General features: G+C 70.9%; 202 protein-coding genes and 9 pseudogenes (1 of these 211 only partly in view). 93 read left to right on the plus strand and 118 right to left on the minus strand.

The window, feature by feature from the left end; genetic code table 11:
- Nucleotides 1-130 precede the first annotated feature (130 nt).
- A complete protein-coding gene (locus Pflav_RS14460) occupies nt 131-2,623 on the plus strand; it encodes an AfsR/SARP family transcriptional regulator (RefSeq protein ID WP_173036637.1) in 2,493 nt (830 codons plus the stop codon).
- A 9-nt stretch (nt 2,624-2,632) separates the two neighbouring features.
- Here Pflav_RS14460 and Pflav_RS14465 read toward each other — a convergent pair whose 3' ends face one another.
- Both Pflav_RS14465 and Pflav_RS14470 read right to left on the minus strand, forming a co-directional pair.
- Nucleotides 2,633-3,631, minus strand: a complete 999-nt coding sequence (locus Pflav_RS14465) for an ROK family protein (RefSeq protein WP_173036638.1) — start codon at nt 3,629-3,631, stop codon at nt 2,633-2,635.
- Nucleotides 3,628-4,239 (minus strand): SIS domain-containing protein, encoded by a 612-nt coding sequence (locus tag Pflav_RS14470; RefSeq protein WP_173036639.1) that lies wholly within the window; start codon nt 4,237-4,239, stop codon nt 3,628-3,630. The genes Pflav_RS14465 and Pflav_RS14470 overlap by 4 nt, the downstream gene beginning before the upstream one ends.
- Nucleotides 4,240-4,383: 144 nt before the next feature.
- Between Pflav_RS14470 and Pflav_RS14475 the strand changes: the two genes are divergently transcribed.
- Nucleotides 4,384-6,072 carry an alpha-amylase family glycosyl hydrolase gene (locus tag Pflav_RS14475; protein ID WP_173036640.1) on the plus strand — a complete coding sequence of 563 codons (1,689 nt, stop codon included), beginning with the start codon at nt 4,384-4,386 and terminating at the stop codon, nt 6,070-6,072.
- Here Pflav_RS14475 and Pflav_RS14480 read toward each other — a convergent pair.
- Entirely contained in the window at nt 6,038-7,294 is a 1,257-nt protein-coding gene (locus Pflav_RS14480) for an ROK family transcriptional regulator (protein ID WP_173036641.1), read from the minus strand. The two genes, Pflav_RS14475 and Pflav_RS14480, sit on opposite strands and share 35 nt — an antisense overlap.
- Nucleotides 7,295-7,405: 111 nt before the next feature.
- Between Pflav_RS14480 and Pflav_RS14485 the strand changes: the two genes are divergently transcribed.
- The 3 genes from Pflav_RS14485 to Pflav_RS14495 are packed head-to-tail and all read left to right on the plus strand — an operon-like array spanning nt 7,406 to nt 10,912.
- Nucleotides 7,406-8,719: an ABC transporter substrate-binding protein gene (locus tag Pflav_RS14485; protein ID WP_173036642.1), complete on the plus strand. Its 1,314-nt coding sequence runs from the start codon at nt 7,406-7,408 to the stop codon at nt 8,717-8,719.
- 4 nt (nt 8,720-8,723) lie between these two features.
- Nucleotides 8,724-10,088 carry an ABC transporter permease gene (locus Pflav_RS14490; RefSeq protein WP_232071402.1) on the plus strand — a complete coding sequence of 455 codons (1,365 nt, stop codon included), beginning with the start codon at nt 8,724-8,726 and terminating at the stop codon, nt 10,086-10,088.
- Nucleotides 10,085-10,912 carry a carbohydrate ABC transporter permease gene (locus tag Pflav_RS14495; protein WP_173036644.1) on the plus strand — a complete coding sequence of 276 codons (828 nt, stop codon included), beginning with the start codon at nt 10,085-10,087 and terminating at the stop codon, nt 10,910-10,912. The genes Pflav_RS14490 and Pflav_RS14495 overlap by 4 nt, the downstream gene beginning before the upstream one ends.
- 847 nt (nt 10,913-11,759) lie before the next feature.
- Here Pflav_RS14495 and Pflav_RS14505 read toward each other — a convergent pair.
- Nucleotides 11,760-12,578 (minus strand): metallophosphoesterase, encoded by an 819-nt coding sequence (locus Pflav_RS14505; protein WP_173036645.1) that lies wholly within the window; start codon nt 12,576-12,578, stop codon nt 11,760-11,762.
- 171 nt (nt 12,579-12,749) lie between these two features.
- Here Pflav_RS14505 and Pflav_RS14510 point away from each other — a divergent pair, with 171 nt between their 5' ends.
- Genes Pflav_RS14510 through Pflav_RS14540 form a run of 7 tightly spaced genes read left to right on the plus strand, consistent with a single transcriptional unit; the run spans nt 12,750 to nt 19,753 of the window.
- The gene (locus tag Pflav_RS14510) at nt 12,750-13,262 is read left to right on the plus strand and encodes a methylenetetrahydrofolate reductase C-terminal domain-containing protein (RefSeq protein ID WP_173036646.1); all 513 of its coding nucleotides are present in this window, start codon (nt 12,750-12,752) and stop codon (nt 13,260-13,262) included.
- On the plus strand, nt 13,259-14,221 hold the full coding sequence (locus Pflav_RS14515) for a methylenetetrahydrofolate reductase (protein ID WP_173036647.1): 963 nt from the start codon (nt 13,259-13,261) through the stop codon (nt 14,219-14,221). Before Pflav_RS14510 ends, Pflav_RS14515 begins: the two co-directional genes overlap by 4 nt.
- Nucleotides 14,211-15,590 carry a hypothetical protein gene (locus Pflav_RS14520; protein WP_173036648.1) on the plus strand — a complete coding sequence of 460 codons (1,380 nt, stop codon included), beginning with the start codon at nt 14,211-14,213 and terminating at the stop codon, nt 15,588-15,590. The genes Pflav_RS14515 and Pflav_RS14520 overlap by 11 nt, the downstream gene beginning before the upstream one ends.
- A 2-nt stretch (nt 15,591-15,592) precedes the next feature.
- Nucleotides 15,593-16,630, plus strand: a complete 1,038-nt coding sequence (locus Pflav_RS14525; RefSeq protein WP_173036649.1) for a uroporphyrinogen decarboxylase/cobalamine-independent methonine synthase family protein — start codon at nt 15,593-15,595, stop codon at nt 16,628-16,630.
- Nucleotides 16,631-16,635: 5 nt separating this feature from the next.
- Nucleotides 16,636-17,856 (plus strand): methionine adenosyltransferase, encoded by a 1,221-nt coding sequence (metK, locus tag Pflav_RS14530; RefSeq protein ID WP_232072676.1) that lies wholly within the window; start codon nt 16,636-16,638, stop codon nt 17,854-17,856.
- The gene (gene purU / locus Pflav_RS14535) at nt 17,853-18,764 is read left to right on the plus strand and encodes a formyltetrahydrofolate deformylase (protein WP_173036651.1); all 912 of its coding nucleotides are present in this window, start codon (nt 17,853-17,855) and stop codon (nt 18,762-18,764) included. Before metK ends, purU begins: the two co-directional genes overlap by 4 nt.
- Nucleotides 18,764-19,753 (plus strand): carbohydrate kinase family protein, encoded by a 990-nt coding sequence (locus Pflav_RS14540; RefSeq protein ID WP_173036652.1) that lies wholly within the window; start codon nt 18,764-18,766, stop codon nt 19,751-19,753. Before purU ends, Pflav_RS14540 begins: the two co-directional genes overlap by 1 nt.
- Before the next feature lie 1,194 nt (nt 19,754-20,947).
- Here the strand turns inward: Pflav_RS14540 and Pflav_RS14545 are convergent.
- From Pflav_RS14545 to Pflav_RS14620, 17 genes are all read right to left on the minus strand, one after another.
- Nucleotides 20,948-21,799, minus strand: coding sequence for an amidohydrolase family protein (locus Pflav_RS14545; protein ID WP_173036653.1), 852 nt, complete (start codon nt 21,797-21,799; stop codon nt 20,948-20,950).
- Nucleotides 21,708-22,550, minus strand: a complete 843-nt coding sequence (locus tag Pflav_RS14550; RefSeq protein ID WP_232071404.1) for an acyl-CoA dehydrogenase family protein — start codon at nt 22,548-22,550, stop codon at nt 21,708-21,710. The genes Pflav_RS14545 and Pflav_RS14550 overlap by 92 nt, the downstream gene beginning before the upstream one ends.
- 23 nt (nt 22,551-22,573) lie before the next feature.
- Entirely contained in the window at nt 22,574-22,957 is a 384-nt protein-coding gene (locus Pflav_RS45495; RefSeq protein WP_232071406.1) for an acyl-CoA dehydrogenase family protein, read from the minus strand.
- Complete coding sequence (locus Pflav_RS42905; RefSeq protein WP_197938487.1) at nt 22,957-24,990, minus strand: AMP-binding protein; 2,034 nt, start codon at nt 24,988-24,990, stop codon at nt 22,957-22,959. Before Pflav_RS42905 ends, Pflav_RS45495 begins: the two co-directional genes overlap by 1 nt.
- Nucleotides 24,987-25,856, minus strand: coding sequence for an amidohydrolase family protein (locus tag Pflav_RS14560; RefSeq protein WP_173036654.1), 870 nt, complete (start codon nt 25,854-25,856; stop codon nt 24,987-24,989). Before Pflav_RS14560 ends, Pflav_RS42905 begins: the two co-directional genes overlap by 4 nt.
- Nucleotides 25,853-26,752, minus strand: coding sequence for an SDR family NAD(P)-dependent oxidoreductase (locus tag Pflav_RS14565; RefSeq protein WP_232071408.1), 900 nt, complete (start codon nt 26,750-26,752; stop codon nt 25,853-25,855). The genes Pflav_RS14560 and Pflav_RS14565 overlap by 4 nt, the downstream gene beginning before the upstream one ends.
- Nucleotides 26,749-28,278 carry an ABC transporter substrate-binding protein gene (locus tag Pflav_RS14570; RefSeq protein WP_173036655.1) on the minus strand — a complete coding sequence of 510 codons (1,530 nt, stop codon included), beginning with the start codon at nt 28,276-28,278 and terminating at the stop codon, nt 26,749-26,751. Before Pflav_RS14570 ends, Pflav_RS14565 begins: the two co-directional genes overlap by 4 nt.
- Nucleotides 28,278-29,480 carry a cobalamin-independent methionine synthase II family protein gene (locus Pflav_RS14575; RefSeq protein ID WP_173036656.1) on the minus strand — a complete coding sequence of 401 codons (1,203 nt, stop codon included), beginning with the start codon at nt 29,478-29,480 and terminating at the stop codon, nt 28,278-28,280. Before Pflav_RS14575 ends, Pflav_RS14570 begins: the two co-directional genes overlap by 1 nt.
- A 37-nt stretch (nt 29,481-29,517) precedes the next feature.
- The gene (locus tag Pflav_RS14580) at nt 29,518-30,744 is read right to left on the minus strand and encodes an amidohydrolase family protein (RefSeq protein WP_173036657.1); all 1,227 of its coding nucleotides are present in this window, start codon (nt 30,742-30,744) and stop codon (nt 29,518-29,520) included.
- 8 nt (nt 30,745-30,752) lie between these two features.
- Nucleotides 30,753-31,613, minus strand: coding sequence for a CoA transferase (locus Pflav_RS14585; protein WP_173036658.1), 861 nt, complete (start codon nt 31,611-31,613; stop codon nt 30,753-30,755).
- The gene (locus Pflav_RS14590; protein WP_173036659.1) at nt 31,541-32,977 is read right to left on the minus strand and encodes a CoA transferase; all 1,437 of its coding nucleotides are present in this window, start codon (nt 32,975-32,977) and stop codon (nt 31,541-31,543) included. The genes Pflav_RS14585 and Pflav_RS14590 overlap by 73 nt, the downstream gene beginning before the upstream one ends.
- A complete protein-coding gene (locus Pflav_RS14595) occupies nt 32,974-34,008 on the minus strand; it encodes an ABC transporter ATP-binding protein (protein ID WP_173036660.1) in 1,035 nt (344 codons plus the stop codon). Before Pflav_RS14595 ends, Pflav_RS14590 begins: the two co-directional genes overlap by 4 nt.
- A complete protein-coding gene (locus Pflav_RS14600; protein ID WP_173036661.1) occupies nt 34,005-35,036 on the minus strand; it encodes an ABC transporter ATP-binding protein in 1,032 nt (343 codons plus the stop codon). The genes Pflav_RS14595 and Pflav_RS14600 overlap by 4 nt, the downstream gene beginning before the upstream one ends.
- Nucleotides 35,033-35,668: an ABC transporter permease gene (locus Pflav_RS14605; protein ID WP_173036662.1), complete on the minus strand. Its 636-nt coding sequence runs from the start codon at nt 35,666-35,668 to the stop codon at nt 35,033-35,035. Before Pflav_RS14605 ends, Pflav_RS14600 begins: the two co-directional genes overlap by 4 nt.
- A 35-nt stretch (nt 35,669-35,703) precedes the next feature.
- Nucleotides 35,704-35,895, minus strand: coding sequence for a hypothetical protein (locus Pflav_RS14610; protein ID WP_173036663.1), 192 nt, complete (start codon nt 35,893-35,895; stop codon nt 35,704-35,706).
- Entirely contained in the window at nt 35,892-36,839 is a 948-nt protein-coding gene (locus Pflav_RS14615; protein WP_173036664.1) for an ABC transporter permease, read from the minus strand. Before Pflav_RS14615 ends, Pflav_RS14610 begins: the two co-directional genes overlap by 4 nt.
- Nucleotides 36,840-36,977: 138 nt before the next feature.
- On the minus strand, nt 36,978-37,778 hold the full coding sequence (locus Pflav_RS14620; protein ID WP_197938488.1) for an IclR family transcriptional regulator: 801 nt from the start codon (nt 37,776-37,778) through the stop codon (nt 36,978-36,980).
- A gap of 207 nt (nt 37,779-37,985) precedes the next feature.
- On the opposite strand from Pflav_RS14620, the gene Pflav_RS14625 reads away from it, so the two are divergent.
- The 18 genes and pseudogenes from Pflav_RS14625 to Pflav_RS45525 all read left to right on the plus strand — a co-directional run bounded on the left by Pflav_RS14625 (nt 37,986) and on the right by Pflav_RS45525 (nt 54,178).
- Nucleotides 37,986-38,882 (plus strand): DUF6282 family protein, encoded by an 897-nt coding sequence (locus Pflav_RS14625; RefSeq protein WP_173036666.1) that lies wholly within the window; start codon nt 37,986-37,988, stop codon nt 38,880-38,882.
- A gap of 13 nt (nt 38,883-38,895) precedes the next feature.
- A complete protein-coding gene (locus Pflav_RS14630) occupies nt 38,896-39,795 on the plus strand; it encodes a cupin domain-containing protein (RefSeq protein ID WP_173036667.1) in 900 nt (299 codons plus the stop codon).
- A pseudogene (locus Pflav_RS48700) lies at nt 39,792-40,106 on the plus strand (aldolase/citrate lyase family protein); the annotation flags it as partial. The gene Pflav_RS14630 and the pseudogene Pflav_RS48700, both read left to right, overlap by 4 nt.
- A 74-nt stretch (nt 40,107-40,180) precedes the next feature.
- Nucleotides 40,181-40,540 (plus strand): aldolase/citrate lyase family protein, encoded by a 360-nt coding sequence (locus Pflav_RS48705; RefSeq protein ID WP_415624383.1) that lies wholly within the window; start codon nt 40,181-40,183, stop codon nt 40,538-40,540.
- Between the two features lie 18 nt (nt 40,541-40,558).
- Nucleotides 40,559-40,993, plus strand: coding sequence for a lipocalin-like domain-containing protein (locus Pflav_RS14640; protein WP_332107871.1), 435 nt, complete (start codon nt 40,559-40,561; stop codon nt 40,991-40,993).
- Between the two features lie 83 nt (nt 40,994-41,076).
- The gene (locus tag Pflav_RS47410; RefSeq protein ID WP_269474503.1) at nt 41,077-41,727 is read left to right on the plus strand and encodes an IclR family transcriptional regulator; all 651 of its coding nucleotides are present in this window, start codon (nt 41,077-41,079) and stop codon (nt 41,725-41,727) included.
- Nucleotides 41,728-41,925: 198 nt separating this feature from the next.
- Nucleotides 41,926-42,435, plus strand: a complete 510-nt coding sequence (locus Pflav_RS14650) for a VOC family protein (RefSeq protein WP_173036669.1) — start codon at nt 41,926-41,928, stop codon at nt 42,433-42,435.
- A 130-nt stretch (nt 42,436-42,565) separates the two neighbouring features.
- Complete coding sequence (locus Pflav_RS14655) at nt 42,566-43,582, plus strand: alpha/beta hydrolase (RefSeq protein WP_197938495.1); 1,017 nt, start codon at nt 42,566-42,568, stop codon at nt 43,580-43,582.
- Complete coding sequence (locus Pflav_RS14660) at nt 43,579-44,823, plus strand: FAD-dependent oxidoreductase (RefSeq protein ID WP_173036670.1); 1,245 nt, start codon at nt 43,579-43,581, stop codon at nt 44,821-44,823. Before Pflav_RS14655 ends, Pflav_RS14660 begins: the two co-directional genes overlap by 4 nt.
- 8 nt (nt 44,824-44,831) lie before the next feature.
- Nucleotides 44,832-45,626, plus strand: a complete 795-nt coding sequence (locus Pflav_RS14665) for a CoA-transferase subunit beta (RefSeq protein ID WP_173036671.1) — start codon at nt 44,832-44,834, stop codon at nt 45,624-45,626.
- Nucleotides 45,623-46,438: an alpha/beta fold hydrolase gene (locus Pflav_RS14670; protein WP_173036672.1), complete on the plus strand. Its 816-nt coding sequence runs from the start codon at nt 45,623-45,625 to the stop codon at nt 46,436-46,438. Before Pflav_RS14665 ends, Pflav_RS14670 begins: the two co-directional genes overlap by 4 nt.
- Complete coding sequence (locus Pflav_RS14675) at nt 46,435-47,193, plus strand: alpha/beta fold hydrolase (RefSeq protein ID WP_173036673.1); 759 nt, start codon at nt 46,435-46,437, stop codon at nt 47,191-47,193. Before Pflav_RS14670 ends, Pflav_RS14675 begins: the two co-directional genes overlap by 4 nt.
- Before the next feature lie 15 nt (nt 47,194-47,208).
- Nucleotides 47,209-47,622, plus strand: coding sequence for an AMP-binding protein (locus Pflav_RS47415; RefSeq protein WP_173036674.1), 414 nt, complete (start codon nt 47,209-47,211; stop codon nt 47,620-47,622).
- Between the two features lie 8 nt (nt 47,623-47,630).
- Complete coding sequence (locus Pflav_RS47420) at nt 47,631-48,743, plus strand: class I adenylate-forming enzyme family protein (protein WP_173036675.1); 1,113 nt, start codon at nt 47,631-47,633, stop codon at nt 48,741-48,743.
- Nucleotides 48,744-49,619: a CoA transferase subunit A gene (locus Pflav_RS14690; protein WP_173036676.1), complete on the plus strand. Its 876-nt coding sequence runs from the start codon at nt 48,744-48,746 to the stop codon at nt 49,617-49,619. It begins immediately after the preceding gene.
- Between the two features lie 12 nt (nt 49,620-49,631).
- Nucleotides 49,632-51,134 carry an FAD-dependent oxidoreductase gene (locus Pflav_RS14695; protein WP_173036677.1) on the plus strand — a complete coding sequence of 501 codons (1,503 nt, stop codon included), beginning with the start codon at nt 49,632-49,634 and terminating at the stop codon, nt 51,132-51,134.
- 699 nt (nt 51,135-51,833) lie between these two features.
- On the plus strand, nt 51,834-53,021 hold the full coding sequence (locus tag Pflav_RS14700; RefSeq protein ID WP_232071410.1) for an HNH endonuclease signature motif containing protein: 1,188 nt from the start codon (nt 51,834-51,836) through the stop codon (nt 53,019-53,021).
- Nucleotides 53,022-53,812: 791 nt separating this feature from the next.
- The gene (locus tag Pflav_RS45525) at nt 53,813-54,178 is read left to right on the plus strand and encodes a WapI family immunity protein (RefSeq protein WP_232071412.1); all 366 of its coding nucleotides are present in this window, start codon (nt 53,813-53,815) and stop codon (nt 54,176-54,178) included.
- Between the two features lie 173 nt (nt 54,179-54,351).
- Here the strand turns inward: Pflav_RS45525 and Pflav_RS14710 are convergent, their stop codons facing one another.
- Nucleotides 54,352-55,353, minus strand: coding sequence for an aldo/keto reductase (locus tag Pflav_RS14710; RefSeq protein ID WP_173036680.1), 1,002 nt, complete (start codon nt 55,351-55,353; stop codon nt 54,352-54,354).
- 71 nt (nt 55,354-55,424) lie between these two features.
- On the opposite strand from Pflav_RS14710, the gene Pflav_RS14715 reads away from it, so the two are divergent.
- Entirely contained in the window at nt 55,425-58,019 is a 2,595-nt protein-coding gene (locus Pflav_RS14715) for an aldehyde dehydrogenase family protein (RefSeq protein WP_173036681.1), read from the plus strand.
- The gene (locus tag Pflav_RS14720) at nt 58,019-58,846 is read left to right on the plus strand and encodes a VOC family protein (RefSeq protein ID WP_173036682.1); all 828 of its coding nucleotides are present in this window, start codon (nt 58,019-58,021) and stop codon (nt 58,844-58,846) included. The genes Pflav_RS14715 and Pflav_RS14720 overlap by 1 nt, the downstream gene beginning before the upstream one ends.
- A 2-nt stretch (nt 58,847-58,848) precedes the next feature.
- Here the strand turns inward: Pflav_RS14720 and Pflav_RS14725 are convergent, their stop codons facing one another.
- The gene (locus tag Pflav_RS14725; RefSeq protein WP_173036683.1) at nt 58,849-60,087 is read right to left on the minus strand and encodes a PucR family transcriptional regulator; all 1,239 of its coding nucleotides are present in this window, start codon (nt 60,085-60,087) and stop codon (nt 58,849-58,851) included.
- Nucleotides 60,088-60,284: 197 nt separating this feature from the next.
- Here Pflav_RS14725 and Pflav_RS14730 point away from each other — a divergent pair, with 197 nt between their 5' ends.
- Nucleotides 60,285-60,782 carry a hypothetical protein gene (locus Pflav_RS14730; protein WP_173036684.1) on the plus strand — a complete coding sequence of 166 codons (498 nt, stop codon included), beginning with the start codon at nt 60,285-60,287 and terminating at the stop codon, nt 60,780-60,782.
- A 331-nt stretch (nt 60,783-61,113) separates the two neighbouring features.
- Here the strand turns inward: Pflav_RS14730 and Pflav_RS14735 are convergent, their stop codons facing one another.
- From Pflav_RS14735 to Pflav_RS14745, 3 genes are all read right to left on the minus strand, one after another.
- Nucleotides 61,114-63,549 (minus strand): ATP-binding protein, encoded by a 2,436-nt coding sequence (locus tag Pflav_RS14735; RefSeq protein WP_173036685.1) that lies wholly within the window; start codon nt 63,547-63,549, stop codon nt 61,114-61,116.
- A 337-nt stretch (nt 63,550-63,886) separates the two neighbouring features.
- Complete coding sequence (locus tag Pflav_RS14740; protein WP_173036686.1) at nt 63,887-64,783, minus strand: class I SAM-dependent methyltransferase; 897 nt, start codon at nt 64,781-64,783, stop codon at nt 63,887-63,889.
- Between the two features lie 530 nt (nt 64,784-65,313).
- Nucleotides 65,314-66,483, minus strand: coding sequence for a vanadium-dependent haloperoxidase (locus Pflav_RS14745; RefSeq protein WP_197938497.1), 1,170 nt, complete (start codon nt 66,481-66,483; stop codon nt 65,314-65,316).
- A 305-nt stretch (nt 66,484-66,788) separates the two neighbouring features.
- On the opposite strand from Pflav_RS14745, the gene Pflav_RS14750 reads away from it, so the two are divergent.
- Both Pflav_RS14750 and Pflav_RS43585 read left to right on the plus strand, forming a co-directional pair.
- A complete protein-coding gene (locus tag Pflav_RS14750; protein ID WP_173036687.1) occupies nt 66,789-67,379 on the plus strand; it encodes an RNA polymerase sigma factor in 591 nt (196 codons plus the stop codon).
- A gap of 259 nt (nt 67,380-67,638) precedes the next feature.
- Nucleotides 67,639-68,076, plus strand: a complete 438-nt coding sequence (locus Pflav_RS43585; RefSeq protein ID WP_197938507.1) for a Rieske (2Fe-2S) protein — start codon at nt 67,639-67,641, stop codon at nt 68,074-68,076.
- 36 nt (nt 68,077-68,112) lie between these two features.
- Here the strand turns inward: Pflav_RS43585 and Pflav_RS14760 are convergent, their stop codons facing one another.
- Both Pflav_RS14760 and Pflav_RS14765 read right to left on the minus strand, forming a co-directional pair.
- Nucleotides 68,113-68,565: a hypothetical protein gene (locus Pflav_RS14760; RefSeq protein WP_173036688.1), complete on the minus strand. Its 453-nt coding sequence runs from the start codon at nt 68,563-68,565 to the stop codon at nt 68,113-68,115.
- Nucleotides 68,566-68,596: 31 nt separating this feature from the next.
- On the minus strand, nt 68,597-68,743 hold the full coding sequence (locus Pflav_RS14765; protein WP_173036689.1) for a hypothetical protein: 147 nt from the start codon (nt 68,741-68,743) through the stop codon (nt 68,597-68,599).
- 269 nt (nt 68,744-69,012) lie between these two features.
- On the opposite strand from Pflav_RS14765, the gene Pflav_RS14770 reads away from it, so the two are divergent.
- Entirely contained in the window at nt 69,013-69,468 is a 456-nt protein-coding gene (locus tag Pflav_RS14770; protein ID WP_197938510.1) for a GNAT family N-acetyltransferase, read from the plus strand.
- On the opposite strand, the gene Pflav_RS14775 is transcribed toward Pflav_RS14770, so the two are convergent.
- The 3 genes from Pflav_RS14775 to Pflav_RS14785 are packed head-to-tail and all read right to left on the minus strand — an operon-like array spanning nt 69,443 to nt 71,331.
- A complete protein-coding gene (locus tag Pflav_RS14775) occupies nt 69,443-70,153 on the minus strand; it encodes a hypothetical protein (protein ID WP_232071414.1) in 711 nt (236 codons plus the stop codon). The genes Pflav_RS14770 and Pflav_RS14775 overlap by 26 nt on opposite strands.
- Nucleotides 70,150-70,695 (minus strand): RNA polymerase sigma factor, encoded by a 546-nt coding sequence (locus Pflav_RS14780; protein ID WP_173036690.1) that lies wholly within the window; start codon nt 70,693-70,695, stop codon nt 70,150-70,152. Before Pflav_RS14780 ends, Pflav_RS14775 begins: the two co-directional genes overlap by 4 nt.
- Nucleotides 70,696-70,725: 30 nt before the next feature.
- Complete coding sequence (locus Pflav_RS14785) at nt 70,726-71,331, minus strand: TetR/AcrR family transcriptional regulator (protein ID WP_173036691.1); 606 nt, start codon at nt 71,329-71,331, stop codon at nt 70,726-70,728.
- 31 nt (nt 71,332-71,362) lie between these two features.
- Here Pflav_RS14785 and Pflav_RS47425 point away from each other — a divergent pair, with 31 nt between their 5' ends.
- Nucleotides 71,363-71,488 carry a hypothetical protein gene (locus Pflav_RS47425; RefSeq protein WP_269474504.1) on the plus strand — a complete coding sequence of 42 codons (126 nt, stop codon included), beginning with the start codon at nt 71,363-71,365 and terminating at the stop codon, nt 71,486-71,488.
- 40 nt (nt 71,489-71,528) lie between these two features.
- The gene (locus Pflav_RS14790) at nt 71,529-72,143 is read left to right on the plus strand and encodes a TetR/AcrR family transcriptional regulator (protein ID WP_173036692.1); all 615 of its coding nucleotides are present in this window, start codon (nt 71,529-71,531) and stop codon (nt 72,141-72,143) included.
- Here the strand turns inward: Pflav_RS14790 and paaI are convergent.
- The 8 genes from paaI to paaA are packed head-to-tail and all read right to left on the minus strand — an operon-like array spanning nt 72,140 to nt 77,911.
- Nucleotides 72,140-72,517 (minus strand): hydroxyphenylacetyl-CoA thioesterase PaaI, encoded by a 378-nt coding sequence (paaI, locus tag Pflav_RS14795; RefSeq protein ID WP_173042432.1) that lies wholly within the window; start codon nt 72,515-72,517, stop codon nt 72,140-72,142. The genes Pflav_RS14790 and paaI overlap by 4 nt on opposite strands.
- 35 nt (nt 72,518-72,552) lie before the next feature.
- The gene (locus Pflav_RS14800) at nt 72,553-73,374 is read right to left on the minus strand and encodes a 3-hydroxyacyl-CoA dehydrogenase family protein (protein WP_377310674.1); all 822 of its coding nucleotides are present in this window, start codon (nt 73,372-73,374) and stop codon (nt 72,553-72,555) included.
- 5 nt (nt 73,375-73,379) lie between these two features.
- Nucleotides 73,380-74,129 (minus strand): enoyl-CoA hydratase/isomerase family protein, encoded by a 750-nt coding sequence (locus tag Pflav_RS14805; protein WP_173036694.1) that lies wholly within the window; start codon nt 74,127-74,129, stop codon nt 73,380-73,382.
- A gap of 21 nt (nt 74,130-74,150) precedes the next feature.
- On the minus strand, nt 74,151-75,227 hold the full coding sequence (gene paaE, locus Pflav_RS14810; RefSeq protein WP_173036695.1) for a 1,2-phenylacetyl-CoA epoxidase subunit PaaE: 1,077 nt from the start codon (nt 75,225-75,227) through the stop codon (nt 74,151-74,153).
- On the minus strand, nt 75,227-75,718 hold the full coding sequence (gene paaD / locus Pflav_RS14815; protein ID WP_377310672.1) for a 1,2-phenylacetyl-CoA epoxidase subunit PaaD: 492 nt from the start codon (nt 75,716-75,718) through the stop codon (nt 75,227-75,229). Before paaD ends, paaE begins: the two co-directional genes overlap by 1 nt.
- Before the next feature lie 2 nt (nt 75,719-75,720).
- A complete protein-coding gene (paaC, locus tag Pflav_RS14820) occupies nt 75,721-76,656 on the minus strand; it encodes a 1,2-phenylacetyl-CoA epoxidase subunit PaaC (protein WP_173036697.1) in 936 nt (311 codons plus the stop codon).
- Nucleotides 76,657-76,664: 8 nt separating this feature from the next.
- Entirely contained in the window at nt 76,665-76,961 is a 297-nt protein-coding gene (gene paaB, locus Pflav_RS14825; RefSeq protein ID WP_173036698.1) for a 1,2-phenylacetyl-CoA epoxidase subunit PaaB, read from the minus strand.
- Nucleotides 76,961-77,911 carry a 1,2-phenylacetyl-CoA epoxidase subunit PaaA gene (paaA, locus tag Pflav_RS14830; protein WP_173036699.1) on the minus strand — a complete coding sequence of 317 codons (951 nt, stop codon included), beginning with the start codon at nt 77,909-77,911 and terminating at the stop codon, nt 76,961-76,963. The genes paaB and paaA overlap by 1 nt, the downstream gene beginning before the upstream one ends.
- A gap of 100 nt (nt 77,912-78,011) precedes the next feature.
- On the opposite strand from paaA, the gene paaZ reads away from it, so the two are divergent.
- A complete protein-coding gene (gene paaZ, locus Pflav_RS14835; RefSeq protein ID WP_173036700.1) occupies nt 78,012-80,045 on the plus strand; it encodes a phenylacetic acid degradation bifunctional protein PaaZ in 2,034 nt (677 codons plus the stop codon).
- A gap of 185 nt (nt 80,046-80,230) precedes the next feature.
- The gene (locus Pflav_RS14840; protein WP_173036701.1) at nt 80,231-80,842 is read left to right on the plus strand and encodes a YciI family protein; all 612 of its coding nucleotides are present in this window, start codon (nt 80,231-80,233) and stop codon (nt 80,840-80,842) included.
- A gap of 55 nt (nt 80,843-80,897) precedes the next feature.
- On the opposite strand, the gene Pflav_RS14845 is transcribed toward Pflav_RS14840, so the two are convergent.
- Both Pflav_RS14845 and Pflav_RS47430 read right to left on the minus strand, forming a co-directional pair.
- Entirely contained in the window at nt 80,898-81,560 is a 663-nt protein-coding gene (locus tag Pflav_RS14845; protein ID WP_269474505.1) for an SDR family oxidoreductase, read from the minus strand.
- 17 nt (nt 81,561-81,577) lie between these two features.
- A complete protein-coding gene (locus Pflav_RS47430; protein WP_269474506.1) occupies nt 81,578-81,871 on the minus strand; it encodes an SDR family NAD(P)-dependent oxidoreductase in 294 nt (97 codons plus the stop codon).
- Between the two features lie 241 nt (nt 81,872-82,112).
- Here Pflav_RS47430 and Pflav_RS14850 point away from each other — a divergent pair, with 241 nt between their 5' ends.
- The 3 genes from Pflav_RS14850 (at nt 82,113) to Pflav_RS14860 (ending at nt 84,989) form a co-directional block, all read left to right on the plus strand.
- Nucleotides 82,113-82,973 (plus strand): helix-turn-helix transcriptional regulator, encoded by an 861-nt coding sequence (locus Pflav_RS14850; RefSeq protein ID WP_173036702.1) that lies wholly within the window; start codon nt 82,113-82,115, stop codon nt 82,971-82,973.
- Between the two features lie 94 nt (nt 82,974-83,067).
- Nucleotides 83,068-83,469: a hypothetical protein gene (locus tag Pflav_RS14855; protein ID WP_173036703.1), complete on the plus strand. Its 402-nt coding sequence runs from the start codon at nt 83,068-83,070 to the stop codon at nt 83,467-83,469.
- A gap of 482 nt (nt 83,470-83,951) precedes the next feature.
- Complete coding sequence (locus Pflav_RS14860) at nt 83,952-84,989, plus strand: metal-dependent hydrolase family protein (protein ID WP_197938512.1); 1,038 nt, start codon at nt 83,952-83,954, stop codon at nt 84,987-84,989.
- Between the two features lie 626 nt (nt 84,990-85,615).
- On the opposite strand, the gene Pflav_RS14865 is transcribed toward Pflav_RS14860, so the two are convergent.
- From Pflav_RS14865 to Pflav_RS14885, 6 genes and pseudogenes are all read right to left on the minus strand, one after another.
- On the minus strand, nt 85,616-85,933 hold the full coding sequence (locus Pflav_RS14865; RefSeq protein ID WP_197938514.1) for a hypothetical protein: 318 nt from the start codon (nt 85,931-85,933) through the stop codon (nt 85,616-85,618).
- Between the two features lie 124 nt (nt 85,934-86,057).
- Complete coding sequence (locus Pflav_RS14870) at nt 86,058-86,642, minus strand: GntR family transcriptional regulator (RefSeq protein ID WP_232071416.1); 585 nt, start codon at nt 86,640-86,642, stop codon at nt 86,058-86,060.
- A 162-nt stretch (nt 86,643-86,804) separates the two neighbouring features.
- A pseudogene (locus tag Pflav_RS14875) lies at nt 86,805-88,189 on the minus strand (aldehyde dehydrogenase family protein).
- 17 nt (nt 88,190-88,206) lie between these two features.
- A complete protein-coding gene (locus tag Pflav_RS45535) occupies nt 88,207-88,626 on the minus strand; it encodes a proline racemase family protein (protein ID WP_232071422.1) in 420 nt (139 codons plus the stop codon).
- Between the two features lie 77 nt (nt 88,627-88,703).
- Nucleotides 88,704-89,225, minus strand: a pseudogene (locus Pflav_RS45540) (proline racemase family protein); the annotation flags it as partial.
- Nucleotides 89,216-89,944: a dihydrodipicolinate synthase family protein gene (locus tag Pflav_RS14885; RefSeq protein ID WP_232071424.1), complete on the minus strand. Its 729-nt coding sequence runs from the start codon at nt 89,942-89,944 to the stop codon at nt 89,216-89,218. The gene Pflav_RS14885 and the pseudogene Pflav_RS45540, both read right to left, overlap by 10 nt.
- A gap of 261 nt (nt 89,945-90,205) precedes the next feature.
- Here Pflav_RS14885 and Pflav_RS47955 point away from each other — a divergent pair.
- The 5 genes and pseudogenes from Pflav_RS47955 to Pflav_RS43600 all read left to right on the plus strand — a co-directional run.
- A pseudogene (locus Pflav_RS47955) lies at nt 90,206-90,505 on the plus strand (FAD-dependent oxidoreductase); the annotation flags it as partial.
- Complete coding sequence (locus Pflav_RS14890) at nt 90,427-91,407, plus strand: NAD(P)/FAD-dependent oxidoreductase (RefSeq protein ID WP_332107759.1); 981 nt, start codon at nt 90,427-90,429, stop codon at nt 91,405-91,407. The pseudogene Pflav_RS47955 and the gene Pflav_RS14890, both read left to right, overlap by 79 nt.
- Complete coding sequence (locus Pflav_RS14895; RefSeq protein ID WP_173036704.1) at nt 91,385-91,654, plus strand: (2Fe-2S)-binding protein; 270 nt, start codon at nt 91,385-91,387, stop codon at nt 91,652-91,654. Before Pflav_RS14890 ends, Pflav_RS14895 begins: the two co-directional genes overlap by 23 nt.
- A pseudogene (locus Pflav_RS45545) lies at nt 91,651-92,457 on the plus strand (FAD-dependent oxidoreductase); the annotation flags it as partial. The gene Pflav_RS14895 and the pseudogene Pflav_RS45545, both read left to right, overlap by 4 nt.
- Before the next feature lie 110 nt (nt 92,458-92,567).
- Nucleotides 92,568-93,092 (plus strand): (2Fe-2S)-binding protein, encoded by a 525-nt coding sequence (locus tag Pflav_RS43600; protein ID WP_197938525.1) that lies wholly within the window; start codon nt 92,568-92,570, stop codon nt 93,090-93,092.
- 164 nt (nt 93,093-93,256) lie between these two features.
- Here the strand turns inward: Pflav_RS43600 and Pflav_RS14905 are convergent, their stop codons facing one another.
- Nucleotides 93,257-93,877 (minus strand): TetR/AcrR family transcriptional regulator, encoded by a 621-nt coding sequence (locus Pflav_RS14905; RefSeq protein ID WP_173036705.1) that lies wholly within the window; start codon nt 93,875-93,877, stop codon nt 93,257-93,259.
- Nucleotides 93,878-93,954: 77 nt separating this feature from the next.
- On the opposite strand from Pflav_RS14905, the gene Pflav_RS14910 reads away from it, so the two are divergent.
- Nucleotides 93,955-94,839: an alpha/beta fold hydrolase gene (locus tag Pflav_RS14910; RefSeq protein ID WP_173036706.1), complete on the plus strand. Its 885-nt coding sequence runs from the start codon at nt 93,955-93,957 to the stop codon at nt 94,837-94,839.
- 84 nt (nt 94,840-94,923) lie between these two features.
- Complete coding sequence (locus tag Pflav_RS14915) at nt 94,924-95,187, plus strand: hypothetical protein (RefSeq protein WP_173036707.1); 264 nt, start codon at nt 94,924-94,926, stop codon at nt 95,185-95,187.
- Between the two features lie 8 nt (nt 95,188-95,195).
- On the opposite strand, the gene Pflav_RS14920 is transcribed toward Pflav_RS14915, so the two are convergent.
- The 4 genes from Pflav_RS14920 to Pflav_RS14935 all read right to left on the minus strand — a co-directional run bounded on the left by Pflav_RS14920 (nt 95,196) and on the right by Pflav_RS14935 (nt 97,787).
- The gene (locus tag Pflav_RS14920) at nt 95,196-95,699 is read right to left on the minus strand and encodes a hypothetical protein (RefSeq protein ID WP_173036708.1); all 504 of its coding nucleotides are present in this window, start codon (nt 95,697-95,699) and stop codon (nt 95,196-95,198) included.
- Between the two features lie 81 nt (nt 95,700-95,780).
- On the minus strand, nt 95,781-96,473 hold the full coding sequence (locus Pflav_RS14925; RefSeq protein WP_173036709.1) for a fibronectin type III domain-containing protein: 693 nt from the start codon (nt 96,471-96,473) through the stop codon (nt 95,781-95,783).
- A 240-nt stretch (nt 96,474-96,713) separates the two neighbouring features.
- Nucleotides 96,714-96,896: a hypothetical protein gene (locus Pflav_RS14930; RefSeq protein ID WP_173036710.1), complete on the minus strand. Its 183-nt coding sequence runs from the start codon at nt 96,894-96,896 to the stop codon at nt 96,714-96,716.
- Between the two features lie 198 nt (nt 96,897-97,094).
- Nucleotides 97,095-97,787 (minus strand): DUF899 family protein, encoded by a 693-nt coding sequence (locus Pflav_RS14935; RefSeq protein ID WP_173036711.1) that lies wholly within the window; start codon nt 97,785-97,787, stop codon nt 97,095-97,097.
- Nucleotides 97,788-97,903: 116 nt separating this feature from the next.
- Between Pflav_RS14935 and Pflav_RS14940 the strand changes: the two genes are divergently transcribed.
- From Pflav_RS14940 to Pflav_RS14955, 4 genes are all read left to right on the plus strand, one after another.
- Nucleotides 97,904-98,779 carry an RNA polymerase subunit sigma-70 gene (locus Pflav_RS14940; RefSeq protein ID WP_232071426.1) on the plus strand — a complete coding sequence of 292 codons (876 nt, stop codon included), beginning with the start codon at nt 97,904-97,906 and terminating at the stop codon, nt 98,777-98,779.
- Between the two features lie 123 nt (nt 98,780-98,902).
- Nucleotides 98,903-99,274 (plus strand): hypothetical protein, encoded by a 372-nt coding sequence (locus Pflav_RS14945; RefSeq protein WP_173036712.1) that lies wholly within the window; start codon nt 98,903-98,905, stop codon nt 99,272-99,274.
- Between the two features lie 67 nt (nt 99,275-99,341).
- A complete protein-coding gene (locus Pflav_RS14950) occupies nt 99,342-100,499 on the plus strand; it encodes a GAF domain-containing sensor histidine kinase (protein ID WP_173036713.1) in 1,158 nt (385 codons plus the stop codon).
- On the plus strand, nt 100,492-101,127 hold the full coding sequence (locus tag Pflav_RS14955; protein WP_173036714.1) for a response regulator: 636 nt from the start codon (nt 100,492-100,494) through the stop codon (nt 101,125-101,127). The genes Pflav_RS14950 and Pflav_RS14955 overlap by 8 nt, the downstream gene beginning before the upstream one ends.
- A 314-nt stretch (nt 101,128-101,441) precedes the next feature.
- Here the strand turns inward: Pflav_RS14955 and Pflav_RS14960 are convergent, their stop codons facing one another.
- Both Pflav_RS14960 and Pflav_RS14965 read right to left on the minus strand, forming a co-directional pair.
- Nucleotides 101,442-101,948: a monooxygenase family protein gene (locus Pflav_RS14960; protein WP_173036715.1), complete on the minus strand. Its 507-nt coding sequence runs from the start codon at nt 101,946-101,948 to the stop codon at nt 101,442-101,444.
- Nucleotides 101,949-102,059: 111 nt separating this feature from the next.
- Entirely contained in the window at nt 102,060-103,697 is a 1,638-nt protein-coding gene (locus Pflav_RS14965) for an ABC-F family ATP-binding cassette domain-containing protein (protein ID WP_173036716.1), read from the minus strand.
- Between the two features lie 85 nt (nt 103,698-103,782).
- Between Pflav_RS14965 and Pflav_RS14970 the strand changes: the two genes are divergently transcribed.
- Together Pflav_RS14970 and Pflav_RS14975 are read left to right on the plus strand one after the other, a co-directional pair.
- Entirely contained in the window at nt 103,783-104,385 is a 603-nt protein-coding gene (locus tag Pflav_RS14970; RefSeq protein ID WP_173036717.1) for a class I SAM-dependent DNA methyltransferase, read from the plus strand.
- 61 nt (nt 104,386-104,446) lie between these two features.
- Complete coding sequence (locus Pflav_RS14975; RefSeq protein ID WP_173036718.1) at nt 104,447-105,151, plus strand: ALF repeat-containing protein; 705 nt, start codon at nt 104,447-104,449, stop codon at nt 105,149-105,151.
- Nucleotides 105,152-105,357: 206 nt separating this feature from the next.
- On the opposite strand, the gene Pflav_RS14980 is transcribed toward Pflav_RS14975, so the two are convergent.
- Complete coding sequence (locus Pflav_RS14980) at nt 105,358-106,851, minus strand: MFS transporter (protein ID WP_173036719.1); 1,494 nt, start codon at nt 106,849-106,851, stop codon at nt 105,358-105,360.
- A gap of 320 nt (nt 106,852-107,171) precedes the next feature.
- On the opposite strand from Pflav_RS14980, the gene Pflav_RS14985 reads away from it, so the two are divergent.
- Complete coding sequence (locus Pflav_RS14985; protein WP_197938527.1) at nt 107,172-107,573, plus strand: effector-associated constant component EACC1; 402 nt, start codon at nt 107,172-107,174, stop codon at nt 107,571-107,573.
- Nucleotides 107,574-107,577: 4 nt separating this feature from the next.
- The gene (locus tag Pflav_RS14990) at nt 107,578-113,481 is read left to right on the plus strand and encodes a caspase, EACC1-associated type (RefSeq protein WP_173036720.1); all 5,904 of its coding nucleotides are present in this window, start codon (nt 107,578-107,580) and stop codon (nt 113,479-113,481) included.
- Nucleotides 113,482-113,485: 4 nt separating this feature from the next.
- On the opposite strand, the gene Pflav_RS14995 is transcribed toward Pflav_RS14990, so the two are convergent.
- On the minus strand, nt 113,486-113,767 hold the full coding sequence (locus tag Pflav_RS14995; RefSeq protein ID WP_173036721.1) for a hypothetical protein: 282 nt from the start codon (nt 113,765-113,767) through the stop codon (nt 113,486-113,488).
- Between the two features lie 54 nt (nt 113,768-113,821).
- On the minus strand, nt 113,822-116,233 hold the full coding sequence (locus tag Pflav_RS15000) for a tetratricopeptide repeat protein (protein ID WP_173036722.1): 2,412 nt from the start codon (nt 116,231-116,233) through the stop codon (nt 113,822-113,824).
- 128 nt (nt 116,234-116,361) lie between these two features.
- On the opposite strand from Pflav_RS15000, the gene Pflav_RS15005 reads away from it, so the two are divergent.
- Nucleotides 116,362-116,886, plus strand: a complete 525-nt coding sequence (locus Pflav_RS15005; RefSeq protein WP_173036723.1) for an RICIN domain-containing protein — start codon at nt 116,362-116,364, stop codon at nt 116,884-116,886.
- 46 nt (nt 116,887-116,932) lie between these two features.
- On the opposite strand, the gene Pflav_RS15010 is transcribed toward Pflav_RS15005, so the two are convergent.
- Nucleotides 116,933-119,728, minus strand: a complete 2,796-nt coding sequence (locus Pflav_RS15010) for an ATP-binding protein (protein ID WP_173036724.1) — start codon at nt 119,726-119,728, stop codon at nt 116,933-116,935.
- A 597-nt stretch (nt 119,729-120,325) separates the two neighbouring features.
- On the opposite strand from Pflav_RS15010, the gene Pflav_RS15015 reads away from it, so the two are divergent.
- From Pflav_RS15015 to Pflav_RS15030, 4 genes and pseudogenes are all read left to right on the plus strand, one after another.
- Nucleotides 120,326-121,108, plus strand: coding sequence for a helix-turn-helix transcriptional regulator (locus Pflav_RS15015; RefSeq protein WP_232071428.1), 783 nt, complete (start codon nt 120,326-120,328; stop codon nt 121,106-121,108).
- A gap of 968 nt (nt 121,109-122,076) precedes the next feature.
- Nucleotides 122,077-122,607 (plus strand): annotated as a pseudogene (locus Pflav_RS45550) (tetratricopeptide repeat protein); the annotation flags it as partial.
- Between the two features lie 146 nt (nt 122,608-122,753).
- Nucleotides 122,754-123,626 carry a tetratricopeptide repeat protein gene (locus Pflav_RS15025; protein WP_173036726.1) on the plus strand — a complete coding sequence of 291 codons (873 nt, stop codon included), beginning with the start codon at nt 122,754-122,756 and terminating at the stop codon, nt 123,624-123,626.
- A 251-nt stretch (nt 123,627-123,877) separates the two neighbouring features.
- A complete protein-coding gene (locus tag Pflav_RS15030) occupies nt 123,878-124,501 on the plus strand; it encodes an RICIN domain-containing protein (RefSeq protein ID WP_173036727.1) in 624 nt (207 codons plus the stop codon).
- 31 nt (nt 124,502-124,532) lie between these two features.
- Here Pflav_RS15030 and Pflav_RS15035 read toward each other — a convergent pair whose 3' ends face one another.
- The 5 genes from Pflav_RS15035 to Pflav_RS15045 are packed head-to-tail and all read right to left on the minus strand — an operon-like array spanning nt 124,533 to nt 136,828.
- On the minus strand, nt 124,533-125,483 hold the full coding sequence (locus Pflav_RS15035) for a hypothetical protein (protein ID WP_173036728.1): 951 nt from the start codon (nt 125,481-125,483) through the stop codon (nt 124,533-124,535).
- A complete protein-coding gene (locus Pflav_RS45555) occupies nt 125,480-126,214 on the minus strand; it encodes a polymorphic toxin-type HINT domain-containing protein (protein ID WP_415624384.1) in 735 nt (244 codons plus the stop codon). The genes Pflav_RS15035 and Pflav_RS45555 overlap by 4 nt, the downstream gene beginning before the upstream one ends.
- Nucleotides 126,214-131,025 carry an RHS repeat-associated core domain-containing protein gene (locus Pflav_RS15040; RefSeq protein ID WP_415624319.1) on the minus strand — a complete coding sequence of 1,604 codons (4,812 nt, stop codon included), beginning with the start codon at nt 131,023-131,025 and terminating at the stop codon, nt 126,214-126,216. Before Pflav_RS15040 ends, Pflav_RS45555 begins: the two co-directional genes overlap by 1 nt.
- Nucleotides 130,965-132,104 carry a hypothetical protein gene (locus Pflav_RS48710; protein WP_415624320.1) on the minus strand — a complete coding sequence of 380 codons (1,140 nt, stop codon included), beginning with the start codon at nt 132,102-132,104 and terminating at the stop codon, nt 130,965-130,967. Before Pflav_RS48710 ends, Pflav_RS15040 begins: the two co-directional genes overlap by 61 nt.
- A 56-nt stretch (nt 132,105-132,160) precedes the next feature.
- The gene (locus Pflav_RS15045; RefSeq protein WP_173036730.1) at nt 132,161-136,828 is read right to left on the minus strand and encodes a LamG-like jellyroll fold domain-containing protein; all 4,668 of its coding nucleotides are present in this window, start codon (nt 136,826-136,828) and stop codon (nt 132,161-132,163) included.
- 293 nt (nt 136,829-137,121) lie between these two features.
- Here Pflav_RS15045 and Pflav_RS45560 point away from each other — a divergent pair.
- Nucleotides 137,122-137,841 (plus strand): annotated as a pseudogene (locus tag Pflav_RS45560) (TIGR04222 domain-containing membrane protein); the annotation flags it as partial.
- 237 nt (nt 137,842-138,078) lie between these two features.
- Here Pflav_RS45560 and Pflav_RS15050 read toward each other — a convergent pair.
- The 9 genes from Pflav_RS15050 to Pflav_RS15090 all read right to left on the minus strand — a co-directional run bounded on the left by Pflav_RS15050 (nt 138,079) and on the right by Pflav_RS15090 (nt 149,270).
- Nucleotides 138,079-138,399, minus strand: coding sequence for an L-rhamnose mutarotase (locus tag Pflav_RS15050; RefSeq protein WP_173042435.1), 321 nt, complete (start codon nt 138,397-138,399; stop codon nt 138,079-138,081).
- Between the two features lie 250 nt (nt 138,400-138,649).
- Nucleotides 138,650-141,208 (minus strand): hypothetical protein, encoded by a 2,559-nt coding sequence (locus tag Pflav_RS15055; protein ID WP_173036731.1) that lies wholly within the window; start codon nt 141,206-141,208, stop codon nt 138,650-138,652.
- Between the two features lie 25 nt (nt 141,209-141,233).
- On the minus strand, nt 141,234-142,694 hold the full coding sequence (locus Pflav_RS15060; RefSeq protein ID WP_173036732.1) for an apiosidase-like domain-containing protein: 1,461 nt from the start codon (nt 142,692-142,694) through the stop codon (nt 141,234-141,236).
- Between the two features lie 124 nt (nt 142,695-142,818).
- A complete protein-coding gene (locus tag Pflav_RS15065; RefSeq protein WP_173036733.1) occupies nt 142,819-143,652 on the minus strand; it encodes a carbohydrate ABC transporter permease in 834 nt (277 codons plus the stop codon).
- Nucleotides 143,649-144,617 carry a carbohydrate ABC transporter permease gene (locus Pflav_RS15070; RefSeq protein WP_173036734.1) on the minus strand — a complete coding sequence of 323 codons (969 nt, stop codon included), beginning with the start codon at nt 144,615-144,617 and terminating at the stop codon, nt 143,649-143,651. The genes Pflav_RS15065 and Pflav_RS15070 overlap by 4 nt, the downstream gene beginning before the upstream one ends.
- Nucleotides 144,614-145,924: an ABC transporter substrate-binding protein gene (locus Pflav_RS15075; protein ID WP_173036735.1), complete on the minus strand. Its 1,311-nt coding sequence runs from the start codon at nt 145,922-145,924 to the stop codon at nt 144,614-144,616. Before Pflav_RS15075 ends, Pflav_RS15070 begins: the two co-directional genes overlap by 4 nt.
- A 315-nt stretch (nt 145,925-146,239) precedes the next feature.
- The gene (locus Pflav_RS15080; protein WP_173036736.1) at nt 146,240-146,995 is read right to left on the minus strand and encodes an SDR family NAD(P)-dependent oxidoreductase; all 756 of its coding nucleotides are present in this window, start codon (nt 146,993-146,995) and stop codon (nt 146,240-146,242) included.
- Between the two features lie 34 nt (nt 146,996-147,029).
- Nucleotides 147,030-148,103 carry a LacI family DNA-binding transcriptional regulator gene (locus Pflav_RS15085; protein WP_173036737.1) on the minus strand — a complete coding sequence of 358 codons (1,074 nt, stop codon included), beginning with the start codon at nt 148,101-148,103 and terminating at the stop codon, nt 147,030-147,032.
- 51 nt (nt 148,104-148,154) lie between these two features.
- Nucleotides 148,155-149,270, minus strand: a complete 1,116-nt coding sequence (locus Pflav_RS15090; RefSeq protein ID WP_173036738.1) for a mandelate racemase/muconate lactonizing enzyme family protein — start codon at nt 149,268-149,270, stop codon at nt 148,155-148,157.
- Nucleotides 149,271-149,358: 88 nt separating this feature from the next.
- On the opposite strand from Pflav_RS15090, the gene Pflav_RS15095 reads away from it, so the two are divergent.
- Together Pflav_RS15095 and Pflav_RS15100 are read left to right on the plus strand one after the other, a co-directional pair.
- Nucleotides 149,359-150,567 carry a CaiB/BaiF CoA transferase family protein gene (locus Pflav_RS15095; protein ID WP_173036739.1) on the plus strand — a complete coding sequence of 403 codons (1,209 nt, stop codon included), beginning with the start codon at nt 149,359-149,361 and terminating at the stop codon, nt 150,565-150,567.
- On the plus strand, nt 150,564-151,634 hold the full coding sequence (locus Pflav_RS15100) for a Gfo/Idh/MocA family protein (protein ID WP_173036740.1): 1,071 nt from the start codon (nt 150,564-150,566) through the stop codon (nt 151,632-151,634). The genes Pflav_RS15095 and Pflav_RS15100 overlap by 4 nt, the downstream gene beginning before the upstream one ends.
- Before the next feature lie 115 nt (nt 151,635-151,749).
- On the opposite strand, the gene Pflav_RS15105 is transcribed toward Pflav_RS15100, so the two are convergent.
- The 4 genes from Pflav_RS15105 to Pflav_RS45565 are packed head-to-tail and all read right to left on the minus strand — an operon-like array spanning nt 151,750 to nt 155,816.
- Nucleotides 151,750-153,003: an HNH endonuclease signature motif containing protein gene (locus tag Pflav_RS15105; RefSeq protein ID WP_173036741.1), complete on the minus strand. Its 1,254-nt coding sequence runs from the start codon at nt 153,001-153,003 to the stop codon at nt 151,750-151,752.
- A gap of 58 nt (nt 153,004-153,061) precedes the next feature.
- Nucleotides 153,062-154,216 (minus strand): MmgE/PrpD family protein, encoded by a 1,155-nt coding sequence (locus Pflav_RS15110; RefSeq protein WP_173036742.1) that lies wholly within the window; start codon nt 154,214-154,216, stop codon nt 153,062-153,064.
- On the minus strand, nt 154,213-155,337 hold the full coding sequence (locus Pflav_RS15115) for a mandelate racemase/muconate lactonizing enzyme family protein (protein ID WP_173036743.1): 1,125 nt from the start codon (nt 155,335-155,337) through the stop codon (nt 154,213-154,215). Before Pflav_RS15115 ends, Pflav_RS15110 begins: the two co-directional genes overlap by 4 nt.
- Nucleotides 155,334-155,816, minus strand: a complete 483-nt coding sequence (locus Pflav_RS45565) for an amidohydrolase family protein (protein WP_269474621.1) — start codon at nt 155,814-155,816, stop codon at nt 155,334-155,336. The genes Pflav_RS15115 and Pflav_RS45565 overlap by 4 nt, the downstream gene beginning before the upstream one ends.
- Nucleotides 155,817-155,881: 65 nt before the next feature.
- Here Pflav_RS45565 and Pflav_RS47435 point away from each other — a divergent pair, with 65 nt between their 5' ends.
- A complete protein-coding gene (locus Pflav_RS47435; RefSeq protein WP_269474655.1) occupies nt 155,882-156,010 on the plus strand; it encodes a hypothetical protein in 129 nt (42 codons plus the stop codon).
- A 221-nt stretch (nt 156,011-156,231) separates the two neighbouring features.
- Here Pflav_RS47435 and Pflav_RS15125 read toward each other — a convergent pair whose 3' ends face one another.
- The 4 genes from Pflav_RS15125 to Pflav_RS15140 form a co-directional block, all read right to left on the minus strand.
- Nucleotides 156,232-156,471, minus strand: coding sequence for a biotin/lipoyl-containing protein (locus Pflav_RS15125; RefSeq protein WP_173036745.1), 240 nt, complete (start codon nt 156,469-156,471; stop codon nt 156,232-156,234).
- 163 nt (nt 156,472-156,634) lie between these two features.
- On the minus strand, nt 156,635-157,465 hold the full coding sequence (locus Pflav_RS15130) for a thiamine pyrophosphate-dependent dehydrogenase E1 component subunit alpha (RefSeq protein ID WP_173036746.1): 831 nt from the start codon (nt 157,463-157,465) through the stop codon (nt 156,635-156,637).
- Complete coding sequence (locus tag Pflav_RS15135) at nt 157,462-158,469, minus strand: alpha-ketoacid dehydrogenase subunit beta (protein ID WP_197938529.1); 1,008 nt, start codon at nt 158,467-158,469, stop codon at nt 157,462-157,464. The genes Pflav_RS15130 and Pflav_RS15135 overlap by 4 nt, the downstream gene beginning before the upstream one ends.
- Nucleotides 158,470-158,595: 126 nt before the next feature.
- Entirely contained in the window at nt 158,596-159,438 is an 843-nt protein-coding gene (locus Pflav_RS15140; protein WP_173036748.1) for an HTD2 family dehydratase, read from the minus strand.
- Between the two features lie 86 nt (nt 159,439-159,524).
- Here Pflav_RS15140 and Pflav_RS15145 point away from each other — a divergent pair, with 86 nt between their 5' ends.
- The gene (locus Pflav_RS15145; RefSeq protein WP_173036749.1) at nt 159,525-160,319 is read left to right on the plus strand and encodes an MBL fold metallo-hydrolase; all 795 of its coding nucleotides are present in this window, start codon (nt 159,525-159,527) and stop codon (nt 160,317-160,319) included.
- A 184-nt stretch (nt 160,320-160,503) separates the two neighbouring features.
- A complete protein-coding gene (locus Pflav_RS15150; protein ID WP_232071434.1) occupies nt 160,504-162,270 on the plus strand; it encodes an ABC transporter ATP-binding protein in 1,767 nt (588 codons plus the stop codon).
- Between the two features lie 5 nt (nt 162,271-162,275).
- Here Pflav_RS15150 and Pflav_RS15155 read toward each other — a convergent pair whose 3' ends face one another.
- Entirely contained in the window at nt 162,276-162,662 is a 387-nt protein-coding gene (locus tag Pflav_RS15155) for a nuclear transport factor 2 family protein (RefSeq protein ID WP_173036750.1), read from the minus strand.
- A gap of 92 nt (nt 162,663-162,754) precedes the next feature.
- Between Pflav_RS15155 and Pflav_RS15160 the strand changes: the two genes are divergently transcribed.
- Entirely contained in the window at nt 162,755-163,315 is a 561-nt protein-coding gene (locus Pflav_RS15160) for a TetR/AcrR family transcriptional regulator (RefSeq protein WP_173036751.1), read from the plus strand.
- A gap of 5 nt (nt 163,316-163,320) precedes the next feature.
- Here the strand turns inward: Pflav_RS15160 and Pflav_RS15165 are convergent, their stop codons facing one another.
- From Pflav_RS15165 to Pflav_RS15175, 3 genes are all read right to left on the minus strand, one after another.
- Entirely contained in the window at nt 163,321-164,469 is a 1,149-nt protein-coding gene (locus tag Pflav_RS15165; protein ID WP_173036752.1) for a hypothetical protein, read from the minus strand.
- Nucleotides 164,470-164,551: 82 nt separating this feature from the next.
- Nucleotides 164,552-165,073 carry a SigE family RNA polymerase sigma factor gene (locus tag Pflav_RS15170; protein WP_173036753.1) on the minus strand — a complete coding sequence of 174 codons (522 nt, stop codon included), beginning with the start codon at nt 165,071-165,073 and terminating at the stop codon, nt 164,552-164,554.
- 172 nt (nt 165,074-165,245) lie between these two features.
- A complete protein-coding gene (locus tag Pflav_RS15175) occupies nt 165,246-165,905 on the minus strand; it encodes an MOSC domain-containing protein (RefSeq protein ID WP_173036754.1) in 660 nt (219 codons plus the stop codon).
- A 143-nt stretch (nt 165,906-166,048) separates the two neighbouring features.
- On the opposite strand from Pflav_RS15175, the gene Pflav_RS15180 reads away from it, so the two are divergent.
- The 3 genes from Pflav_RS15180 to Pflav_RS15190 all read left to right on the plus strand — a co-directional run bounded on the left by Pflav_RS15180 (nt 166,049) and on the right by Pflav_RS15190 (nt 168,282).
- Nucleotides 166,049-166,405 carry a VOC family protein gene (locus Pflav_RS15180; protein WP_173036755.1) on the plus strand — a complete coding sequence of 119 codons (357 nt, stop codon included), beginning with the start codon at nt 166,049-166,051 and terminating at the stop codon, nt 166,403-166,405.
- A gap of 314 nt (nt 166,406-166,719) precedes the next feature.
- Nucleotides 166,720-167,301 carry a hypothetical protein gene (locus Pflav_RS15185; protein WP_173036756.1) on the plus strand — a complete coding sequence of 194 codons (582 nt, stop codon included), beginning with the start codon at nt 166,720-166,722 and terminating at the stop codon, nt 167,299-167,301.
- Between the two features lie 300 nt (nt 167,302-167,601).
- The gene (locus Pflav_RS15190) at nt 167,602-168,282 is read left to right on the plus strand and encodes a lytic polysaccharide monooxygenase auxiliary activity family 9 protein (protein ID WP_197938531.1); all 681 of its coding nucleotides are present in this window, start codon (nt 167,602-167,604) and stop codon (nt 168,280-168,282) included.
- A gap of 68 nt (nt 168,283-168,350) precedes the next feature.
- On the opposite strand, the gene Pflav_RS15195 is transcribed toward Pflav_RS15190, so the two are convergent.
- From Pflav_RS15195 to Pflav_RS15210, 5 genes are all read right to left on the minus strand, one after another.
- Entirely contained in the window at nt 168,351-169,520 is a 1,170-nt protein-coding gene (locus tag Pflav_RS15195) for a helix-turn-helix transcriptional regulator (protein ID WP_173036757.1), read from the minus strand.
- Nucleotides 169,406-169,723, minus strand: a complete 318-nt coding sequence (locus Pflav_RS15200) for a hypothetical protein (protein WP_173036758.1) — start codon at nt 169,721-169,723, stop codon at nt 169,406-169,408. The genes Pflav_RS15195 and Pflav_RS15200 overlap by 115 nt, the downstream gene beginning before the upstream one ends.
- 25 nt (nt 169,724-169,748) lie before the next feature.
- Entirely contained in the window at nt 169,749-169,880 is a 132-nt protein-coding gene (locus Pflav_RS47440) for a hypothetical protein (RefSeq protein WP_269474508.1), read from the minus strand.
- 20 nt (nt 169,881-169,900) lie between these two features.
- Entirely contained in the window at nt 169,901-172,534 is a 2,634-nt protein-coding gene (locus Pflav_RS15205) for a right-handed parallel beta-helix repeat-containing protein (protein ID WP_173036759.1), read from the minus strand.
- Between the two features lie 356 nt (nt 172,535-172,890).
- Nucleotides 172,891-173,655 (minus strand): hypothetical protein, encoded by a 765-nt coding sequence (locus Pflav_RS15210; protein WP_173036760.1) that lies wholly within the window; start codon nt 173,653-173,655, stop codon nt 172,891-172,893.
- Nucleotides 173,656-173,729: 74 nt separating this feature from the next.
- Here Pflav_RS15210 and Pflav_RS15215 point away from each other — a divergent pair, with 74 nt between their 5' ends.
- From Pflav_RS15215 to Pflav_RS15225, 3 genes are read left to right on the plus strand one after another with little or no spacing between them, the layout of a single operon-like run.
- On the plus strand, nt 173,730-174,785 hold the full coding sequence (locus Pflav_RS15215) for a hybrid sensor histidine kinase/response regulator (protein WP_173036761.1): 1,056 nt from the start codon (nt 173,730-173,732) through the stop codon (nt 174,783-174,785).
- A gap of 44 nt (nt 174,786-174,829) precedes the next feature.
- Nucleotides 174,830-176,047, plus strand: coding sequence for an ATP-binding response regulator (locus Pflav_RS15220; RefSeq protein WP_173036762.1), 1,218 nt, complete (start codon nt 174,830-174,832; stop codon nt 176,045-176,047).
- Nucleotides 176,037-176,447, plus strand: coding sequence for a response regulator transcription factor (locus tag Pflav_RS15225; protein WP_173036763.1), 411 nt, complete (start codon nt 176,037-176,039; stop codon nt 176,445-176,447). The genes Pflav_RS15220 and Pflav_RS15225 overlap by 11 nt, the downstream gene beginning before the upstream one ends.
- Nucleotides 176,448-176,507: 60 nt before the next feature.
- Here the strand turns inward: Pflav_RS15225 and Pflav_RS15230 are convergent, their stop codons facing one another.
- From Pflav_RS15230 to Pflav_RS45570, 3 genes are all read right to left on the minus strand, one after another.
- Nucleotides 176,508-177,233, minus strand: coding sequence for a winged helix-turn-helix transcriptional regulator (locus Pflav_RS15230; RefSeq protein WP_269474509.1), 726 nt, complete (start codon nt 177,231-177,233; stop codon nt 176,508-176,510).
- A gap of 110 nt (nt 177,234-177,343) precedes the next feature.
- On the minus strand, nt 177,344-177,946 hold the full coding sequence (locus Pflav_RS43605; protein WP_269474622.1) for an MFS transporter: 603 nt from the start codon (nt 177,944-177,946) through the stop codon (nt 177,344-177,346).
- Nucleotides 177,943-178,581, minus strand: coding sequence for an MFS transporter (locus tag Pflav_RS45570; RefSeq protein WP_232071436.1), 639 nt, complete (start codon nt 178,579-178,581; stop codon nt 177,943-177,945). Before Pflav_RS45570 ends, Pflav_RS43605 begins: the two co-directional genes overlap by 4 nt.
- Before the next feature lie 72 nt (nt 178,582-178,653).
- Between Pflav_RS45570 and Pflav_RS15240 the strand changes: the two genes are divergently transcribed.
- Nucleotides 178,654-179,496 carry a LysR family transcriptional regulator gene (locus Pflav_RS15240; RefSeq protein WP_173036764.1) on the plus strand — a complete coding sequence of 281 codons (843 nt, stop codon included), beginning with the start codon at nt 178,654-178,656 and terminating at the stop codon, nt 179,494-179,496.
- 98 nt (nt 179,497-179,594) lie between these two features.
- The gene (locus Pflav_RS15245; protein WP_173036765.1) at nt 179,595-180,752 is read left to right on the plus strand and encodes an epoxide hydrolase family protein; all 1,158 of its coding nucleotides are present in this window, start codon (nt 179,595-179,597) and stop codon (nt 180,750-180,752) included.
- 47 nt (nt 180,753-180,799) lie between these two features.
- On the opposite strand, the gene Pflav_RS15250 is transcribed toward Pflav_RS15245, so the two are convergent.
- Nucleotides 180,800-181,048, minus strand: coding sequence for a RidA family protein (locus tag Pflav_RS15250; protein ID WP_197938542.1), 249 nt, complete (start codon nt 181,046-181,048; stop codon nt 180,800-180,802).
- Between the two features lie 152 nt (nt 181,049-181,200).
- On the opposite strand from Pflav_RS15250, the gene Pflav_RS15255 reads away from it, so the two are divergent.
- The 6 genes from Pflav_RS15255 to Pflav_RS15280 all read left to right on the plus strand — a co-directional run bounded on the left by Pflav_RS15255 (nt 181,201) and on the right by Pflav_RS15280 (nt 189,355).
- On the plus strand, nt 181,201-182,118 hold the full coding sequence (locus tag Pflav_RS15255; protein ID WP_173036766.1) for a LysR family transcriptional regulator: 918 nt from the start codon (nt 181,201-181,203) through the stop codon (nt 182,116-182,118).
- 635 nt (nt 182,119-182,753) lie between these two features.
- Nucleotides 182,754-183,911: an NAD-dependent formate dehydrogenase gene (locus Pflav_RS15260; protein WP_173036767.1), complete on the plus strand. Its 1,158-nt coding sequence runs from the start codon at nt 182,754-182,756 to the stop codon at nt 183,909-183,911.
- Nucleotides 183,912-184,099: 188 nt separating this feature from the next.
- Entirely contained in the window at nt 184,100-185,101 is a 1,002-nt protein-coding gene (locus tag Pflav_RS15265) for a 2-dehydropantoate 2-reductase (RefSeq protein WP_173036768.1), read from the plus strand.
- A 128-nt stretch (nt 185,102-185,229) separates the two neighbouring features.
- On the plus strand, nt 185,230-186,771 hold the full coding sequence (locus tag Pflav_RS15270; protein WP_173036769.1) for an aldehyde dehydrogenase family protein: 1,542 nt from the start codon (nt 185,230-185,232) through the stop codon (nt 186,769-186,771).
- 4 nt (nt 186,772-186,775) lie between these two features.
- Nucleotides 186,776-188,500 (plus strand): glyoxylate carboligase, encoded by a 1,725-nt coding sequence (gcl, locus tag Pflav_RS15275; protein WP_173036770.1) that lies wholly within the window; start codon nt 186,776-186,778, stop codon nt 188,498-188,500.
- A gap of 111 nt (nt 188,501-188,611) precedes the next feature.
- Nucleotides 188,612-189,355: a GntR family transcriptional regulator gene (locus tag Pflav_RS15280; RefSeq protein ID WP_173036771.1), complete on the plus strand. Its 744-nt coding sequence runs from the start codon at nt 188,612-188,614 to the stop codon at nt 189,353-189,355.
- Nucleotides 189,356-190,754: 1,399 nt separating this feature from the next.
- On the opposite strand, the gene Pflav_RS43610 is transcribed toward Pflav_RS15280, so the two are convergent.
- Both Pflav_RS43610 and Pflav_RS45575 read right to left on the minus strand, forming a co-directional pair.
- The gene (locus tag Pflav_RS43610) at nt 190,755-191,657 is read right to left on the minus strand and encodes a thiamine pyrophosphate-binding protein (RefSeq protein ID WP_232072681.1); all 903 of its coding nucleotides are present in this window, start codon (nt 191,655-191,657) and stop codon (nt 190,755-190,757) included.
- Complete coding sequence (locus Pflav_RS45575; RefSeq protein ID WP_232071438.1) at nt 191,621-192,481, minus strand: thiamine pyrophosphate-binding protein; 861 nt, start codon at nt 192,479-192,481, stop codon at nt 191,621-191,623. Before Pflav_RS45575 ends, Pflav_RS43610 begins: the two co-directional genes overlap by 37 nt.
- Before the next feature lie 563 nt (nt 192,482-193,044).
- On the opposite strand from Pflav_RS45575, the gene Pflav_RS15290 reads away from it, so the two are divergent.
- Nucleotides 193,045-193,257 carry a hypothetical protein gene (locus Pflav_RS15290; RefSeq protein ID WP_173036772.1) on the plus strand — a complete coding sequence of 71 codons (213 nt, stop codon included), beginning with the start codon at nt 193,045-193,047 and terminating at the stop codon, nt 193,255-193,257.
- 80 nt (nt 193,258-193,337) lie between these two features.
- Here the strand turns inward: Pflav_RS15290 and Pflav_RS15295 are convergent, their stop codons facing one another.
- The 5 genes from Pflav_RS15295 to frc all read right to left on the minus strand — a co-directional run bounded on the left by Pflav_RS15295 (nt 193,338) and on the right by frc (nt 199,986).
- Complete coding sequence (locus Pflav_RS15295) at nt 193,338-194,348, minus strand: TerC family protein (protein WP_173036773.1); 1,011 nt, start codon at nt 194,346-194,348, stop codon at nt 193,338-193,340.
- On the minus strand, nt 194,254-194,913 hold the full coding sequence (locus Pflav_RS15300; protein WP_197938552.1) for a hypothetical protein: 660 nt from the start codon (nt 194,911-194,913) through the stop codon (nt 194,254-194,256). Before Pflav_RS15300 ends, Pflav_RS15295 begins: the two co-directional genes overlap by 95 nt.
- Nucleotides 194,910-196,427, minus strand: a complete 1,518-nt coding sequence (locus Pflav_RS15305; RefSeq protein WP_232071440.1) for an Nramp family divalent metal transporter — start codon at nt 196,425-196,427, stop codon at nt 194,910-194,912. Before Pflav_RS15305 ends, Pflav_RS15300 begins: the two co-directional genes overlap by 4 nt.
- 140 nt (nt 196,428-196,567) lie before the next feature.
- A complete protein-coding gene (locus tag Pflav_RS15310) occupies nt 196,568-198,736 on the minus strand; it encodes an acetate--CoA ligase family protein (RefSeq protein ID WP_173036775.1) in 2,169 nt (722 codons plus the stop codon).
- On the minus strand, nt 198,727-199,986 hold the full coding sequence (gene frc, locus Pflav_RS15315) for a formyl-CoA transferase (RefSeq protein WP_197938567.1): 1,260 nt from the start codon (nt 199,984-199,986) through the stop codon (nt 198,727-198,729). The genes Pflav_RS15310 and frc overlap by 10 nt, the downstream gene beginning before the upstream one ends.
- A 239-nt stretch (nt 199,987-200,225) precedes the next feature.
- On the opposite strand from frc, the pseudogene sucC reads away from it, so the two are divergent.
- Nucleotides 200,226-201,398: pseudogene (gene sucC / locus Pflav_RS15320) on the plus strand (ADP-forming succinate--CoA ligase subunit beta); the annotation flags it as partial.
- A gap of 10 nt (nt 201,399-201,408) precedes the next feature.
- The gene (gene sucD, locus Pflav_RS15325; protein ID WP_173036776.1) at nt 201,409-202,284 is read left to right on the plus strand and encodes a succinate--CoA ligase subunit alpha; all 876 of its coding nucleotides are present in this window, start codon (nt 201,409-201,411) and stop codon (nt 202,282-202,284) included.
- A 61-nt stretch (nt 202,285-202,345) separates the two neighbouring features.
- On the opposite strand, the gene Pflav_RS15330 is transcribed toward sucD, so the two are convergent.
- The 3 genes from Pflav_RS15330 to Pflav_RS15340 form a co-directional block, all read right to left on the minus strand.
- Nucleotides 202,346-203,521 (minus strand): low temperature requirement protein A, encoded by a 1,176-nt coding sequence (locus Pflav_RS15330; RefSeq protein ID WP_232071442.1) that lies wholly within the window; start codon nt 203,519-203,521, stop codon nt 202,346-202,348.
- Nucleotides 203,522-203,623: 102 nt separating this feature from the next.
- On the minus strand, nt 203,624-204,484 hold the full coding sequence (gene fdhD, locus Pflav_RS15335; protein WP_173036778.1) for a formate dehydrogenase accessory sulfurtransferase FdhD: 861 nt from the start codon (nt 204,482-204,484) through the stop codon (nt 203,624-203,626).
- 20 nt (nt 204,485-204,504) lie between these two features.
- On the minus strand, nt 204,505-205,896 hold the full coding sequence (locus tag Pflav_RS15340) for an MFS transporter (RefSeq protein ID WP_197938568.1): 1,392 nt from the start codon (nt 205,894-205,896) through the stop codon (nt 204,505-204,507).
- An 82-nt stretch (nt 205,897-205,978) separates the two neighbouring features.
- Between Pflav_RS15340 and Pflav_RS15345 the strand changes: the two genes are divergently transcribed.
- Complete coding sequence (locus tag Pflav_RS15345; RefSeq protein ID WP_173036779.1) at nt 205,979-207,166, plus strand: molybdopterin molybdotransferase MoeA; 1,188 nt, start codon at nt 205,979-205,981, stop codon at nt 207,164-207,166.
- Nucleotides 207,167-208,691: 1,525 nt separating this feature from the next.
- On the opposite strand, the gene Pflav_RS15350 is transcribed toward Pflav_RS15345, so the two are convergent.
- The 8 genes from Pflav_RS15350 to Pflav_RS15385 all read right to left on the minus strand — a co-directional run bounded on the left by Pflav_RS15350 (nt 208,692) and on the right by Pflav_RS15385 (nt 217,224).
- Nucleotides 208,692-209,576 (minus strand): 2-hydroxy-3-oxopropionate reductase, encoded by an 885-nt coding sequence (locus Pflav_RS15350; RefSeq protein WP_173036780.1) that lies wholly within the window; start codon nt 209,574-209,576, stop codon nt 208,692-208,694.
- Nucleotide 209,577: 1 nt separating this feature from the next.
- The gene (locus Pflav_RS15355; RefSeq protein WP_173036781.1) at nt 209,578-210,426 is read right to left on the minus strand and encodes a hydroxypyruvate isomerase family protein; all 849 of its coding nucleotides are present in this window, start codon (nt 210,424-210,426) and stop codon (nt 209,578-209,580) included.
- Between the two features lie 20 nt (nt 210,427-210,446).
- The gene (locus Pflav_RS15360) at nt 210,447-210,653 is read right to left on the minus strand and encodes a formate dehydrogenase subunit delta (RefSeq protein WP_173036782.1); all 207 of its coding nucleotides are present in this window, start codon (nt 210,651-210,653) and stop codon (nt 210,447-210,449) included.
- Between the two features lie 2 nt (nt 210,654-210,655).
- Entirely contained in the window at nt 210,656-213,469 is a 2,814-nt protein-coding gene (gene fdhF / locus Pflav_RS15365) for a formate dehydrogenase subunit alpha (RefSeq protein ID WP_173036783.1), read from the minus strand.
- A gap of 11 nt (nt 213,470-213,480) precedes the next feature.
- Nucleotides 213,481-215,013 carry a formate dehydrogenase beta subunit gene (locus Pflav_RS15370; protein ID WP_173036784.1) on the minus strand — a complete coding sequence of 511 codons (1,533 nt, stop codon included), beginning with the start codon at nt 215,011-215,013 and terminating at the stop codon, nt 213,481-213,483.
- Nucleotides 215,010-215,468: a formate dehydrogenase subunit gamma gene (locus tag Pflav_RS15375; RefSeq protein ID WP_197938569.1), complete on the minus strand. Its 459-nt coding sequence runs from the start codon at nt 215,466-215,468 to the stop codon at nt 215,010-215,012. The genes Pflav_RS15370 and Pflav_RS15375 overlap by 4 nt, the downstream gene beginning before the upstream one ends.
- A 155-nt stretch (nt 215,469-215,623) precedes the next feature.
- Nucleotides 215,624-216,448 (minus strand): hypothetical protein, encoded by an 825-nt coding sequence (locus Pflav_RS15380; RefSeq protein ID WP_173036786.1) that lies wholly within the window; start codon nt 216,446-216,448, stop codon nt 215,624-215,626.
- Between the two features lie 11 nt (nt 216,449-216,459).
- Entirely contained in the window at nt 216,460-217,224 is a 765-nt protein-coding gene (locus tag Pflav_RS15385; RefSeq protein ID WP_173036787.1) for a hypothetical protein, read from the minus strand.
- A gap of 199 nt (nt 217,225-217,423) precedes the next feature.
- Here Pflav_RS15385 and Pflav_RS15390 point away from each other — a divergent pair, with 199 nt between their 5' ends.
- On the plus strand, nt 217,424-219,019 hold the full coding sequence (locus Pflav_RS15390; RefSeq protein ID WP_173036788.1) for a PucR family transcriptional regulator: 1,596 nt from the start codon (nt 217,424-217,426) through the stop codon (nt 219,017-219,019).
- A gap of 183 nt (nt 219,020-219,202) precedes the next feature.
- On the opposite strand, the gene Pflav_RS15395 is transcribed toward Pflav_RS15390, so the two are convergent.
- Nucleotides 219,203-220,174, minus strand: coding sequence for a helix-turn-helix transcriptional regulator (locus Pflav_RS15395; protein ID WP_173036789.1), 972 nt, complete (start codon nt 220,172-220,174; stop codon nt 219,203-219,205).
- Nucleotides 220,175-220,269: 95 nt separating this feature from the next.
- Here Pflav_RS15395 and Pflav_RS15400 point away from each other — a divergent pair, with 95 nt between their 5' ends.
- The 4 genes and pseudogenes from Pflav_RS15400 (at nt 220,270) to Pflav_RS15410 (ending at nt 222,712) form a co-directional block, all read left to right on the plus strand.
- Complete coding sequence (locus Pflav_RS15400) at nt 220,270-220,665, plus strand: RidA family protein (RefSeq protein WP_173036790.1); 396 nt, start codon at nt 220,270-220,272, stop codon at nt 220,663-220,665.
- A 415-nt stretch (nt 220,666-221,080) separates the two neighbouring features.
- Nucleotides 221,081-221,200, plus strand: a pseudogene (locus Pflav_RS45580) (acyltransferase domain-containing protein); the annotation flags it as partial.
- 27 nt (nt 221,201-221,227) lie between these two features.
- On the plus strand, nt 221,228-221,695 hold the full coding sequence (locus Pflav_RS45585; protein WP_232072682.1) for a hypothetical protein: 468 nt from the start codon (nt 221,228-221,230) through the stop codon (nt 221,693-221,695).
- A 12-nt stretch (nt 221,696-221,707) separates the two neighbouring features.
- Entirely contained in the window at nt 221,708-222,712 is a 1,005-nt protein-coding gene (locus Pflav_RS15410; protein ID WP_173036791.1) for an NAD(P)/FAD-dependent oxidoreductase, read from the plus strand.
- Nucleotides 222,713-222,796: 84 nt separating this feature from the next.
- Here Pflav_RS15410 and Pflav_RS15415 read toward each other — a convergent pair whose 3' ends face one another.
- The 6 genes from Pflav_RS15415 to Pflav_RS15440 form a co-directional block, all read right to left on the minus strand.
- Entirely contained in the window at nt 222,797-223,576 is a 780-nt protein-coding gene (locus Pflav_RS15415; RefSeq protein WP_232071444.1) for a formylglycine-generating enzyme family protein, read from the minus strand.
- An 82-nt stretch (nt 223,577-223,658) separates the two neighbouring features.
- Complete coding sequence (locus tag Pflav_RS15420; RefSeq protein ID WP_173036792.1) at nt 223,659-224,828, minus strand: UDP-N-acetylglucosamine--N-acetylmuramyl-(pentapeptide) pyrophosphoryl-undecaprenol N-acetylglucosamine transferase; 1,170 nt, start codon at nt 224,826-224,828, stop codon at nt 223,659-223,661.
- Between the two features lie 95 nt (nt 224,829-224,923).
- On the minus strand, nt 224,924-225,427 hold the full coding sequence (locus tag Pflav_RS15425; RefSeq protein ID WP_173036793.1) for a flavin reductase family protein: 504 nt from the start codon (nt 225,425-225,427) through the stop codon (nt 224,924-224,926).
- Nucleotides 225,424-225,939, minus strand: coding sequence for an NADPH-dependent FMN reductase (locus tag Pflav_RS15430; RefSeq protein WP_197938570.1), 516 nt, complete (start codon nt 225,937-225,939; stop codon nt 225,424-225,426). Before Pflav_RS15430 ends, Pflav_RS15425 begins: the two co-directional genes overlap by 4 nt.
- On the minus strand, nt 225,936-227,087 hold the full coding sequence (locus tag Pflav_RS15435; RefSeq protein WP_173036794.1) for an LLM class flavin-dependent oxidoreductase: 1,152 nt from the start codon (nt 227,085-227,087) through the stop codon (nt 225,936-225,938). Before Pflav_RS15435 ends, Pflav_RS15430 begins: the two co-directional genes overlap by 4 nt.
- A 181-nt stretch (nt 227,088-227,268) precedes the next feature.
- A protein-coding gene (locus tag Pflav_RS15440) for an SfnB family sulfur acquisition oxidoreductase (protein WP_173036795.1) crosses the window boundary here: on the minus strand, nt 227,269-227,959 show its 3' portion. The gene runs 497 nt beyond the window's last position; 691 of the gene's 1,188 nt are visible here — the last part of the coding sequence; the start codon falls outside the window, past its right edge; it ends in the stop codon at nt 227,269-227,271.

Here is a 227,959-nt window from a genome sequence, read left to right on the forward strand (position 1 = left end):
CAGATTCCGTCCAGATAGCGCACACAACCGGTACACGTAACGGATCCGCAAACATTTGAGGAGTACCGTTCCGCACGGGATTGATTGACGACGGCAACTACGTTCGGGCGGCTCCGGGTGGAGGTACACAATGGAGTTTCGTCTGCTGGGACCGGTGGAGGTGCGGCTTGACGGGCAGCCCCTCGCGCTCGGCGGTCCCCGGCAACGCACCGTCCTCGCCGCGCTGGCGCTGCGGGCCAACGAGGTGGTCAGCGTGGACCAGCTCACCGCGGCGGTCTGGGACCGGCTCCCGGCGTCGCCGTCGTCGAACATCCGCACGTACGTGCGCCAGCTCCGGCAGCTGCTCGACGGTCCCGGCAGCCGCGCGCCCCGCCTGCTCACCCGGGCGCCCGGCTACCAGCTGATCGTCCATCCGGGCGAGCTCGACGTCGAGGTCTTCGAGGAGCTGACCGAGCGCGGCGTGACGGCGCTGGCCCGGCACGACCTGACGGCGGGCGTGGCGTACCTGGACCGCGCGCTTCGCCTGTGGCGGGGTGACCCGCTCGCCGGGCTCCAGCCGGGCCCCGCATTGGCCGCCGAGGCCGTCCGCCTGGGCGAGCGGCGGCTCAGCGCGGCCGAGCACCTCGCCCAGATGCGCATCCGTCTCGGGCAGTACGCGGAGGCGGTGGGCGAGCTGCGCCGGCTCGTCGTCAGCCACCCGCTGCGCGAAGGGCTCTGGGCGCAGCTGCTGCTCGCGCTGTACCGGGGTGGTCGCCAGGCCGAGGCGCTGGACGCGTACCAGCAGGTGCGCCGGCTGCTCGTGGCCGAGCTTGGTGTGGAGCCCGGGCAGGAGCTGCGCCGCCTGCACCGGGCCATCGTCAGCGACGAGCTGGAGGACGTGTTCCAGCCGGCGAGCGACGAGCCGGCCGCCGCTCCCGACCCGCCCGAGCCGGCGCTGTCCCCACACCGGCAGCTGCCCATGGACATCGCCGAGTTCACCGGTCGCGAGGCGGAGCTGCGGCGGCTGCGCGCACTGGCCTCGGCCACGCTGGACGCTCCGGCAGGCGTCGACGGCGGTACGGGCACGGTGTGCGCGATCGTCGGTGCCGCGGGCATCGGCAAGACGCGGCTCGCGGTACACGTGGCGCATCTGCTCCACGCGGACGTCGTCCTCTACGCCGACCTGGCCGGCTTCACCGCCGGACGGGCGCCGGTGCCGCCGGACGCCGTACTGGAGCGGATGCTGCGCGCGCTCGGCGTGCCGGCCGAGCGGATCCCGGGTGACCTGGACGGCCGCGTGACGGTCTACCGGGACCGGCTGCGCGACCAGCGGGTCGTGCTGCTGCTGGACAACGCCGCGGACACCAACCAGGTACGCCCGCTGCTGCCCGGCAGCCCGGGGGCGTTCGTCCTGGTCACCAGCAGGCGCAGCCTGGCGTGGCTGGACGGGGTGCACATGGTGCGGCTGGACATGTTCACCACGGACGAGGCGACGGCACTGCTGGCACGCATCGCCGGCCGGGAGCGGATCGCCGCCGACCCGGCCGCCGCCCGGCGGGTGGTGGAGCTTTGCGGGCACCTCCCCGCGGCGGTGGCTGTGGCCGGGCGCCGGCTGGAGACCCGTACCGCCTGGACACCGGCCGACCTCGCGGCCCGGCTGGCGCCGGCCGACCAGCGGCTGACCGAGCTGACCGCCGGGCCCTTGGACATCCGGGCCATGTTCCACCTGTCGTACCAGGGGTTGCCGGCGGACCAGCGACGGATGTTCCGGCTGCTGGCCCTGCACCCCGGCCCGGACGCGACCGCGTCGTCCGCCGCCGCGCTGGCCGGCAGAGGCCCGGACTACGCCGACCTGCTGCTGGAGTCGCTGCTGGACGAGCACCTGATCCAGCAGACCCGGCAGGGCCGGTACCGGCTGCACGACCTGCTCCGCGGCTACGCCGGTGAGCAGGCCCGGGCGGACGAGTCCGGGGCCGAGCGGGAGGCGGGCACGAGGCGGGCGCTGGCCTGGTACCTGCACACGGCCGGACGGGCTGGCCGGCTACTCGACCCGGACCGCAAGCACCCGGAGCTGGACCCGTCCACGGCACCGCGACACGGCCTGGTGCTGGACAGCTACGAGGCGGCGCTGGGCTGGTTCGAGGACGAGTACCCGAATCTCGTCGCGGCCGTCCACCTCGCCGCGGAGCACGGCTTGTACGACATCGCCTGCCAGCTGCCCGGCGTGATGCTCCCCTACTTCGACCTCGCCGGGGTCTGGGACGACTGGATCACGGCCAACCTGATCGCGCTCGACGCGGCCGAGCGGATCGGCGACCAGATCTCGCTGGCGGACGCGGTGGACCGGCTGGGCGTGGCGTACACGCGGGCCGGCCGGCACGCGGAGGCGGTGGCCCACCACCGGCGGGCGCTGTCGGTGCGGCGCGCGGCGGGCGACCCGGCCGGGCAGGCCCGCACGCTGCACTGGCTCGGCGCGGCCTACCAGGGGCTGGGCCGGCGGACGGAAGCGGTGGAGAGCCTGCGGCTGGCGCTGCTGCTGTTTCGGATCAACGTGGACCGGCGCGGAGAGCACCTGACGCTGGTCCGGCTCGACGACGTCCAGCGGGCGCCGCGGGGCCGGCCGGTACGGGCCGCGCGCCGCTGAGGCCCAGTCTCAGGGCGCGACCGCGGCCGGCTGCCGCAGCTCGCCGGCACCGCGCGCGGCATCGGCGGCCAGCTCCAGCGCCCCGCGCAGTGCGCTGTCCGGGCCGAGCAGCGCCGGACGCACCAGCACGTGCCGGAGCACGTCGGCGCGGACCGCCGCGCGCAGCGGCTCCCAAAAGGCGTCGCCGGACTGGGAGACGCCGCCGCCGACGAGGATCACGTCGGGGTCGAGCAACAGGCCGATCATCGCGGAGGCCTGCCCGACCAGCTCGCCCGCCTCGGCGAGCACAGCGGCGGCGAGGGGGTCGCCACCCCGGGCGGCCGCGTCGACGTCCCGCGCGGTGAGCGCGCCGTCCCGGTCGAGCCGGGCCCGCAGGGCCGTGGGGTCGGTGGGGTCGCGCCGGACCGCCTCGGCGGCCGCGCGGGCGATCGCGGGACCGGACGCGAACGCCTCCAGGTGCCCCTGCCCGCCGCACGAGCAGGCGCCGGTGTCCCGCAGGCGGATGTGCCCGACCTCGCCGGCGAGCCCGTTGCGCCCGCGGTGTGGCCGGCCGCGCAGCAGCAGCGCGCCGCCGACGCCGGTGCTGATGGTCAGGTAGGCGAGGTCGATCTCGCGCTGGCCCGGCGGGATGCAGGCGTGCTCGCCGCGCGCGGCCGCCTCCGCGTCGTTGGCCACCAGCACCGGCGCGCCCAGGGCGCGCTCCATCTCGGTGGCCAGCGGCACCTGCTCCCAGCCCGGCACGTGCAACGACCGCAGTGCCGGCGGAGTGTCGAGCGAGACGTGGCCGCCGAAGCTCACGCCGATGCCCGACACCGGCCGGCCGGCGACGAGCCGGTGCGCGGCCGGCAGCAGCGCGTCCAGCACCCCGCCGGCGGTGGGTGGGGTCGGGAAGCGGTGCCGGGCCAGGTAGGGCTCGGGGCCGCCGGGATCGGGGGCGGCCACCGCGAGCGCGGTCTTGGTACCGCCGATGTCGACCGCCACCAGCAGCCCCGGCCCGGACGCGCTCACCGGGTGGCGTCCTGCCGCGCGATCCGGTCGCGCAGCACCACCGCCAACACGTGGTTGAAGATCACGTGCAGGTCTTCGATCTGCTCCATGATCTCCACCGGGGCGCGGACGGCGTGATCGGCGAGCGCGAGCATCCCGGCGGCGCTGTCGCGGGCGCCGGTGAACACGATCGTGCCCGCACCCACCAGCCGCGCGTAGCGCAGCGCGCCCAGCACGTTGCCGCTGCTCCCCGAGCCGCTGATGGCCAGCACCAGGTCGTCGGCGGTCAGCATGAGCTTGAGCTGCTCGACGTACACATCCTCGAAGCCGACGTCGTTGCCCAGCGCGGTCAGCAGCGCGGCGTTGTCGGCCAGCCCTATCACGCGCAGCCGCCGCGCGGCCGGGACGGCGAACCCCGCGCCCAGATCGGGCGACGTGTTCTTGCCCAGGTCGCAGGCGAGGTGCGAGGCGAGCGACGCACTGCCGCCGTTGCCGAGCGTGTAGACCGTGCCACCCCGGCGCCAGACGTCCATCAGGGCGTCCGACACCGCCACCAGCTGCCCGGCGTCGACGGCCGCGGTGGCGGCGCGCACCTCGTCGAGGTACCGATCGATGATCTCCTTCGGCACGCCCTTGCCCTCCGTCTCGTCGCCCGCGAACCCTTGCGCCGCGGCCCTTGAACAAATTATGTTTTCGACTCAAACATAAAGCACGCTAAGGGCTCACCCATAACCACGTCAAGGCTCACGGACCGTAGTCTGAACGGAACTGAGATGACCCCACAGACCGAGCACCGCACCCTCACCCGCGCCGCCCGCGCCGGCACCGCGCCGTGGTGGGAGGGCGCCGTCATCTACCACATCTACCCGCGCAGCTTCCGCGACTCCGACGGCGACGGCGTGGGCGACCTCGCCGGGCTCCGGGCCGAGCTGCCCTACCTGCGCTGGCTCGGCATCGACGCCATCTGGCTGTCGCCGTTCTACGCCTCACCCGCCGTCGACTTCGGGTACGACGTCGCGGACCACAGCGCGGTCGACCCGGCGATGGGCAGCCTCGCCGACTTCGACGCGATCGTCGCCGAGGCCCACCGGGCCGGCATCCGGGTGCTTGTCGACTTCGTCGGCAGCAACACCTCGGTGCGGCACCCGTGGTTCGTGGAGTCGCGCTCGTCGCGCGAGTCGCCGCGCCGCGACTGGTACATCTGGGCCGACCCCGGCCCCGGCGGCGGCCCGCCCAACAACTGGATCAGCGTCTTCGGCGGCCCGGCGTGGACCTGGGACCCGCAGACCGCGCAGTACTACCTGCACTCGTTCCTGCCCGAGATCCCGGACCTCAACTGGCGCAACCCCGCGGTCGAGACGGCGATGCTCGACGTGCTGCGGTTCTGGATGGACCGAGGGGTCGACGGGTTCCGCATCGACGCCGCCGAGCACCTGCTCAAAGACCCGCTGCTGCGGGACAACCCGCCGGCCGCGCCGGTCAACGACGGCCATCCGAAGAACCTTGGCGAGTACGACCGGCTTCGCCACCTCTACGACCGAGGGCACGCCGACATCCACCCGCTGTACCAGCGCATCCGCCGCCTGCTGGACGAGCACCGGCCGGGCGCACCGCACCTCGCGATCGCCGAGATCGTGCCCGAGCCGGGCGTCGGGCTCGACCACTGGGCCAGCTTCTACGGCGCCGCGCTGGACGAGATCCACATGCCGATGAACCTGACGCTGCCCGCCCTGCCGTGGGACGCGGCGAGCTTCGGCCAGGCGCTCGCGCAGGTCGAGGCGGCGATCCCGCCCGGCGGCGGCCCGACGGTCGCGCTGGGCAGCCACGACGAGCCCCGGGTCGCGTCCCGGTACGGCTCGGCCCAGGCCCGCTGCCTGCTCGCCGTGCTGCTCACCCTGCGCGGTACCGCGGTGCTCTACTACGGCGACGAGCTCGGCCTGCCCGACAGCCCGGTGCGCCCCGGCGAGGAGCGCGACCCGTGGGGGCGGCGCAATCCGGCGTTCAACCGCGACCTCGGCCGCACGCCGATGCCGTGGTCCGCCGCCGGCCAAGCGGCCGGGTTCACCACGGCCGCCGAGCCGTGGCTGCCGCTGCCGGAGGGCGCACACCGGCTCAGCGTGGCCGCCCAGCGCGCCGACCCGGGCAGCACGCTGCTGCTCACGCGGGCGCTACTGGCGCTGCGGCGCCGCTCCCCCGCGCTGCGGCAGGGCACGTACCGGCCGCTGGAGCTCGGTGCCGACCTGCTCTGCTACGAGCGGCGGTGGGGGTCGGACACGGTCGTCGTGGTCGCCAACTTCGCCGCCGGTCCACGGGAGATCCGCGCTCCCGGGCGCGGACCCTGGACACTCGCCGCGCGCACCGGCGCCGCCACCCAACTGCGTGGCGACGCGCTGTCCCTGGGCGGCTACGAGGCGGCGGTGCTGCGGCTCAGCGCGGGCGAAGCACCGCGGCCGGATCGCTGAGCAGCGGTTCGAGGGCGTACTCGGCGGCACCGAGGAAGGAGGCGTCGGCGCGGCGGGAGGCGGGCAGGATCGGCACGTCGCGCGCTTCGGCGGAGAAGCCGCGCTCCTGGAGCACCCGCCGGGTCGGCACCGGGCTGAGCGCGTACAGGTCGGCGAGGTAGCCGCCCAGCACGATCCGGTCCGGCCCGAGGATGTGTACCAGGCTGGCCAGGCCGGTGCCGAGCGCGGTGGACACGATCCGCACCGCCTCGACCGCCGCCGGCCGCCCAGCCCGGGCGTCCTCGAGCACCCCCGCGACCGCCCCGGCCAGCGAAGCCGGCTCCGGCGGGTCGGGGACGCCCGCGGCGCGCAGCAGCGCCCGCTCGTCCACCTCGGTCTCCCAGCAGCCCACCGCCCCGCACCGGCAGCGGACGCCACGCGGGTCGACCGTCATGTGTCCGATCTCCCCGGCGTAACCGCCGCTCGCCCCCAGGACGGTGCCCTCGTGCACGATGCCGCCACCGACGCCGACGTCGCTGTGCACGTACAGCAGGCGCCGGGCGCCGGCCCCGGCACCCCGCCGGTACTCGGCGACCGCGCCCAGGTCGGCGTCGTTGGCCACCACCACGTGCTGGACGAGCCCGCCCGCGCCGGCCCGCCCGGCGCCGAGCCCGTCGCTGAGCAGCGCGCCGAGCGCCACGTCCCGCCAGCCCAGGTTGGGCGCGAGGTGCACGAAGCCGTCCCGGCCGCGCACGATCCCCCAGCAGGCAACACCCACCGCCTGGTACGGCGCGGCGGTGCGCCGGCGGGCCGCGCCGCGCAGCCGCTCGACGAGGGTGGCGACGCTCTGCTCGGTGGACGCGGCCGGATCCCAGGGCCACTCGTGCCGGCTCAGCACCCGGCCGCCCAGCCCCACGACCGCCAGCCGGAAGCCCTCCACGGCCAGGTCGACGGCGAGCACGGTGGCACCGGTCGGCACGGTGTCGAAGACCGGCGACGGGCGGCCCCGCGTGCCCGGCAGCTCCGGCGAGCGCTCCACCAGCAGGCCGCCCCGGACCAGCATGTCCAGCAGGACGCCGACCGTGCCCCGGGCCAGCCCGAGCCGCTCGGTGATCGCGGCGCGGGTCATCGCCCCGTCCTCGTGCACCAGCCGCAGCACCCGCCCGAGGTTGTCCCGCCGCAGGTCGGCGGTGGTGGGGGCGGGCGACGACTTTAGTGCCGGTCGCGAACTTTGGCTGGCCACGCCAAAGAGAGTAGCCCGGCCGATTTTTTGTTAACCCTTGACTACCGCCACGTTAATTAATTACTGTCGCGAACAAATCTTGCAGCTCGGCCCTCCAGAAGGGGTATGGCCATGAGCAACAGACGACTGCTTCGGCTCACCGCCGGTTTCTCCCTTGCCGTCACCGCCCTCGCCGCCTGTAGCGAGAGCACCGCACCCGACAGCGCCGCGCCGGGAGGTGCGGTCAGCGGCGACGTGTCGGTCATGGCGGTGTGGACCGGCGAGGAGCGCGCCGCGTTCCAGGCCGTGCTCGACGGCTTCACCCGCGACCATCCGGGTGTACGGGTCACCTACACCTCGGCCGGCAACAACCTGCCCACCGTCCTCGGCACCGCCGTGGAAGGCGGCGACCCGCCCGACCTCGCCGTCGTGCCGCAGCCCGCGCTGGTCACGCAGTTTCGTGAGCGGGGCGCGCTGAAACCGCTCGACTTCCTGCGCGCCGGGGTAGAGGCCGACTTCCCGCCCGACATCGCCCGGATCGGCGTCGCCGACGGTCACATGTACTCGTTCGTCTTCAAGGCGGCCAACAAGTCCACCCTCTGGTACAACGTGGCGGCCTTCGAGGACGCGGGCGTCAAGCCGCCCGGCACCTGGGACGAGCTGATCGCGGCGGCGGGCACGCTCAAGGCGGCCGGCACCCCGGCGTACGCGATCGCCGGCGCCGACGGATGGACCCTCACCGACCTCTTCGAGAACATCTACCTGCGCCAAGCCGGTCCGGAGAAGTACGACCAGCTCGCCGCCCACGAGATCCCGTGGACCGACCCATCCGTCGTCGCGGCGCTGCGCACCATGACCCAGGTGCTCGGCGACAGCGCCAACATCGCCGGGGGCACGACCGGCGCGCTCCAGACCGACCTGCCCACCGCCTCCGCCAAGGTGCTCAGCGACAAGCCCAGCGCGGCGGTCGTGATCGAAGGCGATTTCGTGCCGACCGCGATCGCCGACAACCCAGCCGTGAAGGGCGGCGAGCACTACGCCGTCGTACCCTTCCCGTCCATCGGCGGCAGCGACCCGGCCACCGTGGTCGGCGGCGGCGACTCCGTGGTGATGTTCGCCGACTCGCCGGCGAGCCGGGCACTGGCCACCTACCTGACGACGCCCGCCGCGGCGCGGATCTGGGCCGAGCGGGGCGGCTTCTCCTCACCCAACCGGCAGCTTCCCGGCGACGCGTACCCCGACGAGCTCGCCCGCACCACCGCCAACGCGGTCGCCAACGCCAAGACGTTCCGCTTCGACATGTCCGACCTCGCGCCGGTCGCCTTCGGCGGCACGGCCGGGCAGGGCGAGTTCAAGCTCCTCCAGGATCTGCTGGCCAATCCGTCCGATGTGGACGGTACGGCGAAGCGGCTGGAGGCGGCGGCCGCCGCGGCGTACGGCGGTTAGACCGGTGGTCGCGACCCAGCCCAAGCCCACGCGGACGGTGTCCCGGCCGTCCCCCGCCCCGGCACGCCCGCACCACCGGCCGCCGGGGCGGTGGCGGCAGCCGCTCCTCGCCGCCGCCTTCCTCGCCCCGGCACTGTCCATCCTCGCCGTCTGGATCGTCTACCCGACCGTGCGTACCGTGCTGCGCAGCCTCTTCGGCCGCGACCCGCAGGACTTCGTCGGGCTGGACAACTACCACACGCTCTTCACCACCGACACGCTGACGATGGCGATCCGCAACAACGCGCTGTGGGTCGCCGTCGTCCCGCTCACCGTCACCGCGATCGGCACCGTGCTCGCGGTCCTCACCGAGCGGATCCGCTGGGCCGCGGCGTTCCGCACGGCCGTCTTCATGCCGATGGCGGTCTCGATGTTCGCCGCCGGCGTGATCTGGCACGTGATGGCGGAAAAGGACCCGCAGCGCGGCACGCTCAACGCGGTCGTGGGCGTCGTCCACGACGCGGTCAACCCCACCGGTGTACTCGCCACCGGTCGCCCGTCCACCCCCGCGCTCACCGGCGACCCGGGCAGCGGCATCGCGCTGCGCGACCCGGTGCGCCCCGGGCAGAGCGCGCCGCTCGGGCTCACCGGGATACCCACGCGCGAGGTGCCACCGGGCTCGGTGCCCGCGGCGATACCGGCCGCCGGCCCTGACCAGATCACCGGTACGGTCTTCCGCGACTTCTCCCCCGGCGGCGGGCAGCCCGGTGTCGTGGAGCCGGGCGAGGCGGGCATCCCCGGCGCGACCGTCGAGCTTCGGGACACCGGCGGGCGGGTGCTCGCCACCACGCACACCTCGGCCGACGGCGGCTTCCGGTTCAGCGGCCTGGACCCCGGCGACTACCGCGTGGCGATCGGGCGGGACACGTTCGCCGCGCCGTTCGAGGGCGTCGACTGGCTCGGCCCCAAGCTCATCACCCCGACCATCATGATCGCGTACACCTGGATGTGGGCCGGCTTCGCCATGGTGCTGATCGCCGCCGGGCTGGCCGCCATCCCCCGCGACGTACTGGATGCGGCCCGGATCGATGGCGCCTCCGAGTGGCAGGTCTTCCGCCGCGTCACCGTGCCGCTCCTCGCCCCGGTTCTGACCGTCGTACTCGTCACCATGGTCGTCAACGTCCTGAAGGTCTTCGACATCGTGATGGCGGTCGCCGGTGAGTCCACACAGGACGATGCCAACGTCATCGCGCTGGCGATGTGGCGCACGTCGTTCACCGGCGCCAACAACTACGGGCTCGGTTCCGCCATCTCGGTCGTGCTCTTTCTGCTCGTACTCCCCGCGCTCGCCCTCAACATCCGCCGCTTCCGCCGGGAGGGACGCAGATGACCGCGCTCCGCAGGCTCCCCGTCCAGCTGCTGCTCGGCGGGATCGCCCTGCTGTGGCTCGTGCCCACCTTCGGGCTGCTGCTGACCTCGCTGCTGCCACCGTCCGTCATCGAGAGCGGCGGCTGGTGGACGGTGCTCGCCAAGCCACGGCTCATGACGCTCGACAACTACCGCGCCATGTTCGCCGACCGCCAGCTCGTCGACGCGCTCGTCACCACCTGCGTCGTCGCGGTCGGCAATACGGCGCTGCTGGTGCTGATCTCCGCACTGGCCGGCTACGCGTTCGCCTGGCTACCGTTCCGCGGCCGGGACGGGCTCTTCCTGGTCGTGGTCGGGCTGCTCGTCGTACCCCTCCAGATCGCGCTGATCCCCATCTTCTCGCTCTACAACGCGACCGGCCTCTTCGACACCGCGGCCGGCCTGATCCTCTTCCACGTCGCGTTCGGCCTGCCGTTCGGCATCTTCCTGCTACGCAACGCCCTGCTGGAGATCCCCGTCGAGATCATCGAATCGGCACGCCTGGACGGCGCGTCCGAGGCACGCGTCTTCACCCAGCTCATCCTGCCGCTCAGCCGCCCGGCGATCGCCGCGCTGGCCATCTTCCAGTTCCTCTTCACCTGGAACGACCTGATCGTGGCCCTGACCCTCGGCCGCGCCACCCAGCCCTTGACCGTCGCCATCTTCGCCCAACTCCGGCAGTACGGCGCGAACATCGACATCATCGCCCCCGCGGCGTTCATCTCGCTGGCCATCCCGCTCGCGGTGTTCCTCGCACTCCAGGGCGCCTTCACCCGCGGCCTACTAGCCGGCTCCACCAAGGGCTGACCGCCCGCTTGCTCGTGGGCCTTACGGTTGATCAGGGACTTTATGGACTGACACGCCGGCCGACACGCCCACCAAGTCCCTGATCAACCGGGCTAGCGGCCGGGTCGTGGGCGGACGGGGTGGTCGCGTGGAGAATCTTCTGTTCGTTGGGTTGATTGGGGGCGTCGTTGCTGTTGCGGTCGTGCTTGCGCGGCGGCCGGGGCGGCCCGCGGTTCGCCGGCGGTACGGCCATGACGTTGGCCCGGAGACCGAACTCCACGGTGACGGCGGTCCGACGGCCGGTTCTGGCGGCGGCTGGGGCGGCGACAGCGGCAGCTGGGGCGGCGGAGGCGGGGGCGGTGATGGCGGCGGAGGAGGCGGAGGCGGGAGCTGAAGCGCCGGGCGTGATCGGCGAGCGCCTGCGGAAGGCCACTGTGGACAGCAACTGGCCCGGAGGCCGAACGGCCGGATCCGCGGGGCGAGCGCCAGATTTCGGTGGTGGGCGCGACGCCTTGCGGGAGCGGCATCGTCAGTGGCTGTCCGCGCACCCGCTTCCTTGATCGGCACGGTCGGGTTGGCGTACGCGAGAGATCGTGGTATCCAACTGCCCCTCCAGGGGCAAGTAGGTACCACGATCTGCCAGACGGCGGCCCGTCGTAGCGTCGAGCAAGCTTGGCGCGCGGACCGGCAGCGAAGGTCGCCGTCGGCCGACCGCGACCCGGGGTGAGCTCGCCCAGCCGCGATGGGTGAGGCCGCGGGAGCGACGGTCTGGACCACTGCGGACGTCGCGGTAGCCCAATCTCCTTGATTTTGGACCTTTATCCGCGACAAGACGCCGAGGCTACCCAAACTCCAAAGGCTCTCTAGTCTAGGCGCGCGAGGTGGTCAGGAGCGTCGCGCCGGAAAGCGTTAGTGGCGACCAGGCTGGTGCGCCGGACGTGCCGTGCTTGGGGTCGATGCCTGTGAAGACTCGGCCGCCGATCCGCACGCGCACGTGGCGGGCGTCCCAGTCCACTGTGGCCCGTTGCCGTACGCGGCCGGGGCAGCGCCAGGCGCGGTCGGCGTACCGCACGATGCTTGAGTGGCCGTGCACCTGTCCAAAGGGGACGAAGCCGCCCTGGGCGTAGTGGTGCAGCCAGGGCTCGTACAGCTCCCAGCCCGCCTCCGCCCAGAACGGCCCGGCGCCCTCGTCGCGTGCCACTACCCCGCCCTGCCAGATCAGCGCCGGCCGTTCGTTGAGCAGGCGCGCGGCCGCCGCGGCCGTGGCCGGCTCGCCCAGCTCCCGCCACGCCCGCGCGGTCAGACCGGCGTGCGTGGCGAGCAGGTCGTCGCCCTCGGCGGTGCGCACCGCGGCCGCGACGCCGAGCGAGCCGCGCTCCCACCACTCCCGCAGCAGGGCGGCGTCGCCGTCGCCGATCGGCTCGGGCCAGAAGCGGCTGGCGCCGGGAAGGTGCTGCGCCTCGTGGTTACCGGCGAGCTGCACCCACTGGTCCGGCTGGCGCTCGAGGAAGCTGGCGACGAGGGCGAGCACTCCGGCGCTGTCCGGTCCGCGGTCGACGAGGTCACCGACCTGGACGACGACGAGATCGTCGGGCAGGCGGTCGTCGTGTGCGCCGGCTTCGGTGAGGGCGGCCCGCAGTTGGTCGGGATGCCCACCCACGTCACCGATGAGGACCACACGCGTCACGGCCGCCTCCTGATCACCCGCTCACGGTGCGCAAGGGTACCCGCGGGCGCTGGCCGCTTGTGTTCGGACACAAGTGGGGCGGGTGGAAGCTTGCGGCACCGCCCGAAGACACTCCCACCGCTTCCTTGCGACCTTGTTACGACCAGGCACACGGCGGGCGAGGAGGGGTCGATGGGCGTCGAGCGGATACGGCCGTTCCGGCCGCGGATACCGGCGTTCCTCGCGTACGCGCTGCACGCGCTCCTCGCGGAGAACGCCTTCTACCGGCGGCTGGCCGCGTACGTCGAGCGGCGTCCGGTGCTGTACCGGTGGTTCACGGCGGGCGAGCGGGTCACCAAGGAGCGGCTCTTCGGCTGCCGGATGTGTGGCCAGTGCGCGCTGCCCACCACCGGGTACGCGTGCCCGATGACCTGCCCCAAGCAGCTGCGCAACGGGCCCTGCGGCGGGGTGTCGCCGGACGGCTCGTGCGAGGTGGACCGTACCCAGCAGTGCGTCTGGGTCACGGCCTGGACCCGCGCGAAGGATGCGGGCCGGGACGCGGACCTCGACCTGCTCCAGCGTCCGGTGGACAACCGGCAGTGGACGCGCAGCTCGTGGATCAACTACTGGCAGGGGCGGGACGAGGGGCTGGCCGTCGCCTACGACGATGACGACCCGCACCCGGCGCTGGCGGGCCGGCGATGAGCGAGTCTGGCCTGAAAGCGCGGACGGCGGCCAGCGGGCTGCGCGGTGCGCTGGCCGACGGACGGTTCGTGGTGACGGCCGAGGTGGCGCCGCCGCGGGACGCGGACACCGAGGCGATCGCGCGCAAGGTCGGCGCGCTGCGCGGGTGGGTGGACGCCGCGAACGTGACCGACAACCAGGGCGGCAACGTCCGGATGTCCAGCCTCGCCGGCAGCATCCTGGTGCAGCGTGCCGGGCTCGACCCGGTGATGCAGCTGACCTGCCGCGACCGCAACCGGCTCGCCTTGCAGTCCGACCTCATCGGCGCGGCGGCGCTCGGCATTCGCAACGTGCTGCTGCTCACCGGGGACCATCCGACGCTCGGTGACCACCCGGACGCCAAGCCGGTCTTCGACCTCGACGGGGTGCAGCTGGTCTGGACCGCGCGGACGCTCCGCGACGAGGGGACGCTGCTGTCCGGCAAGCGGCTCGGGGTACGGCCGTCGTGGCTGATCGGCACGGTGGAGAACCCATTCGCCCCGCCGGCCGAGCTGCGGGCCCGGCGCCTGGCGAAGAAGGTGGCCGCGGGCGCGGAGTTCGTGCAGACGCAGTACGTCTTCGACGTCGACGCCTTCGCCCGCTGGCTGCGCCCACTGCGCGACGAGGGCGTGACCGAGCGGTGCGCGGTGATCGCCGGGGTGGGGCCGATCCGGTCGCGGCGGATGCTGTCGTTCCTGACCGGCACCGTGCCCGGCATCCACGTGCCGGAGTCGGTGCGCAGGAGGCTGGCCGGTGTGCCGGAGCAGCGGGTCGAGGAGGAAGGGCGGCGCGTCTGCGTGGAGACGATCGAGGCCCTGGCCGCGCTCGACGGCGTGCGCGGCGTGCACCTGATGGTCTTCGGCCATGAGGACGAGGTACCCGACATCGTGCGGCAGGCCGGGATCCGGCAGGCCACGAAGGGTGGCGACGATGCTGATTGACTTCCGGCCGCACGCGCGGCTCCGCTCCGGCAAGCCGGTCGACCTCACGGCCTCGGTCGGCCCGGTCGTCTCCGCGCTCGCGGACTCCGAATGGGACCTCGGCCGGGTGCGCGTGGTCTGCGACTGGGTGCAGTACAAGGAAAACTTCCGCGACGCCGTGGACCTTCGGCCGATACTGTCCACTCCGGAGGGTCTGGAGGTCGCCGTCGACGTCCGGCGCGGCCCCGGCGTCCCGAGCCTGAGCGGCGACTCAGGCGACCGGGCCTACCTCGAAGACTGGGTGCCCGGCTCGGCGAGCTGCGTCTGGGACTTCAACGCCCTCTACTGGAGAGCGTTGGAGCTGTGGGAGAAGTCGTCCGGCCGGGGCTACGAGCAGGCGCTGCCGGGCGGCGAGAGCGACGCCCGCAACCGCGACGCCGCCCACGAGGTGATCGAAGGGCTCTTCGACGTCTGGGAGACGCTGGAGCTCAAGGCGGCCCTCCCCGAGGAGTTGGTCGTCGTCGAGCTCGGCGTCGGCAACGGCAACCAGGCCAAGGTATTCCTCGACGAGTTCCGCCGCCTGGACCGCGCTCGGGGCACCGACTACTACCGTCGGCTGCACTACCTCATGTGCGACTACTCCCAGCACGTCCTCGACCTCGCCGGTGAGACCGTCGCCGACCACGCCGGCCGGGTCAGCTCGGTCGCCCTCGACGCTACGCGGCCGCTGACCTCGCTGGGGTTCCTGAAGTACAAGGTGTTCCTCGTCTACGTGTCCAATGTGTACGACAACCTGCCGACCGACGAGGTGGCCCAGATCGGCGGTCGCACGTATGCGGTGCAGACCCGCGCCTACCTGCCCGCACAGGGCGCGAAGACGGATCTGGTGCACAAGCTGCTCCGCCTCGGCCCGCTGCTGCTGACCGAGGTGGCACCCGAGGAGTTCCCCGACCTCGACACGGCCGTGGCGTTCTGGCGGCAGGCGTGGTCGACGGTGCGCCTGGAGGAGCGGTACGTGCCGCTGCCCGGGCTCGACGAGTACGCGGTCACGCCGAAGTTCAGCGGCGAGGCGCTTCGCCCGCTGCTGGAGTCGGGAGCCGACGTGCGCATGCACGTGAGCAACGGCGCGGTGGCCAGCTTCACCGACAGCCTCCAGCTCCTGCACCCGTACGGCCGGCTGATCTGCCACGACATCTTCGTCACCGGCGTGGAGGGGTATCGCAGCCAGTTCCGCGGCCCGGGCAAGTACGACGGCTCGGTCGTCAACTGGGTCAACGGCCCGCTGATCGCCCACATCGGACGGCGGTGTGGCTTCGACGTCCACTTCGAACAGTTCCGGCACCGTACCGCCGGCAACATCGTGACGATGACCGCCCAGGTGAGGGAGTGACCATGGCGCTACCGCTGCTGCCCACGACGGTCGTCGGCTCGTACCCCGTGCCGGAGTGGATGGAACGACTCAAGACCGAGTACTTCCGCGGCAAGATGAGCTACGGCCAGCTCCAGGAAGTGCACGACATGGCGGTCAAGGCGGCCCTGCGTGACCAGGAGCTGGCCGGGATCGACATCGTCTCCGACGGCGAGCTGCGCCGGGACAACGACATCGACTACACGCTCGCCCGGATGCCCGGCATCGAGATCCCCGAGCCGGTCAAGGATTTCTACTTCGACTACTACGAGGCGCGGGCGGCCGCGCTCCCCGAGGTGACCGGGCCGTCGCCGCTGGGGCTGGCCGCCGACTACGCGTTCACCTCGGCCCAGACGAAGGCGCCCGTCAAGTTTTCGTTCACCGGCCCGTTCTCGCTGTCCTGCCGGGTCCACGACCGCGGCCGGTTCAGCCAACGCGACCTGGTGATGGCGATGGCGCGGGTGCTCAACGCCGAGGCCCGTGCCCTGGCGGAGCTGGGCGCGACGCTGCTCCAGATCGACGAGCCGTTCCTGGCCGGGCACACCGACCAGGTCGCGCTCGCGGTCGACGCGATCAACGCGGTAACCGACGGCGTCGACGTCACCTGGGCGCTGCACGTCTGCTACGGCAACCGGTACGCCCGCCCCTCCTGGGAAGGGCACTACGACTTCCTCTTCCCCGACGTCCTTCAGGCCGACGTCGACCAGCTCGTGCTGGAGTTCGCCCGCAAGGGCGACGGCGACCTGACGATCATCGACAAGTTCGGCTGGCCCGGCGCTGTCGGGCTCGGCGTCGTCGACGTGAAAAGCGACGAGGTCGAGACCCCCGAGCTCGTCGCCAACCGCATTCGCCGGGCTCTGCGGCACATCGGGGCCGACCGGCTCCTCGTCAACCCGGACTGCGGGCTGCGCAACCTGAGCGCCGTGACCGCGCGGGCGAAGCTGGCCGCGATGGCCCGCGGCGCCCGGATGGTCCGGGACGAGCTACCTTCCCTCTCCGTCTCGCAAGGAGCGACACCGTGAGCAAAGTGGACTTTCTCTTCACGTCCGAGTCGGTCACCGAAGGGCACCCGGACAAGGTCGCGGACGCGATCTCCGACGCGGTGCTCGACGCCGCGCTGACCGCCGACCCACAGTCGCGGGTCGCCTGCGAGACCCTCGTCACCACCGGCATGGCCGTGCTCGCCGGCGAGATCACCACGCCGGTGCAGCTCGACTACACGCGCATCGTCCGCGACACGATAACGCGCATCGGGTACGACGACGGCGCGTACGGCTTCGACGGCGAACACTGCGCCGTGCTCGTCGCGCTGGACCGGCAGTCGCCGGACATCGCGCAGGGTGTCGACCAGGCGCAAGAGCACCGCGAAGGGCTCTCGGACGACGCGTTCGACCGGGTGGGTGCCGGCGACCAGGGCATGATGTTCGGCTACGCCTGCGACGAGACGCCCGAGCTGATGCCCATGCCGATCACGCTCGCCCACCGCCTGGCCCGAAGGCTGGCCGAGGTGCGCCGCACCGGCGTCGTCGACTACCTGCGGCCGGACGGCAAGACGCAGGTGACGATCCGGTACCGCGGCGGGGTACCGGTCGGGATCGAGCGGGTGCTCGTCTCCACCCAGCACGCCGAGGAGGCGACGGCCGACCGCATCCGCGCGGACATGTGGCAGCACGTGGTGGCCCCGGTCCTCCCTCCTGAGCTGTACGACGCCGCCGAGTTGCGCGCGGGGCTGCTGGTCAACCCCACCGGGCGGTTCGTCATCGGCGGGCCGGTCGGCGACGCCGGGCTCACCGGCCGCAAGATCATCATCGACACGTACGGGGGTTTCGCCCGCCACGGCGGCGGCGCGTTCTCCGGCAAGGATCCGTCCAAGGTGGACCGCTCGGCGGCGTACGCGGCCCGTTACGTGGCGAAGAACGTGGTGGCCGCCGGGCTGGCGAGCCGGGCCGAGGTGCAGGTGGCGTACGCGATCGGCGTGGCCCGGCCGGTCTCGCTGCTGGTCGACACGTTCGGCACCGAGCGCGTCGACCCCGCCCTGATCGACCGGCTCGTCGAGGACTGCTTCGACCTGCGCCCGGCGGCGTTCCGCGGCTACCTCGGCCTGCACAGCCCCATCTACGCGGCCACCGCCTCGTACGGCCACTTCGGACGCTCCGATGTGGACCTGCCGTGGGAGCGCACCGACCGGGCGGAGGAGCTGCGGAAGGCCGCCGGCCTCGCCGAGCCCGCGGTGGTGCGGGCGGCATGACCACGACCGTCTCCGAGCGGCCCGCCACGCGTGCGCCGATCGAGCCCGCCGAGGCCGGCGACATCGCCCGCCTCGTCGTGTCCTGCTCGGACGGACCGGGCATCGTCGCGCTGATCACCTCGTTCCTGCACCGGCACGGGGCGAACATCCTCCAGTCCGACCAGTTCTCCACCGGTGCCACGGGCGGCCGGTTCATGCTCCGCACCGAGTTCCACCTCGCGCGGCTGCGGGAGCGGATGCACCTGCTGGAGCGGCAGTTCGACGTCGAGGTGGCGCGGCGGTTGGGCGCGGAGTTCCGGCTGCGGGCCGCGGCTACGCCCACCCGCGTGGCGATCTTCGTGTCCCGGTACGACCACTGCCTGCTCGACCTGCTGTGGCGGGCCCGGCGTGGTGAGCTGCCGATCCAGGTGGCCGCTGTGGTGTCCAACCACCCCGACCTGGAGCCCGACGTGGCCGCGTTCGGCACTCCGTACGTGCATGTGCCAGTCACCCGGGCCACCAAGCCGGCCGCCGAGCGGGTCCAGCTCGACCTGCTCCGCGGCGAGGTGGACCTCGTGGTGCTGGCCCGGTACATGCAGATCCTCTCCGGCGACTTCCTCGACCAGGTCGGTGTACCCGTGATCAACATCCACCACTCCTTCCTGCCCGCGTTCGCCGGCGCCAGCCCGTACGAGCAGGCCAGGCAGCGCGGGGTCAAGCTCATCGGCGCCACCGCCCACTACGCCACCGAGGACCTTGACGAGGGGCCGATCATCGAGCAGGACGTGGTGCGCGTCTCGCACCGGGCCGGCGTCGCCGACCTGAGCCGCAGCGGCGCCGACATCGAGCGCACCGTGCTCGCCCGCGCGGTCGGCTGGCACTGCGCCGACCGCGTCTTCGTCCACGGCACCACGACGGTGGTGTTCTGATGGCGGCCGGCCCGATCGCGGTCACCGGCTCGATCGCGACCGACCACCTCATGCACTTCCCCGGCCGGTTCCGCGAACAGTTCATCGCCGAACGCCTCGACCGGATCTCGCTGAGCTTCCTCGTCGACGACCTGGAGATCCGGCGCGGCGGGATCGCCGCGAACATCGCCTTCTCCCTCGGCGTCCTCGGCCGGCGCCCGGTCCTCGTCGGTGCCGTCGGTGCCGACTTCGCCGACTACCGCTCGTGGTTGGAACGGCACGGCGTCGACTGCGGCGGCGTGCTGACCGTCGAGGGCGCGCACACGCCGCGGTTCACCTGCACCACCGACGAGGACCAGTGCCAGATCGCCTCGTTCTACCCGGGCGCCATGGCCGCCTCGGCGAGCATCGACCTCGCGCCGATCATCGCCTCCCGAGGGGTGTCGCTCGTGCTCGTCGGGGCGAGCGCCCCGGAGGCGATGCTCGCCCACACCGCCCAGGCACACCAGCTCGGCGTGCCGGTCGCCGCCGACCCGTCGCAGCAGCTGCCGCGCCTGGACCGGGACGAGTGCCGGGCGCTTGTCGACGGCGCCGCGTACCTGTTCACCAACGAGTACGAGTGGGAGCTGCTGGTACGCCGCACCGGCTGGTCCGAACGCCAGATCACCGACCGCGTGGGCATGCGGATCACCACGCTGGGCGGCAAGGGAGCGCGCATCGCCACCCGCGGGGAGGCCGAGATCCAGGTGAACGCGGTCCCAGCCCGCCAGATCCTAGACCCGACCGGCGTAGGCGACGCGTTCCGCGCCGGCTTCCTAGCCGGACTCGACAGCGGCCTGCCGGTCACCCACGCGGCGCAGCTAGCCTCGCTGGTGGCCACCGCGGTGCTGGAGAGCGTCGGCAGCCAGGAGTGGACACTGACACCCGCCGACGGCACCGCCCGCCTCACCGACGCCTACGGCCCCGAAGCCGCCGCCGCGATCACCCCCTACCTGCCAACATCCACCTGAGAAACGGCCGCCGCCCGCCTCCAACACAGCCCGGAGGCGGGCACGCACCGGTGGTGACCTCTTCAGGCAATTTGCCCCCGTCCGCGCCAGCGGCGGACCGTATGCTCCCGCGGGCACCGCTCCGGCCGGCGGCTCGCTAGCGCTCCCCGAACCCCCGACCTCCACTGCCAGCCCCGCGGGTCAAGCCCACCCCACACCACCCACGCCGCCAGCCCGCCGCCGCGAACCCAAGGCCGCCAACCCGGCCCCGCCAGCGCGGGGCCGCCAGTCCGGCACCGCGCCGCGCAACGGTCGGTGGTGCTGTCGCGGACGCACTTGCTCTGCTTCCCTATGGTCGCCCCGACTTCCGCTGCCAGGCTCGCCGGTCAAGCCCATCCCGTCGCTGCGGGGCGTAGAGAACTGGTCGGAACTGCCCGCTGGTCCCCCGCCCGCCGCGTCCGTCACGGGACCAATCAAGATCTCGACAAAATCCCTGATTTTGTTGCCTCAACCCTCGCGGGAAGCACCAAAATCAGGGATTTTGTCTGGATCATGACCGGCATCGTGGTGGTGCGTCGCTGGGGTGGCTACCTCTATGCCAACGGCGGGAGATCTCCGCCTGGCTCGTCGGGGCGTGGCCTTGATCGGTGGGTGCTCTGCTTGTCCGTGGCGCGAAATTGCCCCTCCAGGGGAAATTTCTCGACACAATCGCAGTGCGACACCGTGCTGCTCACGTCGATCAAGGAAATCTACGGCCGCCGGCCTTGAGCGGCGTCTTCGCGTGAAGGTTTGACCCCGTCAACGCGAATCTGCGGCCGCCGGCCCTCGATCGACCCCCGACCCCGAAAGCTCCATATAGCGAGCAAAGCAAGACATCTTGCCCACAACACCCGGCCGACCGGCGCGAGGTGAGATCGCCAGCCTAACGGCGGCGCTCTCCCGAGGCCCTTTCGGGGCGCGTTTGGGTGTCCGTCCACAATGGTCCGGTCCGCGATCCACAGCCCGTCCCGGTCGGCGCGTCCAGGCGCGGTGGCACGAGCACCTGCGGGGCTTGGCCCGCGGAGCTGGCAGCGGAGGCCGGGGATTTCGGCGAGCCCTGGCGAGCCGCCGGCCGGAGCGGTGCCCGCGGGAGCATACGGTCCGCAGCTGGCGCGGACGGGGGCAAATCTGGCTGAAGGAACACGCGGCGAGCGCGAACCGGCCCTGAAAGGTCGCTTAGAAGTAGAGGGACAGGGCGGTTTCGCGGAGGACGGCGTCGGCTTCGTGGGGTGGGAGGGTGCGGACCGAGGCGCGGGCGGTCTCGACCATGTCCGGGTACGGCAGGCGGGTCTGGGTGATGTCGGAGCCCCACAGCACGCGGCCGGCGCCGAAGCGGGCGACCAGCCACTCGACCAGGGCCGCCGGGTCGCCGCCCCAGCGGCGCACCTGCATCGCGTTGAGCGTTGTCACCTTGACGTGCAGCCGGGAGAGGTCGGCTAGGCGCAGCAGGTCTTCGGTGCCGGCGAATGCCGGTGGGCGGTCGACGCCGATGCTGCCCACGTGGTCGACCACCACGTCGACGTCGGGGAAGCGGCGCATCATGTCGCCGAGCGTGGCCAGGCTCTCGGCCCGGTTCCAGCGGTACATGTGCAGGCACAGTGACACGCCCAGCTCGGCCGCGCGTGCCCAGACGCGCGCGGCGTGTTCGCCGGCGAACCAGGCGGTGCCGGGCGGGCCGCCGGTCGGGGTGCCGGCGCCGGCGGTGAAGCGCATCGCGACGGCGCCCGCGTCGGCGAGCTTGGCCGCCACCTCGGCCGCGTCCGGGCGGTCGGCGTCGAGCATGCAGACCGGGGCGAGGCGAGGGCGCAGGCGGCGGGCCGAGTCTAGGACATAGCTGTTGTCGTACCCGAAGATGTGCGCCCGCTGCACCGCGACTGCGTGGCTCACGCCCAGGTCGTCCATCATGGACAGCAGGCGTTCGGCGGTCATGGGGTCGTCAAGCACGTCCGGGTCGAGGGTGCCGCGGAGCGGGGCGACCGGATAGCGCGGGTCGTCGACGGTGAGGTGCGCGTGCGCGTCCACGATCATGCGAGGTGTCCCCGATCTTCTCGTACCCGCGCAGCAGATCGCGGGAAATGATCATCCGCTGCATCTCGTCGGTGCCCTCCAGCACGCGCAGGACACGGACGGCGCGGTACCAGCCCTCGATGGGCAGGTCCCGGGTGTAGCCCATGCCGCCGAAGATCTGGAGGGTGCGGTCGACGACCCGGTTGACCATGCCGGCGCCGTAGAGCTTGGCCACGGCGGCCGGGTGCCGGGCGGGCTGGCCCTGGTCGACCGTCCAGGCGCAGCGCAGCGCCAGCCACCGCGCCGCCTCAAGCTCGACCTCTGAATCGGCGATCATCCACTGGATCGCCTGCCGTTCGCCGATCGGCCGGCCGAACGTGACGCGGGTGTTGGCGTGCGCGATCGCCATGTGCAGGCACCGCTCGGCCGTGCCGACCGCCTGCGACGGGATCACGTACCGCCCGCGCACGATCCAGCGCATCGCCAGCTCCCACCCGCCGCCCACCTCGCCGAGCACATTGGACGCCGGCACCCGTACGTCGTCGAAGGTGAGCGCGGCCGGCGTGTGCCAGCTGCCCATGGTCTCGATGGGGCGGGAGGTCCACCCCATCTTCCGGTCGACGAGGAAGGCGGTCGCCTCCCGGGCGGCGGAGCCGCTCACCGCGATGACGATCGCGTAGTCGGCCTCGTCGCCGAACGTGATGAACGTCTTCTCCCCGCGCAGCACCCAGTCGCCGCCGTCGCGCCAGGCCCGCAGCCGGATGCCGGCCACGTCCGACCCGGCGTCCGGCTCGGTCAGCGCGAAGCAGCCGAGCCGCTCCCCTCGATGGTGGGCAGCAGGTACTCGGCCCGCTGCGCGTCGCTGGCCTCGTACAGGATGTTGTCGGCCTCGCCGCCGAAGCGGAACGGGACCGGCGTGCGCCCCAGCTCCGTCCAGAGTAGAGACTGGGTGACCGCGGGCAGCGCCATCCCGCCGTACGCCTCGGGCGTGCTCATCCCCCAGAAGCCGAAGCGCCGCGCCCGCGACTGGAGCTCGCGCAGCTCGTCGCGGCGCAGTGCGGGCTCGCCGGTCCGCTCGCGGCGCAGCATCTCCTCCTCGAGCGGCACGACCTCGCGGGTGACGAAGGCGCGGGCGGTATCCCGGATGTCCCGCTGCTCGTCGGTCAGGCCGAAGTCCACTAAGGACCGACCTTCTCGTACTGCCGGACCACGATGGTGGCGACGCAGCTCGGCTTGGCCTGGCCCTGCACCTCGAACGTCAGCGTCATCGTGGTCTGTACGCCGCCCGGCACGTCGGTGACCGCGTCGACCGCGGCACCGCAGCGCAGCTGGCCGCCGACCGGCACCGGCGCGGGGAAGCGCACCTTCTCGCAGCCGTAGTTGACGCCCATGCCGAAGCCTTGGAAGCGGATCAGCTGCGGCAGGAAGAACGTGGTGAGCGAGAGCGTGAGGAAGCCGTGCGCGATCGTCCCGCCGTACGGCCCGGCCGCCGCCCGCGCCGGGTCGACGTGGATCCACTGGTGGTCACCGGTGGCATCGGCGAAGAGGTTGACCCGATCCTGGGTGACCTCGTGGTACGGCGTGTAGCCGAGGTGTTTGCCGGCCAGCGCGCGCACCCCGTCCGGCCCGACCGCGACGACCGGGACAGAGGTGGCCACCTCGCGGACCCACCGCAGGTCGGCCTTGCCGGCAGGGCTGCGCCGGATCGACGGTACGAACACGACCTCGCGCGGGCGCTTGTAGCCGGCCAGCCGCTCACCCACGAACTCGCGCACCTCGTCGGCGGTCACCGCGGCGGTGGTGGAGACGACCGCGACGACCTGGCTGCCCCACCGCTCGTGCGGCACGCCGACCACGACCGCGTCGCCGATCGCCGGGTGGCGCAGCAGGACCTGCTCGACCTCCTCGGCGAAGACCTTCTCGCCGCCGGTGTTGATGACCCCGCTGCCCCGGCCGCGCAGCACGAGAGTGCCGTCCTCCTCGAGGGTGGCCAGGTCGCCGGGCATGCAGTACCGCGTGCCGTCGACGTACCGGAACGTGCGGGCGGTGGCCTCCTCGTCGCCGTGGTAGTGGATGAACTCGTCGGTGGGCGCGGCGAGCATGCCGACGCTGCCGGAGCCGGGCGGCACGTCCTCGCCGTCCTCGCCGATCAGCCGGGCGCCCGGGGCGAGCACGAAGCGGGCGGTGGTGACCGGGTCGCCGCGCCGGGTGACCCGCATGGCGAACGGGCCACCCTCGGACGCCGCGATGGTGTCGTAGCAGGCGAACTCGCCGTGCTCCAGCAGCCGCCGCTTCACGTCGGCGCTCCACATCACCCCGACGCTGCGCAGGCGCCGCAGGTGGGACAGGTCGTACGGGGTACCGGCGGCCGCCGCGCGGTCGAGCTCGTCGGCGAGCGGGCGGGCGAAGACGTCGCCGACCATGCCCATGTCGGTGACCTTGTGCTCGGCGAGCAGCCGGGCGGTCTCCGCGGGGTCGTACGAGCGGGCGGTCAGGAAGACCACGGTGCCGCCGCCGAGCAGCGTGGCGAGCGTGTTGTAGATGCCGGCGCCGTGCATGAGCGGCGCGACCGCGAGGCAGACCTGTCCCGGGCCCTCGTCACGGATCCGCCGGGTGACCTCGGCCAGCTCTTCGAGGGTGTGCGGCACCGGCCGGTCGAGCACGGCGTAGCTGCTCTGTACGCACACCGCGAAGAGCCACGAGTGCCGGGAGACGACGCCGCGCGGGAGTCCGGTGGTGCCGCCGGTGTAGAGCTGCCACTCGTCGTCGCCGCGCTCCTGCCGGGGCAGGCGCGGGTGCGCCATGGCCTCCTCGTAGGCGGACAGCGGCAGGAGCGTGTGCAGGCCGGGGTACTGCTGGCGGACCGCGTCGACCCGCTCGGCCAGCGACGGGTCGAAGATGATCGCGCGGGCCTGCGCGTTCTCCAGCAGGTACCGCAGCTCGGCCTCGCGGTAGCGGTAGTTGACGTTGACCGGGACGGCCCGCAGCTTGAGCACGGCGAGCAGGCTCTCCACGTACTCGAAGCCGTTGTAGAGCGCGATCGCGACGCGGTCGCCGGTGCCGATCCCCCGCTCGGCGAGGTGTCCGGCGAGGCGGGCGGCGCGTTCGTCCAGGTCGGCCCAGGTCCGCCGCTGGTCGCCGTGGATGACGGCCGGCCGCTGCCCCACCTGGTCGGCCACGGTTTCGAGTACGGTGGCGAAGTTCTCGTTCATGGCAGGCCCAACAAGCGGGCGGCGTTCTCCTTGAGCAGCAACGGCTTGACCTCCTCGCGGATGCCGATCTTGTCGAGATCGGACAGCCAGCGCTCGGGCGTGATCATCGGGAAGTCGGTGCCGAAGAGCACCTTGTGCTTGAGCAGCGTGTTGGCGTACTGGACGAGCTGCGGCGGGAAGTACTTCGGCGACCAGCCGGACAGGTCGATGTAGACGTCCGGCTTGTGCAGGGCGACCGAGAGCGCCTCGTCCTGCCACGGAAACGACGGGTGCGCCAGGATTATCTTCATGCCGGGGAAGTCGACGGCCACGTCGTCCACGTACATCGGGTTGCCGTACTTGAGCCGGATGCCGCCGCCGCCCGGCGTGCCTGCCCCGACACCGGTGTGTCCAGTGTGGAAGAGCGCGATCAGGCCGTGCTCGGCGATCACCTCGTACAGCGGGTACGCGATCGGGTCGTTGGGGTAGAACGCCTGGCTGCCGGGGTGAAACTTGACCCCGCGCACGGGGTGCTCGGCGACCAGGCGGCGCAGGGTCTTGACGCCGTCCGGCCCGCGCGCCGGGTCGACGCTGACGAACGGCACAAGTACGTCCGCGTGCTCGGCGGCGAGCCGGGCGACCTCCTCGTTGGAGGGCACCGGATCCTTGCCACCGCTGTCCACTGTAAACACGACAGCGGCCATGTTCCGCTCGCGGTAGTAGGCGGCGATCTCCGGCACCGTGTACCCGTCGGTGTGCTCGGTGCGGAAGTACTCCGCCATCCCCTTGAGCACCGCCTCGTCGCCGGCGGGGTGGTCGTCGACCGGGCGGTGCGCGTGGACGTGTACGTCGATCGCGACGAGCCGGTCGAGGTCGAGCCCGCTCATCGGGCCACCTTGTGCCGCTGGAGGTGCGGGGTGAAGACCTGTGGGAAGGCGTCGGCGATCGACTCGGCGGTCCAGCCGCCCTCCCGGTTGGCGGAGAACACCTCGCGCGGGTGTCCCCAGATGCTCAGCCGGTCGCCGCCCGCGCCGAGGTACTGGCCGGTGACCTCGGCCGCCGCGTCGGAGGCGAGGAAGACCACGAGCGGCGCGACATCGTCTACTGTGCCCAGTCCGGAGCGGCGCATCGCGGCCGGCACGGGCTCGCCCGCCTCGACCGCGGCGACCGTCTCGGCGAGGCTGGGGATCGTCGCCGCCATCCGGGTCAGCGCCATCGGCACGACCGCGTTGACCGTGACGCCGACCTTGGCGCACTCCACGGACCAGACCCGGACCAGGCCGATGATGGCGGCCTTCGCGGCGGCGTACGCGGTCTGCCCGAAGTCGCCGAGCTGGCCGGCGGGCGAGCCCACGAGGATGAGCCGCCCGCCGGTGCCCTGCTCCCGGAAGCGGAGCAGGGCCGACCGTCCACAGGTGAACGTGCCGCGCAGGTGGCTGCCGACCACGAGGTCGAACTCGTCGTCGGTGACCTTCGCCAGCGTGCGGTCGCGCAGCGCCCCGGCGTTGGTGCACATGACGTCGAGCCGGCCGAACTCGCGTACGGCGGTCTCCACCAGCGCGTCCGCCACGTCGGCCGTACCGACCGCGCCGACCAGCACGGCCGCCCGGCCACCGGCGTCGAGGATCTCCTTCTGCACCACCTCGGCCGCGGCCGCGTCGATGTCGTTGACCACTACCGCGGCGCCCGCCGCGGCCAGGGCGTGCGCATAGGCCCGCCCGAGGCCGCGGCCGGAGCCGGTGACCACCGCCACCTTCGCGTCGAGTCGCATGTCTTCCCTCACTTGGTGATGGTCAGGCTGCCGAAGTCGTAGTCGCCCACGACCGGGACCTGGAAGCCGTCGATGCCGGACCGGAACGCGGCCACGTACTGCACGCCGCAGACCGGGATCACCGGCGGACCGGCGTCGAACACCGTCTTGATGATCTGCCGCATCGGGCCCTGCCGGGTGGCCAGGTCGTCGGTCTGCCGCGACTGGGCGAGCAGGTCCGCGACACCGTCGGCGGTGAACTTCCCGGGGTTGTAGATGCCGCCGGGCATGTAGTAGTCGGCGACGAACTGGCTCGGGTCCGGGCGGCCGGCCTGCACGAGCGACACCGTGGCGTTGAACTTGCCGGTGCGCCGGGCGTTGATGAGCTGGCTCGCCTCCAGCACCGTGATGCTCATCGTGATGCCGATCTGCGCGAGCTGGGCCTGGAGCGCCTGGGCGAGCTGCTGGTACGAGGTGTTCGGGCCGACGTTCATCTCGAACTTGAAGCCGTTCGGCAGTCCCGCCTCGGCCAGCAGCGCCTTGGCCTTGTCCACGTCGTGGTAGGCGTCGGTGCCGGCCAGTTCCGCGTCGTACGCCCAGAAGCCGTCCTGGAACGGTTGGACGCTGGGCTTGCACGCGCCGGCGTACAGGCTGTCGCTGATCGCCTTGCGGTCCACCGCGTACGACATCGCCTGGCGGACCTTCGGGTTGCCGAACTCGGATGCGCCGGTGTTGAGCAGGATGCCGTTGAACGTGGTGTTGGCGCCCTGTACGACCGTGAGCCCGGCGCTCTTCGCCTCGGCCACCTGGGCCGGGGTGATCGAGGAGCCGTCGGACTGGCCGGAGCGGACCGCGCGCAGCCGGGTGGCCTCGTCGGCGTAGACGGTCATCTCGATGCCGCCGATCTTGACGGCGCTCCGGTTCCAGTAGCCGTCCCAGGCCCGCATGCTGAGCCGGCCGTCGGCGATGTCGGTCAGCTTGAACGGGCCCGTGCCGACCGGCTTTGTCTTGAGGTCGGCGTTGCCGAGGGCCTTCGGGCTGATCATCATGCCGGCCTCGCCGGCGAGCACGTTGACGAGATGGCCGCCGGGGGCGGACAGGACCAGCCGGACCTGGGTCGGGCTGCTCACCTCGACCGCTTCGATCGACTTGAGTGCGCCGACCAGCAGGCTCGGCGGCTTCTTGGCCGCCTCGACGTTGGCCTTGACCGCCTCGGCGTCGAAGGGCGTGTCGTCCTGGAACTTAACGCCGGCGCGCAGGGTGAGGTCGATCGCCTTGCCGTCCGGGGCGAACTTCCACTCGGTCGCCAGTCCGGGCTTCAGCTCGCCGTTGGGCTTCCGGTCGATCAGCGTCTCGTAGAAGTTGTCGAGGAAGACCGGGTCGAGCGGGCCGGCCAGGCGGGGGTCGAGGGAGGTCGGGTTGCCGGGGATGCCCCACCGCAGGATCGCCGCCCCGCCCGAGTCTTCGCCGCTGCCGCCGCCACCGCCGCAGGCGGCCGTGCCCAGCCCGACCGCCAGCAGCATCGCCGTCACGCGCACGCCCATCACACGCCCGCCCATCACCGGCTCCACAGCCGGTCGCTGGCGATCCGCGCGCCGTCGCCCATCGCACGCAGCTTGGCCCAGACGATCTCCTGGTGCCCGACCCGCGAGCCGATGCCGCAGTCGGTACCGGCCTGGATGTTCTCCCGGCCGACGACGCCGGCGAAGTTGACCAGGCGCTCGGCCACGAGCTCCGGATGCTCGACAAGGTCGGTGGCATGGCTGACGACGCCTGGCACGAGGATCTTCCCGTCGGGTAGCTTGACGTCCTCCCACACCCGCCATTCGTGGGCGTGCCGCACGTTGCCGGACTCGATCGCGTACGCCTTGGCGTTCACCTTGACGAGCAGGTCGGCGATGTACTTCAGCTCGATGTCGTTGGTGTGCGGGCGGTGGCCGCTGCCCCAGCACATGTGGAGCCGGATCTGCTCCTCGGGCAGGCCGGCGATCGCGTGGTTGATGATCTCGACGGCCCGCTCCAGGTACCGCCGGTAGTCGTCGACCGTCCACTCCGGATAGAAGGTCCAGGTGGTGGCGAACTCCGGCTCGTCGATCTGGAGCACCAGCCCGGCGTCGGTGACCGCCTTGTACTCCTCGCGCAGCGCCTCGGCGACGGCCGTCATGTAGGCGTCCTCGTCCGGGTAGTGCGCGTTGCGGGCGGCGGCGCCGAGGCTCAGCGGGCCGAGCGCGGCGATGAAGCCGTCGACGTCCTTGCCCGCGACGCCTTCGCGCAGCGCGGCCACGTCGGCGGCGATCGCCTCCTGCCCGGTGTACCGGATCGGCCCGGTGCACACCCGCTCGGTGGTGGGCAGCCGCGGCGGCCCGGCCTTGGCGAACCCTGGCCGCACTGGGCCACCGGAGCCGGAGAGCCACAGCCCGGACTCGTAGAAGCCGGGGAAGTCGGCCTTGTCGCGCTCCGCCACGTAGGCGCGCTTGGGCGGCACGGACGGGTCGATCGGCAGCACCTCCCAGCCGGTGACCCGGTCGTGGATGTACCCGCGGTAGCCGGTCGCGTGGGCCGCCTTGACGTACTCGCCGTCGTTGACGATGTCGAGGCCGCAGTCGATCTGCCGCTCGACGACCTCGGCGACCGCGCCGGGCAGCCGGCGTCCGATCTCGTCGCGGGTCTGTGGTGCGTTGGCGATCAGGTCGTCCAAATCGTCAGGCCGCGGCAGGTTGCCGCCGTGAGTGCTCAGAATCCGTTCCGTGCTGGTTCTCATGTCCGAATCCCTTTCACCAGTGATTCAGTACTGAAGCTCAATTCCGCCCGGTCGCCGGCAGCCAACCCCATGGGTGCGGGCCCCAGTGCGGGGCGAACAGCTCGCCGGCCCGAAGCGTGTGTACCGGTGCGATGCCCCAGCCGCCGCTGAACTCCACGCCGTCCGTGTCCTCGAACCGGAAGTCGCCTTCGACGACGTCGAGAATCGTGACGTCCGCCTCGCGGTCGAGCGCTATCGCTCCGATGTGGTCGGACCTGCCGATCGCCGCGGCCGCCCCGCTTGTCGTCATGCGGACCACCTCGGGCAGCGTGTACCCCACCGCCATGAACTTGGCCATGCACTCGACCAGGCTTTGGAAGTCGCGGCCGTGCGAGGTCAGGTCGGTGCTGATCGTGTCCGGTGCCAGGCCGGCCTCCCGCTGCCGGCAAGCCACCTCGAAGCCGAAGTTGCCGCGGCCGAGCGCGGCGTCGAGCACCACGCCCCGGGACCGCGCCTGCCGCAGCAGGTCCTCGCCGCCGGACAGCGCGGCGACGCCGCCCACGTTCGGCGTGCAGAGGTGGGTGAGGATGTCGCCGGCGTCCAGATTGGACAGCAGGAACGCGGTGACCTCCGCGAGGCGACCCGGGTCGCCGTCGCCGCGCCGGGTGGCGCCCCGGTCTCCGATGTGGACCATCAGCGGTACGCCGTGCTGCCGGGCGACCTTCTTGGCGCTGGTGACCAGGTCTTCACCGTGGCTGTACACGACCGGCCCGACCAGCCGCAGCTTGATGCCCTCGACCACGCCGGGGTTGGCCGCCACGCACTTCGCGATCGCTCCCGCGTCCACTTCGGACAGGCTGTGCACGTCGACGAGGCTTGGCATCGTGTGCGCGAAGCTGCCGATGTTGAGGTAGCAGACCACGCGGGTGCGCGCGTTCGGCTGAATGTACGCCGGGAAGACGCCGACGTTGGCGACACCGACCGAGCCGGCGTCGACGACGGTGGTGACGCCGGAGCGGACCCCGATCTCGTCCGGGTCGCAGCCCTCCATCCCGACGCCGGGGGTGATCGCGCCGTGAGCGACGTGGGCGTGCACGTCGATCAGACCGGGCACCACGATCCGGCCCGGCGCTCCGGCGTCGATCACCCGGCTCGCCCCCGCGTTTCCCAGGTCTTCGCCCAGGGCGGCGATCCGCCCCGCCCGGATCCCGATGTCGAGTCGGGAGTCGAGGCCCTGGCCGGGGTCGAGCACCCGGCCCCCTTGGATCAGTACGTCGAACGTCACGCCAGCTCCTAGAAGTGGTCCCAGCCGCTGGGCAGGGCGGCGGTCTGCAGCACCCACCCTCGGGCGAGTTCCTCGATGTCGTTGTCGCCGTAGCCGTGGGCGGCCAGCACCGCCGGGCCGTCCGCGCCGGGCCGCCGGACCGCGGCGCCGAGGCGGGCCGGGGTACGGGTGAGCCCGATCGCGATGCCCGGCATCACCACCTCGCCGGCCTCCTCGGAGAGCTGGCTCACGGCCAGCCCGCGGGCCCGTACGGCCGGGTCGGTCATCAGCTCGGCCAGCCCCACGACCTCGTGCGCGGCGATGCCCGCCGAGCGCAGCTTGGTCACCCACTCGGCCGAGGTCGCGGAGGCGAAGTCCTCGTCGCCAGCGCCACCGGCCACGAAGAGCCATCCGTCGCTGGCCCGGTGGAAGCGGTGCAGCGGGCCGGTGCCGAGCGCGTACGGCCCGCTCGGCTCGGCCGTCACACGCTGGTCCGCGCCGACCAGGTGTACCCCTTGGTGGTGGGTGGCGGCCTGGGTCAGCGAGGTGTGTGCGTGCACGCCCGCGCCGGTGGTGGCCCGGTGGTAGAGGCCGAGCGCGGCGGCGAACGCGGCCAGCACGCCGGTGCCGTAGTCGAGCAGGTTGTACGGGCCGAGCACCCGGGGCCGCTCCGCGTCGCCGGCCCGGCACATGATGCCGCTGGCCGCCTGCGCCTGGGTCTCGTAGCCGCGCCGCGACTCCCACGGCCCGCCGTACCCGTAGCAGCTGACCGAGACGTAGACCAGGTCCGGCCGGCGGGCCCGGACGTGTGCCCAGCTCAGCCCGTACCGCTCGGCGGTGCTGCGGGGAAGTTCTGCACCAGCACGTCGGCGCCGTCGAGCAGGCGCCACAGCACCTGCTGGCCGCGCGGCGACTCCACGTCGAGCAACATTGTGTGCTTGCCGCGGTTGACGAAGCCGTGCGCCCCGATCTTCCGCTGCGGCGAGTTGATCTTCGTGACGTCGGCGCCCAGCTCGCCGAGCAGCCGCCCGGCGGTCGGTCCGGCGAGGATCTGGGTCAGGTCCACGACCCGCAGCCCCGCGAACGGCAACTCGGCCTCGCCGCTGCCCTCGTGCTCGGACGCGGGACCGTCGAGACCACGCAGCACCGCCGCGCGATCGGCGTCCGGGAGGTGGCGCGGGGACAGGGCCGGTGTCACGCCCTCCACGCCCACCGCCGCGCCCGGCATCCACAGTGGACCGAACACCGGGTCGTCGAGGCAGACCACCTGGCCGGATTCGCGGGCGTGCGGGGTGGCCAGCCACTCGGCGGTGGTACGCGTGCGGGCCAGCGGTACGCCGGCCGCCGCGGCCAGGTCCTCCCACGCCTGCGCCGGGCGGGTCAGGAAGAGCGCGGCGAGCCGGTCCCGCAGCAGCTGCGCCAGGTGCGGCTCACGGTCCATCCGGGCCCGGTCGGTGAGCCCTTCGGCGGCCCAGTCGCCGGCGCCGGCCGCGTCCAGAAACCAGCGCAGGAAGCGGGTGCTGGCGCCGATCGGGTTGAACTGCACGTACCGCCCGTCGGCGCAGCGATAGCCGCCGCTGCCGTTGCCCGCGATGGGCCGCTCGGTCGCGAGGCCGCGCGCGACCGGGTACGCCCCGGCGCCGCCGATCGCCTCGAACATCGCGCTGTAGAGCGGCACCTCGATCCGGTCACCGAGCCCGGTGCGGTGCCGGCCGACGATCGCGCCGACGATCGCGTACGCGGCGGCGAACGCGGCGAAGTTGGAGGCCATCGGGATCGCCGAGTACACCGGCCGGTCGGCGTCCCACCCGGGCGGTGCCTGGCCGGGCCGGACCCGGCAGTTGCCGGTGGCCGCCGCGACGATGCCCTCCCAACCGGGCAGGTCGGCGCGCGGGTCGCCGGCGGGGAAGCCGGGCAGCGAGCAGTACACCAGGGACGGCCGGTCGAGGTCGGCCCAGCCCAGCCCGTACCGGTCGAGCACGCCGGGCCGGAAGTTTTCGATCACCACGTCGGCCCGCGTGGCGAGCCGGCGGGCCACGTCCCGGTCGGCCGCGTCGCGCAGGTCGAGCGTGATGCGCCGCTTGCCCCGGTTGAGGTACGCGTCCTGCCACTGGTCGCCGCCGGTCGCGCCGGGCCGGTCGACGTGTACGACGTCGGCGCCGTTGTCGGCGAGCAGCAGCGCGGCGAGCGGACCCGCCACGTGGTGACCGAAGTCGACCACCCGGATCCCCGAAAGCACACCCCGCTCGCTCATTGGGCCACCGCGATCGGGGTAGCGGCGGCCGAGGCGGACGCGCCGGAGCCGAGGCCGGGGTGGCGCAGGCAGGCCACCGAGCGTTCGGCGCTGACCGGCACCAGCGGCGGGTCGATCCGCGCGCACTCGTCCATCGCGACCGGGCAGCGGGTGCGGAAGCGGCAGCCGTTCGGCGGGCGGGCCGGGTCGGGCAGGTCACCGTGGAGCACGATGCGCTTGCGGCCGCGCTGCTGGTCCGGGTCGGCCACGGGCACGGCGGACAGCAGCGCCTCCGTGTACGGGTGCAGCGGCTCGCCGGCGACCAGCGTGGCCGGGCCTTCCTCGACCACCCGGCCCAGGTACATCACCACGATCCGGTGGGACAGGTGGCGGACCGTGGCGAAGTCGTGCGACACCAGCACGATCGCCTGGCCGTTCTCCTTCTGTAGCCGCAGCAGCAGGTTGAGGATCTCGGAGCGGGTGGAGAGGTCGAGCGCGGACGTGGGCTCGTCGGCGACCAGGATCCGGGGTTCGAGCGCGAGCGCGCGGGCGATGCAGACCCGCTGCCGCTGGCCGCCGGAGAGCTCTTCCGGGTACCGGTGCACGAGCCCCGGGTCGAGCGTCACCCGGCCCAGCAGCTCGGCCGCCCGGTCGGTGAGCTCGCGCCGCCCGATCCGGCCGTGCACGAGCAGCGGCTCGGCGACGGCGTGCCCGACGGTCTTGGTCGGGTCGAGCGCGCCGTACGGGTCCTGGAAGATCATCTGGAGGCTGGCCCGCAGCGACTTGAGCGCCCGGCCCCGCGCGGCGGTGACGTCGACGCCGTCCACCTCGACCCGCCCGGTGTCCACAGTGAGCAGTCGGGACACGAGCCGGCTCACTGTCGTCTTGCCGGAACCGGACTCGCCGACGATGCCGAGCGTGCGTCCCGCCGCGACGCTCAGGTCGACACCGTCCACGGCACGCACCCGGTCGACCACCCGCCCGAGGGCGGAGCGCCGCAGCGGAAAGGACTTCGTCAGCCCGGTCGCGCGCAGCACAGGAGTGTCCGTCACAGCTGCCTCCCGGGCGTCAGGTCACCGGCCGCGACGCGGCCGCAGCGGGTGTGGTGGCCGGCGGCGAGGACCGTGTCCGCCTGCGGCTCGGCGCAGGCGGCGGCCGCGTGCCGGCAGCGCGGCTGGAAGCGGCAGCCGGCCGGGAACGCGCCCGCCGGCGGCACCCGCCCGCCGATCACCTTGAGCGGTGTACGGGCGTGGTCGGACTGTGGCACCGAGCCGAGCAGCGCGCTCGTGTACGGGTGGGCCGGCGTCCGAAACGCCTCGCGCACCGGGGCCTTCTCCACGACGTGACCGGCGTACATGACGACGACCTCGTCGCAGAAGTCGGCGACCACGCCCAGGTCGTGGGTGACCAGCAGTACGGCCAGCCCGAGGTCGCGCTGGAGGTCGCGGAGCAGCTCGAGGATCTCGGCCTGGATCGTCACGTCGAGCGCGGTGGTGGGCTCGTCGGCCACCACCAGGCGAGGCTCGCCGGCGATCGCCGCGGCGATCATGACGCGCTGCTGCATACCGCCGCTCATCTCGTGCGGGTACGAGTCGAGCCGCCGCTTCGCGTCCGGGATGCCGACCCGGTCGAGCAGCGCGCGGGCGTGCTCCCGGGCGGTCCGGCGCCCTTCCTTGAAGTGGATGCGCCGCGCCTCGGCGATCTGGTCGCCGACCGTCATCGTCGGGTTGAGGCTGCTCATCGGCTCCTGGAACACCGCGCCGACCGGGCCGCCGCGGATCCGCCGCAGCTCGCGCGGGCTACAGGTGAGCAGGTCGGTACCGGCGAAGACGATCTCCCCGGCGACCACCCGCACGGCGCGCGGCAGCAGCCCGAGGATCGCCATCGCGGTCAGCGTCTTGCCGCACCCTGACTCGCCGATCAGCGCGACCGAGCGCCCCTTCGGCACGGTGAACTCGACGTCCTTCACCAGGCCGGGCTGGGCGGTGCCGCCGACCAGGTCGAGGGTGAGCCCGCGGACGGACAGCAGCGCCTCGGCGGTGGTGGGCGCGGGGCCGGTCTCCCGGAGCGCGGCGGTCACGACGACCTCCGTCCGGCCAGTACGTCGCGCAGCGCGTCGCCCAGCGTGTTGAAGGTGAGAACGGTCAGCACCAGCGCGATGCCCGGCGGCACCACCGCGTACGGCGCGTCGTACTGGCTCCGGTACGCGGCGCCGAGCATCGACCCCCAGCTGGCGTCGGGCGGCTGCACGCCGAGCCCGATGAAGCTGAGGCTCGCCTCGGCGAGGAGCGCGACACCCATCAGGATCGTCACCTGTACCAGCAGCGGCGCCGCGATGTTGGGCAGGATGTGCACCCACAGCGTGCGCCGCGTGGAGCAGCCGATCGCGGTGGCCGACTCGATGAACGTCTCCTCCGCGACCGACATCGTCGCGCCGCGGACCACCCGGAAGACGGTCGGCGAGAAGATGATGCCGACCGCGACCATCGCGTTGGTCAGGCCCGGGCCGAGCACGGCGACGATCGCGAGGGCGCTGGCCAGGGCCGGCAGGCTGAGCAGCGTGTCGGCGAGCCGTCCGGTGACCGCGTCGACGATGCCCCGGCGGCGGCCCGCCCACAGGCCGGCCGGCAGTCCGATGAGTACGGCGATGCCGACCGAGATGAGCGGTGCGGTCACCGCGATCCGGGCCGCGTAGAGCAGGCGGCTCAGCACGTCCCGGCCGAACTCGTCGGTACCGGCGAGGTGGGTCAGGCTGACCCGGCGAACCGGTTGCCGAGCTCCTGCGCGTCCGGGTCGTGCGGCGCGATGACCGGGGCGGCGATGGCGCAGCCGACGAGGAGTACAAGGAAGGCGAAGGCGACCGCGCTCGACGGGCGCCGCAGTGCCGCGCGGAGTGGGCGGCGCCGTGCCGCGGGCAAAGTGGTGGCGACGGCGGTCATGCGACACGCACCTTGGGGTTGATCCAGCCGTAGGTGAGGTCGACGGCGAGGTTGACCACCACCACGATCACCGCGCTGAAGAGCACGTAGCCCTGGATCATCGGGTAGTCGCGCTGGAGTACCGCGTTGATCGCGGTTGTGCCGAGACCGGTGATGCCGGCGACGACCTCGACCACGATGGAGCCGCCGAGCAGCCGGCCGGCCTGGAGGCCGAGCACGGTGACGACCGGGATCGCCGCGTTGCGCAGCAGGTGCCGCCGTATCAGCCAGAAGCCGGAGGCGCCGCGGGCGCGGGCGGTCCGGATGTACGGCCGGACCAGCACGTCGGCCACGCAGCCCCGGGTGTGCCGGGCGAGCTCGGCCGCGGTGGCCAGGCCGAGCGCGGTGGCCGGCAGGATCAGGTGGGACAGCCACGGCCAGAAGCCCTCGGCGAGCGGCGTGTACCCGGTGGCGGGCAGCCACGGGTTGGAGAGCGCGAAGGCCGAGATAAGCAGCATCGCCACCCAGAAGCTGGGCATCGCGATGCCCAGCGTGGCGGCGGTGGAGACCGCGCGGTCCACCCAGGTGCCCTGGCGCAGCCCGGCGAGCAGGCCGGCGCTCACGCCCACGACCACCGCGATCACGATGGCGAGGCCGGTGATGGAGAGGGTGGCCGGTGCGGCCTGTGCGATGGTCTCGGTGACCGAGCGACCGGTGAAGAGCGAGTCTCCGAGGTCGCCGCGGAGCAGGTCAGCGCACCAGCGCAGGTACTGCTCGACGACCGGGGCGTTCAGCCCGAGCTGCTCGCGGATGCGGGCGACGTCCTCGACGGTCGCGTTCTCACCGGCGATCAGCTCGGCCGGGTCCCCGGGGGTGAGCTGTACCAGCAGGAACGTCAGGACGGATACGAGCCACAGTACGAGGAACCCGGCGCCGAGCCGGCGCAGCACCATTCCAGCGGTCATGATCACCTCCAACTCGTGTGGGGAGCCGAGCGGATGGATAGGGGGTAGACGTCAAACGCGACGCGAAGGGGGAGCGCGTCGTGTGACGAAGGAGAACCGAAGCGATGTCCGATAATTAAAACGTGCTTTTCATTATTGTTACAAGCGATGGTGCACTGACGGCGGTCCCGCGTCAAGAGGCGAGCCGATGCCGCCCAACTCGGCCGTCAGCGCGTTCGCCGCACCCTGGAGGGCGACGACCTGAGGTGACTCCGCCTCCCCCGACATCAGGTTGCTGATGCCCAGGAGCGCGAGCGTGGCGCAGATGCCGTACTCGTTGAAGACCGGCACCGCCATCGCGGTGATGCCCCGCGACGCGGAGCGCAGCACGGCGACGCCGGACTCGCGGATCGCCTTGATCTGGCCGCGGATCCGGGTCTGGTCCACGAGGCCGAGGTTGCCCAGCAGCCGGTCGACCTGGAGCTGGTCCTGGCGGTACGCGAGGAACACCTGGGCCTGCGCGGTCTCCAGCGTGAGCTGGGTGCCGACCCGGACGGTGAGCAGCACGTCGCCGGAGGTGTCCTCTTCGACATGGGACACGATGGGCCCGGAGCTGCCCCAGAGACTGAGCACCGCGGTCAGGTGGGTGCGCGCCGCGAGCCGCTGCATGTGCGGCGGTGCCAGCCGCATCACCTCCTGCCGGCGCAGCGCGAACGCGCCGAGCTGGAACAGCAGCGCCCCCGGCGCGAACGTGCCGGCCTGCGGCCCGCGGTCGAGCAGCCCCGCGGTGACAAGCGAAACGCAGTAGCGGTGGGCGGTCGTGCGGTTGAGACCGATGCGGTCGGCCACCTCGGCCGCGGTGAGCGCGCCGGTGTCCGGGCCGAAGAGCCGCAGCACCTGCCCGACGCGGCGGACCGCCTGGATGTCGGCCTGGGCCGGCGACTCGTCGCCGTTGGTCACTCGGCTCTCGTTCACATGCGTACCAACCATTTCACATCTTGAACTCGGCTGGACCGGACGCTAGCCTCTCGATCACCTAGCCACAACCCTCCGCCAGGGGCTATCTGGGCCGGTTGACGTGCGGGAGCCACCACGCTCGCACGCTGGCATCCCACTTTGCGCACTCACTGTTCACATGGCGAACATCCTTCGATCGAGGGAGTCTTTGTGACCATCCCCTCCGCGCTCCACAAAGTGCTCCACGGTCTGGTGGACCTGCACTGCCACTCGGGCCCCAACCCGTTCCCTCGGCGGTTCGACCACGCCGAGGCCGCCCGCGACGGCGAGCGGCTGGAGATGCGGGCGCTGCTGGTCAAGTCGCACCACCACAACACCGTGATGGACCTGCTCGCGATGGGCGACCGGCTGCGCGCCACGCGTACCGAGGTGTTCGGCGGCATCGCGCTCAACAACCAGGTCGGCGGCATCAACCCGTTCGCGGTGGAGCTGTCGCTGCGGATGGGCGGGAAGGCGGTGTGGTTTCCGACCGTCTCGTCGGCGCAGCACATCGCGTACCACCACGGCGGCGGCGGCTTTCCGAAGTCCACTGTGGAGCTGAGTACCGAGCTGGTGGAGATTCGCGGCCCGGACGGCGACCTGGTCCCGGCCGCGCGCCGGGTGCTCGACCTGGTGCGGGAGAGCGGCGCGCTGGTCACCGGCGGGCACATGGACGCGGGCCGCATCCTCCAGCTCTTCACCGAGGCGCGGGAGCGGGGCGTGGAGCGGATGCTGGTCAGCCACCCCAACTTCGTGGTCGGCGCCGACTACGAGCAGTGCCTGGAGCTGGTCCGGCTCGGCGCGTACGTCGAGCACGAGACGAGCATGTACGACCCCGAGGTGCGCAACGTGCGCTGGGGGCCCGAGGTGCTGCTGGAGTGGATCGAGCGGATCGGGCCGGAGCGCACGGTGCTCGCCTCCGACCTCGGCCAGGACGGGCGCCCGCTGCCGGCCGACTCGTTCGCCCGGGTCGGCGCCGCGCTGCTCGACCTCGGCCTGCCCGAGAAGGACCTGCGGCGGATGGTCCGCACCAACCCGGCGTACCTACTGGGCCTGGACGACGACTGACCAAGGAGGTCACATGCACACCGACCTGCGCACGACGCTCGCCTCGGCCGGCGCTCCCCCGAACGGCGACGAGGGGATCGCCGCGCCCGAGTACTTCGAGTTCGACACCATGGCGCCCACCGAGATCTCGCCAGCCGGCAGCCGTACCTGGCTGGTCCGCGGGCAGAACCTGGTGGTCGCGTTCAGCCGGCTGCGCGCCGGTGACACGCTCGCCCGCACCGGGCAGCCGCACGAGTACCTGCTGCTGCTCGCCGACCCCGCCACCGACGTGTGGATCCAGGCCGGCGGCGAGGAGGCGGCGGTGGCCGGCGCCGCGATCGTGGTAGTGCCACCCGGCGACAGCGTGCTGGCCGCCCGGGCCGACACCACCGTGGTTCGGGCGTTCGACGCGCGCACCACCGACCTGGCCGACCGCTGCCACAACGCCGCGTCGTACGCCGAGCCGCACCCCCGGGTGGCCCCGCTGGAGCCGTGGCCGGACCCGGTCGACGGGCACCGCCTGCGGGTGTACCCGGTCGCCGACCACCCGCGCCGCGAAGGCTCGTTCGGCCGGCTCTTCCGGACCAGCACGCTGATGGTCAACTTCGGCGACCCGGTACAGGGCCCGCGCGACACGAACCGGATGTCCCCGCACCACCACGACGACTTCGAGCAGATCTCGCTGACGCTGAGCGGCGAGTACGTGCACCACATCCGCACACCCTGGACGCCTCGGCTGGCGCGGTGGCGCGAGGACGAGCACCGCGCGGTCGGCAGCCCGTCGGTGACCGTCATCCCGCCGCCGACCGTGCACACCTCGCAGGCCACCGGCAGCGGCGCCAACCACCTGATCGACCTGTTCAGCCCGCCGCGCGCGGACTTCTCCGCCAAGCCCGGCTGGGTCCGCAACGCCGAGGAGTACCCGGCACCATGAGCCTGCTCCAGAACGCACACACACCCATCGGGGCGTGGATCAAGCTGCCGGTCGTGGAGAGCGTCGAAATCATGGCCCTGGCCGGCTTCGACTTCGTGGTCGTCGACCTGGAGCACGGCGCGCTCGACCTCACCGACGTGTCCCGCCTCGTCGCGGTGGCCGCCGCGCACGGCCTCACCCCGCTGGTCCGGGTACCCGACCACAGCACCACCACGATCCAGCGGGTCCTGGACGCCGGCGCCCAGGGCGTGCTCGTGCCCCATGTGGACACTCCCGCGCAGGCCGAGGCGGTCGTGCGGGCGATGCGGTTTCCGCCGCGCGGGCACCGGGGGCGGGCGGCACCGGGCGGGCCGGTCAGTGGGGGCTGCTCCCCCGCGACGAGTACATCCGGCACGGCGACACCGCCGTGCTCTGCGTACCGCAGCTGGAGAGCGCCGAGGCGATCGCCGCCGCTCCCGCGATCCTCGCGGTCGACGGGGTGGACGCCGTCTTCGTCGGCTCCGCCGACCTCGCGCTCTCGCTCGGCGACCCGGGACGGGTGCCGGCGCTCGTCGACGAGGCCCTGGCCGCCGGCGCGGCGGCCGGCAAGCCATGTGGGCTGGCCACGATCACCCCGGAACAGGCCGCAGGCGCGGTCCGCCGGGGCGCGCGGTTCCTGCTGGTCGGCAACGACGCCGGGATGCTCGCCCGCACGGCCAGCGGTGTGGCCGGGGCGGTACGGAAGGAGGTCGCCTCCGATGGCTGACAACCCGCTGCCCGGCCGCTGGGAGCTGGTCTCGTACGCGCTGGAGGACGGGAGCCGGCCGCTCGGGACGTGCCGAGCGGCACGCTCCTCTATACCGCTGACGGGTACATGTCGGTGCACATGGCCGGCGAGGATCGCCCGCGCTTCGGCACGCGTACCGCGGCCGAGGGCGACCCGCCGCACAAGGTCGCCGCGGCGTCGACGTACGTCGGCTACTGCGGGGAGTACGAGTGGCTCGGCGACCGGGTGGTGCACCGGGTCACGGTGAGCTTCTTCCCCGACTACGTGGGGACGGAGCTGGTGCGGGAGGCCGAGCTGGACGGCGACCGGCTGACGCTGCGCGCCTACCCGCCCTCGGTCCGCGCCACCCGGCCCACGCCGGTACTCGTGTGGCGACGCGTCCCCACTACCCGCCCGGGGAGGGCACCGGATGACACCGGGCACTCGGTATAGTTCGGGCCCTTGGAATGCGAGGCGGTTAGGCGGACATGGTCACGGACGACGTAGGGACGGAATCGAGCTCCCGCCACGGCGCCATGACCCTCGACCGTGGCCTCCAGGTGTTGGAGCTGCTGGCCGCCGAGGATCGCGACTTCACGGTCGCGGAGATCGCCAGCACGCTGGGCATGCACCGCCAAGCTGTGTACCGGCTGCTCGCCACCCTGACCGCGCACCACCTGGCGGCCCCGGCCGGCTCCGGGCGGTACAGCTTGGGCCTGGGCATTTTGCGCCTCTCCCGGCTGGCCCATCCGCAGCTGCGCCGCGCGGTGCTGCCCCAGCTGCGCCAGCTCGCCGAGGCGCTCGGCGCGACCGCGCAGTGTGTGGTGGCCGAGGGGTCCGAGGCGGTCACGCTGACCGTGGTCGAGCCGTCCGACGAGATCTTCCACCTCTCCCAGCGCCCGGGGGCACGCCACCCGCTCGACCAGGGTGCGAGCGGCCTGGCCATCCTGGCCGGCCGTGCCTCGGCGGCGGGCGAGCCGGCGGCGGTGGCCGAGGCCCGGAGCCGCGGCTACGTGGTCACCCACGGCCAGCTGACGCCAGGCGCGATCGGCATCGCCGCGCCACTGCGCGACCGCGCCGGCCGTTCCCTGGACGCCAGCATCAGCGTGATCGCGCTGCGGGAGCTGGACATCGAGCGCGCCGGCGAGCTTGTCGTCCAGGCCGCCGCCGCGGCCACCGCTGCCTGAGTCCCGCGCCCTCCCCTGGCCCCGGCCGAGGCTGATCCCCGGCTACGGCTGATCCCCCGCCTAAGGCTTGCCTTCGGCTGAGGCCGACCCCACATCACGTCCGCCCATGGTTGACAAGCCGCGCCCTCGCGGGCCATGGTTGTTTCAAATTACGGACTCAGTATCCGATATTTGTAAATCAGCAGCCGGGAGGGGACCATGAGTGAACCTTTGGCACCGCCTCAGTCCTTGAACCACGTCGCATACCCCACCTGGAGCTCCCAGGCGACGTACGACTTCTACACCGGCGTGCTCAACTGCCAGTTCCTGGCGGCCATCCAGCTCGACCAGGTGCCGTCGACCGGTTCGCCCACCCCGTTCCTGCACACGTTCTACGGGTTCGAGTCCGGTGAGGCGATCGCCTTCTTCGAGGTCGAGGGGATGGAGCGGCCGGAGTCCGACCCGATCCCCTCGTGGGTGCGGCACCTCGCGCTCAACGTGGCGTCCACTGAGGACCTGCACCGGTGGATCGACCGGCTCAAGGCCGCGGGCGTCGAGACGCTCGGCGTCGTCGACCACGACGGCACCTGGGAGTCCTTGTACTTCTTCGATCCCAACGGCGTGCGCATCGAGCTCACCGTGCAGCACCGGCCACTGAACGACCTCGATCGGGCGGAAGGACTCGAGACGCTGCGCCGGTGGAACGAGCGCCAGTCCGTCCGCGCATGATCACGCGGGAGCTGCTCGCCATCCCGATGGCCGGCGGGGGCGTATCGACATCAACTCCGGCGTCGCCCGCCTGAGCGGCACGATCTGGGCCACGCTGTGGCGCGACGACGCGGCACCCTCGCGGACCGCGGTGCTCATCACCCACCCGGCGTCCAACTTCCTCGGCCACTACGCGCTGCGTGACCTCGCCGCGCTCGGCGTCGCCTCGGTCGGGCTGGCCACGCGGTACGTCGGCAACGACACCACGCTCATCATGGAGAACTGCGTCCTGGACATCGCGGCGGCGATCGGTCACCTGCGCGGGCTCGGGTACGAGCGGGTGGTGCTGGTCGGTAACTCGGGCGGCGGCGGCCTCGCGGCGCTGTACCAGAGCCAGGCCGAGCGCCCCGACCTCACCTCGACGCCCGCCGGCGACCCGCCCGACCTGACCGCCGCCGACCTGCCACCCGCCGACGCCCTGGTGCTCGCGATGGCCCACCCGGGCCGGGCGCAGGTCTACACCGAGGCGCTGGACGCGGCGATCGTCGACGAGACCACGCCGTTCACCCGCGACGCCGAGCTGGACATGTTCGCCGAGAAGAACGGGCCACCGTACACAGCGGACTTCCTGGCCCGGTACCGGCAGGCGCAGATCGAGCGAAACCGCCGGATCACCCGGTGGGTGCTGAGACAGCTCGCCGCGCTCGCCGACCGCAGCCACCCGGCGTCCTCTCCGGACGGACCGACGCCGGACGACCTCCCGTTCGTGGTACACGGCACGGCCGCCGACCCGCGCTTCCTCGACCCGGCCGTCGACCCCTCGCGGCGGAAGCTGACCACGCTGTGGGGGCCGGCCTGGGCGGCGAACTTCCAGCCCGCCACGCTCGGCCACGTCACCAGCCTGCGGTCCTGGCTGAGCCAGTGGAGCTACGACCACAGCCGGGCCAACGCGCCGCGCTGCTTGCCGAAGGTCTCCGTGCCGGTGCAGGTCATCTACGGCGACGCCGACTGCGCCGCCTTCCCGAGCCACGCGCGGCAGATGTACGACGCGATCCGGCACGGCGACAAGGAGTTGGTCGAGATCAAGGGCGCGGACCACTACTTCCAGGGCCGCCCGGACCTCGCCCAGGAGATGTGCCGCCGCATCGTGGATTGGGCACGCCAATGAGTGGGAGTCGCGAGGAGCGGGACGTCATCGTTGTCGGCGCCGGGCCGGTCGGTCTCACCGCCGCGCTCGCGCTGTCCCAGGAAGGGCTGCGGGTCGCGGTCCTGGAGAAGCTGCCTGAGCCGAGCACCGAGTGGCGCGCGTCCACGTTCCACCCGCCGACGCTGGAGATCGGGCTCGACCTCGGGGTGGCCGGCGAGATGCTGCGGCAGGGGCTGATCGCGCCGAGGTACCAGATCCGGGACCGCAGGACTGGCATCGTGGCCGAGTTCGACTTCAGCGCGCTCTCCGACGAGACGCCGTACCCGTTCCGGCTCCAGCTCGAGCAGTACAAGTACGTGCAGATCCTCGAGCGGCGGCTGCGCGACCTGTACCCGGACTGCCCGGTGCGGTACGGCCAGGAGGTCACCGCCGTGTCCAACCGCGACGGTGGGGCCGAGGTCACGGTCCACGATGGATCAAGGTGGTGGGCGCCCTGGGTGGTGGCCGCCGACGGGGCGCGCAGCGTGATCCGGCGGGAGCTGGGCATCTCGTTCGAGGGGCTCACGTACGAGCACCGGTACCTCGTGCTCAGCATCGACTACCCGATGGACCAGCTGGTGCCCGGCATCTGCGAGGTCAACTACGTCGCCGACCCGGACGAGCACCTGCTCCTGCTCCGCATCCCGGACCTGTGGCGGGTGGTGCTCTCCGTGCCGCCCGAGATCGGCTCCGACGAGGCGACCTCACCGGCGTACGTGCGCAAGCGGCTCGCCCTGCTGATCGGCGACGGCATCGACCTGCCGGTCCGGGAGAGCACCGTCTACGCCGTGCACCAGCGGGTCGCCGGGCAGTTCCGGGACGGGCGGGTGCTGCTCGTCGGCGACGCCGCGCACATCAACAGCCCGATGGGCGGGATGGGCCTCAACAGCGGCATCCACGACGCGTACGACCTGGCCACCCACCTCACCGCGACGGTGCGGGGCGAGGAGCCGGAGTCCACGGTGGACGACTGGGCGGCCCGGCGCCGGCAGGTCGCGACCGAGGAGATCTACCGGCTGACCCATCAGACGACGACCGCGATGGCGGAGTCGGACGAGAACGAGCGGCTGGCGTTCCAGCGCCGGATGGCGGGCATCGCCGCCGACCGGGCGCTGGCCAAGGAATGGATGCTGGAGGCTTCGATGATCTCCAACGTGAGGCGGCACGGCCTGCCGGAGCGGGCGGCCGCCCGCACGGTGCTGGGTCGCGTGGGCGAGAGGTGAGGGTAGGCGTGAAGCCTGATACCTACAGCTGGGCCGAGATGATGGCGGTGGCCATCTCGCGGGAGATGCGCGACGGCTACTTCGGTGCGGTCGGCGCGGCGGCGCACATCCCGATGGCCGCACTGCGCCTCGCACAGCTCACGCACGCACCGAACCTCTCCTTCATGTGCGGCGGCAGCGGCGGGCTCAACCCGCACTTCGAGCGGCTGGCCGAGTCGTCCAGCGACTACCGCAACCTCGTCAACAGCGAGTTCCGGTACAGCCTGGAGGACGTGGTCGACCTGGAGACCGCGATGCGGCTGGACTTCGCGTTCGTCGGCGGCATGCAGATCGACCGGTACGGCAACGTGAACATGACCGTCATCGGCGACTGGGCCAAGCCGAAGGTACGCGGGCCGGGCACGGTAGGCCTCATCTTCCTCGGCGGGTTCCGCCGCACCTACCTGTACACCGAGCACCACTCCCCCAAGGTGCTCGTGGAAAAGGTGGACTTCGTGAGCGGCGCCGGCTGGCTGGGCGGTGGCGACGAGCGGTCGAAGGTCTTCCGCGAGGGATCGGACGGCCCGCAGCGGGTTTTCACCCCGCTGGGCGTGTTCGACTTCGATCCGGTGAGCCGGCACATGCGGCTGCTGAGCGTCCACCCTGGACGGACGGTCGAGGAGGTGCGGGCGGCGACCGGTTTCGAGCTGCCGGTGCCCGAGGGTGTCGGGGACACGCCCGAGCCGACGGCCGAGGAGCTCGACATCCTCCGCCGGCACGTGGACCGTGACGGCGTGCTGCGCGCGCTCGGAGCCGCCCGATGAAGAGCCGGCGTATCCGGATCGACGGCGCGGTGACCCACTACCTGGAGGCCGGTGACGGGCCGCCGTTGGTGCTTTTGCACGGCGGGGAGTTCGGTGCCGCCGCCGAGATCACCTGGGAACGCTGCATCCCCGCGCTCGCCGCCCACCACCGGGTGATCGCGCCGGACTTCCTCGGCTACGGGTACAGCGACAAGCTCCGCGACATGCGGGGGCAGCGGCGGCGGTTCGTCGCGCAGGTGGCCGGACTGCTGGAGACGCTCTGCCTGGGGCCGGCCCGCTTCGTCGGCACCTCGCTCAGCGCGCGCCTCCTGCTCGACCAAGCGGCGGCTGAGAGTCCACAGTGGCCCGTCGAGGCGATGGTCGTGGTCGGCATCGGGCTGCACCCGCCGGACGGGGCGGCAACCCGGGCGCTCGCCGAGTACGACGGCACGCTCGACGGCCTGCGCCCGCTGATGAAGGTGCTCTTCGCCGACCCTGCCTTCGCCGACGACGAGGACTACCTGCGCCGCCGGTACACCTTCTGCGAGATCCCCGGCGCCTGGGAGTTCGGCGCGGCCAGCCGCCTGCGCCGCCCCGGAGCCGGCAAGGTCCGTCCGCCGGTGCCGTCCGCGCGGCCTTCGTACGGCGCGATCTCAGTGCCCACGATGCTCGTCGTGGGCGAGCACGACGCGCTGGTGCCGGCCGAGAGCGCGGCCGCGCTCGCGGACGCCATTCCGGGGGTACGGTCGGCGACGATCGCCGGTGCCGGACACTACCCGCAGATCGAGCGGGCCGACGACTTCCTGGAAGCCACATTGGACTTCCTCCGATGACCGGCGGCGTATTCGTCGAGGAAAGCGGCGGCGGGTCACCGACCGTGGTGTTCCTGCACGGGCAGGGCGCCTCAGGTGTGGTGTGGGACGGGGTGGTGGCCGGACTGCCCGGGTACCGGTGCGTGGCGGTCGACCTGCCCGGCCACGGCCGCTCGGGCCGGCTCCCCGCGTACTCGGCCGAGGCGTACGCGAGCGCGGTCGCCCCGGCCCTGCCCGCCGGGCCGCTCACGCTCGTCGGGCACTCGCTCGGCGGCATGGTCGCGCTGGCGCTCGCCGACCCGGCGCTCGGCCTCGACGTCGACGCGGTGCTCGTCCTCGCCATGAAGGTGACCTGGACCGAGGAGGAGGCACGCCGCCGAGCCGAACGGGCCAGCCGGCCGCCGGACCACTTCCCCGACCGAGGGCTGGCGCTGCGCCGCTTCGCGAAGCTCGCCGGCCTCAGCGCCCACTCGGAGGGACTCGCGAGCGGCGTCGAGCCCGACGGGGACGGCTGGCGGCTCTCGCACGACCCGGCCACGGCGGCCGGTCCGCCGGTGCCGCCCGAAGAGCTGCGGGCGCTCGCCGGGCGGGTCGCGGCACCGCTCCACCTGGCCTGCGGCGACCGGGACGCGATGGTCAGCCCGGACGACCTGGCGCTGCTCGGCCGTCCGGTGACCACGCTGCGAGGCGCCGGCCACAACGTCCACATCGAACACCCGTCGGTCGTGGCGCAACTGGTACGGGCCGCCGTACCGGCGCCTCGGCCGGCGAGCTGACCGGCGGGAGCCCAGATGCGCATCGAGGACCTGTTGCGCCGCAACGCGATCGGCCGTCCGGACGAGACCGCCCTCATCTGCGAAGAGCGGACGATGACCTGGCGGGAGCTGGACGAGGCGGCCAACCGGCTCGGCAACGCGCTGCGGCAGCTCGGATACCGGCCGCAGGAGCGGGTCGCGGTGGTGCTCTCCAACTGCCACCACATCCCCGTGGCGTACTTCGGGCTGTGGAAGTGCAACCTCGTCAACGTGGCGATCAGCACGAAGCTCACCGGGCCGGAGATCCGTCGCATCCTCGTCCACAGTGGTGCGAGCGCGGTCATCTGCGAGGACCCGGTAGCCGCCGAGGCCGCCGCCGGGGTGGAGACGGTGCGGCACGTGTTCAGTGTGGACGGTGGAGTGCCCGGGCCACACCGCTGTCCGAGCTGACCGCCGGCATGTCCGCCGACGACCTGCCGGTACTGGGCAACGGCGACGACCTGCGCTCGCTCCGGTACACCAGCGGGACGACCGGCCGGCCCAAGGGCTGCATGGCCACCCACGCACAGCAGCTCGCGAGCGTCAGCAACTTCCTCATCGAGGTGCCGCCGCCGCGCGAGGGACCCACGTTCCTGTCGGTGCCGATGACGCTCGGCGTCGGCGCGTTCTACCTGACCGCGACGAGCTACCTCGGCGTGCCGCTGCTGATCCGTCAGCGGTTCCGGCCGGCGGCCTTCCTCGAAGACGTCGAGCGGTACGGCGTCGCGCACGCGTTCCTCGTACCAACAATGCTTGTGGACCTCGCCGCACATCTCGCCGACAGCGGCGGGCGACCACCGCGGACGCTGCGATTGGTAGGTTACGGCGGCGCGCCGGTGTCGTGGGCCACCGTGCGCGCCGTCTCCGGCGGCCTGGGATGCGAGCTGTACCAAGGGCTCGGCGCCACCGAGGCGGGCGGGTACGCGACGCTGCTCACGCCGGAAGACCACCGCTGGCTGCTGGACCGGGAGAGCCCATCGCCGGTCGTGCCGGTCGGGCGGGCGGCCGCGTACGCGCGGGCCCGGATCGACGGGGAGGACGGGCGCGAGCTGCCGCCCGGCGAGACCGGCGAGCTGCGGCTCCGCTCGGCGAGCACCTTTTCCGGGTACTGGTGCCAGCCCGAGGAGACCCGGGAGACGCTGCGCGACGGCTGGCTCTCCCTCGGCGACCTGGCCTGGCGCGACGAGCGGGGCTACATCTACCTGGTCGACCGGAAGCAGGGCGTGATCCGGTCGGGCTCGCAGAACGTGTACGCCGCCGAGGTCGAGGCCGTGCTCCTCTCCTGCCCGGGCGTACGGCGGGCGGCCGCCGTCGGTGTGGCGGACGAGCGGTTCGGCGAGTCGGTCAAGGCGCTCGTGGTCGCCGATCCGGAGAGCGGCCCGAGCGAGGAGGAGCTGCTCGCGTACTGCGCCGAGCGGCTGGCGAAATACAAGCGCCCCCGGTCGGTGGAGTTCGTCGCCGACCTCCCGGTCGACGAGGGCGGCAAGGTGCGGCGGGCCATGCTGGCCGAGCTTTTGAAGGGCGGACTCTGAATGACCAAGGTAACCACCCCCGACGAGGCGGTCGCGGACATCCCGGACGGCGCGACGATCGCGCTCGGCGGTGTGCACTCGCACAACGGGCCGCTCGCGCTGGTGCACGCGCTCATCCGTAAGGGAGTCCGCGGCCTCACGCTGATTCCCACGCCGAGTGCTGGCCTGCCGGTAGACCTGCTCATCGCGGCCGGTTGTGTGGCGAAGCTGCACGTGTCCTATGTGGGCCTGGAGTTCCTCGGCCTCGCGCCCAACTTCCGCCGCGCGGCCGAGGCCGGCACCATCGAAATCGTCGAGGGCGACGAGGCGTGGATCGTCTTCGGCATGCGGGCCGGCGCCGCGCGGCTGCCGTTCATGGCGCTGCCCCCGCTCTACGAGGGCACCGACCTGCCCAAGGTAAACCCGCTGATCCGCACCACCACCGACCCGTACACCGGGGCGACCGTCACCACGATCCCGCCGCTGCGCGCCGACGTGTGCCTGCTGCACGCGCAGGTCGCGGACGAGAAGGGCAACGCGCAGATCCTCGGCCAGCGGCGCTTCGAGGACGTGATGGCCAAGGCTTCCGACCGTGTGGTCGTCAGCGCCGAGGAGATCCTCGACCCCGCCGCGCCGCGACCCGACCCGCGCCACGTCACCGTCCCCGCACCGCTGGTGGACGCGGTGGCGCACGCACCGTACGGCGCGCATCCGACGTCGTCGCCGGGCCACCATCGCTACGACCGCGAGCAACTTGTCGAGTACCGGGACCTCGCCGTGGCCGGGCGCACCGGCGACTACATCGACCGTTACATCACAGGCGTGAAGGACCACACCGGCTACCTGGAGAGGGTCGGCCTGGGACGGTTGCTCGCGCTCCGCCAGACGATGCGCTGACAGGGGGCCCGCGTGTACTTCTCCAGCCAGTTCGACCGCTCGTACGACGTGGTCGTGATCGGTGCCGGCGACGCCGGTGCCAGCGCGGCGATCAGCGCGCACGAGGCGGGCGCCGAGGTGCTCGTCGTGGACAAGCAGCAGGAGCGGGACCGCCGCCCGAACAGCCGGTACGCCGCCGGCTACTTCGTGGTCCCGAGGGACGTGGACGGCGCGGTGGCCTACCTGTCGGCCATGTACGCGGTCAACGGCGAGCTATCCGAAGTGGACCCCGCCCTGACTCGCACGTGGGCCGAGGAGACCGCGCTCAATCCACAGTGGTTGGCTGAGCAGGGCGGTGCGTCGAGCAAGCTGTTCGAGGGTGGCGAGCACACCACATTGGACGGCTACGAGTCGATTGACATCCATCGTGGAGAGTGGCCGCGTGGCGTACCGGTCACGGGTTGTCCGGTTTTCGCGGCGCTCGACCGGCGGTTGACCACGCTGGGCATCGAGGTGGCGTACGGCGCGACAGCCCAGTGGCTCCTCACCGACGCCGACGGCGCGGTGGTCGGCGTGCAGATCTGCGTCGAGGGCCGGACCGTGGCGGTGCGCGCCGGCCGGGGCGTGGTGCTGGCGATGGGCGGGTACGAGTTCAACTCGCGGCTCAAGCGCCAGTTTCTGCCGATGAACCCGGTCCACTACTACGGCAGCACCGCGAACACCGGCGACGGCATCACCCTGGCCAGCGAGGTCGGCGCCGAGCTGTGGCACATGAACGCCTGGCCCGGCTACCTGGTGGCCCACCAGCCCGCCACCGGGTACCCCGGTGGCCTGCCCATCGACCTGTGGGCGGCCGGCGGTTTCAACGCCCCGCCCGGTGCCGACCTGCCAGGGGGCTTCTTCGCCGACGGCAGCGGCCGCCGCTTCACCCGCGAGCCCGGCCGCCAGCACAGCCTGCACCTGGAGGTCGCCGGCTTGGACGCCGAGCGCCTGGTCCACCCGCGCATCCCGGCCTGGTGGGTCTTCGACGAACGCCGCCGCGTCAAGGGCTCGCTCGTCAACACCCGCATGGGCCCGGCCGGCCCGGTCCGCGAGATCGAGTGGAGTGCCGACAACCTCACCGAGATCGACCGCCAGTGGGTACGGCGCGCGCCCACGGTGCGCGCGCTGGCCGCCATCTGCGGCATGGACCCGGACGCGCTGGAACGCACGGTCGCCACCTACAACGCCGCGTGTGCGTCCGGTGTGGACGACGAGTTCGGCAGGCCCGCCCACACACTAACCCCGCTGGGCGACCCGCCGTACTACGCGCTAGCCCTCTGGCCCGGCGGCTCCAACACCAGCGGCGGCCCAAGGCGCGACGCCGACGCCCGCGTCTGGTCCGTCCGCGGCGCCCCGATCCCCGGCCTGTACTCCGCCGGCGAACTAGGCTCCATGTACGGCCTGCTCTACCCATCGGGCGGCGGCAGCGTGGCCGAGTGCATGGCATTCGGCCGCATAGCCGGCCGCAACGCCGCCACCCGCAAACCCGCCTAGGTCTTCCGGGTTGGTACTGCTGGCTGTCGCGTCAATGTGCGACAAGAATGACGAGCGTGATCAGCGATCTCCTTGCTGTAGTGGCCGGGACCTTGGACCGCACGACTCGGGTCCGCGTCTTCGACTCGGCCGGACCGGGTGAACCAACTCGCAAAACGGCGCGACCGCCGCCCGGTCCTAGCTGACCAGCATGACCCAGAGGCGCTGATACAACTGCGAGCAGCGCTGGCGATCCGGCCGGAGACCAAGGTCATGGACTGGATGCAGTGGCCCGATCTATGGCTCGAACTGTTAGGACGTGATGATTCGCGGTTGGTCACGACCGGTCTCCTTCGCCCTGGCTGGCTCAGATGGGAATCCGACGGTGACCTGGAACTGCAGAACCCGACGGCCATCCCGCATTGGTTGACCCGCTGGGCCCCCGAAGCAGCCGCGACCATCGCAGAATGACCCTGCCTCTCCGCGGTGTTGTCGAGCAGGTCCATTCCCCTGTCGCCGTCAGGGTGGCCACCGGCACCCATTTCGCACCAACTCTTCGGCATCCGAGACCCGGGCAAGATTGCAATTCGAATATCCCTAGATCGACGAATATAACTGGTGGTCTTGGAGTTAGTGCGAGACAATTAACGCGTGTCCAGCGATGCGTTAGACCAGCTCAGCGAGGTAGCCAGCAAATGCGCTACCGCATCGGTCTGGACGTTGAGCGACGACGAACTCGTCGATTCCCTGGACACCATCCACCAGGCCCTGCAAACACTCACCGCAGCCCAACTACATGTAATCCGGGAAATCGACGGACGCGGGCTACCGATCGCGCAGCACGCCTCAAGCACCGCGGTGTGGTTGCGGGAGCGTCACCGCATCAGCATTCACGCCGCGAAACGGCTGGCCGACCTCGCGAAGGCGGTCGACGAGCGGCCCGCCCTCGACACCGCCCTGATCGCGGGTGCGGTCAACGCCGAGCAGGCCACCGTCATCGCCAACACGGTCCGGGATCTACCCGACGACCTCGGCGCCGACCTCGTCGACGAGGCGGAAGCGGTGCTGATCGGCCAGGCCGAGCAGTTCGAGCCCACCATCCTGCGCAAGGCCGGCGAGCGGATCCTCGCCCACGTCGCTCCCGAGATCGCCGACGCCCGCGACGCCGCCGCGCTGGAGCGGCAGGAAGCCCGCGCCTGGCAGACCCGCGCGTTCCAGCTCACCCGGCTCGGCGACGGACGCGTAAGGCTCACAGGCTGGCTCGACGAGGCCGGCGCCGCCACCGTCAACGCAGCACTCGACCCGCTATGCGCACCCCGCCACGACAACGACGAGCCCCGCACCCCGGGCCAACGCCGAGCGGACGCGCTAGTCGAGGTATGCGACCTGGCCACCGCGACCGAACGGCTGCCGGACAACGGCGGGCAACGGCCACACGTCATGGTCACCGTGCCATTCGAGCTGCTGCAGCAGCAGTTCGGCGTCGGCGTGCTGGACACCGGTGGGCGGCTCAGCCCCACCCAGGTGCGTCAGATGGCCTGCGACGCGCAGGTGATTCCGGCCGTGCTCGGCGGCGACGGGCAGGTCCTGGACCTAGGCCGGACCCGTCGGCTGATCAGCGGGTCGCTGCGACGGGCGCTGGAGCTACGCGACCGAGGATGCGCCTTCCCTGGTTGTGATCGGCCGCCGCGCTGGTGCGACGGACACCACATCCGGTCCTGGGCCGACGGCGGACCCACCAGCCTGGACAACAGCGTCCTGCTCTGCGGCTACCACCACCGCATCATCCACCGCGGACAATGGACCGTCCGGCTCCGCGCCGAGGACGGCAGGCCAGAGTTCATCCCACCCGCCTACGTCGACCCGCGACAGCGACCACGTCGCAACCTCTACCACCACCAGACATGACCGCCAGCGTCTACGCACATGTCTGAGAAGGTCCGATGTGGACCGGCGTGGCGGTCTGCGGGCGGGAGGTAGGGCGGCCAGTGTGGTCCGGTGCCGATCCCCTGGCGTGGCTACCCGTCCGACTTTGTCCGATGCGCAGTGGGCCTGATCGGCCGTGATCCCGACCGTCCGCGGGATCGTCGACTCCCACGGTCAAGGGCGCCGATACCGTAGGGCGCGACAGCCGGGCTTACGACGCAGGCAAGAAGATCAATGGCCGCAAGCGGTTCATCGTCAGCGACACGTTGGGCCTGCTGATCACCATGTGGGTCCTGGCCGCTTCCTGGCAGGACCGCGACGGCGCCAGGGGCGCCCTGGTCGCCCTGGTCGCAGCGACCCTGGCCGCGCCGTCCATGCGGACGTGTTCGCCGACCGAGGCTTCGCCGGTCGGCTGGGCGCGGTACCACGGTCCAGATCGTCCGCAAGCCACCCGACCAGCAGGGGCTTCGCCGTGCACCCGCTCCGGTGGTTGGTCGAGCGAACCCTGGCCCGGCTGACCGCCTACCGGCGCCTGGCCCGCGACTACGAACGCGTACCCGAGAACTCCGGAGCGGTCATCCGCTGGGCCGCCATCGCCGCAACGGCTCGTCGGATCACCCGCGATCGCCGCGAATCCGGTGTCGAACTCGGCGAGCCACCTGGCGGCCTCTACGCTCTGTGCAACGGCCACGCGGGTTTGTCACACAACTCACTGATCATCGGGCGGCCGCCACCCACGCACACGACGATGAAGGGCTCGGGCCGTGGCCGAAATGACCTGGCGCACCGAGGACCTGACGTTCGCACTGCGCATCACCGCGTCCCAGCAGACCTACCAGCAGGTTGTCGTGTCCGCTGGCCGGGAGGGCTTCAGCGCCACACGGAATTCCTGGCTCAGTGCCGGGGACATCGAGCACTTTGCCGACCAGGTCCATCAGATGTGGCAGGACCTGACGGGTGTTGCCGAGCTCGTCGGCGAGTACGGAGTGGACTTCTCGATCCGGCTGACCAGTGTCGGCGGTGGCCACGTTGACATCGACGTCGTCATCAACGAGTTCTGGGGCAACCTCCACCTGGAGGCCCGCACCGATCAGACCTTCCTGCCAGCCCTACGCGATGGTCTCCTATCGATCCGCTGACCTTGCCGCGCACCACCCGGCGCGGCGCGCGGCTCAGCGGCGTAGGCGTCTGCATCGCCTGCGCGGCGGGGCGACCACGACGGGCCAGAGCCAACAAGAGCCGGCGCCAACAAGGAGCCGCAGCTGACAACGGCCGGAGCCAAAAAAGAGCCTGAGCCAAAGAAAAGCCAGCGCTACCAGGAGTAGGCCTCGGGGGCTGGGCCGGGGCCGGGGAAGATTTCGTCCAGGCGGGTTTGGGTTTGGGGGTCAAGGCGGACCTTCAGGGCGCGCATCGACGACTCCAGTTGCTCGACCGTGCGTGGGCCGATGATGGGGGCGGTCACGCCTGGGCGGGCCAGCAGCCAGGCTAGCGCCACGTCCGCGGGGTCGTAGCCGGCCTCGGCGCACAGGTCTTCGTAGGCGGCGATCGCGTCGCGGTGTTTGGCGAGCTTTTCGAAGCGTTCGCGGCGGTGCCGCGCGACCTTGGCGCCGGGGAGGGGGGTGCCGATCCGCGACTCGCGTTCCTTGCGGAGCACGCCGCCGAGCAGGCCGGCGTCCAAAGGGGACCAGGGCATCATGCCGATGCCGTAGTCCTGGCAGGCGGGCAGCACTTCCAGCTCGGCCGTCCGTTCCAGCAGATTGTAGATGGTCTGCTCGCTCACGATGCCGGTGAAGTTACGGCGCCGCGCGGCCTCCTGGGCCTTGGCGAGATGCCAGCCGGCGTGGTTGGAGGAGCCGACGTACACGATTTTGCCCTGCCGCTGAAGCAGCTCCATCGCCTCCCAGATCTCGTCCCACGGGGTCGTCCGGTCGACGTGGTGCATCTGGTAGATGTCGATGTGGTCGGTGCCCAGCCGGCGCAGCGAGTCCTCACAGGCGCGGCGGATGTGCAGCGCGGAGAGGTGGCTGTTGTTGGGCCAGGGGTCCATCGCGCCGTAGAGCTTGGTGGCCAGCACGGTCCGCTCGCGGCGGCCGCCGCCCTTGGCGAGCCAGCGGCCGATGATCTGCTCGGTGTACCCCTCGCCGGGGCGCCAACCGTACACATTGGACGTGTCGATGACGTTGACGCCGAGCTCGTGGGCGCGGTCCATCACCGCGTGCGCCTCGTCCTCGTCGGTCTGGGTGCCGAAGTTGTCCGTGCCGAGGACGAGCCGGCTGACCGTCAGCCCGCTGCGCCCGAGATGGGTGTACTCCATCGCCCCGACCTCCAACCAGGATTTACAACTATCGGACACCAAGTCCTATATTTGATGGTAACATCTTCGACATGCCCGATGATCTCTCGCCGTGGCTCGAAAAGGCCAGGCTGCCGGCCTCCCACAGCTTCCTCGACGGGCGGCTGCGCGACGGCGGCGGTGGACGATTCGTGACCCGACATCCGGGCAACGGCGCCGCGCTCGCCGAGGTGACGGCGACCGGGCCGGAGCGGCTCGATGACGCGGTCGAGGCGGCCGCGGCGGCGCAGCCGGAGTGGGCGCGTACGTCGCCGCACACGCGGGCCGCCGTCCTCCGCGCGGCGGCCGACCGGTTGGAGGCCGACGCCGACCGGCTGGCCTGCCTCGTGGCGCTGGACAACGGCAAGACCCTCGCCGAGGGGCGCGGCGACGTCGTGGTGGCCGCCGCGCTCCTGCGCACCGCCGCGGGCTGGGCGCCGACGCTGGAGGGCTCGACGTTCCCGGCCGACGCGGGCACGCTCCGGATGAGCTGGCGCGAGCCGGTCGGCGTGGTGGCGGCCGTGATCCCGTTCAACGCGCCGTTGATGTTCACCGCACAAAAGGCCGGGCCGGCCCTTGCCGCCGGCAACGCGATGGTCCTCAAGGCGCCGGAGCAGGCGCCCCTCGCTCCGCCGGTGCTCGCCGGGATCCTCGCCGAGGCCGGGCTCCCACCGGGCGTGCTCCAGGTCGTGCAGGGTGACGGCGAGGTGGGCCGCCTGCTCGTGGCGCACGAGCGGGTGGACATGATCTCGTTCACCGGCAGCACCCGCGTCGGTCAGCAGGTGATGACCTCGGCCGCCGCGGGGATGAAGCGGCTGCTGCTGGAGCTCGGCGGCAAGTCGGCCAACATCGTCTTCGGCGATGCCGACCTCGACCCCGCCCTCGACGCCACCCTCGCCGGCATCTTCCGCAACGCCGGCCAGCGCTGCTTCTCCGGCTCCCGCCTCCTCGTCGCGGAGGAGATCGCGGACGAGGCGCTCGACCGGCTGACCGCCCGCGCGGAGAAGATCCGGGTGGGCGACCCGTTCGACCCGGCGAGCCAGATCGGCGCGCTCATCTCCGCCGCCGAGGTCGACCGGGTGCTCGGCATGGTCAGTGCGGCGGCCGCCGCCGGTGCCCGGGTGCTGTGCGGCGGCACCCGTCCCGCCGGTACGCATCCGGCCGGTGCGTTCGTCGCGCCGACGATCGTCGAGGTGCCGCGCGACCTGCCGGCCGACCTGCCGCTGCTGCGCGAGGAGGTCTTCGGGCCGGTGCTCGCGGTGCAGCGGTTCGCGGACGAGGCGGACGCCGTCGCGCTCGCCAACGACTCGCCCTTCGGGCTCGCCGGCGGCTGCTGGACCCGCGACCTCGACCGCGCGCTCCGCACCGCCCGCGCCGTCCGCACCGGCTACTTCTGGATCAACTCGTACGGCGCGCTCGCCCTCGACGCGCCCATCGGGGGTACAAGTCCTCGGGCTTCGGCCGCGAGCTGGGCCGGCCGGGGCACGAGGCGTACACCGAGGTCAAGACCGTCATCGTGGACACCGAGGCGGCCGCGGCGCCGCCGTGGTTCGGATAGGAGCCCCGGCATGGCAGCAACGACCTTCCGCGCCGCCGTCGTACGGGCGGCCGGCGCGCCGCTTGGCATCGAGCCGGTGACGTTCGACGAGCCGGACGGCGGGGACGTGCTCGTCCGGGTGACCGCGTGCGGGCTATGCCACAGCGACCTGCACTTCATGGCCGGCACGTCCGGCCGCGACTTCCCGTACCTGGTGGGGCACGAGGTCACCGGCGTGGTCGAGCGGGTCGGCCCGGCGGTCAGCGGGCTCTCCCCCGGCGACACCGTGGTCGTCGCGCCGATGGTGGCGTGCGGCACCTGCCGGCAGTGCCTGGCCGGACGGGCGCCCGCGTGCCCGGCCAAGCTGCCGCGCAACCCGGCCGGGCGGCTCGCCGACGGTGCCGCGGCCAACCGTGTGCTGGGCATCGGCGGCCTCGCCGAGCGGGTGGTGCTGCCCGCCCGCCAGCTCGTACCCGTGGATCCCCGGGTCCCGGCACAGGTGGCGGCGCTGCTCGGCTGCGCTGTACCAAGTGGATTTGGTGCGGCCGTGCACACGGCGGAGGTCGGGCCGGCCGACGACGTGGTGGTGATCGGGTGTGGCGGGGTCGGGGTGGCCGCCGTGGCGGGCGCGGCGTATGCCGGCGCCCGGCGGGTGATCGCGGTGGACACCAACCCGCGCAAGCTCCCGGCGGCGCGGCGCTTCGGTGCCACCGACGTGGTCGACGCGGGGCGGACGGACGCGGCGGAGGCGGTCCGGGAGATCACCGGCGGCGGCGCGGACGTGGTGATCGACGCGGTCGGCGGGTCGCGCACGTTCGGCGCGGCGCTGGCGATGCGCGGGCCCGGCAGCCGCGTCGTCATGGTCGGCGCACCGCAGCCGGGCGAGGTCACGGACCTCGGCCTGCGCCAGCTCTTCCTGACCGGCGGCCGCATCCAGGTGTCGATCTGGGGCGACTGCGTGGCGTCGCGGGACATCCCGCTGCTGGCCGACCTGTACCTGAGCGGAAAGCTGCCGCTCGAAGTCGGCGAGACGTTCGCCTTCGGTGCGGCCGCCGACGGCTACCACAGCCTGGAGGCAGGCGAGACACTCCGGCCCGTCGTGGTGTTCTGATGCCCCGGATCGGGTACGTGGGCGTCCAGTCCTCGGCCCACAAGGCGTGGACCCGGTTCGGCCCGCGTGTGTTCGGCTTCGAGTGCGGGCCGCGCGGCGACGGCACGGTGCGGGTGCGGTGGGACGACCGGGCGTACCGGCTGGCCGTCCACCCTGGACAGAGCGACCGCGTCTGCTACCTCGGCTGGGAGGTCGACGCGGACGAGCCGCTCGACGAGGTGGCCGCGCGGCTGGCCAGCCGGGGGTACGCGCCTCGCAACGGGTCGCCGCGGCTCGCGGCCGAGCGGGGGGCCGGGCGGCTGGTGTGGTTCGAGGACCCGTTCGGGCTGCGGCACGAGCTTGTCGAGGGGCAGGCGGAGTGGCCCGGCGCGTACCGCGGGCACCGTGCGACGTCGGGCGCGGTCACCGGCGAGTCCGGCATGGGCGACGTGGTGCTCGACGTGCCCGACCTGGACCGCGCGCTGACGTTCTATCTCGACGTGCTCGGCATGCGGGTCTCCGACGCCGTCCACTTAGGACCCCAGATGGGCGAGATGTGGATCCTGCGGCACCACCCGCGACAGCACAGCCTCCGTCTACTTGAGACACCGGGGTGCCACGGGCTGCGCCAGCTCGTCGTGGAGGCGCGGCACCTGTCCGATGTGGAGGTCGCGTGGGACGTGGCGCGGCGCGAGATGGACTCGTTCATGAGCCCGGGGCGGCGGGCGTCGGACAACATGTTGCTTTTCCGGGTGCGTACGCCGGCCGGCTTCGACATGTGCTACGGCTGGGGTGCGGTGCGGGCCCGCACCGACGACGGCTGGGCGCCGCGCTATCTCGTGCCGTGACGTTACGGCAGGTCGCCCAACGCCTCCAGGATCTCCAGCGCGACCTGGAGAGCGAGGCGGTCGCGGTAGCTGTCGAGGTCGTGGCCGGTCAGTTCAGCGACGCGGCGGATCCGGTAGTTCACGGTGTTGGGGTGGACGTGCAGGATGCGGGAGGCGCGCTGCGGGCTGTTGTTCTCCCGGAAGTAGCAGCGCAGCGTGATCAGGTATTCGTCGCCCAGCCCGCCGAGCACCTCCCGCGCGAAGCGGCGCAGCTCCCCCACGTCCGGCACCTGGAAGAGCAGCCGGCGCACGCCCAGCTCGTCGAAGACCACGACCGCGCCGTGCCGGCCCAGCCGCTGCGTCGCCTCGGCGGTGCGGCGGGCCTGCTCGTACGAGTCGGCGATCCGCGCGGGCTGACGGCAGACCCCGCCGACGCCCACGGTCACCGCGACGCCGGCGAAGAGCGCACCGATCCGCTGCACGCACATCGCGCCGAGCTGCGCGGCCCGGGGCTCGGGTTCGGCGAGGACGGCGACGACCTCCGCATCGCGTACCGAGATGATGGTCCCTGGCACTTGAGCCCCGAAGAACCTGCCGGTGGCGACGGCGGCCCGCTGCACGAGCGCCCGCCCCTGCTCGGTGTCACCCGGCGGCCCGGCCAGCGCGACGAACACCACCCGGTGGTCCACCTCCCGGTCGTAGCCGAGATGCTGGGCCCAGCGGTTGGTCTCTTCCTCGCTCCGCGCCGACCCGGACAGCAGCCCCTCGACAAGGTCGTCGCGGACCTCGCTGGCCGCCGCCGCGATCACCCGGTCCCGGCCCAGGATCACACCGCAGATCGTGGCGGCGTGCTCGGTCAGCTCCTCGCCGCGCCCGTCCCCCTCGGGGACGAGCACCAGGAGGTACGCGGTGACCTGCTCCCCCACGAGCACCGGCGCGACCATGAGCGCCCGCCCGTCGCCCGGGTGCGGCGCGCGCACGACCCGGCGGGTGGTGGCCGCCTCGGCGAGGGCCGGCGTCAGCCGGGGGTGGATGAGGTTTTCCTGGGCGTAGCGGGCGGTCTCCGGGTACGACTCGCCCGGCGCCGCCGCGGCCACGATGCCCATCTTCTGGCTGATGACCACAGCGGTCGCGCCCGCCCGCTCGGCCACGAGCTGGGTCACGGTGCCGAGGTCGGCGTCCTGGGCGGCCAGGCCGGAGAGCTGTCGATAGATCGCCACGAGACTCCGCAGGGCGCGGTTCTCCTCGCTGATCTCCGCCATGATCGGATCCTACGGTGCGGGCGCGGTCGCCCACCGTGTGGTGGAAGTGTCGCTCCGTGTGGCGGGTGACCGGTGCGTGCTTTTTCTGTCCGAAGGGAGCGTTCCGGCAGGACTGTTCGGCCTTGTGACCCGCGACCCGACACCAGGATCATGTACGCACCTTGTAGTAGTACTCCCCTCTGCGAAGGGTGCGATCGATGGCGTGGACCCGGGCGAAGTGGCGCGCGGTGCTGCTCGACCTGCTGGAGCGGGCGGGCTGGTCAGCCGGCCAGGTCTTCGTGGCGACGCTGCTGGCCGGCGGCGCCACGGCCACGGCCACCGCCGGCAGCCTGCCGTGGAAGTACGCGCTGACGCTGGCCCTGAGCGCCGCCGTCTCGTCGGTCATCCTGACGCTCATCCAGTACGCGTCCCACACCACGAAGCTCAGCTTCTGGCCCGACCTGCTGGTCCGCCTCGGCAAGACCTTCCTCGCCACACTGGCCGCCTCCATCGCCGCGGCCAATGTCTTCAACATCATGACCTTCGACTGGAACGCCGCCCTCAACCTGGCCTTCCTCGCCACGCTCACCGCACTCGGCAAGGGCCTGCTCGCCCGGGAGAACGTCGCCGCGCAGCCGGGCGCCGCGCCAGCCCCCGCGCAATCCAGCCCGTCCACGCTGCCGACCGCCACGTACACCGAGGCAACGCGCGCGTAACCGTAGCAGCGCTATACCGTAGCGGGATGGCCTCAACGGTGGTCCCGGCCGGCAACGCGTCCTCGGCGCGGGATCGGCTGCGGAGTTGGGGTGGCCTCGGCGTCAGGTCGCGAATAGAGATTCAAACCCAAGGACATTGAGCTACCGCGATGTCCGTCGTGGTCCAGACCGTCGCTCCCGCGGCCTCACCCTCCGCGGTTGGGCAAGCTCACCCCGGGTCGCGGTCAGCCGTCCGCGACCTTCGCCGCCGGCTGCCACCTGGCAGATCGTGGTACTTAGGTGCCCCTGGAGGGGCGGTTCGATACCACGATCTCTCGCTGGGTGCGCGGGGTCAGGCGCTCAGCCGGGGAAGGCTGGTGAGTTTGGTACGGATGCCGGGTGCGTCGGGGTGGTCGAGTTGATGGAGGATGCTCCAGGCGAGTTGCCAGCTCTCGTACGCGGCCTTGGTTTTGCCCGCCGCGTAGTGTGTGTCGCCGAGGCGGTTGAGGATCCTGGCTTCGTAGCGGCGGTTGCGCAGGTCGCGGAACAGCTCGATCGCGTGCTGGTAGCAGTCGGTGGCCTGCTGGTATCGGCTGAGGTGGTGGTGGGCGTAGCCGAGGCTGTCCCAGGCGCGGGCCTCCCACACGGGGCTGCCGAGCTGTTGCAGTCGGGTGAGGGCTTGTTGGCAGTAGACGATGGCCTGCTGGTAGTTGCCGAGCTGGGCGTGGTACCAGCCGACGTTGTTGAGGGCGTTGGCCTGCCCGTGCACGTGACCCGCGGCCGTGTAAAGGCGCAGGGCCTCTTCGGCGTCGTGGAGTGCGTCCCCGTAACGGAGTCGAGGCTCGTGGACCCAGCCCCGGCACAGATAGACATAGGCCAGGCCAGCTGTGTCGGCCAACTGTTCGTAGAGCAGGCGGGCGTGCTCAAGGTGGATGCTTGTGTCGTCGTGGCGGCCGATCCAGGCGTAGAGCTCGGCGAGCCAGCAGTGGGCGTTGGCCTGCGCGCGGCGGTCGTGTAGCCGCTGCGCGGCACGCAACGCCGCCTGGGTGGTGCTGTGCCAGTCGTGCCAGTGTCCTTGGCGGTTGAAGAACGTGCCTATCAAGTCGGCCAGTTCCCAGGCGTACGGCTCGAAGCCGGCGTCGCCAGCGGTATGTATCGCCGCCACTATCGCCGGATGTTCCCGGATGAACCAGTCCAGCGCCTCGCGATGCCCGGCGATCGTTTCCGACGCGACGTGGGGCGGGGGCGGTGTGAGGGCGATCGGATCCCGGTGCGGGCCGAGTAGGACGCGGGCGGTCTTGGCGTGGTGAAGGTAGTGGTCCACCATCCGACCGGTGGCGGCGCGACGCTCTACATCGGAGTCGTGGGTGTATGCCTGTTCGGTGGCGTACGCGCGCAACAGGTCGTGGAGGGTGTAGCGGCGCGGCGTGTGTTCGGCGATGAGGTGGGCGCCGCTCAGTTCGGCCAGGAGCTCCCGGGCGCGGCGGGCGGGTATGCCGGCGAGGCTGGCGGCGGCAGGCGCGCTGATGTCCGGGCCGCAGTGCAGGCCGAGCAGCCGGAACAGCCTGGCGGCGTCCGCGGTGAGGGCGTGATAGGACCAGGAGAAGACTGTGCGTATGTCGGTAGCGCTGTCACCGGCGAGGGCGTCGAGTCGGTGGCCGCCGTCGCGCAGCTCGTCGGCGAGGGCGGCGAGGGTCCGGTGTGGATGGGTGGCGGCGCGTGCCGCGACCAGGGCCAGGGCCAGGGGAAGCCGGGCACATCGGGACACGATGTCGGCGACGGCGGCCGGTTCGCCCGCGAGGCGGCGCTCACCCAGCCGCCGCGCCAAGAGCCGGTAGGCGTCGGTGGGCGTGAACAGGTCCAGCGTCAAGGGGTGCGCGCCGTCCGTGGCTATGAGGCTGGTCAGCTGGTGGCGGCTGGTGATGATGACCACGCACTCGGCCGAGCCGGGTAGCAGCGGGCGGACCTGGTCGGCGTCGCGGGCGTTGTCCAGCACGATCAGCATGCGCTTGCCGGCGACCAACGTGCGGTACAGCCCCACCTGCGCGTCGAGGCCTGCGGGGATCGCCCCGGGTGGTACGCCGAGCGCTTGCAGGAACGTGTGCACCGCCACCACCGGCGGCATCGGTGGACCAGACGGGTCGAACCCGCGCAGGCTGATGTGCAGCTGCCCGTCTGGAAACCGGTCGAGGTTGTCGTGCGCCCAGCGCAACGCCAGCCAGGTCTTGCCCACCCCGCCGGCACCGGTGATCGCGGCGATCAGCGTGCCGCGCTGTTCCATCAGCTCGGTCAGGTGTCCCAGCTCGCCGGCTCGCCCCGCGAAGAGCGCCGGCCCGGCCGGCAACTGGCGGGGCAAGGACATGGCATAGACCGGCGCCGCGTCGGCCACCGGCCAAGCCACCGCACCGGCTGTCAGGCCCGGGTCTTCGGTGAGGACCTGCTGGGGGACGGCCTGTCCGCCCGCGAGCCGAAACCACTCCGCCAGCCAGAGCGCCTGCCGCTCGATCGGCACATCGCAGGCGGTGAGCAGCGCGATCACGCGTTCACGCCGCGGCAACGTGGCACGACTCAGCATGGTGGCGAGCGTGCTGGCGGGCAGGATGTGCCCATGCACGTCGGCACGCCGCGCGATCGCCCGGTAGGTGAGCCCAGATCGGTCCCGCAGCTGGCGCAACAGCATCACGTACTGCTCAGGGCTCGCCGCGGCGGCGGGGTCGACTCCGGCGTCAGCGGTAAGCCCGTTGACCCGCTCGTATGCCGCGCCCACACCCTGGCGCTCGCCGTCCATGCCGACCTCCCCCGCGCTGCCACGACCGACGTTCCGGCGCGGCGACAGATCGAGGGTAGCGACACGGTGCCCACCGGCAGAACCTGCCGCAGTGGCAGGCTAACCCCGCGAATCGTGTCGCAACTTGAGTATCCGCACCCACCTTCCAGGCCGCGCGGCCGTCGATAGGTAGGCGCCGACTCGGTGGGCCGGATTCATCCACAATAGAGATTGAGCTACCGCGATGTCCGCGGTGGTCCAGACCGTCGCTCCCGCGGCCTCACCCTCCGCGCTTCACAACCCAGATCGGAAACCCGATCGACAGGATGCTGAGAAAGCCCAACACCGCCATGGTCAATTAAGGCAGGTCCTGCTGAGGGTCGCTCGGCACAGGCTGGCGTCGGCCCGGTCTGCCGGCGACGACGACCCGGCTGTCACGCAGTGACCGGCGGTTCTGGACCGAGGTGCCGATCTGTTCGGCCACCGTGAGCAGGGACTCGTCAGTGACGACGTCGAGCCCGTAGCGATGCAGGAGACCCTCGAGCTGCTCGGGTCGCCACAGCGAGCGCCACGGCTCGCCCCAGCTCCGCGAGGTTACCCAGCCGATGCGGGTCCGTACGGAAGTGGCCTGATAGCTGGCGATCAGCCGGCTGCCAGCCGCCGACCGCACGCTGATCGCGTCCAGCGTGGCGGCCACCGCGGTTGGGCTCAGGTAGGGAATGACACCTTCCCAGATCCACGTAGTCGCCATGCCCGCCTGGTGCCCCGCTTCCGCCAACGCGTCGGCCAGGCCCACGTCGCCCGGTGCCGCGAAATCCACCGCTACGAAACGCACCGAGCGCGCGACGGCGGAAAGCCCACCGACCCGCGCCCGCTTGTCCGCCTGCGAGGGCGGCCGGTCCACCTCGAAGACATCGACGCCCGCCAGCTCGGCCATGCGCCAGGCCCGGCTGTCCAAGCCGGCACCGAGAACGACCACCTGCGGCGCTGCCTGGTCCCGCACGGCGTCGTCGATGGCGACCGTACGCGGCACGATCATTTGCATTGTCGCCCGGACCGACTCGAAAGCCACCCGGGTCGCCCAGCCCTGGGGGCGCTGACCGGCGCGGACCTGATCGACCGGCACCCGCTCGTCGTCACTGAGCAAGTGCGCGGCCACGGGATCGGCGAACCGGCCGACCGCACTGCGCCCGTCCGCAGCGGCGCGGCTCTGACACATCACCACCGCGGTGCGGCTGGCTGACCCGGTCGGCATCGGCCGATGCTAGCCGGACGTGCTTCCCCGCTCACCGAGGGGGGCAACGCCTGTCTCCGGGCCCTCACCCGCCCGGCACCCATCTTGTTTCCCTTGATCGGTGGATGCTCTGGTCGTCCGTGGCGAAGAATTGCCCCTCCAAGGGAAATTCTTCGCCACAATCGCAGCGCGAGACGACGCTGCCTGCGTCGATCAAGGAAACCCGCGGCCGTAGGCCATGATCGGCGTCTGCGCCGGCTACGCCGGCCTGGGTTGGCTTGTGTATCGCGGAGGGTGAGGCCGCGGGAGCAGCGGTCTGGACCACGGCGGACGTCGCGGTAGCTCGAATCTCGATCCTGTGGTCGCCATTGTGGACAGACCTCAGGAACCCGACTCCGAAAGGTCTCCTGGATCCGAGGTTTCTCTGCCCATGAGCCCGCCGGTCGGTTGCCGGCGGGCTCACGCGTTCGCGCTGTGGGCTCTGTCGCGGTCCGGTTCGGCCTGGCCGCGGTGACGCTTCGGGCCTGCGTGGTCGTTGGGATTCGGGTGGGTCAGGCGGCGGGGGTGGGCGGGTCGGTGAGGTTGTGGAGGGCGTACCGGGCTATGTCGTGGCCGAGGCGTTGCCCGGCGTCGTGGTCCAGTCGAGTGTGGACGCCGGCGAAGATGCGGCTGATGCCGGCTTCGTCGGCGGCGTCCTGGAAGGAGTTGAAGGTGCGGGTGACGCCGGCCAGGGACTCGGAGGTGACGCTGATCCGCTGGCCGCCGCCGAAGGTGCGGGCCAGGACATCGGCGCCGGCTTGGGCGACAACGCTGTGCGCGCCGGGGTAGGCGGGGTCGTTGGGCGTGCCGGCGAGCGGGTTCCAGGTGGGGTCGGCGACGGTGTCCGGGTTGCCGTCGGTGTCGGCGAGCCGGATGGCGGTGACCGGGCGCCAGATGCGGTGGTGGTATTTCGCGTCATAGAACGCGATGACCGCGTCGGCGAAGGTGAGGTTCAGCTCGGCGAACAGGCGGGCGGAGGCGAGCAGTCCACTGTGGCGGGTGGTGGCGGCGCTCTGGGCGATTTCGTTCCAGTAGTTATGGATTGGCGCGGCCCAGAAGCGCGCTTGGACGGTCTGGTCGTCGGTGCGGGTGGTGCTGGTGTCCTGTCCCAGGCGCCGCACCTCCTCCGCGGCGTTGGCGTATCCGGCGCTGGTCAGCGCGGGGTATGCCTTCGAGCGGAAGCGGCTGGCCCGGTCGAGCAGCCATGGGGTGACGGCCGACCAATGGGTGAAGACGGCTGCGCCGAAGCCGGGCGGGGTCGGGCGGTACTGCCCCGGTTCGGTGCCCGGGCTCAGGGCCGGCGGGGTCGCCGCCGAGCCATCGCCGGCGCGCAGGCCGATCAGCAGCCGCGCGGTCCACGCACCGATCCGCGTACCGGCCTCCCGCGCCTGCCGGTCGGGGATCGCGGCGAGGTCGGCGGCGAGCTGCTGGTCGAGGTCGGCCGCCACCGACGGGTACAGCGCCGCGAGCACGTCGTGCGCCGCCTGGGCGGCGGCCGCCTGAGGTGCGGCGCCACGTGCGCCGTTGACCGCGAAGAGGTACGGCCGGCCCACACCGTGTGCGGCGACGACGGCGTTGTACACGGCTGTGTGCAGCAGCGCGAAGGAGCGGGTGGCGTGCACGGTGGCGGGCTGGAGGCCGGGGGTACGCAGGATCCGCAGCAGTGTCCTGTTCCAGGCCACGACCGTCTGCCCGCCGGGGTCCGGCCGCCGGGACGTGTCCCCGCCAGCGGCCGTACGGCCCCGGCGGCCGGCGGCGCGGTGCCAGCGCCGAGCACCGCCGCGGCACCGCCCGCGATCAGCAGCTTTCTGCGCCCAATTTCGATCATGAAAGACTCCTCGCCTGTGGCTGTTCGCCGCGCGGCGAACAGCCACACTGGTTTGTCCACGATTCGTTCACCCACGGATATGCGCACGGGTTACGCCGGTAACCCGCGCGCATATCTCTAGACGACGTAGCGGGTGGATGGCGTGAAGTGGGGCGGTGCATGGTGGGGCGTCGACCTTCCCCTGACCGGCGGTCCGTTGGGCCGCCGCCCGGGGAGCCCGGGCAGCAGGCCGGCCGGCGGCTGCGCGTGGTCAGCGAGGACGCCTACCCGGACTGGGAGGCGATCTACCGCGACAACGTGGAGCGGGTGTACCGGCAGATGTTCGCCAAGGTCGGCAACCGCGCGGACGCGGAAGACCTGACCACGGAGGTGTTTCTCGCCGTGCTCCGGCCGATGCGGGCCACGGCGAGCGCCGGGGAGGTGCGCGCGTACCTGCACGCCACCGCGCGGACCGTTCTCGCCATGTACTGGCGGCGCAAGCTCGGTCGACAAGTGACCACATTGGACGCCGAACCGGTCGACGCCGCCGCGCCCGCCGGACCGTCCAACGTGGAGGCGACCGAGCGGGCACAGGCGATCCTGGCCGCGCTGCCCGAGCGCTACGAGCAGATCTTGCGGCTACGATTCCTGGAGGCGTACACGATCAAGGAGGCCGCGGCCGCACTGGGCATCAGTGTCAGCAACGCCAAGGTGCTGCAACATCGGGCGCTGCGCCACGCGGCGGCCGCCGACGAGGGGACAGGGCCATGAGCACGAGGCGGCGCCTGCGGCGCTACGTCGACGACCTGCTCAGCGGGCGCCGACCACGCCCGTTCCAGGCCGACGAGCAGGAGGCGGCCGAGGTCGACGTCGCGATCACCCTCCGCACGGCCCGGCCGAGCAGCGGTGCCCCCGCGACGAGTTCGTCGCCCGGCTGCACAGGCGGCTCGCCGCCCAGCAGGAGGCGGGCTCCGCGGGTGTACCCGATGGCGACCCGACGCCCAAACCGACCACCACCCGGCGCCGGGTCGTGCAGGTCGCCTCGGCCGCGGCGGCGCTCGGCGCCGCCGCGGGGGCCGCGGCCGGGGTGGCGGTCGATCGCGCGCTGACCGAGCCGAGCGGTGCGGGCGACGCGCGGACGCTCCGGCCGAACACCGGCACGTGGCACACGGTGGCGGCCGCCGTCGACCTGCCCGAGGGGGCGGTGCGCCAGTTCGACGTCGGTTCCGTCATCGGTTTCGTGACCCGCACCAGCGGCCAGCTGCTGGCTGTCTCCGGCTTCTGCTCCCACCTGCACTGCCGGCTTTCGCTCGACTCGGCGAAGCGCGAACTGCTCTGCCCCTGCCACCGGACCGCTTTCACGGTGGGTGGAGAGGTGGTCCGGTTTCAGCTCGCGGTCCCGCCACCGTCGCTGCCGCACATCGTCGTCCGGGAGGTCGACGGCGACATCCAGGTCCTCGCCCCCTGAGACCCCGGCTCGCCGACGGCCGGCAGGCGATGCCGGCTACGAGGCGAACCTGATCGTCTGGAGGCCGACGTAACCCTCACCGCGGGTGGTGATCCGGCCGTTGTGCACCCGGATCGCGGTTTTGGGACCGTGCAGTTCGAACTGTCCGGAGTCTCCGCCGGGGATCACCTGCCAGGTCTGCGCGGCGGAGCCAGGCGCGCAGGTCGCCAGTTTCAGCAGGCCGGGAGCGGTGTCGGCGACACAGTAGCCGGACCCGAGGTCCTCGTTGTAGAACGGTGGCGCGATGACGACACGGTTCTTGGTGTTGTCGTCGCGCTTGCGGACCTGTGCCGGCTTCAGCGCCATCATCGTGTTGTCGGTCCGCTCGGTGCCCGTGAAGTCGACGACGCCGTTTCGCCCCACCGCCATGTACCGGTCGAGGCCGTCGTCGGCCACGTCGATGAGGACACCGACGTTCAGGTCGATGCCGAGCCTCTCGAGCTGCGACACGTCCGAGGCAACCAGGCGTCCGCCCCTGTTGTCAGCTGACGCGCCGCCCTCCCCGCCGGGCGATGCCGGCCGGCTGGACGCTGGCGATGGCACGGGCGCCGTCGCCGGCGGCGGAGCGCTGGTACCGGACGGCGAGGCCGCGGCCGAGGAACCGCCGGCCGTCTCCGCGGAGTCGCACGCCGCCGTCGCGGCGACAGCGACCGTGAGGATTGAGCCGAGAAGCCATCGCTTCGCGGTACGAGACATGGTGCCTCCCCTGTCCTTTGTAGACCCGGATGGGTCGGTCTCCGCTGGCAGCTTCAGGACTACCCGCGAACCGACACCTCGTACACGCCCCGGCGATCCGCCGTACTGCGGGACAGATGGTAACGAACTGGTAACGGCAGTCGACGCCCTGCTCGGGGTAATGGGGATGCCGCGATCCAGTTAGGTCGGCAAGATGCGGGGGTGACCACATTGGAAGTTGGCCTCGGCGACCCCGAGCTGGAAAAGGTCCTCTCCGACGAGCTGGACGCCATCAACAACGCCGCCATCGCCTCGGATGACGAGACACCGTTCTCCATCCGAGCCATCGGCGACAACGGCGCTCTCCTCGGCGGCATCACGGGATGGACCTGGGGTGGCTGCGGCGGTATCACCTCGCTGTGGCTCGCACCCGACCAGCGCGGCCAAGGCCTCGGCGGACAGCTGTTGGCTGCCGCCGAGGCCGAGATCCAAAGACGTGGCTGCGACCGGGTCGTCGTGGCCACGATGTCCTTCCAGGCTCCGGGCTTCTACGTGCGACACGGTTACGAGGAGGTCGGGTGCACGCCAGGCATGCCGGACGGGACAGCGAAACACCATTTCCACAAGCGCCTGGACGGTGCGGTTTCCGGGTTCACTCGGCCGGTTGGGGCCACATGAAGCGAGTGGGCTGCGGCCCCGGCCCGACATAGCGGGCGCTGCCGAGCGGCCAGTTCAAGGCGCAGGAGGTGGAGCCAGTCGGCGCGAGGTAGAGCATCGTGTAGGCGATCTGCGTCGCCGGGTCGGTGAAGGTCGTGATGACCAGGATGCTCCCTTCGGGAAACAACTTCGGCCGCATGAGGTATCCCTCGAGGGAGGCTGGTTCGCCGTTGGGTTTCAGCTTGTTGACCGCGTCGCTCGTCCGGTCCCGCTCAGCGGGAGTGGCACAGAAGCGATCGGGCTTGCCGGACTTGACCTCCGTCGGTATGCCAGCCTCGCGGAGCTTGGTCGCGAGCGCGCTCACGTTCTCCAGTTGGGCCCACCGCACCGTGAGCTGCACGGACCCGTCGGGCTTCGGGGTGACCGCGTACGCGGGAGCGACTCCGTCCGGTCCGCCGCTCCACACCGTTGACATCGCGAGGGTCGCCGCCACGGCCGCGGCGCCGCCGAACGCGATCCGCCGGCGCCACACCTGGCGGGTGGTGCCGTGCCGCCCGAGCGGCGCCGGTGCGGACCGTTCCGCGTTGCCGTCGCGCGGTGTCGCGAGGATGCTGGCCAGCATCACCTGGGCCTGGGATGACTCGGGGTCCGCGCGCAAGTCCGCGGCGGGATCCGCGGCGCGCAACAGTCGATCGCCTACCATCATGATCCTCCTTCGTGAGCCAGCGGGCCAAGCGCGGCATCCGCGGCCTTCCTGTCTGGTGCCGGCTCCAATGCGGCCGCGAGCCGTCTGCGGGCGCGAAACAAGCGGACCTTGTACGCGGTGCGGCTACAGCCCATGACCGTGGCGGCCGCCTCCGCGTCCAGGCCCTCCCAAGCGGCCAACCGCAGAGCCTCCTGGTCAGCCTCGGAGAGTTGGGCCAGCGCGTGGCGCACTCTTACCTGGTCGACCACCGTGTCGGCGTGGTCGGCCGCCACCAGCTCGACGACCTCGCCCATCCGGGCAGTCACCCTCGCCTGCCGGCCTTGCCCTCGAATCTCGTTGGCGATCAGATGACGCGTCGTCGCGTACAGCCACGGCAACGGGTCGCTGACCGGCACATCGGCCAGCCGCCGCCAAGCCACGAGAAACGCTTCGCTGACAACGTCGGGCGCTCGATCCCGTCCCACCCTGCGTGCCGCGTACCGCATGACGGCGCCGTAGTGCCGCTGGAACAGCTCCGCGAACCTTGCCCGGTCGTCTTCCATACCTACTTGTGTCCGCCTCAGCGACCGGGGTTACATCCTGGCCTTAGGACCGCCTGCCCCGATGCCGTCGAACACCATCTCGATCAGTCGCCGCCCTTGGGCGACGCCCTCGTCGGTCGGGGGGACGCGCCAGAGGAAGCCCATCAGCAGCAGCACGTCTGCGGGATCGGTGCCGGGCCGCACCGAACCCTCCGCGACGCAGGCGTCGAGCAGCTTGGACACCGCGGCGGTTACCGGCGCATAGCTCGCGCTCACGGCATCCCGCACAGCGGCCGAGTAGAGCGCCTCACCCAGCCCGTGCTTGAGGCGGATGTGTGCGGCGAGGATTTCGAACCAGACGGCGAACGCTTCCTTCGCGGTCGGCTCTGCCGCCAGGACCTGGTCGACGGAGCCGACGAGCTTGGCCAGCTCCTGCTGGTAGACGGCGAGGATAAGGTGCTCGCGCGTCGGGAAATGACGGTAGAGCGTGCCGGCGCCGACTCCCGCCCGCTTGGCGATCTCGTTCAGCGAGACGGTCTGGGTCTCGGCGAACAAGGCCTGCGCGGCCTCGAGAATCGCGGCGTGCTTCTGGGACGCGACCTCACGCTGCGTCCGGTACGTCTCCGCGGCCTCGCCCGCGCCCGCCTTCGTTGACATGCGGAGAACTCTCCGGATAGCCTCGATCGTAATGCGGAGATTTCTCCGCATAGTGACAAGCCTAACAGCCAAGCGCCTGCTCGGCTGGCAGCCACGTCCCGCCGCCGAAACCGTCGTCGACGCCGCCCGCAGCCTGGTCGCGTGGCAGGCCGCCTGACGTTCACTGACCGTTCGGTCAGTGTGGGAGCCTTTCTCCCATGACCGCAGACATCTCCGGCGTGCCGCCGTCGCCCCGCCGCGGTCGCCCCGGCTACGACCAGGAGACGGTGCTGCGCCGGGCCATCGACCTCTTCAACCGGCAGGGGTACGACGGCACGAGCATGGGCGACCTGGCCAAGGAGCTCGGTTTCACCAAGTCGGCGATCTACCACCACGTACCGAGCAAGTCGCACCTTCTGGAGCAGGCACTCGACGAGGCGCTCGACGGGCTCGCCCACGCGCTGGCCGCGGCCCGGGCGGAGAGCGGCGTGACGGCGAACGAGCGGCTGCGGCACGCGGTCCGGGGCAGCGTCATGGTGCTGGTCGACCACCTGCCCGCCGTGACGCTGCTGCTGCGGGTACGCGGCAACAGCGAGGTGGAGTCGCAGGCGCTGGAGCGCCGGCGGCACATCGACGACGCGCTGGCCGAGATGGTCGAGGCCGCTGTGGCCGAGGGCGCGCTGCGCAACGACCTGCCGCCCGCCATGATCAGCCGGCTGCTGTTCGGCATGGTCAACTCTCTGGTCGAGTGGGTGCGCCCCGACGGCCGGTACGACGCCGAAGCCCTCGCCGACATGGTCACGACCGTCGCGTTCGACGGCCTTACCCGTTAGCGGCCCGGCGGTCGCAGTGTGCGGCTGCGACCGCGGAACTCGGCGACCGCGACACCCTCGCGGCGTACCGTCACGTCGTAGATGCCGGAGCGGCCCCACCGCCACCGCTCGACGCCCGTGGCCACCAGCAGGTCGCCGAGCCGGACCGGCTCGAGAAAGTCGATCTCGAAGCCTGCCGCGACCGTCACCTCGCCGTACGTGTTGCAGGCGAAGGCGAACGTGCTGTCGGCGAGCGTGGCGATAAGCCCGCCGTGAGCGATGTCGTGGCCGTTGACCATGCTCGGCCCGATCGTCATCGCGAGTACCGCGCGGCCGGGTGCGATCTCCCGGATCTCCATCCCGAGCGCCTTGCTGGCCGCGTCGGAGGCCCACATCCGCTTCGCCGCCTGCTCTGCCACCTCTTGAGGGCTCACCACGTGTAGAAGCCCTGGCCGCTCTTGCGGCCGAGCTGGCCGGCGGCGACCTTGTCGCGAAGGATCTGGGGCGGCTCGAAGCGTGGCCCCAGCTCGCGCGCCAGGTGGCTGGCGATGCCGAGGCGTACATCGAGGCCGACGATGTCGGTCGTCTTCAGGGGCCCGACGGGGTGGCGGTAGCCGAGCACCATCGCGGTGTCGATGTCCTCGGCCGAGGCGACCCCCTCTTCGAGCATTCGCATCGCCTCCAACCCCAACGCGACGCCGAGCCGGCTCGATGCGAACCCTGGTGAGTCGGTGACCGTGATGCCGGTCTTGCCGAGGTCGCCCGCCCACATTTGCGCACGGGTGACCAGCTCGGGCGCCGTACGAGCACCGACCACGATCTCGACGAGGTCACTGGCGGGCACGGGGTTGAAGAAGTGGAGCCCGATCAGCCGGGCCGGGTCGGCAAGCGCACCGGCGAGGGTGTCGATCGGCAGGGAGCTTGTGTTGGTGCCGATCGGCGTGCCGGGGGCGACCCGCTCGATGACGGTCAGCACCTCGGCCTTCAGGGCGACCAGCTCGGGCACCGCCTCGACGACGAGCCCGGATCCGGCCAGGTCCTCGGGCTCGGTGGTCACGCGGAGCGCCCCGGTTGTACCCGTGAAGCCCCGCTCGACTGCCTTGGCAAGGCTTGTCTCGACCCGCTCGCGGGCGGCGGCCGCGGCCTCCTCGCCGGCCTCGACGACCGTCACGTCGGCGCCGGCCAGCAGAAAGGCGTGGGCGATGCCGGCGCCCATGCGGCCGCCGCCGTACACGCCCACGCGGGAGGGGATGCTGCTCATGATCGGCCCTTCTTGCGTTCGAGGAACGCTGTCATTCGCTGGTACTTGTCCTCGGTCTCGAACAGCACCGCCTGGGCGATGTCGTCGATCACCGGGTGCGCCTCGGCGGGTGCGTGGAAGACCGACTTGGCGAGACGCACGGCGAGCGGCGCCTGCTTGGTGATCCGGTCCGCCCACCGCTGGCCGGCCGCGTCCAGCTCCTGTTGCGGTACGACCTCGTTGAGCAGGCGCACGCCCAGAGCCTCGCCGGCGTCGAGCACTCGACCGGTGAGCAGCAGCTCCTTGGCCAGCGGCTCCCCCACCAGCTCCTTGAGTCGCCAGGTCGCCCCGGCGGCGGCCAGGATGCCCAGTCCGGCCTCGGGGTTGCCGAGCTTGACCCGCGGGGTGCCGACGCGGAAGTCGCAGGCGTAGGCGAGTTCGGCCCCGCCGCCGAGGGCGTACCCGTCGACCAACGCGATGGTCGGCATCGGGAGGCGCCGGATCCGGTCGAAGATGCCGGAGTTGATGCCGCGCAGGGCGTCCTCGCGGCGGCGTTCCCGCAGCTGGGCGATGTCGGCACCAGCCGCGAAGACGCCGCCGGAGCCGGTGACGATGGCGACCTTCGGGGACCGTTCAAGCCGCGCGCACGCCTCGTGCAGCAGGTCGACGGTCTCCTGGTCGATCGCGTTCTTGGCCTCCGGCCGGTTGAGCCGCAGGGTGACCCGGTCGTCGCGCTCCTCGACGAGCAGCGGCGCGCTCAGGCTCATGTGTCTTCCTTTGCTCAAAGGTCAGGCGTCGTAGTCGACCGTCACGCGCTCGCCGAGCGGGTAGGTCTGGCAGGTCAGCACGAACCCGGCCGCGATCTCCGATGGCTCGAGCGCGTAGTTGCGCAGCATGTCGACCTCGCCCTCGACGACGCGCGCCCGGCAGGTACCGCACACGCCGCCCTTGCACGCGAACGGGACGTCGCCGCGCCGCTGCTGGGCGGATTCGAGGATCGAGCGGGTCCGCGGCATCGGGTTGGTGGTCGAGCGGCCGTCGAGTACCACGGTGACCTCGCTGGTGACGCCGTCCAGCTCCTTGTCCTCGTGGCGCAGCTGTGGCGGCGGGGTGTCTACAAAGAAGAGTTCGAAGTGGACTTTGTCGGCGGCGACCCCGAGGTCGCCGAGCACCGCGCGGGCGTCCTCGATCATCGCGAGTGGGCCGCAGAGCCACACATGGTCGGTGTCGTCGACGGGCACCAGCGCGGTGAGGATGGTGCGGAGCCGGTCGGCGTCCAGCCGGCCGGAGAAGAGCTCGACGTCGCGGGGCTCGCGCGAGAGTACGTGGATCAGGTCGAAGCGCGGACCGTGGTCGTTCTTCAGGTCGGCCAGCTCCTCGGCGAACATCACCGTGTTGGTGCTGCGGTTGCCGTAGAGCAGCGTCACCGTGCTCGCCGGGTTGGCCAGCACGGTCGCGGCGATGGACAGCATCGGCGTGATGCCGGATCCGGCCGCGATGAGCAGGTGCCGTCCACCCTCGGCGGCGTCGGCCCGCAGGTTGCCGGACGGCGGCTGCACCTCGACGGTGTCACCCTGGCGTACCTCGTTGACGAGCCACGACGAGAACAGGCCCGCCGGGATCTCCCGGACGCCGATGCGCGGCAGCGTGCCGGCCGGCGAGCAGATCGAGTAGGTACGGCGGTGCTCCTCGCCGTCGATGACCCGGCGGAGGTTGAGCGACTGACCGGCCGCGAAGGCGTAGTCGCCGCGCAGGTCGTCAGGCACGTCGAAGGTCACCGCCACCGAGTCGTCGGTGAGGCGGTCGACCGCGGCGACGGTCAGCGGGTGGAAGCCGGCGCGCGTGCGGGTGGCGGCCTGGCTCATCAGATCTCCTTCACGTGCTCGAAGGGCTCGAGGCAGGCTCGGCACCGGTACAGGGCCTTGCAGGCGGTGGCGCCGAACTCCGAGGTGACCTCGACATCGGCGGTACCGCAACGCGGGCAGGTGACCGCCCGGCGGACCGGGCCGAGGGTGAGCGGGACGGGCCCGGCGCGGCGGGGCGCCGGGCCGGGGGCGGAGATGCCGGCCTCGCGTAGCGCGGTACGGCCGCGCTCGCTGATCCAGTCGGTGGTCCAGGCAGGTTCGAGCTCGACCCGCACGACGACGTCGCCGAAGCCCTCGTCGGTCAGCCGCCGGACGAGGTCGTCGCGCATCGTCGCCATGGCCGGACAGCCGGAGTACGTCGGGGTGATGGCCACCTCGACCCGGCCGGCCGCGTCGACGCCGACGCCGCGCAGCACGCCGAGGTCGGCGAGGGTGAGCATCGGCAGCTCGGGGTCGGTGACCGTCTCGGCGACGGCCCGCGCCCGCTCGATGTTCACCATCGGCCCATCGGGTGCTCGCGGGCGACCACCTGCATCTCGGCCAGCAGCCGGCTCAGCGCCTCGGTGTGGGCGCCGTCGCGGCCCTTGCGGCCGGCGAGGCCCGCGAGCGGGTTGACCCTCGGCCGCTCGATGCCGCTGACGGCGAAGACCTGCGAGAGTACGGCGTCCACCTCGGCGGCGGTCGTCGCCGGGTCGACCCCGACCCCGGCCGTCGCGACGCGGGACTCGACCTCGTGGGTCTCGAAGAGCTCCGACTCCAGCCGCAGCACCCCGACCAGCGCGGCTTCGAGCCGGGTACGCGACTCCTCGGTGCCGCGCGCGAGGGTGAGGAACCAGCGGCCCGCGAAGTCGCGGTGGTAGGTCATCTCCTTCACGCCCTTGGCGGCCACCGCGGCCAGCACCGCGTCGCGGCTGCCCGCGAGCCGCTCGAACAGCGCGAGCCGCGCGGCCGAGAAGACGAGCAGCCGGGCGATCAGCTCGGCGAAGTCGCCGTTGGGCAGCTCGGCGAGGCGAACGTTGCGGAACTGCGGATCGCGACGGAAGAACGCCAGCGCGTCCTCAGGTGGGACCGGCGAGCCATCGGGCAGCGCCGGCACGATCGAGGGGTCGGCCGCCGCGGCGCGGGCGAGCAGTAGCCGCGCCTGTCCGAGCAGGTCGAGCGCGACGTTGGCGATCGCCAGGTCCTCTTCGAGGTCGGGCGCGTTGCTGCACCACTCGGAGAGGCGATGGGAGTAGACGAGCGCGTCGTCGGCGAGCATCAGGCAGTAGAGCGCGAGGTCACCGGCGTCGACGCCGTCCGGCACCGTGGTGTCGACACCGGCCAGCGGGTCTTCGAAGTCGCTGCCGAAGGCCCAGTTGGCGTCGTTGACGAGCAGGCCGGCGAAGGCGCTGTCGTGCTCGCCGGCCGCGTGGGTATGGATCTGCGCCATCGCTGACCTCACATGTGGGGAACGTTGTCGGCGATCTCGTAGAAGGTCGGGTGGCGGTACACCTTGTCGCCACTCGGCGCGAAAAGCGGGTCCTTCTCCGACGGGCTGCTCGCGAGGACGTTGGTGGACCTGACCACCCAGATGCTCACGCCCTCGTTGCGGCGCGTGTAGACATCGCGCGCGTGGAGCAGGGCCATCTGATCGTCGGGTGCGTGGAGCGAGCCGACGTGCACGTGGTTGAGGCCGCGCTTGCCGCGCACGAAGACCTCGTAGAGGGGCCACTCGGCCTTCACACCGCTGCTCATCACCGCACCTCGCTCGTCTGCTGGCTGGCCGCGAAGGCCGTGGCGGCCTCGCGTACCCAGGCGCCCTCGTCCCAGGCGCGGCGGCGGTGCGCGACGCGCTGCGCGTTGCACGGGCCGTCGCCCTTGACCACCGCCCAGAACTCGTCCCAGTCGGGCGTGCCGAAGTCGTAGGCGCCGCGCTCCTCATTCCACACCAGGTCGGGGTCGGGCAGGGTCACGCCGAGCGCCTGCGCCTGCGGCACGGTCATGTCGACGAACCGCTGGCGGAGCTCGTCGTTGGTGTGGCGCTTGATGCCCCAGGCCATCGACTGCTCGGTGTTGGCGGACTGCTCGTCGGAGGGGCCGAACATCATCAGTGCCGGCCACCAGAACCTGTCGACCGACTCCTGTACCAGCGCGCGCTGCTCGTCTGTGCCACGCATCATCGTGGTCAGCAGCTCGTAGCCCTGGCGCTGGTGGAACGACTCCTCCTTGCAGATGCGGATCATCGCGCGGCCGTACGGACCGTACGACGTGCGGCACAGCGGCACCTGGTTGCAGATGGCCGCGCCGTCGACCAGCCAGCCGATGGTGCCCACGTCGGCGTACGACAGCGTGGGGTAGTTGAAGATCGAGGAGTACTTCTGCCTGCCCTCGATGAGCCGCCGGGTGAGGTCGTCGCGCGAGACGCCGAGGGTTTCGCAGGCGGAGTAGAGGTAGAGGCCGTGGCCCGCCTCGTCCTGCACCTTCGCCAGCAGGATCGCCTTGCGGCGCAGGCTCGGCGCGCGCGTGATCCAGTTGGCTTCGGGCTGCATGCCGATGATCTCGGAGTGCGCGTGCTGCGCGATCTGCCGGATGAGGGAGTTGCGGTAGGCGTCCGGCATCCAGTCCCGCGGCTCGATCCGGTCGTTGTGGGCGATCGTCCGCTCGAACGACGCCTCAAGCTCACGCTCGTCGACCACCTGCGTCATCAGCGTCCTCCGGCACGCCTGGGGTATTTACTGACCGAACGGTCTGTAATAGCGTGGCACACGACGCGAAGGCGCGCAACGGCAGAGGGGTTGAACCGACGTGAGTCCACTACTTCAGAGCCACGCATGCGGCAGCTGGTTCACCCCGAGCGACGGCGAGCCGCTGCTCGACGCCACCACCGGCGAAGAGGTCGCGCGGATCTCGAGCCGCGGCCTCGACTTCGCCGCGATGACCGACCACGCGCGGCGGGTCGGCGGCCCGGCCATCCGCGCGCTGACCTTCCACGAGCGCGCCCTCAAGCTCAAGGAGCTCGCCAAGCACCTGTCCGCGGACAAGGACGACCTCTACGCGCTGTCGCTGCGCACGGGCGCCACACCCCGCGACGGCATGGTCGACATCGACGGCGGCTTCGGCACCCTCTTCTCCTACGCGAGCAAGGGCACCCGCGAGCTGCCCAACGACACGATCGTGCTCGACGGTGGCCACGAGGCGCTGGGCAAGGGCGGCACGTTCGTCGGGCAGCACGTCTACACCTCGCGCCTCGGCGTCGCGGTCCAGATCAACGCCTTCAACTTCCCGGTCTGGGGCATGCTCGAAAAGCTCGCACCGGCATTCCTCGCCGGCCTGCCGTCCATCGTCAAGCCGGCCAGCCAGACCGCCTACCTCACCCAGGCCGTCGTGCGGCGGATCGTCGACTCCGGCATCCTGCCCGAAGGGTCGCTCCAGCTGATCTGCGGCAGCGCCGGCGACCTGCTCGCCCACCTCGGCGAGCAGGACTCGGTCGCCTTCACCGGCTCGGCGCACACGGCGGCGATCCTGCGCCAGCACCCGTCGGTGATGTACGGCGGTGTCCGGCTCGGCGTCGAGGCCGACTCGCTCAACTGCTCGATCCTCGGCCCGGACGTCACCGTCGACGACCCGGAGTTCGACCTCTTCGTCAAGGGCGTCGTCACCGAGATGACCGTGAAGGCGGGTCAGAAGTGCACCGCCATCCGCCGAGCCATCGTCCCGAGCGGTATCGCGGACGCGGTGATCGAGGCGCTCAGCACGCGGCTCGCGAAGACCACCGTCGGCAACCCGGCCAGCGACGGCGTACGCATGGGTGCGCTCGCGTCGCTGGCCCAGCGCGAGGAGGTCCGCAAGGCCGTCGAGTCGCTGCGTGCCTCGGCCGACGTCGTGTACGGCGACCCTGACCGCGTGACGGTGGTCGGGGCCGACGCCGAGCGCGGCGCCTTCATGTCACCGGTCCTGCTGCGCGCTCACGAGGGTGCGACGGAGGTCCACGACGTCGAGCCGTTCGGCCCGGTCAGCACGGTCATCACGTACGACTCGGTCGACGAGGCCATCGAGCTGGCCGCCCACGGCAGGGGCAGCCTGGTCGGCTCGCTGGTCACGCACGACCCGTCGGTCGCCCGGTCGGTCGTCCTCGGCCTGGCACCGTGGCACGGCCGCATCCTGATCCTCGACCGCGACGACGCGGGCGAGTCGACCGGCCACGGCAGCCCGCTGCCAATGCTCGTGCACGGCGGTCCCGGCCGCGCGGGCGGCGGCGAGGAGCTGGGCGGCATCCGCGGCGTACTCCACCACATGCAGCGCACGGCATTGCAGGGCTCACCCGACATGATCACCGCGGTCAGCGGCCGCTGGACCACCGGCGCGACCCGCAACGACGACGAGGTGCACCCCTTCCGCAAGAGCCTGGCCGAGCTACGCGTCGGCGACACCATCCGCAGCGCGACCCGCGAGGTCTCGCTGGCCGACATCGACCACTTCGCCGAGTTCACCGGCGACACGTTCTACGCGCACACCGACCCCGAGGCGGCGGCCGCCAACCCGCTCTTCGGCGGCATCGTCGCCCACGGGTACCTCGTCGTCTCCCTCGCGGCGGGCCTCTTCGTGGAGCCCAACCCAGGCCCGGTGCTGGCCAACTTCGGCGTCGACAACCTGCGGTTCCGCACACCCGTCAAGGCCGGCGACACCATCGCCGTGACGCTGACGGTCAAGCAGGTCACCCCCCGCACGACCGCCGACTACGGCGAGGTGCGCTGGGACGCCGTGGTCACCAACCAGCACGAGGCGCCGGTCGCGACCTACGACGTACTCACCCTGGTCGCGAAGACCTGGCCAACCTGAGCCGGCCCGGAGACCTCTGCCGGTGGGTCCGGGCCTATGTCCTGAAAACCCAAATCTAAGGACATTGAGCTACCGCGACGTCCGTTGTGGTCCGGACCGCTGCTCCCGCGGCCTCACCCTCCGCGGTCCACAACCCAACCCCGGCCGGCTTCGCCGGCGGTGGTTGTCAGTAGAGACTGTTGGGCATGGAGTTCTTGTGCTACCACCGTGACCGGCCCGGCTCGGTGGCGCTGCGTGGCGAGTTGCTGGAGCAGCACTGGTCCTACATGGACCGATACGCCACGACGATGATTGCCCGTGGCCCGACCTTCGCCGAGGACGGCGACACGCCCACCGGCAGCGTGCACATCGTCGACCTGCCCGATCCCGCCGCCGCCCGCGCGTTCGCCTTCGACGAGCCCAACTACCAGGCCGGCGTGTACCGCGACGTGCTGCTGCGCCGGTGGCGCAACACGCTGGGACGCACCATGTGGGAATTCTCCGGCGGCCGGGTCGGCGGCAACCGGTATCTGGTGCTCGGCCTCGGCACAGGCCAGGCCGCCGATCTCGCCGTGCCGCCCGACCCGGACGGGCTGATCGCGTACGGGCCGCTGCTGTCCGACGACGGCGCCACCTGGCTGGGGACCGCGGCGCTGGTCCGGGCTGCGGACCCGGACACCGCACGCGCCATCCTGACCCCGGAACGGTACGCCGGCATCGAGGTGCACGACTGGCAGTTCGGCGGACGGCCGTCCTGGCCCGAGGACGCTCCACAATCGACACCCATCCGCGCCCCTTCGGCAATCTCGCAGCGATGACCTACGGATGATCGCATCAGCCCTGAACCCTCGCCAGCGCGGAGCGCGGCTCGGCTTACCTGCTGGCCGCCGGATCCGTTGTGGACAGTGCGGCTGGGAAGGAGGTGTTGGTGAGGTTTTCGGATATCTGCCATATGCGTTTGGCGTCGTCCTCGCTGCGAAGCCGGGAGTAGACGGCCTGTTCGGCGGGTGCCCCGGAGAGGTGCTGGAAACCGCTCGGACCGTACAGGCGGCCACCGCACGCGTCCGGGGAGGTGGCGGCATACAGGGCCGGCAGCGGCGCCGTCTCCAGGCTGCCGACGAGGATGCCGCGGCGGGAGAGGGCGCGGATGAGGCGCCCGCCGGCGGTGTCTTGTGTCCGGCCGACCTCCGGGCGTGCGGCCAAGAGATTGGTGGGGGCGATGCCAGGGTGGGAAATGTTGCTGGTGATCCCCCAGCCCGCGGCCCGGCTGCGCCGATCCAGCTCCAGCCCGAACATGCCGAACGCGATCTTGGACTGGCTGTACGCGCGTCGGCCGTTGTATGACCGGTCCCAGTTCAGGTCGTCCCAGTTGATGGAGTTCTCGTTCGCGGCCACGCTGATCTGCGAGGTCACCCGTGCGCGTCCCGCGCGCAGCAGGGGCAGCAGCTGGCAGACCAGAGCGAAGTGGCCCAGGTGGTTGGTGCCGAACTGAAGCTCGAACCCGTCAGCGGTGGTCTGCCGGTCCGGCGGAGTCATCACGCCGGCGTTGTTGATCAGGATGTGGATCGGACGGTTCTCCCCCGCAGCGCGGCACTCAGCGCGGCGACCGAGCCCAGCGACGACAGGTCGAGCTCCCGCAGGGACACGACGGCCTCGGGGTGCTGCTGCTTGATCTTCGCGACCGCCGCCTCGCCCTTCCGAGGATTGCGCACGGGCATGATGACCTCGGCACCCGCGGCGGCGAGGCGTGCCGCCAAGCCCAGACCGACACCGTCACTCGCACCGGTGACGACAGCGACCTTCCCGGTGAGGTCAGGAACGGTGATGTCCGGTTGCTTGCGTGCCATGAGTTACTCCTAGTTACCCTTGAACGGTTCTGGCGGGCTGATGCAGTGGCCCCGGTCACGCAAACGCGATCCCCGAGAGCGGACGTGATCCCAGGCTCCGCCTGATCCGCGGGCACATCCACGGCCTCTCGATCCCAGGCTTAGCCCAGGCCCAGCCGCAGAGGGGGATCGACAATCCGTGGCTGTACTCAGGCATGGGCGGTAGAACGGGACCAGGCCGCGACGTTGGAGGAAGGCAGTCATGATCGATCGAGGCGGGCTCGCCGAGTTCCTGCGTCACCGTCGAGAGTCACTGCAACCCGAAGACGTCGGTCTCCCCCGAGGACAACGCCGCAGAACCACCGGACTGCGCCGCGAAGAGGTCGCCACCCTCTGTCACATCTCCGCCGACTACTACAGCCGGCTGGAACGCCAGCGCGGACCGCACCCGTCCGAGCAGATGATCGCCTCCATCGCCCAGGGCCTGCACCTGTCGCTGGACGAACGCGACCACCTGTTTCGCCTCGCCGGACACAACCCGCCCACCAGGGGCTCGACCAGCGAACACATCAGCCCCGGCCTGCTGCGTATCTTCGACCGGCTCACCGACAGCCCCGCCGAGATCGTGACCGAGCTCGGCGAGACATTGCGGCAGACCCCGCTCGGCGTCGCGCTCACCGGCGATCTCACCCGGTACACCGGCCCAGCCCGCAGCATCGCCTACCGATGGTTCACCGACCCGGCCAGCCGCACCCTCTACCACCCCGACGACCACGAGCGGATCTCCCGCGTCTTTGCCTCCGGCGCGCGTAAAATCGCCACGCTCCGCGGCCCGGGCTCACGAGCCGCCGGCATCGCCAATCTGCTACTCGACCAGAGCCCCGAATTCGCTAGTCTTTGGAGTGAGCACGAGGTCGGGGTGGGTTTCGACCACGCCAAGCGCTTCGTACATCCGGAGCTTGGTGTCCTCGAACTCACCTGCCAGGCATTGCTCGACCCCGACCAGTCACACACCCTCCTCGTGTTCACCGCTGTCCCCGGCAGCGAGAGCTACGAGAAACTACAGCTTCTGTCCGTGATCGGGACCCAACGCATAACCCAACGGTCCTCCCCGAACGCATGACCACAGAGCGCAGGCCGAAGGCGACAAGGCCCCAGACCCGTGGCCCGGACAAGCCCCGCGTTCGCGTCGACGTGCCGCCTGCGATGATCGGCACATGTCTGAACGCCCCTCCGATGTGTGGCGTAGAAACCTCGCCAAAGAAGCCGCCGCGCTCGCCGCTGGAAGGTTGGCGTCGCAGGAGGCCGTCCTCACCCGGCTATTCCCGCAGTCGCTGTTGACCGCCACCGATCAGGCACTCACCGCGTTTGAGCAGCAGGTGCGGACGCTGGATGCTCCGTCTGACGACGAGATCATGGAGACGGTACAAAGCGTCGTGCTCGACTTGAACGGCGTCAACGACGATCACGGCGGGGCTGGCTACGAAACCGACGAGCGCGAACTGCTCTGCACGTATATTGATCAAACACTGACCGAGGCCGGCATCGATGTGCCGGCCGTGGCAGCCCGCCGTAACCTCGGGCGTTGGGAAATAACCGATCAATGGCGTGAATGGTAGCCGTCGCACGCTACGTAGCGCTCCCCGAAATCCCCGACCTCCGCTGCCAGGCCCGCGGTCCAAGCCCAACCCCGGGGGTACCGGGACCTGTCGAACGGGGCGCGTCGACCCGGGATTCGTTGTCGGACAAGGGCCAGAGGCCAGGGGTGGGCTTGCCCAACCGCGAAGGGTGAGGCCGCGGGAGCGACGGTCCGGACCACAGCGAACATCGCGGTAGCCCGATCTCCTTAATTTTGGATTCTTATCCGCAATCCCAGGCGTACGTTGATGTTAGCGGTAACACCCGGGCTGTCAAGCGTGGCCCTGGGCACGTAGTCTGGCTGGACTATGAGCAAGACCCTTTCCATCGTCAACGCGGCGGTCTTCGACGGCATCTCGGATGAGCTGACCGACGGCCCGCTGTACATTGTGGACGGACGCATCGAGTCCGTCGGCGGCACGCCGCGGCCAGCCGACCGAGTGCTCGACGCGCGCGGGGCACCGTGCTGCCCGGCCTCATCGACGCACATTTCCACGCGTACGGGATCGACCTGGACATGCTCGCGCTGGAGTCGCGGCCGCTGAGCTACGTGGCGCTGGCCGCCGCCCGCCGGCTCTCGGCGGCGCTCACCCGCGGCTTCACCACCGTGCGCGACCCGGCCGGCGGCGACGCGGGGCTGGCCCGCGCGATCGCCGAGGGCCTGCTGCCGTCGCCCCGCTACCTGTGGACCGGCGCGGCACTGAGCCAGACCGGCGGGCACGGTGACCCCCGCGCGGCCGACAGCGACGTCTGCGGGTGCGCGACCCACGCGACCGAGGTCGTCGACGGCGTCGACCCCCTCCGGCAGGCGGTCCGCGACCGCTTCCGCCGCGGTGCGCACGCCATCAAAATCATGGCCTCCGGCGGCGTGGTATCGCTGACCGACCCCATCCGCATCCCGCAGTACTCGCCCGAGGAGGTCCGCACGGTCTGCGACGAGGCCACCCGCCGGGGCAGCTACGTCGCCGCACACGCCTACTCCCCCGAGGCGATCCGGCACGCGATCGACAACGGGGTCCGCAGCGTCGAGCACGGCAACCTGCTCGACGCCGACACCGCGAAGGCGATGGCCGACGCCGGCGCCTACCTGGTCCCCACCCTCGCCGCCTACGACGCGATGGACCGGCGCGGCGCCGACATCGGCATGCCCGCGGTGTCGCGGCAGAAGAACCGCGAGGTGCTCGACGCCGGCCGCACCGCCGTCGAGCTGGCCCGCGCCGCCGGCGTGCGGGTCGGGTTCGGCACCGACCTGATGGGCGTGCTCGAGGACGAGCAGCTCAACGGCCTGCGCTTGCAGGTCGAGGTGGACGGCCCGGTGACCGCGCTGCGGTCCGCGACATCGGTCAACGCCGACCTGCTCGGCCGCCCCGACCTGGGCCGTGTGCGCGCGGGCTGCGTCGCCGATTTGCTGATCCTCGACGGCGACCCGCTGCGCGAGCCGTCGCTGCTCTGGGCCGGCCCGGAACGCCGCACGGTCGTCCAGGCCGGCGTCGTCCGCTAACCCCGCTCGGCGCCTGGCGTCATGCCGCGAATAATGGTCCAAACCTAAGAAGGTTGAGCTACCGCGACGTTCGTCGTGGTCCAGACCGTCGCTCCCGCGGCCTCACCCTCCGCCGTTGGCAAGCTCACCCCGGCCCGCGGCCGGCCGACCGCGGCCATCGCTGCCGGGTCCGCGCTCCAGCCGACAACGTGCGCACCATGATCGATCTAACAGCGCCGTACCGCGCTGCGTCCGTGGCGAGAAGTTGCCCCTGGAAGGGCAAGTTTTCGCCACGGACGACCAGAGCACCCATCGATCAAGGCCGGCCCCTTCCGACAGCGCCCCGCCACCCACCACCATCGCCTTCTCGGGCGCGATGGGATCGGAGCGCGCAGCGATCACAGGAAACAAGCGGTCAAGATTCGCCCGTTCCCCGCGCATCGCCCGCGCCAGGTGGCCACGACCGCACCGCCGGCCGTGCCGGCCGGGGTTTGGGTTGTGTATCGCGGAGGGTGAGGCCGCGGGAGCAACGGTCCGGACCACCGCGGACGCCGCGGTAGCTCATATCTTGATCAAGCAGCGAGCCCGCAGCCACCATTGTGGACGAACCGGCGCGCCAGCCTTGACTGCGTGCGCAGGTGCGGCGGTTAGATGTCGTGTGCGGCGGCGACCATCGCTGCGGCGGTGGCTGGCAGGCCGCGGCCGTCCGGGCGGCTCCAGTGCACGGTCACCTCGGTGAAGCCAAGCCCGGCCAGCCGGCCGAGCATGTCGGCGTACCGGCCGGCGCTTTCGAACGGCCACCGCACGTCCAGAGCAAGCTGCGCGATCCGGCGCACGCTGTCAGCGGCCCGTCCCTGCTCAGCCAGCGCGGCGTCCAGCTGCTTGGTCTGCGGTGGGTGGCGACCGCCGCGGCGGCGAGCAGCGGCACACAGCCGTACCAGGGTCCGTCCTGTAGCCGTGGCCACATCAGATGGTCGTAGGTCCACACTGTGCGCACCCCGGCCTGCTCGGCCGCGGCGACATCGGCCAGGAAGGCCGCCGGTGGGTGCCGATCTGGCAGCACGATCGCCGACAGCGCGACGGCAGCCGTCACGACGGGGCTTTTTCGACGCGGCCGGCCCAGCTGCCGCGCAGGTGGGAGATGTGCCGGCGCATCAGGCGCTCCAAGCTTTTCGCGTCGCCCGCCTCCACCAGCTCCAGCATCTGTACGTGCTCGCGGGCGGACGGGCCCAGCTCGCCGGCGTCCGCGAGCTGCCGCAGTCCGAACAGCCGGGAGCGCGAACGCAGCTCGCCGACAAGCGCCACAAGCTGCTCGTTGCCGGCCAGGGCCAGCAGGTCGAGGTGGAAGCGGCGGTCGTGTTCGAGGTAGGCGATGAGGTCCTTGCGCTCGGCCGCGTCGACGACCGCTTCGGCGACCGGCCGCAGCCGGATCAGGTCTTCGGGTGTCGCCACGGACGCCGCGCGGACCGTCGTCGGCACCTCCAGCAGCATCCGGATCTCGGTGATCTCGTCCAGCTCCCGGTCGGAGAGCTCACGTACCCGAAACCCTTTGTTCGGGACCGTGAGCACCAGCCCTTCCTTGGCCAGCTCCAGCATCGCCTCGCGTACCGGGGTGGCGGACACGCCGAGCTGCGCGGCGAGCACGGGCGCGCTGTACACCTCGCCAGGCCGCATCTGCCCGCGATCAGCGCGGCCCGCAGCGCGTGGATGACCTGCCCGCGCACGGTGGGACGCGCCTCGAGGGTGGGCAGCTCGAACGCTCCGTTCACGCCCACTCCAGAGCAACGACGACGGTGGCAGTCACGACCAGATCCTCCCATCCCGCCACGAGGACCTTCATCCCGTCGGCCGGCTGGGCGCGACGGTGACGGTACGCAAGGTGGTGTAGAAGTCCTGCGCCGCCTTGCCCTGCTCGCGCGGGCCGAGGCTGGAGGCACGCTCGCCGCCGAAGGGCAGGTGGAAGTCCACGCCCGTGGAGGGTGCGTTGATTTTGATCTGCCCGGCCGCCAAGCCGTCCACGAGGCTGAGCGCGGCGTCCAGGTCGGCGGTGAACACCGAGGCGGCCAGCCCGTAGCGGACGGCGTTGGCGGCATCGAGCGCGGCGCCCACCGTGTCGGCCTGGCTCACCGTGCAGATCGGCCCGAAGACCTCCTCATGGTGCAGCAGATGGCCCTCGGGCAGGCCGGTGACCACCGCCGGCATCGCGTACCAGCCGTGGCCGGGCGACACCTGCCCGCCGTCGCGGATGTGGCCCCGGCGGAGACGGCACTGACCGCGGCGTCGAGCACCCGGGCTCGCGCCGCGTCGTCGATCACTGGCCCCACCACGGTGTCGGGTTCGGCGGGGTCGCCGCAGGGCAGCTTCTCCACCTCGGCGACCAACGCGTCGGTGAGCGCGGTCGGGTCACCCACGACGATGACCCGCTTGGTCGCGGTGCACTTCTGGCCGGCGTAGCCGAAGGCCGCGTACGCGACCTGCCGGGCGACGACGGCCACGTCGGCGTCGGGCAGGACGATCGCCGGGTTCTGGCCGCCCATCTCGCACTGCACCGGCACGCCCCGAGCCGTAGCCGCCGCCGCGACGGCCGCGCCGGCTGTGGTGGAGCCGGTGAACGAGACGACGTCCGCGGCCGCGACGACCGCCTGGCCGGTCTCGGCATCGCCGGGCAGCACCGTGAACAGCCCTCTGGGCAGCTGCGGACCGATCAGCTCGGCCAGCCGCAGGGCGCACGCCGTCGCCTGCGGCGCCGGCTTCAGCAGCACCGCGTTGCCGAAGGCCAGGGCCGGCGCGGCCTTCCACAGCGGGATCGCGAACGGGAAGTTCCACGGTGTGACAAGCCCGGCGATGCCGCGCGGGCGGCGGCGGGTGTACGCGATACCGACTCCGGCGCCCGGCTCGTGCACCGCGCCGGTCGGGTCGAATACCTGCTGGGCGTAGTAGCGGAGGATGGCGACCGTCCGGGCCACCTCGCCGCGCGCCTCGGCGATCGGCTTGCCGACCTCGCGCACGGCCAGGTCGGCCAGCTCGGCCGCCGCGCCGGCCACCGCCTCGGCGGCGGCGTGCAGGGCGTTGGCGCGGTTCGCGGGCGGGGCGGCCGCCCAGTCGGCCTGGGCTGACCGGGCGGCCTGCGCGGCGAGCGCGACGCCGTCGTTGGTCGCCGCGTCGATGGATACGACGATGTCCTTCGGGCGCTGCGGGGATACGGATCGCACGACGGGCATGAGCTCTCCAGTACGGGTCACAACAGGAAACCGGTGGGGAACGGGTCGGTGTCGTCGAGGATGTACTGCGCCTTGCCGGTGAGCCACGCCCGTCCGGTGATGGCCGGCACGACAGCGGGCCGGCCGCCGACGGTGGTGGTCGAAAGGAGCCGGCCCACGAACCGGCTGCCGATGATCGACTCGTTGACGAACTCGGTGTGCAGCGGCAGCTCACCGCGGGCATGCAGCTGGGCCATCCGCGCGGAGGTGCCGGTGCCACAGGGTGAGCGGTCGAACCAGCCGGGATGGATCGCCATCGCGTGCCGGGAGTGCCGGGCGTCCGAGCCGGGCGCCGCGAGGTAAACGTGATGGCAGCCGGCGATCTGCGGGTCCTCCGGATGCACGGGCGCGAGCTGCTCGGTGATCGCATCCATGATGGACAGTCCCGCGTCCAGCATCCGCTGCCGGCCCTGGGGTCCTGTGGCGCGAAGGGGATGCCGAGCTGCTCCAGCCCCACGATGGTGTAGAAGTTGCCGCCGAATGCGACGTCGACAGTGACCGGGCCGAAGCCGGGCACCTCCACCGTGGCGTCCAGCGCCTCGACGAACGAGGGTACGTTGCGCAGGGTCACCGACTCGGCGCGTCCATCGTGGACGGCGACCTCGACCACGACGAGGCCGGCGGGGGTGTCGAGCCGGATCGTGGTGACCGGCTCGGTGACCGCCACCATCCCCGTCTCCACCAGCACGGTGGCCACGCCGATGGTGCCGTGGCCGCACATCGGCAGGCAGCCGCTCACCTCGATGAACACCACGCCCCAGTCCGCATCGGGCCGGATCGGCGGCTGGAGGATCGCGCCGCTCATCGCCGCGTGCCCGCGCGGCTCGTACATCAGCAGCGTACGGAGGTGGTCGAGGTTGTCCATGAAGTGCTGGCGGCGCTCGGCCATCGAGGCGCCGGGGATGACGCCGACACCGTCGGTCACCACACGGGTCGGCATGCCCTCGGTGTGCGAGTCGACCGCCTCGAACGTCCTTCTGTCCCGACCTATCGGCATCCGTCCGCGACCGCCTTCTCGGTAGCCGCCCGGACGACCCGCTCCTGCTCGTCGGTGAGCCGCACCCGCGGCGGCCGGCACGGCCCGCCGTAGCGGCCGACGATGTCCATGGAGAGCTTGATCGCCTGAACGAACTCGACCTTCGAGTCCCACCGCAGCAGCGGGTGCAGCGCCCGGTAGAGCGGCAGCGCGCCGGCCAGGTCGCCCGCGACGGCCAGGTCGAACAACCGCACGCACGAACTCGGCAGGGCGTTGGGGTAGCCGGCGATCCAGCCCGGCGCCCCGGCGACGCACAGCTCGAACACCACGTCGTCGGAGCCGGCGATCACGTCAAGCCCGGGGGCTAGCTCGTTGATCTGGTACAGCCGGCGCACGTCGCCGGTGAACTCCTTGACCGCGACGATGAGCCCTTCCGCGTACAGCTCGGCGAGCAGCGCGGGGACGAGGTCGACCTTGGTGTCGAACGGGTTGTTGTACGCCACCACGGGCAGGCCGGCCTTCGCGACCTCGCGGTAGTGGTCGACGACCGCGCGCTCGTCGGCCCGGTACGAATTCGGCGGGAGCAACATCACCACGGGGCACCCGGCCTCGGCCGCGTCCTCGGCCCACCGGCGCGCTTCCAGGGCGCCGTAGGCCGCCACACCGGGCATGACCGTGAAGCCCTCCGGCGCCGCCTCGACCGCCGTGCGGAGCACCGCGCGCCGCTCCTGCTCGGTCAACGTCTGGTACTCCCCAGCGACCCGTTGGTCACCACCCCGTGGCAGCCCTCCTGGGCCAGCCACCGGACATGCTCGGCGTACCGGTCGAGGTCGACCGCGAGTTGGTCGTCCATCGGAAGTGCCGTCGCCACCAATACCCCGTGCCAAGACTTCTGTCGCCGCATGCCCACTCCCCATGTTCCGGTTCGCTCGACACAACGGCAGTACAATGTCACACTGCAACTGCCCGGTCAACGACACGTCCTTTCCAGGTGGTGGTGCATGGCCGGTACGCCGAGCGGCTCCCCAGATCTCGTCGTCGTCGGGGCGGGGATCGTCGGGGCCGCCTGCGCCTACCAGGCGACTCAGGTCGGCCTGTCCGTCACGGTCGTCGAGCGCGGGCCGATCGTCGGCGGTACCACCGGTGCCGGCGAGGGCAACATCCTCGTGTCGGACAAGGAGCCCGGCCCGGAGCTCGACCTCGCCCTGCTCTCCATAGGCCGGTGGCAGGCCCTGGCCGACCTGCCGCTGGAGGGAGGCACCTTCGGCGCGGCGGTCGAGGTCGAGAACAAGGGCGGACTCGTGGTCGCCTCTGGACAGTCCACTCTGGACGGCCTGGACAAGCTGGCGGCCCAGCAGCGCGACGCCGGCGTCGAGGCGGTACCGGTACCCGCGGGGCGGCTGCACGACGAGGAGCCGCACCTGGCCGACGGCCTCGCGGGCGGCTACCTGTACCCCAGGACATGCAGGTCCAGCCGATGCTCGCCGCCGCGCACCTGCTGCGGCTGGCCCGCCGCGCCGGCGCCACCGTGCTGCCGCACGAGCCGGTCACCGGCTTTCTCCGCGACGGCGAGCGCGTCACCGGCGTCCGGACCGCTCGGCGCGCCATCCCCGCGGGCTCGGTGCTCAACGCCGCCGGCACCTGGGCCGGGCAGCTCGCCGAGCTGGCCGGCGTCCGGCTCCCGGTGGCACCGCGCCGAGGGTTCATCCTGGTCACCGAGCCGCTTCCGGCGATCATCCGGCACAAGGTGTACCTGGCCGACTACGTCGCCGACGTGGCGAGCGGATCGGCCGCGCTCCAGTCGTCGCCTGTCGTGGAGGGGACCCGGTCCGGCACCGTACTCATCGGCGCCACCCGGGAGCGCGTCGGCTTCGACGCCGCCATGTCCCTGCCGGCCCTGCGCCGGCTCGCGGCCGGCGCGGTGCAGCTCTTCCCCGTGCTGCGCGACGTCGCGGTGATCCGCGCCTATCGCGGCTTCCGCCCCTACTGCCCCGACCACCTGCCGGTGATCGGCCCTGATCCCCGCGCACCCGGGCTGCACCACGCCTGCGGGCACGAAGGCGCCGGCATCGGGCTGTCCCTCGGCACCGCGCGCCTCGTCGCCCAGGTCCTGGTCGGCGATCGACCCGACCTCGACACGTACCCCTTCCGCCCCGAGCGCTTCGCCCCGAGGGAGCCGAATGACCAGCACCGACGGATTTGAGATCGCCTTTGACGGCGCCCCGATCCCGTGCCGGGACGGCTGGACCATCGGCGCGGCGCTCACCGCGGCGGGCGTGCGGTCCTGGCGCACCACTCGCGAGGGCCAGCGCCCCCGCGGCCTGTTCTGCGGCATCGGGATCTGCTTCGACTGCCTCGTCACCGTCAACGGGCGCCCGTCGCTGCGGGCCTGCCTCGTGGCCGCCGCCCCTGGCGACGACGTGCGTACCCAGCACGGATCGGGCCGATGAGCGTCCACGCGGTGGATCTCGCGGTGATCGGCGCGGGCCCAGCCGGACTCGCCGCCGCCCTCGCCGCGACCGGGGCGGGTCTCACCGTGGCGCTAGTCGACGCCGCCCCACGCCCCGGTGGCCAGTACTGGCGGTCGCCGGCACCCACCGCCGGGCCGTTCCGGCCGCAGGCGCTGCACCACGGATGGCGCCGCTTCACCGCGACATGGCGCCGGCTGGACGGATTGGCGGCCACCGGCCGGTTGCTGCCGCTCTTCGCCCACCACGCCTGGTCGATCCAGCCGGACACCGACCGGTGGGACGTGCACTGCCAGGTCGGCGCCGAACCTCGCCAGCCCGAGACCACAGCGGGGGTCACCGTGCGTGCCCGCCGGCTTGTCCTCGCGCCCGGCGCGTACGACCGGCAGCTGCCGTTCCCCGGCTGGGACCTGCCCGGCGTGCTCACCGCGGGCGGCGCGCAGTCACTCCTCAAAGGGCACCTCGTCGTCGCCGGCACCACAGCGGTCGTGGCCGGCACCGGACCGTTCCTGCTACCGGTGGCCACCGGCCTGGCCCGGCACGGCGCCCGCGTCGCGGCCGTCGTCGAGGCGAACACACCGCTCAGCCTCGCCCGCTCCCCCGGCGCCTGGCCGGCCGCCGCCGGGAAGCTGGGCGAGGCCGCCGGATACGCCACACGACTGGCGCGCCACCGCGTCGCCGTCCGGCACCGGCACATCGTGATCCGGGCGGAAGGCACCGACCGGCTCACCGGCGTACTCGTCGGCCGGCTCGACCGCGACGGCCGCGTGCTGGACGGCACCGTACGGCACATTCCCTGTGACCTCCTCACCGTCGGCTGGGGCTTCACCCCGCAGCTGGAACTCCCCTCCAGGCCGGCTGCGCCACCCGACTCGACGCCGACGCGAGCCTTGTCGTGGCCGTCGACGACCGGCAGGCCACCAGCGTCGCGGGGGTCTTCGCCGCGGGCGAGGCCACGGGCGTCGGCGGCGCCGACCTCGCCACGGTCGAGGGCCGGATCGCCGGCTTGGCCGCGGCCGCCTCGCTGGGCGCGGCCACGCCCGACGACCGGGCCCTGCGCCGGCGCCGCACAACCCTGCGGGCGTTCGCCGCCGCGCTGCACCGCGCCTATCCGGTACCGGAGGCCCTGCTCGACCTGTGCGGCGACGACACCCTGGTCTGCCGATGCGAGGAGGTCGACGCCGGCGCCATCCGCCACGCCGTCGAGGAGCTCGGCGCGGCCGAGGCCCGCACCGTCAAGCTCCTGGCCCGTCCGGGGATGGGCTGGTGCCAGGGGCGCGTGTGCGGCTTCGCGACCGCCTGCCTGACCGCCCGGTACGCGGGGCGCCCACTCGCCGAACCCGACCTACAGGCCTTCGCCCAACGGCCGATCGCGACGCCCATCCCCCTCGCCGCGCTGGCCGACCTCGCCGATGGCTAAAACCGCTCGCGGTACGAGCAGCGTGTGGGTTTGCGGTCCCGCGGCTTCGGCCGTGCGCTGGCCGAGGCGGCCCTCGCGGTGGCTACCGCATCCGGCGATCGCCGAGCCGGCCGCTCGCGAGCGGCGTTGCCGATGGTGCCGTTGGCTGCCGGCTGCCGTCGTGTTTACGGCGCCGATTTGGTGGCTTCATGGCCGAACAGGCGGTCGAGGTGATAGGTGAGAACGGCTAGTGCCGCTTGCCCGTCGCGCTGGCCGCCGAGGACGCTGGAGCCGAGTCCGTTGGTGAGGGCCAGCAGGCCGGCCGCCGTTGCCTGCGGATCGATGGTGGGTTCGATCTGGCCTGCTTCCTGTGCGGTACGGAGTTGGGTGGCGATGAGCCGTTCCACCTTGTCCGGGTAGGTGGCGCCATGCCGGCTCGCCAGGTCGGAGTCGGTGAGGGCCAGCGTGTAGTAGCCGGTGTATGCCCTGGTCAGTTCGAGGCTCTCGGCGTCGATGGGCAGGATGGCGGTGAGCGTGCCGTACACGACGCTGCGCGGTGACACCGGCCCGTGGGCACGGATGCGGTTTTCGACTCGCGCGCTGAGCCGCTCGCCGAGGTAGGCCAGGGCGGTGAGTAGTAGTTCCTCCTTGGTGTGGAAGTAGTACTGCACCAGGCGCAAGGAGACGCCGGCTTCCGCCGCGACTTCCCGCATGGTGGCCGACTGAAGCCCGCGAGCACTCGCGATGCGCAACAGCGCCTCACCGATCTGGCGGCGGCGCACCTCGTGGTCTACGCGTTTGGGCATGGCGATCCCTTGCGGTCAGCATCGACACCGTTCATGATACGTCTGTATCAGAAACGGTGGGACGGGGTGAGCACAGCATGGCAGCCGACCGGATCAGCGGCTTCACCAGCGACAAGGCGCGACAGCGTTTCGTACGGGCATATGAGGACATCCGGCAGCGGCGGTTGCCGGACGACCTGGTCACAGTGGACGCGCACACCAGCTTCGGCGTGACCCGCGTGTACACGACCGGTGGTGACGGCACACCCTTCGTGCTGCTGCCGGGCGCCGGCGGCAACGCGTTGTCGTGGTACCCCTATGTGCGGCGGCTGCGGGCGGCCCGGCCGGTGGTCGCCATCGACCCGGTCGGCGAGCCCGGCTGCTCCGTCCAGGAGAGACCGTTGCACGACGGCGACGACTGGGCGCGTTGGCTGGACGAGACGCTGGCCGCTCAGAACGTCGAGCGCGCACACCTCGTCGGCACATCCTTCGGTGGCTGGGTGGCCCTGGAATACGCCCTGCGTCGTCCGGACCACGTCGAAACGATCACCCTCCTCGACCCCGCCGGCTTCGGACGCGTCACCGGGCGCTTCCTCGCCTGGGTCATGCTGGGCGGCCTGGCGGCATTCACTCCCCGTCCGGTCCGCCGTCTCGCGGCTCGCGCACTGCACAACAGCACCCTGCTCGACGACGACTTCATCCTGGGGCTGCGGGCCAGCATGGGCTTCCGCCGCCGCCACCTCGTGCCGCCCCCGTTCACCGACGAACAACTGCGCCAGGTGATTGCCCCGACCCTGGCAATGCTCGGCGAGCGCAGCCAGCTGTACGACGCCGGGTCGGTGGCGACGAGGATTCAGGCCCAGATCCCCGCGGCGCGCACAGAGGTCGTCCCAGACGCCGGCCACGACCTCGCCGTCCACTGCGTGGACCTCGTCATCGACCGGGCTATCCGCTTCGCCGCCGCCCCAGAAGCACGAGCCTAACCAGCGATCACCCATCGACAGATCAGCCGATCACGGTGGGCTGCGCGGCGCCAAGCTGGGCTTGCGCCGTGCAAAGATGCGCCGGTGACGGTCCTTCTTGAGCACGGCGGTAGGCGGTTCCAAGTCATGGCTTACCACGACGCGATACGGCACGACGGTCCGGCGCTTGAACTCGCCGAGCTGGTGGACGGTGAGCTGGGCCCTGAGCTCGTGACGACCCTTTTCGCCGACGACAGCGCCGGTGAGGCACAGGTTTTGCTGGCCGACTGCAGCCTGCCGCTGAAGATACTGGCGGCATTTATGGAGCAAGTCGCGCTCGAAGAGCGCCGCATACGCGGGGCTGTATAGCGCTGGCCTCAGTCGACCGGTTGGAGAGACGGATCGCAGAGGCGGCACCCGGCTTCCCCTTGGTACAGGTCGTGTTCGGGGCAGCGGGTCAGCAGCGCCGGTGCCGGAGCGAGCCGCCAGTCCCCCAACTTAGGAGCGACGGCCGGCGCGGGCATGAACGCCGTCACCAGCTCGCGGTATCTGGCGAGGTACTCAGCCGCGTAGGGCGGGTCGTAGCGGAGCCGGTGCCAGCCGTGGCGCGTTAGTGCCGTGTCGATGACCCGGAGAAGAAAAGCCCGCTCCGCCGGCCAGTCGGCCGTCCAGGGGATATCGCCGAGGTCGAAGCCGGAGAACCCCCGGTCGTAGCGGTGGCCGTCGGCGAACAACAGGACCAGATTCTGCTGCCAGGGCGTCTCGGCGACATGGCAGCCGGCCAGCGTGAGGACGTCGAAGAACACGTCCGTACCACCGTTGGAGAGGCGCAGGTCGCCGGGCCCGCCAGACGCCGCGTTCGCCGTGAAAGTGTTACCCACGCCCGCATCGTCGCACCCGGCGCGAACACAGCGGCGCGGCGGCCGGGCCGTGAGGGCCAGCCGCCGCGCCGTTTGCGCTGATCAGCGTGACGGTAGGGTGCGAGGGATTGTGACGGTCAGGGGTGCGCTGCGCGCGGAGACGTCGTTGTCGGCGCTCAACGCCTGCACCGTCAGCGTGTACGTGCCGCCCGGCTCGACGGCGCAGTCGATGTGCACCAGCTGGAAGATGCTGACGGTGGTGTCGGACGTGCTGGACAGCACGATGTCACCGGACCGCAGCAGGTAGGACACGGGTGTGCCGTGGGTCGAGGCGTCCCACGCGATCCGGTCGAGCACGCCCTCGACGTACACGCCGCGCAGGTTCGCGGGTGTGGTCGGCGGCGGCAACGTGCGGGCCGGCGTGGTGACGGGGATGGAGACCGCGGCGGAGGCGTTGCCGGACGGGTCGACCGCCCGCACCGAGGCGGTGTACGTGGTGCCCGGGTTGAGCCCGCCGAACCCCTGCGTCGGGCTGAAGGCCCGGGCGTGGAGCGGGCCGTCCGGCGTCTGGACCGTCGCCTCGTACAGGACGCTGCCCGAGTTGTCGGTGGACGCGTTCCACGCCAGCGTGAACCACGTGTGCGCCACGTTCTGGACGCGCAGGTTGGTGGGTGCGGTGGGTGGGGTTCGATCCGCGGGTGCCGCGGAGGCCGTGGTGGGTATGGCCAGGACGGCGCAGGCGGCGAGCGCCAGCCCCATCCCGGTCGACCCGATGCGTCGGCGGGAGATGGACATGCCAGTTCCTTTCGTCACGTCGGTGCGGCGGACCTTCGATCTAGGGCGGTACGCCGTATCGGCGTTCCATCCCGTTCCATCGAGCCGGCGGTGGCGTCACGTGCGGACGGTCACCGGTCCGGCGTGGCGCCCGGGCCGGCGACGGAACCGGCCAGATAGACGTTGCCGGCGCCGTCCACCGCCAGCCCGTGAGCCGCGTCGTTGCCGCCGCCGTCGAATTCGACTCGATGCCGGTCCCGCTCAGTGCGGCTCGGTGGGTTGCTGCGGCGGCGGGTGGCCCAACGGAATCGTTCCGGCGAGGATCGCGCCGGTCGGCGGCCGATCCGCCGCCGGCACGGCCGGCGATCCCGCGGCTGCGGCGGCGAGGATGAGCGCCGCGCAGGCGGCGACGGCGCGCCGCGTGCCGGCAATCGTGTGTAGCACTGTTGTCCCCTCTCGTCGGATGACTGACCGGAAGGCGTTCCATCGCGTTCCACGGTCGTCACTGGGAGACGGGACAAGGCGGGGCTGTTGGGTGTGTAGCGCGGAGGGTGAGGCCGCGGGAGCAGCGGTCCGGACCACAGCGGACGTCGCGGTAGCTCAATCTCTATTGTGGATGGATCCGCCGACCGTCAGGGACGGTCACTGCCCGACCGGGGTCGCGCCGGGGCGGGTCCATTGTGGAATGGGGCGGCCGTCGCGGCGGAACCAGCTCTGGATCGGGTCTTGCGGCCAGCCGGCTGGTGAGTCCTCCCAGTCTTCCTGCCGGCCGTAGACGGTCATGTCGAGCATCTGTAGGGCGGGCATCATGACCTCGCAGCCGCGGCCGTCGGTCTCGTAGGTCTGGAAGACCCGGTCTTCCACGCGCAGGTAGACGCAGATCCCGTTCTCCTCCGTCAGGCCGGCCGAGTGCACGCCGTGGCGGGAGTACCAGGGATGGGTGTAGCCCATGAAGTCGCGGAACGGCGCGAACTGCTCGTAGGGTCCCTCGCACCAGACCGCGAAGGTGACCCCGCGGGCGTGCAGGTAGGTCGCGTCGTGGAAGTTCCAGACGGCGGCGGTGCAGCCCCGGCACTGGTCCTCGAACGGCCGGTCGAGATGCCACATGTGCTTGTAGACCAGCAGTTGGTCACGCCCCTCGAACATGTCGAGCACGCGGGTCGGGCCGTGCTCACCCACCATCCGCACCGACGCGTCCACCTCGGTCATCGGCAGCCGGCGCCGCGCGGCCGCGATGGCCGAGTGCTCGCGGGTGTGCGCCTTCTCCCTGGCCAGCAGCGCGGCGCGCTCGCGCAGCCAGGTCTGGCGGTCGACGATCGCGGGTACGGGTGCCATGCGGGTCTCCTCTCGTCGCGTGCTCTCACTACTCCTGACGAGCCAGGGGCCGACTGTCATCGCTCGCCCGTAGAATCCCTACCAATGGCGGCCCCGAGGACATATGGCTGCGCGATGTGTACGAGCAGCACCACCGCGCGCTGCACGTGCACTGCTATCACCTCGCGGGCAACGTGGCCGACGCCGACGACCTGGTGCAGGAGACCTACCTGCGGGCATGGCGCTCCCGCGACAGCTTCGAGGGCCGCTCGTCGGTGCGGACCTGGCTGCACCGCATCGCCACCAACGTCTTCCTCGACCACCGCAAGGCCGCCGCGGCCCGCACGGCACCGGCCGGCGATCTGTTCGAGTGGAACACCCAGCTCGGCCCCTACCCCGACGCCCTGCTCGACGAGGATCCCCTGACCGGCCGAGCCGCCGACGAGCTGGTCGAGCTTGCCCTCATCGCGGCACTCCAGCACCTGCCGCCGCGCCAGCGGGCCGCCTTCGTGCTGCGTGACATCCACGGCTGGACTCCGACCGAGATCGCCCGGCTGCTCGGCGCCGCGGTGCCGGCCGCCAACAGCCTCGTGCAGCGCGCGCGGCAGACCGTACGCCGGCATGTCCCGGCCGACCCTGGGCACTGGCGCCGCCCCAGGCTCACCGCGCAGGACGTGCGGATCCTGCACCGGTACGCGACCGCGACGGACGTGGCGACCCTGCGGGAGCTGCTCGCCGAGGACGTGCGCCTCACCATGCCACCCGACCCGCCCGTGCTCGGCATCGACGCCACCGCCGAGTTCCTTGCCCGGCCGCTGGATTGGCGCACCGTCACCAGCGCCGCCAACGGCCGTCCGGCCATGGTCTGTTACCTACGCCGGCCCGGCATGGACCGCCACGAGGCGCTCGTGGTCGACGTGCTGCGTATCGCCGACGGCCTGATCGTCGAGATCAACGCTTTCGTCGGCGCCCACCACGTCGCCGCCTTCAATCTGCCACCGTCGCTGACCTAGGGCCGGCGGTGTCCCATCGGCGTGTCCTCTCAGGTTGGGACAGCTGCCTCGTGACCGGCAGGTCATGGTGTTTTTACCGTGAGGTCCTCGACTGAGCAGACTTGGAGGTCTCTCATGGGCATCATGTCCCGTTCCACCGCGTTGAAGATCGCGGCTGTCTTGGCGGTGCTGGTGGCGATCATCGGTATCGCCCTGTACGACCTACCCAATCTGGTGCTCGGCGCGGACGAGAGCGAGTCGCCGTTCGGGCTGGTCATCGGAAGCTTCACGTCCGACGTGTTGGCGCTGGTGGCGGCATACGGCGCCTGGCGGGCCCAGAAGTGGGGCGCGGTCCTGCTGATCGTCGTCAACGCGTTCTGGATCGTGCAGGCGATTACCTCGCTGCTGGTCGATACGGCCGCGGTCGAGATGGTCTTCTCCTCGGTGATGCTGGTGCACCACATCGTCGTCATCACGTTGTGTCTGTGGCGGGAGCGCGTTGTCAGTGCGGCCTGAGCGAGCAGCCCGGCGGCGACGGCCCAGTCAGAGCCGATGGGAGTACCACCTCCTCTTCCCGTTGCTCATGATCTGGTATGCGTTCGTCGTCGCCGGGCTGCTCGCGGCGATCACCGCGTCCCGGCCGATCGACTCGTTTTCCGACGTTCCGTGGTGGTCGCACGCGATCGCGCTCGCTGTCGTGGTGGGGACCTGGTCGCCGGTAGCGACGTACGTCGAGCGCGGCGTGCACCAGCTCGCCTACGGGCAGCGGGACGACGCGTACGACGTCGCCGGCCGCGTGTATCGGCAGTTGCAGGCCGACCCCAGCCCCGACGAGCTGCTGCCCGCGGTCGCGGCACTGCTGGCGGACACGCTCGCCTTGCCGTACGTCGAGATCGAAGCCGACGGGGACGTCGTCACCACGCACGGGTCGGTGCCGCACGGAGCGGCCGTCGCCACCATCCCACTGAGGTACCACCACCTGACCCTCGGCACGCTGCGCGTGAGCGGCCGCCGCCGCCGGGACGGGCTGTCCGCGGCCGACGTGCGCCTGCTGGAGGACCTCGCGCGGCACGTCGCGATCACGCTGCACGCCGCCCGGCTCACCACCGCCGTGCAGCACTCGCGGGAACAACTCGTCACCGCGCGCGAGGAGGAACGCCGGCGGATCCGCCGTGACCTGCACGACGGGCTCGGCCCGACGCTCGCCTCCCTGGGGTTGCAGCTCGGCGTCCTCCAGCGCACCCTGCGCGCCGACCCGACGGCGGCCGAACTCCTCGTCGGTGAGCTGCGCACCGGTGTCCGGCAGGCAACGGCGGACATCCGGCGCCTGGTCTACGAGCTGCGGCCGCCGATGCTCGACGAGTTCGGCCTGGCCGACGCCCTGCGCAATCTCAACCCCACCGACGGGCTGGCCCGCAGCGTATCGGTGCCGGAGCCGATGCCGACCCTGCCCGCGGCGGTCGAGGTAGCGATCTACCGGATCGCCGCCGAAGCGCTCCACAACGCCGCCCGGCACGCCGGCGCCACCCGGTGCGCGGTCGAGCTGACCGCCTCGCCGGACGCGGTGGCTTTGACCGTCACCGACGACGGTCGTGGGCTGCCCGAAAACTACCTCGCCGGCGTAGGTCACCACTCCATGCGGGAGCGCAGCGCCGAACTGGGTGGCACGATCGACATGGGCCCGGCACCCGGCGGTGGCACCCGGGTCGCCGTCACCTTCCCGATGAGGACGCATGACTGAACCGATCACCGTCCTGCTCGCCGACGACCATCCGCTGTTCCGCAAGGGCCTGCGCGCCCTGCTGGAGACCATGCCCGGGATCGAGGTCGTGGGCGAGGCCGCCGACGGCAACGAGGTCGTGCGCCTGGCCCAGAGCCTCCGGCCGCGTCTGGTCCTGCTGGACCTGCAGATGCCCGGCGCGGACGGCCTCACCGCCATCCGCCGGCTCGCCGGCACTTCCGACGACCTGCACATCCTGGTCGTGACGATGTTCGAGGACGACGACTCGGTCTTCGCCGCCCTCCGCGCCGGCGCCCGCGGTTACGTCCTCAAGGACACCCACGACGAGGAGATGGCTCGGGCGATCCTGGCCGTCGGCCACGGCGAGGCCATCTTCAGCTCGGCGATCGCCTCCCGGATCATGGCATTCTTCGCCGGCCGCCCCGCCGACCCGTTCCCCGCCCTGAGCCCCAGCGAACGCAACGTGCTCCAGCTCATGGCGCGCGGGCTGCCCAACGAGGCCATCGGCGCCCACCTCAGCCTCAGCCCCAAGACGGTGCGCAACTACGTCAGCAACATCTTCAGCAAGCTCCACGTGGCGAGCCGGGCACAAGCCATCGTCCGCGCCCGCGACGCCGGGATCAGCTGACGTCGCCGTTCCAGAGGGTCACATTCAATTTCTTGAGACATTTGCCCCGGTCCGCGTCAGTCGCAGACCGTATGCTCCCGCGGGCACCGCTGCGGTCGGCGGCTCGCTGGCGCTCGCCGAAATCCCCGACCTCCGCTGCCACCTCCGCGGTCCAAGCCCCACCCTCGGGGGTTGGGGAGCTTGCCAACCGCGGAGGGTGAGGCCGCGGGAGCGACGGTCTGGACCACCGCGGACATCGCGGTAGCCCGACTTTCCTTGATTTTGGATCTTTGTCCGGGACAAGACGCCGAGGCGACCCCAACTCCCAAAGCTCTCTAGGCCTTGTAGAGCTCTGTCTCGCTGACGGCCGGGCTGCCGTCGTCGGCGCGGCCAAGCCGGGCGGCGGAGCCGAACATGGGGCCGCGAGCGCGCTGGATCCCGGCGAACCGTCCAAAGCCGAGCGGTTTGGGCACGTCGTCGTAGACGGCCTCCATGCCTCCCCTCATCGAGTACGTCTCGTGCCAGAAGCCGGTGCCGCCGGAGTCGCGCAGGAAGTCCAGCCACCACTGTCGGTGTGGTTCGGACCGGGCGAAGGCGAGCAGCGAGGGCAGGTCACGCCAGTACTGGCGCATCCCCATGTTCATCGGGAAGAACGAGTAGTACACGGGTTCGTGCAGCAGCAGGCCGTCCGGCTGGCTGGCGACCGACTGACTGATCTTCCGGCCGAAGCTGAAGAACGTCCGGATCCCGTACAGGTGGTTCACCCGCATGCCGAGGTACAGGACCAGGAGGTCGGGGTAGGCGGAGAGGTCGACGGTTTGCCGGTTTACACGTGTAGGCATCCAAGGCTCCTCAAGGCAGGGGTTTGCACGTGCCTTGCGATGAGGCTAGGTCGCCGCACTTTACGAGAACTGAATGGCCGGTGGATCTGCTACACGCGAGTGCGGTCCTGATCAGTGTTCGGTGACCTGCCCACCGGCTACTTCGAGGCGGCGTGTGGTGAGCACCGTGTCCAGCATCCGCCGGTCGTGGGTGACCAGCAGGAGCGTGCCGGGGTAGCCGGCCAGCGCCGACTCCAGCTGCTCGATGGCGGGTAGGTCCAGGTGGTTGGTGGGCTCGTCCAGCACGAGCAGGTTGACGCCGCGGGCCTGCAAGAGTGCCAGCGCGGCCCGGGTCCGCTCGCCCGGTGACAGGGTCGCGGCCGGCCGGAGCACGTGCGCGGCGTTCAGGCCGAACTTGGCCAGCAGCGTGCGGACCTGCGCGGGCGTCAGGTCCGGGACCGTCGCGTTGAAGGCGTCCAGGAGCGTGTCGCCGCCGAGGAAGAGCTGCCGCGCCTGGTCGACCTCGCCCACCACCACGCCCGGACCGAGCCAGGTGCGGCCCTCGGCCAGCTCGACGCGCCCCAGCAGAGCCGCCAGCAGCGTCGACTTGCCGGAGCCGTTGGCACCCGTGATCGCCACCCGGTCGGCCCAGTCGATCTGGAGGTCGACCGGGCCCAGGGTGAACTCACCGCGGCGCACCAGCGCGCCCTGGGCGACGGCGACCACGGCCCCGGCTCGGGGAGCGGCGGAAATCTCCATCCGCAGCTCCCACTCCTTGCGGGGCTCCTCGACGACGTCCAGGCGCTCGATCAGCCGCTCGGTCTGCCGGGCCTTCGCCGCCTGCTTCTCGCTCGCCTCGGTGCGAAACTTGCGCCCGATCTTGTCGTTGTCGCCGGCCTTGCGGCGGGCGTCGCGGACGCCCTTGTCCATCCAGGACCGCTGGGTACGCGCGCGCTCCTCGAGGCCGGCGAGGGTGTCGGCGTACTGCTCATACTCCTCGCGGGCGTGCCGCCGGGCGACCTCCCGCTCCTGGAGGTAGGCGGTATAGCCGCCGCCGTAACTGCGCACCTGCCGCTGCGCCAGGTCGAGCTCGACCACGCGGGTCACGGTCCGGGTCAGGAACTCGCGGTCGTGGCTCACCACGACCGTGCCGGACCGCAATCCGGTGACGAACGCCTCCAGCCGCTCCAGACCGTCGAGGTCCAGGTCGTTGGTGGGCTCGTCGAGCAGGAAGATGTCGTAGCGGCTCAACAGCAGCGATGCCAGGCCCGCCCGGGCCGCCTGGCCGCCGGACAGCGCCGTCATCGGCCGCTCCAGGTCGACCGCCAGACCCAGTCCGGCCGTGACCTGGCTCGCACGTTCGTCGAAGTCGGCCCCGCCAAGGGCGATCCAACGCTCGAGGCCCACCGCGTACGCGTCGTCGGCGCCGGCCCTGCCCGCCACGAGGCCTTCGGTCGCATCGTCCAATGCGGACTGAGCGGCGGCCACTCCGGTGCGCCGCGCCAGAAACCGCCCGACCGTCTCGCCCGGCCGTCGCTCGGGCTCCTGCGACAGGTACCCGATGGTCGCGGTCGACGGGCTCACGAGCGACGTACCCGCTTCGGCGCTGCCCAGGCCGGCGAGGATGCGCAGCAAGGTGGACTTACCTGCGCCGTTGGCCCCGACCAGCCCGATCACGTCACCGGCGGCGACGACGATGTCCAGCCCCGAGAACAGGACACGGTCACCGTGCCCCGCCGCAAGGCCCTTGGCGACGAGTGTTGCGGTCATCAGAATGCGACTACCTCAAAGACAGGGCCAACAGGCGGGGACGGGATCACACCGTACCGCCGCGCCCGGCTCGTATAGTCACGCGGTGAACGTGGAGCGGGTCCAGCAGGCATATTCGTCCGTCGCGGAGCTGTATATCGGGCTGTTCGGTACGAGCGAGCAGGTAGACCCCGACGACCTCGCCCTCATCGGGCGACACCTGGGCGACCGGTCAGGCATGGTGCTCGACCTCGGCTGCGGACCCGGCCACATCACCGGCTACCTCCGCTCGCTGGGCGTCGACGCGACGGGAATCGACATGGTCCCCGAGTTCATCGCGCATGCGCGGGCGACTCACCCGGACGGCAGCTACCACCTCGGGTCGCTGGAAGACCTCGACGTCCCCGACCACTCCGTCGCCGGAATCCTGGCCTGGTACTCGCTGATCCATCTACCCCCGCCGGATCTCGACCGGGTACTCGCCAGGTTTCGGCAGGTAATGGCCCCGGAGGGACGGTTGGTGGTCGGCATGTTCGACGGTGACGAGGTCGCCGCCTTCGACCACAAAGTCATAACCGCCTATCGCTGGCCCTTCGACGAAATCTCGCGGCGACTGGCAGCAGCCGGCTTCACCGAAGTCGAGCGCCTACGCCGGCCCGGCGACGCCACTCACCGCCCGCACGGCTCCATCGCGGCGATCGCTGTCTAGCTTTTCCGCCCACTGACGGTAATATCTCGACGTTTTGGCTTGTAGCGGGAGGAAGATCCACATGCGATGGAACATCCCGGCCGGCGTCCTAATGGCGCTGGCCTTTCTGATACCGGCGGCACCGGCGGCGGCTCAAACCGAACCGTCCGGGCTGGACGAGGCCTGCCAAACGGTTGAGCGCAAGGTGTACAAGGATATCCGCGAGCTTGTCACCATCGACCTGGATACCGCCACCGATGTACAGGTGCGGGTGTTGGCCAACCAGATCCTGGCCGCGGCAAACGCCGACTCGTTGCCCATTTTGCCTCGCGTAATACAGGAGCGGCTGGACGGCACTGCGGATGATCTCCGCGCATTCCTCAAGGCGGACGTGCAGAAAGCCTGGGCAACGGATCTGCGGATCACGGTGGTCCGGACGTTGACGGGCGCTGGTCCCAACGTGAAGGCGGCCGCGCAAAAGGTGCTCGACGACGGGACCATCGATGCCTTCCTGGCTTACCTGAACAACGGCCTGTACGACGCACGTGCGCTTGACTGCGCGTCTCAGCCCACACCGACACCGAGCGCCACGCCCAGCGCCACGGCGACCGTCGTACCGACCCCTGCTTCCTCCGCCAGCGTGGGTGCCCCCGGCGGCGAGGGCGGTGGGCTGGCCGTGACCGGTGCCGACACCGCGACCGTGGCCGGCATTGGCGGTGGGATTCTGCTCCTCGGCGGCGCGGGCTACCTGATCGCACGGCGACGCCGTACGCGCTTCGTGGCATAGCTCACTGATCGCGCCCGGCGAAGCATCGAGCCGGGCGCGATCAGCGCTGTGCCCGGCGAGGTTCGTCGCGTGAGCTTGCCAACCGCGGAGGGTGAGGCTGCGGGAGCGACGGTCCGGACCACCGCGGACGTCGCGGTAGCTCGAATCCCTTGGTTTTGGATCTTTATCCGCGCCCTGAGGCCGAGGCCGCACTGACTCCGAAGCTCTTATGGCGGTGGATTCGCGCCGGCACTCGGCGGCTGGGGCTTGGTGGAGTGGCCGCGGACGGCGGCGAGCAGCGGCGGGGAGTCCCACGCTGGTTCGCCGCCGAACCAGCGTTGCAGGGACGGGGACGGCGGGCGCACACCGCCCAGCACGTAGAGCGCGAACGCGAGCAGCGTGCCGCCGGCGGCCACACCGAGGCAGACCCAGAGTGCGGTGCGGACGCCTGCCGCGGGGGTGCTGCCGACGGTCGCGGCGACGTACAGCAGGATTGGCGCTACGAGGAATGCGGCCGCCGCGCGCAGCAGCTCGATGATGGCGAACACCCGCTGGAGAGCGACGTTGCGCAGCGTGAAACCGGCGATGAACAGCGCCGGGGTGACCGATGCGCCGAGGCCGATGCCGATGAGTCCCGTTCCGATCAGCGTACGGATCGTGTTGGGTGGGACGCCGGAGACGATGAGCGCGACGCCCGCGATGAGCGACAGCAGCCCGACCAGCGCGAAATAGTGGAGCGCCCGCGTGGTGAACACCTTCGCGAACACGATCGCCGCGATCACCGTTCCGGCGAATTCGGGCAGGTGGAGCAGTCCGAGGTGCAGGGGTGGGTACCGATCCCGGAGCGCGATGCCCGTCAAGGCGATCGCGGGCACGGAGGCCGCCGCCGCGGACATGGCTACCACGATCCCGGCCACCGGCAGCGTGCTCGCGAGGGGCCGCAGGATCAGCAGCGGATGCCTGGAGCGGTACTGCTGGAACATGAGGATGGCGATCAGCGCCACGCCCGCGAGAAGCGGCGCCAGCGTGGCGGCGTCGAGGGACCGGTGCGGCAGGAGCCGCGACGCCCCGTAGAACGCGGCCACACAGCCGGCGGCGGCCAGTGCGACGGCGACCGGGGAACGCGTTGACGTGGGATCGGCCGGTGGCACGTCCTGGAAGGTCAGCAGCGACAGCAGCAGCGCCACGACGGCGATCCCCGCGATCACCCAGAACAGCGGCCGCCAAGCGTGGGCGTCGGCTTGGATGCCGGCGATCAGCGGGCCCAGCGCGACCGCCCCGAAGATCGACAGGTTCAGGATCACCGCCGTCGGGCGGAGCCTGCCCGGCGGAAACCCGGTGACCAGCGGAGGTACGGCAGCGATCAGCAACAGACTTGTGCACAGCCCCTGGAGTACGTGCCCGACGATGAACACCGCCGGCGCGGTCGCCGCCGCCGCGAGCACCGAGCCGATCACGAGGATCGTGGCATAGAGGCTCAGCATCCGGCGCTGGGGCAGATGCAGGGCGAGCTGCACCGACAGTACGGTGCCCAGGGCGTACCCGGCGTTGGCCAGGCCCTCCGCCAGCCTCGTCTCCCCCGCGCTCATGCCGAGCTGCTGGGCGATGATCGGCAAGAGCGGATCGAGCGCCGCCGAGAGCACCAGGTACGGAACCAGCGCGGCGACGACCATCGCCGCCACCGCGGGGTAACGACCAGCCAGCGGACCTTTCCACGTCATTGCGCCAGCCTCGTCATCCCGGTGGCCTCGCCCGCCGGACCGGAGGCCGGTGCTGCTCGGCCGCGGGTCGCGGGCGCCGAGCGCGACGGCTCGGCAACATCCACGGGTCAAGCTATCTCGCGAAAAGTCCACACGGGCCGACCGGCTAGAAATTCGTCCGCCATTGCCTGCCGTGCCCCGGATCCGCCGCCACCGCCTACTCCTCCTGGGGTGAGGCACCGCAGGGTTTGCCTTCGCGTGGCGGATGTCGGACGTCTGACAGGCGAGCCACTTGTCCGCGCGCTCCGCAGCGACAGATCATGTGTCCAACGTGTACGGACGTGGCGAGGGATCTGATGGGCGACGTCGAGCTACTGATCGTTTTAGTACCGGATCCGGAGGACGATGCGGAGACCGGCGAGCGGCTGGCCCGCCGGCTGCGCAACCAGATCAGGGAGCTCGACGTCGAGTCGGTCGTCCCGGCATCGCCGGCCGCCGTGCCGCCGGCGGGCGCCAAGGGCGTCGACCCACTCACCCTGGGCGCATTGATCGTGACGCTGAGCGCCTCGGGTGGGGTATTCGTCGCGTTGATAAACACGGTCGGCGCCTGGCTGGGCCGGCAGACCGGCCGCCATCGCGTCTCACTCACCATCGACGGCGACACGATCGAACTCGACGGGGCGACGAGCGCTCAGCAGCGGCAGCTCGTCGAGGCGTTCCTGCGCCGCCACGCGGAGGAGTAGCGCGATGGGTCGGCGTGTCGCGCTGCTGATCGCCAGCTATTTGTACGAGGACGGCGATCTAAAGGGGCTGACCGCGCCCCCACACGATGCCGACGCGCTGGCCGACGTGCTCAGCGACCCGCGGATCGCCGGCTTCGAGGTCGCGATGTCGGTCAACGAGCCGCACCACCAAGTCGGCGAAAGGATCGGCGCCTTCTACCGCGACAGCGGGCGGGACGACCTCACCCTGCTCTACTTCACCGGCCACGGGCTCAAGGACGACGAAGGCCGGCTGTACCTGGCGACGACCAACACTCGCCGCGACAACCTGTTGTTCACCGCGCTCCTTGCCGAACACATCGACAAAGCCCTGGAGAGCAGCCCCTCGCGGCAGAAGGTGCTGATCCTGGACTGCTGCTACAGCGGGGCGTACCCGGCCGGCCGGGCAGTCAAAGCCGGCGGCCAGGTGCACACGCTCGAACGGTTTCAGGGGCGCGGGCGTGCCGTGCTGACGGCCTCGGACACGATGCAGTACTCATTCGAGGGCGACCAGAGGCACGGTGAGGCCGCGCAGTCCGTGTTCACCCGGCACCTGGTGGCCGGGCTGCGGGATGGCAGCGCTGACCTGGATGGCGATGGCGACATCACGATCGACGAGCTCTACAGCTACGTCCATGACCGCGTTGTGGAGGAGATGCCCCAGCAGCGGCCCAAGAAGCAGGACAGCGTGCTGGGTAACATTGTCATCGCCCGCAACGTCAACTGGGACCTGCCGGCGTACCTGCGGAGCTCGATCCACAGCCCGATCGCCACCGACCGGCTCGGCGCACCGCCGGCCTTGAGCAGGGAATTGCCAAGTCCGCTCCGCATCACCCGCGCGGTGCTGTCACCACCCTCGCCGTCGTCCGAGGTGCAGCGAGTGGCTTTCTCGGCGGTGCAGCGGCCGGCTTCGACGCGGAAGTCGGCGAATCAGCTTGTCCTCCGACAAGCGCAACAGGAGTATCTCGGAACGGTCAAATACGCATGGCGAGCTATCGATCTCGCGGCGCTGAGCGCGAATCTCGACGCCGCGTCGCAGCAGCGGGTCATGCGGTTGCCGCTCAAGTCGGTGTTCGTGTCCCTGGTCGCCGACGATATCGACCTCGCCGACGCCGACAAGGTCCATGCGGATGGCGTCTCGCTCGACGAAGCCGCCGCCAAGCACCGACTCCTGATCGTCCTCGGGCTGCCAGGCAGCGGGAAGACGGTGGTCTGCCAATGGCTCGCGCTCCAGGCGGCTGAACGGTCCCAGTCGATCGGCCCCGGCCAGCCACTCGGCCGGCTGCCGGTGCTGGTGCGGGCAGCTGACTACCTCGCCGACTGCGTTGCTCGGCTCGATGGTGGCTTACGCGTGCGTACCGTCATCGAGTACGTGCAGGACGAGCTGGTGAGCTTGGCGTTCGACAACTGTCAGCACGCGCCGGAGATGGTGCAGCTCGCGATCGAGGAGGGTCGCCTCTACCTGCTGATCGACGGGCTCGATGAGCTGAGCCGCCACCGCGACGAGCTGTTGGGCGCCATCGTCGACGAGATCGAGGCCATGCCGTCCGGCAACCGGTTTGTCATCACGAGCCGCCGGCACGCGTACGACCGGGCGCAGCTGCCCCTGTCCGGCGCCGCGCACTACCTGATCCGCCCGATGTCCGCGGATCAGATTCGCAGCTTTGCCACGAGGTTCTGCGAGGTCGCCGTTCCGGACGAGGATCCCGCGCCGCTGCTCGACGCCATCCTCGATCACGAGTCACCAGCCCGGTATCTGGCCGAGACACCGCTCGTCCTGGTCTCTCTTTGTTCGAACTGGCAGACCAATCGGCAGCTACCGGCCAATCGAGGCGCGCTTTACCGGACGCTGCTGCTTGACATGGCCCAGCGCTGGCGCAACTGGATCATCGACCTGCATACGAGTGCCGCGGGTGCCGGCGCGGTCGCGGTGGACAGCGACTTCAACAACAACAACGTGCTCATGGTGCTGGCCCATGTCGCGTTCGCGATCCACACGCGGTACCCGTCAGGGCGCATCCCGGAGGCCGACCTCATCGAGCTGCTCGACGAGGTCGCCTTCGGGCAGCGGAGGCTCTACGAGCCGGAGACCGGACCGGTGCTGCGTGACCTCGTGCGCGCGATCCAGGTCAAGCCTGGCATCCTGTCGATGCTCGAGCCCGGCCAGTACGGCTTCGTCCACCAGTCGTTCCGGGAGTATCTGCTGGGGATCCGGGTGATCGCCGAACGCGATGGGATGGGGCCGCGCCCGCCCGCTCTGGTCCGGTCCTTCGCCGCCCGCCTCGACGATCCCACTTGGCGCGAGCCGCTGCTGCTCGCGTTGGACGAGTGTGAACCCGACACCCGTGAGGCGATGGTCGCGACGGTTCTGGACGGTGCCTCGGGGCCGATCGAGCCGTGGGCCGAGCTGTTCCTCGCCGCGGCCGAGCGATCTGGTAGCACCGACCCCGCGGCCCTGGAACTCGCGTTGCGCTTGGCGATGCCGGCCTACGCCACCGCCGTCGAAGATCAGTCCCTGTCGACCGGCCTGGCTGGCCAGATCGCTGGTCTCCGGCGGCGAGTCGGCGCCGCTGGATTCGACCGCGTCGCGCTGCCGCTGCTCGACCACTCGAACGGACCGGCGCTGGGACACCTCTACCTGCGGCGTGGATGGCTGAGCGACGCCGTAATCCGAGCTGCCGCGGCGGCCTTTCGGTACGACGACGGCCGGCTGGACTGGCCGTTGCACCGCATTCTGCGGACCGCCGGTGCCCCCGAAGACAGCCAGCGCAGGGCTGTTCCCGACCCCGGGCCCGCCCCGCCCACCAGCGACGCGCTATTTGCCGGCATTCCCCGCCCGATCGACCTGTACCGGGCCGGCGGCGACGCCTGGCACGTGGCCTACCAAGCCGCGGGCGAGGCAACCGTGGAGCCGATCCCGGACGGCGTCCTGCCCGTACGAGACGCACTCAGCCGCTCGCCGGCGACCTGGCAGGCGGCCATCGGCGACCCGGCCGCGGCATCCGCGCTCGCGGCAATGGCTGGCGGATTCGATGACCGGGACGCCGAGCACACCGACTACGACTACCTGGACCTCGCCCGGATCGTCACGATGCGGTCCGGTCTTCAACGGTGGACGATCGAGCACCTCGCCTCGGAGGTTGTTCCCCGCTTCGGTGTCTCCGATGTCGTGTTCGCCATCGCGACTCACCTCGACAGCCTCGGCGCTTGGAGTTCGCAGCCGTCGGCGGCGCTCCGGCATCCGCCCGAACTCCGGCCCGAGTGGCTGACCGCGCCGACCACAACGGCCGTGCAGGCGGCGCTGCTGCGCTGGGCCGACCGGGGCGCGGCACCGAAACTGCTTCCCGCGGCGCTGGACGAGGTGTCTTACGGGGACGCCGATGAGGTCGATCACGCGATCGCATCCCTCGGCCACCTGATGATCGACGGTGGCGAGACGCACGCGGCCGGCGGAGCGGCGACGGTGTGGGTGCTGGAGCGGGCGCTGGCCGGCACGCGAGACGCCGCGCTTCGCGCGATGGCCGCTTGGTTCGAGGCGCTGTGGACGGCGGGCGGGACGCTCGGGATCGACGACCGGACCGTCCTGCACGTGGCTCTGCTCAACCTGACGTGCAGCCTTGCCGGCCGACCGGTGAACGTCGGCCTCGATCTCGACGAGCGGCTCGGCTCCGGCGCGGCCATGCCACCGGTCCTCGTGGCGGACCGGCTCGGTCGCCGGATTCTCGACCTCGACGGCCGCGGCCCGCAAGCGTGGACAGGCTGGCAAACCGGGCTAGAGGGGCGCCCGGCCGCCGAGGTGCTGGCGGTCGCCTACTGGCTCGTCCGGATGCCGTACGTACGTTTCGTCGGTGGCGGCAACAGCCTCCGGTTCCGACTGGAACCGTCAAACGTCGACCCGGGGGTGCCGGCCGGGGACGGCATCGCCGCCGTGCACCAACTTGTCCCGTGGATCCGGCGCGCTGGCCCGAGCCAGACCGAGGCCGTGATCGCCGATCTGCTCGCCGCGGCAAGTGGCAGTGAGACCGAGGCGCCCGGGTCCACCTCCGCGAATACGACGATCGCCTCGGAGTCGTCGCTGTTCCGGATGCTGGACGAGGCGGTCGGCGACCGGGTCGCGACGCCATCGCGGGTGGCCCTCCGCGTCGCGGCACTGGTGCTCGGCGAGCTCCGCTTCCAGGGCAAGCCCGTGCGGCCCTGGCGGGCGATCCAGGACGATTCGCTGCGGCGGCGCCGGTGGCTGGACCGTGCTCTCGCCGAGCGCCTCGACCGGCTCGCCGCGGGCAGCCCGGCCGACCGGAGTCTCGCCGCCGACCTACTGTCCACGGTGGACGCGGTAGCGAAGGACTCTACCGACTGGCTGACCGAGGCGACCGGGACGGATGTGCTCGGCGCTGGCGCATCGGCCCTGTCGACCTTGCACCGCGCCGCCGGGCAGCCACCGGCACTGTCCGAAGTCCACGCGCTCGTCGACCTCGTCGCGAACGGGGACGCGGCCACTAGCGCCCGCGCTGCGCAGGCGCTCGTCGGGTCATACCGCGGTGTCATACAACCGACACGCCGATACCGGCTGTCGGAGACCGGTGGCGACCTCTGGATGGCGGTGGTTCGAGAGAGCCGCACCGCCGCACCACCCATCCGCTGGATGCTGCACGACGTCCTGTACCAGTGGGACATCGACGATCCCGACGAGGTCGCCCGCCTGGCGAACACCGTCGGCGGCGACGGGACGCCCGACTGGCAGCGGGCCCTCTCCGCCTCGGTCACGTGGCAACCGGACGCTCAGCGGGCCCTCGCCCGGTGGCTGGCATCCAGCCCGGTCCGCCCGGGTGACGTGGAAGCCGCCATGTTGCTCGTCGGGCGCCTGCTCGCCTACCCGGACAATGTGCCGGCCACCGACGAGGTCGTCGACGCCACGATCAAGGGCAAACGGCGCGTTCGCACAGCCATGCGGTCGTTGGACCGCTTCGACGAATCCTGGCTCCGGGTGGGCGTGGCGCAGACGATCGTGGAGTGTGCGGCCACGGCGCTACGCAGCGCCGCGGCTGGGTCTCGGCCACAGCACGCGCGGGTGCTGTTCGAGGAACGTACGGTGCCGGTTATCCGGTCGCCCACGCGATCGGAAGCGACGGCGCAGCTCGCCACGTTCGGCAACCTGATCTGGGCGTCGGTTGCCGCGCCCGCTGATGCCGCGTCCCGGTTCGTCACCGACGAGATCATGACTTCCGACGCCGCGACGCTTCTGGCGGATTGGCTGGCGGTCGTGCAAGACGAGATCGACGTGCGACCAGAGCACCCGCAGCCCGGCCTGCTCGACGTGGTCCACGAGGCGCTGCTCAGTCTCCTCGCCGTCGTGACCGAGCACGACGCCACACCGCTCGCCGACGCACCCGGCATGCAGGGTCTGCTGGTGCGCGCCGCCCTGACAAGTCAACGCGCCGGCGCGGCCGCCTTCACGCTACTTGGCCGGCTTCCACACCTGGTCGTGGCGGCCAACGGCGAGGACGCCCTGCTCGCGGCGATCGAAGCCCATCTGCGGTACCAACAGCCGGCAGTGGTCGACGCCATATCGGCCTGCTTGCGGCAGATCCCATACGTATACGGCACCGGTCTCGCCGACGTCCTCATCACGCGGATGGCCACAACGACCAACGAGACGGTCCTTGTCCACTTGGCCCGCGTGCTCCGCGCCCATATGGAGGACCCGACCTGTACCGGTGCGGAACTCCAGCGAGCGCGCCAGGCCCTGCGGACCTTCCCAGGTGCCCCCGGGCACCGATTCCCCGTCTATGCGACCGGTATCGGCACCATCGACGATCCACGCGACTGGCTCTACGACGAGCAAAACGTCAATTCCACCCTCCGGCGCCTGCTGTACAGCCGGAATGTCTGACACCTCAGGCGTCGAGATACATCCGATAACGGAAGCGCATCTCATCCTTGATCTCCTCGTCCGGCTCGCCCCAGCCCGAATAGAGAATCGTCCCGTAGTCGCGCAGGTCGATTATCTGGGGCGTTGCCAGCACGTCCTTGAACGCCTGGTGCTTTGCCGGCTCTATTTTGATCAGGAAGAAGACCTCGCCGTCGCCCTCCGGAAACCGCAGGTCGTAGACCAGGTCCCGCTCGCGGGCGACAAAATCGACCCAAGTCATCCGCCGACTCCGCACCTCGTCCGCCATGACCACATTGCACCACCGCACCCCGGCGAACGGAACCGCCTTGTCGGCCAAGTGCTACCGCCGGGACTGTGTGGTCTTGTGGATTGCCTCCTTGGCTTCGACGTACTCGCCCCAGGCGAGTGACCAGCCGGTCGAGTCCCGCATGTGTGCCGTGATGCCCAGGGCCTGCTCCGCGACCCGCATGGCCTGCTTGGCCGAGCCGGAAAGGCGCCAGGTTCGGGCGAGCAGGCTGAGGGCAAGCGCTTCCGCCGCGGCGTGTTTGCTGGTCTGGGCGCGTTCGACGCTTTGACCAAGCTGCTGCTTCGCCTCCTGGAGGCGGCCGGTCGCGATACTGATTTCGCCAAGAATGCGCAGGACATCGCCCTGGCCGAGGTCGTCGCCGCACTTCTGGTACCAGGCGAGGCTGCTCCGCAGAGGTTCGACCGCCTGGTCGAGGTTGTTCAGCCGTAGGTGCGCCTCGCCCATGGTCCGCTGTGCGTATGCCACGCCGACGGGGGCGTCGATCTCGTCGCAGATGGTCAGCTGCTTCTGGGCGTAGGCCAGGGCTTGGGTCGGGCGTCCCTGGAGGAGGTGGAAGTTGGCCAGGTTGCCCAGGGCTCGCTGCTCACCGAATCGGTCACCTACCTCATGGCAGAGCGAGGCCTCGGTCTCCAGCAGCGGCTCGGCGTCGTGCAATTGTCCGCGAAGGTAGAGCGCGCCCACGATGCTGCTGGTCGCATAGGCCTCGGCGGCACGGTCGCCGAGCTGGCGGGCGACATCGCGGGCCGCGTGGCCGAGGGCGGCGCAGTCGTCGCTGTACCCGCGGTGCTGGAAAAACCAGAACATGGCCCTGGCCATCGCCATGCCGAGGCGGGCCTGTTCGGGATCGCCGGCAAGTCCTTGCCGGGTCAGCGCGACGAGGTTCGCTCGCTCCCGTTCGAGCCAGGCCGCCGCGTCGGCCTGGTCCGCGAACGGTCGAGGTGTGACATCGACGTCGGGCAGCGGGTAGTGGGTACGGTGCGGGTAGCAGCGTTCGACCGCGTCGCGGATGGTGGCAAGGCCGTACCGGAGTACCCGGGTGACCGCGCCGTTGGTCTGGTCGGGTGCCAGGTCCGTGGTGGCCTGCTCGTGGGCGAACAACCGGACCAGGTCGTGCAGGCGGAAGCGGCCGGGCCCGGCGGGTTCGACCAGGTGCGCGTCCACCAGGTGTTCCAGCGAGCGCTCAGCTGCCCGTGCGGAGGTGTCGAGCAGCGCCGCGGCGAGGTCGAGGTCGAGCTCGGCCGTCCGTACCAGCCCCACCATGGACAGTGCCCGCGCCGCGGATCGCTCCGCGGGGTCCGGGCTGTGGCGCAGCGCGGCGTGGCTGACGAGCAGGCTGCCGCGGACAGCCAGGTCGCCTGATGCCAGCTCGGTGAGCCGCTGCCGTTCGTCCGCGAGGCGGTCGGCGAGGGCGGCGAGGGTCCAGGTCGGTCGCGCCTTGAGGCGTGCCGCGGCGAGATGCAGCCCGAGGGGCAGGTGGTCGCAGAGCTGGGCGAGGCGGAGGGCGTCACCACGCTCGCCGGCCACCCTGCCCTCTCCCAGAAGGTGGGCGAGCATGTTGACCGAGTCCGTGGGGACGAGGGGACTGATCCGTACCTGCACCGAGCCCTCCACCACGGCCAGATTCGTACGGCTGGTGATGAGGGTCGTGATCCCCGTGCCGCCAGGGAGCAGGGGGCGTACCTGCGCGACGCTGGCCACGTTGTCGAGGACCAGGATCAGTCTTCGATCCGCCAACAGGGTTCGGAGCAGGGTGGCGCACTCGTCGGTGTCGTGCGGCACGTCCCTGGCGGCGACGCCCAGCGAACGCAGCAGCCGGCCGAGCCCCTCGACCGGTGACAGGGGCGGGACCTGCGGGGTGCTGCCCAGCATGTTGAGGTAGAGCTGCCCATCGGGAAACTGGGCCGACGCGACGTTGGCGGCCCGCACCGCGAGTGCTGACTTTCCCACGCCAGGCGCGCCGGTGATGACGATCAGGGGCCCAGGCCTTGTCGACGCGCCGAAGCCCAGCTCCTTGAGCGCGTCGAGATCGCGGTCGCGGCCGACAAACGTGGAAATGTCCAGCGGCAGCTGTCGCGGCGCACGGGCGGGCCCAGACGGCGGCGTCGCTGTAGCGGGGACAGGGCGGGTGTTCTCGGTGGCTCGCTCCCAGGCCGCCGCCCAGGCGCCCGCCTGCACCGATCCGACACCGAGGGCGAGCACCAGCCGATCAAGGACATCGACTGGCATCACGGTTTTGCCGGCGAGGTAGTTCGCGAGGCTACTTTTGGGCACGCCACTCGCGGCGGCCAGGTCCTGCAACGACAACCGCACCTTGCCGCGCCGGCGGGCCGCGATGATCCGTAGCCGGTTCAACTCTTCCAGCAGATCCTGCTGGGTGAGCAGATCATTCGGATCACGGGCGGTGATCGCGTTACCGGCCATAACGAACACACTCTCACACGTCATCCAGAGTCGTCTGTGGACATCCAGGACTGCCAGTTCGGACCAACGATCACGTCACCATCGAGTCGGCCAACAAAGACTCGCGCGAGCGGCGGTCCATCGGCCCGCCGCCCTCCCCGAATGGAGACCGGATGAAGCGCACACTCTCTCGGCTGTTCGCCGCGGCCATGATCGCGGCCACCATCGTCGGTATCGCTGCCGTCCCTGCCCAGGCGGCGGAGAGCAGGGGCATCATCTTCTCTACGATCAACGGCAACAGGCGATGCGTCGACGTGCCGGCGTCGTCCACGGTGGTCGGCAAGAAGATCCAGACCTGGTCGTGTCACAACCCCAGGCGGACCAACCAGATCTTCGAGACAGATGCACCCCTGTACAACGAGATCACCTACGTGGAGAACGTGAACAGCGGCCTCTGCCTCGCTGGCTGGGCCAACGGGTCCCAGGTCACCCAGGAGCTGTGCAGCCACCCAAACACTTCTTGGGTTGTGCGGGGTTCGCCTGAGCTTAACGCCGGCGAGTTCTTCCTGCAGCTGTATGGCACCGACCGTTGTCTAGCGTTTCCCAGCGCCGGGACCGCGAACGGCACCCCGCTGATCACCTGGACCTGTAGGTACAGCAGGACCAACCCCGAGCAGATATGGAAAGTGACTCCCTGAGGCGACCCTAACGCGCACCCGCGAGGCAGAGCGCCGCGCGGGTGCGCTACTCGTCCGGGAAGTCGCTGGTAAAGCGGCCCGCCATCGCGGTGCGCGACCGGACGCCCAGCTTGGCGAAGACGCGGGAGAGGTGCGACTCGACGGTACGGCGGCTGAGAAAGAGCCGGGACGCGATCTCCTGGTTCGTCAGGCCAGCCCGTACCAGCTCGGCGATCTCGCGTTCGCGGGCTGAGAGGGCGGCGGCACCGGTGGCCGGCGTGCCCGCGTCGCGCTTGACGCGGCCTGGCGCCGCGGCCCGGTCCCGGTCGAGGACCGCCCGCAGCCACGTCGCCCCGCACGCCTCGTAGGCCTCCTCCGCCTGTCCGAACGCGACGCGGGCGTGTGCGGCCCGGCCACCGCGCGCGTACGCGAGGCCGGCGAGGTGGCGGGCGAGCGCCTCCTCGACCGGTGTCCGGGCGGCGGCGAGGTGCGTCGCGGCGGTCTCGGCGCGCGCGGCGGCCTCGTCGAATCGCCGCGCACGAGCGGCCACGTACGCCCGCGCGTAGCCGGCCCAGCCCGTCTCGTAGACGAGGTCGGCGGCCCCGGCCAGCGCTCCGGCTCGGCGGGCGTACCGCTCGGCGGCGTCGAGGTCGCCGGACCTGGCCAGCGCGACGGCGCGCAGCACGTCCCGCGGCACCGCGGTGGGCGGCCCGGCCGGCCAGGCCGCCTCCGGTCCGGAGACGATCCCCAGGCAGGTTTCGGGTTCCCCGGCGGCCATGCGGGCGACCGCGAGCGAGACCTGAGCCACCCGCCACCACATCCGCGAGCGCGGTCGTTCGGTCGCGGCCAGCCGGTCGGCGACGGTGATCGCGCTGGCCGGTCCGGTGGTCCAGAGCAGCGGGCGCAGCGACACCGCCTCGGCCATGGCGAGCATCTCCACGCTGCCCATCCGGCGGGCCGCGGCCACGGCTTCCTCGGCGAGCTCGACGGCCGCCGCCAGCCGCCCGAGTCGGGTCTCCAGGGCGGCGCGTACGACCAGCAGGTACGGCACCGCGCTGCTCCGGCCGCTCTCCACCACGTCGGCCGCCCGGTCCAGCTGACGGGCGGCCGCCACGACGTCCCCGAGTTGAAGGTGGACCCACGCCAGCGGGCCGATCAGCTCGACGTGCGGGCGCAGGGCCGCGTTCGTGGTGGCGTCCACAAGCTCGGTCGCCGCGGCGGCGTGGCCGCGGGCGGCGGCGACGTCCCCGCCGTAGAGAGCGCCGAAGGCACGCAACGCCCGCGCCGCGGCGGCGAGCGCTGGACGGTCCGCGTCGAGCAGGGTGAGCGCCCGCTCGGCGTGACGCGCGGTGGCGTGGCCGTCCTCGCGGAGGGCGCCGATCGCGGCTAGCTCCACGTGCAGCTTCGCCTCGGCGTACGGGGGCAGCTCCGCGTGCAGCTGGGCGGTGAGCAGGGCGGCCGCGTCGTCGATGTGGCCGAGCAGGCGGGCGACGACCGCGCGGAACGCCGCCGCCTCGGTGCGCACCGGCTCGCCGGCCCGGGCCAGCTCGCGCAGCACCTCCTGGCTGCGCTCCAGGTCGCCGCCGAGGCCCAGGGCGCGGGCGTACTGGAGCAGCACGGTCGGACGCCGGCCGCCGAGGGGGTGACCGTCGGGCAGCAGGCGCAGCGCGGCACCGAGCCAGCGGGCGGCCTGTGCCGGCGCGCCGTACGTGAACGCCAGTCCCGCCTCGATCAGGATCTCCGCGGACGCCTCGTCGCCGGGCTGGGCGGAGCGCTCGGCATGGTGCGCCACCACCTGCCGCGGACCGTGATTCGCGCGCAGATGGACCGCGGCGCGGGCGTGTGCGGTGACCCGCCACGCCGGACCGGCCAGCTCGTGGGCGGCGGCGCGCACCAGCGGATGCCGAAACCGCAGCTGCGCCGCGTCCACGTCCATCAGCCCTCGCCGGTGTAGCTCGTCGGCGCCCTCGATGACCTCGTCGACCGGCAGCTCCGCCACGTACGCGACGAGGTCCAAGGGCGCGTGGTCACCGGCGACGGCCGCCGCGTACGCGACGCGCCGCACCCGCTCGTCGAGGTCCGCGATGTCGGTGACGAGACCGGTGAGGACCTGGCTCTCCGACGTGTCGAGATCGTGGTTGTCCACCAGCGCGGCGAGCGTGTCGCCGCGGAGTCGGGACAGGACCTGGAGGTAGAGCGGGTTGCCGCCGCTGGCCCGCAGGATCAGCGCGCGCCGGTGCCGGGGCAGCTCCGGCAGCAGCGCGTCGACGTCGTCCGGCCCGAGGTGGGAAAGGCTGATGTGGGTGGCGGCCGGGCCGGCGTGCGCGATCGCCTTGACCACGCCGGACGGTGGCTGCCCGGTACGGAAGGCGACCGCGACAAGCGCCGGTCGCCGTGGCGGCTTACGTATCAGGTACTCGGTCAGCTCCAGCGACGGCTCGTCGGCCCAGTGCAGGTCGTCCAGCAGCAGCGCGACACCGGGTGTGTGGGCGGCGTCGAGGAGCCCGCGCACGCGCGAGTAGATCCGCGCCCGGTCGACCGAGGAGCCCGGCCCTGCGTACAGCCCGTGGCCGTCGAGGGCGCGCCGCACGGCGGCGGCCTCTTCGGTCGCGCCGTCGTGGAGCAGTGGCCGCAGGGCCTCCGCGTACGTCGCGAACGGCACGTCCTGCTCGAACTCGGTGGCCTGGCCGGCGCAGACCAGCAGCCCGGCCGCCGCCGCCCGCCGCTCAAGCTCCCGCATCATGCTGGTCTTGCCGATCCCCGGCTCGCCGTGCAGCACGACTGCCGCCAACCGGCCGCCAGCCGCGGTCGCCACGGCCGCGTCGAGCGCCTCCAGCTGGGTAGCGCGACCGACCAGGGTCACCGGCGCACCAGCGCTCGGCGGGCCTGCGGCCACAGCGCCTCCCCACGGGCTTGCTGCCTCGGACCGTTTCGCTGCCCCGGACCGTTTCGCTGCCTCGGGCCTAAGGATAGGGCCCGATCGTTGCGTAGTTTCACGGATACCTTCCGCGCGCGCGAGGCAGCACGCTGGCGCAGGCGGACCGGACCCGGTCGCCCTGGGTGTCGGCAGGAGGCACGGGATGAGCCCTCGTCGCTCGGGTGGGTTGCGCGATTGCGCACCACCGAATCACGGAACGGTAACGGCACCGAGCGACGGCGCGGCGCGGTGCTTCCCTGAGCGTCGTGATGAGGGTACGGATGCGGCACGTTGACCGGGTCCCGCTCGGTCCGCCAGCGCCCTCGCTCGCCGTCTGGGGCCTGTCCGCGGACGCGGATCTCATGTACCGCTGCATGCTCATGTTCGGGTCACAGACAGCCGGGCAGCTTGAGCGTAGCCTCGGCCTGTCCCGGCAACGGGTCGCCCGCGGCCTGGACGAGCTGCTCTCGGCGGGCGCGGTCGACCACCGCCACGGCGGCGGCCGGCGCGCGACGCACTGGAGGTCGGGGGCCGGAAAGTGTGTTGCCGGCGCTACGCGAGCGGCAGCACTCGGTCGTCCGGCGCAGCGACCAGACGGGACCGGTCCACCGCGTGCTGCCACACCCGGTGCGGCTCGACGACGGCATACGCCACCTGCCCAGCCGGGAGCTGACCCGGACCCGGCTCGCCGCGCTGGTCGGCGCCGTGCGGCACGAGCACCTGGCGATGCAGCCGGAGCGGGCGTACGAGGCCGCGTCGGCCCGGTCCGCCGTGCCGATGGACCGGACTCTGCTGGGCCGCGGCGTACGCATGCGGGTGCTCGGCGCACTGCCGGCGGACGCCGAGGACCCGCTGCTCGCGCACGGCCGGCAGGCCGACGAGCCGCGCCCGGAGTACCGGCAGACAGCCGAGACACCGACGAAGCTCATCGTGATGGACCGCCGTACGGCGTTCCTGCCGGTCAGTCCGGACAACCTGGACCACGGCTATCTGGAGATCACCCACGAGGCGGTCATCGCCGCGCTTATCGCCCTTTTCGAACGGCGATGGGAAGCCGCCCTGATTCGGCAGGAGCTGCCCGTGCCGCGAACATCGCTCACCGAACGAGAACGAGACCTGATGCGCCTGCTGGCGCTGGGGCATACCGACGCGAGCGCGGCCCAGGCGATGCGGCTCAGCCAGCGCACCGTGTCCAACACGCTCCGGCACCTGATGGACCGGCTGGGCGTGGACAACCGATTCCAGCTCGGGCTCGCCATCGGCGCGCAGGGCCTGATCGATCCGCCGGGTGTGGGCCCGGCGACAGCAGTTGAGGAGACCCGATGAACCGACTCTCACGGATACCCGTCCTGGTAGCGCTCGTGGCGGCGCTGGCGCTCGCCGCGCCGCCCGCGATGGCCGGTGCCGACCCGGTGCCCCAGTCGGAGCCGATCGGCACCGGCACGGGCACCGGCACCATGCCCCGGCGCTCGACCCCTTCTGCGGTACCTGCGTGTAGAGCGCTTTGGGAGTTGGGGTGGCCTTGGCGTCATGTCGGGTATAAAGATCCAAAACCAAACAAAGAATTGAGCTACCGCGACGTCCGTCGTGGTCCGGACCGTCGCTCCCGCGGCCTCACCCTCCGCGGTTGGCCAAGCTCACTCGCTTTGCCTTGATCGACGTTACGACGGGCCGCCGTCTGGCAGATCATGGTATGGAAGTGCCCCTCCGGGGGCGGTTCCACACCACGATCTCTCACGCACCAACCCGACCGCGCAGGTTGGGGAACTCGGCGAGCGCCAGCGAGCCGCCGACCTGCGCGGTGCCCGCGGGAGCATACGGTCAGCGGCTGACGCGGACCGGGGAAAATATCCCATCCCAAAGAAATCGAATGCTACACCGACCCTGGCGGTACCACATCAACTGTCCGATCAGGACGGACGAGCCCAGCACGGATCGCCGTATCCGTTGCCGGGCTTGTGCTTTGGGCACACCTCGTGCGCAATCGCGCAGCCGCGGGTATCGGGTTCGGGCGGAGCATTGGGCCGGCACCAACGAATACACCATCGACGGCAGTCCACCGATCCCCGGTGCCATCGACCGGTCGATCGTCGTGGAGATCGTCATGCGCGACACGGTCTGGCAGGTGGCGCGCGAACCCTGGACGCACTGGTACGCGCCGGCGTGCCGCGCCCCTGACCGGAAACCTCTCGGCGGCCGGCCACGCGCAGCGCGGCGGGCCGTTTGGCGACCCGTTCTAGGCTGGATTCCGGGTTAGCACGGCGTGAATCTTCGCCGCGATACGGGGGCTGTTCATGGATCCGTTAGGGCTCGATTTCGATCCGCCGTCGGCGTCGCAGGTCGCGGAGACCCCAGAGGAGCTGGGCCGGTACGCCCTCGATCGGAACAATCTCGCGGTCCGGCTGGCTGAGCAGGGTCGGCGGGAGGACGGGTTGGCCGCGATCGAGGAAGCCGTAACCATCTACCGCCAGCTGGCCGAAGCCGACCCCGGCACCCACCTGCCCGGCCTCGCGAGGTCGCTGAACAACCTCTCGGGCCTGTTGGGTGAGCTGGGCCGGCAGGAAGAGGGATTGGCCGCGAGCGAAGAAGCCGTCACCGCATTCCGCCAGCTGGCCGACGCTGACCCCGATGCCCGCAACCTCGCGATGTCGCTGAACAACCTCGCGGCCCAGTTGGGTGAGCTCGGCCGGCGGGAAGAGGCATTGGCGGCGAGCGAGGAAGCCGTCGCCACATACCGCCAACTCGCCGAAATCAACCCCGACGCTCACCACCTCGCGATGTCGCTGAACAACCTCTCGGTCTTGTTGGGTCGACTGGGTCGGCGGGAAGAGGCATTGGCCGCGAGCGAAGAAGCCGTCGCCACATACCGCCAGCGCGCCCAAGCCGACCCTGACGCCTACCTGCACAACCTCGCGACATCCCTGCACAACCTCGCGACCCAATTGGGCGGGCTCGGCCGGGGGAAGAGGCATTGGCCGCGACCGAGGAAGCCGTCGCCGCCTACCGCCAGCTCGCCGAAGCCAACCCCGACGCCCACCTGCACAACCTCGCGATGTCGCTCAACAACCTCTCGGTCTGGTTGGGTGAGCTCGGTCGGCAGGAGGAGGGGTTAACCGCGATCGAGGAAGCCGTCGCCGTTTTCCGCCAGCTCGCGGAAACCAACCCCGCCGCCTACCTACCCAACCTCGCCGGGGCGCTGAACAACCTCTCGATCCGGTTCGCCGGGCTGGGCCTGCGGGAGGAGGGGTTGGCCGCGAGCGAGGAAGCCGTCGCCGTTTACCGCCAACTCGCCGAAACCAACCCCGCCGCTCACCTGCACAACCTCGCCAGGGCGCTGAACAACCTCTCGCTCCAGTTCGCCGGGCTGGGCCTGCGGGAGGAGGGGTTGGCCGCGGCCAAGGAAACGGTCGCCATCTCTCGCCAGCTCGCCGAAGCCAACCCTGACGCCCACCTGCACATCCTCGCGATGTCGCTGAACAACCTCTCGAACCGGTTCGGTGAGCTGGGCCGGCCGCAGAAGGGGTTGCCCGCGATCAGGCAAGCCGTCACCATCTACCGCCAGCTCGCCCAAGCCAACGCCGGAGCCTACCTGCCCAAACTCGCGATGTCGCTGGAGAATCTCTCGAACCGGTTGGGTGAGCTGGGCCGGTGGCAGGAGGAGCTGACCGCGATCGAGGAAACAATCACCATCGGCCGCCGGCTGGCCAAAGGCAACCCCACCGCCTACCTACCCATCCTCGCCGCAACGCTGAAAAGCCACTCGCTCCGGTTGGAAAAGCTGGGCCTGCGGAAAGAGGCAGAAATAGCGGCGGTCGAGGCGCGCGAAATCCGCGCAAGCCTCTAGGATCGCGGTGCGAGACCTACTGTGCGGCGCGGTCAATCCCGGATCTCTGACCATTGCGTGAATTGCTGAAATCTCGGGACTAACGCAAGGCGCACGACCAGATGGTCGCACCGGCTGTGATCCAGGACATAATCGGTGAATCTAAATACACGGTAGCGTGGGTCTAGTCCGGCGCCGGACTCTACACAAGGCGGTATTGGCCAAATCCGCCGGTCTAAGAGTCATCAACGGGGAAATGGAGACGGATCCACATGAGACGACTTGGGCAATTACTTGCCGTCGCCGCGCTCAGCGTGGCGTTGGTCGGGCTGGGTGCCCCTGCTCAGGCGGAAAGTCGTGGCACGAGCGGCCCAAGCGCGACCACGGCCGCCGCGGCGCAGCTCGCGGCCGTGCCCCCATGTGAGTCGCCCTGGGGCTGCTTCGGGCCCTTCCAGATCAGGAATTTCTACACCAACAAGTGCGTGGACCTGCCGAACCTCGACGGCGGATGGCTGGACGCGCCGGTCACTCAGTACGACTGCCGTTACGGCGGCGCGGATAACCAGATGTGGTACCGCGACCCGCACCCCAACGAGACCTATCTGTTCACTATTCGCAACGCCAAGCAGCTCAACGGGACCAACGTCTGCCTGGACCTACCGGGTTATGGCACGGTGAGCCCGGGTACGCCAGTCAGCGAGTTCACCTGTCAGCTGACCCATGGCGACAACCAATTGTGGTACTTCACGACGACAGCTACCGGGCTCGAATACATCGTCAACAACAAGAGCGGCCTCTGCCTTGACGTCTCCGGCTACCGTTCCACGGCCAACGACACTCGGCTGACGGTCTTCACCTGTAGCCTCCAAGACGACCACTTCTGGTACTTCCACTAGCGGTTAGTCGTCCCGTCACCGTCGACCCGGGTCAGTGCGATTCGCCTGGGCTCGGCGGTGACGGCCACGGTGACAGCGCGTGGCCTTCCGCCTCGGCGGCGTCCTCCGCACTGCGGATGAGTGATACCAGCTCGCGGTCGAAGAGCCCGAGGTCGTCGACGGCTCTGGCGAAGACCGCGAGCCGGATCTGCGCTTGGAGGTCTTGGTCGGCCGCCTCGTACGGGGCGGTCTCACCGAGCGCGTCGAGCACTACATTGAGGGCCTCGTTGGGTGTGATCGCGGGTACCTGCTGTCGGCGGCTGACCTCGCGGCAGAACGCCGGAATCTCGTCGTGACGACCGCCGCCGAACCGCTCCCGTACCGCCGCCTCGCACGCGTGCGCGGCGGCGGCAAGCACGAAGTCGTACGACGGGTCGTCCGGGAGCGCCTGCACCGTATCGATGTCGTAGCGGGCCAGCGCCCGCAGCTGCGCGCCGACGATCGATCGTGGTCGCGGGCCTGCCGGTGGCGTGCCGCCGCGCCGCGCGCGGAGCACCGCTCGGTAGCCGGGACTGCGAGTGTGTCGCACCCGGTGCTCGGCGGCCGCCACCAGCGCGTCGATGTCGGTTCCGTCCATGTGCTGCACGTCGATGAGGTCGAACAGCAGAGGACCACCGATCGATCTGCTGACCGGAGGCTGCCGCGAACCGTCGGGGTCCAGGCAGGCGTTCAGCGCCCGGACCCCCTCGGCGACGGCGGCCGGCGTAGCGGCATTTCCGGTGCGCCGCAGGGCCTCGGTGGCATACGCCTCGACTGGCTCGACAGGTCCGCGGCGGAACTTGCGGCGGGCGGCGATGACGAACGCCTGCGTGCCCAGGCTGTCGATCGCCCGCTGGTTGCGCAACAGCAGCGGGACAAGGTTGGGCAGGCGCCGCTGCTGGAGGTACCGGGCAACGGAGCGACCGACGCTGGTGGTCGGTCGCTCCCCCGCTGCTTCAATCACCACTCTTTGCCTTTGAAGAACTTTTTGAAGGCCTTTTTAAGGGCCGTGATTACCCAGTACGCCGTCAGTGCGGCGAGGAGCGCCCACGGCGAACCCCCCTCGGCCTTGAACTGCTTGACGATGCCGCCCGTCCCCCTGGCCCGGGACTCGCTCTGGGTACGCTGCTGCCTGATCTCCTCGTTTCGCTCCTGCGGATGCTGTCCGAGCTGGTTCGTCCGACCGTTGCGAAGATCATCCTGGTCGAGGTACTTCGGGCAGGTGCAGTCGGGATCCCTGCCGTGGAAGGGTTTCGCGCTGGGATCGTCCGGGTGGACCGGGCAAACCTCGTTGACGTTGTGGACCAGGATGGCATAGCCGTCCGCGACCACGAAGTAGGTGTGCAGGTCGTCGACGGTGAGGTCGCGCATCTGGGCGCTGCCCAGCCGGTTGCGGACCTCCAGCACCGTGACCAGCCGACCGTCGCTGGTCCGCAGGACATGCCCGTTTTCGAGCTTGCCGGCGTCGACCCAGCGCTGGTCGGTCTCGTCCCAGAAGGGATGGTGCCAGGTCGTGCTGATCGTCTCGTTCTCGCCGTCGCTGGTGACGACGGTGAGCTCGGTCAGATCGACGTCGGTGTTGTCGTGCAGTTGCGTCACCGGACGGGCTGCGGTTTCCCCGGTCGCCGGGTCCGCGGCCAGGACCACGTCACCGACCTTGACCTCACTGATCGGCCGAGTCGTCCCGTCCGCCATCAGCACAAGCGTCGACGGGGCGAAGCTGTGCACCGGGTTGCAGTCCAGCCCGTCGGATTTCCGCGATGCCGCGGCCGCGTCCTCGCTGACCTCTTCGGCGAGGTCGTCCGACTTGCCGAACGCGCCCTTGACCTTGCTGAAGACCTTGCCGCCGACGACGCCCGCGCCGGCGCCGAGTGCGCCGATCGCACCGCCGATGGCCATTTCCTTGCCGAGCTCGCCGGCGGAGAACTCCTTCTCCCTTGGGCGACGTCGACGCCGTACTCCGCGCCGGCGGCGGCCGCACCGGCGATCGCGCCGGCCAGGATGAGGCAGCCGACACCTGTCGCGCAGACCGAGGCGACCGCGATCGTGACCACCGCGCCCACCACCAGGCCGGTGGCGAACTTGAGTGGGTCCTCCTTGATCGACTTGACGGTGCTGACCGCGACATCCTTGACGAAGTTGCCAGCCGTGGACGCCGCCTTGGCGATGCCGTTGCCGGCCTTCTTCAGGGCGCCACCGATCGAGAACCGTCCGTCCGGATCGGTGAACGACAGCGGGTTGTTGTTGCCGTACGCGTACCCGTTCATCTGTTGCGGATCGGCCGTGTCGATGACGGGGTCGACCGAGATGAACCGGCCGGTGCTCGACTCGTACTCCCGGGCGCCGAGGTGGGTGAGCCCGGTGTTGTCATCGGTTCCGCCGACGAAGCCACGTTCGTAGCCGGCCGGTACCGCCCCGGCGCTGCCGCGCGTGTCACCGAACGGGGTCTCGCGCTGCGCTGACACCGCCTGGCTCACGGCGTTGACCAGGGCGGTCGCGGTGCCGTGGTCGTCGGTGGTCAGCCAGGTCAGACCGGCTGCGTTGCGGGTGCCAACGGCCATCGCGCCGTGCGTGTAGTAGCGCGTACAGGTCTTGGCTCCGCCTGACTTGGTGTACCGCAGCTCCTGGCCGGGCAGGTAGAGCGTCTTGCCGGCCGGGTCGTCACGGATGAGCCGTTCACCATCGGCGTCGTAGATGTAGCTTGTGGTGCCGGCGCTGTCCGTGCTGCTGGCCTCGTGGCCCTCGTTGTCCCAGGTGATTGTCTGCTTGCCGGCCGACTCGGTGGGCCGGCTGCGCAGGTTGCCCGTCTCGTCGTAGGTGTAGGACGCGGTGCGGGCACCGCTGTTGTCCGTGGTCGTGGTGCTGGCGAGCGTGTGGTTGCCCGCGTTGGTCTTGTAGTCGGTGGTGCGTTTCCCGTAGGTGGTGGGCCGCTCCACGAGCTGGGTGCGGCTGCCGACCTTGTCGTAGCGGTAGCTGTGCCAGTACTTCGCCGGGCCGCCGAGGTTGGCCTCGCTGCGGTTGGCCGGCGAGCAGTCGCCGTTGCCCGGGGTCCACGCCTCGGTGAGGCGGCGCAACTCGTCGACGGCGAAACACTGCGTGTCACCGGAGGCCTGGTCTGCGATCTTCGTGATGTTGCCGGCCAGGTCGTACGTGTACGCGATGTCGGAGATCAGCGTCGGCGAGGTCTGCTTGACGGTCTTGATCTGGACGAGGCGACGGGTGGCGGCCTCGTACTGGCGCACGATGTCGACGCTGTTGCCGCCGTTGTTGCGCAGCACGACCTTGCCCGTCTCGCCGAACGAGGTGAACTCGGTCGACTCGACCAGGGTGGTCTTCGGGGCCGTGCCGTAGCTGCTGTGCTCCTTGATCGGCCGACCCAGGCCGTCGTACTCGTACTCGATCGTCTCGAGCTTGAGGTCAGCGGTCAGCGGCAGCCGCATCGTCTTGGGCGAGCCGTCCGGGTGGAATGTGTAGACGTAGTCGTACGTGCCGCCCAGTCCCTGCTCGGTGGTCGGGACCGTGTACCGCACCCCGCTGGCCTGGTAGTCGGCCGTGAAGGTGCGGTTCTCCTTGCTGTACGCCTGGCCGCCCGTCCACCGGGTCGACTTGACGATCTGCCCCTTGACCGACGTGCCGTTGAACGTCGCGTCGTACTCCCACTGCGCCCGCAGCGGACCGGTCGCCGAGTCGTCCCGCATGCTCGTCTTGCGACCCAACGCGTCGTACGTGTACGCGAGGACTACGCCACGAGCGTCCTTTGTGGTCAGCTTCTCGCCGGCGTCGGAGTAGGTGATCTCGGTACGGCCCTTGTCCGGGTCCACACTGGCGGTCTGGTCGCCACGCAGGTCGTACTCGTAGGACCAGGCGTTGCCGGCCGGGTCGGTGATCTTGACCATCTGGTCTTTGCGGTTGTACTCGTACTTCGTCGCGTCGTAGTCGGCCGGGTTGGCGCTGCCGATCGTCGCCCCCGCGTGGTACTGCCGCAGCTCGGTCGTCCGGCCCAGCGCATCCACGATCGTCGTCTTGGCCGTGCTCGACGGCGGCGCCACCATCGAGGTCGGTCCAAGCTCGGACGGCGGCACGGTGTGGGTGCGGTCACCGCCGTAGACAGTGCGCGTACGCCACTTCTCGATGCCACCCGGGCTCCCGCCGGACGGCACGTCGACCTTGAAGACCTCGGCGGTGGTCCGGCCGGCACCGTCGTACACGGTCGTCGTCTGTCCGGGGATCACCGAAGCGCTGTGGACGTAGAGGTCGCCGTTGGGCGCGACGGCACCGAGGTACTCGTCGTTGCTGCGCACCTTGCGTCCGGCGCTGTCGTAGATCGCGTCGGTGAACACACCCTTGCCACTGCCGGCGGCGTCGAACTTCTGCGACTGCCGTGGCCGCAGCAACCCGTCGTACAGCGACCACGAGGTGATGTACCCGCCGTTCGGGCCGAGCTTGCTCGTCGTCACCGTGGTCGCCGCGTCGTTGCGCATCTTGTACGCGTACGTCGTGCTCGGGCTCTGGTTTTGGCTCTTGTCCCGACCCGGCATCCACACCTTGGTCAGCCGCCCGAGCCCGTCGTAGGCAAGGTCCGTGCGGCGGCTGTTGAAGTCCACGATGGACAGTGGCAGGTTCCACGCGGGCTCGAACGTCGTCGTGGTTTCCCAGTCGAGGATGTTCTTCGCGATGGTCTGGGTGACCGGGCCGCCCTTGACCGGCGTGTACGCGGTGCTTGTCGTGCCCTTCAGGTCGGTGGCCTGGACGGCCCGCCCGTGGGCGTCGAACACGGTTTCGGTCTTGCGGTAGTACTCGGGCGTGCCGTTGTTGTAGGACTTCAGGCCCTCGGTCCGGGTGGCCAGACCGCGGCTCGGCGCCGCGCCGAATGCCTTGCCGTCGTAGAAGGTGCGGTCGTCGCCGATGAAGTCCGACGCAGCGAGGCCGGTGCCGCGCGCCTTGGTGCAGTCGGTGGCGATCTTTCGGCTGCGGCTCTCCTTGCCGACGACCCAGTTGTCGGTGTTGTGCACGTAGTCGGTGAGCGTGCACTGCTCGTCGCCGGCCGCCGGCGAGCCGCGGTCCTCGACCGTCGTCGGCAGGCCGTAGGTCCCCTCGTACGTGGTGGCGATGCTCGACGTCAGCGGCTGCCGGCCACCGTCCAATGTGGTTCGCTTGTGGACGGTCGCGATGTTGGTGTGGCGAGCCTCGACCGTGATCCCGTTGGTGCTCCGCGACGCCGTCGCCGCCGACCGCCAGGGTTCGGTCGCCTCCGCGGAGACCTCGGCGCCGCCGGGGCCGTTGTAGGTGATGGTCTCGCGGGTCATGCCCGCGTACTGGTCCTCGTCGTTGACCGCCGGGATGTTGCCCACCGCGATCGCCGGCAGCTGCACGTTGCGGGTGCCCGAGGGCAGCTTGTCGCCGTGCATGCCGCGGTAGAACCGGGTCTCGACCGAGGTCTGCTCCCCCGGATCGCCCTTCGTCGCCCGTACCGCGCCGTAGCCGCGCCAGCCGGACCAGGTCTTGTCCTTCTCCTTGGTGATCCCGTCCTCGTCGGTGTAGTGCCAGGCGGGAGCGCCGAGGTACTCGTACTTCGTGATCGTCCGGGTCGATCCGCCGGTCCGGTCGTCTTCGGTGACCTCGTTCACCACGTACTTGTGGAAGTAGTCGGTGATCGGGTCGACGAAGCCCAGCGGCGTCCACTTCACCGGGTAGCAGCGCAGTGTGTTGTTCTGCAACGCGTTCTTGTCCGGCATCCGCGATCCGGCGACGCAGTCGCGGTCCGAGTAGGTCAGCTTCGTCACGCCGCCGGACTCGCTGATGATTTTCTCGATCCGCCACCAGTTCATCGGCGGCGAGTGGTCGTCCGAGTCCACGCGGTTGTTCAGCTGGATGCCGACGAAGGAGATGTCCGGCACCGTCTCCTCGGCACCGACGAGTCCTTTGTGGGCGATCCGGTCGAGCCACAGGCCGGCCCGGGTCGAGTCGCCCGGGCTCGGGAACGACTGGTGCAGCGTCCACGACTCGACGGGCCGGTCGGAAACCTTGGCGGTGATCGTCGTGAGCCGCTTCGTCGACCAGAACGTCGGCCCGGTGGTGTTACACGGCTTGGCGGTGCACTCCTGGTCCTTCGGCGTGTCCGGCCAGTTCTTCTTGTCCGAGCAGTTGGCCAGGCACCGGTCGGCCACGTCGAACTTCACCGAGAACGGCACGCCGGTGGTGTCGGTGCGGGTGCCGTAGTCGATCCGCTCCAGGTAGCTGGACCGGTCGTAGCTCACCGGGTCCTCGGTGGTCTTGTTGTTCTTCGCGTACTTGTTGAATTCCTTGACGTACGTGTACGACATCGTGTTGCCGCTGACGTCGACGACGTACTCGAGGTTCCACCGGTACGCCTGGGTGCAGAAGGAGTCTTTGAACGCGGTGCCCTTGCACGGCTCGTTCGTGTGGTTGCCGGCGACCGGCATGGTCAGCGTCGACTGCGTTGACTTGCCGAACCAGTACTGGGTGCCGTCGGTCGTGGTGACCACCCAGTGCTCGCCGTTGCGGGCGCCGTTCCCGCACCGTACCTCCGCTCGATCTTGGTGCCGTCCTCGGCGCGCAGGTGCCAGCGCTCGCTGGTACCGGCCTCTTTGATCAGCTCGCCGGCGTGGCCCGACATGGACAGCGTGGCGTTGTCGGTCACCCAGCACTGGTCGCCGGTCTTCTCGCCGCTGTTGTTGCCATCCTTCTGGTCCTCGGCGCAGGTGGTGTACCGGCGCTCGATGTAGCCGGGGTCCCACTCGAAGCCTTCACCGATCCACGACGGCTGGTTGTTCGACGCCGCCATCCGGCCGTCGACGCTCGCCGAGTTGTAGGACAGTTCGATGCCCGGCTCCGGGCCGCTGAGGCCGGGTGGTGTCCGGATCGGGTACGTCCAGTTGAAGTCGCCGGTGTTGCTCCCCGCCGACCAGGTCGACGACGGCTGGAGGCTGGTCGCCGAGAAGTCGCCGGTCTTGCCGTCGGGCGCCGCGGCGAGCGCGATCGTCGACCCGCCGGCCGACTGCGCGGCGACCGCGACGTCCGCCGATACCGTGCGCGTCTTCACGTTGTTGTCGACCGGTGCCCGCTTCTCGGGATGGTGCAGGTCCAGCAGGCGCAGCCGGTTCGACCAGTCCGCGCCGTACGCCTGGGCGAATCCGCTGTAGTTCACCGATACCCGCAGCTCGGTCGGCGCGTCCCCGGCGTCGAGACGCTCCATCTCGAGCAGCAGCCCGGCCACGCCCGCGGAGTCGGTGGCTTCCTGGTCGAGCACCTCCAACCGCACCCGCGACCCGCCGTTGCCGGCGGCCGGCGCCAGGTGGATCGGCAGCCCGTCCAGCTGGACCCCGCCCACCGGCACGTCGACCACGACCGTCTTCGACTCCGGCCACCGGACGTCGCCGGCCTGGTAGGGCGTCCCGGTCGCGGCCGCTGGTGCCGGTACCGCCTTCGCCATCCGGCCGGCGACGACCGGCTCGCTCTGCACGCCCAGCGGATCTTCCTCGGGCGCCGAGGACCGAACGACCTCAAGCAGCGTCACCGTCAGCGCCGCGCAAAGCACGGCCGAAATCGTCCGCTTGATGGTCAACCGCCGATGTTGTACGCGTTGCGCATGGGTTCTGAACACGACATGCCTCCCGACGGTCACTGGGTCGGAGCGAGGTAGTACGCCTCGACCTCGGCGTACTCGGAGTTGGTGGTAGAGGTCGTGGACACCCGGACGTCGGTGACGTTCTGGACGGTGTCGAAGGTGAACTGCTGCGGCGCGCCGCCGGGGTTGGGGTATCCGGTACGGCTGGCGACGCTCTGCCACGCCCCGCCGACCTTCACGTCGATGGTGAAGTTCGCCGGGAAGTTGACGCCCGCCGAGCCGGCGTCAGTACGCGGGTAGAGCGTCACGCTGTTGACCGCCCGAGCCGCCGGCAGGGTGAACGCGAGCCACTGGCTGCCGGCTCCGGCGCTGAACCCGATGCCGTCGCGCTGCCCGTCGTTGGCGTTCGCCAGCGACCAGCCCGAGGCCTCGACGCTGTTCGAAGCGCTCGGCACCGCGTCACCGAGCAGGTTCTCCGACCGGTACAGCTCGATCTCGCCCAGCTCGACGAAGCCGCCGGCGCGCAGCCGCACCTTGCTCGCCGAGCGTTCGGGGAAGCTGAACCGCTGCGCCTTCGCTCCCGGGTTGGGCAGGTTCGTCTTCGACAGGACCGGCTCCCAGGCGGTGCCGGTCCACACCTCGACGGTGAACGTCGTCGGGAAGCGCAACCCGGTGTTGGTCCCGTCGGTGCGCGGGTAGAGGTCGATCCGGTTGACCCGCCGGGTCTCCCCGCCCGGGAACGCCAGCTCCACCCACTGCTGGGCGCCGGCGCCGCCGTCGCCGGAGCTCCAACCGGTCGGCCCGCGGCGGGAGTCGGTCAGCTTGGTCCGGCTCCAGATGTCGGACTCGACGCTACTGGACGCGGTCACGACCGCGTCGGCGGCGAGGTTGCTCGACTGGAAGACCTCGATCTCCATCAACTGGACGGTGGAGACCTGCGTCGCCTGTACCCGCACCTTGCTGGTGAGCCGAGGCAGGAACGTGAACCGCTGTCCCGCGCCCAACGCCGGTGCGGGATGCCCGGTCCGGCTCACCACGGTCTCCCAGGCGGTGCCGGTCCAGGTCTCGATGGTGAAGTTCGCCGGGAAGTTCTGCGCGTCGGTCCGGCCGTAGAGGTCGACCCGGTTCACCACGCGCGCCGTCGGGAACGAGAGCTCGGCCCACTCGGTGTGCGCCGGCACCGCGCTGCCGTCGTTCGTGGTCCAGCCGGTGTTCCGGTCGCCGTCGACGAGCTTCGACTTCGACCAGCCGCCCGCCTCGTGCGACGCCGACACGGTCACCGTCGCGTCCCGGGCGTGGTCGGCGGAGGTACCGGCGATCGGCACGGGGTTGTCGCGGACGGTCACGCCAGCGTACACCTGCACCTCGTCGACGTCACCCTTGAAGAAGCCGGTGTTGGCACTGCCCGACTTGGCCCGCCCGATCGCCAGCGCGCCGCCCGCGTTCCACGGCGTCGCCGGTGCCGGCGCGGTCGCGGCGAGCGTCCCGTTGACGAAGAGCGAGATCTGCCGGTCGAACGCGTTGTACACCGCGACGAGCCGGGTCCACTGGTTCAGCACCGGCGCCCCGGCCGCGTAGGCACCGACCTGGGTCGCGTTGCTGGCGTCCGAGTTGGCCATGGTGAACGCCCAGCAGCCGCACTGCGTCTTGGCGTACTGGAGCTGGAACCCGCTCGTGTTGGCGCCGTCCTGGCTGACCACCACCCGGTTCGTCGCGGTGTCGGTCAGCTTCGCCCAGGCGGACACGGTGAACGACTGGTTGGTGTTCACCACCTGGGCATCGGTTTGCGCGTACCCGGTCACGCCGTCCAAGCGCAGGCCGGTGCCGGACTGTCCGGCGCCCGAGGGTGGGATGTTGGCGTCCGGCCAGAAGTTCAGGTCGTTGGCCATCCCGGACGCGTCGTAGGTCGGGCCGGGCCCGACGTCGCCCATCGTCCAGTCGCCGACCTTCGCGTTGTACAGCGGGTCGTACATCGCCGCCACCTCGGGTGCGGTGACCGCGCGGTCCCACACCTGGAGGTCGGCGATGTCGCCGTTGAGGAAGTCGACCGGCCAGGCGGTCCAGATGTTCCAACCGATGTCGAACGCGCCGTTGGCGTTCCACGGCGTGGTCGGGCCGGGGCTCGTCGCGGCGAGCACACCGTTGACGTACAACTTGATGGTTTTGGTCGTGGGGTCGAAGACGCCGACGAGGTGCGCCCACACGTTGGCGCGGGTGCTGCCGGCCGGTGCGCGCGCTTCCTTGTTGCCGGCGGTGTCCACATCGGACTCGGCCATGAGGACGCGCCAGCAGGTGCACTCGGCGAAGTAGATGAGCTGGAAGCCGGGCATCCGGCTGCCGACCTGGGCGGCGATGGCCTGGTTGCGGCTCAGGTCCGCGACCCGGGCCCACGCCGCCACGGAGAACGCCTTGCTTGTGTCGAGCAGGTCCGGCGCCGTCGCGCCGCCGCTCTCGACGCCGCTGAAGTGCGCGACCGAGTCACCTCGCACGACCCGGCCAGGTGCGCCGAGCGTCCCGCCGCGCAGTGTCGCGTTGCGCCCGTTGCCGGACTCGTCTACGAGTGTGGTGCTGCCGGCCGGGTCGGCCATCCGCCAGCGCGCGATCGCCGGTTTCGGTCCGGCGACGACGAACTGGAGCGTCTTGGTCGCGGTCCACCCCGCCTTGTCGACCGCCTGCACGTACAGCGTCCGCGCGCCGCCGGACTCCGGAGACCAGTCGATGCTCACCGTGCCGCCCATCGCGGCCGGTGTGGCCACAGTGGACGGTGGGTCGGTGAAGCCCCACCGGTAGAACCTCGTGTCCGGCGAGCTGGCGAACGTGAACTTGTCCGGCTGTCCGATCCCGCCGCAGCCCTGGGACGAGCAGCCGGTCTTGTACAGGTTGCTGGTGATCGTCGGGGGTGCCGGGGCGGTGAGGTCGACCTCGAACTCGCAGTTGCCGGGTACGTGCGTCACCGGGCTGACCCCGCCGTTGGGGTCAGACGTCTGTGCCCGGAACGTGTACACCCCGTCGCCGGGCAGGTTGGGCACGAACTGGGCGACGCTGCCGTTGCCGAGGCTTCCCTGCGCCCCGCCGGCGACGTCGACGAAGCTGCTGCCGTTCCACTTCGCGGCGGCGTAGTGGACGGTGAGCGTGTCCGGGTCCGCGTCCAGTGCCCGAGCCCGCAGGATCGGCGTCTGCGTCGACACGACCGCCCGGTCGGCGCCCTGCACGCACGGCTTGTTGTCCACGCTGAGCTGGTCCGGCGTGCCAGGGATGCTGTTGTACGTCACGGAGAGCTTGGTGTTCGGCGGATCGATCTTCTTCCACCGGTCCTGAGTGGACTCTCCCCCGCCGTTCGCGTCGTGCGCGGTGAACCCGAAGGTGATGTCCCCCCACCGTTGGTCGGCGGCGGTCTGGATGAGGCCCTTGAACTCGTTGCTGGTGAACTCCAGGCCGGCGTCGGGCTGGTTGCCGCAGTCGTTCGGGCCCTTGTGCGCGTGGCCGCTCGTGGTCGCCAGCCGCTGGAGCAGCCCGGGCGACCAGCCGACCGGGTTGGTATTGGCGATCGCGCCGGTGAAGTACAGGCTGATCGGCGTGGACCCGCACGACCACGAGTGCTTCAGGATCGTGTACATCTTGACGCCCTTGACCTGCTTGCCGAACACGCCGTTGACCGGAAACCGGATGAACGTGCGGTAGAGGCCGGAGCCGTCGTCGTTGCGCCCCACCCGGCCGACGTCGGTCGAGCGGGTGTGACCGCCCTCGCTGGAGTACGCCCAGTGGTACCAGCCGGTGTCCCAGTCCGGGTCGATGTAGACCGGGTACTTCGTCGCCGGGTCGGAGAGCAGGGCCGCGTCCGGCTCGAGGGTGAGCTTGTTCTGGCCGAGGCGTACCTTCGCCGGACGCTTACGGGCCGCCTCGCCCGCGACGCGGGCCGTGGAGCGCAGCCCCGGCACCGCCTTGGTGTCCAGCGTCGTCGCCTCGGTGGAGTCCCACATGATCGGCACGGCGCCCCGCGCGACCCTCCGGCCGGCGCCGTCGACCGCCTCGACACCGCCGTCGCCGGTACTCCGGACGCTGACGCCGTCGGCGGCGAGGCCGTAGCCGATCTGCCGCAGTCCCGGGTGGGTGGCGGCCTGCCGGGTCTTGACGACAAGCACATGGGTGAACCCGTCGCCGGTCGCCCGCACGCGCAGGTCGACGTCGGGGAACACGTTGTCGTAGACGGCGCTGTCGCCGTCGAGCCGAGGCTTGGGCAGCGCTTGCGGCCAGCTCAGCGACACCTGCCCGGCGCTCGTCCGCAGGGTCGCGAACGGCCCGGCGCCGCCACCGGAGAAGCGCACCGGCGCGAGGGTGTTCACCGGCGCGAGCGAGCCGTCCGCCTGGACCGTGAGGGTGGTGTCGATCGGCTCGTACGTGCCGGCCGAGGTACGGGCACGCTGCGGCACCGCGTACTGCTCGATGGTCGTCTCGCCGCTGGGTTCGACAAACACCTGCCGGTACTCGTCGCGCTGCGCGGTCACCTCGACCCGCTGGCCGCAGGCCCGCGCGATGGCGGTGGCGTCCCGTTCGTCGGCCCGTTCCCGCGACGCTGGCCCGGTGCAGGTTGGTGCGCTCGGCGCGGCGTACGTGGCCGGTGGTGCGAGCACGACCGCGCTGCCCAACCCGACCGTCAGCGCGACCACGAGAAGGAATGCCCGTCTTCGGGCAGCAGGAATCGATACAACGATGCCGGTCATCTAGGCCCCCGTCGACCTGAGGAAATTGAGTGAAAGACGCGAACGTGCGCGGTGGAAAAGCAGCGACAAAACGATGATGTGCCGCTGGCCTGGGCCATCGGCGCGCACATCGCAACACGATGATCAGATGGCCGTCAACGATCTCGTGTTGAGATTGCAGGTTCCTGAACCCGCGTCTGGTGAATCGCTCAGTTTCCCCTCAAATCCCGACGGAGGTACTGGCGCGGCGCCTCCACCATGGGGTTTAACACGAGGCAGCGACGACACGGGGAGCAGCCATGACCTGGTACGCGATGGGCGACACGTGGGGGATCAGCAGCGCGACGTTCGCGGTGGCGTACGCGTTGCTCGCAGCGGCGGCGATCGGCGGCGCCGCCCTACACCGGTACCGTGCGCTGGCCGGTCCCACCCAGTTCAACGCCAAGACGCTGGCGAGCTCGGAGGTCGCGTACCTGCAAGGTGGCCCCGACCTGGCCGTCTACTCGGCCCTGGCCGCCCTGCGCTGCGCGGACGCGGTGGGTGTCTCGACCGAACGGCAGCTGCTGGTGACCGGCGAGCCGGCACGTCGCGCGACCCGGCTGGCGCGGGCCGTATACGACGCCGCCGGCAGGTCCGCCCTCCCCGGCAGCCTGCGCGCGGATGCCGGGGTGGCTAAGGAACTCGCCCGGATCGACGACAGACTGGAGCGCGCGGGCCTGCTGCCGGACGGGCAGACCCGGGCCGCCCTCACCACGGCCCGATACCTGCTCACCGCTGTGCTGGTCCTCGGCGTCTTGCGGCTGCTGTCCGGCATCGCCAACGAGAAGCCGCTCGTTTTCCTCCTGCTGACCGTGCTGGCGCTGGCCGCGACCATCGTGGTCCTGTGGCGGTGGCGGCCGCGGCGCACCCGGGCCGGCGTCCGCGCCCTGGAGGAGCTGCGCGACGACCACGAGCACTTGGACCCTGCCGAGAACCCGTCGTGGCGGCTTTACGGCCCAGCAGCTGCTGGTCTCGCCGTGGGCCTCTACGGCAGCAACGCGCTGTGGGTGGCCGATCCCGCCTTCGCCGCCGAGGCCGCCGTCCGCAAGGACCTGGCCACCGCCCCGCGACGGGTTCCTCGTCCAGCTGCGGGAGCGGCTCGTCGGGAGGCAGCTGCGGCTCGGATGGCGGCGGCGGAGGCGGAGGCGGGGGTTGCGGCGGAGGCGGCTGCGGCGGTTGACCGACGACTTTGTCAGCCCGCCGCCGCTGGGGTGAAGGTGTCGGACGGCTCCTCAGTCGAGGTGGAATATCTCGGGCAGGCGTTCCAGGCTCTGGTCGGCCCGCCGCCCGGTCGGGCGGCGGACCAGCGGCGCCATCTCGGCCTGCCACCGGGTGTTGATGTCCAGGCCGTCCATGCGCTCCAGCGAGGCGGCGAAGTCGGGCGTCTCCAGGTAGCCGACCGCGAGCCCGTCGGGGCGCAGGAAGAGGCTGTAGTTGTGCCAGCCGGCTTCGCTCAGTGCGGCCCGCATGTCCGGCCAGACTTCGCCATGCCGGCGACGGTACTCCTCGACGGCGTCCGGCCGGACATGCAACTGGAAGCAGACGCGCTCCATCAGCGGACCCACAGCGCGGTGCTGGCGTCGACCGTGTGCGGCAGCAGGGACCGGACCGTCGCCCGGATCGTGTACCGCCCGGCGGGCAGCGTGAAGGTATCCACTGTGGAGGACCAGCTGCCGGCCTGCTCGTGGTGGAAGTACGGCCAGCGGTCCGGGGCGACCGGCGCGCCGTTCACCTCCAGCGCCACGGTGACCAGCTCGTGCAGCCGGTCGTTGTGCCAGGCGGCGCCCTCGCGGGTCGCCGACGTCACGAGAGCGCACTGGCTCTCGGCCCCGACCTCGATCTCCCTTCCCAACGCCGTTCCACGACCTCCAGCGTGCGGTCGACGGCGGGTACACAGGGGACGATCCGTTCCAGGGTGAGCTCGTCGGGTTTCTCGCCCTTCATCCAGGTGGCGATCTGCGGCGCGCGGCCGAGGTAGGCCGGCTTCAGCCCGTCGCCGGCCGCCTCCCGGCTGTCCCCCACCAGCCGCCAGGAGTAGGAGGAGGGCACCGGTGGCTCCTCGCCGGCATCCGCCGCGCCGTCCTCAGTGGACAGGTAGACGGCGATGACGCTGCCGCCGGACTGTGCCACGCGCAGTACGCCGTCGTCGAGCGTGGCCCGTGCCGTGGCACCCTCGGTGAGGTAGTCGACGAGCACGCCGCGCCGGCCGGCTGGCACCTCGACCTCCACGGTGCCGGTAGGTCCGGGGCGGGACAGCACGACCCAGCTGCCGGTGTCGCTGGACCACACGTAGCCGTAAGCGTCGTCGTGCCAGGCCCGGCCGACCGGGCGGCCGTCGCCGAGCAGCTCGGGCTGGCGGGCCTGCTCGAGCGCGAAGAGGGCGCCCATCCGCTCGGGCGAAGCCATCCGCAGGTCGCCCCACAGCTGGTTGAGCAGCGAGCCGCGCGCGACGTCGAGTACCTGCGCGTCCTCCCACTGCGCCGCGCCCTGCTTGCTGGCCCAGAGGGTGGTGCTCACCCAGACGCCGAGCGAGTCCTGCTGGTGCGCGGGAATGGTGGACCAGCACGACTGCTGGCCGATGTCCTGTGAGGACGCGACGGCGAGCCGCAGGTTCCAGGACGGTACGCCGGAGGGCCCGGCCGCCTCGACAAGGTAGTCGCGCTCCCACAGCGTTGCGCCATACCTTAGCCACCACGGCGAGCGCAGTCCCCAGTAGAGCATCAGGAACGGCGCCCCGGCCGCGATGACGGCCTCGAAGGTGTCGATCAGCGCTTCGGTGGTGGCCAGGAGGCTATGGATGCCGGGCGCATGCTCGTGCGCGGGGTTGACGCACCACAGCTCGGTACCGTCCACTTTGAACCCGGTCGCGCCGTTGTCGGTCACATGCCGCAGCAGCGCTTCGCGGAACTCGTCCCGCCACGGGTCGGCGGCCGGGCAGAGCCGCCACGGGAAGGCCGCGTTGGCCGCCTGCGCCGCCTCCAGCCGAGGGTCGGCCATGCCCAGCTCGTGGCGGAACGCTCGGGCACCGTCGCTGGGCGAGACCCACAGGATCAGGTCGAGGTCGTGCCGTTTCACCACCGCCTGCACGGACGCGGGGCCGTCGGCGAAGTTGGTGGGATTGAAGCGGCTCAGGTCGTCGGGGTCGTTCCAGCCGCAGTCGAGCGAGATGGCGTCGAACGTGGCCCCCGCGCTCGTGAGCCGTTCGAGCACCGTGTCGATGTCGCCCATCATCGCGTCGGTCAGCTCGATCTTCGGCTCGTTGACGTGCGAGATCTGGTACCAGCCGTAGGGGTCGTAGATGCGGTACGGCGTCCGCTCCCGCCCGATGCGCGTGAGCAGGTCGCGCACGTTGGCCGCGCCGTCGCCGGTCGGGCCGGCGCCGACGACCACGTCCGGGGCGGTCACCGGCCGGTCCGGGCTGATCCGCCGGCCCAGCCAGTACGCGCTGACCGGTCCGCTCTCACCGGCGTGGGTGACCGCGGCGGGGTGTACCGCCGCCTGGAACCGCTTGCCCCACAGCGCCCACGCGCCGTCGGCGTGGTATTCGGCACCGGGCGCCGCCTGCTCGGCCAGGAGCACGTGCGAGACCCAGGGCCCGTCGCCGCTGAAGGTGACCCGCTGGCGGACCAGGTCGCCGGCCGACTCGTACCGCACCGAGGCGGTGATCCCGTCCGGGTAGGTGAGCGCGAGCCCGCCGCCGTCCGTCCGGGACTCGACCGCGTCGAGCGTCCGGAACGCGCCAGCGACGTGTACGTGCTGGTAGCAGTACTTGTCGACGTTGCGCCAGCCCTCGCGCTCGCGCGCCTGATCCGCCGCGAAGACCGGCTCGACCCGGAGCTGGACGGCGATGGTCAGGTCACCGTCCCCGGTCGCGGGCAGGTCGACGGTCACCACGCCACCGGAGAGCGGCGCCGAGGTCGCCTCCACGCCGTCGACGAAGACGCGCCAGGTGAGCCGCCGGCGCTCCAGCGGCGAGCCGAGCGTGACGGCGAGCGGGCCCCCAGCCGTCGGGCGCGCGGCCCGGGTGCGGTACCAGAGGTAGCCGCCGTAGGACTCGCCCTCCCACGTGGGGAAGCCGAAGGTGACCTCGTTGATCCGGGACGCCGCGTACCAGGTGGAGTCGTCGAGGTCGGCGTGGTAGCCGGCGCGCAGGCCGGCCTCGTCGCCGGCTGCCTCCGAAAGCGGGCCGCCGGGGATGGTGCGCCAGCCGGCGATGTGTGCCAGCTGCGCCGGTTCGGCCACGACCGGCCGGGGCCAGCGCAGCTCGACGGCCTCGTCGGCGACGGTGACCCGGGTGGTCCCGTCGCCCGGCTGGTGGTCGGCCGGCCGCCAGCCCAACTCCTCGATGCTCAGCCGCGTCATGCTGCGTCGCCCTCCTTTTGGCAGATCAGCAACCAGTCCTCGAAGGTGGGTAGGGAGGTGGCGAAGTGGGTGCCGTGCAGCTCCCACTCCCCGTGGTGTCCACCCGCGCGCGGTGGGTGGCGGCGACCGCGCCGGTGCGCGGGTTGACCACGTCAACGGTCCACGTGCCGGCGCCGAGCTCGCGGAGCGCGAGGGTGCGCAGTTCGAGCGAGATGCCGATGGTGGGCTCGCGCAGGCTGTTCGCGGGGACATAGGCGACCCGCTCGGTCTCGGTGCCGGCGCAGTACGGCAGGAACGGGCTCTCCCGGGTCGCGGCCGGCGCCACGCCGCTCTGCCACGGCCGGTGCTCCCACCAGCGCAGCCCGGCCAGCAGCCGCCCGCCGAGCCCGGTCTGTGCCGCGCCGGCCAGGCGGGCCGCCTCCTGCCAGTCGATCGTGCCCCACACGTCGCCGGGGTCTTCGGCCCGGCCCCGGGCGAACGCCCAGATGCCCTGCGCGCCGTACGTGTGGCCGGCCGCGCCGCCGAGCATGTGCGACCAGAAGAGCATGCGCTGGAGCGTGGCCGACGAACCGGCCGCGATCCCCTCGTAGCAGACCTCGGAGTTGACGACCGGCAGCGGCGGCTCGGCATCGTAGGCCCGGTCGAGGGCGCGCAGTGACTGCGCCACCGAGCCGCGGTCGGCGTGGCCGGTCTGCATCCACACCAGGTCGACCTGGGCCTTGTCGCCCACCGCGTCGAGGGTGGTGTGGTGGCGGAACGCCGGGCACGGGTGGTAGGTGACGGGCCGGTGGTACGGGTCGATTTCGCGCAGCTCGGCACCGATCGCGGACCAGCGGGCGACGAGGTCCGCGACCCGGTCGGGCAGATCCTCGGCGGTCAGCTCGTCGTAGTGGGGCAGGCCGACCTCGCCGCAGACGCACCAGACGACCGGCAGGGCGGCCCAGCGGGCGACGACCTCGCGCCAGTGCCGCCGGATGCGCTCGTCGCCGAAGTCGAGTAGGTAATAGCTCCAGGCGCCGACGACGGCCGGGGTGAGACCGGCCGCGACCATCGTCGCCAGCCGCTCCTCCGCCGCGTCCCACCACAGTGGATCGGGATGGCCCAGGTCGGGGGTCCAGGACCACCGGCCGGCGGTCGCGGCCTGCGGGGTGAAGGCGGTGGTCTCCGGGTACAGGCCGGCGACGAGCTGTACCACCGTGAAGCCCTGGGCGCGGCGCAGCTCTACAAGCTCGGCGAAGTCCGCGTCGGAGGCGCGCTCGCTGAACGCGTACCACCAGGTGTCGGCGACCCAGAGGAACGGCTCGCCGGCCTCGTCGCGCAACACCCGCTCGCCCGGCCGTACGGTCAGATCGCGGCGTGCCGGCGGCGGGTCGGGTGCCTCGACGGTGACGACCGTCCCGCCGTCGAAGGCGAACTCGTAGGCGCCGGGCGCGGTGTGCCGTACGCGGGCGCGCAGCCGGCCGTCGGCGCCGACGAACGCCGGCACGTGGAGGCTGGTGCCGTCGGGGGTGGTGACGCGGCAGGCGCCGGGATCGGCGGCGGGTCGGCTCCGCCGCCCAGCGCCTGCACGACGGCGAGGGCGTTCAAGTCCACAGTGGTCTTCCGCTCTCCTATTTGATGGCGCCGGCCGAGAGGCCGCTGACGAAGGCGCGTTGCGCGACGAGGAAGATGATCAGCACGGGAAGCATGACGATCGCCATGACCGCGAACTGTTTGGGCAGCGACGAGAAGTACTGCCCCTGGAACGCGATGAAGGCGAGCTGTACCGTCTCGTGTTTGCCGTCCGTCATGAACAGCAGCGCGAGGATGTAGTCGTTCCAGGACGCGAGGGCCTGGAGGATCGCGATCGTGACGGTGGCTGTGCGGGCCAGCGGCAGGTACATGCGCAGGTAGATGCGGAAGCTCCCGGCGCCGTCGAGGCTGGCGGCCTCGCGCAGCTCGTTCGGCAGGGCCAGGAAGGCGTTGCGGTAGAGCAGCACCGACGCGGCCAGGCCCAGCGCGGTGTACGGGCCGACGAGCGCGCCATACGTGTTGAGCATGCCGAGGTCGAGGATCAGCTCGTACAGCGGGACGATGATCGCGGCGGGGGCGAGCATGATGCCGGAGAGCAGGATCAGAAGCACGATCCCGGAGCCGCGAAACCTGTAGAAGGCCAGCCCGAAGCCGGCCAGCGAGCCGAGCACGACGACGGCCACGACCGACGCGATCGTGACGACGGTGCTGTTGACGAACATGCGCAGCAGGTCGGTCTCGCGCCATACCGCGATCAGGTTTTCCAGAGTCAGCCCGGACGGCGAGAGGCTGAAGATGTCGGCGGTGCTGGTCCGCAGCGCGCCGTTGAGCAGCAGCGCGATCGGCAGCAGCCAAAGGATCGCCAGCGGCAGCAGCGCCAGGTGCGACCACGCCAGCCGGTCGCTGGCCACGCGGCTCGTCGTACGGCTCATTCGACACTCCGGTTGGCCCAGCTGATCAGGCGCAGCAGCACGATCGCGCAGATCGCGGTGAGCGCCAGCAGCGCCGTCGCGATGGCCGCGGCGTACCCCGGCCGCGACAGGTCGAATGCCTGATCGAAGATCTGGATGGACAGCAGGTCGGTAGCGTGCGCGGGGCCGCCGCGGGTCAGGATGTAGACCACCTCGAACTCCCGGAACGCGCCGATCACGCCGAACAGGGTCAGCAGCACGGTCATCGGCCGTACCTGCGGCACGGTGATCCGGCGCACGCGCTGCCACCACGAGGCGCCGTCGATCTTCGCCGACTCGTACAGGTCACGCGGGATCATCTGGATCGCCGCGAGGTAGAAGAGCATGAACAGCCCCGAGTACCGCCAGGCGCTCACGCCGAAGGCGGCCCAGATCGCGGTGCCCGGGTCGGCGAGCCAGGCCTGCCCGCTGCCGCCGGTGGCCCGGATGACCCGGGTGGCCACGCCCTCGTCGGGGTTGAAGATCCAACCCCAGGCGAACGCGATGACCGCCGAGGAGAGCACGGCCGGCATGAAGAACACCGTCCGGTACACCACCCTGCCGCGCAGCGCGCCGTCGAGCAGCACGGCGAGGCCGAGTCCGATAAGCAGTTGCACGGGTACGGTCACCACCGTCCACAGCAGAGTGTTGGTGACCGCCTTCCAGAAGTACGGGTCGAGACCGCCGAGCATCTCGCTGTAGTTGTCCAGCCCCACCCACTCGCGGATCGGCGAGATGCCGTCGTAGTCGTAGAAGCTGGACCGGACGGTGGCGAAGATCGGGTAGGCGACGAAGACGGCGAAGACCGCGAGGGCGGGTGCGACGTAGAGCCAGCCCGGGGAGGGCCGGCGCCGCCTGCGCTGTGCCGTACGGGTGCCGCCGGTGGTCGGGGTGTCGACCACCGGCTGCTCGTCCGCTCGTGTCTCCAGCCGCACGGCCGCCGTCACTTCCGTGCGCGCGCCGCGGCGGCGTCCACCCGCTGGAGCTCGGCCTTGGGGTCGGCGTTGTTGACGCAGACCTCCGCGATCGCGGTCTCGATCGCCTTGCGGGTCTCGATGTAGTCGAACTCGCGGCGCTCGGCGCCCTTGCCGAGCTCGTTGTGCCAGTCGTAGATCTTTTCCCACTCGGCGTTGAGACCGTCGGGGCGGATGCCCTTGCGGGCCGGGGTGTACGTCGCCGATCCGGCCTTCTGGCCCTCCTCGCCGCAGGACCACTCGACGAACTTCCACGCCGCCCACTGCTTGTCGGGCGAAAGGTCGCCACGCATGGCCGAGGCGACGTTGACAGTGCGCCAGGGTCGCACGGCCGAGGTGCTGGAGGCCTGCGGCAGCCCGGAGACGCTGGAGCCGAGCCAGTTGTCGTCCGGCGCGTCCGGCAGCTTCGGCCAGAGGCAGGCCGCCCAGTCGGTGAGCCGGTTGGGGGCGGCGAACAGCGACGCGGTGCCCCAGGTGCCGATCGAGGCGGCGGCCGCCTTGCCGTTGAAGAACAGGTCGTACGCGTCCGGGAAGGCCGGGGTGGCGAACGGTGCCTTGTTCCACAGCTCGTCGGTGAGCGTGCGCTTGAGGTACTCGAGGCCGGCCACGATCGCGTCGTCGGTGAAGCTCGCCTGGCCGCCCTCGGCCGCGGCGACGATGCCCGGCTTGAACTGGCTGGCGAACTGCACGAGGAAGTCGGTGTTGGGCCAGTTGTCCTTGGCACCCCAGGTCGCGCCGACCAGGCCCTGGCCGCGCAGGTCCCGGGAGATCCGCACGAACTCCTCGTGCGAGGTCGGCACCTGACCGCCGGCCTTGGCGAGCACGGCCCGGTTGACCCACAGCACGCCGCCGATCGAGTACTGCTGGGGCATCGCGACAAGCGGCTGGCCCTGCGGCACGCTGTCCCGGATCTCCTTGACCGAGCCGTCCAGGAACTGGGTCTCCCAGTCGTCGCCGTACGCCTGCTTGGCCAGGTCCTCCACCGGGGAGAGGAACTGCGCGTACTGCCGGATCATCGAGCCGGTCTGAAGGTGCAGCACGTCGCCGGAGGTCCCGTTGGGGACGGCGGTGCGCAGCGCGGTCTCGTAGTCGGGGAACGGGAACTTCTTGACCTCGAGCTTGACCTCGGGGACCGCCTTCTCGAACGCGGCCTTGAGCTGGCCGGCCGCGGGCTCCTCGGGCCAGGCCCAGGACCAGAGCGTCAGGGTCACCGTGCCGCTCGGCTTGACCAGTGAGGGGCCGAGCGCGGGGCGGCGGTGCCGCCGTCGTCGGAGCCGCACGCCGCCAGCAGCGGGGCGGTAGTCAGCGCGCCGGCACCGAGCAGCGAGGCGCGCAGCACGGTACGGCGGGAGAAAAGACTGGGAGTGGTCCCGGGGGTCGGGGATATCTGCGTGCCCACTGTCACCTGCCAGGGAGATGTTTCGAGCTTGTTAGCGGGACGCTAACGCCGGCTGGAATCGTTTGTCAACGCTTCTGGCAACGTTTCCAGAATCGTTATTCCCAGGGAAAACGCGCTCCAGCATGATCCGCCGGACCGCCGTCACCCGACCGGCGACAGCGCCCGTTCTAGCATGGAGTCGATTCCAGGATGTAGATCAATACATGAGCTGGCCACCGGAGACGTTGATCGTCGCTCCGGTGACATACGCGGCGCCGGGCCGCAGCAGGTAGACCACCGCGTCGGCGACCTCCTCCGGCGTGCCCAGCCGGCCCAGCGGCACCTGGGCGACCGAGGCCGCCAGCTGCTCGTCGGAGAGGCCACCGCGCATCATGGCCGTGTCGATGAACCCGGGCGCGACGGCGTTGACCCGCACCCGGTCGGCGGCGAGCGTACGGGCCAGGCCGCGGGTCATCGAGACGACCGCGCCCTTGGCCGCGTTGTAGACCACCGAGCCGCCCAGCCCGCCGGTCCACCAGCCCTGCGAGGAGAGGTTGACGATCGAACCGCCCTGCCCCTGCCCGGCCAGGTAGAGCCCGACCGCGCGGTTGAGGAAGAACGTGGCCTTGAGGTTGGTGTCGATCTGGAGGTCCCAGTCCTCCTCGGTCACGTCCTCGAGGCGGTGCCGCCGGCGCAGCACCGCCGCCAGGTGGGCCAGCCCGGTCAGCGGGCGCCCCGCCGCGCGTACCCCGTCCAGCAGGGTCTCGTGCGACCGCAGGTCGCGCAGGTCAGCCGGCACGGCCCGGTGTCCCTCGCCGGGCAGGCCGGCCACGAGCGCGTCGAGCCGTGCCGGATCGAGGTCGACCGCGTGCACCACGGCCCCCTCGGTGGCGACCAGGCGGGCGACAGCGGCGCCGATGCCCCCGGTCGCGCCGGTGACCACCACAGCGGTACCGGCAAGCGTGTTCGTCATTGCTCCCACCTCCGGCACCCCAGGGGGCCGTGTGTCACTTCAGGGCGCGCTTGCGGGCCGCCTTGCGCGGCGCGGGGCTGACCCGGCGGACCGGGCCGACGCTGTCGCGCGGCGTGAAATGGGTGTCGATGATGACCGTGCGGGGCTCGGCCCCGTTGAGCATGTCGAGCATCAGCCGGGCGGCGGCGGTGCCCATCTCCCCGGAGTCCCGCGACACCGAGGCGAGGTCGGGCGCGAGCACGTCGAACATCGGCCACTCGTCGAGGGTCACCAGCGCCACGTCGGTGCCGATCGCCCGCCGCAGCTGGCGCAGGCCCTGCAACGCGCCGGCGGCCGACGCGATACCGCCGGTGATCATCGCGGTGGGCTCGTCGCGTTGGGAGAACAGCCGGATGACCTCGGCCTTGGCGAAGTCGGCTTCGAAGCTGCCCATCGCCAACAGGCTGCGGTCCACCGGCACGCCGGCCGCCGCGAAGGCGGCCTCGTAGCCGCGCAGCCGCTCCCGCGAGGAGCGCACGGTCAGCGCGCCGGTGACCAGCCCGATCCGCTCGTGGCCGCGGGCCAGCAGCTCGCTGGTCGCCCGGTACACCCCGGAGTAGTGGTCGCAGAGCACCGCCGCCGCGCCCAGGCCAGCCACCTCGCGGTCGAGCAGGACCACCGGCCCGTTGATCGCGGCGAGCGCGGCCCGGGTGCTTTCCTCCTCCTCCGACACGAGCGAGACGATCACGCCGTCGACCCGGCGCCGGCGCAACAGCGCCAGATTGCGGGCCTCGACGTCCAGGTGCCCGTCCGAGCTGGTGATCAGCATCGAGAAGCCGGAGCGGCGCAGCGCCTGCTCGGTCGCGCGAGCGATGTTGGCGAACAGCGGGTTGGAGATGTCCCGCAGCACGAACCCGATCGTCTTGGTCGAGCCGCTGCGCAGCGACTGGGCCAGAAGGTCGGGCTCGTAGCCGAGCTCGGCCACCGCCGCCTCCACTTTGGCCCGCATCGCCGGCGAGACGTCCGGGTGGCCGGTGAGCACCCGGGAAACGCTCGACAGCGCCACACCCGCCTGGACGGCCACGTCGCGGATCGTCGCGCCGGTACCCTCCGAGTCGGACCTTGCCATCGACGTCCTCCAGCTCCATTTGGTCCCGCTCGTCACGGGCAGTAAACCAGGTCACCCGTCGACGCGGTGCGCTCGGATGAAGTCCTCGTCGAGCTCCCAGCCGAAGCCCGGGGCCTGCGGCAGGGGCAGCTCGCCGTTGACCAGCGCCGGCCGGTTTGCCAGCAGTGACCAGAAGATCGGGTCGCGGGTCGGCGAGAACGCCTCCACGAACGTGCCGTTGGGCACCGAGGCGAGCAGGTGCGACGCGATCTGCCCCTCCTCGTGGTGGCCGAGCTCCACCTCGAACGCCAGCGCGAGCGCGGCCACCCGCCGCCACTCGGTGGGCCCGCCGCCCCACGAGGCGTCGTAGTTGCAGACGTCGACCGCGCCGTTCACGAAGATCTCCCGCATGCCCACCCGCGAGATCTCGCTCTGGCCGGCGGCCACGTTGACGTTGCCGCGCTGGCGCACGTCCCGCAGGCCGCGCCAGTCGGCGTGCCAGCGGGTGGGCTCCTCGAACCAGCGCAGCCGCACGTCGTCGCCGAGCAGGCGGAGGAACTCCAGCGCCTCGCTCACCGTGTACCCCTGGTTGGCGTCCACGACGAACAGGAAGTCGTCCCCGACGATCTTGCGGGCCTGGCGCAGCCGGTCGGCGTCCTCGGCGGGCGGCTTGGCACCGATCTTGAACTTCATGCCGACCATCCCGTGCTCGGCCTTGAAGAACTCCAGCTCCCGCTCCAGGTCGGCGGCGCTGGACCCGTAGTACCCGCCGATCCCGATCATGGGGATGCGGTCCCGGAATCCGCCCCACAGCCGCCACAGCGGCTGGCCCGCGTACTTGCCGACCGCGTCCCACACCGCGCTGTCCACGCAGGCGATCGCCTGCATGGGGATCGCCCGGTCGCGCAGCTGGTCGAGGGTGACCGGCAGCATCGCCTGCCAGACCTTCTCGACCTGGAGCACGTCGAGGCCGACGACCCGCGCGGCGATCTCGTCGTGGATGATGCCGAGCACCTCGCGCTGCTCCTCGTCGGTGTCGGCGTTGTACGCCTCGCCGACGACGCCGTCCGAGGTGCGGATGCGCGTGATGATCGTGCAGCGGTTGCGCATCGAGTAGTAGCTGCCCTTGTAGTGGTGGCGTAACGGAACCCGCAACGGGATCGTCTCGATCGCCTCGATCGTCGGCATGCACTTCTCCTGGGGCAGCACGTTGGGTATCGTTCCTGGAAACGGTACCGGTAACGTCATTCAGAGGTCAACGCGGAGGTGGCGGGGAATGTCGCTCCCCTTGTCAGACGTCAGGATCGTGGCCATCGAGCAGTACGGCGCCGGCCCCTACGGCTCGATGCACCTGGCCGACCTCGGCGCGGACATCATCAAGATCGAGCAGCCGCCGCTCGGGGACGTGGGCCGCTACGTGCCTCCGTACCGGGAGGGGACCGACAGCCTCTTCTTCGAGTCGCTCAACCGCAACAAGCGCAGCGTCAGCCTCGACATCGCCCACCCGCTCGGCCGAGGTGTGCTGGAGGACCTGGTCGCCCGCAGCGACGCGGTCTTCTACAACCTGCGCGGCGACGTGCCGGCCAAGCTCGGGCTCCGGTACGCGGACCTCAAGGGCGTCAACCCGCGGGTGGTCTGCTGCTCGCTGTCCGGATACGGCACCACCGGGCCGCGCGCCGCCGAGCCCGGCTTCGACTACATGGTGCAGGGGCTGGCCGGCTGGATGAGCGTCACCGGCGAGCCGGACGGGCCGCCGACCAAGACCGGCATGTCCGCCGTCGACTTCGCCACCGGACTCGCCGCGGCGCTGTCGCTGATGATCGGGGTACACGCGGCCCGGCGCGACGGCGTGGGCGGCGACGCCGACGTCGCACTGCTGGACACCGCCGTCTCGATGCTCAACTACCTCGCCACGTGGACGCTCACCCGTGGCCACCGGCCCGACCGCATCCCGCGCTCCGGGCACCCGACCATCGTCCCGTTCGGCAACTTCCCCACCGGCGACGGCTGGATCGTGGCCGGCGGCAGCAAGGAGAAGTTCTGGGTGCGGATGACCGCCGCGATGGAACGGCCGGACCTGGCCGCCGACCCGCGGTTCGCCACCTTCGACGACCGGCTGCGGCACCGCGACGAGCTTGTCGCGATCCTCGACGGCGAGTTCGCCCGGCGCACGACGGCCGAGTGGCTGGCGCTGCTCACCCGCCACGGCGTGCCCTGCGCTCCGGTCAACGACGTCACCGCCGCGCTCGCCGACCCCCAGGTGACCGCCCGCGACCTGGTGTTCCACACCCCGCACCCGACGTTCGGCACGGTCGGGCAGGTGGCCTCACCGGTCCGCTTCGGCGCCGCTCCCCCACGCCGCGAACGTGGACCGGCGCTCGGCGAACATACCCGCGAAGTCCTTGTGGATCTTCTCGGCTACACCGACGATCACATCTCCGACCTCGTGCGCGCCGGCGCCATTCCCACGGAGGGTCAACCATGAGCAAGCTGCGGCTCTCGATCATCGGCGCCGGCTCCTGGGCGGTCTCGTCCCACCTGCCGGAGCTGGCCAAGCGCCGCGACGACGTCGACTTCCACGGCGTCTGCCGGCTCGGCGGCGACATGCTGGCCCGGATCCGCGACGACTGGGGCTTCGCCTACGCCAGCGAGGACTACCGGGAGGTGCTCGGCCAAGGCGCGGACATCGTGCTCGTCGGCAGCCCCGCCGCTCTGCACCACGAGCACGCCAAGGCCGCGCTGGAGGCGGGCGCGCACGTGCTGGTGGAGAAACCCTTCACCGCGACCAGCGCCCAGGCATGGGACCTCGTCGACACCGCCGCCCAAGTCGGGCGCCATCTACTCATCGCGTACGGCTACAACTACCGCCCCATGATGCGCGCCGCCCGCGAACACCTCGCCGGCCTCGGCGGGATCGGACAGGTCGAGTCGCTGATGGTGCACATGGCCTCGGGCACGCGCGAGCTGCTCTCCGGCTCGGGCGCGTACGCGCGGGCCTCCGACCTCTCTGCCCCGGACATGGCGACCTGGGTGAACCCCGCGCTGTCCGGCGGCGGGTACGGGCAGGCCCAGCTGACCCACGCGCTCGGCCTCGCGCTGTGGCTGCACGAGGTGGACATCGTCGCCGTCGACGCGATCGTGGCCAGCCCGCTGGGCGGCACGGTCGAGCAGCACGACGCAGCGGTGCTCCACCTGGCAGGCGGCGGCATCGGCACGCTCAGCGGCGCGTCGGCTCACCAGAAGGCGATGGGCTACCGCGACCAACTCCAGGTCCGCATGGTCGGCCGCGACGGCCAGTTTCAGCTCGACGTGGAAAACGACCGCCTCCGCGCCTACCGCGACGGCACCGGCGACGCCGACCTGACCTTCACGGAGGGCAGCGGCCGCTACGAGTGCGACGGTCCCCCGCACACGCTGGTCGACCTCGCCCTGGGACGCGACGTGGAAAACTGCTCACCAGGCGAACTGGGCGCCCGCACCGTCGCGGTGCTGGAGGCCCTCTACGCCAGCGCCACCGGCGGCGGCACGGTGCCGGTCGCCCACCGCCCCTGATGGGGCCGGGTCGTGGGACCGCGGAGGGTGAGGCCGCGGGAGCAGCGGTCCGGACCACCGCGGACATCGCGGTAGCTCGATCTCTTGGGTTTTGGACCTAGCCCATCGCCTGGGATCAGCCGTCGCCGCCTGTGGTGTAGGTGTGGCCGAGGCGGGTGCGCCAGACGAAGGTGCCGGGTCTGGGCTGGACCAGGCTGACGCCCCGGCTGTGCTTGTAGCCGTGGCAATGTCTACATAGGACGCCCAGGTTGGCGGGCGTCGTGGGGCCGCCGTCCTCCCACGCTCGCGTGTGGTCCAGGTCTGCCCGGTGGGCCGGCGTCCGGCAACCCGGTGCCCGGCATGTCTTGTCTCGGGCTTTGACGAACGCGGCGTCGCGCGCTGGCGGGCGGCGGCGCATCGAGCCGTGGGCGGTGAGGACGCCGCCGCCGTCGGTGACGCTGAACCGCCATGAGCCGTCCCGTTGCCCGTCGGCGACCTTGCGCGCGATCTCGGCGACCACCGGCCCCCAGCCATTGATCTCACCCGGCTGCTCCGACAGCCCCATCAGCGTGGACAGCGGGACGACAAGCTCCACACCGCCGCCGCCGGGTGTCGGGCTGTCAGGGATGTGGTCGCCGTTGAGGATGTCCAGGTACAGGTCGGCGCGTAGCTCGTCCATCGACCGGGCATCGCCGGCCCGCTTGGCGGCGCGGGCGAGCGCGTCGATGCGGGCGGCCGCGGTGGCGGCCCGGTCGGGCGGCAGGTGGTAGCCGGCGAGCGTGGCGTTGCCGTCCGGGTCCAAGCCGTGCTCGACACGGCGCCGGGTCAGCGCCTCGCGCTGGCGCAGGGCGGCTGCCTCCGGGTCGGCGGTGATGACAAGCGTGCGCAGCCGGGCCCGCAGCTGACCGGTGGTCAACCCACCGGCGGCTGGCAGGGCCAGGTCGACGATCCGCCGGGCGATGTGTGGCGGCAGGGCGGCGGTCTCGTCGTCCAGGACGCGGGCCTTGGCCAGATCGATCCTGCCGGACCGCAACGCCTCAAGGGCCGCCGGGATGCGCTCCACAAGCTGGTAGGCGGTGCCCAGCAAGGTGTCGGCGGCCCGCCGGGTGAGCGTCAGCGCGAACCGGATCTCCTCCGCCGCATACTCGTCCGGACGGTCGGTGCGCTCCGGCGGGCTGGCCTCGTCACCGGGTGGGCAGTAGGCGGTCTCCCGAGCGGTCACCAGCAGCTCGGCCTGGTAGTGGGCCACCTGCCGGCTGGCTGCCTTGGCCAACTCCACCAACTCGAACCCATTCAGCAGGGCGCGGTCGACGCGGGCGAGCGCGGCAGCCAGCTCGGCGCCCGCGGGCACCTGGGCCAGCTCACCGATCACCACATCCGCATCGAACACGTGTCTGATTCTAGCGGAGCCACCGGCTCCCCGCTGCGTCCACAGTGGACAACGTTGGCTACCCGAGGCCGAGGGCTCGGAGCGACGGCGTGACGTCGCCGTCGTCGACCGCGGACGCCGCCAGTGTCCACAGTGTCCGCACTTCCAAGGCGTGCATGGCCGCCCACTTACGCTCGGCGAGCGCTACCGTCTCGGGGCCTGGGCCACCCGGTGCCGCGTCCACCTCGACCGCGTCCTCCGGTTGGCCGGCCGGCCAGAGGCGCACCGACTGGACCGGGCGTCCTTCGTCGGCGTGTACCCGAACGTCCAAGGGTGGGCGATCGGGCACGAGGTGGAATGGGTCGGGTGACACCCAGGCGCGGGCGACCGTCGCGGCGAGGTCCCACCAAAGGGTGGGGCCGGTCGCGGCCACCAGCGGCGCCACCGACACCTCCAGCGGGTCCACTGTGGAGACCTTGGCGCGGAGGGCGAGGACGGCCGCGACGGCGGACTGGGCGAAGCCGTTGACCGGGTAGGGGCGGATGGCGGTCTGCGCCAGCGCACCCGCCGCGGTCGGTGGTGGGCCGGCCACGCCGAGCGGCACGCCCACGCCGGACGCGCCGAGTAACGCGCCCACGCCGGCCGGGCCGTCCAACACACCGGACGGCGGTCGCAGGCCCCAGGCTGCCGCCCGCGCCGCCTCCAGGCCGGCCAGGGCCGCCGCGGCGCGGTGCCAGGCGGCGGCGGGTGAGCGTTCGCGCATGGTCTGGCCAATGCCGCCGGCCGTAGTCAGGGCCAAGCCGACGGCGGCGGCGATCGCGTCCGGGTCGCGGGTACCGGCCAGCAGCACGGCGGCGGCCGCGGCGGCGCCGGCGTGTCCCGCTGTGGCGGTCGCGTGCCAGCGGGCGGCGTGCGCCTCGCCCAGCCACGCCGCGGTGACGGCAGCCGCTTCGTAGCCGGCCGCGGCGGCCTCGGCGACGGGCCCGCCGGGCATCGCCAGGATCACCGGCCAGACCACCGAACCCGGATGGATGCGGGCCGGCCAGAAGATGTCGTCGCGGTCGCCGCTGTGTGCCCGTACCGCGAGCGCGGCCGCGGGCGCGAGCGGTGCCGACTGCGCCGCCGCCACGCAGGCCAGGTGGTCGGCGAGCAGCAGGCGGGCGCGCTCGTGGTCGACCGGTGCGGTGGCCGCGTACCCGGCGATGGCGGCGAGCGTGCCCTCGGCGGCGGTCATGCCCGGTAGCGGTCCACGACGCTCTCGTCGACCGTTATGCCCAGCCCGGGACGCGCGACCGGCGGCAGCACCCAGCCGTCGACGTGTCCGAAGGGCTCGGACACGAGGTCGTTCTGCATCGGGTTGGGCAGCGGCTTGAGCTCGAAGACCTTGCAGGCCGGCGTGCTGAACGAGATGGCGAGGCTGGCCGCGGTCGTGATCGCCGACGACCAGGCGTGCGCGTTGGCCTGCCGGCGGTACGCCTCCACCCGGTCGACCACCTTCTTGAACCCGGTGATCCCCTCGGCCCGGGCGGGGTCGACGCCGAGCACGTCGCAGGTGCCGGTCGCGAGCACGCGTTCGAAGCCTTCGAGGGTCCACTCCTTCTCGCCGTACGCGATGGAGGTCTGGGTCTTGGCCCGCAGCGTCGCGTAACCTTCCGGATCCCAGGCGCCGAGCGGCTCCTCGATCCAGTCGATGCGGTGCTCCTCGAAGGCGCGGACCCGGCGCACGGCGGTGGCCACGTCCCACTTGATGGCGATGCCGAGGTCGATCATCAGCGCGCGGTCCGGGCCGATCGCTTCACGCATGGCGCGGACGTACTCGACGTCGCGGTCGTGCTCGTAGCCGAGGCGGGCGTTGCCGCGCTTGCCGAAGCCCACCTTGACCCCTCGCAGGCCCGTGGAGAGCCAGCCAACCGTCTCGTCCACCATCTCGGGGATCGACTCGTGGTGGGCGTGTGCGGAGGCGATGGCCGGCAGCCGCTCGTGCACCGGGCCGCCGAGCAGGTCGAGCACGCTGCGCCCGAGCGCCTGCCCCTTCAGGTCCCACAGCGCGATGTCGAGGGCGGCGATCGCGTAGGAGGCCAGGCCGCCGCCGTACCCGTACCACCAGGCCCGGTCTTTGAGCGCGCGCCAGATCGCCTCGGTGTGCACCGGGTCGCGGCCGACGACCGCCTCCGCCATGCCCTCGACGAGCCGGGCGACGGCGTGGTTGGCGTCCGGAAACTGGGTGATGGCTTCACCCCAGCCGACCGCGCCCTCGTCGGTCGTCACCTTCACTAGGCACAGGTAGCGGGTCGCGCCGAAGTCGTTGGGCTCCGGGTAGGCGACCGGGATCGGCTCGACCGAGGTGACGTTCACGGCGCGATCCGGTAGAGGTCGAGCGCGTTGCCGGAGAGCACCGCCCGCTGCTCGTCCTCGGACAATGTGGACACGTAGTCGCGGTAACAGTCCATGATGGAGTCATACGAGCTGTAGAGCCGGTCCACCGGCCAGTTGGAGCCGATTACGCACCGCCGCGGGCCGAAGCTCTCCAGGCAGTGCTCAGCCCACGGCCGCAGCGACTCACGGCTGAAGAGCGGGTCGGTCATCGCCAGGCCGGATATCTTGCAGAACACGTTGGGGTGCTTGCCAAGCTCGGTGAGCGCGGTGCGCCACGCCGCGAAGTAGTCCGCGTCGCGCCGCCGGGGGAAACCGATGTGCTGCAGCACGATCCGCAGGTCGGGGTGGCGGGCGGCGAGCGCACCGGCCGCGGCCATGTTGGGGTACTCGCAGTCGAGGTCGAACACGAGGTCGTTGGCGGCCAGGAAGCGCAGCGACCGCTCGTACGCGGCGGGCAGCTCCCCGCGGCCAGCGTCGGCTCGGCGGCGAAGTCGCGTACGCCCTTGAAGAGTGGGGACTCCAGGTGCCCTTCGAGCTGGGCCCGCGCGCCGTCGAGGCCGAGGTCGGCGTGGCCGACGATCGCGTGCGGGATCCCGGAGTGCTGGGCGGCCATCTCGGTCAGCCAGACGGTCTCGGTCACCGGGTCGGGTGAGCCGATCGCCGCCTGTACGTGCACGAAGTGCGTGACGCCGGCGAACCGTGCCTCCGCCCAAAGGTGGCGTGCCTCGAACGCCTCGCTCTTGATGCCGTCGATGTCACCGAGGATCGGGTGTACGGCATCCGGCGCCAGCCAGTCCCAGCGCAGCTCCGGATGCTTGTGGTTCCAGAAGTGCACGTGGGTGTCGACAATGGACAGCACTTGCGCTACCTCCCTCAGCCCGCCTCGATGACCACGATCGGCTGCCCGGTCCGCACCTCGTCGTCCTCCTTGACAAGATGTTCCCGCACGACGCCCGCCACCGGAGACGGAATCTCCACGACGGCTTTGTCGGTCTCCACCTTCACCAACGGGTCACCGGCCGCCACGGTGGCGCCGACGTGCGCCGCCCATTCGATGATCACTACCTCGTCGACGGTCTCCGCCACCCGGGGCAGTTTGACGGTCATCTTCATGCGGCGGCCCACACGTTGCGGAACATGGCGGCAGTCTCCGGTTCGGGCAGTGCGGCCACGGCGTCGGCGACCGCGTCGAGGTCCTCGCGGACCGCCTTCTCCAGCGCGGTCAGGTCGTCCTCCGAAGCCGCGCCGGTGGCCAGCAGCTCGGCCCGGGCCAGCGTCAGCGGGTCGCGCTCGCGCCACAGCTCCAGCTCACCCGCGGGCGGTAGGTGGCCTGGTCGGCGCGGGAGTGCCCGGCGAAGCGGTACGTCTTGGCCTCCACCAGCGTCGGTCCGTCACCGGCGCGGGCCCGCGCGACCGCCTCGGCGAGCACCGCCCGCGTCGCGCCGACGTCCATGCCGTCGACCGGCACGCCGGGGATGTCGTAGGAGCCGGCCCGGCGGTACAGGTCGCTCAGCGGGGTGGTGACGTCGATCCGGCTGTACTCGGCGTAGACGTTGTTGTCGCAGATGAAGACCACCGGCAGCTTCCACACCGCGGCGAGGTTGAGCGCCTCGTGGAACGCGCCGATGTTGGCCGCGCCGTCGCCGAAGACGCAGACCGCGACGCTGTCCTCGCCGCGCGTCTGGTAGGCCAGCGCCACCCCGGCGGCCACCGGCAGGCCGGCACCGACGATCGCGAACGTGGGCAGCAGGCCGACGTCCGGGTCGGACAGATGCATCGAGCCGCCCACGCCACCGGTACACCCGTCGGCCTTGCCCATGATCTCGGCCAGCACCGAGTGCACCGTCATGCCGAGCGCGAGCGCGATGCCGTGCCCCCGATATGTCGCGCTGACCGTGTCGGTGGGGCGCAGCTCCAGCGCCAGGCTGACGTCAAGCGCCTCCTGGCCGGCGCACAGGTGGGTGGTGCCGTGGATGGCGCCGCGCGCGAACAGGTCGTTGACCCGGTCCTCGAAGCGGCGGATCTCGTACATCCGCTCGTAGCGGGCAACCGGGTCACGCAGCGCCTCCCGCCGCCGCACCGGGTCGTCCGAACGCACCAGCGTCATGCCGTTACCCCTTCACGCAGCCACCACGGATCCGGCACCTCGCCGGTGTCCAGATAGGTCTTCAGCTGGTACTCGATCTCGTCCGCCGAAGGGCTGAAGCGACCCTCCAGCCCCTTGTTGTAGGGCACCGGCACGTCCGGTGCCGTTACCCGGAACGGCGGAGCCTGTAGCGCCCGGAACGCCGCCGTGGTCACCGCCGACACGACCTCGCTGCCCCAGCCACCGCTGGCTGGCGCCTCCTCGACCACGACGAGGCGGCCGGTCTTGGCCACCGAGGCGAGCACGGTGTCGCGGTCCCAGGGCACGAGCGTGGAGAGGTCGATCACCTCGACGCCGGTGCCGAGCCGCTCGGCCGCGCTCAGGGCGGCGCGGACCGTCTGCCCGAGCGCGACGACGGTCACCGCGTCGCCCTCGCGGACCACGCGGGCGGCGCCCAGCGGTACGACGCCCTCGTCGCCGGTGACGCACTCGCCGCGCTCGGCGTAGAGCACCCGTGGCTCCAGGATCACGACCGGGTCGGGGTCCCGGATGGCCGCGCGGAGCAGCCCGTACGCCGTCTGCGCGTCGCTTGGCGCGGCGACCTTGAGGCCGGGCGTGGCGGTGAGCCAGTTTTCCAGCGTCTGGCTGTGCTGGGTGCCGAAGCCGAGGCCGGAGCCCGTGCTGGCGCGCACGACCAGCGGCACGCTGACCCGGCCGTTGCTGAGGTAGCGGAACTTGGCCGCCTCGGTCACGAGCTGGTCGAGCGCGACGCCGAGGAACTCCATGAACATGATCTCGACCACCGGTCGCATGCCCACCGTGGCGGCGCCGACCGCGGCGCCGACGAATCCCATCTCGGATATCGGGGTATCCCGTACCCGCAGCGGCCCGAACTCGGCCAGCAGCCCCTCGGAGGTCTTGAACGGGCCCTCGGCGGCCGCCACGTCCTCTCCGAACAGCATCACCGAACCGTCCTCGCGCATCGCGTCGGCCAATGCCGCCGCGATCGCTTGCCGTACCCGCATCCGTACCATCCGACCTGTCCCCTCCGGCCTGCGCCTTCTCGGCTGGAAACGTTTCTAATCCTGACCCGACCACGGCCGCGCAGTCAAGCGTCCGAGCGAGATACGAGCGCCCTGGAAGGCGTCTGGCTAGGCGTGGTGCGACGGATTCCCGGTAACGTTTCCGGACGAGACATCGCTTTGCGCCGTGAGCCGGCCCGCGGTGTCCACCACTCGCGCGCCGGCCACCGCACCCTCGGGTCCGGGCAGCACCGTCAGCGTCTGCGTGCCCACCATCGGCGCGACAAGCCGGTACCCAAATGTCCGCCCGACCAGGCCAGCGCCGTACCGGCCGGCGAACTCGGCCATCATCAGCGCCTGGAGCGGGCCGTGCACCACGAGTCCCGCGTAGCCCTCCGCGCGCGCCCAGCCCAGGTCGTAGTGGATGCGGTGTGCGTTGTACGTCAACGCCGAGAAGCGGAACAGGAACGCCTCGTCGACGGCCAACCGCAGCCGCGGCCCGGCTGCCGGCTCCGCCACGGGTGCGCCGCCCGGCGGCGAGGTGGCGCCCGCCGCGCGGTACACCAGATCGCTCTCCTCGACGATCGCGACCTGCCCGCCCTGGCTGATCTCGGTGCGCAGCGTCAGGAAGGTGAGAGGGCCGCTGCGCCCCACCTTCTCGCTGGTCCGGCTCACCCAGGACACTCGGGTCGCCGGCTCACCGATACGTAGCGGGTGCGTGGTGGTCACCCTGCCGCCGGCGAACATGCGCTTGAGACCGGGACCGGGCGGCGCGGGTACACCGGAGGTGGGATGCCCGTCCGGGCCGAGGTCGGCCGAGGGGCGGCGTTCCAGCAGGTACACCCAGTGCCACATCGGCGGCAGCACAGCCACCGGGACATCGGTGTCGAGCAGGTTGGCGAGGGCCTCCGCGGGCTCGGGCGCGATGACCTCTTCGCGCACCACCCGACCGGCCACTGGCTGCGTTGTCATGATCGGCATGAAACCACGCCACGCGCCGCAGCCACCAGCAGGTCAGTGGATGTCGGCTGGCGCCCGCCGCGGTGTAGACATAGGGAATGAACGATTTCAGACCTATCCATAGCCTCACGCGCAGGCGACTGCTGCTCAGCGCCGGTGCCGGCGTGCTCGGGATCTCGGTCGTGAGCACGATCGCCGGCTGCACGACATCGCCGGACACCTCCGGCTCCGACACCTCCACACCGGACGGTGGCACGCCGGACGCCAGCTCGCCGGCGAGCGGGTCCGGCGACGCGATAGCCGGCGGCTGGCAGCGGGTCGACCTGTCGTTCGTCTCGGCCTACCTGCTGATCCGCGGCGGTGAAGCGGCCGTCGTCGACCTGGGCACCCCAGGCTCGGGCGCGTCGATCGAGGCCGGGCTCAAGGCCGCCGGCGCCGGCTGGGACACCGTCCGGCACGTCATCCTCACCCACCAGCACCAGGACCACGCCGGCGGCGTGACCGAGGTAGCGCCGAAGGTCACCGCCGGTTCGCTGTACGGCGGCGCCGCCGATGTGGACGCGATCAGCTCGCCGACGCCGCTGAAGCCGGTCAACGACGGCGACGAGATATTCGGCCTTCAGGTCATCGGCACGCCCGGGCACACCGCCGGACACATCGCGGTGTTCGATCCCTCGACCGGCGTCCTGGTGGCCGGCGACGCGCTCCGCACCACCGACGGGCTGGTCGGCCCGGACCCGCAGTACACCGCCGACATGACCCAGGCGGCGGCGTCCGTGCGCAAGCTGGCGGCATTGGACGTACGCGTCATCCTGCCCGGGCACGGCGCTCCCCTGACCAGCGGGACGGCCGAGGCACTGGCGAAACTCGCCGCCGCACAGCCGGCCCGCTGACTAGGGCCTGTTTCAAAAGATTTGTCGAGGCGAGCCGGGATCCAGGCGGCGATCCGGCAAGTCGGGCGCAAGGTCGCATACCGGTGTTGTATGCGGCCTTACGACCGGCGCCGCCGGTCGTCGTCTGGGCCCGGCGCAGCCCGGCAAGGTTTTTGAAACAGGCCCTAGCAGTACCGTGTAGCTGGTGGACGACGCGACTCTCGAGGCCCCCGTGCGACCCGATGTGCCGCCCTGGCGGGTCATGGTCTCGTTCATCCGCCCGCACGTCCTGGCGCTGGTGGTTGGCGGCCTGCTCAGCCTGGTGACCGCGGCGACCGGGCTGGCCCTGCCGCTGGTGGTCCGCGAGCTGATCGACGACCTGACCGACGGGCGTCCGGTCGCGGCCTTGCTGGCGTTGATGACCGTGCTCGTGGTGGCCAACGCGGCGATCGGCGCGCTCGGCACGTACGTGCTGCGGCGCACCGCCGAGTCCGTGGTCCTCACCGCCCGGCGCGGGCTTGTGGCGCGGCTGCTGCGGCTGCGCCTCGGCGTGGTGGAGAGCACCGAGCCGGGTGACCTGATGTCGCGCGTGACCGCCGACACCACGCTGCTGCGCGAGGTGACCACCAACTCCCTCGTCGGCGGCGCCACCAGCTTGATCACGCTCGTGGCGACCGTGGTGATGATGGCCCTGCTCGACCTGGTGCTGCTCGGCGTGACGCTCGGCGCACTGCTCGCCGCGGGCGTCGTGATCGGCCTCGTCGTACCGCGGATCAACCGGGCGGCCCGCCGGGCGCAGGAGTCGGTCGGCGTGATCGGCGCCGCGCTGGAGCGGATGTTCGGCGCCTTCCGCACGGTCAAGGCGTCCGGCGCCGAGGAGCACGAGCAGCGCCGCGCCGTCGAGGCCGCCAGCCAGGCGTGGCAGGCCAGCGTGCGCGCGGCCAAGTGGAGCGCGGTGGCCGGCAACACCGCTGGGCTGGCCGCGCAGGTGGCGTTCCTGGCGGTACTCGGCACGGGCGGCGCGCGAGTGGCCTCCGGCACGATCGACATCGGCACGCTCATCGCGTTCCTGCTGTACGTCTTCTACCTGATGGCCCCGGTCAACCAGCTCGTCGCGGCGATCACGCAGTACCAGGTCGGCTCCGCCGCGGTGGCCCGCATCCAGCAGGCGCACGCCATGCCCGTCGAGCCGCCCAGCCCGCCGGCCGAGCCGCCCACCGCCGGCGCCGCCCCGGCGACCGTCACGTTCGCCGACGTCCGGTTCCAGTACCGGACCGAGCTGCCCGAGGTACACCGAGGCGTGAGCTTCCACGTCCCGGCGGGCGGCATGACCGCGTTCGTCGGGCCGTCCGGCGCAGGCAAGACCACCGTCCTCTCGCTCATCGAGCGGTTCTACGAACCCAGCGGCGGCCAGGTGCTCGTCGACGGCGTCGACGTACGCGACTGGCCGGTCGCGGGGCTGCGGGCCACCATCGGGTACGTCGAGCAGGACGCGCCGGTGCTGTCCGGCTCGCTGCGGGAAAACCTGCTGCTCGGCGCGCAGTGGGCCAGCGAGGACGAACTCGTCGAGGTGCTGCGCACCGCCCGGCTGGAACGCCTCGTGGCGGGGCTGCCGGAGGGGCTCGACACCCAGGTCGGGCACCGAGGTACCAAGCTCTCCGGCGGCGAGCGGCAGCGGGTCGCGATCGCCCGGGCGCTGCTGCGGCAGCCCCGGCTGCTCCTGCTCGACGAGGCGACCTCGCAGCTCGACGCGGTCAACGAGGCGGCGCTGCGCGACACCGTCGCCGACGTCGCGCACACCACGACGGTGCTGGTCGTCGCGCACCGGCTGTCGACGGTGACGATGGCCGATCGCATCATCGTGATGGACGCCGGCGAGGTCCGCGCGATCGGCACGCACGCGGAGCTCGTCTCGGCCGACGCCCTCTACGCCGAACTGGCCGCGACCCAGTTCCTCGCCGCTACCCCGTAACGGCCCTAGCGGCCTGACGTATCAGCGGCTAGCGGCACCGCCGGTGTCTTGCTGTAGCCGAGCGCTTCGACGATCTTGCCGTCGCGGACCCGCATGAGGTTGACGCCGCGCACGTAGTCAGCGGCGCCGGTCCCGTACCGGTAGCGCCACCGGATGCTCGCCCGGTCGCCGGCCACCGCGATCTCCTCGGGCTCGAACTGGGTGGCGTGGTCGCCGGCCAGCGCCCGCCAGAACGTCAGGCACGCGGCACGCCCCTCGTAGCGCGCCCCGTCCGGGGCCGGCTGGATCGCCTCCATCACGCACTCCTCGCCCACCAGCTCGTCGAGCTGGTCTGGGTCGTGCCGAAGAAAAGCATCGTTGAACCGCCGGATGACCTCGCTGGTGTCGGACATACGGCCGACCTCCTTCCAGTAGAACGTTCGGTCTACCCGGCGAATATATCGACCGGTTGTTCTACTCGTCAACGGCATGGCAAGCTGGGCCCGTGGGCACACGAACCCAGCCAGGCCCGCGCGAGCGCCTACTCGCCGCAGCGCAGGAGCTGAGCTACCAGCAGGGCGTCAACGTCGGGGTCGACGCGCTGCTGAGCGCGGCTAACGTGGCCCGCCGCTCGCTGTACGAACACTTCGGCGGCAAAGACGGCCTGATCGCCGAGGTCCTGCGCCGAGCCGCGGCCGAGGACCTGGAGCGGTACCGGTCGGCGATCGCCGCAGCCGGCGACGATCCACGCCAGCGGCTGCTGGCCGTCTTCGACATGCTCGACCAGGTCGTCAGCGCGCCGGACTTCCGCGGCTGCCGCTACCTCGGCGCCGACCTCGCCCTCGCCGACCAGGCCCACCCCGCGCACGCCGTCACCCGGCAGTACCGGCAAGCGCTGCACGAACTCCTCGCACACGAGGTGGAGCGGCTGGACCTGCCTCACCCGGCGCACGTCACGGACCAGCTCATGCTCCTCGTCGAAGGCACCCTCGCCACCGGCGCGGCCCGACCCACCAGCCGCCCGGCCCGCGACGCACGCGAGCTCGTCCAACACATCCTCGGCTAACCGGGTCAGAAGGCGACGCGGTCGCGGGCGGACCCGGACAGGTGCTCGGCCGAGATGACGACGACGAACGAGTGGGCGACGTCGCCGGCTGGGCCGTCGCCGTCGAAGTGCGGCAGGGACACGGCCTCGTGGTGGCCGGTACGCAGGTCCAGAGCCTCGTACCTGGCCGGCTCGCGCGGCCGTTCGGTGGCAGCCGAGCCGGCCTGCATGCGCGGGCCCGGGGCGGTCTGGATCAGGATCTCGTCTCGCCCCCGCCAGCTGAGAAACTGCGCCCACGGTTTCACGCACCGGTCGGACATCGCCGACGGCGTTGGCGTCGCGCACGTCCAGTCGCCGGCCTTCACGCCGTGAGGGATGGCACCGGTGTCGTCGACCAGGGCGTAGTCGGTGGTCCCGAGTCCGGTACGGACCAGCGTCCCGGCCCCTTCCCTGTGGGCGCGGACGAACCCCACCTCGGCAGGCAGTGGCAGCCGGCCGGTCAGCCGGCCGTCGAGATCGGTGATGACGATGCCGAACAGCAGATGCCCGCTGTCCGGAGTCCACGCGACCTCCGGCGTGCGTTCGTCCCTCAGCGCGAGAGCCAGATCCGGCAAGCGTGGCGGTGACGGTTCGCTTGACCCGTAGAGGTGTGCGGTGTTGAACCGCCGCACCTGGGCCGTGTCCAGGTCCACGACGGCGATGTCGGCGGCCTGCGCGCGTTCGTCCCAGCCCCTGGCCGCGGCGTACCGCCCGTCCGGGGAGATGGTCGCGAAGTCGGGCCGGACCGGGATGTCGTACCAGCGGATCGCCCCGGTCGTGGCCTCGTACCGGCCGACCCGGCCCGGCACCTGGTCGCCCTCGCCCTTCGGCAGCACCGCCGCGTACCGCAGGTCGTTGGTCGGCTCGGACACCGTCTTGACCATCACGTTCCGGTAGTCGCCGGTCTCCGGGTCGAGCACCTCCCACCGGTGTACGTCCGTCCCCCTCGCGGACGTGGCCAGGTAGTCGGTGTGGCGGACCGCGAAGAGCGCGTTCCGGCCGCCGGTCGTCGCGGGCGTTGGTGACTCAGTGCGGACCACGGCCGCGATCGACACCGTCACCGCCGCTACCGCGACCGCGACGGTGGCCCCGCCGAGCGCCGCACGCATCCGGCGGCGCCGCTTGCCGGCCACCATCGCCCGCTCCCCAGCCGCGGCGGCATCGCGGCGGTGTCCGTCAGGTCGGTGAGGCTTTCGCGTACCAGCCTTGGCAGGCCGCTCATTTGACACTCTCCCGAAAGGTGTTGGGACCATTGAGCTCCGGCGCGATTTCCCGGAGCCGGGCCAGCGCGCGGTGTGTCTGGCTGCGGACCGTGCTGGCGGAGCAGCCCAGCAGTTGGCCGGTCTCGACATCGGACAGATCCTCGAAGAAGCGGGCGACGAGCACGGCCCGCTGCCGCGGTCCAAGCCGCATCAGGGCTTGCCGCAGCTGTAGCCGGCTCTCGCTGGCCGCGTTCTGGTCGCGCGGGTCCGGCCGGTCGGGCACGCTGCTGGCCGGCAACTCCCGCAGCCGGCGGCGACGCCGCCACACGGTCACCTGGCTGTGGTACATCGCCCGGCGCACGTACGCCTCCGGATCGCCACGCACGTGCCGCCAGCGGGCGAACGTGCGCGCCAACGCGTCCTGCAACAGGTCCTCGGCCGCGTGATGTGCACCGGTGAGAGCCAACGCGACCCGGAACATCCGGTCGCCGGACCCGGCCAGGAACTGCCGGAACTGTTCAGCCTCGGAATCGCTCACGGTCCCTCGCTTCCCTCCGCCTCACCCCAGAGACGAACAGAGCACCGGTACCGCTGCAACCAAACCCGTCGCTTACCGTGGACAGAGCACGACCGAGGAGATGACGTTGATGAACAAGCTCGCCAGGCTGTCCTGCTCGCGGCGATGCGCGCGCAGCGACTCCCCTGACGGGCTACCGCCGCTGCCCGAGACGCTCCGCCAGGGTCTCCCGCAGATCGTCGGGTAGCCCGTCGATCCCGACAAGCTCAGGCAGCAGCTCCGGCTCGGTCATGTACGCCCGATAAGCCCGCGCGATCGTCACCCCGTGCGCCGGGCGGTCCTCCACGGTCACCGGATCGCCCGCCCACACCTCACCCGGCTCCAGCACACGCAGGTACGCACCCGGACGGCCCGACCGGGCGAACGTCTTCACCCACCGCGGCTCGCCCATCTTGCGCTGGAACGTGACACACGGGACGCGTCCGAACGTCGGCTGAAGCACCAACCGCGGACCGATCCGCCACCGCTCGCCGATGACCGCGCCGTTGACGTCGACCTCCTCGGTCGTCAGGTTTTCACCGAAGAGCCCGTTGGCCAGCCGGCGACTCAGCCGCGCCTGCCACCAGTCGTAGTCCTCCCGCGCGTACGCGTAAACGGCCTGGTCGTCGCCGCCATGGTGCTCGATGTCGAAAATCTGATCGCCGACCAGACCGGTGTGCAACCCGGTCGTCTTGGGCCCCGGCGCACGCACCATGACCAGGTGGTCGACGGGCCGCTTGTTGATGCCCGTAAGACCACCCTTGGCCGGATTGGGCTCCGGCACCGCCAAGTTGACCGAAACAATCCTGCCCACGCCGGCAACCTAACCCGCCCCGCCCATCACCCGCCGCCCAATTTCCCGCCCTCCACAACCACGCAAACGCTCCAGCACGGGGCGGCCGCGCGCGGACAGAATCCGGACGTGGAACGTCCGCAACCGCTCGTACTATCGCCGGCATGGCAATCGCTCGCTTCCCCAGCATCGTCATCGACTGTCCCGATCCCGCCGCGCTCGCAGCGTTCTACGGTGCGATGTTGGATTGGAAGGTCGACGTCTCCTCCGATTGGGCTCACGTCCGCGCGGAGTACGGGCAATGCATCTCCTTCCAGCAGGTGGATGGATACACGCCGCCGGTGTGGCCAACCCAGGAGCATCCCCAGCAAATGCACCTCGACGTGATCGTCGACGACCTCGATGCCGCCGAAGCGGCAGTGCTCGACCTCGGCGCGACCAAACACCCGCACCAGCCCGGCACCTCGTTCCGAGTCCTCCTCGACCCGGCAGGTCACCCGTTCTGCCTCTGCCTGAACTGATCCGGCTACCACCCGACCGCCGACGCGAGGCCCCACCGCGACGGGCGGGTAGCGATCGGCGCTTCACCCCAAAGCCCAGACACGTCGACGACCGTCGATGTTGCCTGAGTGGGTCCAGGCGTGATGGAATGGGTCATATCGCCGCAGCGCGGGGGCAACCGCGCTGGAACGGCCAGCACGGGAGCATCGCAGTGCCGGCAGCGCGCCGCTTTGGCAGACGCTCGCGCGCCGCATCGCCGGGCCATCTCCACGACGACGGGTGTCCAAGGCGGTCTGCCAACACACCAGAAGCGGCGACGAGGTGAGAGGCAATCATGATCTCCCGGGAGAGTTTCGCGGGGTGGTACCGAAACCGCTACGTGTGGGTGGCGGTGATCCTGATGGCGGTGACGGCCGGCGCGGTCGTGCTGGCCAACCCGGCCGGCACGGAGGCGGAGCCGGCGGATCTGCGAGGCCAGATCGTGTCCCGGATGCGCACCACGCTCGAACAGGCGGACCCGGGGCAACACAACCACGCCGGACACGGTGCTCAGCAGGTGGCCAGCGGGAAGGCGAAGCCGGCGGTCGTCTGCGGGGTCCACGTCTACGGCTACGAGCCGGCCGAGGTCACCGCGCTCGCCGACGTGCGGACGGTCTACGGCTTCCACCTCTGCGGGCTCGCCGAGCAGAAGCGCCCCTGGGATGTGGCGGTCAAGCTGGCCGGCCCGATCATCATGGACATGTCCACCGAGCCACCGGGCATCCAGGTGGTCGAGGCGACCGCCGACGTCATGTTCGTCGACCGGCTGCGGGAGATGTTCCCGGACAAGTACGCGGAGCTGGCGCTCAAGGAGGCGCTGGCCGACTCGGAAATGGCCAACCTGCGCCGCCGCTACGACGCCGCGGCCGGAAACTGAGCGAAGCTGGCCGGGGTTGGATTGTGAACCGCGGAGGGTGAGGCCGCGGGAGCGACGGTCCGGACCACCGCGGACATCGCGGTAGCTCAAGTCTCCACAATGGAATGGATCCACGGAGAGATCGGGGTCCACCTTGCCTTCCGCGGCCCGGCCGATGGCCCGCGGCGTGGCGATCCCGGCCAACTCGATCCACATCGATATGGAACAGATCCAGTCTTGATATTCATGTCGATCAATGCAATGGTTGTCGGAAGCGCTCCCATACCGACCTTTTCGTGCCGAGGAACGGAGGAATGAACAGTGCGTTCACACAAGTCCGACCAGTCCGACGGTCGATCCCGGCCAGCCTCCCGTCAGTCCCTGCGAGTGCTCGTCCTGCTGTTCGCCATGGTGGTCGGTATGCTGCCCTGGGCCGGCGCGGCCCAAGCCCACGGCACCATCATCAACCCGGCGAGCCGCGCCTATCAGTGCTGGAAGACCTGGGGCAACCAGCACACCAACCCGGCAATGCAGCAACAAGACCCCATGTGCTACCGGGCGTTCCAGGCCAACCCCGACACCATGTGGAACTGGATGAGCGCGCTGCGGGACGGCCTCGCTGGCCAGTACCAGCCCCGTACGCCGGACGGGCAGCTGTGCAGCAACGCCCTTACCAGGAACAACACGCTGAACCAGCCCGGAGCGTGGAAGGCGACCACCGTAAGCCGCAGCTTCACGGTCAACATGTACGACCAGGCCAGCCACGGTGCTGACTTCTTCCGGGTCTACGTCACCAAGCAGGGGTTCAACCCGGCCACTCAGAGCGTCGGGTGGGGCAACCTGGACCTGATCACGACGACCGGGCGGTACGCGCCGGCGCAGAACATCTCGTTCAACGTCTCGACCTCTGGACGCACCGGAAACCACGTCATGTTCGTGATCTGGAAGGCGTCGCACATGGACCAGACCTACATGTGGTGCAGCGACATCAACATCGTCTGATCCTGTAGGCGTCCGACAACCACGGCACTACTCCGGCCCAGGACCCTGGCGTCCTGGGCCGGAGTCCGCTACGAGAGGGAGCGGGCCAGCTCCGTCCGGTTGCGGACGCCGACCTTGCGGAAGACGTTGCGCAGGTGGAACTCGACGGTCTTCACCGAGACCGCCATCAGGTCGGCGACCTCCTGATTGCTGAGCCCGCCCGCCACGGCCGTCGCCACCCGCAGCTCCGTGGCGGTCAGCACCGAACGCTCCACAGTCGACAGACGGGGCATACCGCCGGTGCCCGTGGTGATTGCGTCCAGCTCGGCCGCGACCCGCGCGACGAGCCCGGCCGCGCCGGTCGCCGCGTACCCGCTGCTCGCCGCCTCCAGCAGCCGTACGGCGTCGGCCCGCCGCCCCAGCCGCGCGTGCTGCGTGCCGAGCAGCCACGCGATGCGCGCCTTGGAGAGCCGCTCGACGGGGCGGTTCAGGCCGGCGAGCACCCGCTCCACCCAGGCCATCACCGCCGGGTCCTCGGGCTCGGCGATCCAGGCCCGCCAGGCCGGCAGGGCCGGGGCGACCGGCCAGCGCAGCGGCGGGTCAGGCGTCCCCGCGAGCAGTTCGCGCGCCGCGTCGCGGTCGCCGCGCAGCGCGTGGTGGGTGGCGAGCTCCCACCGGTGCTCGTACACGAGACCGGAGTTGCCACCCACCTGCGCCCGGACGAGGTAGTCGACGACGCCGGCCCACGCCTCGACGTCGCCGCTGGCCAGGTGGAGCGCCGCGGCACACTCGGCGATGTGCGCGGCCACCCAGACCGAGCCGGAGCGGGCGGCCAGCTCCCGGGCGGCCGCGAGCTGCCGGGACGACTCGGCGAGGTCGCCGCAGAGCGCTTCGACCTTGACCAGCCAGGAGACGATCTCGGCCTGGAGGTCGAGGCGGTCGGCGTCGACCGCGTGGTGGTACGCCCGGCGCAGTTCGGCACGGCCGCGCAGCAGGTCGCCGGACCAGGCGTCGCCCATGCCGAGCATCGTGGTGAGCCGGGTCCGCCGCCCGCCGTCCACCTCGGGGCGCTCGGCGATGTCCCGCACCAGGTCGGCGAAGGTGGGGCGGACCAGGTGCGGGCGGATCGCGGTGAGGGTGGCGGTCATGGCGCACTCCACGTACAGCGGGTCGCCGGCCAGTCCGTGCTCGGTGAAGAGGCGCAGCGCGATGTCGAGGTCCCGCTCGGCGTGCTCGCGCCCGGCCCGTACCCGCACCACGCCGGCCAGGGTGTGGAAGAGGAAGTCCACCTCGGGGTGCGGTGGCCGGGGCGCAGCGCGGCGAGCCGGGTCACGACGGGTGCAAGGGCCGCCGGGTCGGCTGTGCGGGACAGCGCCAGGAACGCCTCGGCCAGCAAGCGGGCGGCCGCCACCGGGTCGGCCTCCCGGCGGGCGGCGTCCAGGAGCCCTTCTGCGTCGATCACGGCGTCGATTCTAGGGAGATCGTTTTCAGCCAGGATCTCCCTGGTACCCCTGGGTACTGCGGGTGTTCTGGTGGGAAACCGCCCGATAGTGCTGACTGTCCAGGTCACCGTTTGCCGCGACCTGGGAGAGGTGCAGGAGGCGCCGCCAAGTCGGCACCTCCTGCACCTCTGATCCGTCTATGGAATCGGGATATACGAGTAGCCGTCGAGCAGCGCGTACTGTCCGCTCCGCTTCGTCATCGTCACCGTATGCGTCCCCGGCGGCAGGTCCGCTTCAAAGACCGGAACATTCACGAACCGGGTCGGTGTCGCGGTGTCGACTGTGACGGCCGGGCCGCCGTCGACGGAGAACTCGACCAATCCCTGGTCGATGTTGCGCTCGCTGTGGATGCGCACCGTCGTGCCCGTGAACGTGATTGTCGCGGTGGCCCCGTTGGTCGTCGTGTAGAGGACATCGCCCTGATAGTCACCCTCGGAGCGGTTGCTTGAGAGGTTCCATCCGCTGGCTGTGACACTCGGGTGGGTTTCATTCACCCGCACCCAGGGATCGGGCTCGCCGAGGGAGATCGTTCGCCCTTCCAGTTCGTCAGGGACGATGACCTCGGCGAAGGTGGTGCCGACTCGACGCACGTCGAGCGGCTCGGCGGCTCCTGCGTAGACCTGCGTCGTATCGCTCAGCCCGCTGACGGCAAGGAGTACCCGCCCGTCGACCGCCCGGTCGGACACGAATCGAAGGCGCTCTTGTGCGACTGCGGAGAGCTCGGCCCAAGCCGGTTCGAGGCCAGCTTTCGAGATGATTCGCTTAGGCACATCCGCCAGCGAAGGCCGCTCCGGAATGACCGTGTTCCCCTCGACAGTGAGTGCGAGTGCCGGCGGCGAGCACGGGTAGGAGCCGATCTGGCCGGCGAAGTAGTTGCCCGTCGTCCACAGGTACCCGGCCGGCGAGCACCCGCCCTGGGATGCCCCGACCGTGTTCATCGCGACGTTGCCCTGCCAGCGGATGAACTGCGCCCCCGCGTCGTCGTAATACGTGAAGTTCGCGTGGCCGTCGCTGAAGGCGACGTTGCCGGTGGCGAGCATCCCGTTCTCCAGCGTCGCGTCGATGTCGAGCGATCCGTCCGGGGAGTACACGTACTGGGCCTGGTGGCCCTCGAGGTAGATCGCCCCGCCGTCGTGCAGATCCTGCATGTAGTTGTAGAGCAAGTTGTAGCTGATCTCGTTGCGCGCGTTCACGTTCTGGTTGCGTTCGGGAGCGCGGGCGTCGGTCGCGTGCCCCTGAACGATGCCGCCGGTGATCGCCGTGTAGGGCGTGTCGAAGATCTCGTTGTGCACGAGATCAAGGTCTTGACCGAACAGTACGGTGACTCCAGGCGCCGCCTTGTAGTCGCGTCCGACAGTGTGGATCACGTTGTTGGCGACACGGGTGTTGCGCACGATCTCGTTGTTTCCGATAACGTCCTTGGCGACAGCATCGGGGTCGGGCGTGCAGTTGTCCTTGATGCCCTGGTGCGTCGATGCGTCCAACGGTTGCGGGTCGAACGTACATCCGAGGTAGATGCCCGTGCTCGAGGTGTCCGTGATGTGGTTACCCTCGACGAGTGTGCGTTGCGCGCCGTAGCGGATGCTGAGTCCTGCTCCGCCCAAGGCGCGGAACGTGTTCCCGACGAATGCGATGTTCCTGCTGGCGCTCACGTCGATGTTTCCGAACGGCTGCGTCAACGCACCGTACGGGCAGGTTCCCGCAGGCGAGGTGACCGTGCACTTGCCCTGGTTCGGTGCGCCTGTAATGTGCAGGTTCGACTGCACCTCGGCGAAGCCCGTGTGCGAAGGCGAGAGCCAGGTCGCGTACGAGAACTGGATGCCCTCGAAGCGGATGTCGTGCACCGGCCGCGACAGGGTGCCAGCGACGGTCATCAGGCGTTCGAGGTGCGGCAGGGTGATGTCGGCATCCTCAATGTCCTGTCCGTCCGGCAGGGCGTAGTAGAGCTTGTGCGCGGCCTTGTCCAGGTACCACTCACCCGAGGAGAGCAATGACGGGTGGTTCTCGACCGAGGTCGGGACGGTGGAGGTCGACATGTTCGGAAGTCCGCCGCTTTCGATGGCGGCGCGATCCGGTCGTTTCGTCATGCCATCCCAGCACACCGGGCGCATGGTGACCGTGGTCGCAGTCTCGCCGGCGACCACGGAGTCGACGAGGCAGCGGGACTGGGTCCAGGGACCGGTCTTTCCGCTGTAAACGAACTCCACGCCGGCGGCGGAGCCGAGGCTCTCGAGCCAGGCCCGCGCCTTCGACTCGGTGACCGAGTAGCCGGTGGAGCTGCCACGCCATCCGTTCGTGAAGCCGATCTCGGCCGCACTGGCCTGTGCGATCGGCGCCCAGGCGCCGTCGACGTAGACCTGGCGGGTCGCGCTGCCTTCCGGAACGTCGGCGACCCACACGCCCCGCTCCGCATCGCTCAGCGACCACCCGGTAACGCGCGTGCCACCAGAGAACACGACGCTCCCGGGCCGCTTCGCCCGCCACACGACGGGAGCGCCCTTAACGCCCGAGTCTGCGGCCGAGAACTCGAGCGTGCGCTCGAGGTCGTATCGCCCACTCAAAATCGTGACCGTGACGGACTTGCCCGCGGACACCAGTGTCCTCGCCCGAAGCTGCGCGTCCTTGAGGGTGCAGGGCGCTGCCGCTGTGCAGCCCCTGCCTTTGCCGTTGACGGAGACGAACAGCTCCTTGCCGCTTGATGCCGAAGCGGGGGTCGCCGCGCCGAGCAACCCGACGGTAAGGAGAAATGATGCGGTGAGCACCCCCGCCACTCTGGATAGCATCGGATGTTTCATCATCACGTAGCTCCATCGCTCTCGTAACGTGCCCGCTACAGCGCGGAAACGTTCTTGAAGGCATCATGATTCATCCGATGTTTGAGCGCAAGACCACAGTGTCAACGGCCCGCGTGATCGTCCGACGGCGATCCCGGGTCGGGCTTGGGGTTGGGCTTGGACCGCGGACCTGGCAGCGGAGGTCGGGGATCTCGGTGAGCGCCAGCGAGCCGCCGGCCTGCGCGGTGCCCGCGGGAGCATGCGGTCCGCAGGTGACGCGGACCGGGGAAAATCGAATGTGGCCCCGACCCTGAAGATCTCTAGTGCCGTATGCGTGTGGACACGCGACGGCCTCACGGCGAGAGCATCGGCGGCGGATCCCCGGTGATGATGACCAGCCGGTGCTGCCGCTGGTCGAAGAGAATGGTCTGGCCATCGGACCGGCCCAGCAGCAGGAGTGCCGCCGGCTGCCCACCCAGGCTGGCGCGTAGCTGTGCGGTGACGCCTTGCGGATCGTCAGCCAGCACAACCTGCTCCACATTGACCTGTAGCGGGTCGTACCACGCTGATTGCCGCGGGCCCGGCGACAGCGTGGCGGCTTCGACGAGCAACACACCGGACCAGACGAGGAAGCACAACCCGGCCGCGGCCATCCACCGGCGGCCGGTCCTTTCCATGGCGCCGCGACGGACCTCGACCGTGGACAGGTCCGCGCTGAGCGCGGCCCGGCGTGCCTCCATCCGGGCCAGCGTGCGCCTCGTCGCCTCGGGTTGGGTCACGGCGTTGCTGCTGAGCACGTTCAGCAGGGTCTGGCTGCGGGTGTCGATCTCATTGAGCTCGTCCTGTAGCGCTTCTTCGATCCGGCCGGCCGCGAGGTGCGTACGGCTTCCCTTGAGCATCAGGGCGAGTATCACCACCAACAGCACGGCGTTGGCCGGCGCCACGCTCACCGCCAGGATCTCCGCGAAGCCCAGCCCGACAGTCTCCGGCGTAATGCCGTAATGAGCGAAGTAGACGGAATAGGAAATCCTCAACACGCAATAGAAGGCCAGGCCCGCTACCCCGGTGATGGCCGACCAGTGGGTGAGGATGTCCGTGACTGGGGATCGTCTCGTCACTCGACCACACCTCCGAATCGGGCGTGGACCGGACAGTACTATATGGACGCGCGCTTGAGCTGAGGGAGGCTGCGGTGGCCCGAGTCCTCGTCGTCGAGGACGAGCCCGCGTTCAGCGACGCCGTTGTGTACATGCTGGAGCGTGAAGGGCTATCCGCCGCCGTCGCCGCTGACGGGCACGCGGCTTTGGAGCAGGCTTCGACCGGTGAGTTCGATCTTGTGCTCCTTGATCTCATGCTGCCGGGAATGAGCGGTCTTGACGTTCTCAGGACGCTTCGCCGACGCGGCCAGGACATGCCGGTGCTGGTGGTGTCCGCACGCGACGCCGAGATCGACAAGGTCGTTGCCATCGAGCTCGGTGCCAACGACTACATAACCAAGCCGTTCTCCCCCAGAGAGTTGATGGCCCGGGTCCGTTCTCACCTGCGTACCCATGGAAACGCGCAGCCCGGCCCGACCGAGGTCGAGGCAACCGAGGACGTCGAAGTCGCGCAGGGCCAGCCACCCGGCAGCTCCGACGCCGCACCGCTGGATATCGTGCTGCGCCAATGGCTCCACGATGTCACCAACTCGCTCGCGGTGATTCGTACCGTGACGCAGATGTGGGGTGTCCGTGGCGGGAACACCGAGGAAGATCTGCGACTGATCGACCGCGCCGCCACTCATGGCATCCAGATCGTTCAGCAGCTCAGGACCGCGTTGACGTACACCGGGCAGAATCCGGCGGCTGAACTGCCGGTCGGAGCGGTCCACCTGGAAGAGGTCCTGGACCTTGTGGTGAGCCGGTTGCCCGTCGCCGACGCGCGGCGGGTCGTCCTGCGTGTCCCGGACGAGCCGACCACTGTGGTCGCCGAGCAGAGCCTGCTTTCCGGGGTAATCCTCAACGTCATCGACAACGCTCTGCGTGCCACCCGCGAGATGGCGGCCAAGACCGACGTCAAGGTGACCGTGCTGGATGCCGAGACGGTGGCCGTCGATGTGACGGACACGGGACCGGGATTTCCGTCCGGCCTGCTCAGCGAGCTGTTCACCCGGCCGCTGGAGCTGGATTCGGGGGCGGCGGCGCGTCCCGCTCAGGCGCCGGGCTCTACCTGGCCAAGCGGATTCTCAACGGTTGGGGTGGCGAGATAGCCGTCCTCGGCAGCCGACCTGGCAGCACCACCGTCCGGGTCACCTTGCGCCGCACCGATGAGGCACCCACGGGCACCGGTGACGACCTCGGTCTGGGCTCGGCCGAAAGCCGATCCGCCGCTCTGCCGGCCGGTCTGACCGCGCTCGTCGTGGACGACGACCCCGACTTCGCCGGTCTGCTTCGACGGCTGCTGGAAGGTCAGGGCATCGAGGTGCATGTCGCAGAGTCCGTCGCGGACGCCGAGGCGCTGTCCGCCGCGTACATCTTCGACATCGCGCTCATCGACTACCGGCTCGGCCCCGCCGACCAGCCCGCCAGGACCGGTCTGCACGTCGCCACGGCGGTACGGCGCACGAGCCCGAACGCCCTCGTCATCGTCCTGACCGGCTACTCCGATCGAGTGGTGGCCCGAGAAGCCATCCGGGTGCGGGTCGACGACGTCATCAGCAAGGCGGGCCTGACGGTCACCGAGTTCACTCGGACGCTGGCGGAGTCGTTGGAGCGCAAGCGTCAGCGCGACACCCAACTGGGCCCGGCATATCTGGAAAGCGTGGTCAACCAGAGCCTGGCGAACGTAGCCCACGAGCTGCGCAGCCCACTGGTGTCGATCATGCGGCAAACCGAGGCGCTGATCTCCGGGGCGCTGGGCAGCCTGTCCGGCGACCAGCACACCGGCGCGGCATCCATTTCGGACGAGGCCCGGCGCGGCCTCAACCTCATCAACGCTCACCTGGACCTGAACCGGATCGAACACCGGATCACCCGGCTGGAGCCCGCCGAGCACGATGTGGCGGCGATCCTCGCCGACGAGGTCGAGTCGTACACCGCACGCGCCGCCGCCAAAGGCGTCAGTATCAACCGGTCGACCCCCTCGGTGCCCACCGTGGCGCGAGTCGACCTGCCCAAGCTGCGCAGCGCCCTCAACCCGATCATGGACAACGCGCTCAAGTACTGCCGGGAACGGGGCCGCATCGACGTCGCGGTTCGCGTCCAGGACGAACACGTCGTCATCGAGGTGCACGACGACGGGCCGGGGATGCGGGCGGACGACGTGGACCGGGTGCTGCGGCCGGACACGTGGGGCGGCACGGCGCCGTCGCCTCGCGCTCGCGGGACGGGGCTCGGCCTGACCATCGCCCGGCGCTTCTCCGAACTTCACGGCGGCCATCTGGAGATCGGGTCGCCCCGGGATGGCGGGACCACGGTCCGGCTGTGGCTGCGGCAGTATCCACCGACCGAAGGAACAGACGATGTCGGGTGAACGGATTCTCCTCGTCGAGGACGACGGTTCCCAGGCCAAGCCGTTCAGCCAGATGCTGGAGTACCGGGGCTACACCGTCCGCTGGGCCCAGGACATCGTCTCGGCCACGCGGATCGCCCGCGAGTTCGACCCGCACCTGGTCATCGTCGACCTGCTGCTGGTGAGCACGGAGGCCGAGGCCGACGGCTTCGATGTGATCACCACGTTGCGCTCGGCGAGCTTCGCCACGCAGGCATTCGGGATCATGGTGTGGACCTCCCACTTCGTCAACGCCAAGGACGAGATCCGGGCGCTGCGCAGCGGCGCGGACGAGTACCTGCGAAAGGACGCCGAGTTCGGCCTGATCGAGGCCCGGCTGGAGGCGTTGCTACGCCGGATCAGGCAGCTTCGTGGATCTTGAGGGCGCCGGGGTGGATGCACGCGGCGTCCACCCCGGCGCTGGCCGTTACCAAGTAGCCCGCTATGCCAGGAGGGTTTCCAAGTCCTCTATCAGCTCCTGAGCTTCAGCCCGGCGCGGAAGCACCAGCTTGTACCCGACCTGCCGCACCGTACCGATCATCGACTCGTACTCGCTGCCGAGCTTCGCGCGCAGCCGCCGCACGTGCACGTCGACAGTGCGGTGACCGCCGAAGTAGTCGTAGCCCCACACCTCCCGCAGCAACTGGTCCCGGGTGAACACCCGACCCGGATGCTGTGCGAGAAACTTCAACAGCTCGAACTCCTTGAAGGTCAGATCGAGTGGCCGACCCTTCAGCTTCGCGGCGTACGTCTCGGGATCGATGGAAAGCTCACCGCTGCTGATGAGCGAGCCGGAAGCGCTGCCGGCCACGCCCGTCGTCCGGGTGGCCAGGAGCCGCAGCCGCGCCTCGACCTCGGCAGGACCGGCGGTCGCCAGGACCACGTCGTCCAGTCCCCAGTCGGCGGAGACCGCCACCAGACCGGCCTCCTGCACCACGGCGAGCAGCGGCGCCCGCAGGCCGCTGGTCCGCAGCGTCCGGCAGGCGTCTCGCGCCTCGGCCAGCGATTGCCGAGCATCCACCAGTACGACATCGGGATCAGAACCGGATGCCAGGGCGGACCGGTGATGACCGGCGACGCGCACGGAATGCGGCAGCAGATCGAGTGCGGGAAGCACCCGGCCGGCGGGCGCACTGCCGGGCTCGGCCGTCAGTACCAAAATCTCCACGCGGTCCCACCTCTCGGCCAGCTGGCAGAGCCCATCTGCCAGACAGCCTCCAACGGCAATGTTTCGGTTTCGGTGGTCGCATGTTTCTCCCCGCCATCCCTGCCGGCCCTTCAGGGCCGGGCGTCGGCTCCGTGCGGCTCGAGATCCGGTACCCCGACGCGGTCTCGACCGCCGAGCGGAGCTGGCGTTCGGGCGGGCGAGCGGCGGGACAGCAGGCAGCCGGTCAGCGCGGCGGCGAGGCCGGCCAGCCCGGCGGCCGCGAAGCCGCCGCCTGGCACGGTGAGGTCGATCGCCATGCCGACGACCGGGGATCCGAGCGCGAAACCGCCGCTCTGCGCCGAGGACTGTAGGCCTGTCGCCTCACCCCGCACGCCGGCCGGCGCCAGCCGGCTCACCGCGTCGGCCACCGTGGACAGGGTCGGCGCGGTGAGCAGCCCGGTGCCGGCCATGGCCACGCACAGCCAGGGCCAGTCGTGGGCGAACCCGGCGGGAATCGTCACGAGCCCGAGCAGGCCGAGCAGCAGCCACGTCGGCAACGGCCGGGGCAGCGCGCCGTAGATCAGCCCGCCGGTGACGGACGAGACGCCGAGCACCGCTACGACGACGGCGGCCCAGGACAGCTGACCTGCTTCCTCGAGCGTGGCGATGATGGCGAGGTCGACGCCGCTGAGCAGCATCGTGGTGCCGAACCCCATCGTCAGTACGGCGATCATGCCGACGCCCAGCCACTCCCGGCGCGGGGGCCGTCCCGCCGCGCCGGCAGCCACCTCGTCCGCGGCGCGAACCGGCGGGTTGAGCAGCGCGATCCCGGCGCCACCGGCCACGATCGCGGCACCCACCCCCACGCGACCACCTCGGGGGACGTCGCCGCCGCACACAGGATCACAATCCCGGGGCCCACGATGTACGACAGCTCGCCCTGCACCGATTCCAGCGCGAACGCGGGCCGGCGCTGTTCGGCCGTCGTCATCGCGGCGATCGCCTGCCTGGTCACCGACTGGGCCGGCACCATCAACAGGCCCGCCGCGAAGGCGGCGCCCAGCAAGACCCCGTACGGCAGGATCGGCACGCTCAGCCAGAACACGACCTGCACGACGACGGTTGCCAGCACCACGGTGCGCAGGCCCCGCCGGTCGATCATGCGGCCGAGAAGCGGCCCGCCCAGCGCCACCCCGGCGGTCAGCGCCGCCGCGACGCCTCCCGCCGCCGCGTAGCTCAGGTCCAGGCCCAGCACGATGTACAGCGTCAGCGCCATCACGTCAGCCGTGATCGCGGTACGGGCGAGCAGCGAAACGCCGAGCAGCGGTGCCATCCCCGGCACGGCGAGCACCTGCCGGTATCTGGTCACGTACCTGACGCTAGATCAACCGCCACGTTATAGGAATGACCAATCTTGTTGGAGTCGGCATAATGGATTCTTATGGCCAAGCACCTTGAACTCGTGCTGCTGCGGTCGTTCGTCACCGCTGTGCGGTCGGGCAGCATCAGCCGCGCCGCGACCGCGCTCGGGCATACCCAGCCCGCGCTCAGCCAGCAGTTGCGCAAGCTCGAGGGCGTTGTCGGCCGGCCGCTGCTGTACCGGTCGCCGGCCGGCGTCCTGCCGACGCGGGCGGGTGAGGAGCTTTTGCCGTACGCCGAACGCATCCTCTCGCTCTCCGCGGAGGCACTCAGCGAAACCGGGCGTACGCTGACCGGCCACTGCGGCGTCGGGCTGCTCGAAGATCTCGCCGCGACCCAGCTTCCGCAGGCCCTCGCCGACCTCGCCCGGCTGCACCCCGACGCCACGCTGGAGGTGCTCTGCCTGTCCGGCGGCGCGATGCGGGAGGCCTACGACGCGGGCCGCGTCCACCTCGTGCTCGACGAGGTGGAGGACCTTCCCGGACCCCCGCGCTGGACGGTACGCCGCCCGCTGGTCTGGGCGATCGGCCAGGGTGTGGACGTGGCCGCCGATCCGCTGCCGGTGGTGCTTTTCTCGAACACGTGCGCCTGGCGTACGGCGGTGGTGGAAACGTTGAACAATGCCGATCGGCGCTGGCGGGTGGCGTTCGAAAGCAACAGCCTCGTCGGTGTGCTCGCCGCGCTACGGGCCGGGCTCGGCGTCGCCGCGCTCATGCCGGTAAACGTCGAACCGGCCATGGCCTTCCACAACGCGGACGCCCTGCCCACCCTGCCGGACATCGAGCTCGGCCTCGCCCGGCACCCACGGACCGAGGGGGATCCGCTGATCGACGCCGTGGAGGCCGCGCTACGACGCATGACCTGAGCATGCTGGTTAACCGCATTCCGAGAGATGAACGCGGGTGCTTCCCGGTGAGATAGTGCTGATCGGCCGTTCAGGGGTCGGATCGAGAGGGTGCCGCCATGCGTCCATTTCGGGTTGACATACCGCAGCAGGACCTAGACGACTTGCACCGCAGGATCGACGCGACCCGATGGCCGGACGAGATTCCGGGCGTCGGCTGGACGCGCGGGGTGCCAGTGGAGTACCTCCGCGAGCTGGTCGAGTACTGGCGCACGGCGTACGACTGGCGGGCCGCCGAGCGGGAGCTGAACCGGTACCCGCAGTTCGTCACCGAAATCGACGGGGTCGATGTGCATTTCCTGCACGTGCGCTCCCCCGAGCCGAACGCGACGCCGTTGATTCTCACGCACGGCTGGCCCAGCTCGATCGTCGAGTTCCTCGACGTCATCGGGCCGCTGACCGACCCTCGGGCGCACGGCGGCGATCCGGCCGACGCGTTCCACGTCGTCATCCCGTCCATCCCTGGCTTCGCGTTCTCCGGGCCCACTGGGCAGACCGGCTGGGACGTGCCGCGGGTGGCGCGCGCCTGGGCCGAGCTGATGGGCCGACTCGGCTACGACAGGTACGTCGCGCAGGGCGGCGACTGGGGCATGGCGATCTCGCTCCGCCTCGGCCTGGCGGACCCGGAGCACGTCGCCGGCGTGCACCTCAACATGTTCGTCACCTTCCCGCCCAGCGACCCCGAGGCGCTGAACGGCCTGGACGAGCGGGACCTCAAGCGGGTGGAGCGCGCGGGCTGGTTCGCGCAGGACGGGCTCGGCTGGGCGAGGATCCAGTCCACCCGCCCGCAGACCCTCGCGTACGCGCTCACCGACTCGCCGGTCGGGCAGCTCGCCTGGATCGCCGAGAAGTTCTACGAGTGGACCGACTCGGCGAAGGCGCCGGAGGACGCGGTGAAGCGCGACCACCTGCTGACCAACGCGACGATCTACTGGCTCACCGCCACCGCGGGCTCGAGCGCGCAGCTGTACTTCGAGTCCAGCCACCTCGACGCGGACTTCGTGACCACCTGGGGCGGGCCGTGGCCGCTGGCGATGCCCGTCGGGGTGGCGGTGTTTCCGGCCGACGCCACGCCGCCCGTCCGCCGCTTCGCCGAGGGCCTCCTGCCGACGCTGTCGCACTGGACCGAATTCGACCGCGGTGGTCACTTCGCCGCCCTGGAGCAGCCCGACCTGCTCGTCGGCGACATGCGTACGTTCAGCCGCTCACTGCGGTGACCGAGCCACGTAGGCGACGACGTCCACCTCAAACTGGATCTGCTTGGTCAGGCAGTTCGTGATGGTGGTACGGGCGGGCTTGTTGTCGGTGAAGTACTCGGCGTAGATGCGGTTGTACTCCCCAGCCGGTCCTCGTCGCGGACGAACGCGTTGACCTTGACGACGTCGGCGAGCGTGAGGCCCTCCGCGGCGAGGACCCGCCGGACGTTGTCGATCGACCGGCGCATCTCCTCTTCGAAGGTACCGGGCACGATCCGGCCCGCCTCGTCGACCGACGCCTGGCCGGAGACGAACACCAGGTCCCCGCGCGCATCGACGGGCTGAACCGGGCGGTGTTGCCATCATGGGGGTCAGCCGGCATCGGCGCGCGTCCTTCCAACCGGGTCGGTACGAATGTGCAGCGTACCCTGCCTCAGGTCGGTGAACGGCCGGGCGTGAGGAGAGCAGGATGTTCCTACGGCAATTGGAATATCTCACCGCACTGGCCCGGGAAGGGCACTTCGGTCGGGCGGCGGCGGCGTGCTGGGTCAGCCAGCCCACGCTGTCGGACGGCATTCGCAAGCTGGAGGCGGAGTTCGGGGTCGCGGTGGTCCGGCGCGGTCATCGGTTCGAGGGCTTGACGCCGGAGGGTGAGCGGCTGCTCGCCTGGGCCCGGCGCCTGCTCGCCGACCGCGACCAGCTGATGGCCGAGTTCGGGCGGACCAGCCACCAGGGCCTGACCGGCCGGCTGCGGCTGGGCGCGGTGCCCGCCTCGTTGCCGCCGGTCTCGCTGCTCACCGGCCCGTTCTCCGCGCTGCACCCGGGCACCAGCCTCACCGTGCTGTCGCTGACCTCCGCCGAGATCCAGCGCCGCCTCGCCGCCTTCGAGCTGGATGCCGGCCTGACCTACCTCACTGGTGAGCCGCTGACCGGCTTCCGGACCATGCCGCTGTACCGCGAACGCTACGTGCTGCTGACCAGCCAGGACGGCGAGTTCACCGACCGCGCCGAGGTGGGCTGGGCCGAGGTGGCCGAGCTGCCGCTGTGCCTGCTCACCCCGGACATGCAGAATCGGCGCATCCTCGACGGACTGTTCCGGCGGGCCGGGGTGTCGGTCACGCCCCGCATGGAGACGAACTCGGTCTCCACCCTCTGCTCGCATGTCCGAAGTGGAGGGTGGGCGAGCGTGATCCCCCAGGCTTGGCTGGGACTGCTCGGCGTACCGCCGGGCACGCGGGTGCTGCCCCTGGTCGAGCCGACCGCGACAAGCACCGTCGGGCTCGTGGTGCTGGACCGCGACCCGCAGCCCCTGATGACCAGCGCGCTCATCCACGTGACGGAGGGCCTCGACCTGCAACGCAGCATCGACGACCTGGTACCGGTCTAGCTTTTGGAGTTGGGGTGGCGTCGGTGTCTTGTCGCGGATAAAGATCCAAAATCAAGGACGTTGGGCTACCGCGATGTCCGTGGTGGTCCGGACCGTCGCTCCCGCGGCCTCGCCCTCCGCGGTTGGGCAAGCTCACCCCCAGGTCATGGTCGCCCGACCACGACCTTCGCTGCCGGTCCGCGCTCCGGCCCAGCCTTTGTTTGATCGACGCTACGACGGGCTGCCGTCTGGCAGATCGTGGTACTTAGATGCCCTCTGGGGCAGTTCGATACCACGATCTCTCGATCCCGCGCGGGTCGGGGTTGGGCTTGGAGCGCGGACGTGGCAGCGGAGGTCGGGGATTTCGGCGAGCGCCAGCGAGCCGCCGGCCGGAGCGGTGCCCGCGGGAGCATACGGTCCGCAGGTGAGGCGGACCGGGGCAATACCTTGTTTCAGAAATTGAATGTGACCCCGACCCTGGTCCGTCGAACCGCTCGTCGCGCGCCCCCGCCGGCGGGGAGAAGGCTCGTAGGAACGATAGACGGCGGCAATCGGGGGTTCGGAGAATGCCCATTGTCAGCGCACCTCCACGGGATCAGGCTGAAGGACAACGGCGCCGGGCATACCTAACCAGCTGATCCAATGTGGAGGGCACCATGGCGAAAATCCTGTGCGTCCTGTACGACGACCCGGTCACCGGCTATCCGACCTCGTACCCCCGCGACGAGGTGCCGCGCGTGGACCACTACCCCGGCGGCCAGACGGTGCCCAGCCCGGAAAAGCTCGACTTCGTCCCCGGGCAGCTGGTCGGCAGCGTCTCGGGCGAGCTCGGCCTGCGCGCCTTCCTGGAGTCCCTGGGGCACACGCTGGTCGTCACGTCGGACAAGGAAGGACCCGACTCCGTCTTCGAGCGGGAGCTGCCGGACGCCGAGATCGTGATCTCGCAGCCGTTCTGGCCGGCGTACCTCACCGCCGAGCGGATCGCGAAAGCGGAGAATCTGCGGCTGGCGATCACGGCCGGGATCGGTTCGGACCACGTCGACCTGTCGTCGGCGATCGAGCGGGGTATCACCGTCGCCGAGGTCACCTATTCCAACAGCATCAGCGTCGCCGAGCACGTGGTGATGATGATCCTGGCGCTGGTCCGCAACTACATCCCGTCGCACAAGTGGGTCCTCGACGGCGGCTGGAACATCGCCGACTGTTCCGCCCGGGCGTACGACCTCGAGGCGATGGACGTCGGCACGGTCGCCGCCGGCCGGATCGGCCTGGCGGTGCTGCGCCGGTTGAAGCCGTTCGACGTCAAGCTGCACTACACCGACCGGCACCGGCTCGCCCCCGAGATCGAGAAGGAGCTGAACGCGACCTGGCACCCCGACGCCGAGTCGCTGGTCCGGGCCTGCGACGTGGTGACGATCAACGCACCGCTGCACCCGGAGACGGAAAACCTCTTCGACGACGCGCTGCTGGCGAAGATGAAGCGCGGCGCGTACCTGATCAACACCGCCCGCGGACGCATCGTCAACCGCGACGCGGTGGTGCGGGCGCTGGAGTCCGGGCAGCTCGCCGGATACGCCGGTGACGTCTGGTATCCCCAGCCGGCGCCGGCTGACCACCCGTGGCGGGGCATGCCGCACCACGGGATGACGCCGCACACCTCCGGCACCACGCTCTCCGCCCAGGCCCGGTACGCCGCCGGGACCCGGGAGATCCTGGAGTGCTACTTCCAGGGCCGGCCGATCCGCCCGGAGTACCTGATCGTCGACGGCGGCGCGCTGGCGGGCACCGGCCAGCACTCGTACAGCACACGCTAGCGATCTCACTCGGTCGAAGGTCCGCACCGGTAGTACCGCCGGTGCGGACCTTTGTGCCACGAACACCCTGGTCACAGACGTGCGGAAGCGGATTGACAGCCACTGCGGGTTGTCAGCCTCAATATCGTATTGCATACTGTACTCCCCATAACGCATACACCTCGCCCACTGCGAGAAGGGAGCGGCCCGTGCGAGTTGCAGTGCTCGGAGCCGGCGCCATCGGCGCGTATGTCGGCGCGTCCCTATGCCGCGCCGGAGTGGACGTGCATCTGATCGCCCGCGGGGCACACCTCGCCGCGCTGCGGGCCAACGGGGTGCGGGTGATCAGCCCTCGTGGTGACTTCACCGCACACCCGCATGCCACCGACGACCCGACCGAGATCGGGCCGGTGGACTACGTGTTCCTCGGTCTCAAGGCACATTCCTACCCGTCGGCCGGACCGCTGCTCGCTCCCCTGCTCGGCCCGGAGACCGCGCTCGTGGCCGGCCAGAACGGCATTCCGTGGTGGTATTTCCACAAGCTGCCCGGTCCGTACGAGGGCCAGCGGATCGAGGCGGTCGACCCGGCTGGCCAGACGTCGGCGGTGATGGCGCCGGAGCGGGCCATCGGCTGCGTGGTGTATTCGGCGACGGTCATCGAGTCACCGGGGGTGATCCGGCACCTGGAGGGGACCCGCTTCTCCATCGGCGAGCCCGACGGATCGGTGTCCCAGCGCTGCCTGCGGTTCAGCGAGGCGATGGTCGCCGGCGGCCTGAAGTGTCCGGTCGAAGCGCGGCTGCGCGACGACATCTGGATCAAACTGATGGGCAACGTCTCGCTCAACCCGATCAGTGCCCTCACCCGGGCCACCCTGGTCGAGATCTGTGAGTACCCCGGGACCCGCCGGATGGTCGAGCTGATGATGGAGGAGACGCTCGACATCGCCACGCGGGTCGGCAGTACGCCGGGGATCTCGATCGGCAAGCGGATCGACGGCGCCCGGCGGGTGGGCCACCACAAGACCTCGATGTTGCAGGATCTCGAGGCGGGCAAGGAGATGGAGCTCGACGCCGTGGTGGCGGCCGTGGTGGAGATGGCCGACATCACCGGCACAGCGGCACCGACCCTGCGCACCGTCTACGCCGCGACGGACCTGCTCGCCAGGACGATGGCGACGCAGAGCGCCGGCCCAACGGTTCGGGCGGCCTAGCTCCGGCAGTCGAAGCAGCTTGGCGGCGGAGGCCAGAGCGTCCGCCGCGTACCTCTATTTCCGCAACTCATCTGGTCGGACGCCGCTGCCGGCCAGCCCCGCCTCACATTGACGCTCTGGAGGCTCCCGTGTCCCTGATTCGTAAACCCGGCACCGCCTGGGACGAGGTCTACGCCCGCTGCCGCGAGGCGGCGCCCGAGGCTTTTCACGACGACCGCCTGCTCAACTACTGGGGTGGGCAATGGCGGCGGGACGGCGCGCCGATCCCGGCGACCTCACCGGTGGACGGGACGGCAATCGCCGGCCCGCCGCAGGTGACCGCGGCTACCGCCACCGCCGCCACGCGGGCCGCCACCGAAGCCCACAGAGGGTGGGTGGCGGTACCGCTGGCGGAGCGCAAGGCCCGGGTCACGGCGGCGCTCGACGCGCTGCGCGAGCACCGCGACCTGCTGGCCCTGCTGCTGGTCTGGGAGATCGGCAAGCCGTGGCGGCTGGCCACCGCCGACGTGGACCGCTGTATCGACGGCGTGCGGTGGTACGTCGAGGAGATCGACTCCATGGTGGCCGGCCGGCCGCCGCTGCCCGGCCCGATCAGCAACATCTCCAGCTGGAACTACCCGATGAGCGTCATCATGCACGCCATGCTGGTGCAGGCACTGGCCGGCAACGCGGTCATCGCTAAGGCGCCGACCGACGGCGGGGTGAGCTGCCTGACCCTGGCCACCGCCCTCGCCGCCCGGCACGACCTGCCGTTGACCCTGCTCAGCGGCGGCGGCGCGGAGCTCTCCTCGGTGCTGGTCGCCGCCCCGGAGATCAGCTGCGTGTTCTTCGTCGGCGGGCGCAGCGTCGGCAGCCAGGTCGCTGCCGGGCTGGTCGACTCGGACAAGCGGCACGTGCTTGAGCAGGAAGGGCTGAACTGCTGGGGAGTCTGGGAGTTCAGCGACTGGACCACGCTGGGCGGCAACGTCCGCAAGTCCTTCGAGTACGCCAAGCAGCGCTGCACGGCGTACCCGCGCTATGTGGTCCAGCGCTCGCTCTTCGACGAGTTCCTGGCCGCGTACCTGCCGGCGGTCCGCGACGTCCGGTTCGGGCACCCGCTCGCCGTCGAGCCGGGGCAGGACGGCTTCCCGGACCTCGACTTCGGCCCGCTGATCAAGGACGCCAAGGTCAAGGAGCTGACCGACGCGGTGGACACGGCGATCGCCAAGGGCGGCGTACCCCTCTATCGCGGCTCGCTCGACGACGGCCGTTTCCTGCCCGGCCAGGACCGGTCGGCCTACCTGGCCCCGGTGGCGATCCTGGCCCCGCCCCCTTCGTCACCGCTGTTCCACGCGGAGCCGTTCGGACCTGTCGACACGATCGTGCTGGTCGACACCGAGGCCGAGCTGCTCGCCGCGATGAACGCCAGCAACGGCGCGCTTGTCGCCTCGCTCGCCTGCGACGACGAGGCGACCGCGCAGCGGCTCAGCGGCGAGCTTCAGGCGTTCAAGGTGGGCATCAACCGCCCCCGGTCCCGGGGCGACCGGCAGGAGGTGTTCGGCGGACGCGGCGCCTCGTGGCGGGGCGACTTCGTCGGCGGCTCGCTGCTGGTGCACGCGGTTACCGAAGGCCCGGCCGGCGAACGCCGGTACGGGAACTTCCCGACACACACCCACTACCCGGAGGTCTGAAACCATGGCCAGGATCCCCTGCATGGACGCGGTGGTCTCGGTGCTCGCGTCGGAGGGTGTGGACATCGCGTTCGGCTGTCCCGGCGCGGCCATCCTGCCGCTGTACGCAGCGCTGCGGCGCAGCGACATCAAGCACCTGATCGTGCGCCACGAGGAAGGCGCTACCCATATGGCCGATGGCTGGGCCCGTACCAACGGGCGGGTCGGGGTGGCCATCGGCACGTCCGGACCGGCCGGCACCAACATGATCACCGGGCTCTACACCGCGCAGGCGGACTCCATCCCGATGGTCTGCATCACGGGTCAGGCGCCGACCGCCAAGCTGCACCAGGAGGCGTTCCAGGCGGTCGACATCGTCTCGATCGCCAAGCCGGTCACCAAGTGGGCCGTCCAGGTCAAGGAGGCGGCGCAGGCACCGTGGATCTTCCGGGAGGCGTTCCGGATCGCCCGCTCGGGGCGGCCGGGGCCGGTCCTCGTCGACCTGCCGCTGGACGTCCAACGCCAGGACATCGAGTGGGACGCGAGCATCGACGCCCCGCTGCCGGTACCCACGGTCGAGCCACATCCGGCACGGGTGGAGCGCGCTCTCGACATGCTGCTGGCCGCCGAGCGTCCGCTGATCCTGGCCGGCGGCGGGGTCATCCTCGGCGAGGCGACCGACCTGCTGCGGGAGGTCGCCGAAACGCTGGACGTCCCGGTCCAGGTGACGCTGATGGGCAAGGGCGCGCTGCCCGAGGACCACGACCTGTTCGCCGGCATGACCGGCATCCAGACCACCCAGCGCTGGGGCAACGCCTCGTTCCTGGAGTCCGACCTGGTGCTCGCGCTCGGTGCCCGCTTCGGCGACCGGCACACCGGCGACCTGGAGACGTACCGCGGCGACCGGAAGTTCATCCACGTCGACATCGAGCCCACCCAGATCGGCAAGGTCTTCGGCCCCGACCTCGGCGTGGTGTCGGACACCAGGGCGTTCCTGGCGGCCCTGCTCGACGCGGTGCGGCGGCGCGACACGCACCGGGACCGTACGGGGTGGGTCTCCCGGGTCCGCACGCTACGCGGGACGCTCGGCCGCAGGGACGACTTCGACGCGGTACCGATCAAGGCGCCCCGCGTATTCCGCGAGATCAACGAGTTCTTCGGACCGGATACCTACTTCGTCACCGCGATCGGCCTCTACCAGATCTGGTCCGGGCAGTTCCAGAAGGTCTTCAAGCCGCGGCACTACCAGGTCTGCGGGCAGGCCGGTCCGCTCGGCTGGGAGATCCCGGCGGCGATCGGCGTCAAGTCCGCCAAGCCCGACGCCGAGGTGGTCGGCGTGGTCGGCGACTACTCGTTCCAGTTTCTGGTCGAGGAGCTCGCGGTCGCCGCGCAGTACAACATCCCCTTCGTACTCGTCATGTTGAACAACGAGTATCTCGGCCTCATCCGGCAGGCCGAGATCCCCTACGGCATGAACTACGAGGTGGACATCCACTACGACGAGTACGGCACCGACAATGTGAAGGTCATGGAGGCGTACGGCTGCTCCGGCCGCCGGGTGACCCGACCGACAGAGATCGCCGACGCGCTCGCCTGGGCCAGCAAGGAGTCGAAGCGGACGAGCCGCCCGGTGCTGGTCGAGGTCATGATCGAGCGCGAGGCGAATACCGCGCACGGCCTTTCCATCGCTCAGGTCAAGGAGTTCGAGCCGGTACCGGAGATCGAACCCGGAAATGGCGCCGCAGCCTGACTGGAACGCGCCCGTCCAGCTCCTGAGACATATTGAATGTGGGCGACTGTATGCTAAAAACCGGTCGGGCGCGACAGCGCCCGGCCGAGCAATCGCAGCCGGAGGTAGTCGATGACCGATCAGGAGGGCTCGAGCCCGCCGGCCGCCGGCGGAGGGCGGCGCAGTGCCATCCCGCGCGGCGGCGCCCGGGCCGCGCGACAGCCGCTGGAGCGGCCCGCGCCACTGCGTCAAGCGGTGTATGACGTCATCGCCGAAATGATCATCAGCCGCGAGCTGCGCCCCGGCGAGCACCTCGTCGAAAACGAGCTCGCGGCCCAGCTCGGTGTCAGTCGCCAGCCCGTCCGGGAGGCCCTACAGCGGTTGCAGAGCGAGGGCTGGGTCGACCTACGCCCCGCGCTCGGCGCCTTCGTGCACGTGCCCACCGAGGAGGAGGCGGACCAACTGCTCGCCACCCGCAGCCTGCTGGAGACCGAGTCGGCAAGGCTGGCGGCCAAGCAGGCCACCCCGGAGCAGGTCAGCCGGCTCTGGGAGCTCCAGAGCGCCGGCGAGAAGGCACTGAGCGACGACGACCAAGATGGCTTGGTCGCGGCGAACGCCGCCCTGCACGCGTACGTGGTGTCGATGTCCGGCAACAAGGTCCTCGCCGAGCTGATCGCGCTGGTGGACCGCCGGGTGCGCTGGTACTACGCGCCCATCGCCAAGTCCCGCGGCCGCGAGGCCTGGGACGAGCACGCCGCACTGATCGAGGTGATCGCCAGCCGAAACGGCCGGCGCGCCGCCGACCTGATGCGCCGCCACACCGAGCGCACCCGAGACAGCTACCACAAGCGGCGCATGGAAGCCTCAGGCAGCTAGGCCGTCCAGGCTCAGGGTATTTTTCCGCCGTCCGCGTCGCAGACCGTATGCTCCCGCGCGGGAGCAGCGGTCTGGACCCAATGTCACTCAGCCGAGTTTGGTCAAGGCGATGACTTTGGCGTTCTGCGGGGCTGCGCGGAGCGCCGGGTTGGGTCGGGTCGTTGAGGGGCCGGTCGGGCTTTGGGGAAATCTGTTGCTGCCATAGCGACCATGACTTTCCCCGGAATGGTTTCCGGCGCCGAGTCTGCGCCCTCCCGGCGGAAACTCTGAATCTAGTCGACTTTCTGCCGTCAGGACGACAGGAAGTCGCCTAGATCTCGCAGGCTTCGCCACAGCGGCACGTCGGGTTGGGCGCTTTAGCTCGTTTGTCCGCATGCCAGTCGGAGCACGCCAGTGATCGTGGTATTTAGCTGTCGCTATAGGAGCAGCTAGATACCACGATCTGCTGGATAGCGTCGAGGTGCGGCGCCGGTCGAGCGCTCACGATTCGACCGGCTCTGATCGGTACGCGCATGGGTGGGGTCGGGGCACTCACCGCCGGCGATGCCAGCCGAGGGGTTGTGGAACCGCGGAGGGTGGCCGCGGGAGCCGGCGGTCTTGACCCTGCCACTCAGCCTGAAGTGGTCAAGGCGATGACCTGGGCATTCTCTGAGGCCGCGCCGGAGTGCCGGGCACGGGCGGGTCCTTGGGCGTGTCAGGGCGGCCCAGGATGGCCTGACTTCATGATCGACTTAAGCTGAGCGGCATTGGGTCTGAACCACGACGGACGCCGCGTTAGCACAAATTCGTTGAATCTGGAGCTCTATCCGGAACACTAGGTCGAGGCCACCCTGACTCCGCGAGCTCTCTACCGAGATCTCGGGGTCGGGGCGGTCGAGGGCTGGGAGCTCCGGATCCGCGTTGCCGGGATCGAACCCTCCACACAAAGGCGGCCGATCAAGGCCGACGGTCGTGGATTTCCTTGATCGATGCAAGCAGCACGGTGTGGCGCTGCGATTGTGGCGAGGAATTACCTCTCCAGGGGCAATTTTTCGCCACGGACGAGCGGAGCGCCCACCGATCAAGGGAAAGCAGGCGGTCAAGATTCGCCGCCGGCTCTATGCATCGCGCGCGCCGGGGGCCGCTGCTCACCGCCGGCCGTGCCGGCCCCGGGTTTGGTCGTGAACCGCGGAGGGTGAGGCCGCGGGAGCAGCGGTCCGGACCACCGCGGACGTCGCGGTAGCCCAAATCTTCATTAGGCGATGGGCTCGCAGCCGCCATTGCGGGCGGACCCGATCACCCCGACCCCGAAGATCGTCAGACGGCGTCCGGCGGCGCAGGACGGAAGGCCGCTCGCTCAAGACCGGTGTGCGACCTTCCGCCCGGCACCGCCGGACGCCGCCTGCCCGCGAAGGCGGCGTTACTTGTACATGGTCTGGTTCATCGTGCCGGGGGCGTACGCGTCCGGGTCGATCCAGACGTTGATCAGGGACGGTAGCCCCGACTCGCGGGCCCGGCGCAGTGCCGGAGCGATGTCGGCCGGGTCGCGCACCTCCTCGCCGTAGCCGCCGAGCATCTTGGCGAACTCGGAGTAGCGCACGTCGCCGAGGGTGTTGCCGACCCGGCCGCGGGCTTCGCCGTACTTGGCCATCTGGCCGTACCGGATCTGGTTCATCGAGGAGTTGTTGCCGACCACGCCGACGAACGGCAGGTTGAACCGCACCATGGTCTCGAAGTCCCACCCGGTGAGGCTGAACGCGCCGTCGCCGAAGAGGCAGACGATCTCCTTGTCGGGACGCGCGTACTTGGCCGCGATGGCGAACGGCACGCCGACGCCGAGCGTGCCGAGCGGGCCCGGGTCCATCCAGTGTCCGGGTGCCTTCGGCTGCACCACGCCGCCGGAGAAGGTCACCACGTCGCCGCCGTCCCCGATGTAGATCGAGTCCTCGGTGAGGAACTCGTTGATCTCGTGGGCCAGCCGCAACGGATGGATCGGGCTGGCGTCCGAGAGCTGCCGGGGCAGCCGCTTCTCGTAGGCGGTGGTCTCCTGTGCGCGCAGCTCCTCGAACCACGGCCGGCGCCGCTGCGCACCGTTGTCGATCCGGCCCGAGGCGGCCTGCGCGACGGCCGCCAGGATCGCGCCCGGGTCGCCGACCAGGCCGAGGTCGATGTCGCGGTTCTTGCCGACGGTGCGGTAGTCCATGTCGATCTGGACCACTGTCGCGGACTTCGGCAGCCGGCGACCGTAGCCCATGCGGAAGTCGAACGGCGTGCCGACGATGATGATCAGGTCGGCGTTGTTGAACGCGTAGCGGCGGGACAGGTGGAAGTGGTGGGGTCGCCGGGCGGCAGCGTGCCGCGGGCCGCGCCGTTCATGAACGCCGGGATGTCGAGCCCGCGGACGAAGTCGATGGCCGCCTGGGAGCCCCGGCCCGTCCACACCTGGGTGCCGAGCAGCACGGCCGGCTTCTCGGACCGGACCAGGAGGTCGGCCAGCTTCTCGATGGCGGCCGGGTCGCCGATGCTCTTGGTCGAGGTCCGGTAGCGGCCGGGCTCCGGAATCGTCGCGTCGGCGAGGTTGACCTCGGCGTCCAGGACATCGCGCGGAATCTCCAGGAAGGACGGCCCCGGAGCGCCGTTGTAGCACTCGCGGAACGCCATCGACACCATGTCGGCGGCCCGGGTGGTGTGTGGCACCGTGGCGGCGAACTTGGTGATCGGCGTCATCATGTCCACGTGTGGCAGGTCCTGTAGCGAGCCCATCTTGTGCTGGCTGAGCGCGCCCTGCCCACCGATCAGCAGCATCGGGCTCTCCGCCCGGAAGGCGTTTGCCACGCCGGTCACCGCGTCGGTGGTGCCCGGGCCGGCGGTGACCACCGCGCAGCCGGGCTTGCCGGTGACCCGCGCGTACCCATCGGCCGCGTGCGCCGCGACCTGCTCGTGCCGGACGTCCACCACGGCGATGCCCTCGTCGACGCAACCGTCGTAGATGTCGATGATGTGCCCGCCGCAGAGCGTGAAGATGACGTCGACACCTTCGGCCTTGAGGGCCTTTGCGACCAGGTGCCCGCCGGAGACACGCTCCGGGTCACGGCTCGGCTCCTGCAGGATCGGGTCCACGACGGCCTCGGTCGCGGTCTGCACCATTGCTCTCAACTCCCTTTCGTCGCCGCCGGTGACCCCTGTCGGCTCCGCTCTGACGAGGGACCGGCGATGTGGGCGGGAAACCCCGCGTATTGCATACCGTATGGGGTAGGCAACAATCGTCGCCCCTACGACAGCGAGGTGTCTAGAGGGGCTGGTCATTTTCCCGCCAGGCAGGCTGCCTGACAGGCGTGGCGTTGGTCACTAGATTGTTTTTTGTATACCGGATGCCGTATCCTGAGTCCGGTAGTCAGAGACCGAGTTTGCCGGTACGAGACACCTACGAAACAGGTTTGTGGTGCCATGGAGTCGGGTAGCCCGCCACAGTGGACCGCCCGGACCACCGACACCACGTCGGCTCGCAGCGTCGCGGCCGCCGACCCGCCAGCTGCCGACACCGGCGACGACGTCCACGACCGATCCGGCGACCCGGGGTGCCCGGCCCTACCAGGCACCCCCGGGTGTCCTGCCGGACCACCGGCACGACGGCCAAAGGGCCGGCGACCGGTGCGCACGGTCCCGGGAAGCGCCGTTTCCCGGGAGTTTCAATGATCAGGGGTGATGTCATGAACACGTGGCGAACGCTCGCGCGTTCCCTCGACCGGCTCTCCGACCGGCTGGCGCTGCCCGCCGGATTCGCCGCGGACGGCCGCTCCCTCGGGCTCGGCCTGGCGGCCGCGCTGGAGGCCGAGCGCCGGGCCGCCCGGCCCACCGACGCGGACATCGAGCGGTTCCTCCAGGGCTCCTCCTCCGCGGAGGATGACCTGGCCAAGACCTGACCGGCATCGCCGTGTTGTCCTTTGGGCGGGTGCCCGCGAGGACAACACGGCGACGGCGGCGGGGACACGACACACGCCGTTCAGCGCGCGTCCCGGTCGGCGACTACGGGCTCGGCCTCAGCCGCCTCCCCCGGTGCCGCACCGGCCAGACGCCGCTCATCCCGGCGCGACTTCACCAGGCTGGCGACCGTGGTGACGGCCAACGTGCCGACGATGACCCCGAGCGAGACGGAGATCGGCACCTCCGGCGCCCAGTGCACCCCGTCGTGGTGCAGCGCTTCCAGCACGAGCTTGACGCCGATGAAGGCCAGGATGAGCGCCAGGCCCTTGCTGAGGTACACGAGCCGGTCGAGCAGCCCACCGATCAGGAAGTAGAGCTGCCGCAACCCCATCAGCGCGAACGTGTTCGCGGTGAAGACCAGGTACGGCTCCTGGGTGAGACCGAAGATCGCCGGGATCGAGTCGAGCGCGAAGAGCAGGTCGGTGGTCCCGATGGCGACCATGACGATCAGCATCGGCGTGACCATCAACCGGCCGTCGACCCGGGCGAACACCGAGGAGCCGCGGTACGTCTCGGTGGTGGGCAGGATCCGCCGTGCCGTACGCAACGCCACGTTCTCCGAGAACTCGTCCTCCTGCTGCGGCCCGACCAGCTTGACCGCGGTGTAGACCAGGAAGGCGCCGAAGATGTAGAACAACCAGTCGAACCGGGTGATGGCCTGGGCGCCCGCCGCGATGAAGAGCCCTCGCATGAGCAGTGCCAGGACGATGCCGATGAGCAGGACCTTCTGCCGGTACCGCAACGGCACCGCGAACCGGCTCATGATGATGACGAAGACGAACAGGTTGTCGACGCTGAGCGAGTACTCGGTGAGCCAGCCGGCGAAGAACTGTCCGCCGTACGACGTGCCGGCGGTCGCCATCACGACGAGCCCGAAGGCGACCGCGGCCAGCACGTAGAAGCTCACCCAGGCCACGCACTCGCGCATGGACGGGTCACGAGGGTTCCGGGCTACCAGATAGAAGTCGAAGGCGATCATCACGAGGAAAACGACGATCGTTATGGCCCATACCCAGACCGGCAAGCTCATGACTCTCCCTTGGAACGGAGTAGGGACCGGCGGCCCGTCTCGGCACGGGCGCGCCGGCGGGCTTCCCGAGCCCGCCACTGGGCCTCGGCGTGGCGCAGATAGAAGGAGTACAGGCGCTCAGCCCCGGGTTGCGGTGCCGGATCCGCCGCAGCCAGCCCGGCGCGATCCGCTCGTGCAGCCAGCTGAACCCGATCGCGAAGCCGAGGCTGACGATTGCCTGGTAGGCGAGGAACCCGAGCACGTCCGGCGGCAGCGCCGGCGCGCTGCCGGTGAGCGGACCGATCAGCACCTCTTGTAGCAGCCGGGCGACGGGGAACCCCACGAGCCAGTAGAGCGCCGCCGGGGCGAACACGCCCGGCGAGACGACGCCGCCGGCCTGGAGCAGCCCGAACCCGCCGCCGATAAGCGCCAGCGGCAGGCCGAGCGCCATACCGGCGGCGACCGACCAGCCGACGGGCTGGCCCGCGAGGAGGGCCAGTCCGAGGGCCGCCAGCCCGGCGAGCAGCCCGATGCCGGCACCCGGCAGGGCGAGCTCGCCGGACCGCCGCAAGCGGTTGCCGGTCATATGACCACGCCGAACCTGAACAGGCTGTAGATCAGCATGCCGAGGTAGAACACGGCACCGAAGCCGATCACCAGGTTCTGCACGATGCCCGGACGGATGGGTTTCGGCAGCATCCGGTTGTTCACCAGCAACAACACGATGCAGTACGCGCCCATCGCGAACGTGGACAGGAACGCCAGCACGTCCAGGATCGCGCCCGGACCGTCGGCAGGGCCGAAGTTCAGGATCAGGATGCCGAACGTGATGACCCCCCAGAGGAAGCCGGCGTAGAGCTTCGACACGCTGAACCGCTTCGCACCGGGCACGAAGTGGTAGGTCATGTCGGCCTGGCCCCGGGAGAACGAGTCGAACAGGCCCAGGGTGGCGTTCAGGCCGATCAGCGCGATGAAGCCGAGGAAGACCCCGTGCAGGACCGGCGCGCCGGCCGAGGCGAAGGCGTCCGCCATCGCGGTCAGCGACGCCTCCCGGTCACCACCGCGGATCACCTCGCCGACGTTGGGGTTCTCCCGCGCGGCGGTCTGGGCGAGCACGGTGAACGAGACGGTCACCAGCATCGTGATGCCCCAGAAGAGCAGCACGGCGTCGAAGGTCACCCACCGCCGCCAGCCCTTCCACTTCTTCATCTCCTCCGGGTCCGAGGTGTCGAACATGAAGCCACGCGAAGGCATGGCCTCCTGCTCGCCGGCGTGCCGCAGGCCGCGGATCTTGGGGATGTGCGCGCCCATGCCGGCGCCGGAGTCCCGCAGGTGCAGCGTGTACCACATCTGCTGCATGCCGGACGGGCCGGCGAACGCGATGGCCCCGACCAGGACCGGGAACCAGGTCGCCGACATGGCCTCGTCGGGCAGGTAGCCGAAGTGGAACATGCCGGCGAGCGTGCTGGTGACGTCGCTCCACTGCCCCACGATCGAGGCGACCACCGAGGTGCCGACGACGAGCACACCGATCAGCAGGCCGAGCAGGCTTTCCAGGAGGGGATAGATCACCTTCGCCAGGCTGAACACGACGCCGACCAGGATCAGACCGACACAGGCGGTGACGGTCCAGGGTATCCCGGTGACCTCCTCGAACGCGGCGGCACCGGTGGATAGGTGCCCCGGCCAGATATAGACCAGGATCGCCACGCTGAAGAAGAACCACATCAACGGTTTGAACACCCGGGCGGCGCCGAAGAAGATGCTCTCCCCAGTCGCCATCGCATACCGGGCCATCTCCAGCATCACGAACGCCTGGAGCGTCACGCCGATCAGGAACAGCCAGCGGATCTCCGGCCCGAAGACCAGGACCAGGCGTGGCCACATGTACGCCTCGCCCATGCCCACGCCGAGGGCGACGAGGAACACGGTCGGGCCGAGCAGGTGGATCGACGGCGGAGCCTTGGGCAGTGGCCGGATCGGCATCGGTTCGAGCTTTCCGGCCCGCCATACCCGCTCGTCGCTAGTGACGCCGGTGCCGGCGCCGGTTGGTGCGCTTGCTGTTTGTTGGCTCGGGGTAGAGGTGTTCGAAGCGTCCACTCTGGACCTCCTCAGGACCATTGGGGCACCGGGCGGGCGGTTCCGGATCCGGCGATGTGTCCTTTCGACCCCTGGAGCGGGAGCGGCTCGTATCCCCTAGTCGCCGCTCCAGTGGCCCGTGGTGGCCTGGTTGCGCACGCTCAGCGGCCGTCCGTCGTGCCGTCGCCGAGCAACCCGGCGGACCGGGCCCACCGGTACTTCGCACCGAGCACCGCGACCGGCTTCTCCGTGGTGTACGGATAGGCGACGATCCCGTGCCCGTACAGGTGTTCGCTGGCCTCCTCGACCTCGACGTCGCCGGCGAGCGAGGCGACGACGGGCTTGTGGATGCCCTTTCTCCGGAACTCTTCGACGACGTCGACCACCAGTTCGGCGAAGACCATCGGCGGTGTGACGATGGTGTGCCAGTAGCCGAGGATCAGCGAGTGGATGCGCGGGTCGGAGAGGCCGAGCGCGATGGTGTTGCGGTATGTCGACGGCGGTTCGCCGCCGGTGATGTCCACCGGGTTGCCGGCCGCGCCGAACGGCGGGATGAACGTGCGGAACGCCTCGTCGAGGTCTGGCGGGATCTCCATGAGGGTCAGCTGGTTGTCCACGCACGCGTCCGAGAGCAGCACGCCCGACCCGCCGGCGCCGGTGATGATGACGACGTTCTCGCCCTGTGGGGTGGGCAGCAGCGGGATGCCCCGGGCGTACTCGAGCAGGTCGTTCAGGCCCGGCGCGCGGATCACGCCGCTTTCCCGCAGGATGTCGTCGTAGACCTTGTCGTTGCCGGCGAGCGCGCCGGTGTGCGAGCTGGCCGCCTTGGCCCCCTGGTCGGTGCGACCGGCCTTGAGCACCAGGACCGGCTTCGTGACCGACACCCGCTTGGCGGTCTGGGCGAACGATCGGCCGTCCTTCAAATCTTCCAGGTGCATCGCGATGAGCTGGGTGTTCGGGTCGCTCTCGAAGAACGTGAGCAGGTCGTCCTCGTCGATGTCAGCCTTGTTGCCCACGCCGACGATCGCCGAGACGCCCATCCGCGCGGACCGGCTGAAGCCGAGGATGGCCATCCCGATACCGCCACTCTGCGAGGAGAGCGCCACCCCGCCCTTGACGTCGTACGGCGTGCAGAAGGTCGCGGAGAGGCTCTCCGGCGTGTAGTAGTAGCCGTAGATGTTCGGACCGAGGATGCGTACCCCGTGCTCGCGGGCGATCGCGACCACCTCGGCCTGTAGCTCGTGGTTGCCGGTCTCGCCGAAGCCCGACGGGATCAGGATCGCTCCGGCCGCCCCTTTCGCACCGACCTCGGCCAGCGCCTGCGGGACGAACTTGGCCGGTATCGCGAAGACCGCGACGTCGACCGGGCCGGGGACGTCGCTGATGCTCTTGAACGCCTTGCGGTCCAGGATCTCGGTGGCCTTGGGGTTGATGGGGTAGATCTCCCCCTGGTAGCCGCCGTTCACCAGGTTTCTCATCACCGAGTTGCCGATCTTGCCGGTCTCGGCGGAGGCGCCGATCACCGCGATCGACTCCGGCCGCATGATCCGATTCATGCTGGCCAGGATCTCCTCGTCGGTGTAGCGAAACGGGTCCTCCGAGGCGGCCGGGTCGACCAGGATCCGGACGTCCACCGCGGTCGCGCCGGTCGAGGTGGCCAGCACCGGGTTGAGGTCGACCTCGACCAGCTCCGGGAAGTCGGTGACCAGGTGGGAGAGGCGGACGATCAGGTCGGCCAGGGCCTCCCGGCTGGCCGGCTCGGCGCCCCGGACGCCACGCAGGATCTCGGCCGAGGCGATCCCGTCGATCATCGACAGGGCGGTGGCGGTCTCGGTCGGTGCCAGCCGGAACGTGACGTCCTTGAGCACCTCGACGAGTACGCCGCCGAGGCCGAAGGCGACCACCTTGCCAAACGTCTCGTCGGTGACCGTACCCACGATCACCTCGTGGCCGGTGGTGAGCTGTTGCTGCACCTGCACCCCGACGATCCTGGCATCCGCGCGGTGGGCCCGCGCGTTGGCGATGACGGTGTCGAAGCCGGCGGCCACCTCCGCAGCGGTCGTCAGCCCCACCAGCACACCGCCGGCCTCCGTCTTGTGCAGGATGTCCGGCGAGACGATCTTCAGGACCACGGGCAGGCCGATCGTCTCGGCCAGGGCCACGGCCTCGCCCGCGGTGGTGGCCAGCCCTTCGCCCGGCGTGGCGATCCCGTAGGCCTCCACCACCTGCCGGCCTTCCGGTGCGGTCAGCGAGCTCCGTCCGTCCGCGGTGGCCGCGTCGAGAATCCGGCGCACGGTCACGGGGTCGTAGCCGCTTTGGGTCAATGGCATGTCGTCGTCTCCTTGGGAAACTCAGATGGCGCCGGCGACGCGCAACTCGTCAACCTGCTGATCGCTGTAGCCGATCTCGGCGAGCACCTCCTGGGTGTGCTCCCCGAGCAGCGGCGAACGCTCGACGTCGACGTGCGAGTCGGACAGCTTGATCGGGTTGCCGACGGTCTTGTACGCCCCCGCTGGGGGTGCTCGACCTCGACCACCGAGCCGAGCTCGGCCAGGGTCTCGTCCTCGACAAGTTCCTTTGTGGACATGATCGGTCCACAAGGGATGTTGTACGCGTTGAGCTTTTCCATGACCTCTTGCTTGGTGTGCTGCTCGGTCCACTCCTCGATGAGGGCGAACACCTTGTCGAGCTTGGAGAGCCGCACCTGCGGGGTATTCCACCCCGGGTCGTCGGCGAGCTCCGGCCGGCCGATGAGCTCGGCGATCGGCTGCCAGCCGACGGGCTGGATGATCACGTAGATGTAGTCGTTGGGCCCGCCCGGTGCGCAGCGGACCGCCCAGCCGGGCTGCCCGCCGCCGGACGCGTTGCCGGAGCGGGGAACCTCGGCGCCGAAGCTCTCGTTGGGGTACTCCCCCAGCGGGCCGTGCGCCAGCCTCTGCTGGTCGCGCAGCTTGACCCGGCACAGGTTGAGGACCGCGTCCTGCATCGCGACCTGGACCCGCTGACCGCGTCCGGTCTGGGTGCGCTGGTAGAGCGCGGCCAGGATGCCGGCGACCAGGTGGATACCGGTGCCCGAGTCGCCGATCTGGGCGCCGGTCGCGGTCGGCGGCCCGTCCTCGAACCCGGTCGTGCTCATCGCGCCGCCCATCGCCTGGGCGATCACCTCGTAGGCCTTGAAGTTGGCGTAGCGGCCGGGCCCGAAGCCCTTGATGGAGGCGTACACCAGGCCGGGGTTGATTTCCTGTAGCCGCTCCCACGGGAAGCCGAAGCGCTCCACGACGCCGGGCCCGAAGTTTTCCACCAGGATGTCCACTCCGGACACAAGCCTGGTGAAGACCTCCTTGCCCTGCGCGTGCTTCATGTTGAGGGTGATGCTGCGCTTGTTGGCGTTGAGCATCGTGAAGTACAGGCTGTCGACGTCGGGGACGTCGCGCAGCTGGGTACGGGTGATGTCACCCTGCCCGGGTGCCTCCAGCTTGATGACGTCGGCACCGAGCCACGCCAGGATCTGGGTGGACGAGGGACCGGACTGTACGTGCGTCATGTCGAGGACCCGGACGCCCTCGAGGGCCTTACCCATGAGCACCTCCTGTGCGGCTTTCGGGATTGCATACCGTATGGGGTAGGCAATATCGTGGCCCATGTAACAGCGGAGTGTCTAGGGGTAGCGGAACGTTTCCGCGAAGCCTTTCGGTGGACCGGCAGACCGGGATCCACCCCCGCGCCGCACCTCTAGGACCAGCTTTTTGATGTCCGCCACCCGTTTCTCCATTCCGCCGGCGGGCGTCACCTACCAAAGGTCGAGAGGAAGGAGGCCAGGTGGATCTGTTGGAGCACCAGGCGCAAGAACTCTTCGCCAAGCACGGCGTACCGGTCAGCCGGAGCCGCGTCGCCACCACCCCAGACGAGGCCCGGACAGCCGCCGCCGAGCTCGGCGGTCGTGTGGTGGTCAAGGCACAAGTGCGGACCGGCGGCCGGGGCAAGGCCGGCGGCGTCCGGCTGGCCGACGGCCCGGACGCGGCACGCGAGGTCGCGGCCGCGATCCTGGGCATGGACATCAAGGGACACACCGTCCGCAAGGTCCTGGTCGCCGAGGCCAGCGAGATCGTCGACGAGTACTACGTATCGCTGCTCCTCGACCGCTCCAGCCGCGCCTTCCTCGCCCTGGCCTCGGCCCAGGGCGGTGTCGACATCGAACAGGTCGCCGCCGAGACACCGGACGCGCTGGCCCGGCGCCAGGTGGACCCGGCCGGCGGAATCGGCTGGGAGAGCGCACTGCGACTGGCCACCGAGGCCGCCCTGCCGGCCGACGTTCGCGGCGACGTGGCCGACCTCCTGGTCCGCCTCTGGGCGATGTTCCGCGAGGAGGACGCCACACTCGTCGAGATCAACCCACTGGCCCGCCTCGCCGACGGCACGGTACGAGCGCTGGACGGCAAGGTGACCCTCGACGACAACGCCCGCTTCCGCCAAGCCGGACACCCACGGTTCGTCGACGTCAGCGCCACCGACCCACTCGAGGCCGCCGCCGCCGAGCGGCACCTGAACTACGTCAAGCTCGACGGCGAGGTCGGCGTGATCGGCAACGGCGCCGGGCTGGTGATGAGCACCCTCGACGTGGTGGCCCGCGCCGGCGAGCAGTACGGCGGCGTCAAACCGGCCAACTTCCTCGACATCGGCGGCGGAGCCTCGGCCGAGGTGATGGCGAACGGTCTGGAGATCATCCTCGGCGATCCCGCGGTACGCAGCGTCCTCGTCAACGTGTTCGGCGGGATCACCGCCTGCGACGCCGTCGCCAACGGCATCGTCCAGGCGGTCGGGCTGCTCACCAGCCGGGGCGAGCCGATCACCAAACCCCTGGTCGTCCGGCTGGACGGCAACAACGCGGCGGAAGGGCGGCGGATCCTCGCCCAGGCCGCGCTCGGCGGCGTACGCACCGAAGACACGATGGACGGCGCGGCTCGGCTCGCCGCCGCACTGGCCGGCAAGGGGCATGACAGCCATGGCAATCTTCCTCACCGAGAAGAGCAGGGTGCTGGTCCAGGGCATCACCGGCACCGAGGGGAGCCGCCACACCCGGCGGATGGTCGCCGCCGGCACGAACATCGTCGCCGGGGTAACGCCGGGCAAGGGCGGGCAGGACGTCGACGCGATCCCGGTCTTCGACAGCGCCGCCGAAGCGGTCCGGACCACCGGGGCCGACGTGTCGGTCGTCTTCGTGCCACCGAGGTTCGCCAAGGCCGCGGTGGTCGAGGCCATCGACGCCAAGCTGAGCCTCGTGGTCGTGCTGACCGAGGGCATCCCGGTGCACGACACCGCGACCTTCTGGGCCCACGCTCAGGCCACCGGCAACACGACCCGGATCATCGGGCCGAACTGTCCGGGCCTGATCAGCCCCGGCCAGTCCAACGCCGGCATCATCCCCGCCGACATCACCAAGCGCGGCCGGATCGGCCTGGTCAGCAAGAGCGGCACCCTGACCTACCAGATGATGTACGAGCTGCGCGACTTCGGCTTCTCCACCTGCGTCGGCATCGGCGGGGACCCGATCGTCGGGACCACCCACATCGACTGCCTCCAGGCGTTCGAGGACGACGACGAGACCGACGCGATCGTGATGATCGGCGAGATCGGCGGGGACGCGGAGGAGCGCGCGGCGGAGTACATCAAGGCCAACATCAGCAAGCCGGTCGTGGGCTACGTCGCCGGCTTCACCGCCCCGGAGGGCCGGACGATGGGCCACGCCGGCGCGATCGTCTCCGGGTCGTCCGGCACCGCGTCGGCCAAGCAGAAGGCGCTGGAGGCGGTCGGGGTCCTGGTCGGCCGGACGCCGTCGGAGACCGCGGCGCTGATGCGTGAGATGTTGCTGGCCCGCTGAATGAGCTGCCGGGTGTCCGTGCGGTAGGGCCGGGCACCCGGTACCCTCCTGGCGACTCGCATCAGCTGGGTGGTGACGGCGGTCTGTCCGGGTGTCGCTTGGCGAGGACGGCGTCCGAGATCACGATGCCGAGCAGAACGAGAGTGGGGCCGACGGCGACGGCCAATGGCGGCAGGAAGATCATCGCTGGCGAGATGCCGGCAAGCGATAGTGCCCCGATCACCCGAGAGTGGGACATCCGCCCGTATATCGCGTGCCCGAACAGGAAGCGTCCGGTCAGGTACAGGACGGGCCCGCCGATGACGGCGCTGATCCGGGCCGGATCGGTGTGCCCGAGCGGCTGCTCGATGACAAGTTCGAAGCCGGCGTCGGTGACGACGATGCCGGCCACCATGATCACGTGAGTGATCAAGGCCACGCGAGCGAGGCGGGCTGGCGTGTGAGCTGCCTGGATGGCGGCGGGCAGCAGTGCGGCGGCCTGGAAGAGATACGTCCGCCACAGCAGCACGGTGGTCACGAACGACACGAAGAACGCCGCGACGGCGCCAGGGCTTGACACGTGCGCGCCGTCGGCGACACCGCTGACCGCGATCAACTCGCCGAGGGCGATCGTGACGAACTGCCGGTAGCGCTCGCCCAGGTGCTCGGGGTCGACGGGCCACCGTGACACCAGCGCCACGCGGAAATTCCAGGGCGCGGCGAAGACCATGATAAATGCCGTGTACTCGATGGCTACCGCGAGCGCCCACAGCGCCGCACGCACGTCACCTTCCGTGAGAGTCGCCCCGACAAGCCACGGCACGGCGGATACCACGAACCACAGCAGCACCCCCAACGATCGGCGCTGGGCTTGGTGGCCGCGCAGGGCGAAAATGAGGATGAGGCCACGGCCGATATGGATCCCGACGTAGGTACCGGCGAAGGCCAACCCACCGGAGCCGAATGCGTCGGGCAGCGTGACCGCCAGCAACAGGGTGCCGAACATGGTCCCCGCGAAGATCACCTGAATCTCCGGCTGCTGCGGGTCGTACACGTGGGTGACCGGTGCCATCACGAACCAGAGCATCAGCAGTGCCAGCAGCAAGAGCAGCGCTTCGCTCGCCCGGACAGATGGCTGCTCAGACGTGATGCCTTCGAGGAGCACTCCGGAGAGCTGGGTGAGCGCGAAGACGAACACCAGGTCGAAGAAGAGCTCCAGGTAGCTGATCCCCAGCGGTCGCCCCGGTTTGCGGAACAACCTCTCTGCCCTGTGTGACGCCATAGCTCGCCCGTTTCCACCGGTACTGTCCCCTATTAGGAACTTCGTACCATGCGGCGGGTGAGCCCGCGCCGGAGCAGCTCAAATCTCGGTCTTGGTTTGGGTCCTCTCCGCGAGGCCGGAGGCTAGGCGGTGGGCGCCGGCGTAGACGTTCATCGAGGCGCCGCGCAGGAAGCCGATCAGGGTCAGCCCGGCGTCCTCGGCCAGATCCGCGGCGAGCGAGGACGGCGCCGAGACCGCCGCCAGGGCCGGGATGCCGGCCATCACCGCCTTCTGCACCAGCTCGAACGAGGCCCGCCCACTGACCATCAGGATGCTGTCGCGCAGCGGCACCCGGCTGCCGCGCAGCGCCCAGCCGACGACCTTGTCGACCGCGTTGTGCCGGCCGACGTCCTCGCGCAGGCAGCGTAACCGCCCCTCGGCCGAGAAGAGCCCAGCGGCGTGCAGGCCGCCGGTGCGGTCGAAGACCCGCTGCGCGGCCCGCAGCGTGCCGGGCAGCGAGCTGACCACGGCGGGATCGATCCGTATCGGGTCGTCCCCGACCGACCAGGCCGCCACCGTACGGACCGCGTCCAGGCTGGCTTTCCCGCACAGCCCGCACGACGAGGTGGTGTAGAAGTTGCGCTCCAGCGACGGGTCCGGCGGTGCCACGCCGGCGGCCAGCACCACGTCGACCACGTTGTAGGTGTTGGCCCCGTCCGCCGTGGCACCCGCGCAGTAGCGGATGCCGGCGATGTCCTGACCTCGGCGGACCACGCCCTCACTGACGAGGAACCCGGCCGCCAGGTCGAAGTCGCCGCCCGGGGTCCGCATTGTCACCACCAACGGACGCCCGTTGACCCGGATCTCCAACGGCTCCTCCGCCGCCAGCGTGTCGATCGGCTCAGCGGCCACGCCCTCGACGATCCGGACCACCCTGCGCCGACTCGTCACCCGTCCCATCTACATGGCCTCCCGCGTTTTCAGGACCGGTCCGCGACCGGTGAGGGCAGTCGAACCATCGCCAGGCCCGGCTGGCGCATCCAGCGGGTCAGCGCCGCACCGAGCAGGCCGAGACACCCGGCGACCACGAACGGTCCGGCGGAATCCGGGGTCGCCACGACGAGCCCGGCCAGCAGGACCCCGCCCAGCCCGCCGACCGCCTTGCCGGAGTAGACGATCCCGTAGTTGACCACCGTCGCGTCGTCCCCGAACCAGTCGCGTACCAGGCTGACCAGCAGCGAGTAGCCGGCGCCGGTGCCCGCGCCGGCCAGCGCGGCGAAAGCCGCCAGGGCCACCGGGTGGTTGCCGTTCGTCGCCGCGGCGAGCAGGCCGAACTGGGCCACGCCGCCGACCAGCAGGGAAAGGCCGAAGGTGCCGCGCCGGCCGATCCGGTCGGCGAGCGAACTCGTCACCGCCCGCCCGGCGCCGTTGGCCGCCCCCAGCACGCCCAGCGCGGCGACCAGGGTCAGCGGCGGCAGGTCCTGGGTGTACGCGGCGCCGGCGAGATAGGCGATGTCGAACAGCGCCATGGCCGCGCTGAGCACCACGACGACGAACATCATCGGCAGCATGCCGCTGCGGACCGCCGCACCCGGCGGGAAGGGCCGGGCGGCCGGGCGGTTGTGCGGGATGCTCCGGTTGAGCCGCCGGTCGACCGCCCATCGCCGCGGGTCGACCCGCTCCGGCCACCAGTTCTTCGGCGGCTTGCGCATCAGCAGGCCGCAGAGCGCCACGACGCCCGCCACGACCAGGGCCGTGCCGTCCAACAGGACCGTACGGTTCGACGGGGCCAGCACGTAGCCGGCGAGGACGACGAACGGGATCCCGCCGTACCCGAAGGCGGCACCCACGACGGCGACGCGGCCGGCGATCCGCTCGGGGAACCACTCGGTGACGGTGGCGACGCACGTCATGTAGACAAGGCCCGCTCCGATGCCGCCGAGGACCGAGTACCCCAACAGCACGACCCCCAGGTCGCCGCTGTGCGCCAGGGTGACGAGGGCGGTCAGGCAGCAGGCCGCCCCGGCGAGCATCGGGACGGCGAGCCGTTGCCGCTGGCGCCGGTACAGCCACGCGCCCAGGGGCGAGCTGGCCGCCTGGCAGACGACCCACAGCCCGAGTACGGCGAAGGCCTGCCACAGGCTCCAGCCATTGGCCCGGGCCAGGGTGGGCAGGGCGGCGCCGAACCCGTACTGGAACAGGCTGATCGCCAACATCGCGGCCCAGGGCAGCGCCACCATCCACGAGCGGGATCGGCCCAACAGGGCGCGGTCGCTCTCGCCGACCCGGTAGCGTCGGCCGTAGAGGTCGGTGACCTCTTGTGCGCTCGGTAAGGTGCTGGAGTCCGGCATCTGGTGCCTCCGACCGTCCATTGCATACAGTATGTCGTGTGCACCATTCTCTACCACGGAATGCGAGACTGTCCATATCGAGGTGCGGAGTAGGGGTGGCGCGATGGACGGCACAGATTGGCAGCAGGCCCGGCAGTTCGCCCGTATCGCGGGCCACCCCCTCGGCCCGACGGCGGTGCCGCTGACCGCGGCGATCGGCGCTGCGCTCGCGACGCCGCTGGTCGCGCTCTCCCCCCTGCCGGCCTACGACGCCGCGGCTATGGACGGGTACGCCATCGCGGGCCAGGGCCCATGGCGGATCGTCGGACGGGTGCTGGCCGGTGACCCCGAGCCGCCGCACGCGTTGCCGGGCGGGTGCGCGCTGGAGATCGGCACCGGCGCCGTGGTGCCGGCCGGCGCAGACTCGGTCCTGCCGTACGAGCGGGCAACCCGCCAGGGCCGGATGGTGTCCGGCGAGATCGAGTCCGGGCGGCACGTGCGGCGCCGCGGTGAAGACTGCGCGGCCGGTACGGAGGTGCTGCCGGCGGGCACGGTCGTCACCCCCGCGGTGCTCGGCCTGGCGGCGAGCCTCGGGCACGACTCGCTGGCGGTGCACCGGCGCCCCCTGGTCGGCGTCGTCATCACCGGGGCCGAGCTGCGCAACACCGGACTGCCGGCACCGGGTCAGGTCCGGGACGCCATCGGGCCGATGCTGCCCGGCCTCATCCGGGCCGCTGGCGGCGACCTGGCCTGGACCGTCCAGATCGCCGACGATCGGTCCACATTGGTCGACGCGCTGCGGCGTCACGACAGCGACGTGCTCGTGGTCTGCGGGGCGACCTCGGCCGGCGCCGGCGACCACCTGCGCGGCGCGCTGGAGGCACTGGACGCTCGGGTGATGGTGCGTGGCGTGGCGTGCCGTCCCGGCCATCCGCAACTGCTCGCCCGACTGCCAGGTGGCCGGTTCGTCGTCGGGCTTCCCGGCAACCCGTTCGCGGCGCTTGTCGCCACACTGACGCTGCTGGCACCGCTGCTCGGCCGGCTGGCCGGTCGCGCCGCACCCGCGGCGGTCACCGCCCCGCTGGCCGGCCCGGTGGCGACGCACAGCCGGCTCACCCGGCTGGTGCCAGTGGTGCGGATCGGCTCGGCGGTGCTTCCGGTAGGGCACGATCGACCCGGCTCACTGTGGGGAGCAGCGAGCGCGGACGCACTCGCCGTCGTCCCGCCAGGTTGGGACGGCGCCGAGGTCGAGCTACTACCACTGTCCTCTGTGGAGTCGCTAACCCCGGCAACCGCCCTGGCCGCCGCCTAGGGCCGGCCTCGGCGCCATGTCGCGCATAAAGATCCAAACCCAAAGACATTGGGCTACCGCGATGCCCGCCGTGGTCCAGACCGTCGCTCCCGCGGCCTCACCCTTCGCGATTGGCCAAGCTCACCCCCGGGCCGTGGTCGACCGACCCCGACCTTCGCCGCCAGGCCCGCGCTCCAAGCCCACCTTGACCGAGCTCGGCGGTCACGACCTTCGCCGCCGGGCCCGCGCTCCAAGCCCCACCTTGACCGAGCTCGGCGGTCACGACCTTCGCCGCCGGGCCCGCGCTCCAAGCCCCACCTTGACCAGGCTCGGCGGTTGGGCGGAGGTCCATTCAGGACAGAGACGCGCCCAAAGGCGCGCTCGGTTTACCTTGATCGACGCTACGACGGGCCGCCGTCCGGCAGATCGTGGTACTTGGCTGCCGCTGGAGCGGCAGTTAAATACCACGATCTCTCGCTCACACCAACGCCACCGCGCCGATCAAGGAGACGGGTCTGCGCGGTCGCTGCGGGACCAGCAACATCCAGGGCCAGTGGGCCTACCTGGCGGCAAGGTCGCCCTTGATCGCCGGCGCGGCCACTCTAGGAGCTTTCGGCGTCGGGGTGGGGGTCGGTCGAGGGCCGGAGGCCCCAGATTCGCGTTGACGGGATCTACCCTCCATACGAAGACGCCGATCAAGGCCGACGGCCGTGGATTTCCTTGATCGGCGTAAGCGGCACGGTGTCGCGCTGCGATTGTGGCGAGAAATTTCCCCTGGAGGGGCAATCTCTCACCACGGACGAGCAGAGCGCCCATCGATCAAGGTCACGCCCCCTTCTCGGCAGTGCCGGCCATCCGCGACCGATCGCCCGGAGCGGCGCGATGGGATCGCAGCACGCGGCGATCAAGCGGGAAGCAAGCGGTCAAGATTCGCGGCGCCCGGCATGATCAACATCAGTTGTGAAGACTCGATCGCGATCCTGCGGGCACCATTGTGGACGGATCCAACTACCGCGCGGGGAGTCCACTCAGGACAGACGTGCGCCCAAAGGGCGCCCGGTTTGCCTTGACCGGTGCTACAGCTGGAAGCCGTCTGGCAGATCGTGGTACCGAGCGGCCCCTCTGGGGCAGTTAAATACCACGATCTCTCGCCTACACCCCACCCCCACCGCGCCGATCAAGGAGACGGGTCTGCGCGGTCGCCGCAGGACCAGCACCACCCCAGGACCAAAGGGGCCGCCCAGCGGCAAGGTCGCCGCTGGTCGTTGGCGCGGCCACTCTAGGGAAGCAAAGGCGCCTGCCCACCCACCTCCTACTCCTCGTCCGACGACGATCCCGGGACGGGACGGGACGGGCCGGGACGGGCCGGGCCGGGACGGGCCGGGGTTGGGGTTGGGTTGGGCTTGGACCGCGGACGTGGCAGCGTAGGTCGGGGGTTTCGGCGAGCGCCAGCGAGCCGCCGACCTGCGCGGTGCCCGCGGGAGCATACGGTCCGCAGGTGACGCGGACCGGGGAAAATCGAAATTGGCCTCGACCCTGAAGGTCTCTAGGCGGCGGTGCGGCCGGAGAGCTGCTCGACCAGCTTGAGCAGTGCGGTGTGGTCTAGGCTGCCGTCACCCTGCGCCTTGAGCGCGGCGATCAGCTGGGCGACCGCGGCACCGAGCGGGATGACCACGCCGGCCTCCCGGGCCGCCGAGGTGACGATGCCCATGTCCTTGTGGTGCAGGTCGATCCGGAAGCCTGGCTCGAACTGCCGGGCCAGCATCCCCTCCGCCTTGCGTTCCAGGATGCGGTTGCCCGCGAGGCCGCCGGCCAGCACCCGGACCGCGGCCTGGGTGTTCACCCCGTACGCCTCGAGGAAGACGATCGCCTCGGCGACGAGCTCGATGGTCCCGGCCACGATGAGCTGGTTGGCCGCCTTGACCGTCTGCCCGGCGCCGTGCGGTCCCACGTACACGACCGTCCCGCCGAGCACGTCCAGAAGCGGGCGGGCCGCCGCGTAGTCGGCCGCCAGGCCACCGACCATGATGGACAGGCTGCCCTCGACCGCCCCCGCCTCGCCGCCGCTGACCGGCGCGTCCAGCACCCGTACCCCGTAGGTCTTGCCCTCCTCGGCGACCTGCCGCGCGGTCTGCGGCGAGATGCTGGTCATGTCGATGTAGAGCAGCCCGCTGCGGGCGTTGGCCAGGATGCCCTGCTCCCCCAGTGCGACTGCCTCCACGTCCGCGGAGTCCCGCACCATCGTGATGACGATGTCCGATCCTCGCACCAGCTCGACGACCCCGGCGGCGGAGTGGCCGCCGACCCGGGCCAGCGCCTCGGTCCGTTCCGGGCTGTAGTCGTAGCCGATGACGTCGTACCCGCCCCTGATGAGGTTGACGGCCATAGGGCGGCCCATGATGCCGAGGCCGATGAAACCGACGGTGGTCATGTCAGCGATCTCCTTCGTTGGTCAGGCCGGCCCCGCTCCGGCGCTCCCGGGGCAGCCATTCGAAGCTGTGCTCGCTCGGCCCGCTCGGCGCGTACTCCAGCCCCACCCAGCCGCTGTACCCGGCCCACTCGAGCCGGGCGAGGTGGCCGTCGAGGCCGATCTCGCCGGTGCCCGGCTGGTGGCGGCCGGGCGCGTCGGCGATCTGGACGTGCCCGATCCGGCCGCTGTGCTCGGCGACCACCTTGGTCAGGTCGTCGCCGTTGACGGTGAGGTGGTAGAGGTCGGCGAGGAAGGCAAGGTTGGTAATCCCCCGCTCGGCCCGCATCAGGTCGAGCACGGCGATCACGTCCGTCGAGGTGCGCAGCGGGTACGGCTGCGGCCCGCTCACCGCTTCCACGAGCACGGTGCCGCCGATCCGGCCCACCCCGACGGCCGCCGCGGCGAGGTTTTCCACCGCCACCTCGTCCTGGTCGGTCGGGTCGACACCGGGGAGCCGGTTGCCGTAGAGGGCGTTGAAGGAACGGCAGCCGGTGGCGGCACCGATCGCGGCCACAAGTGCCACGTTTTCCCGAAACTCCGCGGCGCGGGCCGGCAGGGACACCAGGCCCCGGTCGCCGCCGGGCATGTCTCCGGCGAAGAAGTTGAGGCCGACGAGCTGGACGCCGGCGTCCCGGATGGCGGAGATGAACGCGTCGACCTCGACCTCGGATGGCACCGCCTCGGCGAACGGCCACCAGAACTCGACGGCGTCGAACCCGGCCGCCTTCGCCGCGGCGGGACGCTGCAGCAGCGGCAGCTCGGTGAAGAGGATCGAGCAGTTCACGTCGAAGCGGAGGCGGTGTGTGGGCACTAGCCCTCCCTACCGGGTCGTCACCTGTCCAGCAGCCGGGCGGCGGCCAGTGCCAGCGGATCGAGCTCCCCCGGCTCGGTCTCGACCCGCCGGAGCAGCTCGGACCGCATTCGAGGGTCCCAGAACGTACGGATGTGTGCGGCGATCGCCTCCGCCGCGTCGTCGAACGCCCAGTGGTGGAACTGGACCGCGATCTCGTTGACCAGCCGGACCTGGGGCGACTGCATCCTCAGTCCACCGTCGCCGGTACCCGCAGCTCCTCGGCGGCCCTCTCGACCGGGGCGACCGAGTGCTTCAGGCCGACCTGGACCGCGGTCACCTTGTACTCCGGGCAGTTGGTCGCCCAGTCGGAGTTTTCGGTGGTGACCACGTTCGCCCCGGTGACCGGGTGGTGGAAGGTCGTGTAGACCACCCCGACCGGCATCCGGTCGGACAGCACCGCTCGCAGCGAGGTCGCACCGACCCGGCTGGACAGGGTGACCTCGTCGCCGTCGCCGATGCCGCGGACCTCCGCGTCGTGCGGGTGGATCTCGAGCACGTCCTCCGGATGCCAGGCCACGTTTTGGGTGCGCCGGGTCTGCGCCCCGACGTTGTACTGGCTGAGGATCCGCCCGGTCGTCAGGATCAGCGGGAACTTGCGGGTACTGCGCTCCCGCGTCGGGACGAACGGCGTCTGCACGAACCGGCCCTTACCCCGCACGAAGCCGTCCATGTGCATGATCGGCGTACCCTCGGGCGCCTTCTCGTCGCAGGGCCACTGCACGCTGCCGAGCTTGTCGAGCTTTTCGAAGGAGACACCGGAGAACGTCGGGGTGAGCGCGGCGATCTCGGCCATGATCTCGCGCGGGTGGTCGTACCGCATGGGGTAGCCCATCGCCTGCGCGATCTCCGCCACGATCTCCCACTCGTGCTTGCCGGTCTTGGGCGCCATCACCGGCCGGACCCGGTTGATCCGGCGCTCCGCGTTGGTGAACGTGCCGTCCTTTTCCAGGAACGAGGTGCCCGGCAGGAAGACGTGGGCGAACTTGGCCGTCTCGTTGAGGAACAGGTCCTGCACCACGACGAGCTCCATCGCCCGCAGCGCCGCGGTGACGTGCTTGGTGTTGGGGTCGGACTGGGCGATGTCCTCGCCTTGCACGAAGATCGCCCGGAAGCTGCCCTCGATGGCGGCGTCGAACATGTTCGGGATCCGCAGCCCCGGCTCGGGCAGCAGGCTGCTCCCCCACATGTCCTCGAAGACCGCGCGTACGGCGTCGTCGGAAACGTGCCGGTAGCCGGGCAGCTCGTGCGGGAACGAGCCCATGTCGCAGGAGCCCTGCACGTTGTTCTGGCCGCGCAGCGGGTTGACGCCGACGCCCTCCCGGCCGATGTTGCCGGTGGCCATGGCGAGGTTCGCCATCCCCATCACCATCGTCGAGCCCTGGCTGTGCTCGGTGACGCCGAGGCCGTAGTAGATCGCGCCGTTGCCCCCGGTCGCGTACAGCCGGGCCGCCGCGCGCAGCTCCTCGGCCGGCACCCCGGTGAGCTCCTCGACCGCCTCCGGGCTGTTTTCGGGGCGGGCGATGAACTCCGCCCATCCGTCGAAGTCCTCGCAGCGTTGCGCCACGAACTCCTGGTCGACAAGGCCTTCGGTGAGCACGACGTGGGCCATCGCGTTGACCACGGCGACGTTGGTGCCGGGCGCGAGCTGAAGGTGGTGTGCCGCCTGGATGTGCGGCGAACGGACCAGGTCGATCCGGCGCGGGTCGACCACGATCAGACGCGCGCCCTCGCGGAGCCGGCGCTTCATCCGGGAGGCGAAGACCGGGTGTCCGTCGGTGGGGTTCGCGCCGATCACCATGATGACGTCGGCCTTGGCGACCGAGCGGAAGTCCTGCGTGCCGGCCGAGGTGCCGAAGGTCTGCTTCAGGCCGTAGCCGGTCGGCGAGTGGCAGACCCGGGCGCAGGTGTCCACGTTGTTGTTGCCGAACGCGGCGCGGATCATCTTCTGCACCACGTACACCTCTTCGTTCGTCGTACGCGAGGAGGTGATGCCGCCGATCGCACCCGTGCCGTGCCGGGCCTGGATGCCGCGCAGCCGGGTGGCGGTGTACGAGATCGCGGTGTCCCAGTCGACCACCCGCCACTCGTCGCTGATCGACTCCCGGACCATCGGGGTGAGCACCCGGTCGGGGTGGGTGGCGTAGCCGAACGCGAACCGGCCCTTGACGCAGGAGTGTCCCTCGTTGGCCCCGCCGTCCTTGTGGGGCACCATCCGGACCAGCTCGGTGCCGCGCAGCTCGGCCTTGAAGGAACAGCCGACCCCGCAGTACGCGCAGGTGGTGATCACGCTGCGGCTGGGCATGCCGAGCTGGATCACCGACTTCTCCTGCAACGTCGCGGTCGGGCAGGCCTGCACGCAGGCGCCGCAGGAGACACACTCGGAGTCCATGAAGGACTTGCCGCCGGCGGAGACCTTGGATTCGAACCCACGTCCCTCGATGGTCAGCGCGAACGTGCCCTGGACTTCGCCGCAGGCCCGTACGCAGCGGGAGCAGGCGATGCACTTGGACGCCTCGAAGTCGAAGTAGGGGTTGCTGGAGTCGGTCTTCTCGGCAAGGTGGTTGGCGCCGTCGTAGCCGTACCGCACCTGCCGCAGGCCGACCTCGCCGGACATGTCCTGAAGCTCGCAGTCGCCGTTGGCGGAGCAGGTGAGGCAGTCCAGCGGATGGTCGGAGATGTACAGCTCCATCACGCCCTGGCGGAGCTTCTCCAGCTTGGGCGTCTGGGTCCGCACCTTCATGCCCTCGGCGACCGGTGTGGTGCACGAGGCCGGGGTGCCCCGCCGGCCGTCGATCTCGACAAGGCAGAGCCGGCAGGAGCCGAACGCCTCCAAGCTGTCGGTGGCGCACAGCTTGGGGACGTCGATCCCGCTCAGCGCGGCGGCACGCATCACCGACGTGCCCTCGGGAACGGTCACCGGCATGCCGTCGACCTCGACCGAGACGGTCGCCGGGCCGGGCTTCGCCGGGGTGCCTAGGTCGTGTTCCTTCAGCAGGCTCATTGTCTCGCCTCCTAGTGGCGGGCGGTGAAGTCGTCGGGGAAGTGCAGCAGGGCGCTGCGTACCGGCATCGGCGTCAGCCCGCCCATCGCGCACAGCGACCCGTCGGTCATCAGCTCACACAGGTCGCCCAGCAGGGCCAGGTTTCCGTCGGGGTCCTCGCCCGCGACGATGCGGTCGATCACCTCCACGCCACGTACCGCGCCGACCCGGCAGGGCGTGCACTTGCCGCAGGACTCCTCGGCGCAGAACTCCATCGCGAACCGCGCCATCGCCGCCATGTCGACCGTGTCGTCGAAAACCACGATGCCGCCGTGGCCGAGCATCGCGCCGGCCGAGGCGAACGCCTCGTACTCAAGGGGTAGGTCCAAACCGGACTCCGGCACGTAGGCGCCGAGTGGACCGCCGACCTGCACCGCGCGGATCGGCCGCCCGGTGCGGGTGGCGCCGCCGTACCGCTCGACGAGGTCGCGCAGCGACAGGCCGAACGCGGTCTCGAAGACGCCACCGCGGGCGATGTTGCCGGCCAGCTGGAACACCTGGGTGCCGCGCGAGCGCTCGACACCCAGCGCCTGGTAGGCCGGGGCGCCGTCGGCGAGGATCGCCGGGACCGAGGCCAGCGTGAGCACGTTGTTGACCACGGTCGGCTTGCCGAACAGGCCGGTGATCGCCGGAATCGGGGGCTTGGCCCGGACCATGCCGCGCTTGCCCTCCAGGCTTTCCAGCATCGCGGTCTCTTCGCCGCAGATGTACGCACCGGCGCCGACCCGCACGTGCAGGTCGAACCGGACGCCGGAGCCGAGCACGTCCCCGCCGAGCCAGCCCTGGGCGCGCGCGATCTCGATGGCCTTGCGCATCGTGCGGACCGCGTCCGGGTACTCCGAGCGGATGTAGATGTAGCCCTCCTGGGCTCCCACCGCATACCCGGCGATAGTCATCCCCTCGACCAGGGTGAACGGGTCGCCCTCCATCAGCATGCGGTCGGCGAACGTCCCGCTGTCACCCTCGTCGGCGTTGCAGCACACGAACTTGTCCGGGCCGGGCGTGTCGGCGACGGTCTTCCACTTGATCCCGGCCGGGAAGCCCGCGCCGCCCCGGCCGCGCAGCCCGGACTCGGTGACCTCGGCCACCACGTCCCCGCCGGAGCGCGCCAGCGCCCGGCGCAGGCCGGCCATGCCGCCGTGGGCGAGATAGTCCTCGGGCGACAGCGGGTCGGTGATGCCGACGCGGGCGAAGCAGATCCGGGTCTGGTCGGCCAGCCACGGCAGCTGATCCACCACGCCCTGGCACAGCTCGTGGTCGGCGCCGTCGAGCAGCCCGGCCGCCACCAGGTCGCCGACCCGCTCCGGCTCGACCGGTCCGTATCCGATCCGGCCCCGGTCGGTGACCACCTCCACCAGCGGCTCGAGCCAGAGCATGCCGCGCGAACCGTTGCGGACCACGCGGATCGGCCGGCCGGCCGCCTCCAGCTCTGCGGCGACAAGGTCCGCGCCGACCGAGAGCGCGGCGGAGTCGCACGGCACGTAGACCGTTACCGGGGCGGTCATGCCATCCTCGCTTCCGCGGCCAGGAGTGCGTCCAGCCGGCTGGGGCTGAGCCGTCCCACCACCCGCTCGTCGATCTGCGCGGCCGGACCGAGTGCGCAGTTGCCGAGGCAGAAGACCTGCTCCAGCGTGACCGAACCGTCCGGCGTGGTCTGCCCGAGCTTGATCCCCAGCGCCTGCTCGGCGTGCGCGACAAGCTGCTCCGCGCCCACGGACTGGCATGCCTCGGCCCGGCAGAGCTTCACCACGACGCGGCCGGCGGGCTCGGACCGGAAGTCGGTGTAGAAGGTGATGACGCCGTGCACGTCGGCCCGCGAGAGGTTCAACTCGGCCGCGAGCACGGGCACGACCTCCTGGTCGACGTAGCCGAACTCGGCCTGGATCCGGTGCAGGATCGGCAACAAGGCCCCTCGGTCACCACGGTGGGCCGCGACCAGCGCGCGCACCCGATCCGTCATCGAGGTATTGGGACCGCCCACGACAACCACCTCCCATCGCGCCGCCCCAGCGATCCTCACCATACGACATCCTGAATACGGTATGCAATGTGTGGGCCGACAACGAAGCCGCCCGCCGCCTCGGGGAAAGGCGGCGGGCGGCTGGACCGAGATAGCTACGGGCGAAGCTGTGCCAGGGAGGCGACCGCGACCCCGTGCGCGTACTGCTTCGAGGCCGCGTCGATGAGCGGGCTGAAGTCGTACTGGATGAGCATCCCGTGCTGGAAGAGGCCTAGTCCGCCGGCGGATGCCTGGCCGACGTACGTCCGGGTGACGGTGTCGTACGGGCCGAAGCAGAAGAACCCACCGTCGAGCCAGATCGGGTCGTGGTAGTTCATCCAGAATTCCTCGTTGACGCCGTACGGGGTCCCCATGCAGTACGGCTGCCACTGGGTCTGCACCCGGGTGAACGCGTTGACGAGCAACGACTTCAGCTCGGTGACGCTGAAACGCGCCTGGGCCCTGGCGATCAGCGCGATCGGCCCGATGGCGCCGAGCAGGATGCCGATCTGGTTCTTCGCCGTGGCGTTGGTGACCGCGTTCCACAGGGCGTCGATGAGCGTCACGCACCTCGTCACGTCCTGCGCCCACAGCTGCTTGAGGTCGAGCGGAAACTCTTCGATGTCGGCGAGCTCGAGCACGTGGTGCCGTACGCAGCCGGTCGCCTCGGCCACCGCCAGTGCGTCCGCGTGCGCGTTGATCGCGTCCCGGGAGGCGTTGACCGCGCCGATGATCTGGCTGGTCGCCTGTTCAAGGGTCAAGCCGCCGTTCTGCGAGCTGTTGAAGTACGCGTACGCCGATGCGGCGAACTGGATGATCGCGGCCACCGTGGCCGGGTCGACGGCCGCCTGGGCCGGTCGGGCTTTGGCCGGCACGACGAGCCCGGTGGCCAGCACCGCGGCGGCCACCCCCGCCACGAGCCGCGTGCGTAGTCTTCCCAACGTCTGCCTCCCTAGTTGTCCATGCTTCGCAGTACCGCCCGGGCCACCGCCCAGCTCGTGCCCGCGCCGGCCGCCTCCAGCAGCGACTCCTCGGTGTACGGGCCTTCTCGCCAGTGGCCGAAGTACTGGTAGTCCTGGAAGACGAGCTGCCGGCCGTCGGGCGCGGTGCAGGTGTGCACGACCTGGTAGATCGACGGGTGCGGGTCCAGGTCACCGGGCGAGGGCGTGCAGGTCGGTTTGATTTGCTCGACGATCGACTGCAGCGCGTCCCGGTAGTGGCTCATCAGCGTGGTCGTGCCGAACCCGGCCTTGGTCCGTGCGGCCAGCGCGATCGGGTAGAGCGTACTGATGGCGAACCCGAGGTCGTTGCGGGACTTCCGGTCCGTCATGGCGTTGAAGACGCTCGCGGCCACTTCGGCGTCCTGGGTGACGGCCATCGTCCAGTTGCGGAGCGTGGTCCTCTCGAAGATCTGGATGTCGTTGAACTCCACGATGTGCGCCCGCGCGGCGCCGAGCCAGGGCGCCGAGGCGAGCGCGTCCATGTGCGCGAGCACCACCGACTCGGCGCCGTCGACCGCGCCGATCGCCTCGGTCACCAGCTGGGCGATCTCCTCCGGCGTGAGCGCGCCGTCGTCGCTGAACAGCTTCAAAAGCTGGATGACGGTGGTGCCCACCCGCTGCACAGGCACCGTGCCGTCGGTAGCGTGCGCCGGCGTCGCCGTACCCAGAACAGCCACCACGACCGCCAGCGCGGCGGCGACAAGCTTGCGTCCCATGGCGATTCCCCTTTCCGCAGAATCGGCGGACGCGGATAGCGTGGCAGCGCGCGAATGCCCTGTCTTCGTCAGCCGTGACAATCCGAATGCGTGATCGCGCAGTGTTCGCTTGTCACTTGTGATGAAGCGAGGAATCGACGCTAGACTCTGAGTCCTGGGCGAAGTAGGGACGGCTGGACTCTCGAGGCAGGGGCCTTCAGTGGGAGACCTGTTCCACCAGCTCGGCAGGCACGTCGACCGCAACGCCCGGCGCGCGGTCCGTCTGTACCAGCGCGAGCTGCCCGAATTCCGCCGGGTCGACTGGTCCAGCGGCGGGCTCGCCGCGATGCTGGACTTCGCCGTGATACTCCGCCGCCGCACCACCGCGCTCGCGGCCGAGGGGCAGCCCTTCACCGACGACGACCTGCGGTACATGGAGTCGGTCGGCCAGGAGCGCGGCGGGCGCGGCATCTCCGCCGGTGCCCAGCGCCAGGTGCTGATGCTGCACTCGACGCTCACCCTCCAGGAGATCCGCGAGGCGGCCGGGCCGGACGACATCGACGACGTGATGCGCATGCTGCGGTGGCTTGGCCCGCAGGGTGCGGCCGCCCAGGACGCGTACACGCGGGGCTTTCTCGCGGGGCAGCGCCGCAGCGTGCCGCTCGCGTCGCGGATACAGCGCCTCACGCTCGCACTGCTGCACGACGACCCCGCCGCCGGCCAGCTCGCCCGCGACCTCGGCATGTCCCACCACGGGCAGCACCTGGTCACGGTCGTCACCATCCACGGCGACACGAGGCGCCTCACCGGCAAGGTACGCGCCGCGACCGTCGAGACGCTCCTAACCACCCATCGCACGCCGATGATGTGGCGCGAGCCGGCGGAGTTCGTGCTGCTGACCCCCACGCCGGACGCGGCCGGGCCGGTCGCCGCCCCGGACCACGAGACCGCCCTCGCGGTGGTCCGCAAGCTCGCCGACGCCGTCAGCCGCCCCCTCTCGATCGGCGCCGCCGCCGGTCCCGCCGGCAAGCTCGCCGAGACCGCCGACCTGGCCCGCCGCATCAGCGGCGTCGCGCCCGCGCAGCCGAGACCGGAGTGCCTGCACACGGTCGCCGACGTCCTCGTCGAACTCGCCGTCTCGCAACTGCCCGCGGTCGACCGCTGGCTCGACGACCTGACCCGCCGGCTAGCCTCCGGCCCCAACCTCGTCGAGACGCTCGCCGCCTACTACGACAACGACATGAACCGCCTCCGCACCGCGGCCGCCCTCAACATCCACCCGCGCACGCTCGACTACCGCATCCGCCGCACCCACGACCTGCTCGGCTTCCACCCCGCCACAGCCCGCGGCGTCCGCCTAATCGGCGCCGGCATCGCCCGCGCCCTCTCCCCCGCCCCAACTGAGCCCACTCCCGCTCCGTCCACAACGGACTCCTTCAACCGTAAAGATTTGAGCTACCGCGATGTCCGCGGTGGTCCGGACCGCTGCTCCCGCGGCCTCACCCCCGCGCCTGGTCGCGCTTACCCCATTTCTTGCCTCCGGCGCGGATCTCCGGCCTCCGGGATGGGGGAAGTGCCGAATCTTGGGCGCCCAACCGTCTTTGGATGCGTTTCCCGTCGCCGTGGCGCAACAAACCCAAAGGTCACACGCGTTGCGCTTGATCGGGGGTATAGGTGGAAGCCATCCGGCAGATCGTGGTATTTCACTGTCCCCATAGCGACAGTTCCGTACCACGATCTGCTTTCGCCGCCCAGGCGTCGTCCCGGAGGGCGGGGATCCCTGCCGAAGGCAAAGGTTGTGAAGCGCGGAGGGTGAGGCCGCGGGAGCAGCGGTCCGGTCCACAGCGGACGTCGCGGTAGCTCAATCTCTATTGTGGATTGACCTGGTGCGGCGGCGCTTCGGCCGTCGCTTCCGCGGGCCTAGCCGACGTGCCCAGCCCGCCCGGCGGCGTGGTCGTAGGTCCGAAGCGCGGAGGCGGGCCGTAGATGGCGGCGGCTCTCAGGGTGGGTCTGCGTAGCGGGTGGCTAGTGCGGTGGCGCGGTTGTGCAGGGCGGTGCGCAACGATTGCGGGGCCAGGGCTTCCGCGCTCGTGGCGAGCTGCCACAGTGCCCACTCGGCGTGTCGTGAGTCTTGGTAGGTCACCTCGAGCCGCAGCCAGCCGTCTGCCTCGGGCGCCTCGGCGCGGACGGCCAGCGCGTTGCTCAGCAGGTCTTCCCGCCGCGCTGGGTGCACCCGGACCTGCACGGTGATGTGGCCGTCGGACAGGAACTGTGTGCGGCGTTCCTGCCAGACGCGGTCCAGGTCGACCTGGTCTGGTCGTTGTGCGGGCTCGGGGAGCTCCTCGGCGGCCAGCACCCGCGACAGGCGGTAGGTGCGGTCCGCGCCGGATCTCGTGGCCAGCAGGTAGCCCCGGTCGCGGACGGTGACCAGGCCTATGGGGTCCACCGTGCGCCACTGTGGTGCCTGGCCGGTGGCCGCGTAGTGGATGCGCAGCTTGTGTCCGGCGAGCACCGCGCGCCGTACCTCGATCATTGTCGTGTCCGGCACCTCCTCGGTGACCTGCCGGCGTGAGAGCAGGTCGGTCTCCGGCTCGACAAGAAATCGCTGGGCCGCGTCGCTCGCGGTGGCCCGATGGCTTTCGGGCAGTGCGTCGACCACCTTGCGCATGGCCGAGGCGAGCGCCGAGCCGAGGCCGAACACCTGCTCGCCGCGCGCCGATCCGGCGGCCAGCAAGGCAAGGGCCTCGTCGTGGTTGAGCCCGGTGAGCTCGGTCCGGAAGCCCGGCAACAACGCGAACCCGCCGTGCCGGCCGCGCTCGGCGTGGACCGGGACGCCCGCCGCGGACAGCGCCTCGATGTCGCGCAGCACGGTGCGGGTGGACACCTCCAGCTCGCGGGCCAGCGTGTCCGCGGTCAGCCGACCGCGCTGGCGCAGCAGCAGCACCAGCGAGACCAACCGGTCGGCGCGCACGCGAGAACTTTACTGGAATACACGACACAGGGTGTCGTGATTTGTTGGGAGGCTCCTCAAGACGACGCCAAAGATCGAATGGAGTTCATGTGGCAATGGAACGAACGGCAGTCAACCCGGTGACGTGGTCGGTGGAGATGGGGTTCAACCAGGGTGAGGTGGTCTCCGGGCACGCCCGGACGCTCTACTGCTCCGGGCAGACCGCGATGAGCGGCGACGGCAAGCCTCAGCATGACGGTGACATGGCAGCGCAGTTGGCGCTGAGCCTCGACAACCTGGAGGCCGTGCTCGGCGAGGCCGGCATGTCCCTGGCCAACCTCGTCCGGCTCAACGTCTACACGACCGACGTCGACCTGCTGTTCCCGCATTATGGCCTGCTGGCGTCGCGGTTGGGTGCCGCCGGGGTGGCGCCGACCACCACGATGCTCGGGGTGACACGGCTGGCGATCCCCGGCCAGATGGTCGAGCTTGAGGGCACCGCCGTCGCGTAACGCGAACCCGTCGCCTCCGCTGCTCGTGCCGGTCGACCCGGTACGAGCAGCCGGGGCGACCTCACCCGGCCGGTAGAATCATCCGCGTGGATCTGGACGACACCGCCGCCCGGCTCGGGGTGCCCGTCGAGGAGGTCGACCGCGTGCACCGGCTCGCCGGCGACCGGCCGTCGGCCCCGCTGCCCGCCAAGGCCGACGCGCCCGCGATCCTCGACCGGCTCGCGGTGCGGCCGGACGACGCCGCCGAGATCATGGCGGGCTGGCCCGACCCCGACTCCCCACTGTGGACTGTGGAGCTGCGCTGGCTGCTCGACCGCTCGATCGCCCTGGTCCGCGCCGATCTCGGGGGCCACGAGTGGCTGCCGCCCGGTCCGGAGCTGCCGCGCGAGCGGGGTACGCCTGGCGGCATCTCTACGTGTACGCGTACCTGGCCCTGGTCGACGTCGTCATGGGGTACCACCGCGACCACGGCGTCGCCGATGCCGTGTCGTGGGCGAGCCTCGCGGACCTGGGCCGCAACCTCGCGATCGACCGGCGGATGCATCGTGAGGGCTGGCCGGTCATGCAGGGCTGGCTGACGCTGCACGCGCGCGGCGCCATCTACGAGCTGGGCCGGCTCCAGTACCACCGCGGTGGCACCGCCATCGACCTGCACATCCCCGAGTCGGGGCCGATGACCCCGGAGGCGGTCACGGCGTCGCTCGACGAGGCCCGCGCGTTCTTCCCGCGCCACTTTCCCGACGAGCGCTACGCGGACTTCGCCTGCGGCTCGTGGCTGCTCGACCCGCAACTGCGGGAGTACCTGCCCGAGGACTCCAACATCGTCCGCTTCCAGCAGAGGTTCGAGCTGGAGCCCTACGAGGAGCCGCAGTGGCTGGACGCCGACGTCGAGGTGATGCGGTTCGTGTTCCGCACCCTGACGGCGCCGCTCGACCAGCTGCCGCGCCGCACCACGCTCCAGCGCGCGATCGTCGACCACCTGAAGGCCGGCCGCCACTGGCAAATCCGCCGCGGCCACCTCCCCATCTGATTGACGTTCGCCATGCCTAGGATCATCGTGGTGGGCGCGGGCATCGTCGGCGCCTCGGTGGCCTATCACGCCGCCCGGGCCGGTGCCGTCGTGACCCTCGTCGACGCCGGGCGGCCGGGTGCGGGCGTGACGGCAGACTCGTTCGCCTGGATCGGAGCGTCCGGCGTCCGCACCGGTCGGGCCGCCGCGCTGCGGTTGACCGCGACGCAGGAGTACCACCGGCTCGAGGCCGAACTCCCGGGACTCCCGGTGACCTGGTCCGGCTCCCTGTCCTGGGGCACGACGGACAGTGCGCCGGAGGCGGGGCCCGGGCAGGAGATTGTGGACGCGGCCACTGCGGCGACGCTCGAGCCCGCCCTGCGGCAGCCCCCGCGGTGGGCCGTCTGGGCGCCCGGTGACGGCTGCGTCGACCCGGTGGGCGTGACCGAGCGGCTGGTCGCGGGTGCCCGCGCCCACGGCGCCCAGGTCCATCCGGACACCCCGGTCACCGCGGTCCGCCGGGACGCCGCCGGTCGGGTTGTCGGGGTCGAGACGGCCGCAGGACCCCTATCCGGTACGACTGTGGTGCTCGCGGCAGGGGTAGCCACGGCCGCGCTGGCCGCGCCGCTGGGCGTACGCGTCCCGGTCGACCCGTCGCCGGCGACGCTCTCCCGGCTCCGCGCTCCGGCCGGTCTGGTCCGCACCGTGGTCAACACCCCGGACTTCGATCTCCGGCAGGTCGCCCCGGACCGGCTGGTCGCCGCCGCGGACTCTCCCGAACGGACTCTCGCCGCCGTCCCGTCCACCTTCCGCGGCGCCGCGAACGTCGAGCTGCTCAGCACCCGAGTCCGCCTACGCCCCATGCCGGCCGACGGCGAGCCGATCGTCGGCCCGGTCGCCGAGGTGCCCGGCCTCTACGTGGCGGTGCTGCACTCCGCGGTCACGCTCGCCGCGGCCGTGGGCCGCCTGGTCGCGCGGGAGCTGGTCGACGGCGCCGTCGCGCCGATGCTGGCCGGCTGCCGTCTCGACCGCTTCTAACCGGGGCGCGAGCCGCGCGCCGCCCGGCGCGAGGCCGGCGGTGGGGTGGTGTATCGCGGAGGGTGAAGCCGCGGGAGCAGGCCGTCAGCCGGCGTCCAGGGCGGGGCGGATCGAGGTGAACATGTCCTGCGAGGCTCGGCTCGCGGACAGCGTCGCCAGCCATTCGCCGCAGGACTGCCAGGGGCTCAGGTCCGAGGCGCCGCCGCGGACGACCGAGGGCCCTTCGCCGTAGTGGGCGGCGGCCCCCTGAGCGAGGTGATGGTAGCCGTCGAGGTAGGTGTCGGCGCACCGTTCGGTCAGGGAGCCCATCGCGGCCAGGCCGAAGGCGTTTTCGGTGGCCGCGACATCGTTTTCGTCGTCGAAGCGGTCCAGCAGGTCGTCTTCGTCCACAATAGAGTTTCCGGCCCAGGTGAGGGTGGTCGTGCCGGCGCGCGCGGCGTACTCCCACTCGGTCTCGGTCGGCAGGCGGAACGGCAGCGCCTTGAGCAGCGTCTCCAGCGGCTCGTCCTCGAGCCGGGCGGCCAAGCCCGGGTCGCCGGGCCGGTCGGCGTAGTCGTCTTCGTAGTCCGGCAGCCACTGCCTGACCTGCGCGATGGTCAACGGGTGGCGGGCCAGCAGGAACGCGCCGACGGTGACCGGCCGTACCGGGCGCATGCGGTCAGCGCCGTCGAGGAAGGCGCTGACGTACTCCGTCTCGGCGCCGGCCGCGATGTTTTTGAGTGCTTCGGCCTCGGCGTCGGACAGGCCCATCGTGAACGTGCCGGCCGGTACCAGCCGAAACAGCACTCCCGATGCGTCGTGCCGCCACGCGGGGCGTCCAGAGATGACGAGGCTGCTGAACTCGGGTCCTGGATCGAAGCTCACGGCCGGCAGAATATCGGCAATTGGCTAGCCCGCACCGATTGTGCGGCAGGAGTGCGACGGCGTGTCCTGAGTGGACGGGCCGCTAGCCTCGGGCGGCGGCGGCGAGCACCTCGGCGACCACCCGGTCGGCGGCGTCGGGGCGTCCGTGCTCGGCCGCTGCCCGCGCCATCGCGACCCGATGCGCCGGGTTGGCCAGCAGCCCCCTGATCGTGTCCCGCAGGCGGTCCGGCGTGGCCTCGTCGCCGTCGAGCATGATGGCCGCGCCCTTGGCCGCCAGGGTCCGGGCGGCGATGCGCTGTTCGCCGCCGGCGGAGTACGGGTACGGCACGAGGACGCAGGTCTTGCCGAGCGCGGTGAGCTCCGCGACCGTCCCGGCGCCACTGCGGGCCACCACGATGTCGGCGGCGGCGAGCACATCCGCCATCTCCTCGTGGATGAAGTCCAGCACCCGGTACCGGTGTGCGAGCGCGGGCGGCAGGCCGGCCGCGACCTGCCGCATCTCGGCGATGTCCAGGCTGCCGCACTGGTGGACGACCTGGCAGTACGGCAGGATGTCAGGCAGCACCGCGGTCAGCATCTGGTTGACCTGGCGTGCACCGGTCGCACCGCCGGTGACCAGGACGAACGGCACCGCCGGGTCCAGGCCGAAAGCCGCCAGGCCCTTGGCGCGGTCACCGGCCAGGATTTCGCTCCGGATCGGGTTTCCGGTCACCACGCTCCGGCTCCGCGCGCGAGCCGGCACGTGGTCCAATGAGGACTCATGGCTGAGCAGGACCCGGGTGGCGAACCGGGCCAGGATCCGGTTGGCGAGGCCGAGGCTCAGGGTCTGCTCGTGCAGCAGGTACGGCACGCCGAACAGTCGCGCGGCGAGACCGATCGGCACCGAGACGTATCCGCCGGTCGAGAGCACGACAGCCGGTTTGGTGCGGCCGACGATGGCCACGGCCTGGAGCACACCGAAGGGGATCCGGAACGCGTCGACGAAGTTGCGGAGCAGGTCACGGGGGTTGGTCGAGCGGCGCAGCTTGCCGGTGACGATCGCCCGGAACGGAACGCCCGCCCGGGTGGCAATCTTGGCTTCCAGACCGTTTTGCACACCGACCCAGAGCAGCTCCGGCTCGGTGCCGCTCTCGGCGAGCCGGGCCCGCAGCGTCGAGATCGTGGTCAGAGCCGGATACGTGTGACCGCCGGTGCCGCCTCCCGTCACGATCATGCGAAGACGGTGGAGGTGGCTGGCGCTGTAGAGGGACATGCGGCTTCCGAGAGTCGCGGACACGAGCGGACGAGCCCCGCCAGTCTACGGGTCGGTGGCCGGAGGGAGTCAGCGGACGGGCCCCGGTCGCGTTGTCAGCCAGGCTGGAGGCGGCCGAAGCGGCTGCGGTGGAAGACCAGCGGTGAGGGGTCGGTCAGCCCGGTACGGACGGCGTGCAGGCGCAGCAGGACGATGGTGTGGTCGCCGGCGGGCATCTCGTGGTGGATCGTGGTGTCGAACTGGGCCAGTCCGTCGTCGAGGGTGACCGCCCCGTCGGAGGTCGCGGTGATGGCCAGTCCGTCGAACCGTTTGCCGACGTCGCCGGCCAGCTGGCGGGCGACGGTGGAGTGGTGGTCGGCCAGGATCGTGACGCCCAGATGCGCCGCGCGCCGCAGGTCGGGCCACGTCTTCGAGGCGTTGGCGATGGAGAACGACACAAGTGGTGGGTCCAGGCTCACCGAGGTGAACGAGCTCGCCGCCAGGCCGACCGGAGCGCCGTCGACGTGGGCGGCGACCGCTACCACCCCGCTGGGAAAGATGCCGAAGACCTCCCGCAGGCGGCGGGGGTCGAGATCCTGGTTGGTGCGTAGCGTGGTCACCGGGCTGCCTCCTCCCGGGTCCGTAGGAAGGCCGCGACGACCGGGCTCGTGGCGGCGAGCCAGTCGGCGTAGGCCGCGGGGTCGTCGTGCTGCCGGTCGATGACGAACAGGCCCCGTCCGGGTACCGTCGCGCCGATCTCGGTGAGCACCGGCCGCAGCGTGAGCTCCGCGGCCAGGTGGTGCTGCGGTGCCGCGCCGAGCAGCAGGGGGACGGCGAGGCCGCGCAAGCCTGTACCGCCGGCGAACCTGTCGAGGAAGAGCTTGAGCAGGCCGGTGTAGGTGCCCTTGTAGGTCGGGCTCGCCACCACGACGAGGTCGGCCGCACCGACCTCGGCCACCAGGTCGGCCACACCGGGGTCCGCCCAGTCCAGCAGGGCCGGGCCCAGGGTGGCCAGGTCGATGGTCAGGTCCGGCTCGCGGCCGGCGAGCTGCCGCGCGACGTACGACGCGGCGTGGAGCGTGCGGCTCGCCGGCCGGGGGTTTCCGACCACCACCGCCACCCGCGCGCTCACCGCGTCACCGCCGCGCCGAACGGCACCGAGGCCGACAACGCCCGGGCGGGCGCTGGGTGGTGCCAGAGCCCTCGGCGGGACAGCTCGGGCAGCACGCCCTCGCCGAACCTGTAGGCCTCCTCCAGATGCGGGTACCCGGAGAGCACGAACTCGGTGATCCCCACGTCGACGTACTGCTGAATGAGGTCGGCGATTTGCTGGTGGCTGCCGACGAGGGCGGTGCCGGCGCCGCCGCGCACCAGCCCGACACCGGCCCACAGGTTGGGGTGGATCTCCAGTCCGTCCTTGGTCCCGCCGTTGAGGGCGAGCATCCGCCGCTGGCCCTCGGACTCGCTGCGGTGCAGGCCGGCCTGTACCTCGCGGATCTGCTTCTCGGATATGCCGGCCAGCAGCCGGCCGGCCTCGGCCCAGGCTTCCTCCGCGGTGTCCCGGGCGATGCTGTGCACCCGGAGGCCGAATCCGAGGGTCCGGCCCTCCCGCTCGGCCCGCTCGCGCACCCGCCGTACCTTCTCGGCGACGGCGGCCGGCGGCTCACCCCAGGTCAGGTAGACGTCGACGTGCCGGGCCGCCACGTCCAGCGCCGCGGGCGACGACCCACCGAAGTAGACCAGCGGCGCCGGATCGGGCAGCTGGGCCAGGACCGCGTCGGAGAGCTGGAAGTATTCGCCCTCGAACTCGACGGGCTTGCCCGACCACAGCGCGCGGACGATGTCGAGGAACTCCCCGCACCGCTGGTAGCGGGCGTCCTTGTCGAGGTAGTCGCCGTACATCCGCTGCTCGTGGCTCTCGCCCCCGGTGACCACGTTGAGCAGCAGCCGGCCGCCGGAGAGGTTCTGGAAGGTACCGGCCATCTGCGCGGCGAGGAACGGTGAGGTGAGGCCGGGCCGGAACGCGACGAGGAACTTCAGCCGCTCGGAGACGCTGCTCAGCATGGCGGTGGTGATCCAGGCGTCCTCGCACCAGGCGCCGGTCGGGGTCAGGGCGGCGTCGAAGCCGAGCTGTTCGGCCGACCGGGCGATCTGGCCGAGGTACGCGACGGAGGCGGGACGCCCGCCCGAGCCGGCGGGGGTGCCGTGGCCGCCGCCGACGATGTGCCGGCCGTCGCCGCCGTTCGTGGGGAGGAACCAGTGGAACTTCAGGTCGGTCATGGCTGAGCCTCCTTTGCCATGCCCTTCTGGCCCTCGCGTGCGAGGTCGCGGGCTGGTGCGGCATGCTGCCGCTCGGTGCAGTCGGTCATGGCTGAGCCTCCTTTGCCATGCCCTTCTGGCCCTCGCGTGCGAGGTCGCGGGCTGGTGCGGCATGCTGCCGCTCGGTGCAGTCGGTCATGGCTTACACCTGTCCGTGGTTGGGGGGTGGGGTGCCGTCGACGGCCCAGCGACCGAGGTGCTGGATCTTCCACACGGCGGGGTCGTGGAGGGTGTGGGTACGGGCGTTGCGCCAGTGCCGGTCGAGGCCGAGGCCGGCGGCGGCGGACCGGGTTCCGGCCACCTCGAAGAGCCGGCTGCTCGCTTCGAGGGCCGCGTGTGTGGTGGCCGCCCGGGCCGCGGCGACGGCGACGGAGGCGGCCGCCGCTGAGTGCGCGGTCAGGTCGGCGTTGGCGCGGTCGATGGTGCGGGCGGCCTCGGCCAGCAGTGCCTCCGCCCCGCGTACGGCCAGCTCGATCTCCCCGAAGGCCCGCACCACGAGGGGGTCGTCGGCCGCCCGCTCGACGTTCGCGTCCGGGTAGGGCCGGCTCTTCTCGCGTACGAACGACGCGGCGTCGGTCAGTGCCGCGCGGGCGATGCCGGCGTCGATCGCCGCGTGCAGTACCTGTGCGAACGCGCCGTAGGTCTGCGGCCCCTCGAAGGTGAGCGCGTACGGCGTGACGAGATCGTCGGGTACGGCCACGTCACGCAGCACCACGGAGCCGCTGGCGGTGGTGCGCTGGCCGAGCCCGTTCCAGTCGTCGACGACCTCGACACCCGCGGCGTGCCGGTCGACCCAGGCGACGTGCAGTGGACCGTCGGGGCCCAGGTGCGCG

The organism is Phytohabitans flavus (genome assembly GCF_011764545.1).
Lineage (GTDB): Bacteria > Actinomycetota > Actinomycetes > Mycobacteriales > Micromonosporaceae > Phytohabitans > Phytohabitans flavus.

What these genes read in the sequence shown, in the direction of transcription:
- Pflav_RS14525 (WP_173036649.1), top strand. Translation starts at nt 15,593, where the DNA reads ATGGCGCTACCGCTGCTGCCCACGACGGTCGTCGGCTCGTACCCCGTG.
- gcl (WP_173036770.1), top strand. Translation starts at nt 186,776, where the DNA reads ATGGCCAGGATCCCCTGCATGGACGCGGTGGTCTCGGTGCTCGCGTCG.
- Pflav_RS15375 (WP_197938569.1), bottom strand. Translation starts at nt 215,468, where the DNA reads ATGACGGATCGGGTGCGCGCGCTGGTCGCGGCCCACCGTGGTGACCGA.
- paaB (WP_173036698.1), bottom strand. Translation starts at nt 76,961, where the DNA reads ATGAGCAGCGGTGTGAAGGCCGAGTGGCCCCTCTACGAGGTCTTCGTG.
- Pflav_RS15435 (WP_173036794.1), bottom strand. Translation starts at nt 227,087, where the DNA reads ATGACCGACCTGAAGTTCCACTGGTTCCTCCCCACGAACGGCGGCGAC.
- paaA (WP_173036699.1), bottom strand. Translation starts at nt 77,911, where the DNA reads ATGACGCAGGTGGTCGACGAGCGTGAGCTTGAGGCGTCGTTCGAGCGG.
- Pflav_RS15030 (WP_173036727.1), top strand. Translation starts at nt 123,878, where the DNA reads ATGAGACGACTTGGGCAATTACTTGCCGTCGCCGCGCTCAGCGTGGCG.
- Pflav_RS45575 (WP_232071438.1), bottom strand. Translation starts at nt 192,481, where the DNA reads ATGGTGCAGACCGCGACCGAGGCCGTCGTGGACCCGATCCTGCAGGAG.
- Pflav_RS14790 (WP_173036692.1), top strand. Translation starts at nt 71,529, where the DNA reads ATGACCGCAGACATCTCCGGCGTGCCGCCGTCGCCCCGCCGCGGTCGC.
- Pflav_RS14560 (WP_173036654.1), bottom strand. Translation starts at nt 25,856, where the DNA reads ATGAGCGGGCTCGACCTCGACCGGCTCGTCGCGATCGACGTACACGTC.
- Pflav_RS14845 (WP_269474505.1), bottom strand. Translation starts at nt 81,560, where the DNA reads ATGACTCCGCCGGACCGGCAGACCACCGCTGACGGGTTCGAGCTTCAG.
- Pflav_RS14545 (WP_173036653.1), bottom strand. Translation starts at nt 21,799, where the DNA reads ATGATCGTGGACGCGCACGCGCACCTCACCGTCGACGACCCGCGCTAT.
- Pflav_RS45555 (WP_415624384.1), bottom strand. Translation starts at nt 126,214, where the DNA reads ATGGCGGACGGGACGACTCGGCCGATCAGTGAGGTCAAGGTCGGTGAC.
- Pflav_RS14995 (WP_173036721.1), bottom strand. Translation starts at nt 113,767, where the DNA reads ATGGCGGACGAGGTGCGGAGTCGGCGGATGACTTGGGTCGATTTTGTC.
- Pflav_RS14510 (WP_173036646.1), top strand. Translation starts at nt 12,750, where the DNA reads ATGGGCGTCGAGCGGATACGGCCGTTCCGGCCGCGGATACCGGCGTTC.
- paaC (WP_173036697.1), bottom strand. Translation starts at nt 76,656, where the DNA reads ATGGCGCAGATCCATACCCACGCGGCCGGCGAGCACGACAGCGCCTTC.
- Pflav_RS47420 (WP_173036675.1), top strand. Translation starts at nt 47,631, where the DNA reads ATGTCCGCCGACGACCTGCCGGTACTGGGCAACGGCGACGACCTGCGC.
- Pflav_RS14675 (WP_173036673.1), top strand. Translation starts at nt 46,435, where the DNA reads ATGACCGGCGGCGTATTCGTCGAGGAAAGCGGCGGCGGGTCACCGACC.
- Pflav_RS14740 (WP_173036686.1), bottom strand. Translation starts at nt 64,783, where the DNA reads ATGCCGACCGGGTCAGCCAGCCGCACCGCGGTGGTGATGTGTCAGAGC.
- Pflav_RS15140 (WP_173036748.1), bottom strand. Translation starts at nt 159,438, where the DNA reads ATGACAACGCAGCCAGTGGCCGGTCGGGTGGTGCGCGAAGAGGTCATC.
- Pflav_RS14910 (WP_173036706.1), top strand. Translation starts at nt 93,955, where the DNA reads ATGGCAGCCGACCGGATCAGCGGCTTCACCAGCGACAAGGCGCGACAG.
- Pflav_RS15345 (WP_173036779.1), top strand. Translation starts at nt 205,979, where the DNA reads ATGGACGGCACAGATTGGCAGCAGGCCCGGCAGTTCGCCCGTATCGCG.
- Pflav_RS14515 (WP_173036647.1), top strand. Translation starts at nt 13,259, where the DNA reads ATGAGCGAGTCTGGCCTGAAAGCGCGGACGGCGGCCAGCGGGCTGCGC.
- Pflav_RS15085 (WP_173036737.1), bottom strand. Translation starts at nt 148,103, where the DNA reads ATGGCAAGGTCCGACTCGGAGGGTACCGGCGCGACGATCCGCGACGTG.
- Pflav_RS15295 (WP_173036773.1), bottom strand. Translation starts at nt 194,348, where the DNA reads ATGAGCTTGCCGGTCTGGGTATGGGCCATAACGATCGTCGTTTTCCTC.
- Pflav_RS14955 (WP_173036714.1), top strand. Translation starts at nt 100,492, where the DNA reads ATGACTGAACCGATCACCGTCCTGCTCGCCGACGACCATCCGCTGTTC.
- Pflav_RS14870 (WP_232071416.1), bottom strand. Translation starts at nt 86,642, where the DNA reads ATGCGGCCTGGCGAGGTGTACAGCGCGCCCGTGCTCGCCGCGCAGCTC.
- Pflav_RS15145 (WP_173036749.1), top strand. Translation starts at nt 159,525, where the DNA reads ATGAACGATTTCAGACCTATCCATAGCCTCACGCGCAGGCGACTGCTG.
- Pflav_RS15065 (WP_173036733.1), bottom strand. Translation starts at nt 143,652, where the DNA reads ATGAGCCGTACGACGAGCCGCGTGGCCAGCGACCGGCTGGCGTGGTCG.
- Pflav_RS14610 (WP_173036663.1), bottom strand. Translation starts at nt 35,895, where the DNA reads ATGACCGCCGTCGCCACCACTTTGCCCGCGGCACGGCGCCGCCCACTC.
- Pflav_RS14935 (WP_173036711.1), bottom strand. Translation starts at nt 97,787, where the DNA reads ATGGCACCCGTACCCGCGATCGTCGACCGCCAGACCTGGCTGCGCGAG.
- Pflav_RS15180 (WP_173036755.1), top strand. Translation starts at nt 166,049, where the DNA reads ATGGCAATCGCTCGCTTCCCCAGCATCGTCATCGACTGTCCCGATCCC.
- Pflav_RS15135 (WP_197938529.1), bottom strand. Translation starts at nt 158,469, where the DNA reads ATGCGGGTACGGCAAGCGATCGCGGCGGCATTGGCCGACGCGATGCGC.
- Pflav_RS15095 (WP_173036739.1), top strand. Translation starts at nt 149,359, where the DNA reads ATGTCGCTCCCCTTGTCAGACGTCAGGATCGTGGCCATCGAGCAGTAC.
- Pflav_RS14650 (WP_173036669.1), top strand. Translation starts at nt 41,926, where the DNA reads ATGAGTGAACCTTTGGCACCGCCTCAGTCCTTGAACCACGTCGCATAC.
- frc (WP_197938567.1), bottom strand. Translation starts at nt 199,986, where the DNA reads ATGGGTAAGGCCCTCGAGGGCGTCCGGGTCCTCGACATGACGCACGTA.
- Pflav_RS14590 (WP_173036659.1), bottom strand. Translation starts at nt 32,977, where the DNA reads ATGAGCGAGCGGGGTGTGCTTTCGGGGATCCGGGTGGTCGACTTCGGT.
- Pflav_RS14855 (WP_173036703.1), top strand. Translation starts at nt 83,068, where the DNA reads ATGTCTGAACGCCCCTCCGATGTGTGGCGTAGAAACCTCGCCAAAGAA.
- Pflav_RS15410 (WP_173036791.1), top strand. Translation starts at nt 221,708, where the DNA reads ATGCCTAGGATCATCGTGGTGGGCGCGGGCATCGTCGGCGCCTCGGTG.
- Pflav_RS14990 (WP_173036720.1), top strand. Translation starts at nt 107,578, where the DNA reads ATGGGTCGGCGTGTCGCGCTGCTGATCGCCAGCTATTTGTACGAGGAC.
- Pflav_RS15130 (WP_173036746.1), bottom strand. Translation starts at nt 157,465, where the DNA reads ATGACGCTGGTGCGTTCGGACGACCCGGTGCGGCGGCGGGAGGCGCTG.
- Pflav_RS14780 (WP_173036690.1), bottom strand. Translation starts at nt 70,695, where the DNA reads ATGGAAGACGACCGGGCAAGGTTCGCGGAGCTGTTCCAGCGGCACTAC.
- Pflav_RS15225 (WP_173036763.1), top strand. Translation starts at nt 176,037, where the DNA reads ATGTCGGGTGAACGGATTCTCCTCGTCGAGGACGACGGTTCCCAGGCC.
- Pflav_RS15050 (WP_173042435.1), bottom strand. Translation starts at nt 138,399, where the DNA reads ATGGAGCGCGTCTGCTTCCAGTTGCATGTCCGGCCGGACGCCGTCGAG.
- Pflav_RS15400 (WP_173036790.1), top strand. Translation starts at nt 220,270, where the DNA reads ATGGAACGAACGGCAGTCAACCCGGTGACGTGGTCGGTGGAGATGGGG.
- Pflav_RS15100 (WP_173036740.1), top strand. Translation starts at nt 150,564, where the DNA reads ATGAGCAAGCTGCGGCTCTCGATCATCGGCGCCGGCTCCTGGGCGGTC.
- Pflav_RS45535 (WP_232071422.1), bottom strand. Translation starts at nt 88,626, where the DNA reads ATGCTGGACGCGGGACTGTCCATCATGGATGCGATCACCGAGCAGCTC.
- Pflav_RS14840 (WP_173036701.1), top strand. Translation starts at nt 80,231, where the DNA reads ATGGAGTTCTTGTGCTACCACCGTGACCGGCCCGGCTCGGTGGCGCTG.
- Pflav_RS14785 (WP_173036691.1), bottom strand. Translation starts at nt 71,331, where the DNA reads ATGTCAACGAAGGCGGGCGCGGGCGAGGCCGCGGAGACGTACCGGACG.
- Pflav_RS14735 (WP_173036685.1), bottom strand. Translation starts at nt 63,549, where the DNA reads ATGGACGGCGAGCGCCAGGGTGTGGGCGCGGCATACGAGCGGGTCAAC.
- Pflav_RS15255 (WP_173036766.1), top strand. Translation starts at nt 181,201, where the DNA reads ATGTTCCTACGGCAATTGGAATATCTCACCGCACTGGCCCGGGAAGGG.
- Pflav_RS14630 (WP_173036667.1), top strand. Translation starts at nt 38,896, where the DNA reads ATGCACACCGACCTGCGCACGACGCTCGCCTCGGCCGGCGCTCCCCCG.
- Pflav_RS14720 (WP_173036682.1), top strand. Translation starts at nt 58,019, where the DNA reads ATGCCCCGGATCGGGTACGTGGGCGTCCAGTCCTCGGCCCACAAGGCG.
- Pflav_RS15420 (WP_173036792.1), bottom strand. Translation starts at nt 224,828, where the DNA reads ATGTCCCTCTACAGCGCCAGCCACCTCCACCGTCTTCGCATGATCGTG.
- Pflav_RS14975 (WP_173036718.1), top strand. Translation starts at nt 104,447, where the DNA reads ATGCGATGGAACATCCCGGCCGGCGTCCTAATGGCGCTGGCCTTTCTG.
- Pflav_RS14670 (WP_173036672.1), top strand. Translation starts at nt 45,623, where the DNA reads ATGAAGAGCCGGCGTATCCGGATCGACGGCGCGGTGACCCACTACCTG.
- Pflav_RS14495 (WP_173036644.1), top strand. Translation starts at nt 10,085, where the DNA reads ATGACCGCGCTCCGCAGGCTCCCCGTCCAGCTGCTGCTCGGCGGGATC.
- Pflav_RS15310 (WP_173036775.1), bottom strand. Translation starts at nt 198,736, where the DNA reads ATGCCATTGACCCAAAGCGGCTACGACCCCGTGACCGTGCGCCGGATT.
- sucD (WP_173036776.1), top strand. Translation starts at nt 201,409, where the DNA reads ATGGCAATCTTCCTCACCGAGAAGAGCAGGGTGCTGGTCCAGGGCATC.
- Pflav_RS15350 (WP_173036780.1), bottom strand. Translation starts at nt 209,576, where the DNA reads ATGACCACCGTCGGTTTCATCGGCCTCGGCATCATGGGCCGCCCTATG.
- fdhF (WP_173036783.1), bottom strand. Translation starts at nt 213,469, where the DNA reads ATGAGCCTGCTGAAGGAACACGACCTAGGCACCCCGGCGAAGCCCGGC.
- Pflav_RS14980 (WP_173036719.1), bottom strand. Translation starts at nt 106,851, where the DNA reads ATGACGTGGAAAGGTCCGCTGGCTGGTCGTTACCCCGCGGTGGCGGCG.
- Pflav_RS14945 (WP_173036712.1), top strand. Translation starts at nt 98,903, where the DNA reads ATGTCCCGTTCCACCGCGTTGAAGATCGCGGCTGTCTTGGCGGTGCTG.
- Pflav_RS15290 (WP_173036772.1), top strand. Translation starts at nt 193,045, where the DNA reads ATGAACACGTGGCGAACGCTCGCGCGTTCCCTCGACCGGCTCTCCGAC.
- Pflav_RS14905 (WP_173036705.1), bottom strand. Translation starts at nt 93,877, where the DNA reads ATGCCCAAACGCGTAGACCACGAGGTGCGCCGCCGCCAGATCGGTGAG.
- Pflav_RS14540 (WP_173036652.1), top strand. Translation starts at nt 18,764, where the DNA reads ATGGCGGCCGGCCCGATCGCGGTCACCGGCTCGATCGCGACCGACCAC.
- Pflav_RS14950 (WP_173036713.1), top strand. Translation starts at nt 99,342, where the DNA reads ATGATCTGGTATGCGTTCGTCGTCGCCGGGCTGCTCGCGGCGATCACC.
- Pflav_RS15280 (WP_173036771.1), top strand. Translation starts at nt 188,612, where the DNA reads ATGACCGATCAGGAGGGCTCGAGCCCGCCGGCCGCCGGCGGAGGGCGG.
- Pflav_RS14520 (WP_173036648.1), top strand. Translation starts at nt 14,211, where the DNA reads ATGCTGATTGACTTCCGGCCGCACGCGCGGCTCCGCTCCGGCAAGCCG.
- Pflav_RS15260 (WP_173036767.1), top strand. Translation starts at nt 182,754, where the DNA reads ATGGCGAAAATCCTGTGCGTCCTGTACGACGACCCGGTCACCGGCTAT.
- Pflav_RS14725 (WP_173036683.1), bottom strand. Translation starts at nt 60,087, where the DNA reads ATGGCGGAGATCAGCGAGGAGAACCGCGCCCTGCGGAGTCTCGTGGCG.
- Pflav_RS43605 (WP_269474622.1), bottom strand. Translation starts at nt 177,946, where the DNA reads ATGATCGCCGTACTGACGATGGGGTTCGGCACCACGATGCTGCTCAGC.
- Pflav_RS14925 (WP_173036709.1), bottom strand. Translation starts at nt 96,473, where the DNA reads ATGTCCATCTCCCGCCGACGCATCGGGTCGACCGGGATGGGGCTGGCG.
- Pflav_RS47430 (WP_269474506.1), bottom strand. Translation starts at nt 81,871, where the DNA reads ATGGCACGCAAGCAACCGGACATCACCGTTCCTGACCTCACCGGGAAG.
- Pflav_RS14485 (WP_173036642.1), top strand. Translation starts at nt 7,406, where the DNA reads ATGAGCAACAGACGACTGCTTCGGCTCACCGCCGGTTTCTCCCTTGCC.
- Pflav_RS14750 (WP_173036687.1), top strand. Translation starts at nt 66,789, where the DNA reads ATGGTGGGGCGTCGACCTTCCCCTGACCGGCGGTCCGTTGGGCCGCCG.
- Pflav_RS15110 (WP_173036742.1), bottom strand. Translation starts at nt 154,216, where the DNA reads ATGACCGCCGCCGAGGGCACGCTCGCCGCCATCGCCGGGTACGCGGCC.
- Pflav_RS15245 (WP_173036765.1), top strand. Translation starts at nt 179,595, where the DNA reads ATGCGTCCATTTCGGGTTGACATACCGCAGCAGGACCTAGACGACTTG.
- Pflav_RS14715 (WP_173036681.1), top strand. Translation starts at nt 55,425, where the DNA reads ATGCCCGATGATCTCTCGCCGTGGCTCGAAAAGGCCAGGCTGCCGGCC.
- Pflav_RS14895 (WP_173036704.1), top strand. Translation starts at nt 91,385, where the DNA reads ATGACCAGCACCGACGGATTTGAGATCGCCTTTGACGGCGCCCCGATC.
- Pflav_RS15385 (WP_173036787.1), bottom strand. Translation starts at nt 217,224, where the DNA reads ATGGGACGCAAGCTTGTCGCCGCCGCGCTGGCGGTCGTGGTGGCTGTT.
- paaE (WP_173036695.1), bottom strand. Translation starts at nt 75,227, where the DNA reads ATGAGCCAGGCCGCCACCCGCACGCGCGCCGGCTTCCACCCGCTGACC.
- Pflav_RS14775 (WP_232071414.1), bottom strand. Translation starts at nt 70,153, where the DNA reads ATGATGGTAGGCGATCGACTGTTGCGCGCCGCGGATCCCGCCGCGGAC.
- Pflav_RS45525 (WP_232071412.1), top strand. Translation starts at nt 53,813, where the DNA reads ATGACCTGGCGCACCGAGGACCTGACGTTCGCACTGCGCATCACCGCG.
- Pflav_RS14710 (WP_173036680.1), bottom strand. Translation starts at nt 55,353, where the DNA reads ATGGAGTACACCCATCTCGGGCGCAGCGGGCTGACGGTCAGCCGGCTC.
- fdhD (WP_173036778.1), bottom strand. Translation starts at nt 204,484, where the DNA reads ATGGGACGGGTGACGAGTCGGCGCAGGGTGGTCCGGATCGTCGAGGGC.
- Pflav_RS15080 (WP_173036736.1), bottom strand. Translation starts at nt 146,995, where the DNA reads ATGACGAACACGCTTGCCGGTACCGCTGTGGTGGTCACCGGCGCGACC.
- Pflav_RS14475 (WP_173036640.1), top strand. Translation starts at nt 4,384, where the DNA reads ATGACCCCACAGACCGAGCACCGCACCCTCACCCGCGCCGCCCGCGCC.
- Pflav_RS14960 (WP_173036715.1), bottom strand. Translation starts at nt 101,948, where the DNA reads ATGCCTACACGTGTAAACCGGCAAACCGTCGACCTCTCCGCCTACCCC.
- Pflav_RS15360 (WP_173036782.1), bottom strand. Translation starts at nt 210,653, where the DNA reads ATGCAGTCGCCCCAGGTCCGGCTGGTCAACGAGATCGCGGTCCAGTTC.
- Pflav_RS15185 (WP_173036756.1), top strand. Translation starts at nt 166,720, where the DNA reads ATGATCTCCCGGGAGAGTTTCGCGGGGTGGTACCGAAACCGCTACGTG.
- Pflav_RS15300 (WP_197938552.1), bottom strand. Translation starts at nt 194,913, where the DNA reads ATGACCGGCAACCGCTTGCGGCGGTCCGGCGAGCTCGCCCTGCCGGGT.
- paaI (WP_173042432.1), bottom strand. Translation starts at nt 72,517, where the DNA reads ATGTGGGCCTCCGACGCGGCCAGCAAGGCGCTCGGGATGGAGATCCGG.
- Pflav_RS15000 (WP_173036722.1), bottom strand. Translation starts at nt 116,233, where the DNA reads ATGACGTGTGAGAGTGTGTTCGTTATGGCCGGTAACGCGATCACCGCC.
- Pflav_RS15055 (WP_173036731.1), bottom strand. Translation starts at nt 141,208, where the DNA reads ATGACGCGGCTGAGCATCGAGGAGTTGGGCTGGCGGCCGGCCGACCAC.
- Pflav_RS47410 (WP_269474503.1), top strand. Translation starts at nt 41,077, where the DNA reads ATGACCCTCGACCGTGGCCTCCAGGTGTTGGAGCTGCTGGCCGCCGAG.
- Pflav_RS15125 (WP_173036745.1), bottom strand. Translation starts at nt 156,471, where the DNA reads ATGAAGATGACCGTCAAACTGCCCCGGGTGGCGGAGACCGTCGACGAG.
- Pflav_RS15240 (WP_173036764.1), top strand. Translation starts at nt 178,654, where the DNA reads ATGGCCAAGCACCTTGAACTCGTGCTGCTGCGGTCGTTCGTCACCGCT.
- Pflav_RS15340 (WP_197938568.1), bottom strand. Translation starts at nt 205,896, where the DNA reads ATGGACGGTCGGAGGCACCAGATGCCGGACTCCAGCACCTTACCGAGC.
- Pflav_RS15155 (WP_173036750.1), bottom strand. Translation starts at nt 162,662, where the DNA reads ATGTCCGACACCAGCGAGGTCATCCGGCGGTTCAACGATGCTTTTCTT.
- Pflav_RS14965 (WP_173036716.1), bottom strand. Translation starts at nt 103,697, where the DNA reads ATGACCGCAACACTCGTCGCCAAGGGCCTTGCGGCGGGGCACGGTGAC.
- Pflav_RS14660 (WP_173036670.1), top strand. Translation starts at nt 43,579, where the DNA reads ATGAGTGGGAGTCGCGAGGAGCGGGACGTCATCGTTGTCGGCGCCGGG.
- Pflav_RS14850 (WP_173036702.1), top strand. Translation starts at nt 82,113, where the DNA reads ATGATCGATCGAGGCGGGCTCGCCGAGTTCCTGCGTCACCGTCGAGAG.
- Pflav_RS14575 (WP_173036656.1), bottom strand. Translation starts at nt 29,480, where the DNA reads ATGAGAACCAGCACGGAACGGATTCTGAGCACTCACGGCGGCAACCTG.
- Pflav_RS45585 (WP_232072682.1), top strand. Translation starts at nt 221,228, where the DNA reads ATGCAGGGCTGGCTGACGCTGCACGCGCGCGGCGCCATCTACGAGCTG.
- Pflav_RS14460 (WP_173036637.1), top strand. Translation starts at nt 131, where the DNA reads ATGGAGTTTCGTCTGCTGGGACCGGTGGAGGTGCGGCTTGACGGGCAG.
- Pflav_RS14730 (WP_173036684.1), top strand. Translation starts at nt 60,285, where the DNA reads ATGGCGTGGACCCGGGCGAAGTGGCGCGCGGTGCTGCTCGACCTGCTG.
- Pflav_RS15090 (WP_173036738.1), bottom strand. Translation starts at nt 149,270, where the DNA reads ATGCCGACGATCGAGGCGATCGAGACGATCCCGTTGCGGGTTCCGTTA.
- Pflav_RS47425 (WP_269474504.1), top strand. Translation starts at nt 71,363, where the DNA reads ATGCGGAGATTTCTCCGCATAGTGACAAGCCTAACAGCCAAGCGCCTG.
- Pflav_RS15005 (WP_173036723.1), top strand. Translation starts at nt 116,362, where the DNA reads ATGAAGCGCACACTCTCTCGGCTGTTCGCCGCGGCCATGATCGCGGCC.
- Pflav_RS47415 (WP_173036674.1), top strand. Translation starts at nt 47,209, where the DNA reads ATGCGCATCGAGGACCTGTTGCGCCGCAACGCGATCGGCCGTCCGGAC.
- Pflav_RS14615 (WP_173036664.1), bottom strand. Translation starts at nt 36,839, where the DNA reads ATGACCGCTGGAATGGTGCTGCGCCGGCTCGGCGCCGGGTTCCTCGTA.
- Pflav_RS15370 (WP_173036784.1), bottom strand. Translation starts at nt 215,013, where the DNA reads ATGACCGCCCCGGTAACGGTCTACGTGCCGTGCGACTCCGCCGCGCTC.
- Pflav_RS15045 (WP_173036730.1), bottom strand. Translation starts at nt 136,828, where the DNA reads ATGACCGGCATCGTTGTATCGATTCCTGCTGCCCGAAGACGGGCATTC.
- Pflav_RS15165 (WP_173036752.1), bottom strand. Translation starts at nt 164,469, where the DNA reads ATGGTGGCCGGCAAGCGGCGCCGCCGGATGCGTGCGGCGCTCGGCGGG.
- Pflav_RS14690 (WP_173036676.1), top strand. Translation starts at nt 48,744, where the DNA reads ATGACCAAGGTAACCACCCCCGACGAGGCGGTCGCGGACATCCCGGAC.
- Pflav_RS14805 (WP_173036694.1), bottom strand. Translation starts at nt 74,129, where the DNA reads ATGAGCCTGAGCGCGCCGCTGCTCGTCGAGGAGCGCGACGACCGGGTC.
- Pflav_RS14570 (WP_173036655.1), bottom strand. Translation starts at nt 28,278, where the DNA reads ATGGGCGGGCGTGTGATGGGCGTGCGCGTGACGGCGATGCTGCTGGCG.
- Pflav_RS42905 (WP_197938487.1), bottom strand. Translation starts at nt 24,990, where the DNA reads ATGAACGAGAACTTCGCCACCGTACTCGAAACCGTGGCCGACCAGGTG.
- purU (WP_173036651.1), top strand. Translation starts at nt 17,853, where the DNA reads ATGACCACGACCGTCTCCGAGCGGCCCGCCACGCGTGCGCCGATCGAG.